The organism is Tenacibaculum adriaticum (assembly GCF_008124875.1).
GTDB lineage: Bacteria > Bacteroidota > Bacteroidia > Flavobacteriales > Flavobacteriaceae > Polaribacter > Polaribacter adriaticus.
The window spans coordinates 743,405-974,090 of sequence record NZ_VNIA01000001.1; the positions used below are offsets into that span (position 1 = coordinate 743,405).

A 230,686-nucleotide genomic window follows, 5' to 3' on the forward strand; every position below is an offset into this window, starting at 1 on the left:
CGAGGTTGATCTATTAGATAAGATGAATGTGTGTTTTAAACAGGGTGAATTCATACAGTATAAAGATCTTAAAGAGTTCAAAAAATTGCTTAAAAGTAAATCAGTAAACGATAAAACCATTGTTTTTGATAACCTGATTCAAACTAAGCAAGAATTAGAAAATAATTGGGAAGTGCCCATTACCGAAAGTTGGTATAATCGATTTTTGTAAAGCTTATTTTAAACCCTCAATAAAACCATCAATACTTTGCGCATTATCTACTGAAAAATCACCGATTTTAGTTCGTCTTAATACCGATAAATGAGCTCCAGAGTTTAATGCTATACCAAAATCATGAGCTAATGAACGAATGTAAGTTCCTTTGCTACAAACCACTCTAAATTCAAGATTAGGCATGTTAATTTTCGTAACTTCAAATTCTGTAATTTCAACTTCACGAGCTTTTATTTCAGTAGTTTCTCCTTTACGAGCGAGTTCATACAAACGCTTTCCTTCTTTTTTAATCGCTGAAAAAATAGGCGGTTTTTGTTGTATTTTTCCAATAAACTGTTCAGTAGTTTTATGAATTAAATCTTCAGTTATATGAGCTATAGGAAAGGTTTCGTTAACCTCGGTTTCTAAATCGTAGCTAGGTGTGGTTGCTCCTACAACAAATGTACCAGTGTATTCTTTAATTTGACCTTGATATGTGTCAATGTTTTTGGTTTGTTTACCTGTACAAATAATCAGTAAACCAGTAGCAAGTGGATCTAAAGTCCCTGCATGCCCCACTTTAATTTTTTTAATATCAAAACGTTTACGAATATGCCAGCGTAGTTTGTTTACTACTTGAAACGACGTCCATTCTAACGGTTTGTCTATTAAAAGAACTTGCCCATTTTTATAATCTTCTGCAGTCAACATCAACTTAAATGGTTAATTTATAGATAAAAAAGTGGATTACTAGCAAAGCAATTCCTAATACAATTCGGTAGTACCCAAAGATTTTAAATCCTTTTTTACTTAAGTAATCAATAAACGATCTAATAGCAATAAGAGCCACTATAAAAGCAATAACATTCCCAATAATTAAGTAATTTATTTGGTTGTCGCTTAATACAAATCCTGCTTTGTAGTAATCGTATAATTTTTTGGCAGTTGCACCTAACATAGTAGGTACCGCTAAGAAGAAAGAAAATTCTGCAGCTGTTTTTCTATTTACACCTTGCGTCATTCCTCCTACAATACTTGCTCCACTTCGAGAAGTTCCTGGTATCATAGCCAAACATTGAAAAAAACCAATCTTTAAAGCTGTTAGGTAGTTGATTTCTGTATGTTCTGTTGGGTTTTTTGGATTGACGTCTTCATTTTTCTTAAACCAATCATCAACCTTTAAAAGTATAATTCCACCCAAAATTAAAGTAATAGCAACGGTTGTTGGGCTTTCTAATAATTCATCTATAATATCATTTAATAATAGACCTAAAAACACTGCTGGTAAAAAAGCAACAAATAATTTTAAATAGAAATCGAAACTTTGAAAAAAACGTTTCCAGTACAATACAACTACAGATAAAATAGCTCCTAATTGAATTACGATGGTAAACAGTTTTGTAAAATCATCCGAAGCAATTTTCATGAATGATGATGCAATAATCATATGTCCTGTAGAAGAAACGGGTAAGTATTCCGTAATGCCTTCAATAATAGCTAAAATAATAGCTTGTACGATATCCATGCTTATTTTTTAGGATTTGCTAAAATGGCGTAAATCTCAATACCTAAACCAATAATTACTAAGGTTGGAGCTAAACGAATGCGTCTCCAGTTATAAATTTCTGGATTAAAGACATTTGGGTCGTCGCTTCCGCCACCTGCCATTAAAATAAAACCTAATGAGATTACAGCTAAACCAATTAGCATAATCATATAATTTCTTTTGCCAAATAAGAATTCTGGCTTTTTGTTTTCTTTCTTCATGTTAATAATACAAATCGTTTGTTTGTAAGTTTAAAAACCTTTGGGTAGCAAAAAAAGTGCTTAACCAAGTGATTAAAAAAGAGATTAAAATAACGCCTCCGACAACGTACCCTAAAGATAAATAGTCTTTAATTAAATCTAGAGTTGGTATGTATTTGTCTAAATAGTAAACAATAAAAGCTAAACCGATTAAAGCAATGATGGCAGCAATAAAACCTAGCTTTATACTTTGCCAAATAAACGGACGACGAATAAAACTTTTAGTGGCACCTACCATTTGCATCGTTTTAATATTAAAACGTTTCGCATAAATAGATAAACGGATAGAACTGTTAATTAAAATAATAGCAACTAAGCTAAAAAAACCGCTTAAAACAAGTAGCCAAAAACTAATACGTTGTATGTTTTTAGTAAGTTGCTCTACCAAAGGTTTGTTATAAGAAACATCATCAATAAATGCATTTTTATTGAATCTTTGCTTGAGTTCATCCATTTTTTCAGGTGTAACATACTCAGCTTTCAGATATAAATCAATACCATTTTTAAGTGGATTATCTCCTAAAAATTGTAAAAAATCTTCACCTAAATCTTTACTATATACTTTTGCCGCATCTTCTTTAGAAATAAAATAAATCTTTTTAGTAAACTCTTCTTTCAGTAAAGATTCTCTTAATCCTTTTGTTTTCTCTTTCGTAACATCATCTTTTAAAAATAAGGACATCACTACCTCTTCTTTAAAGTGATTAGCAACTTTGGTAGATTTTAATAAAACCAAACCTAATATACCAATCATAAATAAAACCAATGCGATACTAATTACTACAGAAGCATACGAAGAGCGTAAACGTCGTTTTTGAAAAGAATCAAAAGATGTAGCCATAGATTTTTATTGTTTTCTGCCTTGCAAGATACAAATATTTGCTTGGTGAATTTTGTTAAAAAAGTTAGTCAATTTCTTGACACAATTCAATTAAAACACCATTTGTAGTTTTAGGATGTAAAAAAGCAACCAGCTTATTATCAGCACCTTTCTTAGGATTTTCATTTAAGATTGTAAAACCTTCTTTTTTTAATCGAGTAATTTCATTAACAATGTCGTTAACTGCAAAAGCAATATGATGGATGCCTTCCCCCTTTTTTTCTATAAACTTTGCAATAGGGCTATCGGGTTTGGTGGCTTCTAACAATTCTATTTTATTAGGCCCCGATTTAAAAAATGAGGTTTTTACACCTTCACTAGCTACTTCTTCTATTTTATAATGTTTTTTACCGAGAAGAGAGGCAAATAATTCGTTTGAAGCTTTTAAATCTTTAACGGCAATACCTATATGTTCTATTTTTTTCATTTAGTAAAAATATAAAAAACGCCTCAATGTTACATTGAGGCGTAGAAGTATTGTTAATAAAATTTTATACAATTTTAAACTAACCTGTGATGATTAACAATACTTTAAAGAAGCGTATATAAAAGCTATGAAAATTTATTTTAAACATTCCGCTGTTGCAAAGTTAGAATTCTTAAAAAGGAGTAGAATAGGTAAAAGACTATTGATTATAGGGTTTTTTAACCTAAAAAAACACCTTAACTATTTTGTAGTTGAGGTGTTTGTGCAATTCCCCCTTGAAGTAAATCCTCTTGAATTCTTTTTCGCTACAAATTTGCTGTTACTTATTTTTTTTTACAAGAGTACTATACTCTTAATATTGATAGTGTAATTACTTGGCTGATGAGGGTGTTTTTCCTGTTTTTTAAAATAAAATAAAAACTAAAGTATTGATACACAATAATATTATTAGAAGACTTAATGTGTTTTTTAAAAGTTAGCATGTATATTTAGCTTAAATTTAAAATTATATACCATGAAAAAAACTAACCAACTAGTAGTAATGTTATCAATTGTTATGATTGGGTTTTTATCCTCTTGTAAGCAAGATTGTGAGAAATGCCCAAAAGTATTTACACCGCCAGAAGGTACTTATTGTTATGAATATGTAGGAAGGCCTCCAACAACTTTAAAATATAAAAAAATAGTAAAAATGCTGAGACAATATGATAAAACAAGAAAGCGTATCTTAAAAAGAGGATTGGGTTTTGAAGACACCCGAGTTAATTTTTACACATTTCAAGAGTTAAAAGATTATTTTGCTTATATAGAAAAACTTTCGATTGAGAAAGAGATACCTATTACAGGAGTTAGTTTTATTTCAGCAGCATACCCGAAGAATTATAAGCCAGATACTATTCAAAGTAATTATCAAACATTAATTTATATTCCTACTACTGATATAGACGGTAAAAACGTTGCTATTGACCTAGTACAATCTAAAAAAGATAGTATTGTTACTTTTAAAGAAATGTTAGTTAAATATGGATATAATTGGAGGTACAACAGCAAGGAAGATTATGAAAGTAGTTTAAAGTATGATAGTGAAGAAGATAAAGAAGAGGAAAATAAATTAATAATGAAAATACTTGAAATTAATGCTGATGTGGATAGTGGAGCAGGAAATAAAGGTTTGCCACAACCACCTTTCTAGAAAATATGATTTATTTTTATTTAGGATATACTTTATCAATATTATCTTTTACAAATTATGTATTTAGGTTTTTTTTACTATTTCTATTTTTTTTATTTTTCATAGATACACTAGCTTTGACTTTGTCAAAATTAAAATATAATAATGCTTTTTATAATTTATTGAGTTTTTTAGAGTTTAATTTATTATTTGCATTTTATAAAGGTGTTTTTAAGAATAAATTAACGAAAAAAATTCTTTGCTTCAGTTTTTATATATATAATATAATCTATTTTTTTAGTAGTATTTTTTATGGAGTTTTAATTTTCAAGACAAAATTAAATACAATTGCACCTGTTTTTGGAGCCTTTTTAATAGCAATTGTTTTGATTTTATATTTAAGGGAAATGCTGCTTTCAGAAGAAATAGTTAATTATAAAAAAAACATTGTCTTCTGGATAACAGTGGGTTTGTTGTTGTATTATTTAGGAACATTGCCTCTAACTGCCATTTTTAATTTTATGAAAAGTGGAAGTAGTTTTATTAAGTTGTATAGGATACAGCATATTTTAACAATTATTATGCATAGTTGTTTTTTAATTGGATTATTATGGAGTTTGAAGAAGGACAAGTAATCGTTTTAATTTCAACTATTTTAGTTGTCTTTGGTGTTTTGTTTATAGTAGTGTTATTTACTGTTTTTCAAAGACGTAAAAATAAATTGCTTATTGATAAGCAAGAAGCTAAAAAAAAGTATGAAAAAGAAATTATAGAAACCCAAATTGAAATTCGTGAAGAAACCTTGCGGAATATTAGCTGGGAGTTACACGATAATATAGGGCAGTTATTAACCTTAGCCAAAATACAAATACAGCAGGCTTCTCCAGAAAATATGGAGGAAATTTCAGAAACCATTTCTAAAAGTTTAACAGAAACAAGAGCGTTGTCTAAACTTATTAATCCAGAATTTATAAATAATATTAAGTTAAAAGAGGCTTTACGGTTAGAGTTAGAACGATTTAACAGGTTAAATTATATTGAAGCAAAACTAACTGTTTTAGGAGAAGAAACAGAAATTAATCAAAAGCACGGAATCATTATTTTTAGAATTCTGCAAGAGTTTTTTTCAAACACCATTAAACATTCAAAAGCAACAAATTTAGAAGTGATTTTAAAATTTAAAGAAAAGAAAATAAAAATAACAGCACAAGATAATGGTGTTGGCTTTGATGTAACAAAAAAATCTTTAAATGGAATTGGAATTCAAAACATTAAAACCAGAGCAAGTTTAATTAATGCTTTGGTTAAATTTGAGTCAAAACCCAATGAAGGTACAACTTTAAAAATAAATTATTACCTTTAAAAGCACTAATCCCCATAGTTTTTTTAATAACCAACATAACTTAACCACTATGAAATATTCAGTTGTTGTTGTAGATGATCATACGTTATTGTCGCAAGCTATTGAGGGTATGGTAAACACTTTTGATAAATTTAAAGTGTTATATACTTGCAAAAACGGAAGAGAAGTTGAAGAAAAGTTCAAAGCTTCCCCAAAAAATATTCCAGATATTGTTCTGGTAGATGTTAATATGCCCATTATGAATGGTATAGAAACCACAGAGTGGATTGTGGAACACTACCCTCATGTACACGTAATGGCGCTTTCTGTTGAAGATGCCGATGGTACAATTCTTAAAATGCTAAAAGCAGGTGCCGTCGGGTATCTGTTAAAAGACACTAAAAAAGAAATTTTAGAAAAAGCTTTGTTAGAGATGATGGACAGTGGATTTTATCACACCAGAAATGTAACCAATTTACTGTTAGAATCTGTTTCTGGAAGGAATGGTAAAAGCAATGTTAATTTTAAAGAAAACGAATTAAAGTTTATGAAATTCGCTTGTTCAGAACTTACATACAAAGAAATTGCAGAAAAAATGTTTTTAAGTCCGAAAACCATAGATGGATATCGCGATAGTTTGTTTACTAAATTAGATGTGAGAAATCGTGTAGGATTGGTGATGTATGCTATTAAAAACAAAATTTATACTCCTTAAAAAACATTAAATATCTCTTTGGACCAATTATTGATTGTAAACGATAAAATAATCAGTAAATTTGTACCATGGAAGAAACAAACAGACAAAGAAAGATAGCAGGCGTTTTACAACAAGATTTAGTTGATGTATTACAACGTGCAGCACAAGACGGAATGAAAGGTGTTATTATTTCTGTCTCTAAAGTTTCCGTTACTTCCGATTTGGGTGTTGCTAAGGTGTACCTGAGTATTTTTCCTTCAGAAAAAAGAAAAGAAATTATTGAAGGGGTAAAATCTAACACTCCGTTAATTCGTCATGAAATGGCACAACGAACAAAAAATCAACTTCGTAGAATGCCAGAATTATTGTTTTTTGGTGACGATAGTTTGGATTATATAGAAGAGATTGACAAGTCGTTAAAAGGAGAAGACGAAAACCCAATTAAAAATCCAGATATTTTACCTAAACGTCAAAAGCGTTAATGAATTATTGCTACATTGCTGCTTCATAATTTTATTAACTTTTGAATTTTCCTCTATATATAGCCAAGCGATACCTGTTTTCAAAAAGCAGTACCAATGCAATTAATATTATTACACTAATAGCTACGTTTGGGGTAATTGTTGGCTCGCTTGCATTATTTATAATTTTATCTGGTTTTTCAGGATTACGAACCTTTAGTTACTCGTTATTAAATACTTCTGATCCAGATATTAAAATTACAGCGGTAAAAGGAAAAACTTTTTTATTTACTTCGGATGTTGAACAAATATTAATTCAAACCCCATCCGTAAAAGACTATTCTAAAGTTGTTGAAGAACGTGTTTTTTTAAAACATAAAGACAAAAGCCATATAGCGAACATAAAAGGGGTAGATCAAAAGTATACTAAAGTAGTTGCGATAGATTCTTCCCTTTCGGTAGGGACATGGGTAGATTCAGAGTTTAAAAACACAGCGGTAATCGGTAACGGAATTTCTTACAAACTCTCGCTAGGAATTCTCAATTTTGGAGAATCTTTAGAAATTTATGTCCCAAAATCAGGAACTGGGTTCATAAACCCGAACAATGCTTTTCGTTCGGTAAATGCACAAGTTATTGGTGTTTACAATGGGTCGGAAGAGTTTCAAAACAAGTACGTTTTTACAGAATTAAAACTAGCGCAAGAGCTTCTTAACTATAATAAAAATCAGATTTCAGCATTAGAGATAAAATTAATAAGTTCTGATTTGGTGAATAATATAAAAGAAGAGCTCCAAAATCAATTGGGTAGTGCTTATAAAGTAGAAACTAGAGAACAATTAAATGCGTTGTTTTATAAGGTAATAAATACAGAGAATTTTGTATCGTACTTAATCTTCACTTTAATCGTTATCATTGCATTGTTTAATGTAATTGGGGCGATTATTATGATGATTATTGACAAGCGTAAAAATCTAAAAACCTTATTCAATCTTGGAACAAGTGTTCAAAACATTAAAAAAATATTTGTTTTGCAAGGGTTTTTATTAACGCTTGTAGGAATGGCAATAGGATTAACTATCGGAATATTGCTGGTGCTTGTTCAACAACGTTTTGGTTTGTTTATGATTACTCAAAACATTCCATATCCAGTAGAATTTCGTTGGGCGAATTTATTGGTAGTAATCGGTACAATTTCAGTATTAGGTTTTCTTGCCGCGCAAATTGCAAGTTCAAGAATTTCAGAAAGTTTTGTTGAAAAATAAATGTTTTCTTTTTAGTTATTTTAGACAAACTGGAAACTCTGAAAAGAATTCTAAATAATGAGCTTTAGTTTAAAATACATTTATCAATAATAAGTTTAAAATTATACTTTTTTTATTTTGTTGTTTTAACTTTTCTTCATTCTTTAAGTAAAGAAAGAGTAGAGGAATTACTTCATTTTAATAGAGAATAAATAAAAAAATGATGAAAGATTAGAAAAGACTTAAAATAGTTTATGACAACTATTCTTCCTTAGAGATTTTAATATTAAGAATGTATTAACTTTAATATGAGTGATTTGTGAATTATTATTATTATTATGTTTGATGTGTTCTTAAGAATATTTTAAGAGAAAGAGTATCTAGAAAAAATTGCGCATTATTCTCTTTCTAAGTTTTATTTATAACATTTTAAAGTTTAGAAAAATGAAAAAAACAAGAAAAATTTATTCTGTAAGTTTTATAGCACTTTTGCTATTAGTCACATTAGTTATAATTCAGAGTTGTAAAGATAATAATGAGAACATACAAACTGATTTAATAGTTATCCAAAAGTTTAATTTGAGAAAATTTTCAAACGATTACTCTAAAGGAACATACAATAATCAATTTATTGATCTTATAAGTTCAACATATTCAAGTCAAGATTTAATTTTAAAAAATATCTCAGAGAAAACAATCGTCAATTCAAATAACTCAATTTATGCAGTAATTGAATATTTTAACGAAGACAGTTCTTTAATTGCGTATGAAGTTTTTTATTCCAATACAGGTTTTAGACATTTATTTTATATCACTTCAAATACGGGGAGTACCTTTGATAAGGTTTTTGATTTGAAGGATAATATGGTTAATTTCAATAATATTGAATTTTTAGTTCATTATTTTTTAGATAATCTTGATGGGTTATTTGTAAAAATGCATCTAAACGATTCTTTTGAAAAAAGTGTTGTCACTCAAATTTCAGAATTTGAAGTTTTTAAAACAGTTAAGTTGTTTAACCTAGAAGAAGATTCTTTACAAAATGATAGTTTACCTGTTGAATTTGCAACAAAAATGAAAATGGCATCAGGTTCATGTAACCCAATTTGTTCTGGAGGTTTTGGCAGCTGCAATACATTCTCTATGTCATGTGGAGGGGCAGATCCCGGTGGTTGCCGTATGGCTTCTATAGCAGTAGATGATGCTTTTCAAAATAATTTTCCTTCTGTCGATTTGTTGTCAAAATTTGATAATTATTATGCCTTAAGAGATAATTTTCTCAATACAACTGTAATAGGGAAAAAATTAATAAGTTATTATTATAGTTTAAGTAGCTCAATTGATATAAAAGATTTTAGTATTTCAGATTATGCCAAAATAGTCTCAATGCTTCCTGAAATTAACGAAGCTGTAGATAAAATCAACAATAATAGAAGAGATATTGTTATAAATGATAATTTAAAAAATAACTTTTTAGAATTTATTGAAATATTAAAAACAAAATCAACAAGTAATAGTTACCAGTTAATTTTAAATGATCTTAAATCAGAGATCATCAATTTATCAGGTAAAAATGAAATAGAATTAGTAGATGAAATGATTCTATATGAGTAAAATAGTATATATAATTCTTTACATTATTTTTTATAGATGCTATATTTTTATATGGCATCTATTTGCTTTTTATATTAATGAAATTTTGTTTGTTAAATTAATGATAGATAAGATTTTATTAAAATTAATTTTGTTCTTATCAATAGATGTGCTTTTAATCAGTTTTCTTTATTTTATTTATTTAAAACTAAAGCCAATTTATTTTGCCTTTAGATTATTCTTCTTGTTTTGTCTAATAGTGCCAATTTGGTTTGAATTAGATATATTTTTAAGGTATTTAACTTTTAAGTTTGACGAAAGATTGATTTGTTATATACATTATGGTTTAATTGATACAATGAAAATATATGTTCCTTTATTTCTTTTTGTTGCAATTTCTTCCTGTTTAATTGCTGAAAAAATCAATGTAAAAAAGGAGGAACTCGTTTTATTATCATCAACTATTGTAGGTTACTCAATTATGCATAATATTTACTTATTGAGTATAGAAAATTTTGAGTTAAACCTAATGTTTTTTTAATAAAAGGTTGTACTATAAAAATAGTATATATCTATCCTATTTGAGGTATTCTTGTGTCTCCAAATTTAGCCTCCACTTCATCAAAAGCAGCAAAGACATCCTTCGCATCATCAGAGGTTACCATTTTCATCCTATGTTCTTTAAAATGAGGGATTCCTTTAAAATAATTGGTATAGTGTCTTCTGGTTTCAAAAACACCCAAAATTGGTCCTTTCCAATCAATAGCCATTTGTAGATGTCTACGGGCCATTTCAGTTCGTTGAGCAATCGTAGGAACCTCTAAATATTCACCAGTTTTAAAATAATGCTTTACTTCATTAAAAAACCAAGGATAACCAATAGCTGCACGACCAATCATACAGCCATCTAATCCGTATCTGTCACGCATTTCCATGGCTTTTTCAGGAGTGTCAACATCGCCATTACCAAACACAGGAATGTGCATTCTCTGGTTATTCTTCACTTCGGATATTGGTGCCCAATCTGCGCTACCTTTATACATTTGTGCACGTGTACGACCATGAATAGAAATTGCTTTACACCCCACATCTTGTAAACGTTCTGCTACTTCCACAATACGAATAGAATCATGATCCCAACCTAAACGAGTTTTTACAGTAATGGGTAAATTGGTGTGTTTTACCATCGCCTCGGTAAGCGAAACCATTAAATCAACATCTTTTAAAATTCCTGCACCAGCTCCTTTTGAGACTACCTTTTTAACAGGACAGCCAAAGTTGATGTCAATAATATCTGGTTTGGTTTTTTCAACAATTTCAACCGAGCGTAACATAGAATCGAGATTTGCGCCGAAAATTTGAATTCCTACAGGACGTTCTTTTTCATAAATATCTAGTTTCATTACGCTTTTCGCAGCATCGCGAATTAGTCCTTCCGAAGAAATAAATTCTGTATATACCACATCTGCACCATTTTCTTTGCATAAAGCTCTAAATGGAGGATCACTTACATCTTCCATTGGCGCTAACAAAAGCGGGAAGTCAGGTAATTCTATGTTGCCTATTTTAACCAATTGTCATCAATTTTAAATAAAATTCACAATCATTTGTATTTCATATTTAATCAAATGGTAATGAGTGTGTTTTGCACGAACTTGATTAGACTTCGTGTAATTTTTGCAAAAGTACATTTTTTCAGTTTAAAAATTTATAAATAACGTATCTTTGTCGGTCATAAGTAGATAGATATTACATGAAGAACATCAGAAATTTTTGCATCATTGCACACATTGATCACGGAAAAAGTACCTTGGCAGATAGATTGTTGGATTATACAGGAACGGTTACTGAACGTGAAAAGCAAGATCAATTATTAGATAGTATGGATTTGGAGCGTGAGCGTGGTATTACCATTAAATCACATGCAATTCAAATGGATTATGTTCATAACGGAGAAAAATATATTTTGAATTTAATTGATACTCCGGGTCACGTGGATTTTTCGTATGAAGTTTCTCGTTCTATTGCTGCTTGTGAGGGAGCATTGCTAATTGTAGATGCTGCACAAAGTATACAAGCCCAAACCATTTCTAACTTATACTTAGCGCTAGAGAATGACCTGGAAATTATCCCGGTTTTAAATAAAGTGGATTTGCCTAGTGCAAATCCAGAAGAAGTTACTGATGATATTGTAGATTTATTAGGTTGTGATCCAGAAGATGTAATTCATGCAAGTGGAAAAACAGGTTTTGGGGTTGATAATATTTTAGCTGCTATTATAGATAAAGTTCCTGCTCCTAAAGGGGATCCTGATGCACCTTTAAAAGCTTTGATTTTTGATAGTGTTTATAATTCTTACCGGGGAATTGAGACTTATTTTAGAGTAATTGATGGCTCTATAAAAAAGAATCAACAAATAAAGTTTATGGCAACGGGTAAACAATATAATGCCGATGAGGTAGGAACACTAAAGCTACAGCAAGTTGTTAAAAAGGAAATCACAACTGGTGATGTAGGATATTTAATTACAGGAATAAAAGCAGCAAAAGAAGTAAAAGTAGGAGATACAATTACGGATTTTGAAAATCCTACAAAAGATAGAATTGAAGGTTTTGAAGATGTAAAGCCAATGGTTTTTGCAGGTATTTATCCTGTAGATACAGAAGATTACGAAGAACTTCGTAGCTCGATGGAAAAATTACAATTAAATGATGCTTCTTTAGTATTTCAGCCAGAAAGTTCTGCAGCTTTAGGATTTGGTTTTCGTTGTGGGTTCTTAGGAATGTTACATATGGAGATCATTCAAGAGCGTTTAGAGCGCGAGTTTAATATGACTGTAATTACGACAGTTCCTAACGTTTCTTACCATGCGTACACAAAGAAAAATCCTGATGAAATTGTTTTATTGAATAATCCAACAGATTTACCAGATCCTTCGAGGTTAGATAGAGTGGAAGAACCTTTTATAAAAGCGACAATTATTACAAAGTCAGATTTTGTTGGTCAGGTAATGAGTTTGTGTATTGAAAAACGTGGAGAAATTGTGAATCAAACATACTTAACTACTGAGAGAGTCGAGTTGACTTTTGATATGCCTTTAGCAGAAATTGTTTTCGATTTTTATGATCGTTTAAAAACGGTTTCTAAAGGATATGCTTCGTTTGATTATTCTCCAATAGGAATGAGACCATCTAAATTAGTTCGTGTAGATATCTTATTAAACGGACAACCTGTAGATGCACTTTCTGCTTTATTACATGCAGATAATGCTTATACTATTGGTAAGAAGATTGTAGAAAAATTAAAGACATTGATTCCAAGACAGCAGTTTGATATTCCTATTCAAGCAGCCATTGGAGCTAAAATTATAGCAAGAGAAACTACAAAAGCATTACGTAAAGATGTAACAGCAAAATGTTATGGAGGAGATATTTCTCGTAAACGTAAGCTTTTAGAAAAGCAAAAGAAGGGTAAGAAACGTATGCGTCAAGTGGGTAATGTAGAAATTCCACAAGAAGCATTTATGGCGGTTCTTAAGTTAAATGATTAATATTTTTGGTTAGATAAAACAAAAAACTCTCGATTTTCGAGAGTTTTTTTATGATATAAGATTTATAATTAATCTCTACTGGCCATTAATTTCATAGCCCAATATGCTAACATTGCTAACGAACCTAAAGCAGCAACTAGATAGGTTCTTGCGGCCCATTTTAAGGCGTCTTTAGAACCTGCTAATTCTTCTCTGGTAACCATGTTTTTATTTTCTAACCAAGCCAATGCTCTGTTGCTGGCGTCGTATTCAACAGGTAAGGTTACAAAACTAAATAAAGTAGCTAATGCCATTAAAGCTACACCACCTGCAAGTACATAATATCCTACACTAGATGCAGCGCCTAAAACCAATCCCCCCATAATTAAATATTGAGAAAATTTTGAAGATATATTTACCATTGGTACTAAATTAGATCGCATTTGTAGCCATTTATAAGCTCTTGCATGCTGTACTGCATGTCCGCATTCATGCGCAGCCACCGCAGCAGCAGATGCGTTTCGTTGATTGTACACACCTTCACTTAAATTCACCGTTTTATTTTGTGGATTGTAATGGTCAGTTAACATTCCAGGAGTTGAGATGACTTTTACATCTGTAATTCCATTATCAGCTAACATTTTTTCTGCAATTTCGGCCCCACTCATTCCATTTCTTAAGCTTACTTTAGAATATTTTTTAAATTTTCGCTGTAGCATATTACTAACAAGCCAGCTAATAAGTGAAAAAATTCCTATAACTGCATAATATTCTATTCCCATAATTTTTATTTTTTTAATTGTAATCTTTTTAAGTTTGATAAATTTACAACATAAATTATTCCATTTTATAAATCAGAAAATAAAAGTGTCAAAATGACAAATAAGCCTAGTATTTTATTAGTGTACACAGGAGGTACCATTGGTATGATAAAAGATTATAAGACAAATGCTTTAAAGGCTTTTGATTTTGATCAGATTTTAGATAAAATACCAGAACTTCAGCAGTTAAATTGTAATATTTCTACTATCTCTTTTGAAGAACCAATAGATTCATCAAACATGAATACGAAGTATTATATTAAGATCGCTGAAATAATTGCTGAAAATTATATAAAGTTTGACGGTTTCGTGGTATTAACAGGATCTGATACGATGTCGTATGTATCTTCCGCGATTAGTTTTATGTTTGAAAATTTAAAGAAGCCAGTAATTTTTACAGGATCACAACTGCCTATTGGAGATTTAAGAACCGACGCAAAAGAAAACTTAATTACATCTATAGAAATAGCATCTGCAAGAGAAAAAGGAGAACCTATTATTAAAGAGGTAGGTTTGTACTTCGAATACAAATTGTACCGTGCCAATAGAACTACTAAAATTAATGCAGAACAATTTGAAGCTTTTGCCTCGATGAACTATCCTCCATTAGCAGAGAGTGGGGTGCATCTACATTTCAATAAACATTTATTGCTTCAGCCAAAAAATAGTGAGGAAGAACTAATCTTTAGAAAAAATTTAATTAATGATGTAGTTGTTTTAAAGCTTTTTCCAGGGATTACTCAAAAAGTAGTTCAAGCCATTGTAAACATTCCTAATCTAAAAGGAATTGTTTTAGAAACTTATGGGGCAGGTAATGCGCCAACAGAAGCTTGGTTTTTAGATTTGTTAGATAAAACAATAAAAAAAGGAGTGCATATAGTAAATGTAACACAGTGCGCAGGAGGTAGTGTTCTTTTAGGTCTTTATGAAACAAGTACCAACTTAAAAAAAATAGGGATCATTAATGGGAAAAATATTACTACCGAAACAGCCATTGCTAAAATGATGTATTTGTTAGGAGAAAATTTATCAAAAGAAGAATTTAAGCATTATTTTGAATTGTCATTACGAGGAGAAATAAATTAATTTTTTAATAATTACTACCTTATTAAGTATAAACGGAAGCCAAATCATAGACAAACCATAAAAGTTTGGGTGTTTAATGTAAATACCTGATGTTTTTTTTTATGGATCCAACATTTTTTTGTTATTTGGCACTCTGAAAACTGAGGGGATTTCTTAAGTGTTATTTAAATAACTAATCTTTTAAAGGGGTCTTCCTGTGTTTCGAAAGCAAAAAATTTGTATTTTTAACCCGTTAACTATTTAAAATTAATTATAACAAAGATGAAAAAAGTAGTAAATATCCTAACTATTGCAGGATTCATGTTCTTTGGAGCGATTCAATCAACTTTTGCACAAGAGGTAGTAGCTGAAAAAACTTTCCACCAAGAGTTAAAACAACGTTTTATTGAAGGAGGACCAGGTTTTATGGGAATTGTATTAGTAGCCTTAATTTTAGGTTTGGCTATCGCAATCGAAAGAATTATTTATTTAAACATGGCAACAACAAATACTAAGAAATTAGTAGCTAGCGTTGATGAAGCGTTAAGTTCAGGTGGTGTAGAAGCTGCTAAAGAAGTTTGTAGAAATACAAAAGGTCCTGTTGCCTCTATCTTTTATCAAGGTTTAGAAAGAGCTGATGAAGGTTTAGAAGCTGCTGAAAAAGCTGTAGTAGGATACGGTGGAGTACAAATGGGATTATTAGAAAAAAATATTTCTTGGATTTCATTATTTATTGCTTTAGCACCGATGTTAGGGTTTATGGGTACTGTAATTGGTATGATTGGAGCTTTTGATTCGATTGCAGTAGCAAACGATATTTCTCCAGCGGTAGTAGCAACAGGTATTAAAGTAGCCTTATTAACAACAGTATTTGGTTTAGTAGTAGCAATTATCTTACAGGTTTTTTACAACTATATCGTTTCTAAAGTAGATAGTATTGTAAACAATATGGAAGATGCATCTATCTCTTTAATTGATTTATTAGCTAAATACAAAAAATAATTTTTCTTATGAAAGGAAATAAATTAGCAAAATTCTTACCTCTAATAGTTGCCTTAGTTAGTGTAATAGGAGCAGTCCTATTCGTTAGGGTTTTTATGGCAGGGGAAGATTCGATAAAAACAGATCCAGCTGTGCAAGCTAGTGTAGTTAACCCATTAATAACTTTTTCTATGTGGTTATTATATGCAGCCATAGCTATCACTTTAGTACTAGCTATTTTGAGTTTAATTAAAAACCCAGCAGCCTTAAAGAAAACATTATTAGGATTAGCCGTATTAGGTGTTCTTTTACTTGTTTCTTATTTTTTATCTTCTGATGCAGCAGTGTATGATGTACAAGGAGTATTATTAAAAGATGGGCAAGCAGGAGCGACCTCTAAATGGGTTGGTACTGGTATTATATATAGTTTAATCTTAGGAGGTATTGGCTTATTCTTTTTTGTAATAGACTTAGTTAAAGGATTAATTAAATCATAATATATTATGGCAAGAAGAGAAAACCCAGAAATTAATGCAGGTTCGATGGCAGATATTGCCTTCTTGCTACTTATCTTTTTCCTTGTAACAACAACTATGGATGTAGATTCAGGTATCTCTAAAAAGTTAGCTGAAAAACCACCTAAAGATTATGTTCCGCCAAAAATTAAGATGAAAAACATCTTCGAAATCAGTATTAACCGTAATAACCAACTTTTTGTAGATGGTGAAGTTATGGAGTTAAAAGATTTAAAAGAAGCTGCAATTAAATTCATTGATAATGGAGGAGGAATAGGAAATCCAGTTGAAGGTGAGAAAGAGGGTAAGTCTTGTGATTATTGTGGTGGTGAAAGAGATGAGAATTCTTCAGATCACCCAAATAAAGCAATTATCTCTGTAGAAAGTGATAGAGCAACTGAATATGGAACTTATGTAACGGTACAAGATGAATTGTTAAGCGCTTATACTGAATTAAGAAACAGATTGTCTCAAAAGCGTTACGGTATGTCTTTTAATGAGTTAGAACAATTGTTTATTGATAGCGGACGTAAGGACGAAGAACTAAGAAAGAAAGTTGAAGATGTCAAAACAAGTTATCCTCAAATTATTACTGACTTAGATCCTACAGGAGCGAATTAATAAATATAAAAACGATAAAGTATGTCTAAATTCAGAAAGAAGAAAAAAGAAACGCCAGCGTTATCGACTGCGTCTTTACCAGATATTGTTTTTATGTTATTATTCTTCTTCATGGTAACGACTACCATGAGAGAAACTGATTTGCAAATAGATGCACCTCGTTTACCAAGTGCATCTGAAGTTAAGAAGTTAGAACATAAAAGTTTAGTAAGTACTATTTACGTAGGTAAAGCTAAAGATCCTAAATACGGAACAGGTTATAACAAGATTCAGTTAAATGATAAAATTGGGACACCAGATGATGTACCTGCTTTCATTATTAATGAAAGAGAAAAAGTATCTGAAGCTGAAATTCCTTTTATGACCACTTCTATTAAAGCAGATAAAGAATCAAATGTTGGTACATTAACTGATATTCGTTTAAAATTAAGAGATGTAAATGCTCTTAAATTAAGTTTGTCTACTCAAAAAGGAAGTACGATAAAGAAATAATTTTAAAATTATTTAATAATATAAAGGGCAATCATTTGATTGCTCTTTTTTTGTATAAAATGATTTATATTTATAGTTAGTTATGAAACATTGTATAGTCAGTCTTTTTTTTATTTTTATTTCTATGATTTCTTTTTCCCAGAAAGATTCATTGCAATTAGGAGACTCCTACTGGGAGGATCAGTTATATTTGAATATTACTTATAATATATTAGATAAGCAACCAACAGGTTTTGGAAATGGAGGTTTTTCATATGGATTTTCCGCAGGGTATATTAAAGATATTCCTTTCAACAGAAGAGGCAATTTTTCAACAGGAATTGGTATAGGCTACAATTACGATTCATTTAGTCATAACTTAACTCCTAATAATGTTGATTTTACTTCAAACCCTGATGCAATATCAAGTCAAATAGGATTACATAATTTAGAGTTTCCAATTCAAATTAGATGGAGAACGTCAGATGCTGTTACGTATTCATTTTGGAGAATATATACAGGTGTAAAGTTAAGTTATAATCTATCTAATAACTTTACATACACTATCGATAATGAAAAGTTCAGTTTTACTAATATTGATAAATATAATAATTTTCAAACAGGATTAGAACTGTCTGTAGGTTATGGTGCATTTAATTTATATGTGTATTACGGTTTAACACCTATGTATAAGGATGCTTATATTGATAATGAAAAAATAGACACAACTATTACTAAATTTGGATTGATTTTTTTTCTTTTATAACACCCAAAAGACTAAAAACTGACTAATAACCCCAATAAAAAACCCCATATAGACTTCTCTAGGAGTATGTGCTTTTAAATATAGTCTTGAGCTGGCTAATAAGCCTGATAAGATTATAAGGACTAAGATAACAGGAAGTATAGATATATTATGACTTTGTTGAAAAAGTAAAAAATATCCAACAGCATTTCCCATAGAAAGTAAATGTAGACTGGTTTTCTCTTTAAAAAGAAAAATAAAATAAACTAGTGTTAAACTTAATGAGGTTCCGTAAAATAAGTAGCTAAACTCTCTAGTTACTGATGTACTCATTAAGCTTTTTCCAACGAAAAAAAACAACCCTGTCATAAAAAGAATTGGAATTTTCCTTTCAGGAATAGTTTTTACTTGATACGTTTCTATTACTCCAATTGCGCGTAAAAAAATTAAAAGGAGAATAGGAATAATGTAGGTAGAAATAAATACCATACTTAGTACAGCTAATTGCTGTTCTCTTGTAATTTTTACTTCTGATAAAATAAAAAACAAAAGTACACCCACAGTAGGCATAACAATGGGGTGTAATATTGCAGATATAAACTTATACCAACGCATTAAATTTCTTTACGAAGGCGTGCTACAGATATATCTAATTGTTCACGGTATTTAGCTACCGTTCTTCTAGCAATAGGATACCCTTTTTCTTTTAAAAGTAGTGCTAGTTTTTCATCTGTTAAAGGTTTTCTTTTGTCCTCTTCAGAAATCACAGTTTCTAAAATCTTTTTTATTTCTCGGGTAGACACATCTTCTCCTTGATCGTTTTTCATCGATTCTGAGAAGAATTCCTTGATTAATTTGGTTCCGTATGGTGTAGATACATATTTGCTATTTGCAACGCGAGAAACAGTTGAAACGTCCATATTAATTTCATCAGCAATGTCTTTTAAAATCATAGGTTTTAACTTACGTTCATCACCTGTTAAAAAGTAATCATATTGATGATGCATAATTGAATTCATGGTGATTAAAAGTGTTTGTTGACGTTGTTTTATCGCATCAATGAACCATTTAGCTGCATCTAGTTTTTGTTTGATGAACATCACAGCATCTTTTTGCGACTTACTTTTTTCTTTCGAATCACTATAACCTTTTAACATGTTGTTGTACTCTCTAGAAACATGTAATTCAGGTGCATTTCTTGAGTTTAAAGTCAACTCTAATTCACCGTCAATAATTTTAATAGAAAAATCAGGAACAATTTGTTCCGCAAATTTATTATTGCCAGCATAAGAACTACCTGGTTTTGGATTTAATTTTCCAATTTCGGTAATAACCTCTTTTAATTTCTCTTCAGAAATATTAAATTTTTCGAGAAGTTTATTATAATGTTTTTTTACAAAATGATCAAAAGCATTTTCTAGAATATTAATAGCTAAACTACGGCTTTCTTTTTCTGATTTAGATTTTAACTGAATAATTAAACATTCTCTTAAATCACGTGCGCCTACACCAATCGGATCTAATCTATGCACAACTTCTATCAGTATTCTTTCAACTTCTTCTTCAGTGGTGAATATGTTTTGTGTAAAAGCCAAATCATCAACTAAATCGATAATTTCTCTTCTTATATATCCACTATCATCAATGCTTCCGACTAAAAACTCAGCAATAGCACGTTCATCATCATTAATTCTGAAAGTATTTAATTGATTTAATAAAGATTGATGAAAGCTAGTTCCTGCAGCATAAGGAACATTTTTTTCTTCATCGTCAGACGAATAATTATTGGCTTGTGTTTTATAGCTCGGATATTCATCGTCGCTTAAATATTCATCAATATTTATATCATCTGTTTCAATTTTTTCTGTGCCAGCATCATCATCGTATTCGTTCGACAAGGTATCTTCAAAATTTTCAGCCTCTTCTTTCCCAGAATCTAGTGCCGGATTTTCCTCAATTTCTTGCTTTAATCTTTCTTCAAAAGCTTGTGTAGGCAATTGAATCAACTTCATCAATTGAATTTGTTGAGGCGATAACTTTTGAAGTAATTTATATTGTAAACTTTGTTTTAGCATAACCAACTAACCATGTTAGATTAATTTTATTGTAACATCCTTAAAAGTAAAGGTAATTAAACAAAAATAAAGATAATCTTGTTAAAAAATAAATCGCCACTCATAAAGAATGGCGATTATTAATTTTTTATTTAAATTTTAAAATTCAGCATTTTGCGGAGTTCTAGGGAAAGGTATTACGTCACGGATGTTGCCCATACCTGTGGTGAATAATACCAAGCGCTCGAAACCTAATCCGAAACCTGAGTGAACAGCAGTACCGAATTTACGAGTATCTAAATACCACCATAATTCTTCTTCTTCTATACCTAAAGCTTCCATTTTCTCTTTTAAAACATCTAAACGTTCTTCTCTTTGAGAACCACCAACCATTTCACCAATTCCTGGGAATAAAACATCCATGGCACGAACCGTTTTACCGTCTTCATTTAAGCGCATATAAAATGCTTTGATACTCGCAGGATAATCAAATAAAATCACAGGACATTTAAAGTGTTTTTCAACTAAAAAACGCTCGTGCTCTGATTGTAAATCTGCTCCCCATTCGTTGATAGGAAATTGAAATTTTTTCTTTTTGTTTGGCTTTGAATTACGTAAAATATCAATAGCTTCAGTATAAGACACTCTTTTAAAGTTATTATCAACCACAAAATGTAGCTTTTCAATCAAGCTCATTTCACTGCGTTCAGCTTGTGGTTTTGTTTTTTCTTCTTGTGCTAACCTATTGTCTAAAAACTCCAAATCATCTTTACAATTATCTAAGACATATTGAAGGACACCTTTTATGAAATCTTCCGATAAATCCATATTTGCATCCAAATCATTGAAAGCAACCTCAGGTTCTATCATCCAAAACTCTGCTAAGTGACGAGTTGTATTTGAGTTTTCAGCTCTAAATGTTGGACCAAAAGTATATACTTTTCCTAAAGCCATAGCATAGGTTTCTGCTTCTAACTGACCAGAAACCGTTAAATTGGTTTCCTTTCCGAAGAAATCTTGTGTGTAATCAACTTCTCCTTCTTCGTTTAATGGAGCTTTATTAGCTTCAAAGTTAGTTACCTTAAACATTTCTCCAGCACCTTCAGCATCCGACCCTGTAATAATAGGTGTGTTTACATAATAAAAACCGTTTTGCTGAAAGTATTGGTGCACAGCAAAAGACAATGCAGAACGAACACGCATAACTGCACTAAATGTATTTGTACGAACACGCAAATGCGCATTTTCACGTAAAAACTCGAAACTGTGTTTTTTAGGTTGAATAGGATATTCTTCAGGATTAGAATCTCCTAATATTTCTAAAGTAGTTACTTGTATTTCTGATGTTTGGCCTTTTCCTTGGCTTTCAACTAAAGTTCCTTTTATAGAGACAGCAGCACTCGTTGTAATACGTTTTAATAAATCTTCATTAGTATTTTCGAAATCTACAACACATTGAATATTTTTGATTGTAGAACCATCGTTTAATGCAATAAATCGATTACTACGAAATGTTCTCACCCAACCATTTACATGTACTTCATGCAAGAATTTATCTGACTCTAATAGTTCTTTTACGCTACTTCTTTTCATCTTCTAAAAATTGAGTTGCAAAGATACTTTTTTAAGAAGAATTGAGCAATGAGAATTTGCTTAGTTATGGTATTGATAATGAATACTTTCTTATTTTAGCGAATATTTTAAACCCCTACAATGTCAGTTATAACCTATAGAGAAGTTTTTGGTCAATTAAAGGCAGATTTAATAGGAAAGGATTCTTACAGAGGAATAACATTAACTTATGCTTGGTTAGCAAACCAATTTGGGCATATTGCACTTGGATTTATTCCTTCTTTTTTATTGAACCATTTTTTAATTGCTACTTCTATCTTTAAAAACCCTTTACTAACAAGTAGTATAGTAACTTTCTTTTGGTTTTTATTTGAGTTTTACAATTTTTTAGGACCATTATTACTAAAAAAAATATCGATTTCAGGAACTATGTATATTCCCCAAAAAAGTACATATGTTTTTACCCCTAGCTGGAAAAATATAGCTTTAGATACTTTTACAGATCTTTGTTTTTTTGCTTTAGGGGCATTTTCATTTGCTTATATTAAAACTCAAAGTGGTACTTCAATATTAATTTTAACAATTCTGTTAATTTATTTATCAGTAGCATCTAGATATTGGTTTTTAACAAAAATGTATCAATTTTATGCTAATTATCCGTTTCAGTTTAGGTTAAGTCAGTGGGATTTTTGTATTGATGAAATTGATAAACCAAAGATTGAAAATTTTTTAAATAATAATGATGCAGGAAAACATTTATTAATTTTTGGTTCTCAGTTAAGTGGAAAAACAAGTTTAGGTGTTGGGTTGTTAAACGAATTATCAATTAAACACAAATCTTGTTTGTATACGAGTGCTATAAAGTTGTATACTTATTTTTTTGTTGAAGATAATTTATTAATAAACAAAAGAAAATTATGGACTTGGAAAGAATCTAAATATTTAATTATAGATGATGTTAATCCTGGAAACCCTATAAAAGAAGAATTAGTTTGTCCTGACAAATTTTTAAAGTTTTTAGATCCTACAGAAATAGGAAAAGTAAATGAAGAAAATTGCGAAATACTCTCACAAAAAAATATTATCTGGATTTTAGGGAATTATAAAGAAGAAAATTTAGAAGAAAATAACTGGGTTAAAATGCTTTTACAAATAGGAGTAAATAGAAAAAAAATAGATATAATTAATTTAACGTAAGTTATAAAATGTGATTGGTGTAAGCAAAACTTATTAAATGAGGTAAACTTTTCACATTAAATCTTTTATAAAGGGGTATTATACGTTTTTCTATCGCGGATTGACTTACGTTTAGATTGTTAGCAATTTCTTTAAAAGCAAGTCCCTTGGCAGCCAAACTCAATGCTTCTTTTTCTTTTCTTGAAATTGCAAAATGCTTAAAAAGCTCTTTACTTAGAGTTTCTTCAAATTCAGATTTATCCGGGCCATAGGCTGCATATTGCATTACATTCCCAAATTTTAAAGATGGAACAATTTGTGAAACACCAATAATTTCTTCTATATTTCCATTATTAGTCTTGTAAATTCCAACTCTAGAAAAAAGAGGTACAATATTTCCGTTTTTATGAATTTTTTCTACTTCTAAAGTAAAACTATACTTTTCCAAGTCTTTTTCTCTCGAGTTTACAAACTTTAAACCTTTCTCGTTTAATTCACTAGAAAAAGACATATGCCTTTCGGAAGTACTCGTAATAATTTTGAATAATGAAATTTCATCATCATTATATCCTAAAACATCAAACCAGCCTTTTGCATACACCATTCTCTTTTCTTTAAAAGAATAAACATACACAGCTTCTCCTAAAAAGCTAGGAATGGTCTTATCATATAGTTTAAATATGTGACTATTTAAATCGGCAGGAATATCAGTAACTATTGATTTTGGATAATCTCCGTAACTTTTATTTTTCATAATAATAAACCTGCGTAAAGACACAGTTGTGTAAACTTAAATTAGTACATAAATTTGCTTCGAAAATAAGAAATATGTAGCAAAACTTAAGTCTCCTAACCATATTTTGAGAAAGAAAAAGTTATTAAGAACAATATCTACAAAAATTGTTCAATTACAAAACCAGTTGTGTTATGGGGATCGCAACTGGTTTTTTATTTATCTTCTTTTGGAGGTAATATTTTAAAGTTGGTTTCTTTTAGTACTTTTTTATTAGCAATCTTTTTCTCAAAAGACAAAAGTAAAGAAGGAAGTAGCAGTAAGTTTGAAATCATTGCTAATAAAAGAGTGACTGAAACCAAACCACCTAGAGCGATAGTTCCTCCAAAACTAGAAATTGTAAATACTAAAAAACCAAAGAATAGAACAATAGATGTATAGAACATACTTACACCTGTTTCTCTTAAAGCTGAATAAACAGCAGGTTTTATTTTCCAATTATTGGCTAACAATTCTTGTCTGTATTTTGCTAAAAAGTGAATAGTATCATCAACAGAAATACCAAAAGCTATACTAAATACTAAGATAGTTGAAGGCTTTATTGGAATGCCAAAGAAGCCCATTAGCCCTGCTGTAATTAACAAAGGAAGCATATTTGGGATTAAAGAGATTAAGATCATTTGTGCAGATCTAAACATCCAAGCCATAAAAATTGAAATTAAAATGATGGCTAAGGTTAAAGAAATTACTAAATTCTTAATTAAATAATTAGTTCCTTTTAAGAAAACTAAAGCCTTTCCTGTCATAGAAACATTAAACTTATCATCAGGAAATTGCTTTTTAATAACAGCATTTAATCGGTCTTGAATAATATCCATTTTATCAGTACCAATGTCTTTCATAAATGTAGTTATTCTAGCATATCTTCCCGTAGAATCAACAAAGTTTTTTAACATTCCAGCATTGCTATTAGAATTTTTTGTGTAAGCGAAAATATAGCTTTGCTCTTGTGAAGTTGGTAATTGATAATATTTTGGATTTCCGTTATAGTAAGCCTGTTTGGAGTATTTTACTAGGTTGGTAACAGAAATCGGTTTTGATAATTCAGGAAAAGTTTCGATGGTTTCATTTAATTTTTCCATCTTTTTTAAAGTAGAAAGCTTCATAACACCTTTTTCTTTCTTGGTGTCAATTAAAATTTCCAAAGGCATAATACCTCCGAACTCTTTTTCAAAGAACTTTATGTCTTTGTAAAATTGCATTCCTTTAGGCATATCTTCTATCAAACTCCCTGAAACACGGATTTGAAAAAGACCAACCATACTTAACATTATTATAACAACGGTTGTTATGTATATCGTAATTCGTTGCTGTTTAACCATTCTTTCCATCCAAGCAACCACATTACTCATCCATTTTTTTTCAAGATGATTAAGGTGTTTTTTCTCTGGAAGAGGCATAAAACTATATAAAATCGGAATAATTAATAGTGCTAAAATGAATATACTAACAATATTTATAGACGCTAAAATTCCAAATTCACGCAACAATTGACTTTTCACAAACACAAAAGTTGCAAAACCAGATGCTGTAGTGATGTTCGTCATCAATGTAGCGTTTCCAATTTTAGAAATAACTCGCTGTAAAGATTTTGCTTGATTACCGTGTTTTTTTACTTCTTGCTGATATTTATTGATTAAGAAAACAGCATTAGGAACACCAATAACAATGATTAATGGAGGAATAAGTGCAGATAAAACAGTTATTTCATATTGAAATAATCCGATAAAACCAAATGCCCAAATAACTCCAACACCTACGACTAATAAAGTGATAAAGGTTGCTCTAAACGAGCGAAAAAAGAAAAAGAAAATTACTGCTGTTATTAATAGTGCGCCTAAAACAAAAATTCCCATTTCATCAATAATATTTTGAGAATTTACTGTACGAATGTATGGCATACCAGAAATACGAACATCTATATTATACTTTTTTTCAAAATCATTAATTTTAGGAATTAATATTTCTGCTATAAAGTCTCTACGAGCAGGAGTATTTACTAAATCTTTTTTTATGTAAATAGCAGTTTGAATTGTGCCATCTTCATTGTAAAGTAGGTTTTCGTAAAATGGAAGTTTTTCGAAAAGTTGTGTTTTTATTTTATCTACTTCCTCCTTTGTTTTCGGAGTTTCACTAAATAAGTCTTCTACAATAAATTTTCGTTGTTTTCGGTCAGCTTTTAATTGTTTAACATCTGATATAGAAACTGTGAAATCTACTTGCGCTACACTGTCGAAAGATTTTACTAATTCATTCCAAGCATTAAATTTTTCAGGACTAAATATAGTACTGTCTTTTACACCTAAAATGACTAAATTACCTTCTTCACCAAAAATGTCTAAGAATTTATCATATTCTATATTAGCTTCATGGTCTTGAGGAAGAAGATTCGCTTCAGTATAAGAAAACCGGATATATTTTGTTTGGGTTACTAAAAAAGTGGTTATCAAAGCAATTACAAATAAAACCAAGTATCGGTTTCTTAATATAAATCCAGCAATTCTAGTCCAAAATGTCATTCAAAAAAATTTATGCGAAGGTAATTTTAAAAAAATAGTTTTTAAGAAAAAAAAGAGTGTCTAAGAACACTCTTTGTCTTGTTTTAAAAGAAAATTAAACGGTCATTATTTCTTTTTCTTTTACAGAAAATTTATCGTCTATTCCTTTTACAAATTTATCGGTTAAAGTTTGTACATCAGCCTCAGCTATCTTTTTCATATCATCAGAGACCTCTGTTTTTTTAATTTCATTATTAGCTTCTTTACGAGCATTTCTAACACCAACTTTAGCGTGCTCAGCTTCAGCTTTAGCTTGTTTTGCTAAATCTCGTCTACGTTCTTCTGTTAAAGCAGGTACGCTAATTATAATAAGATCACCATTATTCATAGGATTAAAACCAAGATTTGCAAGCATGATTGCTTTTTCGATTTCTTGTAACATATTTTTTTCCCAAGGTTGAATCGTTATGGTACGCGCATCAGGTGTGCTTACGTTTGCAATTTGACTTAATGGAGTTTGAGATCCATAATAATCAACTTGTACGTTTTGCAACATAGCTGGAGTGGCTTTACCTGCTCTAATGCTACGTAATTCTTTTTCTAAATGCGCAATTGCGCTATTCATAGCTTCTTTGGCTGTGTCTATAATAAAGTCTATTTCTTCATTCATCTTTTTAAAAAATTTAAAGATATCGTTTACTCGTTATCAACTATTGTTCCAATCTGTTCTCCAGAAACTAACTTCAGTAAGTTTCCTTTAGTGTTCATATCGAAGACAATAATTGGTAAATTATTTTCTTCACTTAAAGTAAAAGCAGTCATATCCATCACTTTTAGCCCTTTTTCAATAACGTCTTTAAATGTAATGGTTTCAAACTTAACTGCGTTTTTATTTTTTTCTGGATCTACATCGTAAATTCCATCTACTCGAGTTCCTTTTAAAATGGCGTCTGCATTAATTTCTATAGCTCTTAAAACTGCTGCAGTATCTGTAGTGAAATAAGGATTTCCTGTTCCTGCACCAAAAATAACTACTCGTCCTTTTTCTAAATGACGAATAGCACGCCTTTTAATGTATGGCTCTGCAATTTCTTTAATTTCAATAGCAGTTTGTAAACGTGTATACACACCAGTATCTTCTAAGGCACTTTGTAAGGCTAAACCATTAATACAAGTTGCCAACATTCCCATATGATCACCTTGAACACGATCCATACCTTGGCTAGCACCTGCAACTCCTCTAAAAATATTTCCACCACCAATAACAATGGCTACTTCAATACCTCTATCTACAACTTCTTTTATTTCTTGTGCGTATTCTTTTAATCTTTTTGGATCAATTCCATATTGACGGTCACCCATTAAAGCTTCGCCACTTAATTTTAAAAGTATTCTTTTGTACTGCATAGTTTTGTCGAAAGTTTTGCAAATATAGTAATTAGATTTATCTGATTTTAATGAAAATAAAAAACCTCGCAAATTTGCGAGGTTTTTATTATTTATTTCGAAAAAGAATTATCCTAAAGTAACTCTTACGAAGTTTTTAACTTCAACGTCTCCGAATGATTTTACATATTCTTCAACAGTTTTCTTATCGTCTTTAATAAATTTTTGATCTAATAAACATTGTTCTTGATCTAAAGTAGTATTATCAGAAACGAATCTTTCCATCTTACCAGGTAAAATTCTATCCCAAATTTGTTCTGGTTTACCTTCAGCTTTTAATTCTGCTTTAGCAGCTTCTTCAGCTTTAGCCATAGCATCATCAGTAAGTTGTAATCTAGAAACGAATTGAGGTACGTTTTTAAGAGTTTTTCCTAAACGTACTAATTCTTCATTGTCTTTTATAATAGCAGCTATTCTTGCTTCAGTTTCTGACGCTACATATGCAGGATCAAAATCTTTGTAAGTTAATGAAGTTGCTCCCATAGAAGCAGCTTGCATAGCTAAATCTTTAGTTAATTCTGCTGCTTTATCAATAGCTTTAGTTAAACCGACCATAGCAGCAATTTTACCAACGTGAGTATAAGAACCTACGTATGGAGCTTCAATAGTTTCGAAAGAAGTAATATCGATTTTTTCACCAATAACACCAGTTTGTTCGATTAACTTTTCAGCAACTGTCATTCCTCCGAAATCTGCCGCTAAAAATTCTTCTTTAGTTTTATGATTAAAAGCAATATCAACAAATTGTTTTGCTAAATCTTTAAATGAATCATTTTTAGAAACAAAGTCAGTTTCACAAGCTAATACGATAGCAACACCGTAAGTATTATCGTCACTTATTTTTGTGATAGCAACACCTTCAGTAGATTCACGATCTGCTCTTTTTGCAGCAATTTTCTGACCTTTTTTACGTAAAATCTCAATAGCTTTGTCAAAGTTTCCTTCAGCTTCTACTAATGCATTTTTACAATCCATCATTCCTGCACCTGTAGTTTCTCTTAATTTTTTTACGTCAGCAGCACTAATTTTAGACATTTTCTTTATTTTTTAAAGTTGTGATAATTTTTGAAAGGTATAAAAAAATAAAGGCTCCAATATTATGAAGCCTTTATCTAATTATTATTTTGCTTCTTCTTTTGCTTCTTCTTTTGCTTCAGTTTTAGCTCCTACTTTATCAGCAGGTTTAGCTTTTTCTTTATCTGCTTTTCTTTCAGATAAACCTTCAGCGATAGCATCAGTTACATATGATAATACTTTATCAATAGATTTAGATGCGTCATCGTTTGCAGGAATTACAAAATCAATCGGTCTTGGATCAGAGTTTGTATCAACCATTGCAAAGATTGGAATGTTTAAGTTTAATGCTTCTGCAACAGCAATGTGCTCTTTTTTAACATCAATTACAAAAATAGCTCCAGGTAAACGCGTCATATCAGAAATAGAACCTAAGTTTTTTTCTAATTTTTCACGTTGACGGTTAATTTGTAATTTTTCTCTTTTTGATAATGCATCAAAAGAACCATCTTGCTTCATTCTATCAATAGTAGCCATTTTTTTAACTGCCTTTCTAATAGTAACGAAATTTGTTAACATACCTCCTGGCCAACGCTCGGTAATATAAGGCATGTTTACAGCTTTTGCTTTTTCTGAAACGATATCTTTAGCTTGCTTTTTAGTTGCAACGAATAAGATTTTACGTCCTGAAGCAGCAATTTTATTTAATGCAGCTGATGCTTCATCAATTTTAGCTGATGTTTTATACAAATCGATGATGTGAACACCATTACGCTCTGTATAAATGTATGGAGCCATATTTGGGTTCCATTTTCTAGTTAAGTGACCAAAGTGTACGCCACTTTCTAGTAATTCTTGAATATTTGCCATTTTAATAAATGTGTTTACGTTCTGTTTTCACAATACTTCAGTAGTTTTTCAAGTCTGAAATATTTAGATACTAAACTGTTAAAAATTGATTTATAAATAACAGCTCTAATAAACGATTAACGTTTAGAGAACTGGAATTTCTTACGTGCTTTCTTTTGACCAAATTTCTTACGCTCAACCATTCTTGGGTCACGTGTTAATAATCCTTCTGGCTTTAATACAGCTTTGTGCTCTTCGTTAATAGCTACCAATGCTCTAGTAATTGCTAAACGGATAGCTTCTGCTTGTCCTGTTACACCACCACCAAAAACGTTTACTTTAATGTCGTAAGCCTCTAAGTTTTCTGTTAACATTAAAGGTTGTTGTACCTTATATTGTAACGTTGGCGTTGTAAAGTAATTTTTATAGTCTTTTTTATTAACAGTAATGTTCCCTTTACCTTCAGAAAGATAAATACGAGCAACAGCTGTTTTTCTTCTACCTATTTTGTGAACTGTTTCCATTATTTAAGATCGTTAAGGTTAATAGCTTTTGGTTTTTGAGCTTCTTGTTGGTGCTCAGTACCTGCGTTAACATATAAATTCTTGAATAACGCACTACCTAATTTGTTTTTAGGTAACATACCTTTTACTGCTTTTTCAATTAATCTCGTAGGATCTTTTTGAAACATTTCTGTTGCAGTTAATGATCTTTGTCCTCCTGGATAACCTGTGTGACGGATATAAGATTTATCAGCCCATTTGTTTCCAGTTAAAATAATTTTTTCAGCGTTGATGATTACAACGTTGTCACCACAATCCACGTGAGGAGTGTAGTTTGGTTTGTACTTACCTCTAATTAGCATTGCTACTTTAGAAGCCAAACGACCCAATGTCTGTCCGTCCGCATCAACTAAAACCCACTCCTTGTTTACTGTAGTGCTATTAGCAGATACTGTTTTGTAACTTAATGTGTTCATAATTACACGATTAGTTTTTGTCTATGATTAATAATTTTATAATTTCCCTTAAAAAAGGACTGCAAAAGTACAACTATTTATTTGTTTGACAAATAGTGTGTTAGTTTATTTTTTAAATAAAAAAACCACACTAATTTTAGTGTGGTTTTTGATAATACATTATTTTAAATAAATTATTCTACTTTTTGGTCTAATAAATTGAAGAACTGATTTAATCTTGGCATAACAATAATTTTTGTTCTTCTATTTTTAGATTTGTTTTCAGGAGAATCATTAGCAACTAAAGGTATATAACTACTTCTACCAGCTGCAATTAATCTTTGAGGAGCAACTCCGTAATTATTTTGTAACTCACGTACGATAGCTGTTGAACGTTTTACACTTAAATCCCAGTTATCTTTCAATGAAGAATTACTTGAAATAGGGGTGTCATCTGTATGACCTTCAATCATTACATCCATTTCAGGTTGCCCATTTACAACAGTTGCCACTTTTTCTAAAACTTTAGAGGCTTTATCTGTAATTGTGTAGCTTCCGCTTTTAAATAATAATTTATCAGAAATCGAAATAAATACAACAGTTTTTTCAACATTTACTTCAATGTCTTCATCATCAATTCCTTGCTGTAATTCTTTCTTTAAATGAAAGGCAACAACTAAATTTAATGAATCTTTTTTACTAGCAGCAGCTCTAATTCTATTTATGTATTTGTCTTTTTTACTTAATTGAGCTAAAGTTTCTTTGATATTGTCATTAGCACCTTTTGTTAGTACAGTTAAATCACCAACTTGCTGTAATGTGTTTTCTTTGTCTTTTCTAAGATCATCTACAGTACCTTGTAGAAAACTAGATTTTTCTTCAAAGCGTTCTTTTTCAACCAAACATTTGGTTAAATTGGTTTTAACGGCTAATAATTCGTCTTTGGTTTGCTCATGTTTTGCTTTTAAAGCATCTAGTTCCTTACTAGAGGCACATGAGGCAGCAATAATAGCTAAGGTAAGGAGTACAACTATTTTTTTCATCTTGTTTTTCGTGTTAGAATGTCTAACAAAGTTATAAAAATGATGATACAAAAATCATATTTAACGAATTTTTATGAAGAAAAAATAAATTATTTTTGTGATATAATTTTTTAAAATGAAAAATAGCACGTTTTATTACCTAATTTTCCTTTCTGTTTTCTTAACCAGTTGTAAACAAGAAAAAAATAAATTAATAACTCAATTACAAGGACCTGTTTTTGGAACTACTTATCATATTACTTACGAGGATCCGCTAGATTATCAACAATCTATAGATAGTTTATTTTATTTAGTGAATAAATCGCTTTCTACCTATATGCCAACTTCAGATATTTCTCGTATTAATAAAAACGATACAACTGTGGTAGTGGATGATTTATTTATTGAAGTTTTTAATAAATCGAAGAAAATATATAAAGAAACAGATGGTTATTTTGATGTGACAGTGGGTAATTTGGTGAATGCCTACGGATTTGGTTCTAAAAAGGGAAAACACGATTTGTCTTTTGCTGAAATTGCTGATATGATGAAGCTTGTTGGGTTTGATAAGGTTGAATTAAAAGATCGAAAAATAATTAAACAAGATTCAGGTATTGAATTTGATGTAAATTCAATTGCAAAAGGTTTCGGAATTGATGTGATAGCTCGTTTTTTAGAACAAAAAAACATCCAGAATTATTTGGTAGAAATAGGAGGAGAGATTAGATGTAAAGGGTTAAAAGAAGGAAAACCTTGGCGTGTCGCTATTGAAAAACCAAACATTGACGGAACGCAATCTATTCAGAAGACGATTGAATTGACTAATAAATCGATGGCAACTTCTGGTAATTATAGAAAATATAGAGTCGGAGAAGATGGGAAAAAATATGTGCATATTTTAAATCCTTTAACAGGATTAGCTCAAGAAAGTAATTTGTTAAGTGCATCGGTAATTGCCGAAAAAGATTGTGCAGATGTAGATGCTTACGCTACCGCTTTTATGGCAATGGGTTTAGAGAAAACAAAAGAGTTTTTAGAAGAGTATAATGAAATTAAAGTGATTTTATTGTACGCAAATGAAGAAGGTAAAATAGTTGAGTTTACAAACTAACTTTTATAACAAACAGGTAAAATTTCACCTTTCATTAAAGCATATCGTTCTAGTAATTCTGGGGCGATTTTTTTTGTGTAGTCTATTTCGTCTACTTTAAAACCAATAGAACGAAGTTTGTCAAAATAATCGCGACCATACACTCGAACATGATCGTACTGACCGAATATTTTTGCACGTTCCTTAGGGTCGTTAATTGAGTCGTCTTCAAAAGTGACTTCTCTGCTGATATCTTGCGGAATTTGAAAAATACCCATTCCTTTTTGTTTTAAAACCCGATACAATTCTTGCATTGCTTTCGTGTCATCAGGAATGTGTTCCAAAACATGGTTGCAAAAAACAACATCAAAAGAATTGTCATCAAAAGGTAAATCACAAATATCTGCTTTCACATCTGCAATTGGTGATTCTAAATCTGAAGTTATATAATCAAGGTTTTTTTGATTTCTAAAAATGTCTAAAAAACATTGTTCAGGAGCAATATGCAATACTTTCAGCTTTTCTTCCGAAGTAAAAAAATCAGTTTCATCCTTTAAAAATAACCACATTAAACGATGTCTTTCTAAGGATAGCGTAGAAGGGGAAAGTGCGTTTTTTCGTTGAACACCATATCCGTAGGGTAAAAATTTACGAAAAGATCTTCCGTCGATAGGGTCGGTAAAATTATCACCTTTTAACCACCAAGCTACTACAGGACGCACAGCATAACTCGCTTTAATTAGAAAAGGGCGAGGGATGGTGTTTAAAATAGCTTTAAAAATCGACACGTTTTATAAAACTAAAGGTTGCTGTCTGAATTCATTTTCTTCATCACTTACGATACCTAATGCATCATAAATGTATTGGAAAGTCGATAATAATTCTGGTTTACCATCAATAATAGCAACATCGTGTTCAAAATGTGCGCTCGGTTTTCCATCTAAGGTGGTAATCGTCCAACCGTCTTTATGTTGTTTTATTTTTTGTGTTCCCATGTTTGTCATTGGCTCTATGGCAACAACCATCCCTTCAATAAATTTTTTACCACGACCTCTTCGCCCGTAGTTTGGCATTTCAGGATCTTCATGCATCTTTTTTCCTAAACCATGACCTACTAATTCACGAACTACACCGTAACCGTGTTTTTCAGTAAAATTTTGAATAGCAAAACCAACATCTCCAACTCTATTACCAACTTTCAATTCACGAATACCTACATATAAACTTTCTTTGGTAATATCAAGTAATTTTTGAGTTTCTGGATCAATTTCTCCGACAGCAAAAGTGTATGCATGATCGCCATAAAAATCATTTTTAATAGCTCCGCAATCAATAGAAATAATATCACCCTCTTGTAATGGAGTTTTATTTGGGATACCATGAACAACCTGAGAATTCGGACTCATGCATAATGTATTCGGAAAATCATATAAACCTAAAAAACCAGGTATTGCACCTTGCTCACGAATAAATTCTTCGGCAAGTTTATCAAGGTATAAAGTAGTAACTCCTGGTTTTACTTCTTTAGCAAGCATTCCTAAAGTTTTGGAAACTATTAATGCACTTTCACGCATTAATTCAATCTCTTCTCTGGTTTTTTGTATAATCATATTGCAAAATAAAGCGCAAAGATACTCTAATACTTAGAAAGATAAAATTCTTAAAATATGATTTTTAATAGCTTTTAATAATAAAGCTATTTTTAAATTTGTAACTCAATAAGAAAAAAATATGAGTAAGTACACATCTGCCGAAGAGGCTGTAAAAGTTATTTCTTCTAATAGTAGAGTTTATGTTCAAGCAGCGGCGGCTGTACCACAAGTATTAATTAATGCAATGTCGGCGAGACATGAGGAATTGAGAAATGTTGAAATTTGTCATTTGCATATTGAAGGTGATGCACCGTATGCAAATCCGAAGTTTAGAGATAGTTTTCATGTAAACTCTTTCTTTATTGGTAAAAATGTTAGACATACTTTAAAATCTGGAAATGGATCTTATACACCTGTTTTTTTAAGCGAGGTGCCTTTATTGTTTAATCGTAATATTTTACCATTAGATGCAGTGCTTATTCATGTATCTCCACCTGATAGTCATGGGTATTGTTCGTTGGGTGTCTCGGTGGAAGCTACGCTTGCTGCAATAAGTAATGCTAAAAATGTGATAGCACAAGTAAATCCGCAAATGCCGCGTGTTCATGGTGAAGGAATTATTCATATTTCAGAGATTGATACTTTGATAGAAGTTGATTTGCCGATTCCAGAGCATCATTTAAAGGCGCCAACAGAAATTGAACAAAAAATTGGTGATTATGTAGCAGAATTAATTGAAGATGAAAGTACTCTACAGATGGGTATTGGTACAATACCAAATGCCGTTTTATCGAGATTAGGAAATCATAAAAATTTAGGATTACATACTGAGATGTTTTCTGACGGAGTAATCGATCTAATTTTAAAGAATGTAATTAATGGAGATTTTAAAGGAGTAAATCCAGGAAGAGCTTTGGCTACATTTTTAATGGGGAGCAAGCGATTGTATGATTATGTTGATGACAATCCGTATGTAGAAATGCGATCTTGCGATTATGTAAATGATACTTCTAATATAAGATTGAACCCTAAAATGATTGCTATCAATTCTGCTATTGAGGTAGATTTAACTGGGCAAATTTGTGCAGATTCTATTGGAATTAACATGTATTCTGGAGTTGGTGGGCAAATGGATTTTATGCGAGGAGCTTCTTTAAGTGAGGGAGGAAAAGCAATTATAGCGTTACCATCAACTACCAAAAATGGACAAAGTAAAATTGTACCTTATTTAAAAACAGGAGCAGGAGTTGTAACTACCAGAGCGCATGCAAATTATGTGGTTACAGAATATGGTGTGGCTAGTTTATTTGGAAAAAGTATTAAACAACGAGTAAAAGCTTTGGTAAAAATAGCACATCCAAACCATCGAGAAGAGATTGATAAAGCTTATTATGAAGCTACACATTAAAAAAAGACATCCTAGGATGCCTTTTTTTACTTTTGATATGCGTGTTTGTAATTTTTTTCTGAAACTATTTGAAGTATATCATATTCTAAAGAAGCTCCATTAACAGTATGTTCCACAAATCGACCTAATTCTTTTCCGTCTTTATAAAAAATAAATGTAGGAACACGAACGACATCGTAACCTTTTTCCAACCCTTTCGCTTTCTTTTTACGATCTACGGTTACTAATTCTAAATTAATATAGTTAAAACCTACTTCATCTAGTGTTTTGTAAAGATTTGGGATTTCACGTTGACTATCCCCACACCAAGTTCCCATAAAACCTTTAATGGTAACTCCATCTAATTTAGATTTAAGTGCGGTTATTACTTTTTTGTCGGTTTCGTAGTATTCGTAAAAGTCATTAAACCATTCACTGCCATAAGGTTCTTGTTTAAAACTTTCTTTAGTAGCAATCCCTATTAAATTCCCGTCTTTATTTTTTTTTGCAGGAAATTGTTGTGTTACCCCACACGAAAAAAATATAGATAGGATAAATATATAAGTTAATTTTTTCATTCTTTTTAATTAGATTAATGAATGTTGTGTCATTTCTTTAGGTTGTTCTATACCCATTAATTTTAAAATAGTTGGAGCAATATCTCCTAAAACACCATTTTTTATTGATTTTAAATCTTTGTCAATTAAAATCATAGGAACCGGGTTTGTGGTATGTGCTGTATTGGGTGTTCCGTCTGGATTAATCATGGTTTCACAATTACCATGATCTGCTATTAAAATAGTTGTATAATCATTTTCTAAAGCTGTTGTAACGACGTCTTTTACACATGCGTCTACTGCTTCACAAGCTTTCACTGCAGCTTCAAAAACGCCGGTATGCCCTACCATATCTCCGTTAGCAAAGTTTAAGCAAACAAAATCTACTTTGCCTTTTGTTAGTTCAGGTACAATGGCATCACGGATTTCATAAGCACTCATTTCTGGTTTTAAGTCGTATGTGGCAACTTTTGGAGATGGACATAATAATCGTTTTTCTCCTTTGAATTCTTTTTCTCTTCCTCCGGAAAAGAAAAATGTTACATGTGGATATTTTTCAGTTTCAGCAATTCTAATTTGCTTTTTTCCTGCAGTTTCTAGGACTTCACCTAAAGTATTTTCAATATTTTTATTATCGTAAACAACATGAATATTTTTAAAAGTAGCATCATAATTTGTTAGAGTAACAAAATACAATGGTAGCTTTTTCATGTTAAATTCTGGGAAGTCTTTCTGATTTAAGGCATTGGTTAATTGACGGCCTCTATCGGTTCTGAAGTTGAAAAAGATAACGACATCGTCTTCTTTAATATTTGCTTTTGGTTGCTTATTTTCATCAACCATGATGATTGGTTTGATGAATTCATCCGTTATATTTTCATCATAACTCTCTTGAATGCTCGAAACCGCATCCGAAGAAAAAGAACCTTTTCCATTAATCAAAGCGTCATAGGCTAAGTGTACGCGTTCCCAACGATTATCACGATCCATCGCATAATATCTACCTGTAATTGTTGCCAATTCACCAGTAGTCTCACTCATGAATTTTTGAATATCGTTGATGAAATATTTCCCAGATTTCGGGTCGCAATCACGACCGTCGGTAAACGCATGTAAATACACGTTCTCTAATCCAAATTTATCTGCGGAAGAAAGTAATCCTTTTAAATGATCTAGGTGCGAATGAATTCCTCCGTTGGAAACTAATCCTAAAAAATGCACATTTTTGTTATTTGCTTTCGCGTATTCGAATGCTTTTAGTAGTTCAGGTTCTTTGGCTAGCGAACCATCTTTTACTGCATTGTTTATTTTTGCTAAATTTTGATATACAATTCTACCTGCGCCTAAATTCATGTGGCCAACTTCCGAGTTTCCCATTTGTCCTTCAGGTAAACCGACGTGTTCTCCATCGGTACGTAATTCTGCGTTAGGAAATTTTTCGTATAACGAATTAATAAAAGGTGTTTTTGCGTTATAAATAGCAGATACTTTAGGATCTTGGGTAATTCCCCAACCGTCCAATATCATTAAGATTACTTTCTTGTTCATTGAGAATAGTTTGAAGAGTAAAAATAAGAAAGATTTTTTGATGCTTTTTAAAATATTACGAAACCGATAGAGTAGGCAGGTAAAAAAATAACTATTAGTAAAAAAAGCTTTCAGAAGAAATCTGAAAGCATTAGAAATTTATGAAGACTAGACGTAAAAATAATTACCTTTTAGCATATTTTTTAATAGCCTCTTTAATTTTTTCGATTCTGTTTTCTGGATCTGGGTGTGTGCTTTGAAACTCTGGAGTTCTGTTTGGCCCTGCTGCAGCTTTTAAAATTTCCATTACGTTAATTAAGTAGCGAGGATCGTACCCTGCTTTTACCATTAAACGAACACCTAAGTCATCACTTTCCAACTCGTCTTCTCGTCCATATTTCATGTTAACTACATTCGCAATAGCTGCAGCACCTTGTGCAGTACTTGGATCAAAGCCAACAGCTGCACCAGATAGTAAACCTTGTGTTAGATCTTGTTTTGCCATACGTGCTGCAGAGTGACGCCCAATTACATGTCCGATTTCATGTCCTAAAACACCCGCCAACATATTTTCGTTTAACCTTCCTTCTTGATTTACTAATTTAGAAAATAAAGCAAAGGTGATAAACACTTGTCCACCAGGTAACGCAAAAGCATTAATGGTTCGATCATCTCTTAATAAATGAAATTCAAAAGGGTAGCCAGATTTTTTAGCAATTGAATTATCTACTAATTTTTTACCTATAACATCAACAATTTGTTGGTATTGAGCGTTTGGGTGTAATCCACCATGCTGCTGTGCCATTGAAGGAGCAGAGCTTAAGCCAATTGCAATTTCTTCTTTTGGTGATATGGAAATATGTTGTTTTTTCCCAGTATACGGATTTGTTTCTGCGCTTGCACAATATTTTACTACAGCAAATAAAGCTATAGCAGCGCCAATTAATAGGCGTATGTTTAGTCCACTTCTTCTCATTTTTAATTTTTTTGTTACTGGCTAAAGATACAAAAACCATATTTTTTTAAAACATCCAATATACTGTTTTATAACAAAGCATTAATTTATCCATGGAAAATTCACCTAATGGTAAAATAAAATTAATTGAATAGTCTTTCATGTTTTTCTTTTTTAAGGAAAGAAAAAATTATCAAATTATCTGCAAAAAAGACTAGGTAAAGGTTATATATTATTGTGTTTTCATTTTTTAATTATTTGGATATAGGGCTATCTATATAAATAAGTTAGGTCTGTTTAAATTTTAATGTAGTAATCTTTTTTATTTCAATAATCATAACAGATGTTTCGAAATCCTTTTCGTGATTAGAGGTTATTTTTACGATAAAATACTCTTATTTTTCGTTAATTTGAGATTAGTAACTAGAATAGAATTAATCAAACTTAAAACTTTAGAATTTAGGTTTTAAAATAACTTATGATGAAAAAATTTACAGAAGTTCCAGAAGCATATAAAATTACTTCACTTTTACATCAAAAAACATATTTAGTTAATGGTGAATTAAAAGAATGGAAAGGTGATGTTGCTGAAGTCTATTCTACAATTTCATCAACTAATAAATACAAACCAACTTTATTAGGAACAGTTCCTAATTTAACAGAAAACGAAGCTTTAGAAGCTTTAAATTCCGCTTATAGAGCTTACGATAAAGGACAGGGTTTATGGCCAACAATGAAGGTTGTAGATAGAATTGAATGTATGGAGGGATTTGCAGAGCAAATGAAAACGAAACGTGATGAGGTTGTAAAGCTGTTAATGTGGGAAATAGGGAAATCTTTACCAGATTCTGAAAAAGAATTTGATAGAACAGTAGAATATATTTACGATACTATTGAAGATTATAAACAAATGGATAGAAATTCGGCAAAGTTTCAAAAAAATAGTGGAGTTTATGCGCATGTTAGACGTGGACCTTTGGGTGTAGTTTTATGTCTAGGTCCCTATAATTATCCTTTAAATGAAACATTTGCATTGTTAATTCCTGCCTTAATTATGGGGAACACAGCTGTTTTTAAACCTGCAAAACATGGAGTTTTATTATTATCTCCATTAATGGAAGCTTTTAAAAATAGTTTTCCAGAAGGAGTTGTAAATGTTATTTATGGTAGAGGTAGGGTTTTAGCTACGCCTATTATGAAAACAGGTAAGGTGGATGTTTTGGCTTTAATAGGTAATAGCAAGTCTGCAAATGCTATTCAAGGAAACCATCCTTTTAAAAATAGATTGCGTTTAGTTCTTGGTTTAGAAGCTAAAAATCCTGGAATAGTATTGCCAGAAGCAGATTTAGATTTGGCAATTGATGAGTGTATTTCTGGAACAACTTCTTTTAACGGACAACGTTGTACAGCTTTAAAAATATTATATGTTCATGAACAAATTGTAGATGAGTTTAATAAACGATTTGCAGAAAGAATTGATGCTTTAAAATTTGGAAATCCTTGGGAAAACGGTGTAAAATTAACACCTTTACCAGAACCAGAAAAACCAGCATATATTCAAGAATTGATAGATGATGCAACTTCTAAAGGAGCAAAAGTGATCAATAAAAAAGGAGGAGAAATTTCTGATAATTATATTTTTCCAGCAGTTTTATATCCAGTTTCTAAAGAAATGAGAGTCTTTCAAGAAGAACAATTTGGACCTGTAACTCCAATAGTTTCTTTTAAAAATATTCAAGAGCCTTTGGATGATATGGCAGAATCTAATTACGGACAACAAGTAAGTGTTTTTGGTAGTGAAGTAAAGACTCTAGCACCTTTAATTGATAGTTTAGTAAACTTAGTTTGTAGAGTAAATTTAAATAGTGCTGCTCAACGTGGTCCAGATGTATATCCTTTTACAGGAAGAAAAGATTCTGCAGTCTCAACTTTAAGTGTGCATGATGCTTTACGTTCTTTTTCTATTAGAACATTTGTAGCGTCTAAAGACACAGATTATAATAATGCTATTTTAAAAGAATTATTAAATAAAAAAGCTTCTAATTTTATCAATACAGATTATCTTTTATAAAAATAATTAGAAATTTATATAAAACAAAAAAACTCCTTTTTGGAGTTTTTTTGTTTAGCTAAAGCCAACGTCTGTTAAATTATCTAAAAAAATAAACTGCCTTAAAAGGCGGTTATAATAACTCATGTTTTGTAAAATTAAGACTTATGAAAGGTTACAATTATTGGTAATTATTTTTTAATTTATTTAGTATAGAAGAGTTCATATGTTGTATTTAAAGTTATTGTCAACTTAATCGTATAGGTGTAGAATAAGGTGTTCTTGCTATAAGCACATTATTTTAAATCATTTTTTTTGTTTTTACTAATATTGGTGTCCGCAGTTTTATAGAGCTAAAACTTGTTGTGAGGTTGAATTTTCTTAACTTTATAGCTTTGAATCATATAAGATTATAAAGTATGGATACTCACTTTGAGTTAAATGAAGTTACTAAAAAGTTACCCAAACATTTACATAAGTTTGTAGTAAGACAACCGTATGAAGAGTATACAGCACAAAACCAAGCAGTGTGGCGTTATGTGATGCAAATGAACGTAGATTATTTAAAGAAAGTTGCTCATTCATCTTATATTGAAGGTCTAGAAAAAACTGGAATTTCGATTGATTATATTCCGAAAATGGATGGAATGAATCGTATTTTAAAAGAAATTGGTTGGGCTGCTGTTTCTGTAGATGGTTTTATTCCACCAAATGCATTTATGGAATTTCAAGCATACAAAGTGTTAGTTATAGCATCAGATATGCGTACTATTGATCATATTGAGTATACACCAGCCCCTGATATTATTCATGAAGCAGCAGGTCATGCTCCTATTATTGCAAATCCTGAATATGCAGAATATTTACGAAGATTTGGGGAAATCGGGGCGAAAGCAATTTCATCTGCAAAAGATTACGAAATGTATGAAGCTATTCGTTTGTTATCTATTTTAAAAGAAGATCCAAATTCATCAGAAAATGAGATTAATGAAGCACAAGAGAAAGTAGAATGGCTACAAAATAATATGGGAGAGCTTTCTGAGATGGCTCAGATACGAAATTTGCATTGGTGGACGGTTGAATATGGATTAATAGGAACTATAGATAATCCAAAGATTTATGGAGCAGGTTTATTATCGTCTATTGGTGAAAGCGCATGGTGTATGCAGGATGAAGTCAAAAAACTCCCTTATACTTTAGACGCGTGTAATGTAAATTTTGATATTACTAAACCTCAACCTCAATTGTTCGTAACACCAGATTTTGCTCATCTAAGTTCTGTTTTAGAAGAGTTTGCCAATAGTATGGCGGTAAGAAAAGGAGGGCTGATTGGTGTAGAAAAGTTAATAGATTCTCAAAATTTAGGAACAATCGAGTTGAGTTCAGGTATTCAAATTTCAGGGGTATTCACTAATGTAATTACGGATGAAGATAAGAATCCGATTTATGTACAAACGACAGGAAAAACTGCTTTATCATATCAAAACAAAGAGTTATTAGGCCACGGTACAGATTACCATGCGGAAGGTTTTGGATGTCCAATAGGGAAGTTAAAAAGCATTTCGATGCCAATAGAGAAAATGAGTCCTTACGATTTAGATAGATTTGGTATTTACGAAGGTAGATTTATGGAGCTTGATTTTGAAAGTGGTGTAAGAGTAGAAGGAGAAATAATAACAGGAACTCGAAATATAAAAGGGGATGTTATGATTATTTCTTTTAAGAATTGTTTAGTAACAGAATACGATAAAATTTTATTTCGCCCAGAATGGGGAATATATGATATGGCAGTTGGTGCAGAAATTATTTCAGCTTTTGCAGGAGCTGCGGATGTAACTTCATTTGAAGAAACGGGCAAAGTATCAGAAACGAAAACACATAAAATAGAGCATTCTTTAAAGAGTAAAGAGCTGTATCAGTTATATGCTAAAGTTAGAAAAATGAGAGAGGAAAAAACAGCTACAGATGTTTTTATCAGCCAAGTTTTTGATGTTTTATTAAAAGACCATCCAAATGATTGGTTATTGCCGCTTGAGCTTTACGAATTATGTATTGGTAAAAATTTTACAGTACAACCTTATCTGGAAAAACACATAAAAGAATTGAAATGTAACAAAAGCTACAAAAGATTAATAGAAAATGGTTTAGCTTTGCTGCCGAAAGAACAAATTATTTAAAAAAATGGGATTTTTCAATTTATTTAGAAGAAAGAATATGACAAACGAAATTAAAGAATATTTAGAAAAAGGTGCAGTTGTTTTAGATGTACGTACAGTAGAAGAATATAATGAAGGACACTGCAAAGGTTCAACACTTATAACGTTAGGAACGGTTCCTGTTCGTGTAGATGAAATTAAAGCATGGAACAAACCTGTAATAGCAGTATGTAGAAGTGGAGCTCGTAGTGGGCAAGCTACTCAGTTTTTGAAAAACCATGGTTTAGATGTAGTTAATGGTGGCCCTTGGCAAAATGTTGCACAACATTTAAATTAAGAAGAAATTAAAATTGTATAAAAGGAAATGCTTTTTGAAGTGTTTCCTTTTTTTGTTGTAAATTTTTTAAAAACTGCTGATGTTGTTCTGTGTTTGGATTAAAAGGTCTGTGAGCTAATCCTTTTTGAATGGTGTCAACAGAGTTCATTGTTGTGTTAGCATTTTCGGAAATCCATGAAAATTGAAACTTTCCCCAAATATAGTTGACGGCTGTTTGATTTGGATGAATCATATCCTCTGTATAAAAACGATAATCTCTTAATTCATCCATCATAATTTCATACGACGGAAAGTAGTGTGAGTTTTTTCTCGGTTCAACAATAGTATGAATTGCTGAAAGTAAATGTGCTTTACTTTGTTGATTTTCTATAAAACCATCTTTTAAATGACGAACCGGAGAAACGGTTAAGATAATGGAAGCTTTGTTGTTTACACTTTTTATTAAAGCAATTATAGATTCTAAACTTTCTGAAATCTCATCAACAGATAGGATTTCTTTTAAAAATTTTTTCTGAGTAATTTTATGACAATTAGCGACGAAACTATCTGTTTCTATAAATCGATATACCCAGGCTGTTCCTAAGGTAATTACTATGTGAGAAGCTTCTTTTAATTGCTGGAAAGTTGAATTAATAGCAGAATTTAAATTTTCAATCAGTTCGTTTTTATCCGAAGAACTTAAACTTGAATGTGCGTCAAATGAATGCCAAAGCTCATTGTGAGAAAAAATATCTTCTTCAGAATATGTTTTTTGATTAATTGCATCCGTAATCAGTTTTTCAATAGCTTTTGGGTGGAATAGAATTCCAAAAGGATTTACTACTGATTGGAATTTGAAATACGCTAATTTATCACCAATATTTTCAGAAAAACAAGAGCCTAACAATAACAACTTTGAGTTGTAATCAATTTGATGATGTGGTTGCTTTTTTAGTGGTATTTGAGTTTGTAATTGCATTGTGATAAAGGTAAAAGAAAAAAGGTTCAAAGTAAAACAAACTTTGAACCTTCTATAGTTTTATATTGTAAGAATTAGCTTAAATATTCTTTAGCTTTATCTAATACTTTTGGTATTCCACCAGGGTTTTTACCACCGGCAGTTGCAAAGAAATTTTGTCCACCACCACCACCGTGGATGTATTTTCCTAATTCACGAACCACTTTACCGGCATCGTAACCTTTTTCGTTTGCTAAATCTTTAGAAATATAACACGTTAACATTGCTTTTTCCTTACTTGGAGCTGTAGCAAAAAGCAAGAATAGGTTCTCTACCTCACCACCTAATTCAAACATTAGGTTTTTAATTCCGTTAGGATCTAAATCAATTTTTGTTGCTAAAAAGTTTACTCCGTTTATTTCTTGTAACTGACTTTTTAAATCGCCTTTTAAGTTTTTAGCTTTATCTTTTAGTAACTGTTCAATTTGTTTCTTTAAAGAGGTGTTTTCATCTTGTAAACTACTTACTGATTTTGCTACATCCTTTGGGTTTTTTAATAACTGTTTAACTTCAGAAAAATCCTTTTCAATAGTTTCAAAATAATCACCAACAGCAACATTAGAAATAGCTTCTATACGACGAATTCCAGATGCAACAGCACCTTCAGACTTTATTTTGAAATACCAAATATCACCAGTTTGTTGTACGTGAGTTCCTCCACACAGTTCCATCGATTGTCCGAATTTAATTGCACGAACACTGTCTCCATATTTTTCACCAAATAAAGCAATAGCTCCTTCATCAATAGCTTGTTGCATAGGTATATTTCTTCTTTCTGTTAACGGAATATTCTCACGAATACGTGCATTAACAAACTCTTCAATTTCGTTTAATTGTTCTTTTTCAACTTTTGAAAAATGAGAGAAGTCAAAACGTAAATAATCAGGGCTTACTAAGGATCCTTTTTGCTCAACATGCGTTCCTAAAATAGTACGCAGTGCTTGGTGTAATAAGTGGGTTGCAGTATGATTACTTGCAGATAAGTTTCTGAATTCATCGTTTACTACAGCTTTGTATGTTTCGCTTAAGTTTTTTGGAAGGTTCTTAGCAAAGTGTATAATTACATTATTCTCTTTTTTAGTATCTAAAATATGAATTACATCACCATTTGAAGTCTCTAAATATCCTTTGTCCCCAACTTGTCCACCACCTTCAGGGTAAAATGGTGTCATATTAAAGACTAATTGATATTGATCTCCGTCTTTTTTGGTAGTAACTTTTCTATAACGAGTTAGTTTTACATCAACTTTTAAGGTGTCGTAACCAACAAATTCTTCGATTTCATCTTCTAAAACAGTAACCCAATCACCGGTTTCGCTTGCAGAAGCAGAACGAGAACGATCTTTTTGTTTTTTCATTTCTGAAGCAAATTCATCTTCATTAATAGAAAAACCTTTTTCACGAGCGATTAATTGTGTTAAATCTAATGGGAATCCGTAGGTATCGTATAATTCAAAAGCTTTTGAACCAGAAATAGTTTTTCCTTTTGTGGTTTCAATAACTTTATCTAATAATAATAAACCTTGGTCTAAGGTGCGTAAAAATGAAGCTTCTTCTTCTTTAATTACGTTGTTAACTAAAGAGTCTTGCTTTCTAATTTCAGGAAACGCGTCACCCATTTGATGACTTAATGTTTCTGCTAACTTATAAATGAAAGGTTCTTTTTTATTTAAGAACGTGAAGCCGTAACGAATAGCTCTTCTTAAAATTCTTCTAATCACATAACCAGCACCATTGTTACTAGGTAACTGTCCGTCGGCAATTGCAAAGGCAACCGCACGAACGTGATCTGCAATTACACGAATAGCGATATCTACTTTTTCATCTTTTCCGTAAGCAACATTAGTAATTGTTTCAATTTCTCTAATTAACGGAGTAAAAACATCAGTATCGTAGTTTGACTGAACATCTTGTAAAACCATACATAAACGCTCAAATCCCATACCTGTATCGATATGTTTTGCAGGAAGCTCTTCTAAAGATCCGTTAGCTTTACGATTGTATTGCATAAAAACTAAGTTCCATATTTCTACAACCTGTGGATGATCCATATTTACTAAAGACTTTCCATCTACTTTAGCTTTTTCATTCGCAGAACGGATGTCTACATGAATTTCAGAACAAGGTCCACAAGGTCCTTGCTCACCCATTTCCCAGAAATTATCTTTTTTATTCCCTTTTAAAATTCGATCTTCAGCTATATGAGTTTTCCATAAATCATAAGCTTCCATATCCATTTTTGTGCCGTCTTCTTTATCGCCCTCAAAAACAGTTACGTATAAAATATCTTTATCAATTCCGTAAACTTTGGTTAGTAATTCCCAAGCCCAAGAAATTGCTTCTTTTTTAAAGTAATCACCAAAACTCCAGTTTCCTAACATCTCAAACATGGTGTGATGATAAGTATCGTAACCAACTTCTTCTAAGTCGTTATGCTTACCAGATACGCGCAAACATTTTTGAGTATCAGAAATTCTTGAATTTTTAGGAGTGGCATTTCCCAAGAAATATTCTTTAAAAGGTGCCATACCAGAATTGGTAAACATTAAAGTTGGATCGTTTTTTAACACCATTGGCGCAGAGGGAACAATAGTATGTTGTTTAGATTCAAAAAACGCTAAAAACTTCTTTCTTACTTCTTGAGATTTCATTCGATTGACAATCGGATTTTGTTAAATTAATTCTAATTAAAACGATAATAAATTAAAGTTTTAAAACATTTTGTAAATTTGTGAGTTTTCTAACTGTTTTTTATTTGAAAACCCCATAAAAATCACAAAAATAGTATATTTAGTCGTATGGCAAAAGTAAAATATTATTATGACCCTGACACTTTGTCTTACAGGAAGATAAAGGTAAGGAAACGAGATAAATTTAAAAATACCATTATTGGTCTTTTAAGTGTGTTACTAACCGCATTTTTTGGATTTATTGTTTTTAGTCAGTTTTTAACTTCCCCAAAAGAGAGAACTCAAAAAAGAGAATTAGAGAATTTAAAACTTCACTACGAATTGTTAAGCAAAAGACTACAGGAAAGTTCAGAAATACTTGCTGATTTACAAGAGCGGGATAATTATATTTACAGAACTTATTTTGAAGCAAATCCAATACCAGAAGAGCAGCGGAAAGCTGGTTTTGGAGGTGTAAATAGGTATAAAAACTTAGAAGGTTTTGATAATAGCGGAATGATAAAAAATGTAACTAAAAATTTAGATATTTTATCGAAACAAATGGTAGTGCAATCTAAATCTTTAGATGAAATTGTAGAGTTAGCAAAAGAAAAAGAAAAAATGTTGGCTTCGATACCTGCGATTCAACCCGTAAAGAATGAGGATTTGAAAAGAATGGCTTCGGGGTTTGGCATGCGTTTACACCCTATTTTAAAATCGTGGAGAATGCATAATGGGATGGATTTTACTTCACCAACAGGAACGCCTATTTTTGCTTCTGGAAATGGCGAGGTTACGATTGCTACTAGAAGTTCAACCTTCGGAAATGTTGTATATATAGATCACGGTTATGGTTATGAAACCATTTATGCACACATGAGTAAGATCGTTGCTAAAAAAAGACAGAAAGTAAAGCGAGGGGATTTAATTGGTTATGTTGGAAACACAGGTCGCTCGGCAGCACCTCATTTACACTACGAAGTACATAAGAACAAAAGACCGTTAAATCCTATTTATTATTATTATGGAGATTTAACTCCAGAAGAATTTTTAGCGATGCAAAAAGCCTCGCAGCAGCTAGGACAATCTTATGATTAATTTATAATGCACGTAGATTTACCCGAAAAAAGATATTACAAGATAGGAGAAGTAGCTAACGCTTTTGGTGTAAATACTTCTCTTATTCGTTTTTGGGAAGGTGAATTTGATGTAATTAAACCTAAAAAGAATGCAAAAGGAAATCGATTATTTACAATCGAGGATATTGAAAACTTCAAAATTATTTATAATTTAGTTAAAGAAAGAGGATTTACTTTAGAAGGAGCTAAACAGAAACTAAAGAGAAATCCAGATGAGGTAGTAGAAAATCACGAAATTATTAGTAGATTAGAAGCCATAAAAGCTGAATTAACTAAGATAAAAAATCAATTATAAATCAAAAAATAAAAATTATGAAAAAATGGTTAGTACCTATAATTATTCTTGCAGTATTTGCATTCGCTTTATATAATTGGGCAGTAGGATTTAATAATACAGCTGTAGAATACCAAGAAAATGCAAAAACATCATGGTCTAATGTAGAAAGTTCTTATCAAAGAAGAAATGACTTAATTGGGAATTTGGTAAAAACGGTACAAGGAGCTGCAGATTTTGAAAAAAGTACATTAACAGCAGTAATTGAAGCTAGAGCCAAAGCAACTCAAACTACAATAAACGCTGGTGATTTAACGCCAGAAAACATGGCTAAATTTCAAGAAGCACAAACTGGTTTAAGCGGTGCTTTATCTAGGTTATTAGTGTCTGTAGAAAGATACCCAGATATTAAGGCTAACAAAAACTTTTTAGAATTACAAAGCCAGTTAGAAGGAACTGAAAACAGAATTAACGTAGCACGTGATCGTTTTAATGAAAATGTAAATATTTATAACAAGCACATTAAAAAATTCCCAGGGTCTATATTAGCAGGGTTTTTCAATTTTGATGAAATGGCTCGTTACAAAGCAGATTCAGGTTCAGAAAATGCACCAGATGTAGATTTTAAATTTTAATAGATGTCTAACGTAGAAGATTTTCTTTCTATAGAAGAGGAACAGGAAATCGTTCTGGCAATAAGACAAGCAGAGCGAAATACTTCTGGTGAAATACGAGTTCATATAGAGAAATCATCCCAGATTTCTCATTATAATCGTGCATTAGAAGTGTTTCGTATGCTTAAAATGTTCAATACCAAACAGCAAAATGCTGTGTTAATTTATGTGGCTGTAGAAGATCATAAATTTGTAATTTATGGAGATAAAGGGATTGATGCGGTTGTGCCTAAAGACTTTTGGGATTCAACTAAAGATATAATGCAAAAACAGTTCAAAAAAGGAAATTTTAAACAAGGAATTATTGAGGGTGTTTTGAAAACAGGAGAAGAGTTAAAAGTACACTTCCCTTGGAATCAAGACGATTCAAATGAACTATCTAATGAAGTTTCTAAAGGCTAAATGAAGAAATTTCAACAACATATAACTTTACTTTTTTTCTTCGGATTATTATTTGCGCAAAATTCATTTGCACAGTTTGATATACCCAAAAAGCCAGATTTTCAAACCAGTGTTTATGATTATATTGGGTTACTTTCTGCAAGTGAAAAATCTGCCTTAGAAAATAAACTTATTAAGTATTCTGATACTACTTCAACTCAAATTGTAGTAGCCATAATAGCTACAACAAACGGAGAAGAGATTGGTTATTTAGCAACCAATTGGGCTCATGAATGGGGAATAGGAGGAAGCAAAGAAAAGGACAACGGTGTATTTATGTTATTAGCTAAAGACGATAGAAAAATCACCATAAGAACTGGGTATGGAGTTGAACATTTATTAACCGATTATACTTCTCGACAAATTATAGAATACGATATTCTTCCACATTTTAAAAATGGAAATTACTATGCTGGCTTGGACAGTGGGGCTAATGCCGTTTTTAAAGTAATGAAAGGTGAATATCAAGGAACTCGTAAAAAAAGTAAGGATGGATTTGATCCTGGTTTTATTATCTTCATTGTCATCATCATTATTTTCTTTATACTTATTTCTCGTGGCAATCGAGGTAATCGAGGAGGTGGTTATCGTAATTATAGAGACGATAACACAAGTAGAAGTATTTTAGAGACTATTATTTTAAGCAATGCAGGTCGTGGAGGCTTTGGCGGTGGTTTCGGAGGAGGTTCTGGAGGTTTCGGAGGAGGAAGCGGCGGCTTTGGTGGTGGTTTCGGCGGTGGAGGCTTCGGAGGTGGTGGGGCTACTGGTGGTTGGTAAAAATGACACCTTTGTAAAAATATTTCTGGCATTTTTTTTTATGAAAAAACACATGGTAAAGGTAGTTTTTTTGTATGTGTTTGAGTTCTAAGAATATTATTATCTTTTTTTAACATTTCTACCTCTCCAGATTAAAAACCCACTTATTGGTAGTCCAGCAATAAAAAGACTAGCTAAAAAAGCAAATATTTTGCCAGTTAAACCAAAATACTGTCCTGTATGTAAACCATAATTCATTTCCTGTAATTTTAATCCAGCGCTTTTATCTTCATAAAAATGATTTTCTAAGTGCTCTCCAGTTTTAGGATGGAAATAGAAATTTGATTGATGGTGAAATTCTAAAGAATTTGGATAGGCTCCAGTTATAATAGGTAATTTTTCTCCTTGATCCCAAACAAAAAACATTCCGCTATTTGGTAAAATAGCGTAAGTTTTTAGAAAGGCTGTGTCAATTGGATTAACTTCAATTTTTATTGAAGTTATCTCTATAGTTGGAGGGGTGTTTTCTTCAGGGTATTGGTTACCAAAATTACCAATAATATATAAACTATCATGCATCCATTCATAAGAAAAACTAAGTCCAGTAACGGTAATGACAAAAGCAAGCAATAAACTATAAAGGCCTGTAACTCTGTGCCAATCATAATTTAATCTTCGCCATCTGGCATTCCACTTAATTTTAAAATTCATCGAACTATTTTTCCATTTTTTCGGCCACCAAAGTACGATGCCGGTTAAAAGCATTATGATGAAAATTAACGTTGAAATACCTACGATTTGCCTTCCAATTTCTTCAGGAAGTAAAAGATACATATGAATACTTTCAACAATTAAAAAAAAGTCTTTTTCTAAATTTTGAATATGGAGTAAATCTCCAGAATAGGGGTTGAAATAAACATTATGAGGTACCTCTTTTATAATTACATAAACCTGTGCTGGACGTTCATTATTCTGATATACTACCATATTAGCATTGGTATCAGGAAAACGTTCTTTAACGGTTTTAAGAAGTTTAGAAGGAAGAATAAATTCTTTATTTTGTGGAGCTACCTTTCTCCAAGGTTGTGTTACGTCTTGAATTTCATCATGAAACACAAAGATAGTGCCTGTAATAGCAACAATAAAAACTACAAGACCAGATGTAAGTCCAAGCCATAAATGTATTTTTCCTATCCAATTTTTAAGGTTGTTTTTTCTAGCCATATAATAAGATATATAGTTTTGTTGTTTAGATGTGTTTAAGTACTAACAAAACCCAACCAGATAATAAAAATAAACCACCAATAGGAGTTATTGGTCCTAAAAAACGAAGTTTCTTTCCTTGTGCATCAGAAAGCACTAAACCGTAAATACTAAAAGAAAATAAAATTACACCAAGGGTAAAACACCAGTATATAGTGTTATTTAGGTCTTTAAAATTAAAGCCTAGAATTAGTAAAACAATAGCGTGATACATTTGATATTTCACTCCTGTTTCAAAACTTTTTAATTGTTCTTCAGACAGGTTTTTTTTTAATGTATGCGCGCCAAATGCACCAAAAATTACAGATAACATCCCGAAGATAGAAGCTGTAATAATAATTGTTTCTTGTGTCATTATTTATTGTTTAGACAGCAAAAATACTTACTTTTTAATGGAAGAGATAAAATCTTGATATTCTTTTATAGTATCTATGTCTATAAATTCTTCTGATTGTAATATAAGGCTATTTACTTTAAAAGAATTTAATAAGTTTCGAGCGCCTTTATCACCACTAAGTTGTTTTAAATCTTCAAAATAGGTTTTTGGAAAAATTGCTGGAACTCCCAGTTTTCCATCGTAATTTGAAGCAGATATTTGTTTAGGATTCTTAAGAAATAATTGTATTAATGAATTTAAATATTCCGAACCTACGTTAGGTTGGTCTCCTAACATAATTAAAACAGCATCAAAATTCATAGGTATGAGGTGCTCAATTCCTGAAATGATGCTCGAGCTTATTCCGTTTTTATAATTAATGTTTAAAACTGTTTCGATATTATAATTTTTAATTGAAGATTTAATTTTTTCAGCATTTGCTCCTAATACACATAACACTTTTGAAGCATTAGAGTTTAGAGCAGTGTTAATAGTAATCCCTAAAAGAGTTGAATTGCCAATGGGTAAAAGTTGTTTAGGCGTTCCCATTCTTGAAGAGCTACCCGCGGCTAGAATTAGAATAGCAATATTCATATTCTTAAGCATTAATTTTTCCGACACTATTTTTTAAAGATATAGGTTCTTTTTTTCTAGTAACCGCTAAAATTTCAGATAAAATAGATAGAGCAATTTCTTCTGGGGTTTCTGCGCCAAGGTGTAAACCCGCTGGCATGTGTAAATCGTCTAAAAATTCTTCAGAAACGTTGGGAGCAAGCTCGAAAATTTCGGAAAACATTCTATCTCTACGATTAGGAGCCCCTAAAACACCAATATAACCAAGGGCTATATTTTGTAGTCTTAACACGTACTTTAAATCTAAAACGTAGCTATGATTCATAACAACAAGAGCTGTATGCTGGTTTAAAGTAGAAGTATTAAAAGTTTCTGGATTGTTTGGGGTCATAGATTTAGCTCCAGGAAAATCTGTTAATTGTTTTGGGTCTTTTAAAGAACAAATAACATCAATTTCCCAACCTAATAAAGAAGCCATAGTACATAATTTTACAGCATCGTGTTCAGCACCTATAATTATCAGTTTAAAGGGAGGTTGTAATTGTTGAGAAAAAATATGTAAATTTTGAAAATCTTGGGGGTTAAAGTTATTAGAAAAAGTAAAACTAGAATTATCTTCAAACCTAATAACAGATCCAAACTTACCATATACTTCATCATTTTGTTCGTAAAAAGATTGGATTTCAAACGAATTTCGAACTTCTAATTGAGAAGTAAAAGCATTTAAAAAATCATTAGAAACTGTAAAAGATTCTAATAATATGTACAAAATACCTTCACATCCTAATCTGTATCTACCGTCATAGGTAATTACTTTCGCTTTTTCATCATTAAATATTGACTGAGCTCTACGACAAACTTCTTTTTCTACACAGCCACCACTAATTGCCCCAGTCATTTTTCCGTTCTCTGCAATAAGCATTCTAACTCCTGGTTTTCGGTATGAAGAACCGTCTAAAAAAACAACGGTGGCAAGTACATTTTTCAACCCTTTTTCTTGGTTAATTTTTGCTTGCTGAACAATGTGTTTAAATTCGTGTGTCATTTTCAGAAAATACTAATATACAATAAATTCGATTATGAACTACACGATAACATTGAGCAGCCAATTTTGTTACGTGCCCATTCTGGTCGTTTCGCAAACCATTTTTCATAGTTTGGCTGTTCCTTATATGGTTTTTTAAGTAATTGATATAATTCATCAATTAACTCATAATCTCCTTTATCAGCATCGTCTATAGCAAGTTGCGCCATGTAATTTCGCAATACATACTTCGGATTTATGAGATTCATGTTTTTCTTTCTTTCTTCATCGGAAAGCGCTTCTGTTTTTAAGACTTTTAAATAATTTGAAAACCAATTCCCCCATTCATTCTTAATTTCTCCTTTTATTTCTTCGGGATTGTAAAAAGCAAATTCAATTTTATTAATAGCATTTTCGGGAGTGTCGTTTTTATTAATATTACCTAAATTTCTGAAGAAAATAGTGTAATCTGTTTCGCTGAGTTGTAAAACTTTTTCAAGTTGAGATATAATTTCTGATGAATCTTCTGAGGATAATAAACCTAATTTAGCTTGCATCATGTTCTCATACTCTATTAGATATAATTTTTCGTATTCTTCGAGAATTTTTTGAAGAGGTGTAGCATCTTCTACCAATGGGTACAATGCATTGGCTAGTTTGTATAAATTCCACATACCAATATATGGTTGATTTCCATACCGATATCTGCGATGTTGTGCATCGGTTGTATTAGGTGTCCATTGATAATCAAAACCTTCTAACCAACCATAAGGGCCATAATCGATAGTAAGTCCGAGAATAGACATGTTATCTGTGTTCATCACTCCGTGTACAAACCCAACACGTTGCCAATGCACAATCATGTCGATAGTTCGGTTACGAACTTCAGTTAAAAAATCCAGATATTTTTGTTTTCCTTCGGAAGTAATTTCAGGATAAAAATAATTGATTGTATAATCTGCAAGTAATTGTAATGTTTGATGATTTTCTCTTGAAGCTAGAATCTCAAAATTCCCAAACCTAATGAAGCTTTGGGCTGCTCTACAAACAACAGCACCTTTTTCATAAGCTGGATTTCCATTATACATTACATCTCTCATAACCTTATCTCCTGATAAGCTGAACGATAAAGAACGAGTGGTAGGAACTCCTAAATGAAACATAGCTTCGCTACACAAATGCTCTCTAACAGAAGAGCGTAATACAGCTAAACCATCCGCAGAACGAGAATAAGGAGTTTCACCAGCACCTTTTAGTTGCAACGCCCAACGTTGATTGTTGTGTAAAACCTCAAATAAATTGATAGCGCGACCGTCACCTAATTGTCCTGCCCAATTTCCGAATTGATGTCCACCATAACACATGGCATACGGATGTGTATTTTCATATACTTGATTACCTGAAAAAAACTTTAGAAAATCTTCTGAAGTAGCATCTTCTTTAGTTAACCCAATCTCTTGTAACATTTCATCCGAAATATGGATAAGTTTTGGATTAGATGTCTTTTTTGGTTCAACATATGAAAAACATGCATCAACTACCTGTCGACGATGGTTCTCTAAAACTTTATCACCTGGTAATTCTTTACGAAAAGTATCATCAATTTGTAACTTCATGAGTTGATTTTTTTTTAGTAAATATGTTCTATATTTTACAGCTTTAGGTATAATTGCAAAGAGTTCTTTTATAATTTTATATATATCTTTTTTTTGTATAATATGTGGCCAACACCCCAGTTTATTAGTACAAAGAGTAATGCAAAAACTAAGGAAGCTAAATAATTATTACTAAATATAGAATTTATATAGTTGCTATATAAAAATGATTTTATAGAATTCCAATTACCATTATGAGTTAAACCAATATTACCAATAAGTATAGATAACAAGAATGATATAACATATATAAACAGTGGATTTACTCCAAATGATTCAAAAAAGGCACTCCACTTTTTTTTCTCTTTAACATCAATTATCCATATCAGCAACGCCAGACTAAGAGCTCCTAGACCACTAGTAACCAAAACAAAAGAAGAACTCCATATTTTCTTGTTAATTGGAAATCCATAATTAATTAAAAAACCGATAAACAAAATAATAGTTCCAACAATAAATATTTTTTGTAGAGTATTGTTCATTTCTGTTTTTTCCGAAATTATTTTTCCAATTAGAAATCCGACCAACACTTGTGAGATAGCTGGAATTGTGCTAAAAAGACCTTCAGGATCGAGAACTAGTTGTGTTCCATTAGAAAAATGGTCAGTATACATGTGATTTGCTCCCAGAACAGCTCTGTCAATAATAGCAACAATACTATTTTCGGTTGGCAGATAACTTTCTGTTGCTCCTATAATTACCCAATACAAAATTAAAATACTGCCTATTAACCACGGAATGTATTTATGTTTTATTAGAAGAATAATTATGGATCCAAAAAATGAAATGAGCGCAAGTCGTTGCAAAACTCCAAGAATGCGCAAATTATCATAGCTTAAAGCCGCTTGGCTAATTTTTTGAAAAAAACCAAAGCTAGATTCTTCATTCGTTAGTGAATTAAATTTACTCAAAAAAAGACTAAACCAGTTCAATAAAAGTCCTATAATAAATATTAATAACGATCTCTTTGCTATCTTTTTAAATGTCTTTGCAGAAAACTTAAAATCAAATTTTCTAAAAGATAGGTACATAGACACTCCCATAATCAAAACAAAAAAAGGGAACACCAAATCTGTAGGGCTTAACCCATTCCACTCTGCATGACTTAAAGGAGTATATTTATAACTCCAATCTCCTGGATTGTTTACTAATATCATTGCAGAAATTGTAATTCCTCTAAATACATCAAGAGCTAACAGTCTTTTTTCTGATTTTACTTTATTCATTTAAACTGATTTTTATTGTGTGCATTTAAGAATGGATATGTAAAAACAAGATAATAAAATTATATAAAATAAGAGGAAGCCGTTTTCTTAAACTGTAATTTGTTTTCTTATTTGAATTCAATTTTGACATGATTTTTGTTCTTTTTTGATGCTTTCCAAAAAAAAAATATCCTGTGAGTAATTACTCACAGGATATTTTTTGTTAAATCACTATTGTATTTTATTTCTGTCTAAAATAAATAGTTATCGGCACACCCGTAAAATTATAACGTTCTCGTAATTGATTTTCAAGGTAACGTCTATATGGATCTCTTATATACTGTGGAAGATTTGCAAAGAAAGCAAACTGTGGTGTATGCGTAGGTAATTGCATACAATATTTTATTTTGATAAACTTTCCTTTAGTTGCTGGAGGTGGATTATGTTCAATGATATCCAACATAGTTTCGTTTAGCTTACTAGTTTGTATTTTTCTTTTTCTGTTTTCGTAAACTTCGACTGCAGCTTCAATAGCTTTAAAAATACGTTGTTTGTTTAGTACAGAAATAAATATAATAGGAACATCGGTAAAAGGAGCAATAGTTTTACGGATTTTTGCTTCATAATCACGCATTGTATTTGTCTCTTTTTCTATTAAATCCCATTTATTAACTAAAATAACAATACCTTTTCTGTTCTTTTCTGCCAGCCAGAATATTTTTTCATCTTGACCTTCAAAATCACGTGTGGCATCAACCACAAGTATCGCAACATCACAATGTTCAATAGCACGAACAGCGCGCATTACAGAATAAAATTCTAAATCTTCTTTTACTTTCGATTTTTTACGAATTCCGGCAGTATCAACTAAATTGAAATCAAATCCGAAACGATTATACTTAGTATCAATAGAATCACGAGTGGTACCCGCAATATCTGTTACGATATTTCTTTCTTCACCAATTAAAGCGTTAATAAACGATGATTTCCCAGCATTGGGTCTTCCAACAACAGCAAAACGTGGTAGTTCATCTTCTTCAACTTCGTTATCTTCTGGTATTTCTTTTACAATTGCATCTAACAACTCCCCAGTTCCACTACCATTAATAGATGAGATTGTATAATATTCTCCTAAACCAAGATTATAAAATTCGACAGCATCAGCATCACGCATTGCGTTATCAACTTTATTAACTGCCATAAAAAGAGGTTTTTTAACTTGGCGTAATATTTTTGCAACTTCTGTATCCATAGGTGTAATCCCTTGCTCAACATCAACTACAAAAACAATAATATCTGCTTCTTCAATAGCTAATTGAACTTGTTTGCGAATTTCTCCTTCAAAAATATCATCAGACCCAACAATGTATCCTCCGGTGTCTATTACGGAGAATTCTTTTCCATTCCATTCTGATTTTCCGTAGTGACGATCACGTGTCACACCACTTACAGAATCGACTATTGCCTCACGACGTTGTACTAATCGGTTAAATAAAGTTGACTTTCCTACGTTAGGTCTCCCTACAATGGCTACAATACTACTCATTTTGCAAAAATTTGTGCAAAGATAGTTTTAATTTGTGATTATAGTTAATAAAGCTTTGTTTTTGAAGGGGCTTGGTTTTTAGAGTTTTGTTATCACTTCAATGGAGAATACAAGTAAACCTATTTGATGTAATTTTTTTGTATTAGATTTGAGAAAGTTGATTAATAGTTTTGGGTTAAAATGAATAGAAGAGAAGAACAGAATAGTGAAATATTTCTTCGACCTCGATTTTCGATTATGTGTGAGAGAAAAGCAACAGAGGTAATGCATACACTTTTATCAAACCTAAAGGAAAATAAAAAAGATTTTAAAACTAGGATTTCTGATAATCATATTTTTATTGATATTCCAGAAAAGGAAACTCATTTTTGGTCACCGCAATTACATTTTGAGGTAGTTGAAGATGAGGGAAAGACAAAAATTAAAGGATTATTTGGGCCTAAACCACAAGTTTGGACATTATTTATGTTTGTTCATTTCTTTGTAGCTACTGCTTTTATAGGCTTTACAATCATGTTTTATGTGAAAAACAAATTTGGAGAAAGCGTAGTTTTTCCACTAGTAATGTTAGTAGTCTTACCTATTATTTGGTTTTTATTATATTTTTTAGGTCAATTTGGAAAACAAACAGGAAAAAATCAAATGGATGATTTAAAAAACTTCATGAAAGACATTCTTGAAAATATTAATTAATCCTTATAACCAAAACGTTTTAACTGACGGTCGTTTGAGCGCCAATTTTTATTTACTTTAACATACAAATCTAAAAACACTTTTTTATCAAAGAACTTTTCTAAGTCTTTTCGAGCCTCTGTACCAACACGTTTTATAGCGGCTCCTTTATGCCCGATAATAATACCTTTTTGAGTTTCACGTTCTACCATTATTACTGAGCGAATCTTTATAATACCGTCTTCTTCGGAAAAACTTTCAGTTTCTACTTCTACTGAATAAGGTATTTCTTTTTTATACTGTTGCAAAATTTTCTCTCTAATTTTTTCATTAACAAAAAAACGTTCAGATTTATCGGTTAATTGATCTTTAGGGTAAAATGGAGGAGAGTCGGGTAACAGCTCTATAATTTTATAAAAAACACTTTCTACATTAAATTTTTCTAATGCTGAAATTACATAAACGAATGAGTTTGGAACTTTTGCACGCCAATAAGCAATTTTTTCATCCACTTCTTCTGGAGTAGACTTATCAATTTTATTAAGTAATAAGATTACAGGTATTTTACTATTTATGATCTTATTAAAGAAAGCATCATTTTTAAGCTCTTTCTCACCCACTTCCACCATGTAAATTAAGACATCGGCATCATCAAAAGCAGACTTGACAAAATCCATCATAGATTCTTGTAATTCGTAAGCGGGTTGTATAATTCCAGGGGTGTCTGAAAATACAATTTGATAATCTTCACCATTTACAATACCTAAAATTCGATGGCGTGTAGTTTGCGCTTTAGAGGTAATGATTGAAAGTTTCTCGCCTACTAAGGCATTCATTAAGGTTGATTTTCCAACATTTGGGTTTCCAATAATGTTTACAAATCCTGCTTTATGTGTCATGTAGCAAAGGTAATTGTTTTTTAGAGTGATAGTTATAATAGTTAAAAAATAGTTTTTATAAAAAAATAAAAATTTGTTTGGTTAAAACAAAGAAAAGGTTGTATATTTGCACCCACAAATCGCGGGATAGAGCAGTAGGCAGCTCGTCGGGCTCATAACCCGAAGGTCACTGGTTCGAGTCCAGTTCCCGCTACTAGATAAATAAAGGGCTTCCAATTTTTTTGGGAGCTTTTTTTATTTCAATGGGTACAGAATAGGTACAGAATGAGAGAAGTTTTTTATAAATTTCATCTTAAAATAAAACTTGATTTAAATTAATTCGAATTGAGTGTAAATAAGATTCAATTACTATTTCTTCAATTTAGTAGTAATAGGTTACGAGAAAAAACACTTCGCTTCAAAAGTCTTGGACACAATCCATCATTTTAGCCTTATATTCCATTAATCCTTCCCGCTATGCTGGGAAGGAGCATTTCATTCCAAGCTAAAATCGCGGATTAAGTCCGCCTAATCAGAATTTCAAATTTAAATTTAGTATCACTTCCTGATAGGTTGTTGTTCTTCATACTACGTTTTTGCTCTAAGCCTGAACCACCAACCTAATACCTTTTTTGCCAGCAAATCACCAACATTTAGGCTTAAACGGACTGCATAATCAGGCTCACTTCGACTACGCTCAGCGCAGGCTAACCTCGCACTTTTTATAAGTCCTTAATAAGCCTAAATATTGAAAATGTGTAAGCAACAAAAAAGGTAACAGCTGACGGCTCTATGGGAAGTAAATCAAAAACAACGAATCATGAAATCATATCAAAATATCCAAAAAGGAAGTGACACTAAAAGACAAAAAGGAAAACGCTTCTGGATATAATAAGTAAATCAATGTTTAATTTATAAATTTCAAAAATCATGAGTACATTAAAAAACAAAGTACAGTTAATTGGAAATGTTGGTCAAGAACCAGCAATTACCAACCTTGAAAGTGGAAAGAAAGTAGCCCGTTTTTCCTTAGCGACCAATGAAAACTATAAAGACAGTAAGGGCGAAAAACAAGTGGATACTAATTGGCATACTATTGTTGCCTGGGGCAAGACAGCAGAAATCATTGAAAAATATGTAATTAAGGGTAAAGAAATTGCTGTTGAAGGTAAATTGACTTCACGCTCATATGAGGACAATGAAGGTGTAAAACGATATGTTACTGAAGTGGTAGCAGACGAAATCCTACTATTGGGAAATAAATAGATAAATAAAGAGAGCATGTCTCTGGGAAAGTCTTGCTCTCTTTTTCATTATTCACCTTTAAAAGTAAAACAATGAAATACAAAGTTAATGAAATACAAATTAGTTATAGAGAAAAAATAAGCACATTAAAATCAGCTTCTATGAAAAACTCCGAAGATGTTGCCAATTTACTTTTCAGGAATTGGGATACTGCCAATATAGGTTTACGCGAAACATTCAAAATTCTTTTGTTGAACAATGCTAATAAAGTTAAGGGGATTTCCTCCTTATCTATTGGCGGAATAACGGGTACAATGGTAGATATAAGAATACTGTTTGCTATAGTATTGAAAACCCTTTCAGTTGGTATTATATTGGCACATAACCACCCCAGTGGAAAACTACAACCTAGTACAGCTGATAAGGAGTTAACTTTTAAAATCGTTAAAGCAGCAAAGCTACTTGATGTGAAAGTATTAGACCATATTATTATCACTCCGAAGAAACAATATTTTAGTTTTGCGGATAACGGTTTGTTATAATTTCAATTATTTAGTTATGATTTTTTTGAATTATAATAACCTAGATAAAGAAACCCAAACCCGATTACTCACAATCTCAAAAAAGGATATTGAAAGTCGATTTGGAGACCAATTGAAAGCCTATGCTCAAAACCATCAGATAGATTATAAAACGCTATTAGATGAAGAAGCAATACGAAATCTATACAATTATGATTATATTTTTAATGTTTGATTAATCAATTTACTACAAAAAGGTTCAAATTTAATGTTGAGCCTTTTTACATCTTATAAACAGATCAATTTGTATATTTATATGGTAATGTTCCTGCATTAAAATGGTTGTCAAAACTATTATTTCACTTTTTAATTGACAACCTAAAACTTCCAAATCATTGAACTTTAAAGCAACTGATTTTCTAATCATGTTGTTTGGATTTTTGTCACGCTCGCGTGACGAAAAGGAAAAGCAAGAGGGTAACACGCTAAAGCGATGTTATATATTCTAGTTCTTTTTCAAACCCCTTAAAAATAAGGGGTTGAAGAAATTTATATAGTAATGAGATTTTTGATTTTTAATGGAAAAATCAAGAGAACCCAGTAAAAACAAGGAAATTTTAATGGAAAAATGGATAAAGGATATCAAAAAGAACAATTTACGTGTTTGAGCATTAAAATCTCCATTGCCAAAAAGTACAGGAAATTTTGTAGGAGTTTCGGAAAATCCCAGTCCCTGACTCTATTGGCTATGTTAGATTTTTTTCAAGTAAATGAAGTTTCTCCAAATGACCGCTTGGGAGAAACTATCTCTAGTTTAAAGCACCAAATGAAACGGCGTTTCAATGCTGTTATTGCTATTATTCGTGATATTGAAAAAAGCCAAACTAAGCCTACCACTATTATGTTACAACAGTTATTTGAGCAAGCTTCCGGAGATAGTGAAGAAGAAACATTTGATTTTGGTACTCCGGAACTTATTTCTGAAAGCGAAGAGCTTAATTATTATCGTGATAATTATTTCAAAATCCAAAGCGAGCATCAAGCAATGTGTAACGATCTTGAGTTGGTTTTAAATAGCATCAAACCAGTTAAAGGAACTTTTGGCAGTAGCTTCTTAAAATTGGAGATATCAAAAAAAGAATACCAGGAATTAAAAAATAGGATTGAAAATGTATATAACCATAACAGCACAGAAATTGGGTGATAATTATGCCCGAAGCTCAGCAAATTTTGTAAGCTATTTAGAAAAGGAAAATGAAGGTAGAATTATTGAAGAACAAGAACAGTTTTTTAATCAATTTGGAGAAGAAATAAAAGCAGATGAAGTTATTCGTGAGATAGATAGTAATACTGCGAAATTAAAACGTAATGAACCTCGTTTCTATTCCATTACTGTTAATCCGAGTAAACGGGAATTGAACCAACTGCAAAATCATTCCAAAGATTTAAAAACCTATACCAATGAATTAATGATAGCGTATGCCGAATCTTTTAACCGTGAGATTAATGGACAGAAAGTAACAGTCAATGACATTAAGTTTTATGCAAAGATTGAACATAGTCGTACCTACAAAGGAACTGATAAGGCTGTCAAAGAAAATCAACCTTATGCTACCAAAATTTTGGAGTTAAAGCAGCAAATTAAAAGTATTAAAAATGGAATGGTAGAAGGCAATATAAAAAGTTTAAACAGGAAAATAGCCAAACTCGAAAGGGAAGCACCATATCAAATAAATGGAAAGCGTATCGTACGGGGTATGGCAAAAGAAGGATCACAAACACATATCCATATTATTGTAAGTAGAAAGGACATAAGTAACAAATACAGTTTGTCACCAGGAAGTAAGCATAAAGCATCAGAAGTTAACATGCATGGTAAGCAAGTAAAACGGGGGTTTAACCGTGATGCTTTTTTCAAGAAGTCAGAAGAGATTTTTGATAAGCAATTAAACTATAATCGTAACTATGTTGAAACCTACACAGCACGCAAAACATTCATTAAAAATCCAGAAAAGTATTTTGCTAGTTTAATGGGCTTACCAACAAGCCAAAAAGCACTTGCATTTAAACTATTGGGGAAATCTGGAATGCCAGTACCGCCGATGAACATACCTGTTAATAAGGCACAATTAGCATACAAGGTATTCAAACAATTAAAAAGAACATTAGATAGAGGTATTCAATCAAGTTCAATCGGGATATGAATTGGACAATGGCACATATCATTTTATATGTTGTATTACCAGCACTAATAACGGTTATTGTCTTTTATGTTTATATTTTTTCTGAGGAGAATTCAAAAACAAATAAGAAGTATCAAGTCCATTTTAAACTAAAACAAGGAAAATTTAAGATAGATAATGTTAGAAGGGGAGTATCCATTATTGGTTCTGCAGGAAGTGGGAAAACAGAAAGTGTAGTGTATAATTTATTACAACACTTTGCGAAGTACAATTTCTGTGGAATCATTCATGATTATAAAGATTTTGAATTGACAGAGATTGCTTATCCTCTCTTTAAAGATATGGATGTTGATTTTTATACCATTTCATTTGATAAAATTTATCATCGAGTAAACCCTATTGCTCCAAGATATTTACCCAATGAAGAGAGTGTAAACGAAGTATCCAAAGTTTTAATTGAAAATCTTCTGGAAATGAATTTATCTGAAGCATCAGGAAGTTCAAAGTTTTTTATGGACGCTGTTGAAGGGTTATTAAGTGGCCTTATTTGGAAATTAAAAACTGCTTATCCACAGCTATGTACATTACCACATTTAATTGCACTATATCAGACCATGAGCACTAAAAAGTTAGTAGTTTTTTTAAATTCCGATTTTACCTCTAAAGCTATGGCAAGTGCTTTTATTAACGGAATTGAATCGGAAAAACAAACTGCAGGTGTGAAAAGTACCTTAGCCAATGCTTTTAAAAAAATCTCATCACAAAAAATATTTATGGTTCTTTCTGCAGATGAAGTTCCCTTGAATATTAATAATCCTAATAACAAAGCTGTAATTTCCATAGTCAATAATCCGCAATACGAATCAGCATATTCACCGATCATTGCCACAATTATGCACACAGTTATTAAGCAGATGAGCATGAGAAATCAAGAATCAGCTTTTGTGCTTATGGAAGAAGCTCCAACTATAAAACTGTTGAACATGCATCGTATTCCAGCAACATTACGAAGCTATGATATTGCAACTGTGTATGTAATGCAGGATAAAATCCAAAACGATATGCTCTATGGAGAAAAAGCCAGCAAAGCTATATTAAGCAATCTTTCCTATCAGTTCTTTGGTAAGGTTAACGATCCTGATACGGCTAAATATTATGAACGTTTTTTTGAAATTATAAAGAACCCCACAAAAAGTATTAGTAAGAGTACAGGGCTTTCTTGGGATGCTCGAATTACCAAAGGAGAAAAAGAAGTGCCAAAAAGAAAAGCAGAGATTTTTTTTAGATTAAAACCTGGTGAATTTATTGCTTTTGCTGACGGGATGGATAAAAAAATAAGTTTTAAACTTCAATCAATTTATAAGAAAAGGTCTATAAAAAATAAGCAATATTCAAAAGAAGAATCAGAGCTAAATTTTTACCGTATTCATAGGGATATTGAACGTTTTTTTATTAAACAACAAACTCAATTCATTTAAAGTAGGGTTAATCCAAAAGAGGTGTTTAAGAACAATCTTTACAAACACCAGTAAGTACACAATTCACACTCTCAACATTATAGCCTTTTTCAAGTGAAAAATGTACGGGTACAGGCAGGCATTCAATAGTTTCACATTTTGTGCAACGAAAATGAAAATGGTGTAAAGGTGTTCTTATAGAGCTATCATCACATTTCACGCATACGGCAAAATATTGTTTCCCATCCTCTGCAACTATTCTATGGAGAACCCCATCCTCACAAAAGCGATTTAAAACGCGGTAAATAGTAGCTCTATTGATATCAATATCTATCTTCTGCTCAATCGCATCTTGGCTCATTGCTTTGCTAGTCCCTGTTAAGACTCCTAAAACAGCTTCTTTAGTAGGTGTATTTCTTCTTTTCATTTATTAATGCGATTTATTTGCAATTATTATTGCGATATGTTTGCAATATAGTAAAATACTAATATATTTGCAAAACAAATTAATGCGACATAGTGGCATTTAATATTATTTTCATGCACAGAAGAGATGTAATAAAACAAGGAATTATAGCTTCATTAGTAATCGCTTTACCTAACTCATTAATGAGTTTTACTAAATACAATGACATGGAACAAAATAAAAACTTTGAAGTAATCATAATAGGTGGTAGTTATGCTGGACTTTCCGCAGCAATGGTATTAGGTCGTTCATTACGAAACGTATTAATTATCGACAGTGGTAAGCCTTGTAATAAACAAACGCCACATTCACATAACTTCATTACACAAGATGGAAAAAAGCCAGCTGAAATAACTGCAGAAGCTAAAGAACAGGTTTTGAACTACACTACGGTTACATTTCATAACGACCTTGCTGTAAGCGGAAAGAAAACTGAAACTGGGTTTAGAATCGTCACAGAATCAGGTAAACAATTTACGGGGAAGAAATTAATTTTTGCTACGGGAATTAAAGACACAATGCCAAACATAGAAGGTTTTGCAGCGTGTTGGGGTATTTCTATGGTACACTGTCCTTATTGTCACGGTTATGAATTGCGAAATAAAAAAACTGGAATTATGGCAAATGGAGACAGGGCTTTTCATTTAGCTTCATTAGTTAATAATTTGACAGACAATCTTACAATTTTAACTTCAGGAAAAGCAAATTTTAATGAAGAACAATTAGCAAAACTAGAGAAACATAACATAAAAATTATTGAATCTGAAATTTTAGAAATAGAACACGAGAACGGACAGGTTAACAATGTGATTTTCAATAACGGCAACAAAAAAGCTTTTGAAGGCATCTATGCAGCTTTGCCATTCACACAACATTCAGATATACCTACTTCGCTAGGTTGTGAAGTGGATGAACAGGGTTTTATTGAAGTAAATGATTTTCAAAAAACAACTATTGAGGGCGTCTACGCCTGTGGTGACAATTCAACTATGATGCGTTCAATCGCTAATGCTGTCTATCGTGGAAACTTTGCAGGAGCTTTTATAAACAAAGAACTAACTGACGAGGAATTCTAACTACAAAATCATAAAAAAAAATGATAACAGAAATAGGAAAACAAGAACCTAATGTTCCTGTCGAGCATAATTCACGTCAACTACGCAAAATTTTAGTAACAGTATGTATCGCGCTTATGGCAGTTATTGCTTCTGTTTCTGGATTAAATGTAGCTCAACCTGATCTTGCAATAGAGTTCAATGCTTCTCAAAGCACCGTTCTATGGATGATTAATATTTATGCAATTAGTTTAGCAGCATTATTATTACCTCTTGGAGCTCTTGGTGACCGGTTGGGACGTAGACCTGTTTTAATTACTGGTTTAATTATTTTCGGCATCGCAAATGTAGCTGCTGGTATTTCAACTTCTTCTGAAATGATACTTGTTTCACGTCTTTTGAGTGGTATTGGGGCAGCTATGATAATGCCAATTACACTTGCAGTTATCACTTCAACTTTTCCTGCTGAAGAACGCTCAAAAGCTATAGGGATTTGGACAGCTGTTGCAGGAGGCGGAGGCATTATTGGTATGTATCTTTCTGCTGTTTTAGTTGATTATGCGAATTGGCGTTGGCTTTTCTTGCTTCCTGTTGTATTGGTTATTGTGTCTCTAGTTATGGCACTTCGTTTTATTCCAAACTCCATAGAAAAAGCAACACACAGATTTGACATTGGTGGTTCAATTTTATCAATAATTGGAATAATAGGAATTGTCTTTGCTCTTCACGAGGCTCCTAGTTTAGGTTGGTCTGAACTATCTGTATTGATATGTCTTGTTGTAGGACTATTGTCTATTTTAGGTTTTGTACTTTGGGAATTGCGTCAAAAAGCTCCCCTACTTAATTTGCGGTTCTTCCGCAAACGTGGTCTATCTAGCGGCTCCGTCTCTCTAACAGTTATTTTTGGTGTACAAGCTGGTATTTTTGTACTCCTCTTTCCTTTTTTTCAAGCTGCACTTGGTTGGTCTGGTCTCCGCGCTACTTTTGGGATGATGCCAATGGCAATATTAATGATGCTCGCTTCCGGGCTGTCACCTAAGTTAAGTGCTCGTATTGGAAATCGCTACACAATGGCCGTTGGAATTATATTGTTTGCTGTCGGGTTGATTCTTTTGGCTACACTTGTTTCTATTGATGGAGGTTATTTTTCTGTTCTACCTGGGATGTTGGCTATGGGGTTAGGTATGGGTATATCAATGACTCCTTCAACCGAGGCGATTACTTCCGCATTACCTTCAGAGCATCAAGGAGTTGCTTCAGCACTAAACGACCTTACCCGTGAATTAGGCACAGCACTTGGTGTAGCCTTACTTGGGGCTTTAGTTACTGCTGGTTATAGCAATGCTATCGATAATCGACTTCATGAGCTACCTCCTAACATTGTTGCAGTTGCTCGCGAAGGTATTGCCAATGCGTTGGATATTGCTCCCAAAGCAGGTTCTCAATCAAATATGTTAATCTTAGCCGCCAAAGAATCTTTCGTTGAAGGATGGCAACAGGCTATGTGGATTGGTGCAATAGTTATGGCGGTTTTATTTGTTTATGTCCTTATATGGGGGGCAAAATCTAATGAAGCAAGTATAGTTATATCAGATAAAAAATAAAATAATTAAATTGAAAACAACTAGTCCCATTGTCAATAAAATAAGCACCTTAACAGGAGTTGCCATTGTGGTTGCTAATATGATTGGTACTGGGGCGTTTACAAGTTTAGGGTTTCAACTAAATGATTTAAGTAGTCCATTGGTGATAATTACGCTATGGATATTGGGAGGAATATTAGCATTATCGGGAGCTTTTAGTTATGCAGAAGTAGGTACAGCTATTAAAAAATCAGGTGGAGAGTACATCTTTCTTTCTCAAATTTATCATCCACTTGTAGGATATTTGTCGGGATGGATTTCCTTAACGGTCGGTTTCGCTGCACCAATTGCATTATCCGCCATCGCTGTCGTAAAATATTTTCCTTTTGCAAATCTCCCATTAAAATGGACAAGTATTGTTTTGATTGCTGTTATTACTTTCATTCATACTTTTAGTTTAAAATCAAGTTCTAAATTTCAAAATATTAGTACACTTTTAAAGGTGATTTTGATACTTATATTAATAATCATAGGATTAATTATACCTGAAACATCAGGAACTAATTTTACAGGAGAAAATTATTTTTCAGAAATATCTACTGGTGCATTTGCAATTGCATTAATCTATATTAGTTATTCCTATTCGGGTTGGAATGCAGCAGTTTATATTACCGAAGAGTTTAAAAACCCAAAGAAATCATTGCCGTATGCATTAATCGGTGGCACTTTATTAGTAACCATTCTTTACACACTTTTACAATATGTTTTTTTGAAAACAGCAACAATTAGTGAATTAGCAGGCCAATTAAATGTCGGTACAATTGTCGTACAAAAAATGTTTGGTGAACACATCGGAAATCTTTTTAGTATGGCAATTTCATTGCTGTTAATTTCTGGAATAAGCGCTATGGTTTGGGTAGGACCAAGAATAACATCAAGTATGGCAAAAGATTATCCGTTATGGAGCTTATTTAAAAACAACAAAAAGGAAATTCCTAAAATGGCATTATGGTTGCAATTTGGAATCACGGCTATTTTCTTGCTAACAGGTACTTTTGAACAAATACTAATTTATTGCGGTGTTCTTTTAACACTTTCATCTGCACTTACCGTTTTTGGGGTATTTGTATTGCGGAAAAACAAAACGCATAATAGCTCATCTGGATTTAAAAGTCCATTGTTTCCTCTATTTCAAATTTTATTTCTGCTGTTCTCTATTGGAATGATTTTTTTCGCATTAAAGCAATACACTTTTGAAACAATAATGGGTATAAGTAACCTGTTTATTGGGTATGGAACTTGGCTTATCAACAAAAAATTAATTTTAAAACAATAAGAAAATGACAAAACAAAAATTATTAATTCAATCTTTAAGACTGTTATTTGTAGTTGCTTTATTTACGTCGTGTAATAATACTAAAAAACAACCAGATTTAGATGAAAATAATGAAACGCATAATCAGCACAAAGATGCCAATCACGAAAAATCGTCACATGCAACACATGGATATACAGACAAGGTAACTATAGAGGAACTTACAAAAAGGTTTGAGTCACCCGAGAGAGATTCTATTGAACAACCGCAAAAAATAGTACAATTTCTTGGAGATATTAAAGGTAAAATAATATTAGATATAGGAGCAGGAACAGGTTACTATTCAGTTAGATTTGCCAATGAAGGAGCTAACGTAATTGCAGCCGATGTGAGTGATCAATTTCAGGATTATTTGAAACAACGGATTGAAAAGAACAGCATCAAAAATATTGAACTTAGAAAAATACCTTATGATACTCCATTACTAAAAGATGGTGAAGCTGATATTGTCTTTATTGCAAATACCTATCATCATATTGAAAATAGAGTGGAGTACTTCACCAAAGTAAAGAACGGTCTAAAAACGAATGGAGAATTAATTGTTTTGGATTATTTTAATGTCGATTTTCCAAAGGGAATAACAGCTCCGCCCATGAAAATGAGAGTATCTGTTGATCAAGCAGTTTTTGAATTGAAAAAAGCAGGGTTTACTACTTTTGAAGTTGAAGTAAATGATTTGCCTTATCACTATATTATTAAAGCGAAGTAAAAATAGTCAATAAAAACCTTCCATAACAACCCACTAATTCACAATTTTATGAGGAATATAAATGCATTATTATGATAGAAGTTTTTACTACAAATATACAAGACCACATTCAGGTAAACTGTATTTTAAAAATTCTTGAAAATAGTTTTCCTGTACTAAAATTTAATTTCGATTTAGAAGACTTTAAATTACCTTATCCGTGTAATCATAGCATTCTACGAGTTGAAGGAAAGCTGATACATACAGAAAGCATCATCACAATACTTGACCAATTAGGATATCAATGTGATATTCTAGAAGATAAAGTGTGCAACTAAATAACAAATGGTATGACAGAATTTTGGGAAGAAAATTTTATAGATAAGCAGGAAATGTGGGGGTTTAAACCTTCGCGTTCAGCAGTATTAACAAAAGAATTTTTTATTAAAAAAGGAATAAAGAATGTGCTTGTTCCAGGTATTGGTTACGGACGAAATGCTCAAGTTTTCAGCGACAATGGAATGACTGTAACAGGAATAGAAATATCAAAAACGGCAATTGAAATGGCAAGAAAACATTATCGAACAACTATGAAAATCTATCATGGTTCTGTAACAGATATGCCGTTTGACAATAAGCAATATGATGGAATATTTTGTTATGCATTAATCCACTTATTGGACAGCAACGAAAGACAAAAACTAATCCAAGATTGTTATAATCAATTAACAGAAAATGGGTTTATGGTTTTTACTGCCATAACTAAAGAAGCTCCAAATTATGGAAAAGGTGAATTAATCAGTAAAGATCAATATGAATTTCACAAGGGAGCCAAAATATTCTATTATGATAGGCAATCAGTAGAAAAAGAATTTAATGATTTTGGACTTGTAGAAATTACAGATATTAATGAAAATCAACCATTCTACTTAATAAAATGTAAAAAAAGTATAGATGAAAATAAAAAATAACACCATAGATATTATAGCGCTTTCAAGTTCACTAATTTGTGCAGTACATTGTGCAGCCATCCCTATTGTGCTTTCATTTTCTTCTCTGAGCAGTTTACATTTTTTAGAGAACCCATATATTGAATGGACATTTATAGGTTTTGGACTTGTCTTTGTTTTCGCTTCTATTTTACCTAGTTATAAAAAAGTTCATCGTAAAGTAAAACCCCTGCTATATGCTACATTAGGTTTTGTTTTTATTGCTTTGGGGAGGTTCAACTTAACTGAATTATGGGAAATTGTTAATACAGTTATAGGCGCTTCCATAGTAGCTCTGGCTCATTATTTAAATTGGAAATTAGTAGGCACTAAAAGTAATCATGTACATTAATTTTTATTTAGATTATATTAACATATTTTTTAGTTTATTTTAATAAGTTTGTATTTGATGAAAAAAGGTCGTTTTAAAAATAGCATCACCTATTTCCTCCTTGTGCTTTTCCTTTCAATGAAAATGACAGGGCTTCATGTGCTATCCCATACAAATGACAAAGACCACGTAGTTGATTGTACTATTTGTGATCATGCTATTACACATAACTTAACTCCGGTACTTACTCCTGATTTACAGGATTTCACAATTGAAAATACTGAACCAGTTGTTCAGAGAGAGATAACTAAAAACTATAATTTTATTATCTCAAGTACAATTGCTTCCTATCAATTGTTTTCCCGACCACCTCCTTTTATACTATAAATTTCCTATACATTTTTTATTTAGATTTCGATCAACTTTTATCGTTAAGTTGCGTTTATCAGTGTCTAAGCACTAGATAAATACAGTTTTATATAGATTAACCTCTTTAGTTTACCAGTAGTTTCAAAGTAGTGGGGTTATTTACAATCAGGTTATAGGTCTCGAGTTACTTCATATAAATAGATGTATAGGTTTTGTCATGATCCTTTTTTGGGGGACAATTGTTCAAATCTTATAGTATTCATTATGTTTCATAAAACACTAAGTTTCTGGCTATGTTTTAGCCTATACTCGATTGCATTTTCGCAGAATTCATTTCTAATAAAAGGGTCTGTGATAAATGCCAACACTTTACAACCTATAGAGGGTGCCAATATTATTAGCAAAGGGTTATTTGCAATTTCATCAGTAACAGGAGAGTTTACCATAAAAAATGTTACTGAAGGAACATACACATTTACTATATCTCACATTGGATATAATCCAAAAACATTGATGATAGAAGTTGATCCGAAAATGGAGAATTTGCATATTTCCTTAAGCGAATCAACCACCACTCTTAAGGAGATAGAAGTTCATGGAAAAACTAAAAAAAGAGAAGCAAAAGAACTACCTATAACAACTGTGCAAGTCTCCAAAGAATTTATGGATGCTAACAGAGAAAACAGTTTGATGCAAACCCTAAAGAAAATTCCGGGTGTCAGTACTATCAACATCGGATCGGGACAGTCCAAACCTGTTATTAGAGGATTAGGATTTAACAGAGTGAGTGTTGTGCAAAACGGAGTAAAACATGAAGCACAACAATGGGGCAATGATCATGGCCTGGAAATAGATCAGTATGGTATAGAAAATATCCATATCATAAAAGGTCCAGCTTCTTTATTATATGGTTCTGATGCCATTGCAGGGGTAGTGGATATACAATCACCAAAAACACCTTCGGTTAACTCGTTTAATGGCGAAGTAAATGTATTGGCAGAGAGCAATAACGATTTACTTGGGGTTTCCACTGGAATAGAGAGCAGAAAAGAAAAATGGTTTTATCGTGGACGCCTAACTTATAGAGATTATGGGGATTATAAAGTGCCTACCGATAAGATACGTTACGAAAGCTACATTTTTGACCTACACAGAAACCATCTAAGAAATACTGCTGGTAATGAAGCCAATGCAGCCTTTAGTATAGGTTATGTTGGGGAGAGCTTTAAATCCGAAACTTTTTTTAGCAATGTATATGCAAAAAATGGTTTTTTTGCTAATGCCCATGGCTTGGAAGTTCGTACATCTACAATAGATTACGATAGCGGCAATAGAGATATAGACTTACCTTTTCATAAAGTAAACCATTTTAAAATAGTAAACAATACTTCTTTTTATAAAGGAGAGCATACGATACAGTTAGATCTGGGATATCAAAATAATCACAGAGAAGAGCATTCCGAACCTGTTCCTCATGGGTATATGCCTAAACCTGATAATAGTAAGGAAAGAGTATTTGATAAAAATACATTTTCCTTAAATGCCAAAGATGCTTTCAAGTTCAATGAAAAGCACAATCTGGTTTTTGGAATAAACACCGAATTTCAAAATAACAATATTGGGGGTTGGGGATTTTTAATCCCTAAGTATAATAGATTTACTGTGGGCTTTTTTGCTTATGATCATATAGAGGCTTCTGAAAAGGTTCACCTTCAAGGAGGTTTGCGTTATGATTTTGGAGTCATTAATACTAAGGCTTATTATGATTGGTACCCATCTACTGTAAACAATAGTGATGGCTCTACTTCTAATGTCTATTTACAGAGGGCTCAAAACAAAACTCTTAATTTCAATAACATAAGTGGTTCTTTAGGAGTAAGCTATATAGGAGATAAAACCACCTATAAATTAAACATAGGTAAAAGCTTTAGAATGCCTCTAGCCAATGAACTGGCTTCCGATGGGGTAAATTATCATATGTACAGGTATGAAAGAGGGAATTTAAACCTAAATCCAGAGGAATCCTATCAACTGGATATTGATGTAGGTTATTCAACAAAGAATTTTAGTTTCGGAATAAGTCCTTTTGTAAACTTCTTTGAAAATTTTATTTATCTCAATCCCACTCCAAATTATTATGAAACCTTACAAATTTATGAATACACACAAAGCAAAGTCTTTAGGGTTGGTGGGGAATTGAGGTTTGGTTATGCCCTAACTGAAAATTTGAGAATAGACGCTTCCGCAGAATATGTGTATTCCAGACAGAGAAACGGACCGAAAAAAAACTTTACCCTGCCATTTTCACCACCTTTATCGGGATTGGTTTCTGCCAACTACCAATTAAAGAAAGATCTTTTATGGTTTAAGAATATAAGGCTTATGGCAGATTACCGCCTTACAGCCAAACAAGAGGAAATAGTTCCGCCAGAAGAAAAAACAGAGAGCTTTCAAGTTTTGAACTTATCTTTTTTAAGCAATCTTAACCTGTTCAATTCTGAAAAGCAAACTGATTTGCGCTTTAAACTTAATAATGTATTTGATACAAAATATTTTAACCACACCAGTTTTTACAGACTGATTGATGTACCCGAAGCCGGTAGAAACATTTCATTGTCTTTAACAATACCATTTTAAAATGAACTTATTAAACATATAAACCCAAAACAAATAAAAAAATGACAGCAAAATTTAACTTTTTAATCACGATCGTATTTTCAGGCTTATTTCTATGGTCCTGTAGTAGTGATGATTCCGACATTAAGGATGAAACAAAACCTGAAATAACTATAAACTACAATGAAGGATTTCCCCAATCTTGCACCGAATTGGTAAGAGGTGAAACGTACCATTTTAGGGCAATGGTTACTGACGATATGGAACTTGCTTCTTATAGCTTGGATATCCATAATAACTTCGATCACCACACCCATGACGATCAGGGAGCACAATGTGAGCTTGACCCTATAAAGCAAGCTGTAAATCCTATGATTTATATGGAAAATTTTTCCATTGAAAATGGGTTGACCTCTTATGAAATCGACATCACAGTTACGATACCGAATGATGTCGATGCAGGGGATTACCATTGTGCATACTCTGTAACCGATAAAACAGGTTGGCAAAGCAGAACTTCTATTGACATTAAAATTATTGAATAACAAATTAAAATAAACAAAAATGAAAACAACGAAACAAAATTTTAGAACTCAGATTGCGCTTTATGCATTAGCTTTTTTCGGCTTATTAATAACATCATGTAGTAATGATGATAATGACGTTCAACTTCCTATTTCTTCTATTAGTGAAGTAGAAATTGGTTCAGCTAATAGAGGTGTTATTGGTAGAGACTTTCATTTTAATGTAGAAGTGTTAGCCGGAGATATGATTGATATCGTACAGATTAATATTAATCCTCGTGAGGATGAAACCTATACCCATGATTGGTCATTCGAAATAGTGTGGGATGAATTTAAAGGCGTTAAAAACGCCACAGTTCATAAACACTTTGAAGTTCCTGAAGATGCAGCCGAAGGAAAATATGACTTTGTTATTACTGTAACAGATGAAAACGGTACAAAACTGGAAGAAACTTTTGAAGTAGAAATTATTGATCCGGCTAATCTTCCAGTAGATCCCAAACTATCTTTTATTTTAAGAAATGGTAGTAATTTATACATTGTGAATGATGAAACATTTGAAGAACCCGAAGAAGGTATCATATTTCCAAAAGATGGTCCCCTCATATCTCTTACAACCGTTCAGAATGTAAAAGATGATGGGAAAATATTCATCTTGATGATTAAGAAGAGTTTAAACCATTATCCTGAAACCATTGATGATATTGATTTTTCTAAAGCAATTGTGGTAGATGTCTATGAGCATAGTGGTAGAGAAAATATATTCACTTTTTACAATTCTATTGTTGGTGTGCGAAATGCTCCAGAGTTTATTGTTGGTACTACTCAGGATAATAATACTCCGAATCCAAATTCAGTAGATGGTGACAAAAGTTGGGAAAATACTGAATATTATTATGGCATAGTTTACACCAATACAACTCATAACATTAGTGTGCATCATTACATTGACATAACTGTTGAAGGATTTTAATATATAAACAAAAGCGGTATTAGCTTCATTGTTAATACTGTTTAAAAACTTTTTAAAGGAATTTAATAACTAAAAAATGGAACAAATCTTTAAAACCCGAATAGTACTTTATGCACTAGCCTTTTTTGGCTTATTGCTAACATCATGTAGCAATGATGATGATATTACACTCTCTATACCTTCTATTAGTGAAGTAGAAATTGGCTCTGCCAATAGAGGTGTTATTGGTAGGGACATTCATTTTAATGTAGAAGTTTTAGCCGGAGATATGATTGATTTAGTACAGGTTAATATCAATCCTCGTGAAGAAGAAAACTATACACATGACTGGTCATTCGAAATAGCGTGGGATGAGTTTAAAGGTGTTAAAAATGCTACTGTACACAAACACTTTGATGTGCCTGAAGATGCCGCCGAAGGGAAATATGATTTTATTATTACTGTAACAGACGAAAACGGTACAAAACTGGAAGAAATTTTTGAAGTAGAAATTATTGACCCTATAAACCTACCTGTTGACCCTAGTGTGTATTTATTTGCTGTGGAAAAAATAGATATTGATGGTAATACTGGTCTTGCAAATTTCTATGCAAATGGAGATTTCAGAAATCCTGATGACAAAGTATTTCGTGAAAATGAATCAATTGTATCATATACACAGATTAACAACGTGAAAGATGATGGTATTTTATACAATTTGCTTATCAAGAAGAGCTTAAATCATAAACCAGAAACTGTTGACGATATTGATTTTTCCAAGGCAATCGTAATAGATGTTTTAGAACATACAAATTATGAAGAAGTAACGTCTATTAGCACTTATTTTAATCCAGATGTGTCTATTCGAGATAGACCAGCATTAACAATTGGTGCTCTACAAGATAACAACTTACCTAACCCGAATTCCATTGATGGAGACAACGTCTGGGAAAGTGGCACCTATTATTATGGTATCGTATATACTAATACTACCCATAATTTAAGCGTACACCATTATATTGAGTTTGATATAGTTTTTTAATGAGTGTTTAAGCAGTGCTATAGAATATTATTGGTGCTGCTTACTGCTTTTACTTAAAATTAGAATTTTTGTATTCTATATTAAAAAGCTTTATTCAAGAACAATTAGGATGTAAAGAAAGAAATAAAAGAACCTCTAAATTAATGAATATTATGATAAAGAATCTATTCAAACAAAATTTGATAAAAATACGAAGCTATTAAATATTTTGTTATAAACTTTGCCTTAACGTTACATAATTTTTAAAATATATTAACAAGAAGACTACGATTTTTAGCACTTGTTTCTATATTTTCGAATCTTTATAAAACAATAAAACAATAAAACAATAAAATGAGAAAATCATTATTTATTTTGGCTATCAGCCTTTTTGCATTTATAAAAACTAATGCACAAGTAGAGTATAAAATAATTACTAGTGTAGAATCTATTATCCCTAGTGGCTCAGGGAGATCTCGTATAATATCTGCTAATGCAGACCGAAACTATAAAGATTTTACATCTGTACAAACAGAAGATGACAACACTAGAAATAAAGCAGATAGAAGCAAAATTAGAGTTAAAGATTTTGAAGAAACCAAACTTTTAAATTTTTATAACCTTGTGGGGATTCGTTTTCAAAATATTGCTGCAAATGATGCAGTTGTTACTTCAAAAATTAATACAATGGCCGAAGAAGGTTGGGAGCTTGCTTTTGTAACAAGTGGTGTTGAAAGTGATGGGGGGAAAGACGATGGTCAAGGGATTTTTATTACACGTTATGTTTTTAAAAGACAGAAAAAATAATTAAAAAACTCGTACTGTATGTAGTATTTTCTAGTGAATATTTGCAGTTTAAAATTAATCTATTATGAGTTCGATATTATATCGAGCTCATTTCATTAAATAAAAGTTTTATGATTATAAAAGAATAATAGGTTTGATTAAAACAACCACGTTTCTGTTACAGCCTTTGACCCGCTGACCAATAAATTTAGACCTTTTAACAGAAGTAGCTAGTTGTACTGTACGCTAATTTTGCATTATAATCTTAAATAAAAAAGAAATGAGTAAAGTAGTATTAATAACATGAGCTTCAGCAGGTATAAGGATGGCCCACGGTCAAACTTTTGGCAAAAAATGGCTTTAAGCTATATGATGCAGCACGCTGGGTAGCAAAAATGGAAGAATTGAAGACGTTTGGTATAATTCGGTTGCTTTTAGATACCTATTTTTCTACGTCGTTCGAAGAACAGTTTGAAGGTTAATGCTTCGAATTTATAAAACATTAAAAGTGTAAAATTTTAATTTTTAAATACTTAATTTGATGTCAGTGAGATTGTCTATCAACTTGGTTTGAACATTCACAATCGTTTAGCAGGAAGTTTAAGAGTAAAGCTAAATTATCTCCATTAGAATTTAGAGCGAGTTTTAATTAAGGAACGTCAATAAAATGACTGCATTCAAATCTGTAATTTATGAACTGGTATTTATAAATTTACATTTCGACTAGCAAAAACACAAGTACGTCTAAATCTGCCTACGATTTATAGAAATTTAAAATGGACAAGTTTAACATACACACTTACGTTTCGGATAGACAAGCACCGAGAAACAAAGTCTTTCTTCCTCAAAATCTTGTTTCTTTTTTGGAACAAGGCGAGAAAGTTGTGTACTATGCTAACAACAAAACGATTATCACAGACAATCAATTTGCCATACTTTCTTCTGGAAATTGTTTAATGACAGAAAAACTTCCTGTAAACAACAATTATAGTAGCACGATGCTATTTTTTGACAATACAGCTCTAACTAATTTTTTTATAAAATATGCTTCTATTATTGACAAAATTCCGTCAAAACACGGAAAGATGAAAAAACCATTTTTAGTTTTTGAGAAAGACGAATTTATTCATACTTACATTGCTTCACTTAAACTCATTCAATTAAAATCAGCTTCGTTTTCAGATAAAATAATAGGACTGAAATTTGAAGAATTAATGCTTCATCTTCTTGAAAAATATCCAAATGAGGTTCTTTCATTCCAAACTAAAAACCAAGAGAAATATTCGGACTTTGAAATCAGAAAAGCGGTAGAGCTAAACATAACCAATAGCCTTACATTAGAAGAATTGGCATTTTTATGCCACACAAGTATTTCTACTTTTAAGCGAAAATTCTTAAAAATTTACCACCAAACACCAAGTCAATATTTCTTGCAACAAAAAATGGAATTAGCAAAATCACTGTTGTTACAAAACAAAAATCCAAGCGAAGTTTTTTACAAAGTTGGTTACCAAAATCATTCAAGTTTTACCCAATCGTTCAAGCAAGTTTACGGTATTACACCTAAACAGTTTCAACAACAAAATTTGGATCCTTCACAACAGTTTTTGAACGATTAGCCACAATAACACGTAGTGTTTCTTTTTAACTTTGCGTTGAATTTAAAACGTAAAGAAAATGACAAAAAAGTATTTCACAGAACAGGCCAAATACAATAACTGGGCAGATAGTTTTGCTATTGAATGGTTGACACAAATCAATGACGAACAATGGGAACAACTCATTATAAGTAGTTTTAGTAGTGTTCGTAAAACTGCTATTCATCTCACAAGTGCTAAAAGAATTTGGATTGACTTTTGGACAAAAGTTCCTAATCCTGTTTACTTGTCGGCCGAATTTAACGGAACAAAAAACGATTTAATTGAAATTTGGAAAAAGACATCAATCAACTTGCTAAATTTTATTGAAAGTTATCCTGAAGAAGACTATCTAAAACCAGTTGACTTTGTTTATCCCAATGGGAAAAAAGACCAAATGATTTTTTGGCAAACATTTCCACACTTCGTCAATCACGCTACTTATCACCGAGGACAATTAGTAACGTTGTTGCGGCAAGTAGGTTTTACTGATTTTTCTAACACAGATTTGGCGACTTACTTTATCAAAAAACAAAATACAATAGCATAACAGCAATAAGAAATCACAGCCAATAACAGCGTATCAATTTACAAAACCACATACAATTCAAACATTCGTAATTTTGGTTACAACCTAACTCTATTTGGCAACAAATATTTTTTTACTTCTGCGGACTTTTGTATCGTACATTTTAAACAACAAATTATGCAAAAGACAATATTCATAACAGGAGCTTCTTCAGGTTTAGGAAAAGCAACTGCAAAATTCTTTCAGTCAAAAGGCTGGAATGTAATAGCAACTATGCGAAACCCTGAAAAAGAAACAGAACTCACAAAATTGGAAAACGTAACACTATTGTCGTTAGATGTTACCAATTTAGAACAAATCAAAGAAGTTGCAGCAAAATCGAATGAACTAAAAAATATAGACGTAGTATTTAATAATGCTGGCTATGGTTTGATGGGTGCATTGGAAGCAGTAAGCGATGAACAAATTGTTCAGCAAATCGACACCAATCTTTTGGGAGTAATACGTGTTACAAAAGCATTTACACCCTATTTCAGACAAAAGAAAAATGGTTTGTTTATCACCACAACCTCAATTGGAGGAAGTTTAGGATTTCCGTTACATTCTATTTATCAGGCTACCAAATTTGGATTAGAAGGATGGTCAGAAAGTATGTCATTTGAATTAAGTCAACACAATATCAGTATAAAAACGATTGCTGCAGGAGCCATCGTAACAGATTTTACAGGTAGGTCGTTAGTTAAAAGTTCACACGTTGCCTATCAAGAGTTGGAAGAGAAGTTATTCGGCAATGTTGATGATATGATGAGTGCTGCTTCTACACCTGAACAAATTGCCAATATAGTATATGAAGCTGCAACAGACAACAAAGACCAAATAAAATATCTTGCTGGAGCTGATGCAGAAAATATGTTTCAAACTCGTATTAAAATTGGAAGCGAGGAATTCAGAAAAATGATAAGAAAACAATTTGTAGGACATTAATTGTAAATTTGTATGGTGAAGCAAATAAATTCCTTGTCCGATTTTCATAAGTTGTTATCGCTACCAAAGCCTTTGCATCCTTTGGTAAGTGTAGTGCTTGTTCCTGAATTGCATCTTGCAGATGTTGAGATATGGAAACGGTTTTCTACTGACTTTTATACTATTTCATTGAAAAACAACATTCAATCCAAAGTAAAATATGGGCAACAATATTATGACTTTGACACAGGAACAATGACATTTATTGCACCGAAGCAAGTTCAGACCATTGAAAGAGACGAAACAAATACATACAATGAAACAATCGGAACAGGTTATGTATTAATGTTTCATTTCGATTTTTTGAAAAAACACCCTTTGGCAACCACTATCAAAAACTACGTTTTTTTTGCTTACACTGTAAATGAAGCGCTACACCTTTCGGAACGAGAAGAGAAAGACATTGTAGAAATTTTTCAGAAAATACAAACCGAATACCAACATATTGACAGGCACACGCAGGATATTATTCTTTCACAGATTGATTTACTACTCAATTACAGCAACCGTTTCTATGAGCGACAATTCATTACCAGAAAAGCGGTAAACAACGATTTGCTTTCCAAAATGGAACAACTGCTGAATGCCTATTTTGAAAAAGAACAAACGATAGATAAAGGACTACCAACCGTTAGGTATTTGGCAGAACAATTAAATGTTTCACCACGTTATTTAAGTGATATGCTTCATTCGCTCACAGGACAAAGCACGCAACAGCACATCCACGAAAAACTAATTGAAAAAGCCAAAGAAAAATTATCTACTACAAATTTATCTGTTAGTGAAATTGCTTATCAATTGGGTTTTGAACAGTCACAATCCTTTAGCAGGCTGTTTAAGAGTAAAAGCGGTATGAGTCCTTTGAAATTTCGGATGAGATTTAACTGAATTAGCCTCATTTTCACTACAACAATCCGAGAATCGGCTTACTGTCAGTTAAATCAATTTATGATCTTTGTCTTATAATTTCAAACAAAATTAAAGGCAATGAAAAAGATAATTCTACTTTCAACAATTACATCTTTATTTTTATTAAGCTGTTCACACAAAATAAATATTGTGAGCGAAAAGCAAATTTCGTTACATAGTAAGCAGATGCAGGACTCACTTAGAAGTTTTAAATACTATCGATTCCCGTTAATTGGTTTAAACGACAAATTAAAGTTAAAAATCCGTACCCAATGGGATACCTACGAAAAATGGATGGTTAAAGATATGCATACACGATTTGATTTTACTACGAAAGATACAACCATTGCAGGTGTTAAAGTTGTCATTGTTCAGCCAAAAACAATAAGTCAAGAGAATAATGATGTCATAGGCTTTCACATACATGGAGGTGGTTTTATGATGAGTACCCCTTTGGAAAGAGCTGGTTTACTACTGGCTAATGAATATAAATACAAAATATATTCAGTGGATTATACATTATCTCCTGAAGTGAAATATCCTGTAGCAATTAATGAATGCCTAAGTGTTTATAAAGAACTATCTGATAAGTTTTCAAATAAAAAAATCATTAGTTCAGCCATTTCTGCTGGCGGACAAATATTGCAAGTCACATTATTGAAAGCGCAGAGTCAAAATCTTAAAATGCCCGTAGTAAATGTATTATTTTCTCCACTGTTGAACTTAACTTTTGAAGGAGATTCCTATTATAATAATGATGGAAGAGATGTGTCGGCTAATAAAAACAGTGGTGACAAAATATTTAAAGATCTCTATTTGGATAAAAATGCAAATCTAAAAGACCCATTGATTTCACCTGTTTTTGCCGAATATAAAGGAAATTTTCCAGCTACTGTATTTGTTTCAGGCACACGTGACTTACTGCTGAGTTGTTCGTTAAAAGGCTTTTGGAAAATGAAAGAAGGCGGTATAAAAACTGAGATGCTTATTACTGAAGGGGGTTGGCATGCAAGCCAATATTATCCTCAAATACCTGAAGCAATTACTTCCCGAGCAGCAATATATCAGTTTTTAGACAATCAATTGGTCAGAGTAATTAAATAATCCAAAAAAAATGGACAAGAAAAAAGTAATCCTTATAACAGGTGCATCGGCAGGTATGGGCAAAGATTTTGTACAAACTTTATTGGCAGATAGACACACGGTTTACGGTGCTGCAAGGCGGTTGGACAAGATGGGAGATATCAAAAATCAAGGTGCTAAAATATTGGGTATGGATGTAGCCGATGACGCTTCAATGGTATCTGGTATTGAAACTATAATAAAAAATGAAGGCAGAATAGATGTGCTTATAAACAATGCTGGCTTTGGTTTAAGCGGTGCTATAGAAGATGTAAGTATAGCTGAAGCCAAATATCAAATGGAAGTAAATCTTTTTGGTATTGGGCGACTGATACAATTGATATTGCCTCAAATGCGGAAGCAACATTCAGGCAAAATAATCAACATCACATCACTAGGCGGTAAAATAGCTATGCCTATGGGTGGGTGGTACCATGCAAGCAAATTTGCTTTGGAAGGCTTGAGTGATAGTTTACGATACGAAGTAAAACCATTTGGAATAGATGTAGTGGTGATACAACCAGGAGCTGTAAAATCAGAATGGGGAGACATTGCTTTTGATAATGTAAAGCGAATTTCGGGCAATGGGGCTTACCAAGGTTTGACTGATAGTTACATCGAAGCATTTAAAACATCTGAAAAAAACGCAGTGAATACCAACGTGATAGCGAAGTTAGTAAAAAAAGCTGTAGATACTAAAAAACCTAAAGCTAGATACAATGGTGGCTACTTGTCTAACACTATGTTATTTTTACGTAAATTGCTTCCTGATAGTGTGTTTGATTTGCTGATTACGGGGATGTTCAAAATCAGTTAAAAAATAAAAATGAACAAGAAAAAAGCAACATATATTTCTATTAATACCATATCGCAGTTGCATCAGGTATTAGGTTTGCCCAAGTGCCAGCACCCTTTGATCAGTTTGATAAAACTGGATACTTGTCCACCTATTTTGGAAGCCAGCATACATTACTCGTCTAATTTGTATAGCATTAGTTTGAAGAAAAATGTAAGGGGGAAACTAAAATATGGGCAAAAACAATACGACTTTAACGAAGGACTTTTAACTTTTATAGCACCCAAACAAGTGGTGGTTTCTGAAAGTACTAATGGCATAGAAGCAAGTGGATGGTGGCTACTTTTTCACCCTGATTTTATTAGAAATTACCCTTTGGGTAAAACTATAAAAGACTATGGCTACTTTTCTTATGCCGTAAATGAAGCCCTTTTTCTTTCAGACAAAGAAGAAAAAACACTAGAAGACATCCTGAACAATATAGAACAAGAATACTATACAAATATTGACCAATTTAGCCAAGATGTAATGGTTTCACATTTGGATGTGTTGCTCAACTATTCCAATCGCTTTTACAATCGGCAATTTCTTACTCGTAAATCTGCCAGTTCCGATGTTTTGGTAAACTTAGAAAATCTTTTGACCGATTATTTTAATTCAGAAAAAATACAAGAGCAAGGCTTGCCTTCTGTACATTATTTCGCAGAAAAGCTAAATGTTTCTGCAAATTATTTAAGCGATATGTTACGAAATCTTACTGGTCAAAGTACGCAACAGCATATTCATAACAAACTCATCGAAAAAGCAAAGGAAAAGCTATCTATCACAAATTTATCAGTTAGTGAAATCGCTTATCAGTTAGGTTTTGAACATTCTCAGTCGTTCAGCAAATTGTTTAAAAGAAAAACCACTCAAAGCCCTTTGGAATTTCGGGCAAGTTTTAACTGAATTAAATTTAAATCTCTTACTATTTGTTTTTCATAACTTTGTTTTATGAATAAAGAGCAGACATTAGAAGATTTATATGAGTACAGGTACAATTGGATTCCCGATAACCTAAAAGAAGGTATTGGGCATTTTAACGTCTTTCAGCTTGATGATTTTATAGGGAAAAATCCAAAACCCCTATCATTTAACCGAAGAATTTATTTTAAAATAACCTTAATATTTGGTAAAAGCCGATTGCATTATGCAGACAAAGTTATTGATATTAAAAAACAAGCACTGGTTTTTTCAAATCCACAAATTCCATATAGTTGGGAGTCGATAGACGATAAACAATCAGGTTTCTTCTGTGTATTTACAGAAAGTTTTTTTAAACAATTTGGGAAGCTAACAGATTATCCAATATTTCAACCAAATGGAAATCGTGTATTTGAATTAACGGATGACCAAGCAGATATTTTTAAACATATTTTTCGAGAAATGTTCAATGAAATCAACTCTAACTATCCCTATAAATATGATGTTTTACGCAATTTGGCGTTTGAAGCCATTCATAAGGCGATGAAAAGTCAACCATTACAATTGCCGGAAACTTCTGTTTCTAATGGTTCTGAAAGAATATCTTCCTTATTTATGGAGTTGCTAGAAAGACAATTTCCCATTGAAAATACCAATCAACGTATAGTGCTGCGTTTTGCTTCCGAATACGCCAATCGATTGAATATTCACGTCAATCATCTAAATAGAGCTCTCAAAGACAATGTGAAGTTGAGTACAAAAGAAATCATCGCAAATCGAATCACACAAGAAGCCAAACTACTCTTGAAGTATACCACCTGGAATATTTCTCAAATTGGGTATTGTCTCGGATTCGAAGATGTTTCAAATTTTTCTCTTTTCTTTAAAAAGAATACAGAATTATCTCCTTCACAATTCAGAAAAAAATAATTGTTTGATTTTAATAAAAATCTGGTTGAAGTTCATAAAATAATCTTGCTATAGTATCTCACCTTTGTACTATTCAATAATTAAAAAAAATTATAGTATGCAAAATGGTAAAACAGCACTTGTAACAGGTGCCAACAAAGGAATTGGGTTTGAAACTGCCAAACAATTAGCATCACTTGGCTACAATGTATATTTAGGAAGCCGAAACAAAGCAAATGGGTTAAAGGTTATTAAAGAATTAAATAAGCTAGGTTTTACAGATGTTGATATTTTAGAACTTGATGTTACTGACAAAGAATCCATTCAAAGTGCGAAGGAAGAGCTAAAAACTAAAATTTATCATCTTGATATTTTGATAAATAATGCCGGAATTTCTGGCATCGTTTCTAATCCACCCTCAATCGATTCAATGGATAATGTCCGAAATGTACTTGAAACCAATTTTTTTGGAGCTGTTCAAGTAACACAACATTTTCTTGAACTTTTAAAAAAATCAAATGCACCAAGAATAGTGAATGTTTCAAGTGAATTAGGCTCATTAACATTGCAAAGTAATCCCGAATGGGAATTTTACCCATATAAAGTATTTGCATACAACACTTCAAAAACAGCCTTAAATTCATTTACGGTTATGTTAGCTCACGAATTTAAAGACACTGCCCTCAAAATAAATAGTGTAGCACCAGGATATACAGCTACTGATTTAACTAACTTTGGCGGAGAAAGAACACCTGATATGGGAGCTAAAGTAATTGTAAAATATGCTACACTTGATGCAAACGGACCAACTGGAAAATTTTTTAACGAAGACGGAGAAGTTACTTGGTAACAAGTAGGTATTTTTCATTTTTTTTAATCTAGAGAAAAAAGTCAAAAAGAATGCCCAAGCACACCAACCTGCTCTGTAGATTACGCTTTTAAACGCATTGGAGGAAAATATAAAGGTAGAATTTTATGGTATTTGAACGAATATAAAATTTTGCGCTATGGTGAATTAAGTAAAACCTTACCAGATATTACAACTAAAATACTCACACAAACATTGCGAGAATTAGAAAAGGATACTTTAATTAACCGAAAAGTATACCAACAAGTACCGCCAAAAGTGGAATACTCATTAACAGAAGTTGGAATGGAATTGATTCCTTTTATTCAGTATCTTAAAGAATGGAGAGATAAGCAGATTGAAAAAGAAATAGCAAACGTTACTAACCGATAAAATCACTACAGATTTAATTACAGATTTGGTTATATAACTATATGTCATTCTACTGAAATTTGCACCAACAAAAATATGTTGAACAAAAATTGTAATAGCAGATAACATTTGAATTTTTCAATATAACACTTTTGGACTTTTAAAGAAAGCGCCGAAAAGTTATTTATATAAAATTTGCAATGCATATTTAGAAAATAGATTATTATGACTAAATTAAAAAATCTCATTATCCTTTTAACAACGATATTATTAGGATACACCAACACAATAGATGCACAAACTGAAGGGAAAATAACTGGAAAAGTATTTGACCATGCTACCAATAACCCAATTGAATATGCTACTATTGGTGTGTTTTATAGTAGCGATAAATCGTTAGCAACTGGAACTATTACTGATGAGAAAGGTGATTTTACAATTCCTAATTTAAAAATAGACACGTATTATTTTGAAGTATCTTTTATTGGCTACAAAACCCAAATTATTGAAAACGTAAGTATTAAAAATGCTACACCATTAGATTTAGGGACTATTTATTTAGAAGTTGATGCAGCACAATTAGATGAAGTAGTTATAAATGCCGAATCTCGTAGTATAGATTATCAAATAGACAAAAAAGTGATTTCGGTAAATAAAGAGCTTTCCTCTGCTTCAATGACTGCTGTTGAAGTATTAGAAAACACACCTTCTATTAGAGTAGATATTGATGGGAACGTTTTATTAAGAGGAAGCTCAGGTTTTAGAGTTTTAATTGATGGTAAACCTACGGTTTTAGAACCAAGTGATGCGTTAAAACAAATGCCAGCTTCTCTTATTAAAAATATAGAAATTATTACAAATCCGTCATCAAAATATGTTCCAGATGGTACAGGAGGCATCATTAATATCATCACAAAAAAGAATCGAAGTATCGGTACGAGTAGTTTGGCAAATCTTCGGGTAGGTTCATTCGGTACTTATGGAGCAGATGTACTATTAAACTACAGAAAAGGAAAATCAAACTTTTATATTAGTGGCGATTATGGCAAACGTTATAACCGAAATGAATACAACAGTGAAAGAAGAACTATTCTTAACGATACTATAACTACTATTTCTTCAAGAGGTAAAGCAGAAGATATTGATGGTGGTTGGTCTATTCGTTCTGGTTGGGATTGGGATATTTCTGATAACGATGTTTTTTCAATTAGTGCTCGCCTTGGAGATTGGCAAACCGAAGGTGATTCGGAAGCCAATTACATCACTTCACAAAATCCTATAACTACTATTTTAAATGAAAATACGACAGGTTACTGGGATAGAGGAGGCTTGTTTTTCAACATTACAAGTAATTATGAACACCAATTTTCAGAAGAAGGTGAAGAATTAGCATTTCAAATAAATTATAATACACGAGATGTAGATGAACAAACTACATCTTTTCTTTATAATGAAAACAATACTATAATTAATGGTTCAAGAATTACTGAAGTAGGTCCAACAGGTATTTGGGATATTAGGCTAGATTATACCAAACCTTTTGGTGAAGATTATATACTCGAATTAGGTAGTCAAGTAAGATTAGGAACAGGAAATGATGATATTATGATATATGAATATGACGATACTTTAAATGAACTTACTCTTCAACCAGAACGAAATAACGATATTGATTATAGCAGAGATATTTTTAGCCTATACAGTGTATTTAAAGGACGATATAAAGGATTAGGATATCAAGCAGGATTAAGAGGCGAATACACCAATAGAGATATTGGCTCAAGTACAGTAGCAACTAGTACAACTGTAGACCGTTTTGATTTGTTTCCATCTGTTCATCTTTCTTATGATATAAGTGACGATAATCAAATTATGACCAATTATTCTAGGCGTATCAATCGCCCAAGAAGTTGGTTTTTTGAACCCTTTGTTACTTGGACAGATTTATTTAATGTAAGACAAGGAAACCCTTCTATACTTCCAGAATATATTGATTCTTTCGAACTGAATTTTATTAAAAACTGGGAAAAAAGAAGAATGTCTGTTGAGACCTATTATCGAGTTACACATAATAAAATAAACAGAATTACATCGGTTTATCAAGAAGGTGTTTTATTGTCAACGCTTGAAAATGTAGGAACAGATTATGCGTTGGGTATAGAAGCAATGTACAATATTAAGCCAACAAATTGGTGGGAAATGAACCTTACTGGAAATACTTACAATTATAAAATTGAAGGACAGTTAAGTAATTCAAATGAATCTTTTGAAAACACTTCATTCAACTGGAGCAGTAGAATGAGTAATACATTTAGTGTATTTAAAAGCACAAAATTGCAAGTAGATGGCAACTATAATTCACAAACAGTTACTTCTCAAGGAGAAGAGGAAGATTACTATACTATCAATTTAGGTATTCGATCAGATTTTCTGGATAACAAACTTTCATTATCCGCACAAGTACGAGATGTTTTTGCTACAAACAGAAGAACCTCAATAGTAGAAAACCCTACACTATACAACTATCATAGTCAATTATCTAACGCACCAAATGTTTCATTAACTTTAAGCTATAAATTCAATAATTACAAAGTAAAAGAAGAGGAAGAAGGGATAGATGATGATTTTTAAATAAATTGAATTTGAACTTTTCAAGAAACAAAATTTGGACTTTTGAAGAAAGTAGATATAGGTATTTATAGGCAACTTTGTCATATAAATATTTAATAGAAATGAAAACCAAAGAAACAGTTTTAGTTACTGGAGGAACAGGATTTGTTGGTATGCAAATAGTTTTTCAACTATTACAAAAAGGATATAAGGTAAACACAACACTTCGTTCTTTAAAAAGTAAAGACAAAGTAATTGAAACACTAAAATCTAATGGTATCACGTCGTTTGATAATCTAGCTTTTTTTGAAACCAATCTTATATACGATGATAATTGGGCAAAAGCAATGCAAGGCTGTAAATATGTATTAAGTGTTGCTTCTCCTGTTTTTTTTGAAATTCCAAAAGATGAAAAAAAAGCTATGCGTCCTGCCATAGAGGGCATACTCCGTATATTAAAATTTGCACAAGAAGCTAACGTAAAACGTGTTGTAATGACATCTAGCTTTGGGGCTGTTGGTTTTAGTCATACCGATAAAACTACAGAAACTACAGAAGAAGAATGGACAAACCCTAATTTAAAAGGGTTATCAGCTTATGAAAAGTCCAAAGGATTGTCGGAGCGTGCAGCTTGGAATTTCATCAAAAATGAAGGTGGCAATTTGGAGTTTGCAACAATCAATCCTGTTGCCATTTTAGGCCCTTCCTTAAGTAAGCATATTTCCGGAAGTTTTGACCTTTTAAAAAATTTGTTGGACGGTTCAATGAAAATAATACCTAATTTACCTTTGAATATTGTGGATGTTCGCGATGTGGCTGATTTACACATTCGTTCAATGACAAATCCTAAAGCTAATGGACAACGTTTTATTGCCTCGGCAGATGGGCAAATTTCTTTGCCCGAAATCGCTAAATTATTAAAAGAAAAAAATCCTGAAGCTGCCTCTAAAGTCCCTTTAACAATTTTACCAAATTGGATTCTTAATCTTGCTGCATTATTTAATAATCAGGCAAAAACAGGCTCGATGTTTTTAAAAGTAAACCGAAATGTGAGTAATGCAAAAGCGAAAAACCTTTTAGGTTGGAAACCCATAGCAAATAATGAACAAGCTATACTTGCTTCATTAAAGAGTATGCTTAAATATAATATTATTAAATAGTATAGTAATGAAAAAAAAATCTAAAAAAAGGAAACGTTTTATAATCATCACTTCAATTTTTCTAATAGGTACGGTTATAATGGCACAAACACCTAATATCGATGAAAATTTTCGAGATGCAAATAAAATAATTGGTACTTGGGTAAGTAAAGCCAAAGATTCTCGAATGGAAATTTACCAATCTGGTAATGCTTATAAAGGTAGGTTAATTGAAGGCTGGGGACTTGAACTGTATGAAGAAGATGGTGTAACTCTTAAAAAAGACAGCAAAAATCCTGATGAAAGTTTGCGAGACAGAACGCTAAAAAATATGGAATTTATTTCCGAAATGACCTTTGAAAAAGGTGCATATAAAGGTGGTGAAATATATATGGCCAAATTAGGAAAATCTATGAAATGTAAAATGTATTTTAAAGGCGAAGAGCTTCGTGTTCGGATTTATGCAGGAATCCCTATTTTAGGAATAACAAAAAAGTGGACAAGAGTTCAGTAAAATATGCTTAACAATGATTGATAGAAGTAAAGATTTACAACCTAACATTTTAACCGAACAGTTTATACCAGACCACGTCTTCGTTTATTTGGAAAAGGGAGAATTAGAATGTTATGACGGAAGTAAAAACTATACTTTTAAAGAAGGTGATATTTGTATTGCCCGTAAGAATAGATTGGCACGGTACAAAGTCAAGTCGAAAATTGAGTATAAGTTTTTCTGTTTTGGGGAAGATTTTCTTAAAATAATTCAAAAAAAGCACAATTTAAAACCTGTTTCACTTACTACTAAAGATACGTTCTTAAAAATTCTAAACAATGAATTGTTATTAGCTTTTATTCAATCCTTAAGTCCTTATTTCGAAAATAACCAAAATATTGACAAGACGTTTCAAGATATTAAATATGAAGAATTACTTTTTATACTGCTTAAAATTCAGCCTGAATTAGCAGGACTATTTTTTGACTTTTCTGTTCCTCATAAAATAGATTTAGAATTGTTCATGATGAAAAATTTCACTTTTAATGTGTCGCTTCAACGTTTTGCATTTCTTACAGGAAGAAGTTTATCTGCTTTCAAACGAGATTTTAAAACGGTGTTTAATGATACACCAAGTCGTTGGTTAACTCAAAAACGGTTACAGGAAGCCTATTATCTTATTGATAAGAAGAATAAACGACCTTCTGAAATATATCTTGATTTGGGTTTTGAAGCACTTTCACATTTTTCATTCGCTTTTAAAAAATATTTTGGTTTAACACCATCAGATATAATAGAAAGAAAAGCAAATGAATAAATTGATAAACAACAATAGATTACGTATAATTTTCGCAATTACAATTGTGTCAGTTATGGGAGTTGCTAGTTTAACACCTGCATTTCCTAAAATGGCAGATACACTTAACCTTACAAAAGTACAAATAGGTTTGTTAATTAGTGCTTTTGCGTTTCCTGGAATATTCCTAGCACCAATTTTAGGTATCATTGCAGACCGTGTAGGACGTAAAGAGATACTTGTTCCTTCTTTATTTCTTTTTGCCATAGCAGGTTTTGGAATCTTTTTTATTCATGATTTTAAAATAATGGTTGTACTACGTGTTTTTCAAGGCATAGGAGCTGCATCACTTGGAGCGCTTAACACCACCTTAATAGGAGATTTTTTTGAAGATGAACAAAGGTCTGTAGCAATGGGCTATAATGCTAGTATATTAAGTATATCAACAGGTGTTTATCCGCTTGTTGGAGGTGTTTTGGCTTCATTTGCTTGGTTTTATCCGTTTATTTTGCCTCTACTAGCTATTCCAATTGCATTATTAGTTTTTAATGATTTACCCGAACCTAAAATTCAAAAAACTGCTAATATTAAACAATATCTAAAAGCCATATCCTGTAATATCTCAAAAAAAGAAGTAATAGGTGTTTTTGTATTAGGCGTATTTACTTTTATCATTCTTTATGGAGCTTTTATAACGTATTTTCCTATTCTCTTACATCAACGTTTTGGTTTTTCATCCACATTAATTGGAGTTATTTTTTCATTAACTTCAATAATGGCTGCTTTAGTGGCATCTCAAATAGGAAAATTAACAAATACATTTGGAAGCCTAACCTTATTGAAAGTCGCTTTCTTACTTTATTTCATTGTATGTATGTCAATTCCCTTTGTCCATTCTATATACTTTTTGATCTTACTTGTTCCACTTTTCGGTATTGCACAAGCACTTAACATGCCTAGTTTGCAAATTATTTTAGCAAATATTGCACCTGATGAACAACGAGCAGCATTTATGTCGCTTAATGGAATGGTGATAAGACTAGGTCAAACACTTGGTCCTATAATTATTGGAATCGGATATGCGGTTTACAGTGTACAAGGAGCATATTTTTTTGCAAGTGTAATAGCGATTATTGGTATCATAATTCTACTTACTATGTTTTCTAAATTAAAATCCACGTAATTTTAAATTTTGAAAAAAAAGAAAAAACACTACTTATATTAAGATAAAACTAACTTCCATTATGAAGCAGTCAACTAAATATTCAAATTTATTAAAGCCTTTAGATTTAGGGTTTATAACTTTAAAAAACAGAGGCGCAATGACATATATATGCGCATAATGTAGGAAAAGATTGAAAATGAGTAAGATAAAGCATCTAAAAACAATTAGCGAATTTCATCGTACCAGAGGATTATCACAGCCTAAACATCCTTTAATTTCTGTAGTCAATTATGCAGATATTAAGCTGTTGCCAAAATATATAAATGCTAGTTGGATGTTTGATTTTTATTCTATCGCACTCAAGAGAAATTTAAATGGTAAAATAAATTACGGTCAAAAAGAATACGATTTTGAGGAAGGAGTACTATTTTTTATTTCACCTGGACAAGTATTTAGTATTGACCCAAAAGTTATTACATCAAATGAAAAATCAGGTTGGATAATGTTAGTGCATCCAGATTTTTTATGGAATACAACTCTAGCAAAAGAGATTAAACAATACGAATACTTTGGCTATGCTGTAAATGAAGCACTTTTTTTATCAAAAAAGGAAGAAAATACAGTCGCAGGAATTATTAAAAATATTCAGCAAGAATATCATTCTAATATCGATAAATTTAGTCAACAAATAATTGTTTCGCAACTTCTGTCATTACTCAATTATGCAGAACGGTTTTATCAACGCAATTTATTACAAGAGACATTAATAACCATCAAATATTAACTCGTTTAGAAGAACTACTTTATACTTATTTTCAAAGTAATGATTTAGTAAAAAAAGGGATACCAACAGTTCAGTATGTGTCAGATTCTCTACATATTTCACCAAGCTATTTAAGCAGTTTATTAAAGCATTTGACAGGGAAAAGCACTTTGCAACACATTCACGAAAAAATAATTGATTTGGCAAAGGAAAAATTGACTACTACAGATTTATCTATTAGCGAAATTGCCTATGAATTAGGTTTTGATTACCCACAATCTTTTAGCAAGTTGTTTAAAACCAAAAGTGGTATGAGTCCTGTGGAGTTTAGGAAGAGTTTTAATTAAAATCTTTATTTGTTCATACCTATTAATATGTCACCAAAGAAAAATTTAGAGAATTATTATTGGTAGGAAATTGTTACACTTTTTAAAAAGTGTAAATAAAAAAAAGATGAATTTAAATCAATGATAACTAAATGTTTAGGGGTTTGTGGAAATAATGAATTATATTTTAAATTAGGATAAAAGCAAAAACTGTTTTAATGTCCAAGTTTATTATTCATTAAAATTAATTTCTTTTAGTTAGATTTGAGCATTAGAAAACCCAATTAGGTAATGCAAAATACTGGCATATATAAGTTATCTTTAAAAGAATACGAAAATCTTTTTGATAAACAATACGTGTCGCTGTGTTTGTTTGCTAACAATTATATAAGTGATTTAGAGGTTTCAAAAGATCTTGTTCAGGATGTCTTTATAAAAATTTGGGAGTATAAAATTAAATTTCAAAGTGAGAATAGTATTAAATCATACCTATATACGTCAGTTAAAAATAAGTCATTAGATTATTTAAAAAATAAACGTGTTAAAACAACTGATTATTTCTCGATAGCTGAAATGGAAAAATTAGAAACTGAACCTTTCTTCCTAAGTGAAGTAGTTATTTCTGAAACTTCAAGTATTATTGAACAAGCAATTAATACCCTACCAAATAAGTGTGCAATAATTATTAGGATGAGTATTAAAAACTTTACTAATTCTCAAATAGCTGAAGAGTTAAATATTTCTATCAATACAGTTAAAACTCAAAAAAAGATAGCCTACAAAAAACTTAGACCTTTATTAAAAGATCATTTTATTTTAATTGCTTTCATTTTCGATAACCTTAATTAAGTTATTTTAATATAAAAGTTGTTTTTTAGTTGATATAGCTAATTAAATAAAACTTATTTTATTCCTTATTAATTAGGTATTGTAGCATAAAAAGACATATTTTTAATATAAAAGCATAAAAAAATTCATTTTTTTTAACAATTCCTTAACCCCTTTTAAATGCTTTGTCGTCTTATATGTAAATAACCATATTGGATAAATGACAAATTTTAATAAAATTATAACATTATCAAAACAACTAGCTTCCTCTTTATTAAAAGAGGAAAAACCGACAGTTTTACAAAATTCAGATTTTTTTAATGATATAGAGAAAAAGAATATTCATAAAAGACTTACTTCAGAATCAGAGATAAAGAAACGTTTAAGTCTGAAAAACAAAATAGACAAGAAAGCTGATTGGGAAAAGGTAAAGAATAGAATAGGGGTAGAGCCTTCAGTACGAAAGCTGTATTGGAAATATATAGCTGCTGCTTCAGTATTAATTATAGTAACCCTTACAGTTTTTACAAATAAATTTAATGACGAGCCTCAATTTGTAGAGAGTGTAATTGTTAATAATCAAATAGAACCAGGAGTAGAAAAAGCAACCTTATTATTGGAAAGTGGAGAGATTATTGTTTTAGAAAAAGGAAAATCTTTCCAAAAACAAAATCTAACTAGTGATGGAGAGGTGCTAATATATAATAATAAATCTTCACATAAGTTAGTTTACAACTATCTCACAATTCCAAGAGGAGGACAATTCCAATTAACTTTATCTGATGGAACAAAAGTTTGGCTTAATTCTGAAAGTCAATTAAAATACCCTGTAAGCTTCAATGATTCTGAAACTAGACAAGTAGAGCTTGTTTATGGTGAAGCCTATTTTGATGTATCACCAAGCACTAAACATAAAGGAACAAGTTTTAAAGTATATCATAATAAACAAGAGGTAGAGGTGCTAGGAACAGAGTTTAATATTAAAGCATATAAAGACGAAAATAATATTTATACAACTTTGGTTGAAGGCAAAGTAGCTATAAATACAGAAAATGAAAGTAAGATTCTAAAACCAGACGAACAATCAAATTATAATACACATTTGAATACTTTACAGTTAAAAGAAGTAAATGTTTTTAGAGAAGTTGCTTGGAAATATGGAGCATTCAGTTTTAAGCACAAATCACTTAAAGAAATCATGAAAGTATTATCTCGATGGTATGACATGGAAGTGATTTTTGAAAATCAAGAATTAGAAGATGTGACTTTTAATGGTGTACTTTATAGAAATCAACCGATAGAAGAAGTGTTATTGTTGATTAAAAGTAGTAGTAGCATTAGTGCTTACGAAATAAATAATAAAACCATTCTTCTAAAATAATAAAATGAGTTGATGGTTGATTAAATTTTAAAAATAAAAAAGACCATAAAAAAAACGTAAAACAAAACAATTATGAACAAAAATACTTTTCTTTTTATCTTTTGTGTTTTAAGTGCGGTAAGTAGTATTAATGCACAAACAACATTTGATTGGGATACTCCGGTGATAACTGTTGATGCAGCAGCTGGTACTGTTACTCAAAATAAAAACGGAGTCAAAACTACATTTTATGGAGTTTCAAATGAAGTAAACGCTAGTAATGGAGAGGGGTTTGGAGGGTCTACACGTAATGTTATTAGTAGCTCTACTGCAACATTTTCTTCTAGTGTAACTTTTAAGTTTAGTAAACCTGTAAGTGTTACTTCAGTTTTAGCCATTGATGCTACAAATTTCCCTAAAGATTGGGTATTTACTCCTATAGGAGGTTCTAATTCTCCAGTTAGAGCTAGTTTAAAAACTTTAGGAGGAACCTCAGTAGATTTAAATTGGACTGATGTTACTGAATTTACAATAACCTCCTCTTTAACAGATGGCAAGCTTGGAGGAGATATTTTTATGTTAGATAATTTGGTGGTAAGACTTAATTAAGCATAATCGTAATAAATGAAAAACTAATGGTTTTAAAAATTATATAGATAATATTAAAACATATGCAATATATGAGATTTCAATAGGCAAAGTATTACTTCCCTCCTTAATCCTTCCATAACATTCTTTCGGGGAGGGGGTAATTACTATAATTATTAACTAAAATTAAAATAACATGAAAAAAATTACATTTCTTTTTACTTTTTTTATTTTAAGTACAATTAATGCACAAACAACGTTTGATTGGGATACTCCAGTACCATCTGTAGATACATCTGCTGGAACTGTTACTCAAGTTAAAGAAGGAATCACTACTATATTTACAGGAGTTGTAGATGAGGTAAATGTTAGTGACGGAGCAGGTTTTGCAGGTTCTACAGGTAATATTATTAGCAGTGCTAGTGCCACATTTGCTTCAAGTGTTACTTTTACATTTAGTGAACCTGTAAACATTACTTCTATATTAGCTATAGATGCCACTAATTTTGAAAAAGATTGGACATTTACTCCAACAGGAGGCGCTAATTCTCCAGTAACAGCTACTTTGGCAGCTTTGGATGGAACATCAGTGAATTTAAATTGGACTGGTGTTACTGGGTTTACAGTTACCTCGACTTTAACAGGGACACTTGGAGGAGATATTTTTGTATTTGATAATTTAGTCGCCGCAGCTAGTTTTATAAATTTTGATTGGGATACACCAGCTCCAAATACGAATGCTTCTGCTGGAACAATTACTCAAACTAAAGCTGGGGTTACTGCTACATTTACTGGAGTTGCGAATGAAGCAAATGTTAGTGACGGAGCAGGTTTTGCAGGTTCGACAGGTAATATTATTAGTAGTGCTAGTGCTACATTCGCTCCAAGTGTTACTTTCACGTTTAATGAGCCTGTTGATATCAACTCAGTATTGGCTATTGATGCTACTAACTTTGAAAAAGATTGGACATTTACTCCAGTAGGAGGTGCTAATTCACCAGTTACAACAACTTTAGCAGCTTTAAATGGAACATCTGCAAATTTAAATTGGACTGGTGTTACAGGGTTTACAGTTACCTCTACTTTAACGGCTACACTTGGGGGAGATATTTTTGTATTTGATAATTTAATAATTGCTACTTCAAACTCAACTTTATCAACTACTAATTACATTACAGAGACTATTAAGATGTATCCAAATCCAGTTGATAATATTCTTTACTTAAAAAATATTGGAAATTTAAAAGGAACAAAAATCTACAATAGTTTAGGTCAATTAGTTTCTGAAACAAAAAAGGAAGAAATAGATTTTAGCAATTTTAACAAAGGAATATACTTTTTGCAAGTAAATTCAGATAAAGGTGTTGAAACTAAAAAAATAATAAAAAAATAAAGTATTAAAAAAATTAACAACTTAACGTCATGTTATTATTAAAAAAATCAAAACATATAAAACATAAGTAGAAACAAATACATTACAAAAAGTAAAGGGACAAAGTTTAGATCTCGCTAAAGTTTAAAACTTCACCCCTTTTTTAACATTAATTAATATTAAACTAACTAATATCAAGTAAAATTATGCATTTTAAATTAACTAAAGGTATTTTCTTTGTTAGAAAATCGCTATTAATAAACTTCATGAGGACATTTTTATTTTTGTTTTGTTCTACGTTATTCGCTATAACCCCCAACAATGTATTATCTCAAAACACAAAAATTAAGATTAAAATCGATCAACAAGTAACTGTTGATGAGGTTTTTGATATAATCTCTTGGCAAACAAAATATGCCTTTATCTATCAAGATAATTTGTTTAAAGACTATCCAAAAGTACAACTTAAAAAAGGTGTTATTAATATGGATAAGCTTATTAACCAAAGTTTAGTAAATGAAAACTTAAACGTGGTTTTAACTAAGAATAATACTATTATTATAAAAAAAATAGATGTTAAACAAGAAAAGCAAATTAGTGGTATAGTAACTGATGATTATGGATTACCCTTACCAAATGCAGCCGTTATAATTAAAGGTACAGTTCGTGGTACATATACAGATTTTAATGGTAGTTATATAGTAAAAGTTCCTAACCCAAGAAGCATTTTAGTTTTCTCTGCTTTAGGGTACAAAACTCTCGAAATAGTTGTAGGTGAAAAAAAAATAGTAAATGTTCAAATGGATGTTAGCACTTCTAGTTTAGATGAAGTTGTTGTTATTGGTTATGGAAAATCTAAAGCACAAGATTTAACAGGCTCTGTAGGTGTTATTAAGGCTACAGATTTAAACACGAATAGTAATCCAACAGTCGAAAGTCAATTAGGAGGGAAGCTGTCAGGAGTGCTTGTAACAAGGAGAGATGGTAGGCCAGGTGGTGGAGCATCAGTTCAAATTAGAGGTTTAAGTAGTTTATTGGGGTCAAATGAACCGTTGTATGTTATAGATGGAATACCATATCAACCGCTTTTTAACGATGCAGAACAAAACATTAATATTTTAAGTTTTATAAACCCAGCAGATATAGAAAGTGTGTCGGTTCTTAAAGACGCTTCTTCTGCTGCAATTTATGGTTCCAGAGCTGCAAACGGGGTTGTTTTAATTACCACTAAAAAAGGAACTAAGGGAGATAAACCTGTATTTGAAATTGATTTAAAAACTACAGTTCAAGCACCAAAGTTTAATTCAAAATTTTTAAATGCAGAACAATGGTTTAGTGTTCTTGAAGTAGCAGCTGTTAATGCAGGATTAGCATTTGATAGAGAAAGTATTGATTTAGGGGATAATACCAACTGGGTTGATGAAGCTTTGGGTATTGGAGTAATGAACACCTTAAACATGAGTGTTGTAGGAGCTACCGAAAAAACTAATTATGCTTCATCTTTTTCTTATACAGATCAAGAAGGAATTATAAAGCCTTCATTTTTTGAAAGATATAACGCGAGACTTAATTTAGATAGTGAAGTTACAGATAAATTTAAGATAGGTACTAATATTGCTTATTCTTATTCTGAGAGAGATGCCGGAACCAGCTTTAATTTAGTAGCAAAACAAAGACCAGATATGCCTAGACATTATATTAATTCTGATAGAGATTTGAATTCGGTTAATTACTTAGCTCGTGAAGAAAAAACAAAAAGGTTATCTACAAGTAACATGATTTTAGGTTCTTTTTACGGAGAATTAGAAATAGTTGACGGCTTAAAAGTAAAATCATCATTTAATATGAGTAAGGTTAATACTAAAAGCTTTACGTTTTCACCAAAAATACTTGATACAAGCGAAGAGCCAATAGCTCGTAGAAATGATTCAAATTTTGAAAACACGACATTAGTTTGGGACAATACTTTAAATTATTCAGTGGAATTTAATAATTCTCATAATCTAGATATTGTTACAGGAGCATCTTGGAATAGAGTTATAAATAAATCTGAATCTATAAACTCACAGGGATTTGCAAATGAAAATTTTCTTTTTAATTTAGGTTCAGCAAATGAAATAACGAGTGCAATTAGTAATGAAGGAGTAAGTGGCCTAGAATCTTTTTTTGCAAGAGCTAATTATAATTTTGAAAATAAATATTATCTAACATTTACAGGAAGAGCTGATAAGTCTACTAAATTTGGGCCAAATAATCGTTGGGGATACTTCCCTTCGGTAGGATTAGCTTGGGATATCTCCAGAGAAAATTTTATGGAAGATAAAACTGTTAGCCATCTTAAATTAAAGTCTAGTGTTGGAGTTACTGGTTTAGCTAGCTTTGGAGACTTCTTATTTGATACTTTTTATGGAACAGGGACTTTTTATAATGGGTTAAACGGGATTGCACCTAATGGTATTCCAAATTCAGATTTACGTTGGGAAAAAACAACACAATTAGATGTAGGTATAGATTTCGGATTATTTGATAATAAAATAAACGGTTCGTTAGGGTACTATTCAAAATATACAAATGATTTAATTCTTGAAGTACCTATTCTACTGGAAGCAGGAGGAGGAACTAACCAAATCCAAAACGTAGGTGATATTAGTAATAAAGGTATTGAGTTTTCTATTAATGCAAATTTAATTGACAAAAAAGATTTTAAATGGAGTGCCTCTTTTAATATTACGTATCAAAAAAATAAAGTTGAAAAATTGGGTGACGGTCAAATAGATGATTATGCAAATACACTATATTTAGAAGAAGGACAACCATTAGGTATATTTAGAGGGCACACTACAGATGGTATTTTTCAAACTCAAGAAGAAATTGACGAATTAAATGCTGGTGCTCCTGATGGTTTTTATCAATCTATGGATACAGCACCAGGAGATATAAAAATTGTAGACACTAACGAAGATGGAGAAATTAATCAATTCGATAAAGTTACTGTTGGTAATGCCTTACCAGAATTTTATGGAGGTTTTAATAGTTCGTTAACCTATAAAGATTTTGAATTTTCGACATATTTTCAATATCAGTTGAATGCCGATTTGATCCCTAGATTATTTACAGATGCTAAAAAAGTTAGAGCTAATGGTCTTTTAAGTAATTTTTCAACAGATGCTTTAGACGCATGGTCATCAACAAATACTAATACTAATCAACCTCGTAATTTACAATCGTCTTCAAGTTTTAATTTAGAAACTTTAGATACAGATGTTTCTGATGCTTCATACTTAAAACTTAAAAATGTTAGACTGGGTTATAATATCAATGCGGTTAAGGATTTAAAGGCGCTTATTTATATATCTGCAACAGATTTATTTACAATAACCAAGTATAAGGGGTCAGACCCAGAAGTAGCCGAGTTTGATGGAAATACGAACAACTATAACTTTGGTAATGATTCAGGAAGATATCCTTATAGTAGAACATTTTCTTTGGGTGTAAACTTAAAATTTTAAAAACATAAATTATGAAACATACATATAATTATTTAGGTACATTACTATTGTTTATAGGGTTAATTTCATGTGAATTAACAGATATAGACGAAATACAACCTAAATTTCAAATAAGTACAGAACTTGTCTTTTCTGATTCTGAAAGTGCAGAACAAGCATTGGTTGGAGTTTATAATTTAACATTATTAAATTATGGAGCATGGCTTTGGAACGCTACAGATCATGGTCAAATGGGTATAGAGTTAGTCTCTCCATTTGGAGATTCTCCATTCTCAACAAATTTACTGAATTCAGAAATAGCTACATTAAATCACTATAGTGATCCTTTTCAAGCAATTAATGCCATTAATTATATAATAGCAGGAGTGCCAACTATTGATAATGATTTGTTTGAAGGTAATAGAAAAGCAGAAATATTAGGAGAAGCACATTTATTAAGAGCTTTTTCGTACTTCAATCTTTTAAGATCTTATGGTCAATTTTGGGATAAAAATTCTAGTTATGGTATGGTAATACATACTAATCCTAATGCTGCGATTGTTGCTAAACCAAGAAGTACAGTTCAAGAAACGTATGATTTAATATTATCTGATTTAGATTTTGCAATAGAAAATGCACCAACATTTAACACTGCAGTTTATGCCTCTAAAGAGGCAGCTAAAGCTATTAAAGCGAGAGTTTTATCATACTATGGGGGTAATGATGCGTATGTTGAAGCAGCAGCACTTTGTAAAGAAGTAATTAATAGTGGTTATTTTTCGTGGGAAGCTTCATACGAAGATATTTTTAAGAATACTTTTAATTCTAACGAGGCTATTTTGGTAAATCATTGGGATGGTACAGAAAACAGTAACGGAAACGTAAAACCTCTTCTTCTGCCTTTTCTTGTTAAGGCAAGTCCTATTTACATGGATTTAATGCCGCTTAATGACCCAAGAAGAGAAATTATTATGACATCTCAGGGGACAATCACTAAATATGCAAGTCTTAATGATCCTGATGCTCCTTCAGGACATTCTGGAACTTTCTATATGCGTTTAGCTGAAGTTTATTTAATACAAGCCGAATGTTTAGTAAGAAGTGGTGCACCTCTTTCAGAAGCACAATTAGCTTTAGATGTTGTTAGAGCAAGAGTAGGATTACCAGGTACAGCAGCATCAGATGCCAATCAATTATTAGCAGATATTAGAACTGAAAAATTATTGGATTTAGCTTTTGAAGATGCACAGCCATGGTTTGATATGGTACGTTATCACGTATTAGGAGATATAGATATTTCAACTATAAAACCAACAATAGATGTTGCAACAAATGGTGTGAGTCAATTTATACTTCCAATACCCCCTAAATCCTTAAAATTATCGAAAGGTCTTGTAGTTCAAAACCCAGGGTATCCAGTTGAAAACTAAAAAAAACCCAAATTCAATAACTATTGAATTTGGGTTTTATAAAATAATAATTTAGAAAAACAACATAAATAGTAAAATGAAAAAAATATTAATCGCATTAACAGCTATGATTTTTTTAAATTCTTGTAAGCAAGAAACTAAAGAAATAGACAATTCATTAATTGTTGCTGGACAAATTGAGAATTATACTGATGGGAAATTTTATTTAATTGGTGACGAGCAATTAGTAGTAGATTTAGATGAAGAAGGAAAATTTCAATTTAATACTGAAATAAGTAATCCTAAATATTTTATAATGGGTTCTAATGATATGAACCAATCATTATTTTGTATGCCAGGAGATAGTATTTATGTATCCTACAATACTAAAAATGAAGATAAAATAAAAGCAACCAAATTTTCTGGTGATAGGAGCGAAGAAAATCATTATTTGACTATAAAAGGTAGTGAATTTAATCGATTAGATGCATTAAATATAAATATGCCAAAATTGTTGGCAATGCCCAACACAAAAGTAGATAGCATTTTTAAAAGTAGAGAAAAGAAGTTTTCAAAGTTGTTAGATGAAAATACCACAAAAAATGCACATCCAGACTTTTTGCATTATGAGCGTTTTTGGAACGAAAACAATATGCTTATAGAAAATTTAATAAATAAGAATGTAAGAACCAGAATAAGTGCTAACCCTTCATTACTTACATCATATGACCCTACAGGAACTTTAAAAGATGTAAAAATTGATACCATTTTCCCTAAAGGATATAGCGATGTCGTTTCAAAGTTTAATATTAATGATAGTAAACTTTTAACATTAAATGAAAATGAATATATGACTTGGTTAGAACTAATCATGTCTAATAAGTATCCAGAACTAAATGTTAATGCATGGGGTACAGAAGATAACAAAAAACCGCATTGGTATAAAATAATAGATGAGTATAAAAAACTAATTCCAGATACTTTAGTTTACGATGCTTTTTTATACAGATTACATAAACAAAAAATGCTGTATTCTGAACACAAATTGGTAAAAGAAACAGCACATTTAATACAAAATAAAGAGAGAAGAGAAGAAGTATTAGAAACTATAAATAGAGTATTGACGTTAAATTCTACACCTTTCCCAGAATTTAACGCAACCTATACAGATGGTAAACCTTTTGGGAAAAAGGATTTATTAGGTAAGTACACCTATATCGATTTTTGGGCAACGTGGTGTGGACCTTGTAAAATGGAAATTCCTTATCTACAAAAGTTAGAGGAAGAATATCGTGGTAAAAATATCAATTTTGTTAGTATTTCAACAGATAGAAATAGAGATGTTGAAATATGGAAAAATATGGTAAAAGATATGAAATTAACAGGGACTCAGGTAATGATGGATGAAAAATCATATCAAGAAGTTGCAAAATTATTAGTTATTGAATCTATTCCACGATTTGTATTGTTAGATCCAAATGGCGTTGTTATAAATAATAATGCTGATAGACCTTCTAGTGAAACGGTTAGATCGATGCTAAATCAATTAGAAAATCTTTAAAAGTTAAACAATGTTTAATTGATTATTATGTAATCTCGAATTCTAAAACTAAATAACTATTAAAAGATCTTAAATTTAATCTTCTCATAAACTTTGTTTTCTAAGGTTATAGCTTTGAATTAATTAGTCAAACAAAAAAGTGAAAGATCATAAAAGGGTTATTTTTAAAATAACCCTTTTTAAAAATAGACTTCAATAAAACATTTATTTTTAATAAATAAAAACATGAAAAAACTTTTATTATTATTCATTGCATTAACAGTAAGTTTATTTGTTAATGCCCAAACTTTAGATTTAAGTCAAACTTTAGCAACAGATACTACTGTAAAAAAAGGAGTATTATCTAACGGTATGACTTACTATATAAAAAGTACTGATGTTGTAAAAGATGCTGCTAGTTATTATATTATTCAAAATGTAGGTTCAATTTTAGAAAATGAAGACCAACGAGGATTGGCACACTTTTTAGAACACATGGCGTTTAACGGAACCAAGAATTTTCCTGGCAAAGGCATACTAAATACATTAGAAAAACAGGGTGCTGTTTTTGGTAAAGACATTAATGCTTACACAAGTTTTGATGAAACCGTTTACAACTTAAACAACATTCCTACCAAAGATGGTTTGGTAGATATTAGCTTAACTATTTTAAAAGATTGGTCAAATTATTTGTTGTTAACAAATGAAGAGATAGATGCAGAACGTGGTGTAATAAAGGAGGAATGGCGTACACGCCAAAGTGGACAAGGACGATTGTTTGAAGTATCGTTACCAGTACTTTTCAATAAATCAAAATACGCAGAACGCTTACCAATTGGTTTAATGTCTGTAGTTGAGGGTTTTGATTATAAAGCCTTGCGTGATTTTTATCATGATTGGTACAGGACAGATTTACAGGCGATTGCTATTATTGGCGATGTGAATGTAGATGAAATAGAGCAGAAAATTAAAGAAAGCTTTTCAAAAATTCCTGCAGTTAAAAAACCAAGAGAACGTTTTACAGTTCATGTCCCAGATAATGAGAAAATGTTATTTGGGTTAGGAACAGACCTAGAAGTTTCAACAGCAAGAATAAGTTTTGGTATTCGACATAAAAGAATCTTTAAACCAGAAACAGTTGCAGATTTAAAACAGAAATTGTTAGAATCTATGGCTACAAGTTTACTATCGGCAAGAATTGCAGAAAAAGCACAAAATCCAGAAACACCATATTTGGCAGCGGTTACTGGATACGGACCATCTATGGTAAGAACCTCTAATAATTTTAGTTTAGAAATTTATCCAAAAGAAAATCAACAAAAAGGGGCATTTAAGGCAGCTTTAACTGAAGTTGTTAGAGCCGTTAAATTTGGATTTATTCAACCAGAAATGGCTAGGTCTGTTGCACAAATTAATAGCAGATATAAAAATCAAATAGCAAAGAAGAATGATATAAACCATGCGTTGATAGAGCAAAGTATTCAAAGTAATTTCTTATACAATAGTACTATTACAGATATAGAGAAAGAATACGAAGTAGCAAAGCAATTGTTAAATACAATTACTATCGAAGAGCTACATAATACTATTAAAAGATTATACACTCAAAACAACAGATATTTATATGTTGTTGGTGTGGAAGGTCATGATAACTTAACCGAAGAATCTGCAAATCAAATTATTGACCAAGTAGAAAACGACATAAATATTACGGCATATATAGAAGCTTTAGCTGGAAAAAAGTTGGTGTCAGATTTAGACATTAAAGCAGGAACCATAGAGGAAACAGTACAGAATTCAGAAATTGGTTCTACTACATTTACTTTAAGCAATGGTGTAAAAGTGCATTATAAGTTTACCGATAAAGAAAAAGATAATGTAGCTTTAAATGCGGTTAGTTATGGCGGTACATCCCTTTTAAATGATGAAGACTTACCATCTGCAGGTTTAATAAGTGATTTAATTTTCCTTTCAGGATTAGGTGATTTTAATGCGACCGATTTAAAGAAAATATTAGCAGGAAAAACAGCAAATGTTAGAGTTAGTTTAGGTGAAATAGATGAAAATATTTTTGGATCTTCTAATACAACAGATGTTGAAACCATGTTACAGCTAACCTATCTTCAGTTTGTAAAACCTCGTTTTGATGAAGAAGCGTATAAAGTTTTATTAGGTTATTTGAAGAACTATGTTACATCCAGAAGTAATGATATAAATGAAAAAATAAAAGATAGTTTAACTGTAGCTGTATACGGAAAAAACAATCCTAAAAAACGCATTTTCAATCAGGAGTATGCCAATGATATTTCGTTTGAAAAAATAAAATCTATTTATGAAAATAGATTCGCAAATGCTTCAGATTTTGAATTCTTTATTGTTGGTGATGTGAAGGAAGATCAGCTAAAACCAATTTTAGAGCAGTATTTAGCTAGCCTACCAACAAAGAATACGAAAGAAACATTTAAAGACAATGGCGCTAAATGGCTTTCAAAAACAATAGATAAAGATATTTATTTAAAAATGGAAGACCCAAAGGCATCAGTAAACATAGTCTATAAAAAAGAAATGCCATACACCTTAAAAAGTGCAGTTTACACGAAAGCTTTGGGTGATATTTTACAATTAAGAGTTACAGAAATGGTTAGAGAATCTGAAGGTGGTGCATATAGTCCAAATGCCAATGCAACTTTAGTAAGAGAACCAAAATCTTTGGCACAAGTATCTTTTAAATTTGATTGTAATCCAGATTTGGCCGATAAATTAGTTGAGATTGTAAACAACGAATTTCAAAAAATTGCTAAAGGAAATATTTTAGAGGATGACTTAAATAAAATAAAAACCAATTTTATAAAAGAGCGAGAGCAATCAAAAGACAAAAACAATTATGATATGCAATTGCTTAAAAATTATTACAGATTTGATTACAACATGAATGATACAAAAAACTTTGAAGACATCGTAAACAAGATGTGTGACAAGGATATTAAAAAAATGGCAGAACAGATTGTAAAAAAAGGTAATAACTATGAAATTGTGTTTAAACCAGCACAATAAATTTTAAAAACACATGAAAAAAATAATTCTATTCATTGCATTTATTGCCTTTGGTGTTTGTCAAGCACAAATATTAAGCCCCGTAAAATGGACTACTTCGGTAAATAAAATTTCAAATACCGAGTATGAATTAGTTTCAAAAGCAATTATTGAAAGTGGTTGGCATGTATATTCGCAAAACGTTCCTAAAAATGGACCTAATCCTACATTTTTTTCTTTTGATGATTCTAAAGAGACTTTCAAAACCCTAGGTAATACTTCCGAAGAAGAAGGTCATACAGTAAACGATCCTGTTTTTAATATGAAAATAAAATTCTTTGAAAAAACAGCCACTTTTAAACAAAAAGTAAAAGTTGAAGAAGGGGTATCAATCATAAATGCAGTTGTAGAATTTATGGCATGTGATAATACTAGGTGTATACCTCCAAAAGAGGTAGATTTAGTTTTTAATCTTTCAGGAAAAACAGCAGCTACTTCTGTTAAAACAGATAAAGTTTCTACCACCATCACCACAACAAATTTAAATGTATCAGAATCAAATACAGATTCTAAAAAAGGGCTTTTTGCTATCTTTTTTATAGCATTCCTATCAGGTTTTGCGGCTTTATTAACACCGTGTGTGTTTCCTATGATACCGATGACGGTAAGCTTCTTTACAAAACAAAGTAAAAATAAAGCTGCTGGTATCAAAAACGCCATCATTTATGGAGTTTGTATTATTGTTATTTATGTCCTTTTAGGAACGGCAGTTACAGGAATTTTTGGAGCAGATGCTTTAAATGCGTTAGCTACAAATGTTTGGTTTAACATTATCTTTTTCTTCTTGTTAGTCATTTTTGCAGTATCTTTTTTAGGAGCCTTTGAAATTGTACTACCAAGTTCATGGGCAAATAAAGTTGATTCACAAGCAGATCGAGGTGGTCTTGTAGGGATCTTTTTTATGGCATTAGCATTGGCTATAGTATCCTTTTCGTGTACTGGTCCTATAGTTGGAACTTTATTAGTAGAAGCTGCTTCAAAAGGAGGTATAGCTCCAATCATAGGTATGTTGGGGTTTTCATTAGCAATTGCATTACCATTTACACTGTTTGCAGCTTTTCCAGGATGGTTAAACTCGTTACCAAAATCGGGTGGTTGGTTAAATACGATTAAAGTGGTGTTGGGGTTTTTAGAATTAGCATTAGCATTTAAATTTTTATCGCAAGCCGATTTAGTTTTACAAGCACATTTGTTAGAACGCGAAGTATTTTTAGCTATTTGGATTGCAATTTTTGGTATATTGACATTGTATTTATTTGGGAAAATTCAGTTACCCCACGATTCTCCTTTAACATCTATTTCTGTAGGAAGATTAGGCTTAGGTCTTGTCGTTTTATCATTTACTGTATATATGATACCAGGTTTATGGGGAGCGCCTTTAAATTTAATAAGTGCATTTCCACCACCACAAGAATATAGTGAATCACCTTATGGGGTAGGGTTTACAAAAATTGGGAATGGTTCAGCATCTATAGATCATAGCGATTTACCCGATGGAGCACATTTATTAGCACCACACGATATTTTAGCTTTTAACGATTATGATACTGGGGTAGCATATGCCAAAAAAGTAAATAAACCTGTTATGCTAGATTTTACAGGTTGGGCATGTGTAAACTGTAGAAAAATGGAACAAAATGTATGGCCAAAACCAGAAATTTTAAATACCCTTAAAAATGAGGTTATACTCATATCTCTTTATGTTGATGATAAGCGAAAGTTAGAAACTGATGAAATTGTAGAATCCGAATTACGTCCTGGTAAAAAGCTTAAATATATTGGACAAAAATGGAGTGAACTTCAAACCATAAAATATGAGGCAAATTCACAACCATTCTATGTTCTGATGAATCATAATGAAGAAAATCTAATAAAACCTATAGCCTATACTCCAGATGCAAATGAGTATCTTAAATGGTTAAAAGAAGGGATTTCTAATTTTAAATAAACGTAGTTAAATAGTAATACAGCCCATATTTGGAGTTTACAAAATTTTCAATAAGTAATGACATTTCTATACATACTAATAATATTATTGGTGCTTAATGTATTATTATTCAAGTTTAGTTGTAATAAGATACCTAAAGATTGCGGTACTCAACATAAAAAAAAGAATCGAACTATTATGAAGTTGGTTCGAGAGAAAGGTAAATAATTTTTAAAAATTCAATCACTAATTAATATTAATTTTTTAGTTATGGTTGATGTTTTGATTGGTTGATATCACTCCGGTGTAGTTACCGGAGTGATTGTTTAAAATGTGTATAGTATATTGAAAGTATAAAAAGTGATGGAATCAGAAAGTTTAACATTATATATTGAAACGGTAAATTGGAATAAAATACTTCCAATGGTTTTAAATGTTTTTCAACATAGAAAAATAAAATTAGATACAATTCAAACCTCAAAATCTGCATTAGATAAATTTGGGCTTATCATTATTGAAATATGGACAAGCCAAAAGTTATTACAAAATGTTATAGAAGAAATTCAAAATATAGATGAAGTAAAAAATGTTAATCTAGTAAGTAGTAGCCAAACTTTACAACGATGTGTTACCTTATTTCAATTTGATACTAAAGTCTATTTAGAAAAAAACAACTTTCAAGAAATACTAAATCTTAACAATGCTAAAGTGATAGATATAAACAAGGAATATACAATTGTAGAAAAAATATGCGACATGACAGAAACAAATAAGCTTATACAAAAATTTAAACACTATAATTTAATTCAATGTGTAATGTCAAATCAAGCAACGCTTTTAATCAATAGAAATTTTTCAAACCAATAAATAATTATTGTATGAAAAAAAAAATAAACAATACAAATTTAGAAAGATATTTTAGAAGTTTAAGAAACAATATTGTTGGGATAGATGAATATTTTGAATCACCTTATGGAAGAAAAAAAATTATATATGCTGATTGGACCGCAAGTGGACGCCTGTATAGACCTATTGAAGAGAAAATACTGAATGATATAGGTCCTTTTGTAGCCAATACGCATACAGAAACATCTATTACAGGATCTTCAATGACTCTAGCATATCACGAAGCTAGAAACATTATAAAAAGACATGTTAATGCTAGTAAAGAAGATGTGTTAATTACAGTAGGAACTGGTATGACAGGAGCTATAAATAAATTTCAACGTATTTTAGGGTTAAAGGTTTCAGAAAATTTAAAAGACCATACTCAAGTACCAGAAGAAAAACGCCCAATAATTTTTGTTTCGCACATGGAACATCATTCTAACCAAACCTCGTGGTTGGAAACCATAGCTAGGGTAAGGGTTATTCCTTCAAACAAAAAAGGCTTTCCTTGTTTAGAAAGTTTGGAAGTATTATTGAAAGAACACAACGAAGTTCCCATAAAAATAGCTGCAATTACAGGTTGTTCTAACGTTACAGGTATTAGAACAAACTACCGTCAAATAGCAAAAATCATGCATCAAAACAACGGATTATGTTTTGTGGATTTTGCATGTTCAGCCCCTTATGTAAACATCAATATGCATCCAGAAAAAGAAGATGAATATTTAGATGCTATTATGTTTTCACCACATAAATTTTTGGGTGGACCAGGATCTTCTGGGGTATTAATATTCAACAAAAAACTTTATAAAAATTTAGTTCCTGATAATCCTGGAGGAGGTACAGTAAGTTATACCAATCCATGGGGAAATCACGATTATATTGATGACATTGAAACCCGTGAAGATGGTGGAACACCAGGCTTTTTACAAGCCATAAAAATAGCACTCTCAATACGACTTAAAGAACAAATGGGTGTTGATAATATTTTGAACAGAGAGCATGAACTCAATGAAATTATTTTTAATGAACTTTCCAAAATAAGTAATTTAAAAATTTTAGCATCAGATCATACAGAGAGGCTAGGTATTTTTTCATTTTACATTGAAAATGAACATTATAATTTAGTAGTCAAATTGTTAAATGACCGTTTTGGTGTTCAAACCAGAGGTGGTTGTTCATGCGCAGGCACTTATGGACATTATTTGTTAAATGTAAATCAAGAAACATCTAAAGTCATAGAACAAAAAATATTAGAAGGTTATTTGATGGAAAGACCTGGATGGATTAGAATGTCTATTCATCCAACTATGACAAATGAAGAAATAGAATTTATATGTGATGCCATTAAAAAGGTAGCAGAAAATATAAACACATGGCGTGAAGATTATAAATATAACGTTGTTAAAAATGAATTTGAGCATGTTGGTAATTTAATAAATGTAGAAGAACGAATTATTTCTAATTGGTTTAGATTATAGTAGATATATAAAACCTAATTGTTAAATGTTTCATTGAAAATAGAATCAATTTTATCTTAATAGAAAATCCATCAATTAACAATGAAAATAAAAAAAGTCTTAGTTGCAAATCGAGGCGAAATTGCCATTCGAATTTTTAGAGCTTGCGTAGAGATTGGGATCAAAACGGTAGGGGTTTACACCTTTGAAGACCGTTATTCATTACACCGATATAAAGCTGATGAATCTTATCAAATAGGTGAAGATAACGAACCTTTAAAACCTTATTTAAATATTGAAGCTATTATAAGAGTAGCAAAGCAAAATCAAGTGGACACTATTCATCCTGGGTATGGCTTTTTATCAGAAAACGCAGAGTTTGCCCAAAAATGTGCGGATAATAATATCATTTTTATTGGTCCAAAAGTATCTGTTTTAAAAGCACTTGGAGATAAAATAACAGCAAAAAAAGTAGCTGTAGAAAATAATATTCCTATTATAAAAAGTAATAAAAAAGATCTCACTAATATAAATATAGCATTATCTGAAGCTGAAGAAATAGGATATCCTGTTATGCTTAAAGCTGCATCAGGAGGAGGAGGACGTGGTATACGTGTTATTCGGTCTAAAGATGAATTGGAAAAAGTTTTCAACGAATCGAAAAGGGAATCTTTAAATGCCTTTGGAGATGATACTGTTTTTTTAGAAAAATATGTTGAAAATCCAAAGCATATAGAGGTCCAAATTGTAGCAGACTCACATGGAAATATGGTGCATTTATTTGAACGAGACTGTTCCGTTCAAAGACGTTATCAGAAAGTTATTGAGTATGCACCTTCCTACGGATTAGAACAAGAAACCAAGAATAAGCTCTATGAGCACGCTATAGCAATATGTAAGGCAGTTGACTATAATAATATAGGTACTGTTGAATTTTTGTTAGATGATGACGGCAGTATTTATTTCATTGAAGTTAATCCAAGAATACAAGTTGAACATACTGTTACAGAGGTGGTTACTAATATTGATTTAGTGAAAACACAATTGTTTGTTGCTGGTGGATATAAACTTTTCGACCAACAAATAAAAATTGAAAACCAAGAAGCTGTAAAACTTACAGGGTACGCGTTGCAATGCCGCATTACAACTGAAGATCCAACAAACGACTTTAAACCAGATTATGGTACAATATCAACGTATAGAAGCGCATCAGGATTTGGAATACGTTTAGATACAGGAAGTATTTATCAAGGGGTTAAAATATCACCTTTTTTTGATTCTATGCTGGTTAAGGTATCTGCAAGTTCCAGAACACTTGATGGAGCTTGCAGAAAAATGCGAAGAGCCTTGTCTGAATTTCGTATTAGAGGGGTAAAAACAAATATTTATTTTTTAGATAATATCTTAAAGGATCCTATTTTTAGAGAAGGAAAAACCACAGTAAATTATATTAAAAACGAACCGTCCTTGTTCCAATTTCCCGAATCTAAAAACAGAGCCAATAAGTTGGTAGATTTTTTAGGTGAAGTTATTGTTAATGGAAATCCAGATGTCAAGAAAATAGAAGCAAATAAAAAGTTTATAAAGCCAAAAGTTCCAACATTTGATAAATCTCAAGAATATCCTAAAGGAACAAAGGATTTATTAACAGAACTTGGACCAGAAAAATTTGCAAACTGGCTTAAAAACGAAAAAAAGCTGCACTATACAGATACTACAATGCGCGATGGACATCAAAGTTTAATTGCAACACGTATGCGAACTTTAGATATGTTACAAGTGGCAGAAGGCTATGCGAAGAATCATCCAGAAATTTTTAGTATGGAAGTTTGGGGTGGAGCTACTTTTGATGTTTGCCTTCGCTTTCTACATGAAAACCCTTGGGAAAGACTTCGTTTACTACGTAAAGCTATGCCAAATGTATTGTTACAAATGCTTATTAGAGGTTCAAATGGTGTTGGTTATACAGCATATCCCGATAATTTAGTACAAAAATTTGTTGAGCAGTCTTGGGAAAACGGAGTAGATATTTTTAGAATATTCGATTCTTTAAATTGGATGAAATCCATAGCTCCTTGTATTGAGCACGTACGTATTAAAACGAATGGTTTAGCTGAAGGTTCTATTTGCTATACAGGTGATATATTGAATCCAAGTAAAACAAAATATAACCTAAAATATTACATACAACTAGCAAAAGATATTGAAAATGCGGGAGCTCATATTTTAGGGGTTAAAGATATGGCGGGTTTATTAAAGCCAAATGCAGCTTATGAATTAATTTCTGCTTTAAAATCTGAAATCAACATTCCTATTCATTTACACACTCATGATACATCGTCTCTTCAAGCTGCTATGTATTTAAAAGCTGCTGAAGCAGGAATTGATGTTATTGATGTGGCTTTGGGTGGTTTGTCTGGTTTAACATCTCAACCAAACTTTAATTCAATACTTGAGATATTCCGTTTTCACGAACGGGAAAATCATATAGATAGTAAAAAACTAGCTGAATATTCAGATTATTGGGAATTGGTTAGAAATTATTATTATCCTTTTGAATCTGGTTTAAAAGCGGGAACAGGAGAAGTCTATAGTCATGAAATTCCAGGTGGACAATATTCAAATTTAAAAGGACAAGCCATTGCTTTAGGATTGGAAGATAAATTTCCAGAAGTAACTAAAATGTATGGAGAAGTTAATCAACTCTTTGGCGATATTGTCAAAGTAACACCAAGTTCGAAGGTTGTAGGTGATATGGCGCAGTACCTTATTAGCAATAATCTTAACATAGAAGATGTTTTAGAAAAAGGAGATTCATTATCGTTTCCTAAATCGGTAATTGGGTTTTTTAATGGTGATTTAGGGCAACCCGTTGGTGGTTTCCCTGAAAAAATTCAAAAGCTAATTTTAAAAGGCCAAAAACCATATACGGAAAGACCCAATGCACATTTAGACCCTATTGATTTTGAAGAAGAATTTAAAGTATTTAAAAAGAATTTCTCCAAAGGAATGGGTAGAGATTTAGAAATTACAGATTTTTTGTCATACAATTTATATCCTAAAGTATTTTGTGATGCTTATAACAACCATGTAAAATATGGGAATGTAACAAATATACCGACCAAGAATTTTTTCTACGGCATGGAAGTAGGTGAAGAAATTATGGTAGAAATAGAAAAAGGGAAAAATGTTCTAATTTCTCTGGTTTCTGTGGCTGATGCTGATGAGATGGGTAATGTTGGTGTTTTGTTTAAAGTCAACGGGCAGTTGCGCAATATGTTAATTAAAGATAAATCCGTAAAAGTAGAATCTGTTCAAAATATTAAAGTAGAAAATGGTAACCCTAAACATATTGGAGCTCCTTTACAAGGTTTATTATCTAGTATTCTTGTAAAGAAAGGACAAGAAATTAAAAAGAATCAACCTTTGTTTGTTATAGAAGCTATGAAAATGGAAACTACGGTAGTAGCACCTGAAGCTGGATTAGTAAATAAAATTGAACAAAAAAGTGGCACACTTGTGAGTACAGATGACTTGATTGTCGTTTTAAAGTAATTAATATACATATAACAGAAAAATTAATAAATAGAAAAAATGTTAATTATTACGACTGGAGGAACTATAGAAGGCTTAGATTATACTGATGAATCAGCAAAAATTACTAGTAAAACAATTTCTATTAAAGAACTAATCTCTAAGTTCAGAATTGATTTTAGATATTCAATCAGACATCTCTTTTCTAAAGATAGTAGGTGTATAACAAAAACAGATAGAGAGCTTATTGTAAAAACAATCAAATGTAAAGAAACTAAAAACATTCTTATCACTCACGGCACATATACAATGATAGAAACAGCAGAATATTTAGCCAAATTGAACATAAACAAAACGATAATTCTTACTGGATCTTTTATTTTAGGTACTAAAGAAAATTCTGACGCTAGCTCGAATTTAAAATTTGCTATTTCTCAATTTAAAGTACTAAAAGAAGGAGTATATATAGTAATACAAAATAGAGTTTTTACATGGGACAATGTGAGAAAAAATGTTGAGCGGAATCAATTTGAGAGTAAATTAGATTAGTGATGGAATATGTTTGGTACTTCAATACATTGGACGACTTTTTTCTATTTATTGATTGATATCTTTATTGTTATATTCTCTTTTTTTCAATCTTTTAGGTTCAAAAATTCAAATCCAGATAGATATATTGTTCTAGGAGTTTTGTTTATAGCTTATAATACTTCTGGTGGTTTTTTACCGACAAAAGAATTTTTTGGACCTTTGATATTACAATATATTATAACATATAGTATTTCTATAATACTCATTATATATGTAATATATTACCTGTACAAAGAATATGATATTTTAATATTAAAAATTTACCTTTCTGTAACCAATATTTCAATAATACTCTTTACGGGCTTTATATGTTTATTTCTACTACCTTATTTTCTTACGAAATCTCTTTATGTAGCAAGGATAGTTTTTACATTTCCGGCAATACTTTTAAGTTTATATTTTTTATGGGCATTTTATGATAGAGTTTCTAAGACTCCCAAGTCTAATAAATTTACACTAAGAAGAAGTAAATTATCACTTTTATGTGCTTTTAGCATAGCTTCGCTACCGTTACTAACTGTTATTGGAGATTTTCAATGGTTGACATTTTCGGTAATGAACTTATCATTCTATGCAATTACGGCAATTGAAATAGATAGGTATTTGTATATTTTGGAAAATAAAAATAAAATGTTTGAAATATTTTCGTTTCATAAAGAGAATAAACAAAAACATATAGAGTCTAAGCTTATCTATCAAAGGCTCACAAGACGAGAAATTGAAATAGCAGTTTCAATTTTGGGTAATAAAACATACAAACAAATCGGAGATGATTTTTTTATTGCAGAGAGTACTGTTTCTAAACATGCCTCAAACATATTTAAGAAAACAGGAGCAAGAAATAAAACCGAATTTATAAAGCGCTTCAAAATTAAAAGTAAATAGATATTTACGTATAAAAATACGTTCTTGTCCGTATAGATATACGTTCTTATTTCAAGTTTAGATTTTACCCTATAATTATTTTTGTATATCACTCATTCATAATTGTATACTCATAGTTGTATTTTGAAATAATTAATATTTAAGAGATACATTATTTCTTTCTGTGTATAGGAATAGATTTTCATAAAAACTCTAGCTCAATTTTTTGTGTAATTTATCTCGATTTGCAGTTGGTTAAACTGTTCATATGAAAGCTTATGGAATTAAAAAAGGAGATAGAAGAACTCTTAAGGGAATTGGAATACATTCATCAGTCTGATGCTCAAATTCTGAAAAAAAATTGCCTTAGCATTATTTCATGCAGAAACCTATTAACTAAGTTTCGTAAGAAAGTATTCAAAACAGGTTTTAACTCAGTAAAGGAGGAAATAGATTTTTTCAAAAGAGTAAAACAAGTTCCATTATCAAAATTAATTTATTACAAAGAGATTTATGAATTCGAAACCTTTCTCCCTAAAGAATCCAATGATAAACAAAAAGAGTTTATCAAAAAGCAACTTAAGAGATATGATGATTTCTTTTTGACCAATATTGATTTTGGTCAATATATGCAAATGAACCATACTCATTTTGATGAATACTATTTTACAAGAAAACCCAACAAAGATTTTCCAATTATAGGTTTCGGATTTTTCTCAGAAAATATTGAATTTAATACACCCAAAGATGTAACACTTGCACAATTTAAGGCTTATGATTTAGCTGTGAAATATTTGAAAAGGGAACTTAAAATGTTAAGTGAAAGAAAAAGAGGATTAACTTCAATAAACGAAGAGAATGATCTGTTTTGGACAGGAAGTTATGCATCTTTTGTTGAAATGACTTATGGGATACATGCAATGGGTTGCCTAAATAATGGAAATATTGACATAAGGAAGATAATAGATCAGTTGGGGATGTTTCTTCAAATAACAGGAGGCAACTATTCACGAACATATAACGAACTGAAATCTCGTAAGGGTTCACAAATCAAATTTTTCGAAGAAGCAGGAAAAAAATTAAAACAAAAAATGGATGATGAAGATGGATTAGATAGTTAAAAAACCGAACTCGGTTCACACTCTGTTTTTTTACTCTCTGCTTATAATGGTTGATATAATTAGTATGAAATTCACGTTTAATTGAAATTTGGATATAAGAAAACTTATGAATTAAAAGTATCCGAACTCGGTTTAGACTCTGATAGATTCTTATTAAACTAGTTCAATTTTGTAAAACGAAAGTCAAATCAGTCAAGAGGTCATAAAATTAGGTGAAAGTAATGCGATGATCTCTTTTATTTAAATCGTTTTACTATGGCAGCAACAATAATCACTTCAGAAGATCTCTATCAGTTCAAAGTAGAACTTATAGACGAAATCAAACAATTATTCAATCAACATTCAGGGAATCCTACCAAGAAATGGCTCAAATCTCCTGAAGTTCGTGAGCTTTTAGGTATATCACCAGGAACATTACAGAATCTTAGAGTAAATGGCACACTGCCCTATACAAAAGTAGGGGGTGTTTTGTATTATGATTATCTGGAAATTATACAAGTCTTAGAAAAGAATAGAGTAGAGAATAAATTCTAATTTGTTTTGGGAACTATTAATTATATAAAGCACTTAAATGCTGTGTTTGTAAATATTTCTAAAGATTCCAGATTAAATCCAACTCACATCAGTTTGTATTTTGCTTTATTCTACTTATGGAATGTAAACTTTTTCAGAGATGAATTTTACATCAACAGAGATGATGTAATGAAGCTTGCTAAAATTGGCTCAAAAACCACATACCATCGCTGTATAAAGGAGTTAAACCATTGGATGTATTTTGAATATTTACCTTCACATAATTCTTTTCACGGAAGTAAAATAAGGATGTTCAATTTTTGTACTAATAATGGACAAGTAATGGACTCTAGCCAGACCAAAAATTGTACCAGCGCTGGACAAGCGCTGGTATCTATAAATAAACATATACAAACAATAACAAATCAAAAAAACAATAACAAACAGCAAGATTTTAAAAACTCAAATTTGAAAGATCCTGAAAACTTGAACAAACTAGTAAAGGTTGACCAATATTTAGACAACCTTGGGACAGCTACTAATAAAAATTATAATGAACCACTATGAGTCATTCAACTCCAAATATTATTATAGAAGATGGTATAAAATACACATTGGGAGAATTAAGAGGGAATCATATTTTGTATGATTTTGAAAGAATTTTAATTTATCTAGAGGCAAAAGGAAAATTATTGTTTGGTGAAAATTTTAAAATATATAAAGAGGACAAGAAAATTCTTTACAAGCTTTGTAACTATCAAATTGGAGACTGGAAAACCTGTAAAAAAATGAATATTGATATTAATAAGGGGATTTTACTTTCTGGACCAATAGGCTGTGGTAAAACTTCTTTAATGAAGCTTCTTCGTTATATTACTCCTCATTACCCAACTTATGAATTAATACCAGCCCGAATTATAACTTTTGCGTTTAATCATATAGGTTATAAGACCATTCAAGATTATGGTGATAATAAATTTTATTGTTTTGATGATTTAGGCGTTGAACCTGTGGGGCGGTTTTTTGGTAAAGACTGTAATGTGTTAGGTGAAGTTTTATTATCCCGCCATGATTTTTTTTTAAAATACAGAGTAAAGACCCATGCCACAACAAACCTTAATGCCCAAGAACTAGAAGAATGTTATGGGAATCGGGTGCGCTCTCGAATGCGAGAATTGTTTAATTTGATAGGGTTTGATAAGGGAAGTAAAGATAAGAGGCAATGAATTATCATTAATTTTATATTTTCTTCTCATCATCTCTAATAGCTCATAGGTGGCAAGAATTTTTGGAATATTTCCAAATAATATTAAAACTTCAATTATTAAAATCACAAAATCATTTGTACCTTTGGAATTAATTTATTAGTGTAACTAACTATCAGGTATTTTGGATAACTTTCGATATGATTGATTTTGATATAATAGAAAATTTAGGCTTGGACAAGGCTATATCTGTTACTTCGGAATCTGATCAAATTTCTGAAAGTCAGTCGGTTGTAGTGAATCAAGTGAGAAACTTCGGTATTGATGAAATTTATTTTAGTACCGACGAAAATAATAATAGTTATCCTGCGGTTTTTTTAAAAAAGGTTGAAAAATTTGATGATCGAGCTCTTCATCAAATTGCAAAAGCTCAAAAAAAAATCTGGAACTTCAAAAAGGTAATTTTTCTATACGTTTATTCGGAAACTGAAATCCGTATTTACAATTGTGCCGAGAAACCTCTTATAATCAAATCAGATGATTTTGACTATAAGAAGGAGCTTAAAATACTCGAAATTGAGTCTTACAAGTTTAAAGATAAAACCAAACTCAAACAACTTCAAAACCTCTTTTCCACCATTGCCATTGATACAGGTATTATTTGGACATTGGAGGAGGCATATGAAATAAGAAAGAAAATAAGTCTTCAACGAAGGGTTGACAAATACCTTGTAGAGAGTCTTACTCATACTGCCAAGCAATTACAGGAAGAAGGTTTAGAAATTAATCTTATTCATAAAATAATAATGCGTTCTCTATTTCTTCTGTATTTAGAAGATAGGGGTGCGACTGATGAAAAATTCTACTCGGAAATAAAAAATGGAGCAAAGTCTTATTTCGACATTTTGGACGATGCAGATAAAACTTATTCTCTTTTTCAAAAACTAGAAGAATACTTCAACGGTAATGTTTTTACAGTGGATAAGAATGAATCAATTTCTAGAGAACATTTACAAATTGTCAAAAAATGCTTTATCAATGGTAATAACAATTCAATTCAGCAGAATCTTTTTGAAGATTTACGATTGTTCGATTTTAGTATTATTCAAATAGAATTGTTGAGTGAAATTTATGAGAATTTCCTTGCTGAAATAAACCCTACTTTAAAGCAAGATACTGGTACTTATTACACACCACCTTCCCTAGTTGAACTCATATTAAATGAGAAATTACCAATCTCTAGGACAGAAAAAGAATTTAATGTTAAAGTATTAGATCCAACGTGTGGTTCAGGTATTTTTTTGGTTGAAAGTTTTAAACGTTTGGTTAAGCGTTACGAAAATGCCAAATTAGAAAAACTTACTGACTTTAATAAATTGAAGAAGTTATTAACGGATAACATATTTGGTGTAGAGATACATCCGCAGTCCATCAAAGTTGCTGCATTTAGCCTTTATTTGGCTTTGGTTGACAACTTAAACCCTAAGACAATTTGGCAAAATAAAGACTATCGCTTACCATATCTGATAAATGACCCTTCGGATGATACTCTTGTTGAACAAGGCAATAATCTCTTCCGAAGCGATACTATTCAGCAAAACCCAGAAGTAGAACAAATAGATTTTGATTTGGTAGTAGGAAATCCGCCTTTTGGCACTAAAAACCTATCCCAGTCTATTAGAGATTATAGTGATAAATATGGGTTTGCTAAAGAAATGGTATTGCCGTTTTTGCATAAAGCGACAACCTTTTCTGAAAATGGGGAAATTGCCTTGATTTTTAATACCAAAATCCTTACCAATACTAAGATAACATATCAAAATTTTAGAAAGTGGCTTTTCAACGAGTGCTACGTTGAGAAGATTTATAACTTTTCAATATTAAGGAATGCACCTAAAGACTTTGGCGGTCAATTATTTGGTTCAGCTACTGGTCCAATAAGTGTTGTTTTTTATCAAAAACACCCACCTAAAAAGAAATCAAATACTATAGTTTACTATGCACCTAAAACCTTTATTAAATCAAATGTTATTGAAGGAGTAAGCATCGATAGTTCAGATTTAAAGTTTTTACCACGTGAAGAATGTGAAAAGCAAGACACCAAAATCTGGAAAGTTGCAATGTGGGGCGGATTATCTGACTTTAGATTGATAGAAAAATTGAATAATAATAAATACCAAACTATTGAGCAATTTAACAAGACACATAGCATTGAATCAGGCGTTGGTTTTCAGCTTTTAACCCAAAAGAAAGATGAGCCTAGGCATTCAAAAGTATTATCTGAACTACCATATCTAGATGCTAGTTCAATAGAAAGGTTTTATACGCAAAGTTCGAGGTTAAAAAACATTAAGGATTCAGTTAAAACACCGAAATCAAAATCTTTTTATAAAGCATTCTATAGTGTAAATGACATTGATGAAATAGAAGAACTTTCCCATTTCAGACGTCTTGGAGATATACAGGCATTCGTAAACACTCATATAGTTGTTAAAAAAGGATTAGAAAAAAATAGTGTTTGCTCATCCTTAATTGATGTAGATTGTTCTTTTAGAGATGGAGTTTATGGTTTTTATTCGAGTAAAAATGACAGCTCAATTCTTAACGTCTTAAACTCATATTTCAATTCCAAGTTGAGTAGTTATTACTTGTTTATGACTATTTCTTCCTATGGCATAGAAAGAGAGCAGATTATGAAAAATGAATACCTTTCAATCCCTATTAATTTAAAGGAATTTGAGATTACCAAAATTCTGAAATTATCTGAAAAATTTATTAAGAAAATTAAAGGTTTGGATTTCTGGAATATTGAAGAAAAGCGAAACCAATTGATAACTACGTTTAGTGAAACAGTTGAAGGAATAATCAATAAAAGCTTTGGATTGAATGAAGATGAGATTAATCTTTTAAATGATGCTTTAGACTACAGTATGGATTTGTTTCATTCAAAAGCTAAGTCAGAGGCTTTGAATCCCGTTCGTAGTATTGAAGATTATTCTAAAAAGATTTGTGGCAAGTTGAATCAATTTTTAAAAGGGCAAAATCTATTTGCAAATGCCACGGTATTCGAGACAAATCATTTTTCACCTCTTTTAGTAATGAAACTTTCATTCGAAGAAAATGAAAAAGAAGTTTTAAAATCCCAAGAGGATGTGACTCAAGAACTACAAAAACTTGATAGACATTTGTGGACTAAACAAAGCACAAACATCTACTTCAGAAAAAAATTAAACTATAAGACTGGCAACGAGATTTTTATTGTTCGTCCCAATCAGAAACGATTCTGGACTCAATCGATGGCGATTGAAGATGCTTCAGAATTGATACTGGAAATCCTTAATGAAGTATAATAATGGGATTAAACAAAGTGATAGTTGCCAGCTTCAAGAGAGGCTTTGAAGAAAAATGCTTTAAGCTGATAACAGAATCTTATGTTTCAGCTGTAGAAACTAAGGTTGTTAAACTAAACTGGGATGAAAATGACATCACTTCAGAACTTCATCAACATATTCAAGACAATCCTCTCAGATTAGAATGGAATATTCACTCTAATGTTGAGAAACATCTTCCCAAAGATGATTTAAAGAAGGAAAAAGGCTTTGCTGCTAAACTACCCAGAATTGACCTTTGTTTCGCGGTTATAAGCTTTAAACTTGAATATGTCTATCATATGGAAGCCAAAAATCTAAAGGAAAAAGACTCTAGTTTAAAGCGACGTTATATAAAAACCGGAATCGACAACTTTTTGTCAAAAAAATATGAGAATGGATGTCTACTTGGATATGTCTTAGAAGGGGCTTTACATAAATCTGTTTATGGAATAAATAAACTTCTGAAGAAAGACAGAAGAGAGATAGAATCTTTAAATAAAAAAGAGAATCACTTACATAATGACTATTACGAATCTCAGCATCCAAATGATTTCTTGATTAAACATTTTATTTTTGACTTTACTTCTTTAAGTGCATAAATTAAATGACGTTTCAGAGACATTCTACGAAGGTTTTTACTTATATTAAACATCATTTCTAGAGAAACTTATTAAAAATTATGTAATTTATTTTAACCATATTTTTATTTCTAAATAGACTTGATATGTAATATATTTTAGATTTTTAAGGACTTCATTAAAAAACTCTTTCATAACCCTAATTTTAAATGATTAATAATTCCTAGTAAAATAGAAAGTGATACAGCTCTAACATTTTTTATTTTTGCGAAATAATCTGCTTCATCAGTGTTTGTCATAAAGCCCAGTTCAACCAATACAGCAGGATAATTATTAGCTTCCCTCAACACTTGAAAATTATTGAATTTTATGCCTCGTTTTTTCAACCTTAATTCTTTTGTGGCTTCGTCTAATATGGATAACCCCAAGCCAATTGAGGTTTTAGTATTTTCTCTATCTGAATTGTGTACATAAACTTCAATACCTCTTGAAAAAGTTTGTGAGGCGTTACAATGCAGAGAAACAAAGACATCTGCATTTAATCCTTTCGCTAATTTATTTCTATCAGATAAAGAAATTAAAGTGTCTGTAGACCTCGTTACATAAATATCTAGTTCCTCTTTAAAAAACACCCTGTTTAGTTTTAAAATTTCTTTAGTGACATTTAAAACCACATCTTTTTCCAGGAGGCCATTTATACCTATCGTACCCGAATCCATTCCACCATGTCCGGGATCAATTACCACCACTTTTTTCTGACCAAAAATCAAACAGATTTTTAGCAGTAACAGCACAAAAATGACGTTTTTTAGTTTCACTAACCTCGAAAGTTTTTGGGTTATCAACAAGCCACATTTCATTTATCATATAAATTAATGTCATTTCACACCAAATTGGCACATCCTACTATAAATAGTATTTTATTAACAATAAACTGATTATCAGTTATTTGAACTACAATATACAGTATTTTTCGAATATCAAAAACTAACAAATTTTAAATCTATTTCGATATGAAAAAATCACTGTATCTAACATTGTTATTATTACTTATTTCTACCTCCATGTTTGCACAAATTGGAGGCATTGAGGATTCTGTAGATGACATTTCCAATACCATCAGATCCATTTTTCCAATCATTTTGGGAGTTATCTTTTTAGTAGGGTTTCTTTTTAATGCAGGCCATTTCTTTGGTGAAAATGCAGACCTTAAAAAGGGTATTACCAGAGTATTGGTATTTGTACTCATAGCCGGAGCGGTTGTGGGCATCTTCACCTATTTAATCGGAATTGTGGTATAGTTATGAAACGATACGAGGTTTATAAAAACATCCGAAAGCGGGCAATGATTATGGGCTTGCCTATTTCGCTGTTTGCACTACAAATGACATCAGTAATTGGTTCCTTATTGTTTATCATTTTTTCATTCAGCTTTACAGTCATTATCTCGGTATTTCTGTTTAATGCAACATTATTTGTTGGGTTGACGCAATTTGCTAGAAACCCTGGCTTGCTAAATTTCAAAAAGGTATTCCCAAAAACTGTAAGTATTAAAAAAGACTCTCTATTTTTCTATGAAGATTAATCTATCTGCATATCACCCTATTCTAGATATTCAAGGCAACCTGTTGTTTGCCAATAATGGAAATATTGTGCTGTGTTTTAAGGGAAATTTACCTGAAATTTATTCGCTGTCTGAGTCTGATTTTGAAGATATACATGGAGCGTGGTTTCAGGCATTTAAATCTTTGCCAACAAGCACAGTTATTCATAAGCAAGATGTTTATCAAAAGGAAAAATATGATGCGAATGAACTACCTAATAATTCCTTTTTAGAACAAGCTACCCACAATTATTTTAAAAGTAGGGATTATCTAAAGCATCAAAGTTACCTATTCTTTATCATGCCTTTTAATAAAACACTTAACAATGCCAAATTCATCAATCCATTCCGAAAAGTTGAAAAGGGAATTCATAAAAAAATGGATCACCATGTAACCGAGTTTATGAAAGCTGTGAATGATGCTGTATCCTTTATTAACAATAGTAGAAAGGTATCAATATTACCAATGAGCCAAAATGAAATCCTAGATTACACCAACAATTACTTCAATGGCTTTAATACCGATTTTGATACCGATGTACAATTAAAAAAGAAGCATATTGAAATTGGAGATTACTATTTTGATGTACTAGCTGTAAACAGTGAGTTGTGTTTTGGTGAGGCTGTTCAAAGCAGTAAAAATAATGATAAGTTCACTTCTGATGATTTTATTTTTCATCAAGGTTTTATTGATGGTTTAGGATTAAATCTAAATGAGAATCATACTGTCAATCAAATCATCTATTTAGATGATAAGCATAAATGGCGAAAGTTGCTGGATAAGAAAATTGAAGAGCTCAACAAGAGTTCTAATTTCGGCACACAAAATAAAGTGGTACTGAAGAAAATTGAGTATATCGTTGGACAGATTAATGAAGACGATTCATCACGAATAATTCGTGGACATCTTAATGTTATCTTTTGGGCTCAAGAAGCTCAGGAACTAAATAGGATTGCCTCTAAAATAAAGACTGAGTTTAAGGAATTGGACATAGTGCCTTATTACCCAAAGGGTGAAGAAAGGAAGAACTATTTTCTGAACAGTTATGCTTGCTTTTCATCTAATTTTTCCAATGAAGATTTATATGTAACGGATTTAAAACACGCATTGTGTTTATTTATAAATAATAGTAACTATAAATCTGATGATACTGGAATCATCTTTAATGAAAGACAATACAACATTCCTGTTTTAAAAGATGTATGGGATGAGCAAAAGAAACGTATCAAAGCAAGGAATTTTGCCATTTTCGCACCCACTGGGGAAGGAAAATCCTTTTTGGCAAACAATATACTTCGACAGTATTTTGAGCAAAAGGTCCGACTGGTAATTATTGATTTAGGAGGATCTTATTCAAAGTTTGCCAAATTCTACCCGGAACAATATATCATTCTGAGATATGAGCAAGGAAAAAATCTAGGAATCAATCCGTTCTATATATCTTCAAAAGAAGATTTAACACCAGAGCGATTAGAAGACTTGGGAATATTTATATTAGAACTCCTCGCTTTAAAAGAAGCTACCAAAGCACATGAGGTAGCCATAAAAAAAGTACTTCGCTATTACTATCAAATTATAAGCGATAATTATTCATTGGCTTCTTTATACCAGTTTGTTGATTCAAAAAAAGACACCATTATTCAGGAACTCAAAATTCAGGAAGAGCATTTTAGTGTTTATAATTTTTTACACATTCTTTCAGAGTATGTAGATGATGGTTTGTATAGTTTTTTATTCAGTGTTAGGGAAGACCAAACCTATAAGATTGAAGACAAACGAATGATTGTCTTTGAAATGGATGAAGTCAAGGACAACAAAGAGATTCTTTCGGTAATGTTGAAGCTGATTAAATCAGCTATACAACGGACCATTTGGCGTAACCGTTCAGAGCGAGGTATTATCTTATTCGATGAGTTTGCCAAACAGTTAAAATTTGCGAATGTATTGGAAAGCGTAGAGTTTTATTACCAAGCTATCAGAAAACAAAATGGAGCTATTGGCATTATTCTACAATCCATCAATCAGTTACCGAATAATTCTACTTCGGCAAGTATTTTAGAAAACACACAAGTAATCTATAGCCTTCGTAATGAAAAAGGGTATCAAGAACTACAGCAAAGATTAAATCTCTCCAGCCACGATTTAAACCAATTAAAATCTATTCGCAACAACTTAACTGGAGAGCGTAAGTACACCGAAATGTTCATCAAAATAGGTAATGAAAGCAACATCTTTCGATTGGAAGTGCCTAAAGAAGTTTTTGCTGCCTATCTAACAGATGGAAAAGAAAGCGAACAAATTATGGCTTTATATGAAGAACACGGTTCAATGGAAAAAGCCATTAACATATTTACTAATTCTTAAACTCAAGAACAATGAAAAAAACAATTTTATCCGCAATGTTACTCATACTTGTGAATGCCACTGGTACTGCCCAAGGGATGCCAGTATATGACAATACCAATTTTATCAGTTTAGCAAAACAGCTTCTGGAATCAGGGAAACACACTACACAACTATTAAAGACAGTTGACTTTTTACAAAAGCAAAAAGAACGAATTGAACAGGTAAGTAATGTAATTCAGCAGTTAAACGCAGTACATGAAGTTATTCAGAACAACCAACAGTTGTTTAATATGGTTCAAGGCGATTTACAAGAGATTTTAAACTCACCTTATATCAAACCAGACGAAGTTAATCGAGTAACAGAATCATTTACGCAAATAATAGAAAACTCTACGTCCAGTGTCAACTATATCAATCAAATCTTATCCAATGGAAATCTGAAAATGACAGATGCAGAACGTGCGGAGGTGCTAAAAGAACATGAGCTGAAATCTCAGGAGATGGTTGCTGAAGTACAGGCAAAAACAAGACGCTACCGAGAGATTATTTCCTTTAGAAGAATGCAGGATATTATTAATAACCGAGAAACAAATTATTAAAAAACATGTTTTTAGGAATAGGATTAGAATATATAGATGCCGTTTTTACTACTATTAAGAATAGTGACTTTTCTCAGTACACCATTACGGGGATGAAGACATTGGCTATTCTGTTCTTTCTGATCAATATTCTTAAGAAGTATAATGAGGGTATCGCTTCAACGGATGGCCATACTTGGGGCTTGACACCCACAGAACTAGCTAAGAATTTTGCCATTGTTATCATTGTGATTTTATCTACACAGGTTTTGAGTGTATTTGATTCCATTTTGCTAGCTATTGAAAACCAATATAGAGATACGGCTCCGGCACTCCTTCCTTTGCAGATGCAGGATATAGATTTGGAAGAGGATGTGGGTGCCTTGGAAGCCGCCAAAAAAGCACTGGCAATGTTATATGAAGCACTGGTAACCCCATTATATGGATTAAAGATATTGTCTTTTATTATTGGCATATTTTTATGGTTGATAGACTTGTTTATTTACCCATTATTTCTTGCAGAACGTTTCTTTTTATTAGGAATCATGCAAGCCTTTTTTCCATTAGTGATAAGTCTTGCAGTATTTGAAAAATTCAGAACATTGGCTTATAATTTTTTTAAGCTGTATGCTGGCGTGTATATGCTTGTTCCTGCCTTTTTTCTGGTAAACGTATTTGTAAATAATCTGTATACAGAAATCAATACCAACTTTTGGAACAGTCTTTTTGGAACTGATTGGGGTAGTGAGTTCTTTGCACCATTGATTCAGTTAGGTTCTGTTGGTTTTATTGTATTTCTAAAATTCAAGTTATACCGTCGTGCTACTTCTTTTGTTTTTAAACTTTTTGTTACATAATCTCAATAATTATATGAAAACACCTTATAAGAATATATATAATGTATTAAAAATTAATCGCTTCATAGTATTAACAGTAGTGGCTGCTGCGCTACTTACAAGTATCATCTCTATAGTAATGGTTGTAAAGCTCCATAAAGAGAGTGTTAATAATGCTTTTGTGGTGAATGGAGATGGGCAAGTGATTCCTTTAAAGATGATATCACAATTAGAGAATCTAAGTGTTGAAGCTTTAGCGCATTTAGATCTGTTTCACACTTATTTTTATAACATAGATGCCAGTAATTACGAAAAGAATTTAGAAAGGGCATTGTGGTTAGGAAATAGTTCTGTAGATGCTTTATACAGACAAAAGAAAGCAGATGGAGTTTATAACAGATTACTTCAGTATTCTTTAGTGCAAAAAGTGTTGAGTATCGATTCTAAAATAGATACACAAAGTGAACCTTATCGGTTTGAAACTAAAACCATTTTTGAAATTAACAGGGGTTCAATAGTTGATACTTATGAATTAACTACCACAGGAAATATAATTCATGTTAACCGGAACTTCCCCAAAAACACACATGGATTATTGATTACCAATTTTTTTGAAAATACATTACGAAAAACAGAAGATTATAACGATGAAAATAGAAAAGAATAAAATTATCTTTGCGGGAGTGATATTATGTGTAGTGTTATTTATAGCATCTTATGCTGTCATTGCTTTTGGAGATAATGAAGAACCAACCCTTGAGAATAATCAAATTCCAGTTCCTGAATTGAAAGATGAGCAAAAGGAATATAAATCCAAACTAGAAGCATTGGATGACTTAAAGGAAGTACGACAAACCAATGCACCTAGTATTTATGATGAACGCTTGTTGGATTCTACTGGTGTATATGATCCAGACTTACTGGAAAAAGAAAAGAAGCGAAAGATTGACAGTATCTATAAAGAAGGAAGAATAAGTTATACGGAAGTTTCACACAGTAAATCATCCGTTTCTATAAAACCAGCATTGAAAATTGATAAGGATACAACTCAAAAGATTAAAAATCAGGAAACTTTAGTTGATGTAAAAAAACTAGGTTTAGAACATCAATTATTTTTTGCTTCCAATCCTCAAGAAAATGAGAATTTATTAGTTACAAACACTGATGCTCAAATTTTTGTTCGGGTTGATGGAACCCAAACCGTTAGACAAAATTATCGTTTAGAGATGCGCTTGACAAAAGATGCAACGATCATTGGCAAGCATTTACCGAAAAACACTGCTATTTATGGTTTTGTAAAGTTTCAGCCTAATCGTACAATGATTTCTATTGAGCATATCAACCACCAACCGATAAAGCTAACCGCGCATGATTTTCAAGATGGTAGTGAAGGAATTTACATAGAGAACAGCTTTAGAGCTGATGTTAGACAGCAGCTAGTAAGTGACGCTGTTAATGATATAAACATTGCAGGCATTCCACAAGTAAGTGGTGTTAAAAGATTATTTCAAAAAAACAACCGTAATGTAAGAGTTACTATTGCAGATAACTATCAACTCATCCTAAAATTAAAACAATAACCTCTAAGAGGTATTTAAAAAATCACTCTAATGAAAAAATATTTAATCATACTTGTACTTATGAGTACAACTTTAAACGCACAACAAAAGTTGGATACTATTTATGCCAATGAGCATAAAAATGTTGCGCTATTTTTTCCTAAACCCATTCGGCAAGGAATTACTGGAGCTTCCAATTTTGTTTTTACTTATAATAGAGAAAAAGAACAATACTTTGGACTACTACAGGCACAACCAGGAATTGAAAGTAATTTATTAGCAGTTACTAATGATGGAGAGGTGTATTCCTACATTTTAAAATATTCCAAGGAGCTTCCAAAGCTGAATTATTTTGTTTCCGGTACAGAAAGTGTCGGTAATGAAATTCCAACCCTAATAAATGAAAAACCGAATATAGAACTTAGTTTAGTAGACAAAAAAAAGAATAAGTTTTTTGAAAACTTTAGTCGATTTTTATTGAAGTCAAAATATGAAAATCTTAAGACAAAAAGGAATAAAGGGTTAAAATTGGGACTTCAAAAAGTAGTATATCAAAGTTCTGAAGTGTATTTGGTTGTGGAGTTTACTAATAATTCAAGAATTGATTTTGAAATTGATTATTTGAATGTGTATCGAGTAAATGGCAATAAAAAACGTAAGGCTTCTTATCAAAAATTGCAACAAGAAACTGTTTATAAACACCTGTTTCCTGGTATGGTAAAGAATAAGCAATCTAAACGATTTGTATTAGTATTACCAAAGTTTGTTTTGGGAAATAGCGAGAAATTAGAATTGGAAATGCAAGAATTTAAAGGAAGTAGAAAAATTGTTTTTAAATACTAAAAATTTATAACACTATCTAAGGCTTCATCGGCATCTCTATGAATAAAATTTGCTTGATAATTAAGTGTAGTTTTTAAATCACTATGTCTATATAGTTTTTGAAGCATTAGAGGATGAATAGAATCTCCGGCAATATTTCCAAAACTATGACGAGCAATATGGTTAGATAGATTTTTTTTAATATCACATTGAACAGCGATTCTTTTTAAGTATTTGTTGAATAGTTTAGTTGCATTTCTAGTCTTCCTAAACATATCTTCAGTATTATGTTCTTTTACTTTTTGTAAGAATGGAAAAACATAACCGTTATTTTCTTTAGAATGTTTTTTATATTTATTTAAAATAGACTTGGCTTTTTCTGGTATTTTTAAGCTCAACGGTTTTTCATTTTTGTTCATTATATAGTAAAGTCTATCATTTTTAAAATCGGACCATTTTAATCTGACAACATCAGAAATTCTAATTCCAGCAAAATAAAAAGCAATAAGCCAAACATTTCGGGTATGCCAAATTGATGATAATTTAGGAAAGTTTAATTGTTCAATTTTTTCTATCTCTTTTTTTGTTAATCCTATTTTATGATTTGAACTTTTAATGCGGATTCTTTCTTTTTCATTAGCAAAAGGATAGATTGTATTATCTATGAGATTATCTTTTATGGCAATATTAAAAATAGTTCGAATAAAAATTAATTGATTAGTAATAGTTCTGGTTTTCTGTAAAAGATAAGCAGAACAAAATACTTTGTACTTATTAATAAATGATTGGTCAATATCTTGAAATTCTAGCTTAGTATTATTCTTAAAATAGTTAATCCCATCCTCATATGAGTATCCATTTCTTTTCGCCCTACTTATACGCTCTTTACGTCTTTTATTAATCCCAGAAATAATCACTTCTTTAGGTAAAGCAGTTTTTGAACTTAAATACTCATCCAAATTGTGGAGAATGGATAACTCAGATTTTGCCACAGAATAAGTTCCTTTTTTAAACTTGTTTTCTATACGATTGGCAGCAAGTTCAAAAAATGATTTTTGATTATTTAGTCCAACAATTTTTTTCTTTAATTCTTTGCTTGATATTTTATTGTTTACCTCAAAGGAAATATCATTAGCTTCAATAATTTTTTTCATCAAGAAATTATTGATTTTTTTATGATTAGGATGTGTCCGTTTCACTTTACCATTCTCACAATCCCAATCTTTCTCTAAAATATATTGACCTGTAAAGAAGTAATTAGTTTTATAATTCTTGCTTAATCGGAGGGCTAAAGGAGCGGTACCATCTTTTCGTTCTTTGTTCTTACGTCGAACAATTTTAATTGAAGCCATTATGTTGATTTTTAATGCATTAAATTTAAGAATAAAAATTAAAAATGGGTACAGAATAGGTACAGAATAATTTGAAATTAATTGATTTTATTTAAAATGATAAAAAATTAAATAATCCATAAGTAATTGATTAGAAGTATTTTAATGTTAATTTACGTAAGATACGACAAAGCTCATAACCCGAAGGTCACAGGTTCGAGTCCTGTTCCCGCTACTGAGTAGGAGAGTTTAGAAATAGACTCTCCTTTTTTATTTTCCATTACTTCTAACCCCTTACTATTACTAAAGATGAGAGAAATGGCATCGTTTAATTTTGCGGTTCGATACTTTTTATCTTCAAAAATTAATTTTTCAGAAAATATCGAACCAATGATTTTTCTTTTTATTTCTGTTCTTGCTTTTTTGTAGAAAGTGCTAAGACAAGTAAGTAAATTAATTCCAAAGTCTATATACAAACTAATATCCTTCTGGTAATCTGAATACTCATCTATACTAATAGTTAAACTACTTATTTGTTCTTTGTACTTGTTCTTTAATCTTAAGTAACTTTCTTTATCTATAGCATTTTCGATATACTTTTCTGTTGTGTTATCTAATTTCTCTTCTATTTGTGCTCTTTGTTTCTTTAGCTTCTTAATTGTATTTATCCTATTGGATTGATTTGACTTATATGAATCGATAAGAATCTCTTTAAACAACTCTACAACTTCTTTAGGAGGCTTTAGTGAGTTTAATAAAACCTCTAGTTCATAATGTGCTAGGTCTATTCTGAACCGTTCTCCGCAGCCTTTTTTTGTATCACAGTGATAATAGAAAGTATAGCTCCCATTTCTACTCTTTGATGGACTACCTGTCAAATTTCTACCGCATTTTGAGCATTCTAACACACCTCCTCTAAGAGGCATTATTTCTTCATACTTACTATTCTTTTTTGAGTTTAACCTAACGTTTGCTTTACCCGACTTTACCTTTTGTACTTTATTGAATGTAACAATATCAATTATTGGTTCATGAAGCGCATTTCTAATTTCTTCTTTATTTCCATTATTCTCTGGAATAATAATTTTACCAGTATATAATATATTTGATAGCATATTGCTAAATTGACTCTTGCTTCTTGTGATTCCCAATTTTTGATATTTCTTTCTAAGGTGTTCTTGACTATAGTATCCAGTAGCGTATTCATTAAAAATATCTTGAATGAGAGGTGCTTTTGTTGGACAAGGAACAATTAATGGCTTAGATGGATTATTTGGGTCTTTAGCGTTAAGATATCCTATTGGAGCTTTATTTACATGCCTACCTTCTTTCAGTGCACCAATAATTCCGTTTTTCGTCCTCTGACTTCTAACAGCATTTTCAACTTCGCCAAGTCCAAGGTACATGAACAACATCATTCTTTGTTGAGGAATATTAAAATCTATGTATTCGGCGATAGCATTTATTTCAATTCCTTTATCCTGTATTTTTTCTATCTCTACTAATCCTAGTGATGTTTTACGAGAGAACCTATCCCATTTGTGAAATAAGACTAAGTCAATTTTTTTAGAGCTGACCAACTTTCTTAGTCTTTTGATTTGGGGTCTTTCTAGCGTAGTTCCTGTATAATCTTCCTCTAAATATTCAACAACTTCAATATTATTTCGATTACAAAAATCATAAAGTAAATCTTTTTGTTGAGGTAAGCTATACCCATTATCCTTTTGGTCTGTGGTGCTAACTCTTGCAATAAGTACAGCTTTTTTATTCTTCCAATTTTTCATTTTCTAACGCTTTAACATCTGTTACAACACCTGCCAAGCTGTAAAGTTTTTCCCGAAGTTTTTTTACATTTTCATCGGAATACTTTTTACCACCTGCTTCTAAGATTCTTCTACACTTTTCTAATGTCAACATAACAGGCAAGTTTAGTTATCAATTATATACTCTGTTTCGGTATCTATAATAATTTTAACTGCCTTAAAATTCCAATTCTGAATCTGCTCTAATAATTCTGAATTGTTTTTTAATTGTGATGAATTATTAAGTAGTCTGATATCTCCGTCAGAAAGTGTAATTCTTATTTCTTTAAAATCATTTGTTTTAAGGTAATAGAGTAATGAAACCTTATTGATATCTTCTTCAAAATCTTTTATGCCAAAATCTGTGTTAAGACTGTTATTTGGAAATTCTTCTTTTATGTAGTCTATGAATCTAATATTTATGTGTGATAGTAAGAATCCTTTACTAGCTAGTTTAGCATAATGACTATAAGGATAGAATCCTACTTGATGATGTTCGCTTATTACAATGTATTCTGGAGTGGTAAGAATGTTTTTAAGAATCTTAAATTTAAACATATTGAACCCTTCAAAGGTATAATCAAACAACTGCTCACGGATATATTTTAAGTCATTTAATGAAACTCCAAAGTTTCTTAACTCTACAGCTATTTTAATCCAAATACTTTCTAGTCTATTGAATCTTCTTGTTTTTCCTTTGTCTGATTCTTCGATAATGACAACTCCTTGGTCTATCCACCTATTTAAAGCTCTAGGAGATACATCTGCGGTTATTCCTGTTTTAGTGTTGTTTAAGCTAAAGTTAGATATTTCGCTATTGTTAAACTCGAAGAATGAAATTGGTATGTTTTCTAATTCTTCTATAAAGGCTTGCTTCTTGATGCTAGCGGATTGACCAATAAGTTTTTTGATATCCATTGTAATGGTAATTTGAAACAAATATAAAAATATTTCCCATAAGTAACAAAATATATTTATATTAAGACTATATTGACCTAATAAATTTATACTAATAGCATTCAATCTCATTCATCTTAGTATTGATGAAGTCCATTAGATAAGCATTGTTACTGCCTGTTCTTTTTTGGTTGGCTTTTGAGTTTTTGTCAGCTATGTTAAATTGGTGCTGTAAACCTTTACAGTCTTTTGCTAATACTAATTTATAGATTCTGATTTTTAGTTCTGAATCATACAGTTGCCAGAAACTATCATTGCCCATTATTCGGTTCATTTTTTCAGATTCTGTTTCTTTTATCTCAACTGAATTGTTTTTCATTTCTATTTGTTTATAACCAATTGTTTCTCTATTCATAAAGAATCCACTCATTGAAAACAGCGTAACATAAATAACATATCTAACACTTTTAATATTAAATTTTTTAAACTTTTTTTTTAGTAACTGGTTTATTTTAGGAAATAAAACCACACCTAGCACAATTAGAATTAATGCAGGAATTATTTCTCCATTTCCCATTATTCCTAATCCTCCTAAAAACAGAAAACTACTTGCAATATATTTTATTAATTTCATTGAACTGATAATTTAGATACTCTCAGTCCCAAAGAGTAGTTAATAAAACCAAGAAGCGTGGGTACTGTAACCTATTGCTACTGAGGTACCGCCAAGCACCCTGCACACAAATAGGAACAGCCCACGCCGTAACGTGAGCATTAGACCTATTCTCTTGTGTGCATTATGAAATTTGGCGGTTTTCAGTAACAAGAAAATTAGATTAACGCTAATCTATAATGTATAAAATTTTGTTTCCTTACAAATTATTTTTTGGTTGAACGTAAAATTATAAAATCTCAACGACTAATCTATTGAGATTTTAGATTTTGTATATCTATCATATAGTATTAACACTTGTGAAGCTGAAAATTCTTTATCTCTCCTTGTTTTGAATCCTTCTTCGTTTAATTTAGCTGCTATTTTTCTATAGCTTAATTTTTCTTTTCGAAGTAGAACAATCATAGCGGTTGCTTTCTTATTGTTTGGGTTTTCCTTGGCATTTTGTATAACCTTTAAAGTGCCTTTTTTTCTAGCTTCTGGAGTTAAGTTTTCTGGTGTTCCTAATTTTACTCCCTTTTTTCTTAATTCCTCCAATGCTTTTTTTGTTCTCTGACTTGTTCTCTCTCTTTCTTCTTGCGCCAATACTGCAAGTATCCCAATGGTAACAGTATTTGCGTCTGGCAAATCGCAACAGACGAAATTTACATTACTATCTCTTAGTGTATAAATGAATTGGACATTTCTTGAAAGTCGATCTAACTTAGCTATTAATAATGTTGAGTTTGTAGCTTTACAATGCTCAATTGCTTTTAAAAGTTTTAAGCGATTATTTTTCTTTCCGCTTTCAACTTCCTCATATTCTGCAATTAATTGATCTTTGTCGCTTAAAAATATGTTTACAGATGTTTTTTGAGCTTCTAACCCTAATTTACTCTGCCCTTGCTTTTGAGTGCTTACTCTGTAATAACTAATGTATTTGGTCATTATCTTTATTTATTAGATAGGAGCTTGTTTTTAAGTAACTTATCTAATAAATTTACAAAAAACTGAGATATTTAGCAAGGGTTTGAAAGTCTATTTTCTAATTTGTATTTAAATTTTCTGTAATTTCTTTAAAACTATTCAGTCCAGATTCTATATTTTCAATTATTTCATTCGCTAAAATGTCTGGGTCTGGTAGATTGTCCAAATCGGTTAAACTTTTGTCTTTCAACCAAAAAATATCCAAACTCGTTTTATCTCTTGCAATGATTTCATCATACGTGTATTTTCTCCATCTTCCTTCTTCATTTTCCTCGCTCCAAGTTTCTTCTCGTTTGTTTATATTACTCGGATTGTAAAGTTTTACAAACTCTTCTAAATCCGTTAACATCATTGGTTTTTTCTTTAATGTATGATGTACGTTAGTTCTGTAATCATAAAACCATATATCTTTAGTCCAAGCTTCTTTACTGGCGGGTTTATTTTTGAAAAACAATACGTTTGCTTTCACACCAGGGCGATAAAAAATTCCAGTAGGTAATCTTAAAATTGTGTGTAAATCAGCTGTTTTCATTAACTGCTTTCTTACTTCTTCTCCTGCACCACCTTCAAATAAAATATTATCAGGAAGCACAACTGCAGCTTCTCCATCAATTTTTAGTTGTGTTTTTATGTGTTGTAAAAAGTTTAGTTGTTTGTTAGAAGTGGTTTCCCAAAAGTCTTGACGATTGTAACTTAAATCTTCTTTTTCGGCTTCTCCATCTTCGTTGGTAATTGTCATGCTACTTTTTTTACCAAATGGTGGATTTGCCAACACATAATCGAAACGTTTTCCGTCGTCTGCAATAAGAGCATCGTTTGGATTGATTAACGATTCGCTATCTATTTCACCAATATTATGTAAATACATGTTCATTAAACACATTCTACGTGTATTGGCTACAATTTCATTTCCGTGAAAGGTTTTGTTCTTTAAAAATACTTTTTCTTCTCGGTCTAGTTGATTATTTTCTACTATCCAATCGTAAGCAGCTAAAAAGAAACCACCTGTGCCACAAGCGGGGTCTGCAATGGTTTTCTTTGGTTTAGGTTGTACACAAGCCACAATAGTTTGAATTAATGCTCTAGGTGTAAAATATTGACCAGCACCACTTTTGGTATCTTCTGCATTTTTCTGTAATAAGCCTTCATAAATTTTTCCTTTTATATCCGATCCCATCATATTCCAATCCTCTCTGTTAATCATGTCAATGACTTTGAGCAGTTTGGCTGGGTCTTGAATTTTGTTTTGACTTTTGGTAAAAATTTGTCCCAACATTCCTTTCTCATTAGAGAGAATTCTTAACAATTGGCTATAAAAAGCTTCTAATTCTGCACCTCTTTTATTGGATAAGGTTTCCCAATCACAAGTTTCTGAAGGTTTTACAATAAAACCTTCTTTATCTTTTAAAATAGGTGTTTTTGGAAATTTAAGTCCTTTGTTATGGGGTGGTTTGTTTAGTTCATCTGCCATTTTTAAAAATAGCAAATAGGTAATTTGTTCTAAATAATCCCCATAACCTACGCCATCGTCTCTTAAAACGTTAGCAAGGTTCCATATTTTTGATATTATTGTTGAGTCTGTCATTTTATAAGTTTATAGTAATATCACTTTTTGCATGTGAAGTTTTATTAAAAGTTCTAAAGTCTGATTTTAGAGCAGATACATAATATGGTTGAGGGTGCCCATATTTATTTGGCCCAACAGATATTATTGCACTCTCGAATTTAATTTTACCAGGGTTTGTGTAAACATAAGTACCTCCTTTTCCTCCATGATGTGGAACAATTAAATAATGTTGGTGATTAAAATTTAGATGAGGTAAAATACAAGTTGAAATCTGAGAATAATGGGAATCTCCAGAAAAAACAACACTGGTTTTTGAATTTTTTAAAGATAAAAAGATTCCTGAAATATTTCTATTCTTGTGATATTGCGAATTATAAATTACAAGTCTATTTGTAATTGGATTTAATGCTCTTAAAAATGTTAAACCCCCTCTTACAGTTCTATTATCAGCAGGAATTGGGTAGACATTAAATGGAAGCAAACTTGATATTCTCGAAAAGAGCTTTCTACTTGTCAAATTTGGCAAATTATCCCTACAAACAAAATTAGAAAAAGATGATAATTCTGAATCTGTCATACCAACTAAACAGTGATAATGATCTTTATCCCAATGAGATAAAAAAAAGCAAGGTTTATCAATTAAGTAATCATTAGATCTTGAGCTAATTAATGATCTAATATCACTTTTTTTTGCATTCAATGAAGTACCACAGTCATAGACAACTTCAAAATTATTGTTTCTTTTAATTTCGTTCCAGTTACCTTGACCAACATTTCTTACAATAACACTAAGATCTCCATTTAAATCAATATCAATATCACCTATATTGTCGATACCATTATAGCTATAAGCTAAATGATTAGTTTCAAAAAAATCATTAAGAGAAACTGTGTGTGTAAAAACTTCTGTCTCTAATTCAAAATTTGTCATATCAATTTCATAGCCCAGTAAAAAAGAATTTTCATTTTTAGAAATTGAATCATTTTCAATCCAAAAATTAATTGTTTCCCTTTTAATTGAATAGTATGTGTTTTCTCTTATTGTTCTTTTATTATAATTTATTAACTGAACCATCGTTCCATTCTCTATCCAATCATAATCATCTTTTATAGTATTTGAAAATCGAATGAACTCATTAGAATCATAAAAGTCGAAAATGACATATCCATTTGGTTTATTGAACTCTTCTATGTAGACTAATACATCTTCAGGAAAATATCTTCTATGGTATTTTAAATACATTTAGTGAGTTTTAAATTTCATTGATAAGTTTTTTTCCTCTACCGAATACGACCAATAGTGTAATGGCAGTTTTAATTTACTTTTTAAATTTTGTAAATATGTTAAATCACACTCAGTTGGGGTTACAGGACCTATGATAATAAGCTGTTCAATTTTCAAAGAAACATCTAGAATTGCATATTCTATTATTTGACCTAGTGCTTGACGTATACATGCTAAAACTGAATTAGCAGTTTTAACTTCAAATAGTATGTATACATTTCCTTTTTTTGCAGCGCAATCGACTAGATTATTAGAAATTCTTGTTTTTTCAGTTGAAATTTCAAAATTCTTATATTCTTCAGATTGTGTTAAATATTCATGCAAGTCATTTGTAATATCAGCATGTGTACGATTTACGTTTCTTTTTCCTCCACTAACATTTTGGGAATATGAATTTGAACCTGTACCATTGCCTTCGTCAAATTTCATTTTTGGGTCTTTAATTTCTAAATCAACTTCTTCAATTAATAACTCCAAGTCACTCTCAATAATACGTGGGATGAATCGATGAATTTTTAATACATCTTGATTTATTAAAATTGGCTCTTGATATATAATTGCATCTTCAACGCTAAAGGATAGATTTGGTCTTAACTCTAATGTTTTTAATAGTTTAGTATCTGCTTCTACTTCTGCTAGTTCTTTAAGCATTAAACTTCTGTTTCTTTCAAATACATCAACTACTTTTTCGTCTACTTCATCAATCTCATGATATATATTAACATTTTTCAAAACTCCAATTATAAATTGTTGCTTTGATATTGGATGAATACTGTATAAATGAAGCTCGTCTATAAAGGAAATGTCTTTTGGCATAGAAGCTACACCTCTTATATAGCCATATCTAGAGCCATCAATTAGATATCTTTTATTAAACAGCCATTCTTCAAAGCCAAAGCCGAATTGTTCGTGATGCGCTTTATCTTTTTTACCTTGCCACTTCTTATTCCAATTTCTAGTAATTGGAAATTGCCAATTATTATCATTCCAGACTAAACGCATTAAACGTTTTTCTGGCCAGAAATGAGAAGATATTTTTTCTAAAACTGATAAGTTTTTTTTAAAATAATCATCTGTTTTCTTTAATAAGCTAGACCAATTTTCATTAACTATTTCATCTTTTGAAATAGTTAGCATATCTGCACCTAACAAGCTTCTATTTGTATAAAACCAATGCCTATCTTCATCAGTAAAGAAATCATGATTTGCTTGGATATCTAATTTATATTCTAATGCTCCGTTACTACCAACACCAACAGTAAAAAAAATAAGTTTTTTAGTGTTTGATAAATGATATACTCTGTACCAAGTATATTGTTTATAGTTGTTCCCTTGTTTAGAGCTGCTTTGCGTTTGCCAAGTATACCTGTCATTGTCTTTAAACCAACCAAGTTCTAGAAGTTTGTCTCGCCATTTTTTTGTCTTTTTCCAAATGACATTTGATATGAATTCTCCAATATTCTTATCAACTGGTTTTGATTTGTCATAAAATCTGTTCTTGATTAATTGACTGAAAGAATTAAGTTCCTTTTCGGTAAAAAAACCATCATCCCTAGATGTATCCACTATAGGAAAACCGAGGTTTAATAATGTTTTTTGTGCTTGATTTGTGTCGAAACTATTGCGATTTATTGGGTTCCCAATTATCTCAAAATGTTTTGAAATTATCGCACTGGGTGATATTAATTTTCCTTTCCACCAGACAGCATAAGTCGTCTTTCTTAAGTTATCTTCGCTTTCTAATTGTCTTATTGCTATTAAAGCTTCATCTGATGTGATTTTTTCAAACATTTACTTCTTCTTTTTCTCTGTCTTTATCTTTTCCAACAAAACACTAGCAGACTCATAATCTTTATCTGCTTTACATTTAGCAATTTCTGCTTCGTTTAACAATGTACCCTTAAATGCTTTTTTAAGAATACTTTGGCGTAAGGCTACGGCTTTTTCTAAACTTTCTAAAATGTCTTTTTCTACAGTATCACAAATCGACAAACGACTTTCGATTTCTTGGACGATTTGATGTTGTTCTTTAAGTGATGGAATAGGTATTTCTAAAGCATCTAATATTCTTACATTAATATTTTTTTGTGCAGTTGCAGAAGCTTTACTATCCATTTCCTCTTTTATCTTCTGAACGTAAAAATTCAAATATTTTGAGTTTAACAATTCATTATCAGGTTTTATCCCAACAACACTATCAGGAAAGCAGGCATCAAATCCTAAAAAAGCTGTTTCGCCAATATTGGCGGCAATAGTTAAGCAAAGAGTTCCTTTTGGCCATAATTTACTTTGTGCTAATCCTTTTTCAGAATAAGTTTTGCTGAATTCTTTTATTACTCCGCCATTTGTTGCCCTAATTTCTCCAGTTTGTATAAATGGATATTTCCCACCAAATAAAGATTTGTCATTTCTGGGTCTATGTTTTGACTTTCCTCTTTTTACTTCTGCAACTTTGCCTAATTTTTCTAACTTATAATTCCCCTCAAAAGCCTTTTTTAACACCGCTTGTCTGTAAATTTTGAGTTGGTCTTGTGCTTTTTTTAGATCGGCGATACCGGTGTCTAAACTACTAAAGAGTTCTTCTATTTTTTTTACAATAGTATTTTGAATTACTAAAGGTGGTAACAGAAATTTCTTTTTTGAAAAAACAGAAATCCAGTATCTTTTGTGAGTATCGCTTCTAACTTGGTTTACTTGCATAGCATAATACACAAATGGCATATTTACCAATTTGCTAGTAGGTACAAGTATTTTCATTGCAGAAGATTTTACCTTAAACTGAAAATTTACAAACTGCGAAGCGGTTGTAAAATCATCAAAAATTATAGTTGGTAAGTTGTCAAAAACACCATCAGTTTCATTGGTGTAGCCTTTTATAAATGTCTTTCCTGCTGTTAAAACTGGTGTTTTATACTTGTCATTATACTTAGTGCTTTTAACTATATATTTTGTGGGTTGTTCGTAATCTAATAAATCTTCGAAGCAACATTCTATCCAATCCTCCTTCATTCTTCGCTTTTCATTTTTGGTTTTCTAAAAAAAGGATGTTTAATTTCCTCACCATTATGTTTAATTGATAGTAAGTTGTATTTATAATTTCCATCTAAATAATCTAAAATTTGGCTTAATGTTATGGCTTTATAATCACCATTAAACATATAAAAAGTAGGTGTATTTATAAAAAATACTGTCTCCACTTCATATCCTGTAATATCAATACTATCATCTTGATATATAATTTGAAAATGGTCATTGACAACAGCTATATTATTCAATATCCAATTATTTTTCTTAAGCATTTTTGGTTCATACTTGGCTTTAAAATTGGTGTCATCTGTCCTGTAGCCGACTGCCTCATAACGTGCTTTGTTATATTTACAGTCTACAACGAGCAGCTTTTTAAGTTTCGTGTTTATAATCAAAAAATCAATTTCACCACAAAAAACATTGTCGATGTTGATGTTATTTGCTTTATGTTGCTTTAATGATTTAATGTTTCTTGCAAATCGTAATTTATTATCTAGTAAAATATTTTCAACTTCGTCCTCTAATAGTTTGTCGTGTTCATTACCTTTTAGCTGCATAAATGTTTTGATGCAATCATTTTGTAACCATTCTTTTGGTAGGGTGTTCCACTTTAGAGCATTCGTAGCTAAAACCATAACACTTTCTGGATATTTTTCTTCACCTACTAAAGCTCGTTCTATACCATCTATTTGATAGACCAAAATAGGTCTATACATAAACCTATCCATTGAATAAGGCTTTAGAATTAAATCTTCTAAAGACATTTTGTTATTTCTAGAGATAGTTAAGCCATCATAAAACAATTTAGCCTCCTCTTCTGTAATACCAAACTGTTGAGCAAGATTTTTAGGTAGTACATAAGGTTCTATTGTTTGTAATGAAGAATCTTTTGGATTATGATACTTTTTTATTTCATATATAATCGCTCCAGCCCAATCATAATCTATTTTAAAGCATTCGTTAATTTTTTGCTTTAATTCAGGAACAATCTCTAATTCATAAGCTCCTCTCTCGTATTCTTCACCAATAGCAGGGAACAATGTATGATATGCGGTGCCATAATGATGTTGGAAATCAATTACTATTAAATTGTCCTCATCAAATTCAACCCTATTATATTCTTCAACCATTTTCTGATAAGCAATATGGTCTGCAAAATGGTATAACCAAGTACAAACGTATAAGAGGTGTTGAACTTTTTCATCAAACTTTTCTAATTCCTTAGAATCTTCTGGAAACTTTCCCCATTTTAAATCAATATCACACCCTTGCTCTAAAATTGCTTTTAAAATGCGTCTAGACCTTGCAAACTCATCTTCATCAATAGGACTTAAACTTGCTCCTTGGACATGCTGCAAATAAATTTTTATTGATTCTTCATGCAACCAAAACACATACATGAAAAAAGTAAAACTTGTTTCAGAAAACACAAGTTCTTTAAATTTTTTGACAAGATATTTAAAACAATATAGCAAAATCTCTTCTACCTCATTACTATCCTTAAAAGATTTGTTTCCGAATTTATCAATAACTTTTTGTGACATTTCTGTCCAATAGACGTCTCTTAAATCATATTCATAGCTAATAAAAGCATGTCCCAGAATTTGTAGTCTTGCCATTATGCTGCTAATACTTCATTAAGTTCATTAATTATATCGTCCATCTTATTGCCAAATAATTGGTGCATTTTTCCTTTTCCACCTTTGGCATCAAAAGGTGTGTAATCTAAATCGTCTATTTCAATATGGTAACTGCTCACTACGTGGTCTTTTATCATTCGTAACCATTCTACTTGTTCTGGCGAAAAACGGTTGTGTTGTCCTGCGTTTTGTTTAAACATCCAGTTTTTAAAGTTTTCGTCTATGGTTTTGTCAAAGGCTTTTAGTTCGTTGTCTATTCCACAAACTTTTCTAATCAATGAAACCAAAGCGGTTAATTCGTCTTTGGGCTGTTGGCTTTTTACATCTTCTAATTGTGTATATGCATCCCAAACGTAATCGGGAGCAAATAAAGGTTTTTCTAATTGCAGCTTTTCCATCACTTCTTTTATCATTTTAAAAGTGATATTTCTGCGGTTATAAGGTTGATTGTAAAAGATACTTAATGCTTTTATTTCATCTTTGTTTGCTTCCAAATATTCGCTAAAGTCTTTTACAACTTGTTGTGCATTATCTACAGAGGTGGTTTCCCATTCACTTTTGGTAATCGTATCAATATTTATACTATCAATAATTTGTTCGTGTTGTTTTCGTAAGTTTTCCAAATACTCGTTTAGTTCACCATTAAAAGTTTTACTGGCTTCTAAAATCAGTTGTTCTTGAGCTTTTTGTTTTGCTTCGTCAATTAACGCAGGTGTTTGGTCTTGCACAGGAATTTTATCGATTTCAAATTGTGCTTTTTCATCAATAGCATCTAGGTCGTATGCAGTAATTAATTCTTTGGTTATCTGTTTTAGGTTTTTACCACTAGAAAACTCTAACAGTTTGTCTTTTTCCTTTTCTGTAATTTGTTTTTCTAAACGAATTAAACGGTTAGCCAAAGACAAAAACAAATCTTCGTCTTGGTGTCTCATTGTAATTGCTCCCAATAAATCTTTCATCGGTACAGATTGCTTTCTTTCTAAAGGTCGGCTGTCTGTTTTTTTAGATTTAATAGCACCAACTGCATCTACGATCACAAAATGTGTTTTGCTTTTGGCTGTTTTAGTTACAAGCTGTAAAGAATCATTATTAATCGTTCGTGTTCCACGTCCTTTCATCTGTTCAAAGTAATTGATGCTTTTTACATCTCGCATAAACAACAAAACCTCAAGTGGTTTTACGTCTGTTCCAGTTGCAATCATATCAACAGTTACTGCTATTCTTGGATAGTATGAATTTCTAAAACGATTTAATACTGATTTTGGGTCTTCGTCTATTTTGTAGGTTACTTTTTTACAGAAGTCGTTGCCTTCGTCAAATTCCTCACGAATTATTTTGATGATATCGTCTGCGTGACTATCTGTTTTTGCAAACACTAATGTTTTTGGTACTTCGTATTCGCCATTTTCGTCTAGACGATTTGGGTAAATGGTCGTTTTTAAAGCTCGTTTATATTCACGAATGATGTTACGGATTTGACTTGGATTGACTACTTTTTTGTCTAAATCGTTGCGTTTGTATTCTGTGTCTTCATCTTCTTGTTGCCAACGTTTTTTACGAGTGAGTTTGTCTCGTCTATCTACAAACCAACCTGCTTTTACTGTTTCGCCATTTTTGGATATTTCGGTTTCTATGGTATATACATCATAAGGTACGTTTACACCATCTGTAACCGATTCTTCATACGTGTATTGACTTACTACATTTTCATTAAAAAAACCAAAGGTTCTTTTGTCTGGCGTAGCCGTTAAACCAATCAAAAACGCATCGAAATAATCTAATACCTGTTTCCAAAGGTTGTAAATGGAACGATGGCATTCGTCAATAACAATAAAGTCAAATTGTTCAATGGGCACTTTTTGTGTGTACTCAACTGGAACAGCTTTCTTTTTGCTCATTTGTTTTTTGAGCCACGTATTTTCCTCTGGGTTTTCCAATTCCGCACTTTCGTCCAATTCTTCTCCTTTTAAAATAGAGTAGAGGCGTTGAATGGTAGAAATACAAACTTGACTATCGTTAGCAATATAACTTGAAGTTAAACGTTGTACGTTATATAATTCTGTGAATTTTCTGTTATCGTCATTGGGTTGGAAAGTCATAAACTCCTGTTCTGCTTGTTCTCCCAAGTTTTTGGTGTCAACCAAAAACAAAACACGCTTTGCATCTGCGTGTTTTAATAAACGATAAATAAATGTAGCTGCTGTAAAAGTTTTACCAGCACCAGTAGCCATTTGAATTAAGGCTTTTGGTCTGTTCTTTTTGAAAGAATGTTCCAAATTATTAATTGCAACAATTTGAGCAGGACGTAGTCCTGTTTCATCTAATGTTGGGATTGATAGCAATCTTTCTCGAAGACTTTTATCCTTTCTCAACCATTCCGCAATAGTTTCAGGTTTATGAAAACTAAATACATTTCTACCTCTTGGTTTTGGGTCTCGATAATCTGTAAAACGTGTTATCGTTCCTGTGCTTTCATAGACGAAAGGTAATGGGTCGTTATTTAGATATTTCAGTTTTGCGTTTGCATAGTTTGAAGATTGTTCCTCAACAACTGTAAGTCTATGTCCTTCGTCTTCACGTTTCGCTTCTATAATTCCGACTGGTTTCCGGTCAACGAAAAGGACATAGTCGGCAGGTCCAACATCAGTTTGGTATTCTCGGACTGCAATTCCTTTATTGGCAGATAAATCAACTTTATTTTTAGACTGAACTAACCATCCAGACTCTCTTAGCATTTCGTCTATTTTATCACGAGCTATTTGTTCAGGATTTTGGTTAGGATTAGTAGACATTCAAAAAGCAAATTTTTCGAACAACCAAGATACATAAAAATCTTAAAGTTTCTTTGATTTAGTAAAACTCTTAAACTGTAATGTTTCTTAAACGGTAGTTTGTGGAATTTAACGGCTTTATAAATTAAAAGCCATAATCATAATTTCCTAAATATTTTAGTCTATAATCCATTGCTTGAAAACTCACTTTGAACTTTCTGCTTAATTTATCAACCTTTATGTCGTAATCTAAGTCATCAGAAAGCTTTTTTAATTCACTATTTACCAATTTTTTAGGCATTAATAATGAAGCTGCAAAAAAATTCGCTTGCTTTTCAATTAAATAATTTTGACCTCTTTGACTACTTCTATATAATTTAGACCCTCTATAATAATCTACAAATAAAGGTTGGTCTTTATGTAATATAAAATGTCCTAGCTCATGAGCTATAGTGAATCTTTGCCTAACTTCATGTTGACTTTGATTTAATCCAATTACATCTTTATTGTTTTTTCTAACTAAAAAACCCGAAACCTCATCTTCTAAATTCTGTCTAACAATCTCCACGTTTAAAAGTGTACAAAGTTTTTCAACATTAATAGGTGCTTCTAATAAGTTAAGTTCAAGGAGTTTTTCAAATGTTAACTTCTCTATCTGATTATTTTTCATCGTCCTGTAAAATTTCTTTAAGAAAATTTAAGCTTTCGTTACTCATGTTACTATACTTGGATGTAATAACATTTAAATATTTATCTTCAATCAAACTCTTGAATGTATTAAAGGTTTTAACCGAAGGTAGAAGTTCATGTAGTTCACAATCTAAAGCTGCTGCTAATTCATAGATTACAGATAATGATGGTTGATGCTTCCCTGATTCAATGTTTGAAACAGAAGACCTACTAAGAGAAATCATGTTAGCAAGCTCTTCTTGTCCGAGTTTTCTTACTTTACGAATTTTCTTAATATTAAGTCCAACCGTACTGTATAGATTTTTATTGATGTTGTCCATAGATTCTAACTATATTGTAAATATAAGAATTTTTTACAAATAAAATGTTTAATATATAAATATTTATTTTTTTTTAACATTTTTGCTTATAACTAAAAAAAATGATTATATTTGCATTTGATATTTCTTATGTAGAAGAATTTATCTGATTATGAAACAAAAAAAATCAGATAGAAACTATCTGATTTAAGTTATAAAAAGTATTCAATGGGGTACTAGACCCAAAGAAAAAACTTTGTTAGTGTCGAGCTGCAAAGGTACAAAACTTATTATACTACACAAATCTTTTTTCTATCTGTTTTTTTTAAAAATTAACTAATAAATATAGAAGCTCTAGGTTTTTAAATTTTTATCACTTCATGTTTCCTGTTGGCTTAATGTCTTTAGGAATCACAAATATGCTCGCTGTGAAGTTTTAAAGTGCGGGCTGAAAAAATATTTTATAATTAAAAAATAAAAATATGTCAGATAAAAATATAAAGACAGATTTAAATGATTGCTATTGTAGAGGAGTAAAGCCGACTGTAGCATTCGAATACATCATTAGAATTAATGATAATGAGCTCTCAGTGAAAGAGCAAAAAATAACAGGTATCAAATTACATGAATTAGAAGGAACTAGTTCCGATACACATTTCATAAAAATGGTTACTAAAGAAGGTAAGATAGATATCGGTCCATTGATTGAGGTGGATTTGACTGAGTGCGGAATTGAAAGATTTATCATTTTGCCTTATGAACAGCAAGAAATTGACTTAGAAGATTGTTTTTGCAAAGGAGTAAAACCTGTGATTACTTTTAAGTATCTCTTGAAAATCAACAGGGAAAAGTATTCTACCGAGAAGGAGAAACTTTCTAGGGAAGAAATTCTTCAACTTGCAGGGAAAGACCCTAAAACACATCGTCTAAGAATGTTTACCAAAGGAGGTAAACAGATAATAGAAGAAGGGCAAATTATTGACCTTACAGAATGTGGAGTAGAGAGGTTTGTTTACGAGGAAATAGATTGTACAGAAGGTTTTTTAAGTTCAGACTTTAATTTGATTACTGATTCGGATAGGTTATTCTTATCAAGTTTACCTAACGAAGTTAATGTAATTAATGAGAGAAATCTGAACTGGATAGTAATTAGAGGTTATGAATTACCTAAAGGCTACAATGTCAAACAAGCAGATATTGCTATTTTGATTCCACCTCAATATCCAACAACTCAGCTGGATATGGTCTATTTCCATCCTGCCTTGCGAAGAACAGATGGGCAACCTATAGGAGCTCTTAGTAATCAAGCTATAGAAGGAAAAGTATATCAACGTTGGTCAAGACATCGTAAACCATCTAATAGATGGAATTCTGAGATTGATGATGTAGAGTCTCATTTAGATTTGATGATGAACTGTCTTAAAGCAGAATTTGATAAACGTTAATTCTTTTCATTATGCATATTAAAATTACAGAGAAGATGCATCAAGAGCTAAAAAACCATCTTCATAGTGGAGATGGTTTGGAAGCTATTGCGTTTGCATTATGTGGTAGACATTCATTTGAAGGACAAGAGTTTTTATTAACTCACAAAATCCTACTAATAGAATATGAAAGATGTATTAGAGAAGTAAATACAGTTTCTTGGAAGACTATAGATTTAGAACCTTTTTTAGAAGAGGCTGCGGAAAAAGGGTTAGGAATTGTTAAGTTTCATTCTCACTTTATACAGGGTTCTGAATTTTCGGAGTTAGATGATAAATCTGATGTTTCAGTTTTTGATACTGTTTATAGTTGGGTAAATGGGGATAATCAACACGCAAGTATAGTAATGTATCCTAATGGTTCTATGAAAGGAAGAATTGTAACTCCTGCTTTGACTTTCGAGAATGTGGAAAAAATATCGGTAATAGGAAATAGCGTAACAAACTATTGTTATACCACTAAGTCTCAAATAGAACAATCATTTATTAGAAATGCCCAAGCTTTTGGAGAAAAAACGGTAAAACAACTTAGTACGATGAAGATTGGAGTAGTTGGCTGTTCTGGGACTGGTAGCCCAGTAATTGAACAACTATATCGTTTAGGAGTAGGACATCTAGTTCTTGTAGATTCAGACCATGTAGGGGTTGAAAATTTAAACAGAATAATTTCTTCTAAAAAATCTGATGCAGAAGCCAAACGATTAAAAGTTGAAGTGATAAGAGATCATATACAGAGTGTAGATATTGGAACAAAAGTAACAAGTTATACAAATCTCCTGCAAGAGTCTAGGCAAGTGGTTGATGATTTGGCTAGTTGTGATTATTTGTTTGGTTGTATGGATTCAGTAGAAGGAAGGCACTATTTAAATTTAATCTCTACAAATTATCTCGTCCCACTTACCGATATTGGTGTAAAATTAATGGCAGATGGAAATGGAGGTATTAACTCAATAGTTGGCAATATTCATTATGTATATTCTGGTTCCCAAACTTTATTAGAAAGAGGGGTTTATACGGCAACTCAATTAGCAGAAGAAAGTCTAAAGAGAATTTCTCCAGAAGAGCATCAGAATAGACAAGTATATTTTAATAACGTGGAGGTAGATAGTCCAGCAGTAATTAGTGTAAATACTCTTTGTTCCTCCATAGCGGTAAACGATATGTTAGGAAGGTTACATCCTTACAGATTTCAAGACAATGTTAAATACTCAACAACCGTAATAAATTTGACTGACTGGGATTTTAATTATTACTCTGTATCTGAAACTAAAGAAAAACTACACTATAGAAATATAGGTGTAGGAAATCTTGAACCTAATTTCAATATTTATGTTAATGAAAAGAATAATTAGATGGTTTAAACAATTTGTTTCTGGATTATCTGGAAATCAGTATTTAAAATACAAGTTCAAGATTGTAAAAGAACTTCCTCAACATCCAGAGGATAATGTTTTTTATATAGAAGGTGATAAGAATAAGAATGATTTTTGGTATGGTCAAATGAAATGCCCTTGCGGATGTAATGATACATTGACTTTAAACCTTATTGATGATGTAAAACCGTGCTGGAGTGTTCATATTATTGATAATAAAATCTCTTTAGCCCCATCTGTTTGGAGAACTAAGAATTGCAAGAGTCATTTTTGGTTGAGGGAAGGTTTAATTAAATGGGTTTAATAATCAAATTAATCAAGTGTAATAGAATAATTTCTATTGCACTTTTTTCTTTTCATTCAAAATGAAAAATTATTGCAGCGCAACTTCCTTCTACTATCTTTTTGAATAAAACGGTCTTTACAAAATCTTGAACTCTTTCTTTTAGCTCGTGTAAGCCCTTTTATACTCAATGTCGAATTTCGTATAACGTAGATATATAGTTCTACAAATACCTACATATCTATATGCTATCTAAACATTACATAGAAATTTTTTCCATTGGTTTAAACATTGTGATTTTTTTACTTCTGGTCATCTTACTTCCTGTAATTTTTTCTTTTTTAAGTGTTCTATTTTGTTGGGTTCTGGCTTGTTAAAGTTTCCTTTTATTAAAAAGTGTCTAATTTGTATAATTTTTGTTTTACGAAAAATTACATTCCTTTTTTAGTCAAAAAGTGTAGAATTGTGTCGAATTTTGGTTTAAACCAAAATTACTCTATTTATTAAATCTACATCCTCGTTCTTGTTATCGCAAGGGTGTTCCCAATACTTGTAGTTGTTATAATAAAACACCCTGTACATAACCCCTTCAAATATTTCTAATTCGCCGAAATAGCGAATGTGAGAAACTAGCTTTAAAAATAACTGATCATCTTTTATGTCCTTTCTTAAAGTATAGGAGTGAGGATTATTCGGCATAGTTTTAGCAAATATCCAGTTGCATTTCTGCAATGTTTGACCAACAAACTTATTGGTTAGGTTGTGGTGTCCTCTAGATTTATACTCATTGTGTCTCCAGAGCTCTTTTTGGAGTTGCATATCAATTTTTTCATTGTTTGCTACAGGAATGTTGTTAGAAACTAGGAAGTCTCTCAAAATGTGTCTATAGCAAAAGTCCTGCTCTATACCATGACCACATAATGCTATTTTAGTTTTGCTGTGAGTTTTAGATAGCTTAATGAAAGTAGAAGTAATCCTATCCAGTCTTATCCTTTTCAAATTATCTTGATAAAGTAAGTAGCAAGCTAAATAGTCTCTAGCTCTTTCATTATGATAGTTTCTAAATGTATTTAAACCTCTTATTCTTTCTACATTCTCTTTACTCTTGTAGTTACCATATACTTTTCCTACTACGCTTATAGGAATGTAATCGTTCTCTAATAATCGTTCTATTTCTTTAAAACTACTAGTAATTATCTCTAAATTATCCATCATAATAGTATTTTGCTGTAGAATCCAATTGGATTCATTGTTTCTATCTATGTAGCCAAAGCTACCTTTTACTTTTTTTCGTTGAATTTGTAGCGTTTCCTTTTGGTGCTAATTAGTGCCATGAACATATCAGACTCAACAATTCTGATGTGTTTACCATTAGTTCTTAATCTGCCAGAAATCTCTGGGCAGGATTTTTTCAAGCTTTGTAAATGTTCTATACCTATCCTTTCGCCAGATACATCTAGCATGAATGGTATATTACTCCTACATGTAACAAGTTTAGTTTTTAGAGCAGATTGTTTTATGTTGTTTGCTGTAGAGATACTTACACCTAATCTCTTTGCCAAATAGCTTATTGGCATTGAATGAAAACCTTTAGTGTAAAAATCCCAATTCTTCTCTATGGGGTCGACCAAATTTGACACCGATTGGTTTTTCTTATCTGTTCTGATTTTCAGTTTTAGGTAGTAAATAACTACTACAGCACAACAAAAGTTTCTAAATGAAGCATAGTCATCATCTTCAAAGATAATTGATGAGTGTGGTAGCAAGTCTAGTTTGTAACACAGCTCTCTGTAGCCAGACACTCTATATACTTGCCTTTTACTATCAACAGTAATCCACTTATTTTTAATTAACCATTTTAAAGCTGTCTGCACCCATCTTTTTGACTTTCCTATGTCAGTAGCCCAAGTATCCAGTTGATTTGGATTAGAGCTAATGTATCCGCTAGAGATTTGTTTAAAGTAGACGTATAACATTAAATGATTCACTTTTCCATGAATTAAAGCATATTGGCAAAGCATTACAGGTATGGTAGTGTAGATAGGTTTCATACTCTATTATCAACTTGATTATTAACTAATAGAGTAGGGTATAAACCAGACTCTTCTAGTACTGGTTTCAACTCATAAAGTTTCTTAAATCCAAGGTATACTTGGTTCGTGATTTGTATTGTTGGGGCTACTAATAAAAGCTTCACTATTTAGTGAAGCTTTTTTATTTTAATATTCTTATTGAGATTTATCATTTTTTAGACTTTCTCTTGTGTTTAACTTAGCTTCTAGTTAACCTTTATACAAGCTATTATGAAAGTACTACTTCCTACCGATTTTTCCAACAATGCATTTAATGCTATTGTATATGCAGTTGAATTATTAAAAGAAAAAGAATGTATTTTTTATCTTTTAAATACCTACACTCCAATAGTGTATAATTACGATTATAGAATGAGTGCTGGCGGTGGTTTGGGTAAACTCAGAGATGTTATAAAAGACCATTCAGTTAATAAATTAAAAGAATTAAAGAGTAAGCTAGAAGATAAATATGTATTCACAAACCATTCATTTGAAATTATTTCATCATTTAACACCTTTTCTGAAGAAATTAAAGAAAGGGTAGAAGAGCTAGCGATTGATGTAATTATTATGGGAACCAAGGGTGCATCTGGAGTAAAAGAAGTTTTATTTGGTAGTAACACCGTTCATATTATTAAAAATAGTAAATGTCCTGTTATAGCAGTACCAGATGAATATAGTTTTGAAAAGCCAAAGAATATATTGTTTCCAACAGATTTTAATATTGACTATTCGGAAGATCAATTATTGGTATACAAAACGATAGCGAATTTATACAATGCTAAACTACATATTTTACATGCTTCTCGAGACAGAGATTTGAATAGTAAAGAGAAAATAAATAAAGAAAAACTACAAACAATTTTAGGCGATTTAAAACATCAAACTCATATTGTGCGAGATCAGGAAATTCCCTTGGCAATTAATGAGTTTCAAAATAATCATCATATTGAATTGCTAATGATGGTAAATAACAAACATTCTTTTTTCGAAAACTTATTTTTTAAACCAGTAATTAACCAGATAGGGTTTCATTTAAGTACCCCTTTTTTGGTAATACCTACAAAAGAGAAGAACCAGATGTAGTGTTTCAAAGAAGCAAATATTACTTTTTATACTGATAAATATCTTTCAGGATAACTTTTTCACTGTTTTCATTAACAACATTTAAATTATAGCGAATTATTACTTTTGTATTGATAGGAGCATGATAATAAATAACCCAAGCATCAGCTTCGTTTGTTCCAATACAACCATTAGAATATGCTTTTCCTAAAGTAACCGGATTTGTGGTTGGGTGAATTAATTGTCCATGGCGAATTCCATTTATTTCTGTTTCAAGAAAGGGAATTTGAGGCAACTTAGTTACTTTATTATCATCTCTTTTGGTTACAAAATATCGATGATTATCCGAAGGATTAATATATGCAGGATCTCGAACATAATCAACAATTTTTCCCGTACCTATTTTAGTTTTTAAGTCTTGAATTCTACCAGACATTTCAAGATATTTCTCTTCATTTCTTCCAACACGCACAGGAAATTCATATAGTTGCAAAGAATCTTCAAAGATTCGAAGCTTAAATTCTGGAATATTAATATCGATTACTGTCTTTTGAAAAGAGTCAAATATTTTTTTAGCTAAAACAGAATCTGGCAAAATTAAATTTGCTCCTTTCGGTAAAACAATCATATCTTTTTGATTGTAAACAAAAGAATCTCGAGCTTTCATTCTGTAATAATCGGTGTTTTGGAGAGTGTCAATTATCCACGAATTTGCTCTTACTAAAAGATGTTCAGTTAATTTATAAGAAGTTAATGAATCATATTTTTCAACAATAGAATCTAAATATTGAAAATAATTTCTCACGGTAATATTCTTAACAACAAAAAGTTTCTCTTTTGATTCATGATTACTAATAGATGTGTCATTTAAAACAGTATTAATAACAGGTATTCTATATTTTTTCGAAGAACTAAATTTTATGAGAGCTATTAAGAATATTACTGTGAGAAATAAATGGCTAAATTTTATCATTTTAATGGATTATAAAGCTAATGTATTGTTATAGTGATAAAGCAAAACTGAACCACATATAATTATTAGTGTTTTTTACATATTCTTAGTTAAAAATGAAAAGAAATCTTTTTTTAAATCATTATAAATATGGTGTTGAGTTTCCATTTTATCTCTAAAGTTTAAATGTAGTTTATAAAAATTTTTATTAATTACATCTTCGTTGGCTTTGTAATGATTTGCCATGTTTTGTTCATGTGCATTTATTTCTTTAATCATTTTGCTAACTTTTTCTTTATGGATGATAAAATTATTTTGAAAATGATCTAATTCTGCCAAAACACTTTTATCAGTCCATCGCTTAGAAATTTCTTCCAATCTTTTTTCAAATGAACTTAATTCATCTATCCAAAAAAGAAGTTGATCTTTCCATAGTGTATGTTCAAAATGCAAGTCTGAATTGTATACTGTTTGAGTTTTCATAAGATAATTATTTTATTTTTATCTTTAAAAGTAAATCGAAAGAGTTGATTTTTAAATGATAATTGTCATGTAAATCAGAATGATTTTTATCATTTTATCATGATGTCTATTGCTATACTTTTGATGAAGCAGTTATAAATTATGGCTACATTAAAGAACATAATAATTAAACTAAGTACTTTTTTTAACGAAATAGGAGAACTTTCCTATTTTGCAGGAAGATATTTTAAGGAGATATTTAAACCTCCTTTTGAGTTTAAAGAATTATTACGGCAATGCTATAATATGGGTAACCGTTCCTTATTATTAGTGGGTATAACGGGGTTTATTATTGGTTTGGTACTTACCTTACAAACAAGACCAACACTAATGGAGTTTGGAGCAGTATCTTGGATGCCTTCTATGGTAGGAATTTCAATTGTGAGAGAGTTAGGACCGATGATTACGGCCTTGGTTTGTGCAGGTAGAATTGGATCGGGTATAGGAGCTGAATTAGGTTCTATGCGAGTAACCGAGCAGATTGATGCTATGGAAGTTTCAGGCACTAATCCATTTAAATATTTAGTAGTTACCCGAATTTTAGCTACTACCTTAATGTTACCGTTATTAATCATTTTAGGGGATGCTGTAGCACTTTTTGGTTCTTTTTTGGTAGAAAATTTAAAAGGAAATGTATCGTTTCAATTATTTTTCGATCAGGTTTTTAATTCTTTAGATTTTGGAGATATTATTCCAGCAACTGTTAAATCTTTCTTTTTTGGTTTTGCTATTGGTCTTGTAGGATGTTTTAAAGGATATTACTGTAAAAAAGGAACTGCAGGTGTAGGTAAAGCAGCAAACTCAGCTGTTGTTTTTACATCGTTGTTATTATTTGTAATAGATTTTATTGCTGTTTTTGTTGCTGATATTTTTTATGAATTATGATGATTGAAAAGAATATAGAAATAGAAAATAAAAGTACTGAAGCAAAAAATATTGTCTTAGAAATTAAAGACCTGTATAAAAGTTTTGGAGATAATCATGTGCTAAATGGTTTTAACATGCAACTTCATAAAGGTGAAAACCTAGTAATTATGGGGAAATCGGGTTCTGGTAAATCTGTGATGATTAAATGTTTGGTGGGTTTAATGGAGGCCGATAGCGGACTTATTAGAGTAATGAATAAAGATATCACTCAATTAACCCGAGAGGCATTAGATATTTTGCGAGCAGATATAGGGTTTTTATTTCAAGGAAGTGCTTTATATGATTCTATGACAGTTCGTGAAAATTTAGAGTTTCCGTTGCGTCGCCACACTAAAAAGTTTGGTAAAAACATCGATACTGAAAAATTAATTATTGAGGCGCTAGAAAATGTAGGCTTAGCACATACGTTAGATTTAATGCCTTCCGAATTATCTGGAGGAATGAAACGTCGTGTCGCTTTAGCAAGAACATTGATTTTACAGCCTAAAATTATTTTGTATGATGAACCAACAAGTGGATTAGATCCTATTACAGCAAAAGAGATTATTATCTTAATGGAAGAAATTCAAAATAAATACGGAACATCCTCTCTTATTATAACACACGATGTAGATTGTGCTCGAGTAATATCAGACAGAATGATATTGTTAATAGATGGAACAGATTATGCTGTAGGTACTTTTAAAGAGTTGTCTGCTTCTAAAGACCCAAAAGTAATGGCATTTTTCAAACAATAAAATTAAGGTTATGAAACAAACTAATTCACAAAAAGTAAGGCTAGGTATTTTTGTAATAATAGGCACATTACTGTTCGTGTTTGCAGTGTACCTTATAGGACAAGGAAAGCAGATGTTTAAAAAAACCTTTACTATTAACGCCTATTTTCAAAACGTAAATGGATTAAAGGAAGGGAATAATGTTCGTTATTCTGGTATTAACATTGGTGTTGTAAGTAATATTAAAATGGAAAATGATTCAACAATCAATGTTCAAATGAATATTGATGAGAAAATAATTACTCATATTAAAAAGAACGCAATCGCTACTATTGGTTCTGATGGATTAGTGGGTAATATGATTGTAAATATTGTTCCTGGTAAAGGCGCATCACCCTCAATTAAAAATGATGATACAATTCAATCTTATAGTAAAATAGGAGCAGACGATATTTTAAGTACATTAAGTGTAAGTTCTGAAAATGCCGCAATTTTAACTTCCGATTTGATGAAAATTACAAATACCATTATAGAAGGAAAAGGAACAATAAGTGTTTTATTAAACGATACCGTAATGGCTAAAGATTTAAAACAATCTGTATACAATTTAAAATTAGCTAGTCGAGGCGCGACAAAATCGATAAATGAGATAAATAGCTTACTATCTTCAATTAAAGAAGATGAAAACACGATTTTAGGTGTGTTACTAAATGATTCTATTTCTGGGAAAAAACTAAAAAAGGTTGTTGAAAATCTTGAATCATCTAGTGTAGAAATAGAAAATATCTTAAAAAATGTAAACACAGTTGTAAACGATTTAAATTCTAGTGATGGGGCCTTAAATTATGTGGTTAAAGATACTTCGTTGGTAAATAGTTTAAAATCTACGATGAAAAACATTAATGAAGGAACTGATAAATTCAATCAAAACATGGAAGCTTTAAAACACAATTTTTTAACCCGAGGTTATTTTAGAAAATTAGAACGTGAAGAACAAAAGGCAAAAAACAAAAAATAAAATTATGAAAATAGAGCATTTAGACGAACGTATTATTGATTATAAAGAATCAATAAAAACGGTGGTTGACAAGAAGATTTTTTGGGAGAAAACAACAAAAACATTAATTATAAAAACTTTAAATACTGTTGCTAAACAATATGATATTGGTTGGAAGGTACAAGAATTAAATTGGATTAATAATAATGAGGCGGTTAATATCACATTCAATTCTTTTCCAAAGGAATTAATAGATTTTACAAATCAAATACCAGCCTATCAATTTATCGTTGGTGGTACTTTGGTGTTTTCGCAATCTTATAGTGGAGATGTGTATATTTTTATTTTATTTCCGTTTGTAGATAATTTAGAAATTGAAACAAATACCCTAGAGTTAGGGTTGAATAGACCACAAGATATTACTGAAAAACTAATTGTAGAAAAAGTAGACGAGTTCTTAAAAGAGATGATTAAATGGGAGATGCCATCTCATAGAAATAAAATGGGATTTCAGCATAAAGATGTTTAATGTTAATTCCTTCTCATGCGGCCTGTAATTTCCTCCACCTTAATTAAATAAACAATAGGCATATCATCGGCATAAATTTTACTTGAGAATTCATTGATGTAATCAAGTTTTCTTACTTCTTTTCTCATAATTAAGTCTTTTACTCCTAGAGAGAAGTCATGAAGATATGCTGTGGCTTCACTTCCTTTAAGTTCTTCGAAAGTACCTTGAACTAAAGCAGATTGCCACTTATTTACAGAACTTATTTCAGAAACCTCAAGAGAAACATTATTATTTTTTCTCATAGCGGTAATTTTATGTCCTTCATTAGAGTAACAAATAATACAGTTTTTTTCTTCATCGTAAAAATAGGTGATAGGAGCTATGAAAGGTTTGTTTTGAAATACATAACCTAAATTACCTATGTAATTATTTTTAAGTATTAAAAAACTTTCTTTCTCTTGTAACGACTTAATCATAATTGTATTTTTTTGTTATTGTAATGTAAGAGAAAATTCTCTTTTTTTATTTGAAAGCTAAATTATTTAAAGCAAATAATATAAAGGATGACATTCATCAGTTGAAATTAATGGTTAGATGACAAGATAGATTTTATTACTCCTTAATAAAACTTATTTTGACTATAAAAATAAGTATATTAGAGACACAGGTTTTTAAAAACAAAACAAAAATTAACCTTTTATATTTAAAAGGATATTTAATTAATAAAGCTACTTACGGTAATCAAGAATTTAGTTAAAAAAGAAGTAAAACATGTTTATAAAAGAAGCTTGTGTAGAAGGAGTCCATCAAGCACTACTTGCAGAACAGAAAGGAGCAGATAGAATAGAATTATGTGGAGATTTAAATGTTGGAGGGGTAACACCTTCTCTGGAAGTTATAAAAGAGGTAAAAGAGAAAGTAGGTATTCCGATTAGAGTAATGATCCGCCCCAGAGGAGGTGATTTTATTTATTCTAAAAAAGAATTTGAGTTAATGAAGATTCAGATTGAACATTGCCATATGCTAAAAATAGATGGAGTTGTGTTTGGTATTTTGAAACAAGATAATAGTATAGATATTAATAGAATTAAAGAATTAGTAAAAATAGCAAGACCATTAAAAGTTGTAATTCATAAAGCAATAGATGAAACGCCAGACATTTTGCAAGCACTAAAAGAACTTTTAAAAGTTGAAGGGATAACAACTGTATTGAGTTCTGGAGGTAAAATAACTGCAGAAGAAGGAAAAGAATTTTTAAAAATGATGGTATCTACTGCAAAAGAGAAATTAGAAATATTACCAGCAGGGTCAATAACTGACGAGAATGTTCAAAAATTGCATCAATTTATCAAAGCGAAATCATATCATGGGAAAAGAATAGTAGGAAATTTATACTGAAGTGATCTTGATTTTTTTGCATTACATAGCAGTTGCTAAGAAAAAGATAAAATATGAGTGTAAAATGATGATTCTTCAGGAAATGTGATATATAAATTATGACCTTACTTTTCTATTAAAAAATTATAATTTCCAGATGTTAAATTTATTTTAAACATTTGATCTTTAGTTGGAACAATTTTATGGTTGTTCTGGGTAACACTTTTTGCTTTTAAATATAAAAAGGCAGTACTATTGGGAGGAATAGTACATTGATAATGAACAAGATTCCCTTCTTTTTTCCAGTTTGAAACAATTAATCCGTACGGACTTTCATGCTTGGCTTCAAACTGTGTTAATCCGTTTACAAAATGTGGTTGTAAAATAATGTTTTTAAAGCCAGGGTGTTTCTCATCAGGTAAGATTCCTCCAAGTGCTTTGTAAAACCAGGCACTAATCGCTCCAAACATGATATGGTTTTTTGAAATATCGGAAGAGGCGTCAATATCCCAGTTTTCATAAAATGTTGTAGCCCCATTCTTTATCCACCATCCCCAGGAAGGGTATGTTTCTTGAGAAGCTATTTGATAAGCTAAGTCAGCGTAACCATTTTGACTTAGTGCCCCTAAAATAGTTTTGGTTCCTAATAAACCAACATCAATATGATTGTTTGATTTTTTAACTTCAACAGCTAAATTATCGGCTACTTTCTGTGTTAGTTCATCTGGAACTACACCCCAATACAAAGGTGCGCTTAACTCAGTTTGAAAACCTTGTGCATAGATTCCGGTTTTTGTATTCAAATATTTTTTATTAATAGCATTTTTAATGTTTTTAGCTAATCTTGAGTAATTTTCAAAATCATCCGTGAAACCAAAATGTTTAGCAGTTTTTGCTAAAATGGTTGCATCAACATAATAGTAAATAGAAGAAGTAAGCTCTTTTGGCGTTTCAGATTTTACAGGAACCCAATCACCCAGCCCCCAATTAGTTAATCCGCCATCATAACTAATAGAAGTAATATAATTAACGTACTTTTTTATAGGTTCATACATTTTTGTTAACGCTTTGTCATCTCCATAGAATTGATATAATTCCCAAGGAATAATTGCAATAGTACTCGTCCAATCTGGACCATTACCCCAATCATATCCCCATCCTCCCCAAGTAGGTATAATTGAAGGAAGAACACCGTTTTCTTGTTGTTCATCTCGATGATCATCCATCCACTTTTCATACACTGTTATCGCATCAAAATTATATAGGCCTGTTTCTATATTGATATGTGCATCTCCAGTCCATCCGTTTTTTTCTCGTTGTGGACAATCTGTTGGGTACCCGAAAAGATTTGACAGGTAAGAAGCATTTGTCGCTTCCCATATCTTATTGATAATTTCATTAGAACTTCTAATATTTCCTATTGGTTTTACATCACTATGCATAAACTCAGCAATAATGCTTTTCTGATTAAGATCTATAGGCTTATTACTTTTTACTTCAACATATTGAAAACCTTTATAGTTGAATTTAGGACTAAAAGTTTCCTCTCCTTGTCCATTTAATACATAGATGTCGGTTTGAAAAGGATCCAAACTATCTTTAGGGCGATAATGCACATTAATGTTTGACAAGTCCAGATTCCCCACACTGTCCAGTTGTTCAGCATGTGTTACCCAAAGTTTTGTGCCTTTTTCTCCACTAACTTTTAGTTTGGTAACTCCAGAGATGTTTTTGCCTAGATCAAAAATATATTGTTTATCACTACGTTTTTTTATGCTGATTGGAGTGATATCTTCTACATTACGAATTGGTGGCATAGCCTGAGCGGTAATCTTATCAGAAGGCAGTGTTACTTCTATGGAATTGTTCCAAGACTGATCATTAAAATCAACGGTATTCCATCCATATTGTTCCAATTGAGCATCATAATGTTCTGCGGTATATATACTATTAAATACGACAGGACTTAATGCTGTTTTCCAAGAATTATTGGTCCTTATAATATCTGTCGTTCCGTCATCATAATATACCCTAACATTTAAGCAAAATCGTGGTCGTGCTCTCCATCCAGCTTTATCAAAATTCCAGACTGCGGTTGATTGATGGTTATACCATCCGTTTCCTAATAATACACCTAATGCTACCTTAGATTTCTGAAATGCAGAAGTTACATCATAGGTTACATATAAATTTCGCTTGTCAAATCGAGTATATACAGGATCGAGGCGATGGTCACCTATTTTGTTTCCATTAATATAGAGTTCATATAATCCAGCAACAGCAATGTAAGCTCTGGCTTTTATAACTCTTTTTTTAGGGTGAAATTCTTTTCTGAAGTATGGAGCTGGTTTTACATTTACATCCTCTATATCTGTAATCCATTTTCCTTTCCAATTAGATGTACCCATCATTCCGGTTTCAAAATGGGTGATGGCAAGATTACTTTTGTTACCCTTATCATCAGTAATTTCAACTCCCCAATAATATTTGGTAAATGGTTGCAATGGTTTTCCTTTATAAGTTATTAAAACACTATCTGTTTCTTGAAAACTATTCCAAAGTTTTCCTTTATGATTGGCAACAGTTGTAGAATCTGTATCTACATAAATTTGATAGGATCTTTGAGAAGTAAATATTGTATCCGAAGTAATTTTCCAAGTAAATCTTGGAAGAGGATTGTCTATGCCTATTGGAGCTGATAAATGCTCGGTTTGTAATTCTGTTAAATTAATATAATCTTGTTGCTTACATGATACTATCAATAAAAAAGAGACAAAAAATAAAATATTCTTTTTGAATTGCATATTATTTATTTTATGTAAATACTTAATAATCAATACATTATGTTGATTTTAAAATATTGGTTATTAACAACTTATATGCAACTTACGAAAGAATATTGAATACATAACAAAAACATAAAAAAACAACCTTTTACTATCAAAGAAGGAGCAAAGGAGAATTACTAGGTATCCATTAGTTTAAGTTATCGATTGAATTTATGTAGGACGATTAGAAGAAAGCTCGAAAACAGTTATTTCTGGTCGCATACCAATTCTTGCAGGAAACCCTAACCAACCTAAGCCGCGGTTTACGTATAAATATTGATTTCCTTCTTTGTACAAACCTGCCCACTGTTTGTACTTAAATTTGATTGGACTCCATTGAAAATTTTTGTATTCAAGTCCGGCTTGCATACCATGAGTATGACCAGAAAGCGTCAAAGCAATATTAGTTTCATTAAGTACTTCTTCTGCCCAATGAGATGGATCGTGAGAAAGTAAAACTTTAAATGGAATTTCTTTAACTTCAGAAATAGCTTTTTTTAAGTCGCCATACTGCTTAAAAGGGGGGCTTCCCCAATTTTCAACGCCAACAATAGCGATTTCATTATTTTCAATATTTATTGTTTTCGCTTCATTCATTAAAAGATTGAAATCAATATCGCTGAAGAATTGTTTTATAGTATTAAAGTTTTCTTCTTTTTGTATTGGTGTTTCCCAATCACTATAATCACCATAATCATGATTACCTAATACGGCAAATTTCCCTTTTTTAGCCTGAAGTTTTTTAAATACTTTTTCCCAATCATGTAGTTCCCAAGAATAGTTGTTAACAAGATCTCCTGTAAAACAGATAATATCTGGTTTTTGATCGTTTATCAACTTAACAGCTTTTTCTAAGATATGATAACGATAGTTAAAGCTGCCTATATGAATATCAGACAATTGTACAATTTTAAATCCTTCAAAACCTTTAGGTAATGTTTTTAAATGAAGTTTTATAGGATGAATTTTAAATTTATACCGTGCTATAAGAATACCATTTACAATTACAAAAAAAGGCAAAAATCCTGATAGTAATCCGACAACCGATATAAAAGCAAGCGATTCGTTTTCTGAAAACACTGAGTTTGAAAAATATAATACGCTAATTATGATGACAAAAATTAACTTAGGAACGAAAGATGAAATTGTTAATCCGTAAAATGAAGCAATTAAGTTTTGTTTTCTACTAGGTGTAATGTCATCTAACCGAACTTTTAAAATAAGTATGGATGATATTAAACCGATTGTGAAAATCCAGAATAATACATTAATAAAGGTTTGTAATATCGGTTTTTTAAAGAGTTCTGTAATTGTCTGTAACCAATAGAAAGCAAGAATATCAACCAATAAAATGGCTAAACATAATAGTGTTATAGTAAAGAGAGAATAGGAGCGCATTATAGTTTGTCTTTTAAACGTCTTTTATCTTTAAATGCCCAGAAAATACTCTTAACATCAGAAACCCAATCATCATACATAAAAATTAGCGCAACTTCTTCTATAGTTTCAATTATTCCTACTCCTATCATTATATAAAAGAGTATATATTCTGGAGAAAAAAATAAAGACCAAAGAATAAATACACTTTGTATTACTGCAGAAGTTTTTGCTAAATACGTATGAAAAGCAGTTGCTTTACCGTACTTAAAATAAGCGATTATCATTTGAATGATATAAGGAGAAAATGCAGCAATTATAATAACAAGATTTTCATTAATAAAATCATTTTCAAAAATGAACAAACCAAAAAGACCAATAGCAAAAGTAATTTGATCACCTAACGAATCTAACTGAGAACCCCGTGCGCTAGTTATTTTTAATTTCCTAGCAATAAAACCATCTATGGCATCTGTAGAATAACTAATCAATAAAAGCCAAGTAAAAATAAGGCGTTCATCTAACCAAATTAATAATATAAGTAATGGAGCCGCAGCAACACGATAAAATGAAAACCAATCTGCAATGTTATAGTTTTTAAAAGTGAGCATAAAGGATCGTCTATTTTTTGTTTGCTTTATGGGATTCTATATGATGTTTTAATAGTTGTTTTAAGCTTTCTAAATACTCATTCATAATTTTAATATCTATATCAGGATTGTTGTCTGAAGGTATTGTAATCGGATCTTCACTTAAATATTGATATAACTCAGGATAATTCACTTCAATATTAGTGGTGAGTTTGGTGATTTTAGACAATATGTTTTGTAAATCTTTCATATTTATAGTTTTAAGTACTTGATTTAAAAATAAAATGAATGTACGTAATTTTAAATGACGAATGTCATATACTTCCAAAAGTAACATTAACTTATAATTCTACCATCTTCCATTTGAATAATTCTATCCGTTTTTTTGGCAAAGTCTTCATCGTGAGTTACCACTAAAAGTGATAAGCCATGTTGGGTACTTAATTCTTTAAAAATATTAAATACATTTTCAGAATTTTGAGTATCTAAGTTACCAGTAGGTTCATCTCCCATTATTATTGAAGGGTTATTAATCAATGCTCGTGCAATAGCAACGCGTTGTTTTTCTCCTCCAGAAATTCTTGACGCACGTTTATTTGCTAAATGACCAATGTTTAGCATTGTTAATTTTTGCATCGCATCGTCTTTAATTTCTTTATGGGATTTTTCTGCTAGTTTTTTGGCAGGAAGCATTACGTTTTCTAAAACTGTAAAATCAGACAATAAGTAATGAAATTGAAAAACGAACCCGATGTGTTTGTTTCTAATATATGAAAGTTGTTTTCTTGTTTGGTTGGTTATCAATTCATTATTCAGAAGCAATTCACCTTCATATTCAGTATCCATAGTAGATAAAATGTACAATAAAGTAGATTTTCCACAACCCGATTTTCCCATAATAGAAACAAATTCTCCTTTATTTATTTTAAAATTGATGTTTTTAAGAACATGAAATTTTACAGGCTTTTCAAAGAATTTATTGATATTTTTTGCTTCTAATATTGTCTTCATATTATTGACCTCTAATGATGTGAACAGGATCTATTTTTTTTGCTTTGTTAGAAGGTAAGTATCCTGCAAGAAAAGTAGATATCATTGCGAAAGAAATACCGATTAAGTAAAACCAAGCATTAAAATTTACAGGAAATGTTTCTATAGTGGGTAAAGCTTGTGTTTTAAAGGGTACGTTATCTATAATATGGGATAAGCCAAAACCAACAATAAGCCCTAATAATCCGCCTATTAAGCCTATTAAAACTGCCATACTCATAAAAATTAGCTGAACATCTTCACCCGAAAACCCAGTAGCTTTTAAAATAGCGATGTCATTCATCTTTTCATAAATAAGCATATTTAAAATATTATAAATACCAAAACCAGCAACAATTAATAAAGTAATAGAAACCGCATACGTTATAATATTTCTAATAGTGGTACCAGTTTCAAACTGAGCATTAGCTGTATTAACATCAATGGCTTTTAGATCGAATTGTTGTTCTATTTTTTTAGATAACGGTAAAGCGTAATTAATATCAAATAATTTCACATTGATGTCTGTAATATAGTTTTCAGCTTCGCCCATTATTTTTTGTACCGTTTTAATGTTAGCAAAACTTTGTATATCATCAATATCAGAAATACCACTTTGATAAATTCCAACAATTTTTAAAGGGAAAACAGCTCCTTTAATAGTACTTATTTGTACTCTGTCGCCAACAGATAAAGACATTTTTTTAGCAAGTCCTGCACCTAATAAAATACCATTGTCAGTATTGTGTAGCGCTTCAGGAGAACCTTCAATAATATAATCACCTATATTAAAAAGTTTGGCTTCTTCTATCGGATTAATCCCAGTTAAATTACCTCCTATCTCAATATTTCCAGAGATATAAAATATTTGTGTTTTTATTTGAGGAATCGCTCCTTTTATTTTTTTATTTTCATTCAAATATTTAATAATAGGTAGCGCATTATGTATTTTTTTCTGTCCTAGTTTTGGTTTTATTGAATGAATAATATTTACGCTATTTTCAAATTGATCATATAACGTTATAGGTTGCTCTTTTGAAGGCTCTATTTCGTTGTAAATATGAATATGTGGTGTTTGGTTTAAAATAAGATCATCTAACATTTTATTCATCCCAGTCATAAAACTAACCAAGGTTATATATGCGCCAATACCGAAAGTAACACCCAAAGCAGCGGTTGCAGTCTGCTTAATTTTAGAAAACAAATGCGTTTTCGCAATCGATAATATAACAGGCCAGTTAACCATAGTTAAGGTTTATAAATGTACGTATTTTCTGAAATACCGCTAAGAACTTCAATAAATTCTAGATTTTGCAACCCTATAGTAACTTCAGTTACACCGTCTTCTGTTTTTACTTCATTACCATTTATAAGATATTCTTTAGGAATTGTTAAAACATTTTCTTTGGTTGAAATGATAATATTTGCCTCGCCAGAAAGGCCTGCATATAATTTTGGGGGAGCGATATTAAAAGTAGCTTCTACCGTAAAAGTTTGATTGCGTTCGTCTTTTTTGGGAGATATTTTTGAAACTTTTCCTGTAAAGACTTTTCCATTATAAGCATCTAAAGTTATTAAAACATCTTGATTGAGACTTATTTTAACAATGTCAACTTCATCAACCAACATTTCAATAATAAAAGTTGAGGTACTTCCAACAACTGCTAGAGGTTCTACTGTATTAATAACCTCGCCAGGTTCTTTATAGGTGGCATAAACTTTGCCTTTTATTTTACTTAGAACGGTAAAATCCTTGGTGCCAATTAACGAGGTCTTATAATTATTTTCTGCTTGCTTTACAGTAGTTTCTAATTCACTTTTTGTTCTATCATATTTACTTTGTAAAAGGTTTAAGCTGTTTGATGATAGCTCGTAGTTTAATTTTTTTGTATCAAATTCTATTTTTGAACCTATGTTTTGTTGCCAAAGGTTTTGTTGCCTAAAAAAGTTAATAGAATCGTTTTTGTATTTTAATTCGGCAGCATTAATTTCATCTTTTATACCTTTTAAAATTGCTGCATTACCATTATAGTTTTCTTTAGCAAGTTGCCATGTTAACAAAGCATTTTGTGTGTTTAACTTTGGTGTGCTATTAATAATTTGAAACAATGCCTGATTTTTAACAATAGTATCTCCTTCTTCAATTAAATTAGCGTCTAAAATTCCACCAACAGCTGCAAATACTTTATACAAGCTATCGGGCTGTACAATTACAGAAGTATATACTGATTCTGTTAAATCTCTTTTTTCAGGTAAGATCCTTTCCTTTTTAGAAGAACAGCTTATAATGAGAAGCAATAAATGAATTAGAAAAAACTTTTTCATAAATTATTTTTCCATCTTTTTAATTTCCCACTTTCCGTTTTCTCCTTCAACAGCATAAAGCTTGTCAGAAATTAGTTTAGTTGTAATTTTTGGTGGATTTTTTATGATTTTAGAAGATAAAGGAACATATTTAAATTTTGTAAGATGATAAACATCTTTACCTGTATTATCTATAATAACATTAGCGTAACTATACGAAACCACGTGTTTGCCTAATACAGCATTTTCCCCCATGTCTTCTTTATCTAATTTTAAAGCAATAGCGTTGTTGTTATTAAATGGTGTCGCGTTTAAAAATTGAGGTTTAATAACCGTTTTTCCTTGCTTGTCTATGTATCCGAAATAAGAAATTCCGTCTTTTGTTGTAGAGATAAGGCACCTATTATCATTAAAAACAGGATAGTTATTATTACCAGAATTTGTAGCGACAAGATCATCTCTAAAAGGAATGACAAGATCTCCTTGTATATTAATAAAACCCCATTGATTCCCTTTTTTTATTGCTGCAACATCATCATTAAATGGTGATATAAAATCTATATTATCAATATTTTGAGAGAAACCTTCGAAAGTTAATACGATTAGAGATGTAATTAGAATTATCAAATTTTTCATGACTATATTATTTTGTAATTAATACTATAAAAGTATTGTGAATTGAAAAGCTACAAAATGATATTCATCATAAAAGAAGGGTTTAGGAATTAGATTTTATAATAGAAATAATTTCATTTTTTTGAAGCACACCCGATTGTCTCCATACTTGTTTTCCATTTTTAAAAAGAATCATAGTGGGTACACCTCTAACTTGATATTTTAATGATAATGATTGATTTTTATCAACATCAATTTTTACTATTTTAATAGCATCCCCTAATTCATGTTTTACTTCTTTTAAAATAGGAGCTAACATTTTACAAGGACCACACCAATCTGCATGAAAATCTACCAAAACAGGTTTGTCTGAACCGATAATCGTATTAAAATCACTTTTCATAATTTATAACTTATCAATTACTTTTTTTAATTTTTCAGATACTTGTTCTGCAACGGAAGTAAGTTTTGGGTTACCAACAGTATCCATTGAGGTTGATGGATTTATAGCAGAAACCTCTATATTCTTATCAGTAGCTTCTTGTAAAATAACATTACAAGGTAGCATAAGACCAATTTTATCTTCTGCTTGTAATGCTTTATAAGCAAAAGGCGGATTACAAGCACCTAAGATTTTATACTTTCTAAAATCTACATCTAACTTCTTCTTTAAGGTTTGTTGTATGTCTATTTCAGTAAGTACTCCAAAACCTTCTTCTTTCAACAAGTTTGTAACCTTTTCTTCAATTTTATCAAATTCACCAGAAACGGTTTTACTATAATAATAGCTCATAGTATATTGGTTTTATAAGTTTAAATTCAATTTAGCTAAGATTATTAATTCGGATTTGTTTTTGCCTGAAAATGCTTTAGCTATAGTATCTGCAGTTTTAGAAATTAACGACTTAATTTCGTCTGTAAAAAAATATTCATGTTCTTTTTTGTACTCTACAAAATCGTTAAAACAAGCATTAGCATCCAAATCTTTATTGGTTAACCAATCAAAAACAATTTCGATTTGGTAAGCAGCATCTGTCTTATAATCATCTTCTGTATCATCTACTGGTAACCATTCCTTTTTTACTATTTTTTTTAAGGTATTAAACTCTTCTTCTCTTACAACATTATCTGATGCTGCAACAGCGTAAAAAAGTTTTCCAACATTTTGATAAAACCGAGTATTTAACTTTTTTTTCATGAGTTCTTAAATTTATTTATACTGTAAAATTATAATCGATTTTCTTTAATAGAAATGATAAAAATCAGTATGCTTCATTTAGTTAGTTTTTTGTAACTTAGGGTTCTTAAAATTAATCAAACTAAAATAGCTATGTTCCAGAAGGATCAAGACATATTCAATTTGCTTTTTGAATCTGTTTCTGAAGGTGTTATTGTTGTAGATGAGCAACAAAAAATTGTTTCTACAAACACTACTTTAGAGCATATGTTTGGTTATGAAAGTAAAGAATTGGTTAATCAACCGCTTACAACAGTAATTCCAAAAAATTATCGTCCTAATCATAGTTCTCATTTCAAAGGATTTTTAAAAGCAAAAAGTAGCAGGCAAATGGGGCATGGGCGCGATTTATTTGGTGCTCGTAAAGATGGCACAACATTTCCTGTAGAAGTAGGTTTAAATCCGTTTGAAATTTACGGTAAAACCTTTGTCATGGCATTGGTTATTGATATTTCTATACGTAAACAACAGGAACTTGAAATTCAACAGTTAAATGCAGATTTAGAAAAAAAGGTTGACCAGCGAACGAAAGCGTTAAGTGAATCAATAAAAGAGTTGAAACTGGTTAATGAAGAGCTCGACGAAGAAAATAAAAAACGTATTGAAGCTGAAAGAAAAGCAAAAGAAGCATTAAAACAAGAAAAAGAACTTAACGAGTTAAAAACAAAATTCTTATCGCTAGTTTCTCATGAGTTTAAAACACCTTTAAGTGGTATTTTAACTTCTACGATATTATTAAGTAAGTATAAACTTACTGAGCAACAAGAGAAACGGGATAAGCATATTAAAACCATAACAGATAAGGTACATTATTTAAATAATATTTTAAACGATTTTTTATCTATCGAAAAATTAGAAAATGGAAAAATTAAATATAATAAAAGTACGTTTAAAGTTAGTAAGGTAGTAAATGAAGTGATTTATGGCGCCAATATGCTGCTAAAAGATGGACAAAAGATAAATTATCCCGAAAACATTGACGATATTTCCTTACATCAAGATGAAAAAATAGTTGAGTTGGCATTATCTAATTTGGTTAATAATGCTGTTAAATATTCATCAGAAAGAACTGTTATAGATATTGATATTAAACAAAATGGCAGCTTCACCATATTTGGGGTAAAAGATAATGGTATTGGAATACCAGAAAAAGACCAAAAAAATATTTTTAAACGTTATTACAGAGCAGAAAACGCTCTTTTAACACAAGGAACTGGAATTGGTTTAAATATTGTAAAACAACATTTAGAAAATTTAGGAGGAAATATTTCATTTAAAAGTAAAGAGAATGAAGGAACTATTTTTACTATTAAAATTCCTAATAAAGCAGAACTATGAAAAAAGTATTATTAATTGAAGACGATATTGTATTAAGAGAAAATACAGCTGAATTATTAGAGTTATCTGGTTATAATGTAGTAACAGCTTCCAATGGAAAAGTTGGTATTGAGAAAGGTAAAAATGAGTTGCCAGATATTATTGTCTGTGATATAATGATGCCAGAAGCAGACGGTTATGAGGTGCTTGAAGCTTTATCCAAAAATAAAGATACTAAATTGATCCCGTTTATCTTTTTATCTGCCAAAACTGAGCGTCAGGATATTAGAAAAGGGATGAATTTGGGTGCTGATGATTATATTACAAAACCCTTCCAAGAAGAAGAATTAATAAGTGCTATTGAAAGTCGTTTAGCGAAAGTTGCTATATTAAATGAGCAAAATGAAACTATTAAAGAGGAGGATAATTTTGATGAGAGTGAGCTAAGATCTCTCAATGATCTTAAGAATTTTTTTGATGATAATGGAGAAGAGTTCTCATTTTCAACAGGAGAGATAATTTATGACGAAGGGAAAAATTCTAATTATATTTATTTAATAAATACAGGGGTTGTAAAGTGTTATAAACTCGATGAGCAAGGTAAAGAACTTACCACAGCATTGTATAAAGATGATGATTTTTTTGGCTATTCTTCGTTTACACAAAACATACCTTATCAAGAATCAGCTACCGCTATTAAAGACTCTACATTAGTGGGGGTTCCTAAAAGTGTTTTGAAAGATGTGTTGAATAATAATCATAAAGTTACCTTAGAATTAATACAGCTATTAACGGATGATTTATTAGGGATAAAAGATCAACTGTTAGAAATGGCATACAGCTCGGTAAACAAAAAAACAGCAAGTACTATTTTAAAGTTTGCAGAAAAGTTGAATAGAAAGCCAGAAGAACCTATTCGTATCTCAAGAACTGATCTTGCTAGCGTAGCAGGTATCGCTACAGAAACATTAATTAGAGCGCTGTCAAGTTTTAAAAAACAAGGTTTAATAGAAACTGAAGGAAGAAATATAAGAATTCTCGATTTGGAAAAACTTCAACACATTTATTAACTCTATTTTTTAGCTTAAGATGATATAAATCATATTTTGAGTCACTTCATCCAAATACATTTGTTCTATCAAATGTTTTTTGGATGAAGAATATATTATTACCAACGGATTTCTCTGAGAATTCTCAGAATGCTATAGTATATGCGCTTAATTTTTTCAAGGATGAAGAATGTACTTTTTATGTACTAAACGTTACTGAAATAAATATACTGGCAGCATCAGAGTCTTTCGATGTGTTAACATTACCTGTAATAGAAGAAAGTCTGTTAACGGCTGCAAAAGAAAGACTTGCTTCTTTAATAAAGCAAGTTAAACCATTATCAAATAATAAAAAGCATAATTTTATAGCATTATCAGATTACGACTTCTTTATAGATTCCATGAGAAAGCATGTTATAGAAAAAAATATAGAATTGATAGTGATGGGAACCAAAGGAGCTACAGGGTTAAAAGAGGTAATAATAGGTAGCAATGCGGGTGATGTAATAACCAAGGTAAACTGTACATCACTATTAGTCCCTGAAAAAGCTATTTATAAACCATTAAAAGAAATAGCTTTCCCTACAGATTTTTCTTTGTTTTATAATATTAAAACATTACTACCACTTTCAAAAATTATTTACAAAACAAATGCAGCACTCAGAATTTTGCATATTAGTAAAAAAGAAATGGAGCTAAATTCAGACCAAAAGAAAAATAAAGAATTATTTAAAGATTTTTTTGCAGAAAGTGATTACACATTTCATTACTTAACAAATGACAAAGTTGAAGATGCCGTAGAGTGTTTTGTACAAAGTAGAAATATAGATTTAATTGTTATGGTAGCTAAAAACTTAAATTATTTTCAGCAAATATTGTTTCATTCTAAAGTTGAAAAAATTAGTTACCATACAGATGTTCCTTTCTTAGTATTACACGAATAAAACCTTAATTATGGAAAATATATCTATTTTTTTAGCAAAATTTTGGGGTTGGTATATGATTATATTTTTTTTAATCTTAAGTCTTAACCCGACAAGAATTAAACAAATCTTCGATGATTTAAAAGATCAAAAATTTGTAATTATTAGTTCTTTCATTGCTATAATAATTGGGTTACTTAATATTTTGTCACATAATATTTGGGCAGATAATTGGACAATTATAGTAACATTACTAGGATATGCATCTCTTTTTATAGGTTTATCTTTATTTGTTTTTCCTGTAAAAACAATTGATTGGATGTCTGTTATTAATGTAAAATTTATTCAGTTACTTTATTTGCTGCTATTTTTATTAGGTGTCTTTTTACTTAACATGGCTTACGGAGTAGTCCCTGCTTAAATTTTAAAAACTAATAATTACAGTTTAATTCCAAAAGACAAGTCACCAGCATCTCCTAATCCAGGAACAATATACCCTCTATTGTTTAACTCATCATCTATAGTAGCAATCCATAAATGAGTATTTTCAGGAAAAATATGTCTAACATGTTCAACACCTTGCTTGGACCCAATTACTGAAACAAGATGTATTTGTTTTGGCCCTCCATGGCTTTTTATAGCTTTTAAAATATTTTCTAATGTTTTTCCAGTTGCCAACATTGGATCGTTAATTATTAATGTTTTATTTGTTAATGATGGAGATGCAAAATATTTCACAATTACTTCAAAAGAATCTTGATTGTTTTCATGATGACGATATGCCGAAATAAAAGCATTTTCTGCGTTATCAAAATAATTTAGTAAGCCTTGATGTAGTGTTAAACCCGCTCTTAAAACAGAACACAACACAATGTTTTCATTAATAAGGTTTACATTTTTTGTTCCTAAAGGTGTTGGAATTATTTCATTTTTGTAGTCTAAAGTTTTACTTAATTCATAACCTAAAACCTCACCTATATGCTCAATATTTTTTCGAAAGCGCATAGCGTCTTTTTGAATATTAACATCTCTTAGTTCGGCTATAAATTTATTTAGAATACTATTTTCTTTACTATAATCATGCAATATCATGGTGAAAAGCTTTAAAGTTTTAGTAGATACTAAAATTGATAAATAAAAAAAAAGACACCAATGATAAATATCATTCTTAATGCTAACTCTAGGCAATATATTTGAATCATAATCATTAAAAATAGAGATCATGAAAATAAATATTCAATTTGTTAAGATGCCAACAAGCGAAACAATGTATGACTACACAGTTAATAAACTAAATAAGTTGGCAAAAAAATACGAATGGTTAATCAATGCAGATGTTTTCTTTAAAGCAGAGAATGACCCCAAAGGAAAAGGAAGAATTTGCGAAATGGAATTAAGCCTTAATGGTCCGAGAATTTTTGCTTCCTCAAATGAGAAAAATTATGAACTAGCTGTAAAGAATACGATTAGTGATATAGAAAAACAGCTTGAAAAAAGGAAAAGCGAAATGAAGCCTTATATGTAATTGTTAGAAACAAAAATAATCTTGTGATATAATAATTCCGTAAATTTGTTTTAAAAGTATTGATTTAAAGATGTTTAAAGATTTTTAATCTGATAATTATCATTGTTAAGTGTTTATTTGAATGATAAATTTGATATAACTAATAAAAGCTTAAAGCAATGAAAAAAAAGATACTACTACCAACAGATTTCTCTAGAAATTCTATAAATGCAATTAATTATGCAAGAGAATTATACGTGAATGACAAATGCGATTTTTTCGTTTTAAATGTTTTTTTTGCGGGAGGAAATTTTGCTGATATTTTAACAACGCCAGAAATACATCAAGAAATTTATGATAAAGCTGAGTTAGAATCTAAAGAAGGAGTGGAGAAAATCATCTATGATATAAAGGATGAAGAAAATCAAAACACAAAACATACCTTCATTCCAATTTCTATGTTAGGAGATCCGCTACAAGTTATTAAAAACGTTGTAGAAGATAAAGATATAGAGATGATCGTAATGGGAACTAGAGGGGCAGGTAAAGGAAAAAAAGTATTTGGTAGCATAGCCACTTATGTAATGGAAAAAGCACGAAACTGCCCAGTTATAGTAGTTCCAGAAGTTGCCGATTGTTACCCTCCAATAGAGATTGTTTTTCCTACTAGTTATAAAACACATTTTAAAAAGAGAGAGCTGGAGGTTTTAATCGATATCGCAAAAAAATGGAACTCAACTATTAAGATTTTACATGTTTCAGAAGAAGATGAACTAGATAATAATCAGATAGAACATAGAGAAATGTTAGAAGAATATTTTGAAGGATTAAATTATTCTTATCACACACTGACAAATATAAAAGTACAAACTGCAATTAATTGTTTTATTGAAAGTACAGATGGAGACATGGTGACTTTTGTAAATAAAAAACACCCTTTTTTTGGTAGTTTATTAACGCATCCTTTAGTAAAAGAAATAGGCTTTCAATCAAAAGTACCTATTTTAGTTATGCACGATTTAAGAAATTAAAAACTAAGTAAGATGAAAAATTTAGGAATTTGGTTAGACAAAGAAAAAGCACATTTAGTAGCTATTAACAATGACAACGAAGAGTTTTTAACAATTTACTCTAAAGTAGAGGATTATCACCCTAAAGGAGGTTCTGGAACACGATTTAAAGGAGGGCCTCAAGATGTTGTTCAAGATAGTAAGTATTTAGAAAGAGAAAAACACCAGTTAAAAGACTATTTCAAAGAAATAACTTCAAATATTGATGAGGTGGATGCTATTGCTATTTATGGTCCAGCAGAGACTCAACAAAAATTTAAAAAAGAATTAGAAACAAACTATAAGTCCTTAAATGAGAAAGTAAAAATTGTAAAAGTTGTAGATAGCATGACTAACAATCAAGTAAAAGCTTTAGTAAAAGATTTTTTTGAAGTTAAATAGTTTGTAAAAAAAAAAGAGATTGTATGCAAAAGGATATAGAAATTATAAAAACATCTGGAGAAAAAGTTAAATTTTCATTAAACAAATTACGTTCGTCTTTAATGCGTACTGGAGCAAATAATAAGGTTGTAGAAAAAATTATAGATATAGTTAGAGATGAGTTGTATCAGGGTATTTCTACCAAAGAAATATATAATAGAGCTTTTGCATTACTTAAAAAAGAGAAAAGCTATTTAGCATCAAAATACAAGTTAAAAAAAGCTATTTATGAACTTGGCCCTACAGGATTTCCTTTTGAACGTTTTATAAGTGCAATTCTTACCTATTCTGGTTATAAAACAAAAGTAGGAGAGTTGTTGCAAGGAAAATGTGTAACTCATGAAATTGATGTTATAGCTGAAAAAGGACAAGAAACCTCAATCATAGAATGTAAATTTCATAGTGAGCAAGGACTATCCTGTAATGTTAAAATTCCACTTTATATCAATTCACGATATCAAGATGTAAAAAGTCACTGGTATTCAAATTCAAATAATAAAACGACACTAACCGAAGGTTGGGTAGTTACTAATACAAGATTTACAGAAGATGCTACTCAGTATGGAAAGTGCATGGGGTTATATTTATTGAGTTGGGATTATCCTAAAGACAATGCTTTAAAAGATAGAATTGATCGATTGGGATTATATCCAATTACAGTATCTACTTTGTTAACAAAAAGAGAAAAACAATTTTTATTAAGTAGAGATGTTGTGTTGTGTAGAGACTTAATAGGAGATGTTTTTTACTTAGATCATTTAGGAATTTCAGATATTAGAAAAGAAAGAATTCTGAAAGAGATTAATTCGTTGTGCAACCCTTAAAAAGCAATAATGTCTAACTACGCAAAAGTCCATTTTTTAGGAGCAGCAGGCACGGTTACTGGTTCTAAATTTTTAATAGAAGCATTCGACAAAAATATTTTAGTCGATTGCGGTATGTTTCAAGGTTTAAAAGAACTTAGGCAATTAAATTGGGCTAGATTACCTGTTGATGTAAAAAATATCGATGTTGTTTTGCTAACCCATGGTCATTTAGACCATGTTGGTTATCTTCCTAAGTTAATTCAACAAGGATATTCGGGTAAAATTATTGGTACAGCACCAACATTAGCAATTGCTGAAATAATTCTTAAAGACAGTGCAAAAATTCACGAAGAAGAAGCAGAAAAAGCTACAAAAGAACATTGTTCGCAACATAATCCTGCTTTGCCATTTTATACTGTTAGGGATGCTGAGAAAACTATAAAGCTTTTTGAGAGTGCGAACGAAAATGAATGGATACAATTTTCGGATGAAATTTCGTATCGATTTCAATATAATGGACATATAATTGGAGCAACATTTATAGAGTTGGATATTAATAAAAGAAGATTTGTTTTTTCTGGAGATATTGGTAGAAATAATGATTTCTTATTGAACAACCCTAAAAAACCAGAATGGGCAGATCATTTGTTCATTGAAAGTACTTATGGATATAAATTACATCCACAAGAAAATATTGAAGATGTTCTCGCAGATATAATTACAAAAGTGATTCATGAAAAAGGAAATTTAATCATTCCAAGTTTTGCGGTAGAACGTTTACAAACACTCATCTATTTATTGTGGAAACTGTATAAGAAAAATAAAATTCCAGCAATTCCAATTTTTATAGATAGCCCTATGGGAAATAACGTTCTTGAAGTTTTTCGTAATTATCCTAATTGGCATAAACTACCAATGGAAGAGTATAATGCCATGTGCAATCATGTAACAATAATTGAATCATACAAAGAAACTTGGGAAACGATAGATGACCCGAGATCAAAAATAGTAATAGCAGGTAGTGGTATGGTAACAGGAGGTAGAGTGCTAACCTATTTACAACAACTTATAGATGAGCCAAGTACTACGGTTGTTCTTGTTGGATATCAATCTGAAGGAACAAGAGGAAGGCAATTACAAGAAGGAGCTCATGAAATAAAGTTTTTTGGTAAATATTACCCCGTTAGAGCTCAAATAAAAAATATTGAAAGTTTATCAGCTCATGCAGATCAAAGTGAGCTTATAGATTGGATGAGTGAAATCAAAAACATTCCTGAAAACGTATTTTTAATTCATGGTGAAGCAACAGCGTGTGATGCCTTTCGAGTAAAGATTAAAGATGCGTATAAATGGGATGCTAAAATCCCTAAATTATATGATGTTGTAGAAATTATGATTTAGTAAGTGTTAAAGTGTAATAAACTGACTTTTATCATTTTAAAAAGTGTTTATGATGAATAATTTAGCGAAACAATTTAGCTGAACAATTTAACTTTAAAACAATTATATCATGACAACATTAGCAAAAACAAAAAGAAGAAACAGATTTTTATCACCATGGAGTAATGAATCTTTATTACCATGGAATGACAATTTTTTTTCATCAAGATTTAAAGACTTAATGAAATTAGATGATGCTTTTAAAGATGATTTTTTTGAAGACGATAGCTTAATGCCAGCAATGAACGTAAAGGAGAACAAAAAAGATTTTGATATTGAATTTGCTGCTCCTGGTTTTAATAAAGAAGATTTTGAGGTTTCTATAGAAAATGATGTGCTACATGTAAGTGCTAAAAAAGAAAAAGAAACGAAAGAGGAAGAAGATAATTATTCTCGTAAAGAGTTTAGTTACAAATCTTTTCAGCGTTCTTCTTCATTACCAAATTCGGTTGATTTAGATCAAGATGTAAAAGCTTCTTATAAAAACGGTATTTTAAAAGTTAAATTACTGAAGAATGAGAAAGCCGAAGAAGAGAAATCTTCAAAAAAAGTAATTGAGGTAAAGTAAAAAATTAATCCAAAGCAGAAGTGTTTTCGCTTCTGCTTTTATTATAAAAAAGATATGGATACTACACCAAATATTAAATATATTGAATGGTTTAGTGCTGAAGACATGCATTTAACTACAAAGCACTGGAGTTCTGAACTCAATTTTATTGAAGATGAGCAATATTTCTTTGAAGAACTAATTGTTTCATACACTAAAGATCTAATAAATTTAGATGAATTTTCTAAAAATAAAAAAATTGTTGAAAAATTAGGAGAGTTAATCCGAGACAACCAAGAGCTTATAGATTTAGTGAAGAATCATCAAAATGGATTAGAAATTTTAGTCGATGGAATAGATCAACCAGAAGAAGAAAAGAGGTATAAAGAGATTCATAAAAAATTAATGATAAAAATAAACAAACACTTAGTGTCACATAAAGAGTTAAAAACTCAATTATTTTCAGTCATTAAAGGGTATTTAAAAAATACAGCGTCTAAAAAACTTCACGAATAACTAGAAAGTATTAATAAAATGAAAAACATATTACGCCTATTTTTTACAATTTTTTTAATGAGTTGTTCAAGTGCAGATTTAATCAATAATTGGAAAAACCCAGATATTGATGTTTATGAAGCCAATAAGGTTTTAATTGTTGCAATGACTAATAATGAAGCTGCTAGGGAAAAGTTTGAAAACCGACTTCAAAAAGAATATAAATCTAGAGGAATTGAAGCAATTACGAGTTATAAATATTTTGATAACGAAAAAAAGACAGAAGAAGATTTATTAGATATAGAGAAAAGTCTTGTTGCTGACGGATTTGATACGATTCTTTTTTCTAAAGTCGTTGGATCAGATAGCGAGTACAGATTAGCGAATACCTATAAAGATATTGAAGGCACTTATAGAGATTTTAAGGAAGAATATTTTATGTATCAAGATATTTATTATAATCCAGAATATTATGAGAGTTACCCTATCTACCATGCAGAAACTTCTATGTATTGTATTTGTGACACAGAAGATAGGAGGTTAATATGGAAAGGATTTGTGGACGTTGTTGACCCTAATTCAGTAGAAGAGACTGTAGATGATTATGTTGATCTTATTTTATTTGCTATGGAAGAACAGGAGTTATTAACGAAAAAGAAGGATTAAAAAGAACTAAATTATAGGAGTTATGAAAAAAGTTGTCTATACTATTTTAGTAAGTATGTTTATTAGTTGTTCACCAACATTGTTAAAATCAACCTGGAAAAGTAACGAGTATGTTGGTTATAAAGCTGAAAATGTACTAATAGTAGGAGTTACACAAAACACAACAGCTCGTATGAAGTACGAAGAGCGTCTTAAAAATGAATTTAACAAAAGAGGTGTTAAATCTTCACAAAGTGCTTTGATTTTTGAAGACTCTTTCAAAAACTCAAAACAAACTGAAGAAAATATTGAGAAAGAAGTAGCAAAATTAGTTAACCAGGGATATGAAACGGTACTTATTTCTGCAGTAACAGGTGTTGATGAAAAAGTACAATATTCAGGCGATATACCAACGACGTTCATTGGCGTACATCGTTTCGGAAGAAGATACTATTTATATCAAGATATATATTTTAGACCAGGTTATTATGATAGCTATAAAGTATATCATATAGAAACTTCTATTTATAATTTAAAGACCAATAATGAAAAGTCATTAGTTTGGGTAGGATCTTACGATTTAGTAGACCCTAGCGACATTAATTATTCGGTAAATAAATATGTAAAAACTCTTGTTAATTCTCTAGAAGAAGAAAAGATAATAACAAAGATTGGGAATTAAACAGCATTAACATGTCTTTATTCTTTCAGGAATTAATAAAAAATCCTTTTTAAAAACTCATTCTGAAAGGTTTTTTATTAAAGATATTATTTTGAATGAAAAACAAGTAATGGTAATAAGTTATAATTGCTCAACTTTGTTTTTTCAGAACTATAAAAAAGTCTTTCAAAAATAGTTTCTTCATGAGTAATTAAAGTAATTAGGTTTACATTATTTAATTGAGTGTAGGTGCTTACTGCATAATGTAAAGGAACATTGTTTATTTTAGAATATACATATCTTTTATCATTTAATAAATGTATTAAATGCTCTTTATCTTTTTTAGTTTCTGAAGATTCTTTATCAGAATTTATTCTTAAAAAGTGTAATTTATCAAGAAAAGCTTCAAGAAAAACTTTAGCTTCAATAAACGAATTACTCGCTATAGAATCATTCTGAGCTAAAGGAATTAAAACTTCTTTTGGTTTTGTGAACTCATAATGTTCTGGTATTACTAAAGTTGTACACTTAACTTTCCTAACAACATTTATGGTGTTACTACCAAAAACAATTTCTTCTGCACCAGTGATTCCATTAGATCCCATTACAATTAAATCTATTTCTTTTGAATCAACTAATTCATTAATAACTTTAATAAAATGATCATATTTTGTTATGGTGTTAAAAGTAAAATTTTTAGTGTCAAAATCTGATTTTAATTTAGTAACAATTTTTTTTAATTTATTATCTGTTTTTTCGTTACTAATTATTTTGCTGGCTAAACTTTCAGCTGAGGATAAATCATCTACCAAAAAAGTCGAAAAATCTGTTACATGTAATAAATAAATATTACAAACATTATCAATAAATAATTGCATTGCATAGTTCATAGCATTTTTTGATGCTTTCGAAAAATCGGTAAGTAATAATATGTTTTTCATGTTTTTTTATTTTATTTCTAAATTAAGTATTGCCAATAACTAAAAATATGATATTGGTCAATTCGCATTCTTAGTAAGGTAACTTAGTTAAAACCATAATTATATATGTTTTTGTTTAGAAAAAGAATATATTTGGTATCATTTTAACCATTATTGCTAAATGAAAACTCGTTTATACTTTTTTTTAATTATATCTTCTTCTCTTTTTACAAAAGGATTTTCTCAAGAGACTCTACCAATTTATCAAGATTATTTGTCTGATAATGTATATTTAGTTCACCCAGCTGCTGCAGGTATTGGAGAATGTGGTAAAATTCGTTTAACAGCACGTAGTCAATGGTTAGGAGTAGATAATGCTCCACAACTACAAACAGCTAGTTTTCATGCAAAAGTAAGTAATGATTCAAAAGCTGCTTTTGGGACAATTCTATTTAATGATAAAAACGGATATCACTCACAAAAGGGAATACAAGGTACTTATGCTTATCATTTAGAAATGGATAGAGGAAATGGATTTAATCAATTGTCATTTGGATTGTCTTTATCTGCAGTACAAAATGAAGTTGATCAATCTAGTTTTAGTACTTTCGACCCTGAGGTACAACAAATTATTGAAAGTGATTTTTATTTTAATGCTGATTTCGGTCTTGGATATCATTTAGGAGGGTTTTCTAGTTATTTTACAGTTAAGAATATATTCTTAACTGCTAAAAATAATTTGAGAGCTGAGTTTGATGCATTAAATTTGAGAAATTATGTTTTAGGGGTAGGTTATTTTTTTGGTGATGAAAAGAAATTTCAAATTGAACCTTCTCTTATGTTTCAGTACAAAGAACAAACTTCTGAAAAAATTGTAGACATAAACTTCAAAATTTATAAGAATTTAGAAAAGGCTCAAATCTGGGCTGCTCTTTCTTACAGAACTTCTTTTGATGGTAATTCTTTTGAAGAAGCACAATATTTCTCTCCAATTCTAGGAGTGAATTATAACAAGATGATGTTCTCTTATACATATACAAAACAGATGGGAGATATAGTATTGTCTAAAAGTGGTTTTCATCAAATCTCTCTTGGTTTTAATGTTTTGTGTAGAAAAGCGAGATTATCTGCATGTCCTAATATCAACGGAGGTCTGTTTTAAAAGGCTTGTTGCTTAATAGTGGTAATACTTTCAAAATCAGATAAAATATTTTCTAAAACAGTTTTATCTTTATTGATGTAAAATAGATTTTCGCCTCTTTTTTGGTCGTTGTTATTTATTAAATGTTCTGATTCAAGAACATTTTTGGTTTGTATAGCAACCGCTTCTCCCGAATCAATAATATTAATTTTAGTTCCCACTATTTCTCTAATTTGAGGAATTAAATAAGGGTAATGAGTACAACCTAGCACTAAACAATCTACGTTTTTTTGTATCATAGGGTGTAAATATTTTTTTAAAAGAATTGTCATTTCTTCTGAATAAATTCTTCCATTTTCAATCAATTCAACTAAACCCTCGCCAATTTGTTCTATGATATTAATCTTTGAATCTATAGAAGAAGAAGTTTTTTCAAACAGTTCACTATTTAAGGTGCCTTTCGTAGCTAAAATACCAATGGTGTTTGTTTTTGTTTTTAAAGAAGCAGGTTTAATTGCAGGTTCAATACCAATAAAAGGCACGTTGTAATTTTCACGTAAATATTTTATTGCATTGGTGGTAGCTGTATTACAAGCAACAACAATTAATTTACAATTTTTATTAAGTAAATATTCGGTATTCTTTATAGATAAATTAATTATTTGATCTTTTGATTTTTGACCATAAGGTGCGTTTTTACTATCAGATAAATACACTGTATTTTCATTTGGTAAAAGAGTGTTGATTTCTTTCCAAATAGAGGTTCCACCAATACCTGAATCAAAAATACCGATAGGATGTTGAGAATTGTCCATCATTATGTTTACAAAAATAAAAATCCTGCTTCTTAAAAAGCAGGATTTCAAAAATATCTTTTTGTAAAGTTTTAGAAACCTAATTTAGCTTTTACAGCAGTATAAATATCTTCTCCTTTATCATAAACGATTAATCCTTTTCCAGGAGCAGCATCTAATACATAAATAATTCCTTTTTCAGACGCAACATCTTTAATAGCTTGTTCTGCTTTTTCTAAAATAGGACGTGTTTTTTCTTGATACTTCTTGTTCATTTCTTGGTTCATAGCTTGTTCAGCTTGAGCAATTTTTTGACGATCTTGTTGTACCTCGACAGCTCTTTGTTGATTAGTCTCTTGAGTTTGACTTTTACCTTCAGCTTCGTATTTTTTAATTTTTGCCTCTAATTTCTTAAACATTCCTTCGATATCGTCTCTATATGTTTTTTGTAGTCTTTCTAATTCAGCTTTTAAAGCTTTTGTTTGAGGCATTTCTGATAATAATTTATCAGTGTTAATATGTGCAGTTTTTTGTGCATTTGCCACCCCTCCTAATCCAATCGTAAAAATTGCAACTAATAATAACGTTTTTAAATGTTTCATGTTTAATCTAATTTAAATTTAATGTGTCCTTTTTTTTGTTTATTCGTCTGTTTTTTGTCCAGCGTCTTTTTTCTTTTCAGCTTCTTCCTTTGCCTTTTTTAAGGCTTCTCTTTTTTCTTGTAAGAGTTTTCTTTTATCTTCTCTAGCCTTTAAAAGTGCCTGTCTCTTTTCTTCTATTTGTTTGTATTTAGCTTCTTTATCAGCTTTTCTTTTTTGTTTTATAGCTTCTCTTTGTGCTAAGCGTTCTTTTTCTTCTTCAGATAAACCTTCTTTATCTAATAATTTTTTTCTTTCTGCAATCTTATCAACTTTAGCTTGTTTTTTTTGATCGATATTAATTATTTTGATAACAAAGTCGCTAATATCGTGTTTTTTGTTTGAATATAGTATAACTAAGTCTCCAGATTTATCAAAAACAAAATCATAATTTTTACGAGAGGCTATAGTTTGAATAGCATTGTAAACTTGATCTTGAACAGGCTGTATTAATTTTCTTCTTAAAATATACATGTCACCTTCTGGGCCAAAATATAATGATTCTAATCTACGTAAAGATTCTTGTTTAATTGTAATATCTTCTTCTCTTTCGTCTATTAAATCTTTAGTTAAAATCGCTTTTTCGTTAGCTAAATCAGTTTTTAAAACTTCTATGCTACGGGCTTCTTTATCTAAGTTTGCTTTCCATTTTTCTACTTTGGTATTTAACGAGTTTTGTGCTTCTAAATATTCAGGCACATTCTGTAAAATGTATTCCATATCTATATAAGCAATTCGTTGTGTTTTTTGAGCAGTAATTACTGTAACAATAAGTAAAAGAACGATTGATAAAATATTTTTTTTCATCTTTATATAATGTGTTTAGAAAAAACCGTGCCAAAAACTAGACACATTACAAATGTATCATTTTTTTAGAACTGTCTTCCGATTATAAAATGTGTTTGCCAGCCAGATTTTGTTGGATTTATTGCATTGTCTCCTGGTAATGGATCAAAACCATGAGCAAAATCAATACCTAATAGACCAAATGCAGGCATAAAAATACGAATACCTAATCCAGCAGAACGTTTTAATTCAAACGGATTGTATTCACTGAAATTGTTGTAAGAGTTTCCTGCTTCTAAAAAACCTAAAGTATAAATAGATGCTGAAGGTTTGTCTGTAATAGAATAACGTAGTTCTAACTGAAATTTATTATAGATAGAGCCTCCTTCATTTTGGCCATCAGGACCAATAGAAAGGCTATTGTTTTCATAGCCACGCAACCCAATAGTTTCACGACCATCTAATTGGCCTTGTGCTATACCATCACCTCCAACAAAATATCTTTCAACGGGAGTTAATCCAAGTTTATCATTGTATGAACCTAAATATCCAACTTCAAAATTAGACATTAAAACTAGTTTATTAGCTAAAGAGGTGTACCATTTTCCTTTTGCAGATAATTTATAATATTCTAACCATTTGTATTTATCGGCCAAATAAGCTTGTGTTTGTTCTGTTGTAGGTTGAGAAGGTTCTATATAATCTTTTCCATTGAACAAAGAATAAGGTAAAGTAGCTTTTGCTTTAATTGAGAATTCAGAACCATAGGTTGGAAAAATTAAACTTGGTCCTGCAGAATTACGACTTAAAGAAATTGTATAAGCTAAGTTATTTAAATCCCCTTGACTCAAGGCAACAGAAGAGCTACCTACACGATAACCATAGTTATTTAAATCGATTTGTTGATAACTGACACTTTGAGAAAGAGTAAAATAATCATCAGGCCATTGTAAACGTTTTCCTAAACCAACAGAAGCTCCTAAAATACTCAGACTTTGATCTCTATTTACATTATTTGTTGAATAATTATATTGATATTGATTAGATAGGTATACAGAAAATGATAAAGATTGCGGTGTTTTTCCACCTAACCAAGGCTCTGTAAATGAAAAACTATAAGTATTATACGTTCTACTTGCTTGTAAACGTAAGGATAATTGTTGTCCATCACCCATTGGTAAAGGCTTATATGCTTCTTTGTTAAAAAGATTTCTAATAGAAAAATTATTAAAAGAAAGACCTAAAGTACCAATGAAGGATCCCCCTCCATAACCACCTTGTAATTCAATTTGGCTACCGCCTTTTTCAACTACAGAAAAATCGATATCTGCAGTTTTATTTTGGTAATCTGGTTTTACGTCTGGTGTTACGTTGGTGTCAAAAAATCCTAATTGACCAATTTCGCGAATGGAACGAATAATATTTTCACGACTAAATAAATCTCCTGGCTTTACGCGTAATTCTCTAAAAATTACATGATCATTTGTTTTGTCGTTACCAGTAACTGTTACTTTTTTAATAGTTGCTTGTTCATCTTCACGAATACGAACTTCTACAGTAATAGAGTCGTTCTCAACTTTTGTTTCAACAGCATTTACTGAAGAGAATAAATATCCATTGTTATGATATAACGTTTGAATGTCTTGAGAATCTGGGGTGCCATCTCCAGAAATACGCTCTTTTAAGACTTTTCCATTATATATATCGCCTTTGTCAATTCTTAAAAATCTATTTAAGAAATCATCATTGTATTTTTTATTTCCAACAAATAAAATTTCATTAAAACGATATTGTTTTCCTTCTTCTAATTTAATTTCAAGATTGATAGTATTGTCATTATTCCAAACCAACTTATCACTTAAAATTCGAGCATCTCTATATCCTAATTCACTGTATCGTTCTAAAATTCCTTCTAAATCTTTTTGATAATCATCCTGAATGTATTTAGACGTTTTCCAGAAGCGACCAAAAAACTTACGTTTTGTGTTTTTCATAACACCACGTAATTGACCATCTGACAAAGCATCATTACCAATGAATATAATATCTTTAATTTTAATACGATTACCTTTATCAATAAAGATATTCATGTCAACACTGTTGGTGTCTGACGTGTCTTTTTTAGTATTTAAAGAAACTTTGGCCTTCAAGAAACCTTTGTCTGTATACTTCTTTTTTAAGTAATTACGAGTCGTTACAATAAGGTTATCTGTAACCTGAGCACCTTTTTTAAGTTCAGACTCTTTTTGCAACTCTTTTGCTTTCGATTTACCTACACCAGTTATAGTTATCTTATTTAATTGAGGCAATTCTGTTACGACAAATTGTAAGTAAACAGTTTCCCCGTCTAATTTAGCTAGATATACATCAACATCACTAAACTGTTTGCTTTCGTATAATTTTTTAATAGCACTTGTAAGCTTATCTCCTGGTAATTTAATAGTTTGACCATCTATTAAACCAGTATATACACGAACAGTTTGTTCAGTGAATTTTTGTAAGCCTGTTACTGTAATTCCCCCAAGGATGTATTCTTTTCCTTTTTCGTAATTGATTTTACCAGTAGCTTCCTTCGTAGGAATACTGTCTTTTGGTGTATCTTGTGCTTGCGTACTCAACGCGCTAAATGCGATGATAAATAATGCTGTTAAAAATGAATTTTTATTCATTGATGTCAATCTGTTCACTTGTCTTTCCAAATCTTCGTTCTCTGTTCTGATAATCAATTATTGCGTCGAAAAGATTTTCTTTTCTAAAGTCTGGCCACAAAATTTCTGTAAAGTATAATTCTGCATAAGCCATTTGCCAAAGCAAAAAATTACTTATTCTTTGTTCGCCACTTGTACGTATCATTAAATCAACGTCGGGCAAATTAAATGTATATAAATGATTATTTATAATATTTTCGTCTATTTTTTCAATATCTAATTCGTTATTAACAACTTTTTTAGATATGTTTTTGATTGCATTAACAATTTCTTCTCGCGAACCATAACTTAATGCGAATGTTAAGGTAATTTTTGTGTTTTTTTTGGTTTCTTCAATAATATTAGTCAATACTTTTTGAGTTTTTTTTGGAAGCTGATCTATATTACCAATACTATTTATTTTAATCTCATTTTCCTGAAAACTAGGGAGTTCTTTTTTTAAAGTAGAAACTAATAAACTCATTAAGGCATCTACTTCTAATTTTGGACGATTCCAGTTTTCTGTAGAAAAAGCATAAAGTGTTATATACTTTGTGCCAATATCGGATGCGCCTGCTACAGCTTCTCGTACTGCTGTTAAAGCATTTTTATGACCAAAAACTCTTTGCATACCCCTTCCTTTAGCCCAACGACCATTACCATCCATAATTATGGCGATGTGATTGGGAACCTTATTAAGGTTAATACTTTGCAGTTTATTACTCATAAGTTTTATTCTCTAGGTGCATAACAAGGAGGTCTTCCAAAGGTATATACCAAAGAAATTCCTGTAAATATATAATGATCATTGCCTGTTCCAGCAAAGTTTAATCTAGCTATTTTGTCAGTTGTATAATCTAAATTGTCTACAAAGGTAAGACGAATTCCTGATTCTATGGCATACGCTAAGTTATCCGCTAGCCTACCCTTAACACCCAAACCCATTGGAATTGAGTAGGAAAAAGTATTTTCAAAAATAGATCTATTGTTAGTAGTTATATAATCAATAGTTTTATAGTTAAAAACAGCAATTTCTGCTAAGATATACGGTGTGAAAGAGGTTTTATGTTCTCTTATATTATATTCAAAGAAGTTAAATTCTATTCCTGCTGCAAATTCATGGATTGTGTTGGTAAAGCTGTACCCGCGTTGCTTTCTGTATGGACTCGATGCTTTTGTATCATTACCAGATATAGGTATGTATGTAAAGGTACCACGTAAAGCGATTCTTGGGTTTAAATTATATTTATAGATTAAGCCACCACCAACTTCATTGGGATTAATATAATTGGTGTTTCCAACGTCACCAATGTAGTTGCTTCCCCCTAAAAAAAATCCAATTTCATGAATTTGAGAGAAAGAAATACTTGTTGTACAAGTAAGTAGTAAGGAAATAAAATATTTCTTCATTGGTAAAAATAGCGTGCAAATATAGGGATTTGAATTTGCTTTAAAAAGTTAATAATCTGTCTTTTTTGATTAACTTCTTTTTTACCATTTTATTGTAAGAAAAGTTATTGCATAGGCTCATTACGAGTATCTTCTCCCCAAAGTAATTTTCCTCGTAAAGTTTTTAAGTAAGATTGATTCTTTAAAATAACGCTTTTAATGGTGAAATCAGCCTTTTTTATATACACTTTAGTTTCTTGTGAAGCTGTCGTAATTCTCGAATCTAAAGAAATTAAAAAATCTTTCTCACGTGCACTTACTTCTAATTGTATAGCAGTATCATCTGGTATTACCATGGGGCGTGCATTTAGATTGTGTGGTGCAATAGGAGTGATTACTAAACTTTTCGAGTTCGGTAATATTACAGGACCATTACAGCTTAAAGAGTAACCGGTAGATCCTGTAGGAGTAGCGATAATTAAACCATCTGCCCAATAATTAGTGAGATATTCATCGTTTAAATAGGTTTTTATGCCAATCATAGAAGTAGTGTTTCTACGGGCAATAGTAACTTCATTAAGAGCAAAGTTAATTTCGGAAAATTCTTTTGCTCTAGGGTTAGTTTCCACTTCTAAAAGAGATCTTTCTTGAATATAATATTCTTTTTTTAGTAATAATTGAATCGCTTTTTCAATTTCATCTTTTTGTACAGTAGCTAAAAAACCTAATCTACCTGTATTAATTCCTAAAATAGGAATGTTTAAATTACGAACATAAGTTACGGCACGCAAAATGGTTCCGTCTCCACCTACGGTAAACATAAAATCGAATGAATCAGATAAATCATTAAAGTGAGAAAATGTTGGGTATTTTTTATTGAGTGATTTATTTTCAATCAACAAATTGTAAAATTCTTCTTCAAAAGCAATAATAACATCATGAGTTTTTAAAGCTGTTATTAAAATTTGAATTTCCTTTTCTGCAGAAATGGTGTAAGATTGTCCGTAAATCGCAATTTTCTTCACTTAAAATGTATGTTTTTTAGACCTAAATGCCTAAATATTTTTTTAAATAATTAGCTCTATCTTTAAGTTGATCTAGGTAAAAATCATCTTCATGTTGTGTAATTACGTGATAGTTATATCTGCGAAATGTTTGAATGATTTCATTCATTTCTTCAGAAGAAATTTTTAGCGTAATTTGAACATCGTCTACAGTTTCATGAGACACATATAAACCTAATAATCGGGCATTATTACTTTCAACAATTTGAGAAACCTGGCTCATAGAGAAATCGGTTTTTGTTGTTGAAACTATTAACGTTTCATTATCATGATGCATAAATGGGCTATCTGCAAAAAGGTCTAAAATATCAGTTAAATCGTAATACCCTATATAGAATTGTTCTTGGTTTAAAACAGGAATCAAATTACAATCGTTATCAGCAAATAAAGCTATTAAATCTAATAAAGATGTGTTTTCCGTAGCGAAAAAATGATGAAATAAGTATGTGTATTCTTTTAATTCAGCATCTGTGTTCTCTATAGTTCTAATATCGCTTTCAGCAACACAGCCTAAAAGCTTGTTTTTTTCAATAATAGGAAAATGAGAAATAGGGTAATTTTTACACATTTGTTGTGCTTTTTTTACCGTGCTATGAAGTGATAGCGCTTTAATTTCTTTTAATATATAATCGTTGATATTCATTAACACGAATATAGTTTAAAAACTTTTAATGATTTACTTTTGTATTTTAATTTGAAATAATGACAAAGTTAAGTGTAAATATTAATAAAATTGCTACGTTACGTAATTCTCGTGGTGGAAATGTACCTAATTTATTACAGGTTGCTAAAGATATTCAGGAATTTGGTGCAGAAGGAATTACCATTCATCCAAGACCCGATGAACGTCACATTCGTTACCAAGATGCTTACGATTTAAAACCGATTGTGATTACAGAATACAATATTGAAGGAAATCCGATTAAAAAATTTATGGATTTGGTTTTAGACATTAAGCCTACTCAAGTTACGTTGGTGCCAGATGCTATAGATGCAATTACTTCGAACGCAGGTTGGGATACCATAAAACATCAATCATATTTACAAGAAGTGATTGCTGAATTTAAAAAGGCAGGAATTAGAACTTCAATTTTTATTGATACTGATTTAAAATTGATAGAAGCTGCTGCAAAAACAGGTGCAGACCGTATAGAATTGTATACCGAGCATTTTGCTAGTGAATATGAAAAAGGAAACAAAGAAACTGTAAAACCATATACAAAAGCGGCAATTTTAGCACACGATTTAGGTTTGGGTATTAATGCTGGTCATGATTTAAGTTTAGAGAATATTAAATTTTTTAAAGAGAATGTCCCAAATTTAGCGGAGGTTTCTATTGGACACGCTTTAATTTCTGAAAGCATTTATTTAGGGTTAGAGAATGTCGTAAATATGTATTTACATAAATTAAAAGGATAAAAATCATGCAAATTTTACACTCAAAAATTATTGGAGAAGGAAAGCCTTTATTAATTCTTCACGGGTATTTTGGAATGGGTGATAATTGGAAAAGTCATGCTAATAAATTTGCAGAAGATGGTTTTGAGGTACATTTAATAGACCAACGAAATCATGGACGTAGTTTTCATTCTGAGGATTTTAGTTATGAGTTATTGGTAGAAGATTTGAATAATTATATTGAGTATCATAATCTAGAAAAAGTAAATTTGATTGGGCATTCAATGGGGGGGAAGACCGTAATGTTGTTTTCTGTAGAGCATCCTGATTTGGTTGATAAATTAGTGGTTGCAGATATTTCTCCAAGAATGTATCCACCACATCATCATGCTATTTTAGATGCGTTGAATTCTGTAGATTTTTCAGTACAAAATTCTCGAAAATTGGTGGATGCTAAACTGGCAGAAGGCATACCAGAGATAGGTATTCGTCAGTTTTTGCTAAAGAACACGTATTGGAAAGAAAAAGGGAAAATGGATTTTCGTTTTAATTTAAAGTCGCTTACAGAAAATAATAATGAAGTAGGGGTTGCATTGCCTTCGTTTACTATTTTTGAAGGTGAAACTCTATTTTTACGCGGAGCAAATTCCGGTTATATTTCTGTTGATGATGAGCCACTTATCAATGCGCATTTTCCAAATTCAAAAATTAAGACAATTACCAACGCAGGACATTGGTTACATGCCGAAAATCCGAAGGATTTTTATAAAGAGGTACTTCATTTTTTAAAATAAAAAACCTTGATCATTTTGTTTGGTCAAGGTTTTTACAAAAACTAAAAAATAAGTATCCCCAATTATATTCTTCTATCTTCTCTTCTTTCTCTACGATCTTCACGTACCTCTCTTCTGTCTTCGTTTAATTCCATTTTTGTTGCTGCACTATCAGCTTCCATGGTTTTTGTAAATTCATCTAACAATTTAGAATAGGTAATCAATTTATGTTTACTCGAAGCTCGTTTTACGGAGAAGTTATATGTTTTAATTTTTTTCATAATTTCTTTTTGGCGCTTAGTGCGTGCAATTTGAGCCTTTAAATCCCTTCTGTCGTCTCGTTTATCTCTTGCATCATCACGCTTGTCATGACTGTCTTTTAGTAATTCTCTTCTTTCTTTTGAATTGTTAACAGCGATAACATCTCTACGAGAACGCCTTCTTTCTCTTTTAGAAGCACGAGCTTCTCTTTTACTTTGCGCTAATTCTTTTTTGTCTTGTGCAATTTTACGCTCACTTTGCGCAATTTCTCGTTGCATGTCGGTTAAAATGTCTGCTTTTAAAAACTTTATTTTTCCGATGTTGCCATTCAGGTAAGCATTTTCAAAAGCGTTTACTTTGGTTCTGAAAGCAGTTAATTGTGCTGCATCTTTTTTTAGTTGATGTTTGTCAACTCGAATCGCTTTTCTATTATCTATAGCTTCTTTGGTGTTCCTTACCATCTGTGCATTTGCTAAACTTACTAGTAAAACAAGTGCTAATACATGTAAAGTTTTTAAAGTCTTCATAATTTGAGTTTTTTGTTATTACTAAGACTTTAAGAACTTGAAAAGGTTTAAAGGGGTGCGAAAATTATAAAAAAGTTAACTTAAATGTGTAGTTTTTTACCTTTCTCCAACCCAATGAGGGTAGATAAGAGCTTGTTTTGAAACTTCATTTAAATCATTCATCTGTTTTGTAGTTAATGTCCACTCAATTGCATTTAAATTATCTAAAAGTTGTATCTCGTTTCTAGCTCCAATCACAATATTAGACACAGTTCTATTTTGTGTTAACCAATTGATTGCAATTTGCGGAATACTTTTTCCTGTTTCATTTGAAATGCTGTCTAATACATCTATAACATTATATAAAAACTCATTTTCAACAGGAGGTGACCCAATATCTCCACCAGATTTTATTCTTCCTTCTGAAATGGGTTGATTCCTTTTAATTTTACCAGTCAATCTTCCCCACCCTAAAGGACTCCAAACCATTAATCCCATTTCTTGATCTTTTAAAAGAGGCATTAATTCTTGTTCATAGTCACGACCAATAAGTGAATAATATCCTTGGTAAATAATATATTTTTCTAAGTTATGTTGTTCTGAAACAGATAGTGATTTCATTAATTGCCAAGAAGCAAAATTTGAACATCCAATATATCTTACTTTCCCACTTAAAACTAAAGTGTTTAATGTTCTTAATGTTTCTTCTATAGGGGTGTTTCCATCAAAACCATGTATAAAGTAAAGGTCTATGTAGTCTGTATTTAAACGTTTTAAACTGTCTTCACAAGCTTGAATTATATGAGAGCGAGAAGAGCCTTTGTTATTTATTCCTTTTCCCATTTCAAAAGAGCCTTTTGTTGAAATAATTGTTTTTTCTCTTTTCCCTTTAATCGCTTTTCCTAAAATTTCTTCAGACGCTCCTTGTGAATAAACATTTGCTGTATCAAAAAAATTAACACCTCTCTCTATACAAATGTCTATTAGCCTTGATGCTTCTTTTACATCAGTTTGTCCCCAACGTTGAAAAAATTCATTTGTACCGCCAAACGTTCCTGTACCTAAGCTTAATAGAGGTACTTTTAATCCTGATTTTCCTAAATTTCGATATTTCATTTGTTATAGTTTTTAATGAAACAAATTTGTAAGAAAAAAAGGAAGTTTTAAAAGATAAACCTCACAGATAAAGTGTGATGAAAGTCACATTAACTAGTGGCTAGCCTACTTAAAGTTTCTCTTGAAACTCCAAGATATGACGCAATCATCGTTTTTGGCACTCGTTGAATTAGAGATGGATATTGTTTGAGTAAATCTTCGTAACGATTTTTAGCATTATTACTTATCAAGCATAAAATTCTTCTTTGTAATAAGATGTATTCTTTTGTAGTTTTTTTTCTAAAGAAGGAGTCCATTTTTTGTAAACTATTACATAATTTTTCTTTATTATCTAATGTAATAAATAAACTATTTCCGTCCTCAAGACATTGAATATTTAGTGTCGCTTTTGTTTGATTGTGATATGCTTGTGGGTCTGTTATCCATGAACCTTCTGTTGCAAATTGTAAAATATGTTCTTTATTTTCTTCGTTCCTATGTGAAGCTTTTAAAAGTCCATTTATAATAAAAAAGTCATTATCTACAGTATCTCCTTCTTGTATTAGAAATTGGTGTTTCAGAAATCTCTTCTGATTAAAGTGAGATAGAACAAAATCAAACTCTTCATCTGTCAAGGAAACTATTTTTTCTATATGCTGTCTAAGTTCTTGATTCATTATTTATTATGTGATTTAGTTTAAGTAACACACAACGAGTGAAAGAATTTTCATTTGTTTTAATTGTAGATATTCGTCAATAGCGAAGTTATCAGAAATTAGTTTTAGAAGCAAAATTAGTTTCAAAAATAACTGCCAAAACTTCATGTTTTTCTATTTGGTACGATTATCGCATTGTAAAAAACGTTATTACAAACAAATTGAGTGAATTTCATTACAAAAGAGCAAGTTGCTTCATCGTTTCACTCTTCGCAATGACGGAGCAAAAAACTGATTCCTGCCTTTACAGGAAAGATAAATAATAATTATATGAAAATATTCTTAAAACTCTTATTAACTGCTTTGGCAGTAATTATTTTAGCAAACTTTTTACCCGGTATTACGGTTGATAATTATTTAACGGCTGTTTGGGTAGCGTTAACAATTTCAATACTTAATATGTTTGTGCGTCCTTTATTGGTCATTTTTACCTTGCCGGTAACCATTCTTACTTTAGGTTTGTTCTTGTTTGTTATCAATGCCATCATTATTCTGTTGGCAGGAAAACTTGTTACAGGTTTTATGGTTACAGGATTTTTTACAGCAATGGTATTTAGTGTATTGCTATCTATATTTAGGTCGCTGCTTTTTAGATTGTTAAAAGAGGAAGATAATTAGTTGGTAAAACGACCAATTAAAATAATTAAATAAAGATGTTTTGGTTTTTAGACTGATTTTTAGTTTAAAAACGGCTGTAAAAAAATATGTGCTTCTTGCAGTTAAAAGTCTTGGTTATCAAGAAATAAAACATTAATTTTGCACCCAATTTTTTAAGAAATAGATTTTATCGAAATGAATATAACGAAAGAAAATGTAGATGCGTTAAACGCAGTTGTAAAAGTTGATATTGTTGCTGAAGATTTTCAAGCTAAAGTAACAGAGGTATTAAACGACTACCGTAAAAAAGCAAACATTCCTGGTTTTAGAAAAGGGCACGTGCCAATGGGAATGGTAAAGAAGCAGTACGGTAAATCGGTAATGATTGATGAGGTAAATAAGCTTTTACAAGAAAGTTTAAACAAGTTTTTGGTAGAAGAGAAGTTAGATATTTTAGGGAATCCATTGCCAAGAGTACAAGATGATTTTTCTTGGGAAGCGGATAAATTTTCTTTTGAATTCGAATTAGGTTTAGCACCAGAATTTGATGTAGATTTAAAAGGGAAAAACAAAATTACTGAGTATAATATTATTGCTACAGACGAATTATTAGATTCAGAAGTTGAAAATATTCAATCTCGTTACGGAAAAATGTCTGCTTTAGATGTTGCGGAAGAGGATTCTAATGTAACGGGTACTTTCGTAAACGAAGAAAAAGGGATTAACAAAAAATCTACTTTCTTAGTAAACGATTTAAAAGGAAAGAAAAACGAAAAGAAAGTAATCGGAGCTAAAGTTGGTGATGTTATCGAATTAGATACTAAAAAATTATTCGAGGACGATCACAAATTACAACACGTTTTAGGTGTTTCTCACGATGAGGCTCACGATTTAGATATCAAAGTAACATTAACTGTTGAAGAAATTACTAAAACTGAATTAGCAGATTTAGATCAAGAGTTATTTAATAAGTTATTTGCTGACGGAAGTGTAAAATCTGTAACTGATTTAAAAGAAAAAATCAAAGAAGACGCAGAAAAGCAATTCCAACAACAAGCAGATCAACAATTATTAAATGCCGTTACAGAGCATTTAGTAGACAATACTAAATTCGATTTACCAGCAGAATTTTTACAAAAGTGGTTACAAACTGCAGGTGAAAAAGAATTAACTTCAGAGGAAGCAACAGAAGAGTATGCAAAATCTGAAAAAGGATTACGTTATCAATTAATCGAAGGAAAGATTATGAAAGATAACGATATCAAATTAGAGTATACTGAGTTGTTAGACTATGCAAAAGGATTCATTAAAGCGCAAATGGCACAATTTGGTAACATGAATCCAGAAGAAAAAGAATTAAACGATATTGCTGGTAGAGTATTATCTAATCAAGAAGAAGCACAACGTTTACAATCTCAGTTAATTTCTCAAAAATTATTAAGCTTCTACAAAGAAAACATGAAGTTTAAAACAAAAGAAGTAAGCTACGAAGACTTTATTAAAGAAGTTTACAAATAAGAACTGAAATCGTTTAAAATATAGAAAGCCGATACGAGAGTATCGGTTTTTTTTGTCATATAGTGCCCAATCGAATTGTTCAATCCCTAATGCAGTTTACTCGTAAATTACATCAAATTTATACATGGGATTTTCATATTCAAAAATCTTCGAATAACCCATAACATTGTCAATTCCATCTAATTCACATAAATAGGCAACAACAGCATTTAGTCCGTTAAACAATTTATCTTTATTTGTAGGATTCTGAGGTTTCGGATTGTAATGACATAACGGAACTATAAATCCACAAGCTTCTAAAAAAACTTTTTCAATATGTATTAATTCTAACGGAGTATAACCATTAAATTTCCTCCCTAATTGCTGATGTACTCTTCCAACATAGCTTAATTTTAAAGAACCGTGTTGGTCAGATAAATGTTTCCAGCTATCATGGTTGTCCAAAATATTTCCAACAGCACATGCCGAACAACATTCTGGGTTCAACTCATTATTATGAAATGCATTGTATAATTTTATCAATGCCTGTTCTAAGCGTTTAGGTGTTTCCATATATGAATAAATTATCCGTTTAAATATACAAAATATTGGTTGTACCTTTGCCTCAAAATAAGTTAAATGACAACTTTTCAAGATTTAGATTTATCTAATCCATTAAGAAATTCAATAGAAGATTTAGGATTTACCCATCCAACACCTATTCAAGAAGAAGCTTTCCCGATTGTAAGATCAGGAAAAGATGTAGTGGGTATAGCGCAGACAGGTACAGGTAAAACATTTGCTTATATGTTGCCTATTCTTCGCGATCTAAAATTCTCGAAACAACAACACCCTAGAGTGCTAGTTTTAGTGCCAACACGCGAGTTGGTGTTACAGGTAGTAGATGAAATAGAAAAGTTATCAAAATACATGTCGCTTCGTGTTACTGGCGTTTTTGGAGGTGTTAACCTAAATAGACACAAACAAGCAGTTGCAGAAGGTGCAGATATTATTGTGGCAACTCCAGGACGTTTGTATGATTTAGCATTAAGTAATGTGTTAAAACTAAAATCTATTCAAAAGTTAGTGATAGATGAGGTGGATGTAATGTTAGATCTAGGATTTAGATTTCAATTATTAAATATTTTCGATTTGTTACCAGAACGTCGCCAAAACATTATGTTTTCTGCAACGATGACAGAAGATGTTGAGAACTTAATTGATGACTTTTTTATAGCACCTAAAAAAATAGCAATTGCAGTAAGTGGAACTCCGTTAGATAATATCCAGCAAACAAGTTATAATCTACCGAACTTTTATACAAAGGTTAACCTGCTTAATTATTTATTGTTTGATAAAGAAGAGTTTAGTAAAGTGTTAATTTTCGCACCAAATAAACGAAATGCAGATAGACTTTTTGAAGCTGTAAAAGAAGAGTATCCATCACAGTCTTGTGTAATTCATTCGAATAAAACACAGAATTACCGTATTCGTTCAATCGAACAATTTAATAAAGGAGAGAAACGAATTTTAATTGCTACCGATGTTATTGCTCGTGGATTAGATTTGCAAGAAATAACACACGTAATTAACTTTAATACACCACATTTTCCTGAAAACTACATGCACCGAATTGGTAGAACAGGTCGTGCAGAGCATGAAGGGAAAACGATTTTGTTTTCTACAGAAAAAGAGCAAGAAGCAAAACAGCGTATTGAAGAATTGATGGATTATACCATTCCGCTTTTAGAAATACCAGAGCAAGTTGAAATATCTACAGAATTAACTGAAGAAGAGCGTCCGAAAGAACCTGGAGAAATATCTAGTAACAGAACTTCACAAGAATATGTTCCTGGCCCTGCATTTCACGAAAAGAAAGAAAAGAATCAAAAAACCAATCAAGGAGGTTCTTACAGAAGAGAAATTGCTAAAAAATATAAGAAGCCAAAAACTCGTGGCGATAAAAATTACAATAAGCGTAATAAGAAAAAATAATGCGTGCACTTACCGAGCAAGAATTGCATAATTTAGGAATGAACATTGTAGGGAAGAAACTACAAAAATTAGGTTATGAATTTGTAGCCATTAATAGTGAACTAAAAAAACATCCGCAGTTTGTATTGTATAAAAAAGGAGAACCTACCATTTTTGTTTTGGTAAAAGTTTCTAATAACTTACAGAGCCCAAACGACTATGATGTTTTATGGATGGAAACTTTTAAAGAACATGCAGCCAAGCAGAATGCAAAAGTATGGTTTGCGGGTATTGGAGTTGCAAATGCTGAAAGCGTAGAATTACCTGTTTTTAAGGATCAACCTTATTATATAGCCTTTGATGACTTTATAACGATAACGGTGTAGTTACCAGTTATAGTTTTTTTCTCCCCATCTATACTAAAATTAGATCCTGTAATACACTACAGGAAAAACCCTATTGAAAATCAACGTATTATGAAGTATATTTGTGAGGGGATTAAAATTAAATATTATGGGGAAGTTATTACTAGGGAAGATTAGTGATTTGTTTAAAAGTGTATTATTAGTTCTAGCCGAGTTCGGAAGAGCAGCTGGTTATGCAATGAGGCACTAGATAAAGCAAAATAATCACTAAGGAAAAAACACTCAATTGGGGATATTGAGTGTTTTTTTTGTTTTAAACTTAAATTAATGAGCTTCTAGCCAATTAAGTCCAACACCTACTTCTACATCTAACGGAACGGTTAGTTTATAGGCATTTTCCATTTCTTGTTTAATAATAGGCTTAATGATTTCTAATTCATCTTTATGTATATCAAATACTAGTTCATCATGTACTTGTAATAACATTTTAGATTTGAATTGTTCTTTGTCAAATCGTTTTTTAATATTAATCATGGCAAGCTTTATAACATCTGCCGCACTACCTTGTATAGGTGCGTTTACAGCATTTCGTTCTGCTGCACCACGAACAATGGCATTTCGTGAGTTGATGTCTTTTAAATAGCGTTTACGACCTAAAATGGTTTCTACATATCCATGATCACGAGCAAAATCTACCTGTTCGGCCATATAGTTTCGTAATTTAGGGTATGTTTTATAATACGTATCTATTAATTCTTTGGCTTCACTTCGAGTTAAATCTGTTTGGTTACTTAGTCCAAATGCAGATACACCATATATAATTCCGAAGTTAACTGTTTTAGCATTACTACGTTGTTCACGAGTCACTTCTTTAAGAGGTACATTAAATACTTTAGCTGCAGTTGAAGCGTGAATATCTTCTTCGTTTTGAAAAGCTTTAATCATTGTTTCTTCTTCACTCAATGCTGCAATAATTCGCAATTCTATTTGAGAATAATCCGCAGCTACTAATACAAAGTCTTTATTTCGTGGAATAAATGCTTTCCTAACTTCTTGTCCGCGTTTTGTACGAATAGGAATATTTTGTAAGTTCGGATTGTTAGAGCTTAATCTTCCTGTTGCAGCAACGGCCTGTGCATATACAGTGTGAACTCTTTTTGTTTTCGGATTTACTTCATTGGGTAGCGCATCTACATAAGTACTTTGCAGTTTTTTATATTGGCGATATAGTAAAATATCCGTGACGATTTGATGGTCTTTTGCTAAATAAGAAAGAACATCTTCTGCTGTTGAATATTGACCTGTTTTTGTTTTTTTTGGTTTGTCAACCAATTTCATGTTTTCAAATAATACAACTCCTAGTTGTTTCGGAGATGCAATATTAAATTCTTCACCCGCTTGCTCGTAAATTCGTTTTTCTAATTCAGTAATGTCTTTGGTTAAATCTACCGAAAGGGATTTTAAAAATTCGGTATCAATATTAATACCTTCAATTTCCATAGAGGTTAATACCGATACTAAAGGCATTTCAACTTCATTAAAAAGCTTGGTTAAATTTCCGCTTTCAAGCTCTTTTTCAAAATGTTCTTTTAACTGAAGTGTAATGTCAGAATCTTCTACCGCATATTCCGTTTGTTTTCCTAATTCAACAGTTCGCATCGATAACTGATTTTTGCCTTTCTTGCCTATGAGTTCCGTAATTGAAACAGGTTGATAGTTTAAGTAGGTTTCGGCTAATATATCCATATTATGTCGCATATCTGGGTTAATTAGATAATGCGCAATCATAGTATCAAACAAGTTACCTTTTACAGGGATGTTGTAATTAGATAATACTTTGATATCGTATTTAATATTATGTCCAATTTTTTCGATGTCTTCATTTTCAAAAAAGAGACGAAATTCTTCTAAAAGCGTTTGTGTTTCTTTTTGATCTTCTGGAAAAGCTACATAATAACCTTTACCAACTTCCCAAGAAAAAGCAATTCCAATCAATTCAACTTCCAAAGCTTTTAAACCTGTAGTTTCGGTATCAAAACATACAGAAGTTTGTTGGAGTAATTTTTCGATTAATAGTCTTCTTGAAAGAGGTGTATTAACTAATTGATAAAAATGACTGGTATTTTCAATAGTTTTATATCCGTTGATTTGATTTTCTTCGGAGATAGTTCCAGTTCCAGGAGCTGCAAACAGATCAAATTGATTCGAAGTGTTTATGCTACTTTTTTTAGAAGGTGTTTTATCTTCAGTTATAGTTTGAGAGGTTTCATTTACTGAACTAGTATTAAATGCTTTCAAAAAATTTTCAGTCATACGACGGAACTCTAATTCGGCAAAAATCTCTTTTGTTTTTTCAATATCAGGTTGCTCAAAAATTAATTTGTCTTGCTCCAATTCAACAGGAACATCTAGCATAATAGTGGCTAACTGTTTAGACAGCATTCCAAGATCAACACTTGCTTCTATCTTCTCTTTCATTTTGCCTTTTAATTCATGCGTATTGGCAAGCAAATTTTCCATACTACCATATTGAGATAAGAATTTTTTGGCTGTTTTTTCACCAACACCAGGTAATCCAGGTATGTTGTCGGCAGCGTCTCCCATCATTCCTAAAAAGTCAATTACTTGCTCAGGTCTTTCAACTCCAAATTTAGCTTTTACTTCTTCAATTCCCCACTTTTCATATCCATTACCCATTCTAGGTGGTTTGTACATGAAAATATTATCAGAAACCAATTGAGCAAAATCTTTATCGGGAGTTACCATATAGGTTTCTAAACCTGCTTTTTCAGCTTTTTTGGCAAGTGTACCAATAATATCATCAGCTTCATACCCTTCTTTTATAATTGCGGGAATATTCATGGCCTCTAATATTTTTTCAATATATGGTACGGCTATTCTAATTGCTTCAGGTGTTTCTTGTCTGTTAGATTTATATTCTGGAAAAACTTCATTTCTGTCAACACTCCCACCTTTGTCAAAACACACAGCTAAATAATCAGGCTTTTCACGTTTTATAACATCTAATAATGAATTGGTAAAACCTAAGATTGCAGAAGTATCCATTCCTTTAGAATTAATACGTGGGTTTTTAATAAAGGCATAATATCCTCTAAAAATAAGTGCATATGCGTCGAGTAAAAAAAGTCTTTTTTTGTTAATCATTTTAGGTGTATGTTGAAGAAGGTAAAGCTACAAAACTTTAACAAGACATTAAAAATCATTTTTTGTTATTAGCCGTATCTTTGTAACGAACATAAAAAAGAATATATGCCCCGTTGGATAATTTCATCTATTATTTTTTCAGTTGTAATAATTATGCTTGAATTGTATGCTTTTCAGGCAATTAAAATGATGACCAATAATAAGATCTTTCGTTATGTTTGGTTGATGATTGGAGTATTTGCTTATGTAAATTTTTTCATAACTATTTTTGGATATGAGAGAAGTGATGGACAAACTAAAGAGTTTCAATGGGCTGTTGGATTGTTGCTTTTAGCGTTACTACCAAAGTTGATTATTGTGTTTTTTATGTTTGGGGAAGATATAGTGCGTGGAGCTCAAAAAGGAATCTCCTATTTTTCTCCCGGAGAAACAGAAGCTTTGGCAGGGCGTAGAAAATTTATTGCGCAAATTGCATTGGGTATTGCTGCTTTGCCTTTTACCAGTTTGTTATATGGAATGGTTAGAGGAAAGCACAACTACAAAGTCTTAAAATATCAATTGCCTTTTAAAGATTTACCTGAGGCTTTTGATGGGTTTACCATTACACAAATTACAGATATTCATTCTGGAAGTTTTACGAATAAAGAAAAAATTCAATATGGAGTAGATTTAATTAATGAGCAAAAATCGGATATACTGCTTTTTACAGGGGATATTGTCAATAATTTTGCTCATGAAATGGATGATTGGGTGGATGTTTTTAAACAATTACATGCTCCAATAGGTAAATATTCGATTCTTGGGAATCATGATTATGGTGATTATTCTGATTGGAAATCAGAAGAGGATAAAGAAGAAAATTTTAAAGCAGTAAAGGATATTCACCCAAAAATAGGATTTGATTTATTGTTAAATGAACATCGATATATAGAAAAAGATGGACAAAAAATAGCTTTAGTTGGTGTTGAGAATTGGGGAAAAGGTTTTAAAAAAGCAGGAGATTTAAAACAAGCAACTTCAGGAATACAAAAAGAAGATTTTAAAATTTTAATGAGCCATGATCCTAGTCATTGGGAGTATGAAGTAAAAGAAGATGATTTTAATTATCATTTAACCTTAAGTGGGCATACTCACGGATTACAGTTTGGAATTGAAATTCCTGGTTTTATAAAATGGAGCCCAGCTCAATACGTATATAAACAATGGGCAGGTTTGTATGAAGAATTTGGAAGATACATAAATGTAAACAGAGGGTTTGGATATCACGCTTTTCCTGGTAGAGTAGGGATTTGGCCAGAAATAACAGTGATAGAGTTGAAAAAAGCGTGATTTTTTAACATTATTAATGATAATATAATAGTTACATAATAAAAAAGTGTTATTTTTAGGCGCTCTACAGATAAAATTTATGTAAAATGACAAAGTTTGGAGAAATTATTAGTATAAATAAACCTGTACTTATAGATTTTTATTTTGATTGGGAAGATGTAGATATGAACATAGATACACTTCGTGATGTTGCTGCAGCATTAGGAGATAAGGCAAAAGTGATAAAAATCGATATTAAAAAGAATGAAATTCTAGCAGATGCTTTACGAGTAAAAGGAAATCCTACCTTTATGATTTATAAAAATGGGGAAATGAAGTGGAGGCAAACAGGAGAGCAAGACGCGAATACTTTAATAGGGCTGGTTCAGCAATACGTTTAAGTTAACTAAAAAAAGATAAATAAAAAAGCGGTTGAATAATTTCAACCGCTTTTTTATTGTTTAAGGTTTTATGGTGTCTAAAACCTGAGTTTCTTCTGGTTCAGGTTCTGGCATTAAATGTTTAAAGAGTTCTACGTTGTTTATAAAACCATCTTGTAATTTTTTAACGTAGTCTCTGTCGCTGTCGTACTTATCGACTTGATTAATTACGTTTCTATACATATAAAGATTTGTGTCTAAATCATCAATAATTAAATCAACATCACTTTCTTTATATGTACTATAATGCAATAAACGTTGTTGAAAAATATCAATTAATGTTTCGCTAGTTTCACGAGCTTTGTCTTTATCTCCTATTCTGTAGTATAATTCTGGATATCCTAAAGAAATACTATAATGCCCAAAATCTCTAATTGGCATTTTGTATAATGAAAGGTCTAAAACATCTTTTGCTTGAACTGAATCTCCTTCAACAAGAAATTCTTCAGATAAACGCATTAAATTATTACGCATAGAAATAGCGTTACGTTTAGTTTGTTCATCTAAATAGATTTTACCGTTATTAATTGTCTTCCAATCCCACTTTTTAATATTGGCATACATTTTTTCTGGATCAATTCTTCCCATGTCAAACATCGATTTGTCTTTGTTAGGAGTTTTTATAGGAACCAGTTTAAAGGCCATCCCATCTAACTGTAAATAATCTTTCATCCAAATATACTCTTCATCAGCATTTGCACCGCCTGTAAAATAAATTGGGCGTTTCCAATCAAAATTATTTAAGATGTCTAACATCAAAATACGATTTTTGGTTAAGCCTTGTCTATCTACTGTTATATCTATATAATCGACTATTTTGTCAGCATCTTTAGCTGCAACAATTCCGTATTTAAGAGCATTTTTTTTGTTTACAGGCACTCTAATTTTGTTAGTCGGGTAAATCTTTTCACGTTGCCCGTTTTCAGTCTCAAAATAGGTTGCGTCGTTATCACTAGCAATCCAACGCATAAAGTCATTTAACGGTAATACAGAATCTTTTAATTGTGGATGTGGCATGTGATAGGCAACATCTAGTGTTCCATATTTATATTGATCGTGTGTTAATTTAGATGGAATAGGATCTGCATCGTATGTTTTTTTCTTCATTTGGTCGATATACCAATCGGTAGCAAAAAGACTTGTATTTACTAGTTTAATATCGGTACGAACTCCTTCCATTTGCTGCATATACCAAAGCGGAAAAGTATCATTATCTCCAATGGTAAATAGAATAGCATTAGGATCACAACTTTCTAAGTACGTTTGGGCATTTAATTGTGCAGTATAACGATCTCCTCTATCATGATCATCCCAATTTTGGAAGCCCATTAAAGTTGGAACAGCTAATAAAGAAACTACAGAAATTGCAATAGCAACGATTTCTTTTTTGGCGTATTTTTTTAATGAATCATACAATGCTAATACCCCAAACCCAATCCAAATCGCAAAAACATAGAAAGAGCCTACCACAGCATAATCACGTTCACGAGGTTCAAAAGGTTTTGGATTCGTGTAAAATATAATAGCAAACCCTGTAAAAACAAAGAAGAGTGTTAATACATAAAAATTCTTCTTATCTTCTTTAATATGATATAATAAACCAATAATTCCTAAAATTAAAGGTAAGAAAAAGTAAGTATTTCTTCCCTTATTATTCTTCACATCGTCTGGTAAGTCTTGTTGGGAACCTAAACGGATTTCATCAATAAAATCAATTCCACTTAACCAATTTCCGTTTTCAACATCTAAATGGCCCTGAGAATCGTTTTGGCGTCCTACAAAGTTCCACATAAAATAACGTCCATACATGTATCCGAATTGATAATCAAACATAAATTTTATGTTTTCGATAAAGGTTGGTTTACGAGATGCGCGTGCAGGGATACCTGCTATTTGCTTGTAATATTGTTCAGATCCTGGATCTACCATTCTTGGTATAAAACCTTTATGTTTATCTGACCAATTTGGTAAAGCATCTTTATAATTGTTTACAATTTCATATTTACCATTACGCTTTTCGTATTTTGGCTTATCATCTTTGTAAGGATTTGAAGCGTCTTGTTCTCTTTGGTATGAGAAAGAATAGTATTTGTCATAAAAAACATTAGCATCTCCATATTGTTCACGGTTATAATAAGCTAATAATTCACGGGCACTTGAGGGATTGTTTTCATTGATAATGGTGTCTGCATTAGCACGGATAGGTAACATTAACCAAGATGAAAACCCAATCATTAAGAATAAGATAGATAATATTAGAGTGTTCGCAGTAAATAATTCTTTTTCACGAGTGTGTTTTAATCCGAAGTAAAAGAGTGCTATTAAAACAATACCTCCAATAATAGTTCCTGAGTTATAAGGTAAGCCAATACTATTAATGAAGAATAATTCCGATACACTAAAGAATTTTAACGTAAAAGGGAATAAAAATTTAAAGACAAAAGCTAAAACTAAAATGGCAATTAATGATGCAATAGCTGTAGTTTTTAGATTAATATCTTTGTATGTCTTAAAGAAATATAACATTACAATTGAAGGGATTACCAATAAAGATAAAATATGTACTCCAAAAGATAACCCAACGACAAAACTGATAATGACTAGCCACTTATTACCTCTTGGACTGTTGATTTCACTTTCCCATTTTAAACCTAACCAAAATAAGATTGCCATCAAAAATGAAGACATTGCGTATACTTCTCCTTCAACGGCACTGAACCAATAACTATCTGAAAAAGTATAGGCTAATGCACCAACTAAACCACTACCTAAAACAGCAATTTTTTCACCAACACTAAACTTACCATTTTTAATTGCTGCTTTTTTAGCTAAATTAGTAATAGTCCAAAACATAAAAAGAATGGTAAAAGCACTAGCTAAAGCTGACATAAAGTTGACCATTTTTGCCCATTGGCTAGGGTCATTTGTAAACATTGCGAAAAATGCACCCAACATTTGAAAAAGAGGAGCTCCCGGTGGATGCCCTACTTCTAACTTTACAGCAGTAGAAATATATTCGCCACAATCCCAAGAACTTACTGTGGGTTCAAGAGTTAAAGTGTATGTAATTAGAGCAATAGCAAATGAAACCCATCCTAAAATAGTATTCCATTTTTTATAATTAAATTGGTTCATAGTCTAGTTAAAATGTCGTTGCGAATGTACTAATTTATTTTTGCCTTTTTTTAATTGTAAATGTGTGTAAAATTCTTAAAACAAAAATATTCTTTTGATTATATTTGCAGGATAGAATGGAGGTAAAATTCTGTTAAATAAAAAAAAATAAAAAAATGTTTGCAAATTTAAAAGATTACTTTAAATTTGCACCCGCAATAAGCAATTGGCCTATGGTGTAATGGTAACACAGCGGTTTTTGGTACCGTCGTTCAAGGTTCGAGTCCTTGTAGGCCAACAAAAAAACTCTCACGAAAGTGAGAGTTTTTTGTTTTTCATTATTTTGAAAAAAAAATTAAATTTTAAAAGTTAGCATAGGTTGCGAAACTCTTTTTGATAAATGTTTGGTAATACTCCCGTTAAAAATATGAGAAATACCACTTCTTCCATGGGTTCCTAATGCAATCATATCAGAATTTATTTCGTTTGCAAAATTTAAAATTCCTTTTTCAACAGAAGAATCATTGTATACATTAATGCTGTACTTTGGAATATTGTAATTTTTGATAAAATTTTTAATTCTTTTTATTGATTCTTGTGTGCTCTCAAACTTTTGTGGAGTATTTACTTTAAGTAAATGAATTTCACTTTTAAATTCACGAGTAAAATCAAGTAGTTTTTTTAGGGCTTTGTCTTTTCCTTCTTTAAAACTAGAGGCAAAAACTAGTTTCTCAGGTTTGAATTTTTCTTCAGCATTTTTTACTACTAAAACAGGTGATTTTGAGGTTCTTACTATTTTTTCGGTGTTTGATCCAATGAGGATTTCTTCTATTTTAGAATGACCTTTAGATCCCATAACAATTAAATCTGCACCAATTTTTTCACTATAGCTTCGAATGCCTTCAAAGGGGTTTTGAAAACGAATGGAATGTTTCACCCCTGCATTTTTTGGGAAAAACTTTGCTTTGTAGTCAATCATTCGGTCTCGAACTTTTCGAATATACAGCATGCTTTCAGGTATGCTAAAGTTACTTCCGGAAACCATATCCACAACACCCGTTGGTAATTCAATCATGTGTAATAAATGGATTTCACTGTCAGACTTTCTTGCAATTCTTGAAGCTAATTTTGAGGCGTATTCTGAACATGGGGAAAAATCAATAGGTATTAATATTTTTTTCATAATCCAGAGTGTTTTGTTAAATTTATAAAGTGTACTAAATATACGAAAAAAACTGGCATACAATGATTTGTATATTTGTAAATATCTTACTATATTTGCACAGAATTTAATAAAAAAAGAAAATGAAGGGGACGTATGTCCCCTCTTTTTATACCTAAAATGAATCAAGAAAAGGTAAAAATACTATTACAGGAGGCGTTAGATGAAAATCAATCTTTATATTTGATTGACTTACAGTTTCTTGCTAATGGAAAGATAAAAGTGATTGTTGATGGGGATTCGGGAATTCCTTTAAGTGAATGTGTTCGAATTAGTAGAAATATAGAACATAATTTAGATAGAGAAGAAGAGGATTTTTCTTTAGAAGTTACCTCTCCAGACATATCACACCCTCTAAAAATAAAACGTCAGTACATAAAAAATATTGATAGGGTTTTAAAAGTAAAAACTCAAGTTGAAGATTTTGAAGGGATTTTAAAAGAAGTTTTGGATGAAGCTATTACTCTAAAATGGGAAGCTAGAGAGCCAAAGCCAATAGGAAAAGGGAAGCATACGGTGGAAAAATCGGTTTCAATACCATATGCAGATATTATAGAAGCAAAAGTGAAGATTATATTTTAATAAGAGAGAAAATGGAAAATATTGATTTAATTGAATCATTTTCAGATTTTAAAGACAATAAAAGTATAGACAGAGTTACATTAATGTCTATTTTAGAAGAAGTATTTCGTACTGCACTAAAACGTAAGTTTGGTTCAGATGATAACTTTGATATTATTATCAATCCTGATAAAGGAGATTTAGAAATTTGGAGAAATAGAGTAGTAGTAGCAGATGGTTTTTCTGAAGATGATAATGAGGAGATCGAATTAACAGAAGCAAGAAAAATTGAACCAGATTTTGAAATAGGAGAAGATGTTTCTGAGGAAGTTAAATTGATAGATTTAGGAAGGCGTGCTATTTTAGCATTGCGCCAAAACTTGATTTCTAAGATTCATGAACATGACAGTACTAACATTTTTAAACAATTTAAAGAGTTAGAAGGTGAATTATATAGTGCAGAAGTGCATCATATACGTCATAATGCCGTAATTTTGCTTGATGATGAAGGAAATGAAATCGTTTTACCAAAAAGTGAGCAAATCCGTTCAGATTTTTTTAGAAAAGGAGATGCCGTAAGAGGGGTAATTAAATCGGTAGAATTAAGAGGTAATAAACCAGCAATTATTATGTCTAGAACTTCTCCAGAATTTTTGGTTAAATTATTTGAACAAGAAATTCCTGAAGTTTTTGACGGATTAATTACAATAGAAGGAGTTGCAAGAATACCAGGAGATAAAGCTAAAGTAGCTGTAGATAGTTACGATGATAGAATAGATCCTGTTGGAGCATGTGTTGGAGTTAAAGGATCCCGTATTCACGGTATCGTTCGTGAGTTAGGAAACGAAAATATAGATGTAATTAATTACACTAAAAATGAACAATTATATATCTCAAGAGCTTTAAGTCCTGCAAAAGTAACTTCTGTAGAAATTAAAATGTACGAGGAGGAAAAAGATGGTAAAAAAGGACGTGTAAGTGTCTTATTAAAGCCAGAAGAGGTTTCAAAAGCAATTGGTCGTTCGGGAGTAAATATTCGTTTAGCGAGTCAGTTAACAGGATATGAAATTGACGTTCAAAGAGAAGGATTAGAAGAGGAAGATGTAGAGTTAACAGAATTTTCTGATGAAATCGAAGCATGGGTAATAGCAGAATTCAAAAAAATTGGTTTAGATACTGCGAAAAGTGTTTTAGATAAAGATGTTACCGAGTTGGTGAAAAGAACCGATTTAGAAGAAGAAACTATTATGGATGTTCAACGAATTTTAAGAGAAGAATTCGAGGACTAAATAAACTGATTTATTTCAGTATATTATAATAAGGATGTCATGTTCCTTTTTCCTTTAGAAATAAAACCTGACAAAAAATAGAAAAAGAGCATAACTATACCGTGTATAAAGTGTGTTTTTTCAATAAAAAGTATAAAACAATTTATGGCTGAAGCTAACAAATTAAGACTAAACAAAGTTTTAAGAGAATTAAATATCTCTTTAGATAGAGCGGTAGAACACTTGGCTAAACATGGTCACGATGTTGAGGCTCGTCCTACAACTAAGATTTCTGAAAAAGAATACCAAGTATTACTTGATGGTTTTCAAACAGATAAATCTAAAAAAGTAGCGTCTAAAGAAGTAAGCGAAGAAAAGCGTAAAGAAAAAGAAGCTATTCGTTTAAGAATAGAGGCAGAGCAGGAGGCGAAGCGTATTGAAGATGCCAAAAAGCAAGAAATATTAAAAGCTAAGGCTGAAAAGGTAGAAGTAAAAACTGTTGGTAAAATAGATATTGATTCTAATAAAAAAGGAGCGCATAAAGTTGTGGTTCCGAAAGAAGAAGTTAAGGAGGTACCTATTTCTAAAACAGAAGCACCAAAAAAAGTAGAGGAAATTAAAAAGCAAGAAAAGCCGAAAGTTGAGGTTAAAAAAGAAGCATCTGTAGAAAAACCAAAAACTATAGAGGTTAAAAAATCTGAACCTAAGATTCAAGCACCAAAACAACAAGAACCTAAGGCAGAAGAACCGAAGGTTGAGATTACTCCAGAAAATGCTGAGAAAATTAAAACACAGTATAAAAAGCTAGACGGTCCTAAAATGACAGGTCAGAAAATTGATTTAAAACAATTTGAAAGACCTAAAAAGAAAAAACCAGAAGCTAAAGGAGGTAGTAATGACGCGGCAGATAAGAAAAAACGCCGTAGAATTGCTAAACCAGGAGCAGGTGCAGGAACAGCCAAAACAGGGACTACTAGTACGCAAGGAGCAGGTAACCGTGGTGGTCAAAACCGTGGTGGTGGTCAAAACCGTGGTGGTCAAAATAGAGGTAGAGGTAGAGCGCCAATAGTTAAGAAAGAAGAGCTAACAGAAGCAGAAATCCAAAAACAAGTTAGAGAAACTCTTGAAAAACTTCAAGGGAAATCTAGCAAAGGTAGAGGGGCAAAGCACCGTAGAGATAAAAGAGATCAGCATCGTCAATTAGCAGAAGCTGAATTACAAGCACAAGAGTTAGAAAGCAAAGTATTAAAAGTAACAGAATTTGTTACGGTTAGTGAAGTTGCTACGATGATGGATAAACCTGTAACAGATATTATTTCTGCATGTATGATGTTGGGGATGATGGTAACAATGAATCAACGTTTAGATGCTGAAACATTGTCTATTGTTGCAGAAGAATTTAATTATAAAGTAGAATTTGTTGGAGCTGAAGTAGAAGAAGCTATAGTAGAAGAAGAAGATAAGCCAGAAGATTTAGAAACACGTGCGCCAATTATTACAGTAATGGGTCACGTAGATCATGGTAAGACTTCTTTATTAGATTATATACGTAAAGCAAATGTAATTGAAGGAGAATCTGGAGGAATTACACAACATATTGGAGCTTATTCTGTAAAAGTTGGAGATCAAAAAATTGCATTTTTAGATACACCAGGTCACGAGGCCTTTACAGCGATGCGTGCGCGTGGAGCTCAAATAACAGATTTAGTTATTATTGTGGTGGCAGCAGATGATGATGTAATGCCTCAAACAAAAGAAGCAATTTCTCATGCACAAGCAGCAGGAGTACCAATCATATTTGCAATTAATAAGATTGATAAGCCAAACGCAAATCCAGACAATGTTAAAACTCAGTTATCTTCAATGAATTTATTAATTGAAGAATGGGGAGGAAATATTCAATCACAAGATATTTCTGCTAAAACAGGTCAAGGAGTTCCAGAATTGTTAGAAAAAGTATTATTAGAAGCTGAAATCTTAGAGCTTAAAGCTAATCCTAATAAATTAGCGACAGGAGCAGTTGTAGAGGCATTGTTAGATAAAGGTAGAGGTTATGTAACTACTATTTTGGTGCAAGCTGGTACCTTAAAGATTGGTGATTATATATTAGCTGGGAAAAACAGTGGTAAAGTTAAAGCCATGTTTGACGACAAGGGGAATAACTTAAAAGAAGCAGGTCCATCAACACCAGTATCTATTTTAGGATTAGATGGGGCACCGCAAGCAGGAGACAAGTTTAATGTATTTGAAGATGAAAGAGAAGCGAAACAAATTGCTTCTAAACGTTCTCAATTACAACGTGAGCAATCTGTAAGAACTCAAAAAACATTAACATTAGCAGAAATTGGTCGTCGTATTGCTTTAGGAGATTTTAAAGAGTTAAATATTATCTTAAAAGGAGATGTAGACGGTTCGGTAGAAGCATTAACAGATTCTTTACAGAAATTATCTACAGAAGAAATTCAAGTAAATATTTTACATAAAGGTGTTGGAGCAATTACAGAATCTGATGTATTATTAGCAACAGCTTCAGATGCTATTATTGTAGGATTTAATGTGCGTCCTCAAGCAAATGCAAGAATAATAGCAGATAGAGAAGAAGTAGATATTAGAACATATTCTATTATTTATGATGCTATTAACGATGTAAAAGACGCCATGGAAGGAATGTTATCTCCTGAAATGAAAGAAGAGGTGATTGGTAATGTTGAGCTTAGAGAAGTTTATAAAATTTCTAAAGTTGGAAACATTGCAGGATGTATGGTGATGAGTGGTAAAATTACTCGAGATGCAAAAGTTCGTGTAATTAGAGATGGTATTGTCGTTCATGATGGTGTGTTAGCTTCATTAAAGCGTTTTAAAGACGATGTTAAAGAAGTAACTAAAGGATATGATTGTGGTATTCAAATAAAGAACTATAACGACATCAAAGAAGGAGATATTCTTGAAGCTTATACTGAAGTAGCAGTGAAGAAAAAGTTGAAATAATTTAAGCATGATATACAAATAAAAAACCTCGCAATTTGCGAGGTTTTTTATTTGTATAAATTTTATTTACTAATGATAATTGCTCCTGAGAATTTCTCTCTGATCTTGTTTAGAGCTCTATCTGCATCTAAGCGTGTTTTATAACTTCCTACTTGTACTTTCCAATCAGGAGCGTCATAATCTAATTTAGTATAAACACCAGAGAACTCAGATTCAAAATTATTTTTTATGTTTCTAGCACGCCCTTCTGAACCATTATAAAGCTGAATTCTAAAGCCAGTTCCGTTGTATTTATTGTACTCTCTTTTCTTTTTTAACAACGAGTTAATGCTCTTGTCTTCAGTGTATTTAGACTGTGCAGAAACATCAAGGTTACCAATTAAAAATAAACCTAAAAATGTTAAAGTTATACTGATTTTTTTCATTTTTTTATTCTTTTTACAAAAGTAACGACTTGTTATTTAATAGATTGCTATAAATGATTATTTAGAATTAGTATAAATTACAAATTAGCATTCTCTTAACATTTCACAATTTAGACAGAAGTAGTACTTTTGTGCGAGTTTGTATATACATGTGTATTACATACTGTATAGAAAAAATCGTACCAAAATAGATACAAAATTTATATTTTATAGTATGAAAAGTGTGAATCATCACAACAGTTTAACCCAAGTACTCTTAAAGAGTTTTGCTTTCCTATTAGTCTTTTTATTAAGTTTTTCAGTGCATTCACAAGATGTAGATGAAGCTCGTCAAAAAGAAGGGAAAAAGTTATTCAAGTCGCTTTGTGCATCTTGTCATAAGTTAGATAAGAAATTAGTAGGTCCTGCTTTAAGTGGGGTTGAAGAAAGAAGAGAACATGAGTGGTTACAAAAATGGATTCGTAACAATGCTGAGCTAAGAGCCTCTGGAGATGCTGATGCAATTGCTGTTTTCGAAGAATTTAATGGTTCAAGCATGACTGCTTTTCCTCAGTTAACAGATAAGAATATTGATGATATTCTTTATTATACAACTGTTGGGGAGGTTAAAAAAGCAGGAGATGTAGCAGCAGCTACAGCAGATGCGAGTTCTTCTAAAGACGGGGGTCCTAAATGGCTAATTTATATTTTAGCAGCAGCAATTATAGTAGCGTTTTTAATAATTGGTAGTTTATTAAAAACTATTAGTGAGTTAAAAGGGGCGCCAAAGACACCAGGATTGTTAGGGCAAACAGCAGATTTATGGCAAGGAATTAAGCAAAACACATTCTTGCATGTATTAGCAGTGATTTTCGGAGCTTTAGTTACTGCTTATTTCTTATTTGGAACTTTATTTAAGGTTGGTGTTGATCAAGGTTATCAGCCAATTCAACCAATTACATTTTCACATAAAATTCATGCAGGAGATAATAAGATTGAATGTCAATACTGTCACTCTGCAGCAAAACATAGTAAGCATTCAGGAATTCCTTCTGTTAATGTTTGTATGAACTGTCATAAGAATATTTCTGAAGTTGCTGATGATACTAAAGTGGTCTTAGAAGAAGGTGGAGTTGTTTTAACTAAACCCGATCTTGATAAAGAGATTGCTAAAATTTATGAAGCAGCTGGATGGGATACTGATAAGTTAGCTTATACAGGGAATACAAAACCTGTAAAGTGGGTGAGAGTTCATAATTTACCAGATTTTGCATACTTTAACCACTCACAACACGTAACTGTTGCAGGTGTTAAATGTCAAAAATGTCACGGCCCTGTAGAAGAAATGGAAGAGGTATATCAATACTCTCCGTTAACAATGGGTTGGTGTGTCGATTGTCATAAAGCAACGAAAGTAGACTTGAAAGGAAACGAGTATTATGCTAAAATTCATGCAGAATTAGCTAAGAAGTACGGTGTGGATCAAGTTACAATTGCACAGTTAGGTGGAAAAGAGTGTGGTAAGTGCCACTATTAATAATTAGAAAGTAGAAAAACACATATATAAATGGCTTCAAACAAAAAATACTGGCAAAGTGTTGAAGAACTTAAAGAAGGTTCTGTTGTTGAAACGCTACGTAATAATGAGTTTGTAGAAGAAATTCCTACGGATGAATTTTTAGGAGATAAAGAAACGTTAGAAACATCATCTACTTCACGTAGAGATTTTTTAAAGTATGTTGGGTTTTCAACTGCTGCAGCTTCATTAGCAGCTTGTGAAGGTCCAGTAAGAAAATCAATCCCTTATGTAGTGCAACCAGATAACATCGTAGTAGGTGTTGCAGATTGGTATGCGACTACAATTGCAGATGGTTTCGATTTTGCTAACGTACTAGTTAAAACTCGAGAAGGACGCCCTATTCAAATTATGCCAAATAAAGAAATTGGCGGGGTTACAAATGCTCGTACACAAGCATCAGTTTTATCTTTATATGATAGCAACTTGCGTTTAAAAGAGCCAAGAAAAGGGACTACACAAATTTCTTGGGCAGATGCAGATAAAGAAATTATTGCTGAATTAGAGAGGCTAAATGCGGCTAATGAATCAGTAGTTTTGTTAACAGGATCATTAGCGAGCCCTTCTACAGATAAGGTGATTGCAGATTTTATTGCAAAATACCCGAATGTAAAGCATGTAGTATATGATGCAGTTTCAGAAAGCGGAACGGCAGACGCTTTTGAAGCGATGTATGGAACTCGTGCATTACCAAACTACGATTTTAGTAAAGCAGAAGTTATAGCTTCTATTGGTGCTGATATTTTAGGAGATTGGCAAGGTGGTTATGAGAAATCATATGCAGAAGGACGTAAGCCTGAATTGGGTAAAATGTCTTACCACGTACAAATTGAAAGTAATATGTCATTAGCAGGTGCTAATGCAGATAAGCGTATTGTTGCGAAGCCTTCGGATCAAGTTTACGCTTTAATCAATTTATACAATACTGTAACAGGTGCTAATATGCCGTCAAAAGCTACAGCTCATGATGCTGAAATTAAAAAATTAGCAACTAGTTTACAAAAAGCAGGAAATAAAGGGGTTGTAGTAACTGGGTTAAATGATAAAAATGCACAATTAATTGCATTAGCAATCAATAAAGCATTAAATTCAGAAGTTATAGATGTTGTTAATGTAAATAACACTCGTCAAGGTAATGATACTGAAGTTGCTCAATTATTAAAAGACTTATCATCAGGTAAAGTAAAAGGGTTAGTTACTTATAATGTAAACCCAAATTATAGCTTAACTGGTTTTGCTGATGCTGCTAAAAAAGCTTCATTATCTGTAGCTATATCTACACAGGATGATGCAACAGCAACAGCAATGCAATATGCTTTACCAGCTCCTCACAACTTAGAAAGTTGGGGAGATGTGTCAGCTTCAGCAAATACTTACGGATTAATGCAGCCTACTATTTCGCCTATCTTTAATACACGTCAAATTCAAGATGTGTTATTAAAATGGTCAGGTAGTTCAGTTAATTATTATGATATATTAAAAGAATTCTGGAGTACAAATGTTTTAAACGGTGCCTCATGGAACCAAGCATTACATGACGGATTCTTTAAAAAGGAATTAGAGTCAGTAGTAACTGTTAATGATATTGATATCAACACAGCAGCTGCAACTTTAGTTAAGAATACAACACCATCTCAGTATGAGTTAAATTTATATACTTCTACAGCATTAGGAGATGGTAAGCAAGCAAACAACCCTTGGTTACAGGAGTTGCCAGATCCAATTACACGCGCTTCTTGGGATAATTACTTAACCGTTTCTATGGCAGATGCTAAAGAATTAGGTTTTGATAATCCTGTAAAAGATAATGGAGCTATCGATGGTAACTACGCTAACGTAACAGTAAACGGAGTAACGATTAACAATATCCCTGTAATGGTTCAACCAGGACAAGCTAAAGGTTCATTTGGATTAGCTTTAGGTTACGGTAGAACTCAAGGTTTAAAAGAAGAAATGCAAGTAGGTGTAAATGCATATCCTTTCTATGCTAACGGAAATAGTATTCAATATAATGTTTCTATAGAAAAAGCATCTGGATGGCATAAATTTGCTTGTACTCAAGTTCAAAAAACAATTGCGGGTCGTAATGATATCTTAAAAGAAGCAACTTTAAAAGAAGTTTTGAATAAGAAATTAGATCCAAAACATACATGGAACAAGCCAGCGATGGTTTCTTACGATCACCAAGAAGTTGAAGCTAAAACTATCGATTTATGGGATGAGCATAACCGTGAGATTGGACACCATTTTAACTTGTCTATCGATTTAACATCGTGTACAGGTTGTGGAGCTTGTGTGGTTGCATGTCATGCAGAAAATAATGTTCCAGTTGTAGGTAAACATGAAGTACGTGTGGGTAGAGATATGCACTGGTTACGTATTGATAGATACTATTCATCTGAAGTAAACGAAAAGCAAGTTGAAGCTTCAATGACAATTGAAGAATTTAAAGCTCAAAATCCTAATATTGCGAACCAAGAAGTTGAAAGAAAGTACGCTGAAAAGATATTAGAATTAGGGGGAGGAGATTTATTCGCAGCATTAGAAACTTCTGCAGAAAATCCACAAGTTGCTTTCCAGCCAATGATGTGTCAGCACTGTAATCACGCACCATGTGAAACAGTGTGTCCAGTAGCAGCAACATCACATGGTCGTCAAGGTCAAAACCAAATGGCATATAACCGTTGTGTAGGTACTCGTTACTGTGCAAATAATTGTCCGTACCGTGTGCGTCGTTTTAACTGGTTTAACTATTCAGATAACAGTGAATTCGATTTCAATATGAATAATGACTATGGTAAAATGGTATTGAATCCAGATGTTGTAGTTCGTTCTCGTGGAGTTATGGAAAAATGTTCTATGTGTATTCAAATGACACAAGCTACTATCTTAAAAGCTAAAAAAGAAGGTAGAGCTGTTAAGAAGGATGAATTCAAAACTGCATGTTCAGAAGCATGTTCAACTGGAGCAATGGTATTTGGTGATGTAAATAACACTGAAGACAAAGTTACACAGTTAAAAGAAGATAATAGAGCTTACCACGTGTTAGATTACATTGGTACAAAACCAAATGTAGTATATCAAGTTAAAGTAAGAAATACAAACGAAGCTTAATTTTTAATAATAAGGATATAGAGTATGTCGTCTCATTACGAATCATCTTATAGAGAACCTTTAGTACTTGGTAACAAGAGTTACCATGATATTACTGAAGATATCGCAAAACCTATTGAAGGTAAGGCCAATAAAAATTGGTACATCGCATTTTATATTTCTTTAGCAGCAATGCTATGGGGATTTGGATGTATTTTTTACACCGTCGGAACAGGTATCGGTGTATGGGGATTAAATAAAAACATCGGTTGGGCATGGGATATTACCAACTTTGTATGGTGGGTAGGTATTGGTCACGCCGGTACGTTAATTTCTGCTGTACTTTTATTATTCCGTCAAAAATGGAGAATGGCAATTAACCGTTCTGCTGAAGCAATGACAATCTTTGCGGTTTTCCAAGCAGGATTGTTTCCCATTATTCACATGGGACGTCCTTGGAATGGATATTGGGTATTGCCAATTCCCAACCAATTTGGTTCGTTATGGGTAAACTTTAACTCACCATTATTATGGGATGTATTTGCAATTTCTACTTACTTATCGGTTTCATTAGTTTTCTGGTGGACTGGTTTATTACCAGATTTTGCAATGATTCGTGATAGAGCTGTAAAACCTTTCCAAAAGAAGATTTACGCATTATTATCTTTCGGTTGGTCTGGTAGAGCTAAAGATTGGCAACGTTTTGAAGAAGTGTCTTTAGTGTTAGCTGGTTTAGCTACACCGTTAGTGCTTTCTGTACATACAATTGTATCGATGGATTTTGCTACTTCTATTAACCCAGGGTGGCACTCAACAATTTTCCCTCCTTATTTCGTAGCTGGTGCAATTTTCTCAGGATTTGCTATGGTACAAACATTATTAGGTATTATGCGTAAAGTTACCAATATGGAGGAGTATATTACACGTTTACATGTTGAGTATATGAACATTGTAATCATCTTAACAGGTGGTATTGTAGCAGTAGCATATGCTTCGGAATTCTTTATTGCTTGGTATACAGGTTCTCCTTACGAGAATTATACATATATGTCTGTAGGTGCTGCAACAGGTCCTTACGGATGGGCATTTTGGTCATTAATTTTATTTAACATCGCTATTCCACAGTTATTATGGTTTAAGAAGCTTAGAAGAAGTTTTATCGTTTCTTTCTTAATTTCTATTGCAATTAACATAGGTATGTGGTTTGAGCGTTTTGATATTATTGCAATTGTATTAAGTAAAGGTCACTTACCATCAACTTGGTGGCGTTTTGAACCTACGTTTGTAGATGTAGGTATCTTTGTAGGAACGATAGGTTTTTTCTTTGTATTATTTTTATTATACGCTAGAACTTTCCCTGTAATTGCACAAGCAGAGGTTAAAACGATCTTAAAATCATCAGGAGAGAATTTTAAAAAATTAAGAGAAGAGAACAATGAGCACTAATAAAGTAATTCACGCATTATACAATGATGATGATATCTTAATGGATGCCGTTAAGAAAGTAAAAGATGCACATCATCATATTGAAGAAGTATTTTGTCCATTTCCAGTTCACGGATTAGACAAAGCTATGGGCTTAGCTCCAACACGTTTGGCTATTACAGCTTTCTTTTATGGTATTACTGGTTTATCGGTAGCAGTTTGGTTAACTTGGTATACTATGATTGCTGATTGGCCTCAAGATATTGGTGGTAAACCAAACTTTTCTTGGGCAACTAACATGCCAGCTTTTGTGCCAATTTTATTTGAATTAACAGTATTTTTTGCAGCTCATTTAATGGTTATAACATTTTACATGCGTAGTAGATTATGGCCTTTTAAAGATGCAGAAAATCCAGATCCAAGAACTACAGATGACCATTTCTTAATGGAAATTCCTGTTCATGGAAATGAAGATGAATTAAAAGCTTTGTTAGAAACAACAGGAGCTGTAGAAATTAACGTAGTAGATAAGCACTAATAAAGAGATATGAAAAGTTTAAAAATAATTATCGCTTTAGTTGTCGTTGCAAGCTTTATATCTTGTAACAACAAGCGTACTCCACAAGTACAATATATGCCAGATATGTATGTGTCGATACCTTACGATGCTAACGGAGTTGAAGCCATAGATGGTAAACCAGTTAATAGGTTGCCTGTTGCAGGAACTGTTAGTAGAAGTGGTGTTGTTGCTTATGATATTGCCAATACTAATGAAGGATATGAAAAAGCAAAAGCAGAATTAAAAAGTCCTTTGGAAGTTACTGATGAGAATTTAGCTAAAGGTAAAGAGTTATACGGAATTTATTGTGCTATTTGTCACGGTACAAAAGGTGATGGTAACGGTATTTTATCTGAAAGAGATAAATTTAACGGTATTCCAAATTACAAAGATAGAGAGGTTACAGAAGGAAGTATTTATCATGTAATTATGTACGGTAAAAACCTAATGGGATCTCACGCATCGCAACTTAACCACAGTGAACGTTGGCAAGTTGTTCAGTATGTAGAAAAATTAAGAAGCGAATTAAAATAATCTATAAAATAGATAATTAAGATATGTACCAGTTTTCAGGAAAATTAAAAATGCTTGCTTTCGCTCTAATGATTATAGGAGCCTTAGGAACTGCATATAGTTTTTTATCAGCACCTAAAACTATTGAAGATGCTAAAGCAATTTTAGCAGAACAAGCACATCATGGTGGTGGTCATGGAGAAGCACATGCTTCTGATGATGCTCATGCTGTTACTTCTCATACAGAAGAAGTTAAACATGAGGAAGTTAAAACGATTGAAGTTAAGCATGAAGAGAATGTAGATAGTATTACACATAGTGAAGCTGCTGACCATAAAGAAGAAGTTATTCATGAAAATGTAACAGAAGAGCATAAAGAAGAGGCTCATATTGCTGAACAAGTAGTTGAAAAACATGTTGCAGAAACTGCTCATGCTGAAGTAGCTCAACATGGAGAAGCTCATGGTGAAGACCATGGAGATCATCATGCAGAACATGCTTTACACCAAATGCAAAACAGACCTTGGTCTGCTTTTTATGTAGCAATGTTATTTTTCTTGGGTGTTACTTTATTAGTATTAGCATTTTATGCAGCACAAAGAGTGGCTCATGCGGGTTGGTCTGTTGCTTTGTTTAGAGTAATGGAAGCAATTACAAACAATTTACACTATGTTAGTGTAATTATGTTACTGTTTTTAATAGCTACATTTATGCATATGAATCACTTATTTCCTTGGATGGCAGATGGTGTTTTCGATCCACAAAGCTCAAATTATGATGCTATTATAGATGGTAAAAAATGGTGGATGAATACTCCAAGTTGGTTAATTAGAGGGGTTATTTATTTATTAGGGTGGAACATCTTTAGATTTATTATTAGAAAAAAATCTATGGAACAAGATAATGGAGATTTAAAATTACACAAAAACATTTATAATATCTGTGTTGGTTTTATCTTGTTTTTTATGTTCACAGAAAGTATGGCATCTTGGGACTGGATTATGGGGATTGATCCACACTGGTTCTCAACATTATTCGGATGGTATGTCTTAGCTACTTTTTTAGTATCAGCTTTAACAATAATTGCTTTTATAACAATTTATTTACGTTCTAAAGGAGCATTGCCTTTAGTAAATGATAGTCACATTCACGATTTAGCAAAATTTATGTTTGGTTTTTCTATATTTTGGACGTACTTATGGTTTGCTCAATTCATGTTAATCTGGTATGCTGATATGCCTGAAGAGACAACATATTTTGCATTACGTTTTAACGAATATAAGTTACCGTTCTTAGCAATGGTTGTTATGAATTTCATTTTTCCAGTATTATTATTAATTAATAGTGACTTTAAGAGTGTGCCTTGGTTTGTAACAATTGGAGGACTTGTAATTTTGGCAGGTCATTACATAGATTTATTTGTTATGGTAATGCCTGGTACGGTTGGTGCACAATACGGATTTGGTATTGGTGAGTTGAGTGGTTTCTTATTTTTCTTAGGGTTGTTTATTTATGCTACATTTAGTGCATTTGCAAAAGCGAATCCTATTGCAAAAGGAAATCCATTCTTACACGAGAGTGAGACACATCATTATTACAATATTGAACATAGAGGAGAAGAAAACTCTCATCATTAATAAAAAGAATTTCAAAACAATAATAGTTTAGATATATGCTCGCTTTATTTTACATTTTTATAGCAGTTGCACTAGGAGTAAGTTTTTGGCAAATCACTCGCATAATGAATTTACGCGAAGTAATTGCAACCGATAAAGACAACGACACGCAAGGTAAAATTGCATTAGGATTCTTGGTATTCCTATATGCAATGATGATTTATTGTTTAATTGCAATGAATGTTGTTATGTTACCAGAAAGTGCTTCTATCGAAGGAGAACACGATGATAACTTATTCAATATTACTTTTTGGCTAATTGGTATTGTACAATTTGGAATGCAGTTTTTAATATTCTATTTCTCTTATAAATATAGAGGTAATAAGGATAATAAAGCTTTATTCTATGCCGATAGTCACAAGTTAGAGCTTTTATGGACGTCTATTCCAGCTATAACAATTGTAATTTTAATTGGTTACGGTTTATGGGCTTGGAACAACGTAATGTATGTTGGTGATGATGAAAACCCTATCGTTATTGAAGTATATTCACAACAGTTTCGTTGGGATGCTCGTTATGCAGGAGCAGATAATGAGTTAGGTTTAGGAAATGTTAATTACATTAAAGGAATCAACACAATGGGGGTCGATATGTCAGATCCTAAGGCGCAAGACGATAAACAAGTAACAGAACTGCACTTACCAAAAGGAAAAAAGGTATTATTTAAGTTCCGTTCTCAAGATGTATTACACTCAGCGTATATGCCTCACTTTAGAGCACAGATGAATTGTGTACCAGGTATGGTAACACAATTTGCATACACTCCTAAATATACTACTGAAGAAATGCGTCAACAATCTGAAGTAATAGAAAAAGTGAAAGGGATTAACAAAATAAGACAAGCTAAAGGGGAAGAACCTTATGTATTTGATTATTTATTGTTATGTAATAAAATATGTGGAGCTTCTCACTATAACATGCAAATGAAGATAGTTGTTGAAGAAGAAGCAGAATATAAAAATTGGTTAGCAGAGCAAAAAACGCTAGCAGAAGTTATTAAATAAGATATTTTTAAAAGGTTATATAAAGATATAGATTATGTCAGATCACCATCACAAAGAAACATTTGTAACAAAATACATGTTCAGTACCGATCATAAAATGATCTCTAAACAATTCCTTATTACAGGTATGTTTATGGGTATTATTGGAGTATTTATGTCAATGTTATTTCGCTTACAAATTGCATGGCCAGAAAAATCGTTTTCAATTATTGAAGCGTTTTTAGGACACCACCAAACTGACGGAGTTATGAACCCAGATATGTACTTGGCATTAGTTACTATTCACGGTACAATTATGGTATTCTTTGTATTAACTGCCGGATTAAGTGGTACGTTCTCAAACTTATTAATTCCATTACAGATTGGAGCTCGTGATATGGCTTCAGGATTTTTAAACATGGTTTCATACTGGTTGTTTTTCATATCATCAGTAATCATGGTAATTTCATTATTTGTTGAGGCAGGACCAGCATCTGCAGGATGGACAATTTATCCTCCATTATCGGCATTACCACAAGCAATTCCAGGTTCAGGAGCAGGTATGACTTTATGGTTAGTATCGATGGCTATATTTATTGCATCATCTTTAATTGGATCATTAAACTATATTGTTACTGTATTAAACTTACGTACAAAAGGAATGAAAATGACAAGATTGCCATTAACAATGTGGGCATTCTTCATTACAGCAATTATTGGTGTGATTTCGTTCCCTGTATTATTATCAGCTGCTTTATTATTAATTTTTGATAGAAGCTTTGGTACATCATTCTATTTATCAGATATCTTTATCTCAGGTGAAGTTTTACATTACCAAGGAGGGTCACCTGTATTATTTGAACATTTATTCTGGTTCTTAGGTCACCCTGAAGTATATATTATCTTATTACCTGCCTTAGGATTAACATCTGAAATTATTTCAACGAACGCTCGTAAACCTATCTTTGGTTATCGTGCAATGATTGGATCTATTATAGCAATTGCATTCTTATCTACAATTGTATGGGGTCACCATATGTTTATTTCAGGAATGAACCCATTCTTAGGGTCTGTATTTACATTTACAACAGTATTAATTGCAATTCCATCAGCAGTAAAGGCATTTAACTATGTAACTACACTATGGAAAGGTAACTTACAAATGAATCCAGCTATGTTATTCTCTATCGGATTGGTTTCTACATTCGTAACAGGAGGTTTAACAGGGTTAGTTTTAGGGGATTCTGCTTTAGATATTAATGTACACGATACGTACTTCGTTGTTGCTCACTTCCACTTAGTAATGGGTGTATCTGCATTATTCGGGATGTTTGCTGGTATTTACCACTGGTTCCCAAAAATGTATGGTAGAATGATGAACAAAACATTAGGATACTGGCATTTCTGGATTACGATTATTTCTGCATACGGAGTATTTTTTCCAATGCACTTCATCGGATTAGCAGGTTTACCACGTCGTTATTATACAAACACTAATTTTCCTTTATTTGATGATTTAGCAAATATTAATGTATTTATGACTGTTATGGCAATTATAGGAGGTTTAGCACAGTTAATATTTTTAGCAAATTTCTTTATTTCAATTTATAGAGGACAAAAAGCATCACAAAATCCATGGAAGTCTAATACATTAGAATGGACAACTCCAGTAGAGCATGTTCATGGAAACTGGCCAGGACCAATTCCTCATGTTTACCGTTGGGCTTATGATTATAGTAAAACTGATGAAAACGGAAATTATGTACACGGAAAAGATTTCGTATTACAAAATACACCGTTAAAAGATGGTGAAGAGCCTTCTTAAAAAACGTATAAATTATAAAAAAAGCCTTTCATTTCTGAAAGGCTTTTTTTATATAATTGATTTTCATTTCTAATCTGTATCTTAGCAATACTAACTTTCGTAGGTAACATTTATTACACAAAGCACATTTAATTTGAAGTATATTTGCAAGCATGAACGAAAACTTAAATCCTGAAAATACTAACTATTCGAATGATGAAATTGATGTAGAAAAAAAACTACGTCCACTATCTTTTGAAGATTTTTCAGGACAAGATCAAGCGATAGAAAATCTTAAAATATTTGTTGAAGCAGCAAATCAAAGAGATGAAGCTTTAGATCATACGTTGTTTCATGGCCCTCCAGGTTTAGGTAAAACAACTTTAGCGCATATTTTAGCTAATGAATTAGGAGTTGGTATTAAAGTTACATCAGGTCCGGTTTTAGATAAACCAGGAGATTTAGCAGGTTTATTAACAAATCTTGATGAAAGAGATGTGTTATTCATTGATGAAATTCACCGATTAAGTCCGATTGTAGAGGAATATTTATATTCAGCTATGGAAGACTATAAAATCGATATAATGATAGAATCTGGCCCAAATGCAAGAACAGTTCAGATACATTTAGAACCTTTTACATTAATAGGAGCAACTACTCGTTCTGGGTTACTTACAGCTCCCATGAGAGCGCGTTTTGGTATTAGTAGCCGTTTACATTATTATTCTACAGAATTATTAACTACAATCATTCAACGTAGTGCATATATTCTTGGAGTTCCAATTTCAATGGAAGCAGCTATAGAAATAGCAGGAAGAAGTAGAGGAACACCACGTATTGCAAACGCTTTACTGCGTAGAGTACGTGATTTTGCTCAAATTAAAGGAGATGGTAATATTACTATTGAAATAGCTAAATATGCTTTAAAAGCTTTAAATGTAGATGCTCACGGATTAGATGAAATGGATAATAAAATTTTAACTACCATAATAGACAAGTTTAAAGGAGGGCCTGTTGGTATTTCTACTTTAGCAACAGCAGTAGCAGAAAATGCAGAAACTATAGAAGAAGTTTATGAGCCATTCTTAATTCAACAAGGATTTATTATGAGAACTCCAAGAGGAAGAGAGGTTACAGACCTAGCATATAAACATCTTGGAAGAATAAAAGGAACATCACAAGGAGAATTATTTTAGGTTGAATATAAAAAAACTCATACCAATTTTAGAGTGGTTACCTCACTATAAAAAATCTCAGTTAAAAGGAGATGTTGTTGCAGGTATAACGGTTGCAATAATTTTAATACCCCAAGGTATTGCGTATGCACTTATTGCAGGGCTACCACCTATTTATGGTTTATACAGTGCGTTAGTACCACAAATAGTGTATGCTATTTTTGGATCTTCTAGACAAGTAGCAATTGGTCCTGTAGCAATGGATTCATTAATTGTAGCAACAGGAGTTTCAACATTAGCATTAGTAGGCTCAGAGAGTTTTATTTCAATAGCTATTTTATTAGGACTAGTTGTAGGTGCTATTCAATTTTTAATGGGTGTGTTACAATTAGGATTTATTGTAAATTTTTTATCAAAACCAGTTATTACAGGTTTTACATCCGCTGTTGCTTTAACAATTGGATTAAATCAATTTAGAAACTTATTTGGAGTTGATTTTTTACAAAGTGATCAAATTCATATTTTATTAAAAGATGTTTTTGATAGAATTTCAAGTTTTAACTTTAATACAACAATCATTGGACTTATTTCATGTGCTATCATTATTATCTTCAGAAAAGTAAGTAAAAAAATACCCAATTCGTTAATAGTTGTTGTTTTAGGAATTGTTGTATTACGTTTTTTTGGTAAGGGATTAGCAGATGTGGCGATTGTTAGAGATATACCTTCAGGATTACCGTCTTTTTCTTTTCCGGAGTTAGATATAGCTCAAATTAAAGAACTTTTGCCAATTGCACTTACCTTAGTGATGGTAGGTTATCTTGAAACAATTTCAATAGGAAAAACATTAGAAGCAAAACAAGACGAATATAGAATAAAGCCAAATCAAGAATTAATTGCTCTAGGACTAAGTAATATGTTTGGTTCACTATTTAAGGCCTATCCATCAGCTTCTAGTTTTTCAAGATCAGCGATTAATGCAGAATCTGGAGGAACCACAGGAATGTCGGCAATTGTATCAGCTATTTTAGTAATTTTTACATTGTTATTTTTAACACCTGTTTTTTATCATTTACCTAAAACAGTTTTGGCGGCAATTATTATAGTAGCAGTATTTAACTTAATTAATGTAGAGGAAGCTAAGTTTTTATGGAAAGCTAATAATTTGGATTTTTGGTTATTAGTAGCAACGTTCTTTTCAACCTTGTTTTTTGGTATTGAGTACGGAATTTTAATTGGCGTAGGTTTGTCTTTAATCGTGTTGATTTTTAGAACTTCAAGACCCTATGTAACAGAGTTAGGAAAAGTACCTAATTCAAATTTTTATAGAAATAAAAATCGATTCAGAGAAGTTATAATTGAAGATGATGTATTGGTTTTTCGTTTTGATGCACAACTTTTTTACGCAAATGCTAACTATTTTAGAGACAAGTTAGACGAAATGGCAGAGGAAAAAGGAAAGGCATTAAAATTGATTGTATTAGATGCAGAGAGTATTAATAGAGTAGATAGTACAGGTATAGAAATGCTTAAAGAAAGAATTAAGTATTATAATAAAAGAGGTATTCAGTTTTATTTTGCTGGGGTAAAAGGCCCTGTAAGAGATGCTATTTTTAGAGGTGGCCTTTTACAAATTATAGATGTGAATCATTTTTTTATGAGAGCAAATGGAGCTGTGAAATACTATAAAACAGGAGATAACGAACATCAAAAAAAATACGCGCAGTATATACACCAAGCGTATGATTAATTAGGAATATATTATGAATATAGAACAAATTTATACAGGTTGTTTAGCGCAAGGAGCTTATTATATCGAAAGTAATGGAGAAGTAGCAATCATCGATCCATTAAGAGAAGTGCAACCTTACATTGATAGGGCAAACAAAGACGGAGCAAAAATTAAATATATTTTTGAAACTCATTTTCATGCTGATTTTGTTAGCGGACACGTTACATTAGCGGAAAAAACGGAGGCAAAAATAGTATTTGGGCCAACTGCAAAAACGGGCTTTAATGCACATATTGCAGAAGATAGAGAAGTGTTTAAACTAGGAGATTTAACAATTACTGCGCTTCACACACCGGGACATACGATGGAAAGTACAACGTACTTGTTAAAAGATGAAAAAGGTAATAACCATGCAATCTTTAGTGGTGACACCTTATTTTTAGGCGATGTTGGTAGACCAGATTTAGCCCAAAAGGGAGACATTACACAAGATGATTTAGCAGGTTATTTATACAATAGTTTAAGAACTAAAATCATGACTTTAGCTGATGATGTAATTGTGTATCCGGCTCATGGAGCAGGTTCTGCTTGCGGTAAAAACTTAAGTAAAGAAACTGTTGGAACAATTGGTGATCAAAAGAAAACCAATTATGCATTACGAGCAGATATGACTAAAGAAGAGTTTGTTAAAGAAGTAACAGACGGGTTATTACCCCCACCAGATTATTTTCCTTTAAATGTTAGATTGAATAGAGAAGGATATGTTTCTATAGATGAAGTTTTAGAGCAAAGTACCAAAGCATTAACTGTAGATGATTTTGAAAAAGTAGCAAACGATAATGATGCTTTAATTTTAGATGTACGTCATCAATCAGAATTTATTAAAGGTTTTATTCCACAATCAATTTTTATTGGTTTAAGCGGAACATTCGCTCCGTGGGTTGGTGCTTTAGTGAAAGATATTAATCAACCCATTTTATTGGTAACTCCAGAAGGTGAAGAAGAACAAACGATTACACGTTTATCACGTGTAGGGTTTGACAATGTTTTAGGCTACTTAAAAGGAAGTTTTGAAAGTTGGAAGAAATCAGGAAAAGAAATAGACACTTTAAGATCTGTGTCTGCCGATGATTTGGAGGTAGCCATTCGTAAAAATGCTCCAGTTTTTGATGCGCGTAAACCAGGGGAACATGCAAGTGAACATATAATAAATGTGCCAAATA

At 31.3% G+C, this 230,686-nt stretch carries 221 protein-coding genes and 2 tRNA genes (2 of these 223 cut by a window edge); 138 read left to right on the forward strand and 85 right to left on the reverse strand.

Annotated features, from left to right (window positions below):
- Window positions 1-211 carry the 3' portion of an ABC transporter ATPase gene (locus C7447_RS03440; protein WP_148868786.1) on the forward strand. Its footprint begins 269 nt before the window's first position, so the window shows 211 of its 480 coding nt (coding positions 270-480); the start codon falls outside the window, past its left edge; it ends in the stop codon at window positions 209-211.
- 3 nt (window positions 212-214) lie between these two features.
- On the opposite strand, the gene truB is transcribed toward C7447_RS03440, so the two are convergent.
- The 5 genes from truB to mce all read right to left on the reverse strand — a co-directional run bounded on the left by truB (window position 215) and on the right by mce (window position 3,306).
- A complete protein-coding gene (gene truB / locus C7447_RS03445) occupies window positions 215-904 on the reverse strand; it encodes a tRNA pseudouridine(55) synthase TruB (protein WP_211354891.1) in 690 nt (229 codons plus the stop codon).
- Between the two features lie 4 nt (window positions 905-908).
- Window positions 909-1,718: an undecaprenyl-diphosphate phosphatase gene (locus C7447_RS03450; RefSeq protein WP_148868788.1), complete on the reverse strand. Its 810-nt coding sequence runs from the start codon at window positions 1,716-1,718 to the stop codon at window positions 909-911.
- Window positions 1,719-1,720: 2 nt separating this feature from the next.
- Window positions 1,721-1,960 (reverse strand): DUF3098 domain-containing protein, encoded by a 240-nt coding sequence (locus tag C7447_RS03455; RefSeq protein ID WP_148868789.1) that lies wholly within the window; start codon window positions 1,958-1,960, stop codon window positions 1,721-1,723.
- 1 nt (window position 1,961) lies between these two features.
- On the reverse strand, window positions 1,962-2,840 hold the full coding sequence (locus tag C7447_RS03460) for a cell division protein FtsX (RefSeq protein WP_148868791.1): 879 nt from the start codon (window positions 2,838-2,840) through the stop codon (window positions 1,962-1,964).
- Between the two features lie 64 nt (window positions 2,841-2,904).
- A complete protein-coding gene (gene mce / locus C7447_RS03465; RefSeq protein ID WP_148868793.1) occupies window positions 2,905-3,306 on the reverse strand; it encodes a methylmalonyl-CoA epimerase in 402 nt (133 codons plus the stop codon).
- Between the two features lie 514 nt (window positions 3,307-3,820).
- Between mce and C7447_RS03470 the strand changes: the two genes are divergently transcribed.
- The 6 genes from C7447_RS03470 (at window position 3,821) to C7447_RS03495 (ending at window position 9,835) form a co-directional block, all read left to right on the forward strand.
- Window positions 3,821-4,498, forward strand: coding sequence for a hypothetical protein (locus C7447_RS03470; protein ID WP_148868795.1), 678 nt, complete (start codon window positions 3,821-3,823; stop codon window positions 4,496-4,498).
- Between the two features lie 589 nt (window positions 4,499-5,087).
- Window positions 5,088-5,840, forward strand: a complete 753-nt coding sequence (locus tag C7447_RS03475) for a sensor histidine kinase (RefSeq protein WP_148868797.1) — start codon at window positions 5,088-5,090, stop codon at window positions 5,838-5,840.
- Window positions 5,841-5,889: 49 nt separating this feature from the next.
- The gene (locus C7447_RS03480; RefSeq protein WP_148868798.1) at window positions 5,890-6,534 is read left to right on the forward strand and encodes a response regulator transcription factor; all 645 of its coding nucleotides are present in this window, start codon (window positions 5,890-5,892) and stop codon (window positions 6,532-6,534) included.
- A 68-nt stretch (window positions 6,535-6,602) separates the two neighbouring features.
- Window positions 6,603-6,998, forward strand: a complete 396-nt coding sequence (gene rbfA, locus C7447_RS03485; protein ID WP_148868799.1) for a 30S ribosome-binding factor RbfA — start codon at window positions 6,603-6,605, stop codon at window positions 6,996-6,998.
- A 41-nt stretch (window positions 6,999-7,039) separates the two neighbouring features.
- Entirely contained in the window at window positions 7,040-8,242 is a 1,203-nt protein-coding gene (locus C7447_RS03490) for an ABC transporter permease (RefSeq protein WP_148868801.1), read from the forward strand.
- A 423-nt stretch (window positions 8,243-8,665) separates the two neighbouring features.
- The gene (locus tag C7447_RS03495) at window positions 8,666-9,835 is read left to right on the forward strand and encodes a hypothetical protein (RefSeq protein WP_148868803.1); all 1,170 of its coding nucleotides are present in this window, start codon (window positions 8,666-8,668) and stop codon (window positions 9,833-9,835) included.
- 551 nt (window positions 9,836-10,386) lie between these two features.
- Here C7447_RS03495 and dusB read toward each other — a convergent pair.
- Window positions 10,387-11,388, reverse strand: coding sequence for a tRNA dihydrouridine synthase DusB (gene dusB, locus C7447_RS03500; protein ID WP_148868804.1), 1,002 nt, complete (start codon window positions 11,386-11,388; stop codon window positions 10,387-10,389).
- Window positions 11,389-11,567: 179 nt separating this feature from the next.
- Here dusB and lepA point away from each other — a divergent pair, with 179 nt between their 5' ends.
- A complete protein-coding gene (gene lepA / locus C7447_RS03505) occupies window positions 11,568-13,364 on the forward strand; it encodes a translation elongation factor 4 (protein ID WP_148868806.1) in 1,797 nt (598 codons plus the stop codon).
- 68 nt (window positions 13,365-13,432) lie between these two features.
- Here lepA and C7447_RS03510 read toward each other — a convergent pair whose 3' ends face one another.
- Entirely contained in the window at window positions 13,433-14,125 is a 693-nt protein-coding gene (locus C7447_RS03510) for a zinc metallopeptidase (protein WP_148868808.1), read from the reverse strand.
- 93 nt (window positions 14,126-14,218) lie between these two features.
- On the opposite strand from C7447_RS03510, the gene C7447_RS03515 reads away from it, so the two are divergent.
- From C7447_RS03515 to C7447_RS03540, 6 genes are all read left to right on the forward strand, one after another.
- On the forward strand, window positions 14,219-15,250 hold the full coding sequence (locus C7447_RS03515) for an asparaginase (RefSeq protein ID WP_148868809.1): 1,032 nt from the start codon (window positions 14,219-14,221) through the stop codon (window positions 15,248-15,250).
- Window positions 15,251-15,511: 261 nt separating this feature from the next.
- Window positions 15,512-16,231 (forward strand): MotA/TolQ/ExbB proton channel family protein, encoded by a 720-nt coding sequence (locus C7447_RS03520; RefSeq protein WP_148868811.1) that lies wholly within the window; start codon window positions 15,512-15,514, stop codon window positions 16,229-16,231.
- Between the two features lie 8 nt (window positions 16,232-16,239).
- Window positions 16,240-16,707 carry a hypothetical protein gene (locus C7447_RS03525; protein ID WP_148868812.1) on the forward strand — a complete coding sequence of 156 codons (468 nt, stop codon included), beginning with the start codon at window positions 16,240-16,242 and terminating at the stop codon, window positions 16,705-16,707.
- Between the two features lie 6 nt (window positions 16,708-16,713).
- Window positions 16,714-17,346, forward strand: a complete 633-nt coding sequence (locus tag C7447_RS03530) for an ExbD/TolR family protein (protein ID WP_148868814.1) — start codon at window positions 16,714-16,716, stop codon at window positions 17,344-17,346.
- A 21-nt stretch (window positions 17,347-17,367) separates the two neighbouring features.
- Complete coding sequence (locus C7447_RS03535) at window positions 17,368-17,838, forward strand: ExbD/TolR family protein (protein ID WP_148868816.1); 471 nt, start codon at window positions 17,368-17,370, stop codon at window positions 17,836-17,838.
- Between the two features lie 124 nt (window positions 17,839-17,962).
- Window positions 17,963-18,583 (forward strand): porin family protein, encoded by a 621-nt coding sequence (locus C7447_RS03540; protein ID WP_246143007.1) that lies wholly within the window; start codon window positions 17,963-17,965, stop codon window positions 18,581-18,583.
- Here C7447_RS03540 and C7447_RS03545 read toward each other — a convergent pair.
- From C7447_RS03545 to asnS, 3 genes are all read right to left on the reverse strand, one after another.
- Window positions 18,578-19,177: a hypothetical protein gene (locus tag C7447_RS03545; RefSeq protein ID WP_148868820.1), complete on the reverse strand. Its 600-nt coding sequence runs from the start codon at window positions 19,175-19,177 to the stop codon at window positions 18,578-18,580. The genes C7447_RS03540 and C7447_RS03545 overlap by 6 nt on opposite strands.
- Entirely contained in the window at window positions 19,177-20,637 is a 1,461-nt protein-coding gene (rpoN, locus tag C7447_RS03550) for an RNA polymerase factor sigma-54 (RefSeq protein WP_148868822.1), read from the reverse strand. The genes C7447_RS03545 and rpoN overlap by 1 nt, the downstream gene beginning before the upstream one ends.
- A 138-nt stretch (window positions 20,638-20,775) precedes the next feature.
- Complete coding sequence (asnS, locus tag C7447_RS03555; protein ID WP_148868823.1) at window positions 20,776-22,209, reverse strand: asparagine--tRNA ligase; 1,434 nt, start codon at window positions 22,207-22,209, stop codon at window positions 20,776-20,778.
- A gap of 120 nt (window positions 22,210-22,329) precedes the next feature.
- Here asnS and C7447_RS03560 point away from each other — a divergent pair, with 120 nt between their 5' ends.
- Window positions 22,330-23,385, forward strand: a complete 1,056-nt coding sequence (locus C7447_RS03560; RefSeq protein WP_148868825.1) for an ATP-binding protein — start codon at window positions 22,330-22,332, stop codon at window positions 23,383-23,385.
- Window position 23,386: 1 nt separating this feature from the next.
- Here the strand turns inward: C7447_RS03560 and C7447_RS03565 are convergent, their stop codons facing one another.
- From C7447_RS03565 to C7447_RS03605, 9 genes are all read right to left on the reverse strand, one after another.
- Complete coding sequence (locus C7447_RS03565) at window positions 23,387-24,118, reverse strand: helix-turn-helix transcriptional regulator (RefSeq protein WP_148868827.1); 732 nt, start codon at window positions 24,116-24,118, stop codon at window positions 23,387-23,389.
- Window positions 24,119-24,312: 194 nt separating this feature from the next.
- Window positions 24,313-26,676, reverse strand: coding sequence for an efflux RND transporter permease subunit (locus C7447_RS03570; protein WP_148868828.1), 2,364 nt, complete (start codon window positions 26,674-26,676; stop codon window positions 24,313-24,315).
- 94 nt (window positions 26,677-26,770) lie between these two features.
- Window positions 26,771-27,325 carry a ribosome recycling factor gene (gene frr / locus C7447_RS03575; protein ID WP_148868830.1) on the reverse strand — a complete coding sequence of 185 codons (555 nt, stop codon included), beginning with the start codon at window positions 27,323-27,325 and terminating at the stop codon, window positions 26,771-26,773.
- Window positions 27,326-27,351: 26 nt separating this feature from the next.
- A complete protein-coding gene (gene pyrH / locus C7447_RS03580) occupies window positions 27,352-28,062 on the reverse strand; it encodes a UMP kinase (protein WP_148868831.1) in 711 nt (236 codons plus the stop codon).
- Between the two features lie 108 nt (window positions 28,063-28,170).
- On the reverse strand, window positions 28,171-29,136 hold the full coding sequence (gene tsf / locus C7447_RS03585) for a translation elongation factor Ts (RefSeq protein WP_148868833.1): 966 nt from the start codon (window positions 29,134-29,136) through the stop codon (window positions 28,171-28,173).
- Between the two features lie 84 nt (window positions 29,137-29,220).
- Window positions 29,221-29,985 carry a 30S ribosomal protein S2 gene (gene rpsB / locus C7447_RS03590; RefSeq protein WP_148868835.1) on the reverse strand — a complete coding sequence of 255 codons (765 nt, stop codon included), beginning with the start codon at window positions 29,983-29,985 and terminating at the stop codon, window positions 29,221-29,223.
- 116 nt (window positions 29,986-30,101) lie between these two features.
- Window positions 30,102-30,488, reverse strand: a complete 387-nt coding sequence (gene rpsI / locus C7447_RS03595; RefSeq protein ID WP_148868836.1) for a 30S ribosomal protein S9 — start codon at window positions 30,486-30,488, stop codon at window positions 30,102-30,104.
- The gene (rplM, locus tag C7447_RS03600; protein ID WP_148868838.1) at window positions 30,488-30,943 is read right to left on the reverse strand and encodes a 50S ribosomal protein L13; all 456 of its coding nucleotides are present in this window, start codon (window positions 30,941-30,943) and stop codon (window positions 30,488-30,490) included. The genes rpsI and rplM overlap by 1 nt, the downstream gene beginning before the upstream one ends.
- A 173-nt stretch (window positions 30,944-31,116) precedes the next feature.
- Window positions 31,117-31,965: an OmpA/MotB family protein gene (locus C7447_RS03605; RefSeq protein ID WP_148868840.1), complete on the reverse strand. Its 849-nt coding sequence runs from the start codon at window positions 31,963-31,965 to the stop codon at window positions 31,117-31,119.
- A gap of 115 nt (window positions 31,966-32,080) precedes the next feature.
- Between C7447_RS03605 and C7447_RS03610 the strand changes: the two genes are divergently transcribed.
- Window positions 32,081-33,055 carry an FAD:protein FMN transferase gene (locus tag C7447_RS03610; RefSeq protein WP_148868841.1) on the forward strand — a complete coding sequence of 325 codons (975 nt, stop codon included), beginning with the start codon at window positions 32,081-32,083 and terminating at the stop codon, window positions 33,053-33,055.
- Here the strand turns inward: C7447_RS03610 and C7447_RS03615 are convergent.
- Both C7447_RS03615 and map read right to left on the reverse strand, forming a co-directional pair.
- Window positions 33,052-33,822, reverse strand: a complete 771-nt coding sequence (locus C7447_RS03615) for a class I SAM-dependent methyltransferase (protein WP_148868843.1) — start codon at window positions 33,820-33,822, stop codon at window positions 33,052-33,054. The genes C7447_RS03610 and C7447_RS03615 overlap by 4 nt on opposite strands.
- 3 nt (window positions 33,823-33,825) lie before the next feature.
- Window positions 33,826-34,644: a type I methionyl aminopeptidase gene (gene map, locus C7447_RS03620; RefSeq protein ID WP_148868845.1), complete on the reverse strand. Its 819-nt coding sequence runs from the start codon at window positions 34,642-34,644 to the stop codon at window positions 33,826-33,828.
- 121 nt (window positions 34,645-34,765) lie between these two features.
- Between map and C7447_RS03625 the strand changes: the two genes are divergently transcribed.
- Window positions 34,766-36,034 (forward strand): acetyl-CoA hydrolase/transferase family protein, encoded by a 1,269-nt coding sequence (locus C7447_RS03625; RefSeq protein WP_148868847.1) that lies wholly within the window; start codon window positions 34,766-34,768, stop codon window positions 36,032-36,034.
- A 26-nt stretch (window positions 36,035-36,060) separates the two neighbouring features.
- Here C7447_RS03625 and C7447_RS03630 read toward each other — a convergent pair whose 3' ends face one another.
- From C7447_RS03630 to C7447_RS03640, 3 genes are all read right to left on the reverse strand, one after another.
- The gene (locus tag C7447_RS03630) at window positions 36,061-36,591 is read right to left on the reverse strand and encodes a thioredoxin family protein (RefSeq protein WP_148868849.1); all 531 of its coding nucleotides are present in this window, start codon (window positions 36,589-36,591) and stop codon (window positions 36,061-36,063) included.
- A gap of 9 nt (window positions 36,592-36,600) precedes the next feature.
- Window positions 36,601-38,118 (reverse strand): 2,3-bisphosphoglycerate-independent phosphoglycerate mutase, encoded by a 1,518-nt coding sequence (gpmI, locus tag C7447_RS03635; RefSeq protein ID WP_148868852.1) that lies wholly within the window; start codon window positions 38,116-38,118, stop codon window positions 36,601-36,603.
- 163 nt (window positions 38,119-38,281) lie between these two features.
- Window positions 38,282-39,073 carry a M48 family metallopeptidase gene (locus tag C7447_RS03640; protein WP_148868853.1) on the reverse strand — a complete coding sequence of 264 codons (792 nt, stop codon included), beginning with the start codon at window positions 39,071-39,073 and terminating at the stop codon, window positions 38,282-38,284.
- A 460-nt stretch (window positions 39,074-39,533) separates the two neighbouring features.
- On the opposite strand from C7447_RS03640, the gene C7447_RS03645 reads away from it, so the two are divergent.
- The 3 genes from C7447_RS03645 (at window position 39,534) to C7447_RS03655 (ending at window position 43,595) form a co-directional block, all read left to right on the forward strand.
- Window positions 39,534-41,123, forward strand: a complete 1,590-nt coding sequence (locus tag C7447_RS03645) for an NADP-dependent glyceraldehyde-3-phosphate dehydrogenase (RefSeq protein WP_394343750.1) — start codon at window positions 39,534-39,536, stop codon at window positions 41,121-41,123.
- Between the two features lie 398 nt (window positions 41,124-41,521).
- The gene (locus tag C7447_RS03650; RefSeq protein WP_148868857.1) at window positions 41,522-43,279 is read left to right on the forward strand and encodes an aromatic amino acid hydroxylase; all 1,758 of its coding nucleotides are present in this window, start codon (window positions 41,522-41,524) and stop codon (window positions 43,277-43,279) included.
- A gap of 37 nt (window positions 43,280-43,316) precedes the next feature.
- Window positions 43,317-43,595 carry a rhodanese-like domain-containing protein gene (locus C7447_RS03655; RefSeq protein WP_148868858.1) on the forward strand — a complete coding sequence of 93 codons (279 nt, stop codon included), beginning with the start codon at window positions 43,317-43,319 and terminating at the stop codon, window positions 43,593-43,595.
- Window positions 43,596-43,602: 7 nt separating this feature from the next.
- Here C7447_RS03655 and C7447_RS03660 read toward each other — a convergent pair whose 3' ends face one another.
- Together C7447_RS03660 and alaS are read right to left on the reverse strand one after the other, a co-directional pair.
- Window positions 43,603-44,553: a GSCFA domain-containing protein gene (locus C7447_RS03660; RefSeq protein WP_148868860.1), complete on the reverse strand. Its 951-nt coding sequence runs from the start codon at window positions 44,551-44,553 to the stop codon at window positions 43,603-43,605.
- A gap of 74 nt (window positions 44,554-44,627) precedes the next feature.
- Window positions 44,628-47,243 (reverse strand): alanine--tRNA ligase, encoded by a 2,616-nt coding sequence (gene alaS, locus C7447_RS03665; RefSeq protein WP_148868862.1) that lies wholly within the window; start codon window positions 47,241-47,243, stop codon window positions 44,628-44,630.
- A gap of 147 nt (window positions 47,244-47,390) precedes the next feature.
- Here alaS and C7447_RS03670 point away from each other — a divergent pair, with 147 nt between their 5' ends.
- Genes C7447_RS03670 through C7447_RS03690 form a run of 5 tightly spaced genes read left to right on the forward strand, consistent with a single transcriptional unit; the run spans window position 47,391 to window position 50,566 of the window.
- A complete protein-coding gene (locus C7447_RS03670) occupies window positions 47,391-48,359 on the forward strand; it encodes a M23 family metallopeptidase (RefSeq protein WP_148868863.1) in 969 nt (322 codons plus the stop codon).
- A gap of 6 nt (window positions 48,360-48,365) precedes the next feature.
- The gene (locus tag C7447_RS03675; protein WP_148868865.1) at window positions 48,366-48,695 is read left to right on the forward strand and encodes a MerR family transcriptional regulator; all 330 of its coding nucleotides are present in this window, start codon (window positions 48,366-48,368) and stop codon (window positions 48,693-48,695) included.
- A 17-nt stretch (window positions 48,696-48,712) separates the two neighbouring features.
- Window positions 48,713-49,309, forward strand: a complete 597-nt coding sequence (locus tag C7447_RS03680) for a LemA family protein (protein ID WP_148868867.1) — start codon at window positions 48,713-48,715, stop codon at window positions 49,307-49,309.
- Between the two features lie 3 nt (window positions 49,310-49,312).
- Entirely contained in the window at window positions 49,313-49,750 is a 438-nt protein-coding gene (locus C7447_RS03685; RefSeq protein ID WP_148868868.1) for a TPM domain-containing protein, read from the forward strand.
- Entirely contained in the window at window positions 49,751-50,566 is an 816-nt protein-coding gene (locus tag C7447_RS03690; protein ID WP_148868870.1) for a TPM domain-containing protein, read from the forward strand.
- Between the two features lie 99 nt (window positions 50,567-50,665).
- On the opposite strand, the gene C7447_RS03695 is transcribed toward C7447_RS03690, so the two are convergent.
- From C7447_RS03695 to der, 7 genes are all read right to left on the reverse strand, one after another.
- The gene (locus tag C7447_RS03695; protein WP_148868872.1) at window positions 50,666-51,769 is read right to left on the reverse strand and encodes a PepSY-associated TM helix domain-containing protein; all 1,104 of its coding nucleotides are present in this window, start codon (window positions 51,767-51,769) and stop codon (window positions 50,666-50,668) included.
- A gap of 25 nt (window positions 51,770-51,794) precedes the next feature.
- Entirely contained in the window at window positions 51,795-52,163 is a 369-nt protein-coding gene (locus tag C7447_RS03700; RefSeq protein WP_148868874.1) for a DUF423 domain-containing protein, read from the reverse strand.
- Between the two features lie 27 nt (window positions 52,164-52,190).
- Window positions 52,191-52,778, reverse strand: coding sequence for a nucleotidyltransferase family protein (locus C7447_RS03705; RefSeq protein WP_170245894.1), 588 nt, complete (start codon window positions 52,776-52,778; stop codon window positions 52,191-52,193).
- Window positions 52,779-52,782: 4 nt separating this feature from the next.
- Window positions 52,783-53,802: an XdhC family protein gene (locus tag C7447_RS03710; protein ID WP_148868878.1), complete on the reverse strand. Its 1,020-nt coding sequence runs from the start codon at window positions 53,800-53,802 to the stop codon at window positions 52,783-52,785.
- 32 nt (window positions 53,803-53,834) lie between these two features.
- The gene (locus C7447_RS03715; RefSeq protein WP_148868880.1) at window positions 53,835-55,397 is read right to left on the reverse strand and encodes a protein adenylyltransferase SelO; all 1,563 of its coding nucleotides are present in this window, start codon (window positions 55,395-55,397) and stop codon (window positions 53,835-53,837) included.
- Window positions 55,398-55,465: 68 nt separating this feature from the next.
- Window positions 55,466-56,662: an acyltransferase family protein gene (locus tag C7447_RS03720; protein ID WP_148868882.1), complete on the reverse strand. Its 1,197-nt coding sequence runs from the start codon at window positions 56,660-56,662 to the stop codon at window positions 55,466-55,468.
- A 220-nt stretch (window positions 56,663-56,882) separates the two neighbouring features.
- Complete coding sequence (gene der, locus C7447_RS03725) at window positions 56,883-58,187, reverse strand: ribosome biogenesis GTPase Der (RefSeq protein WP_148868883.1); 1,305 nt, start codon at window positions 58,185-58,187, stop codon at window positions 56,883-56,885.
- Window positions 58,188-58,367: 180 nt separating this feature from the next.
- Between der and C7447_RS03730 the strand changes: the two genes are divergently transcribed.
- Window positions 58,368-58,880, forward strand: a complete 513-nt coding sequence (locus C7447_RS03730; protein WP_148868884.1) for an ABC transporter ATP-binding protein — start codon at window positions 58,368-58,370, stop codon at window positions 58,878-58,880.
- Here the strand turns inward: C7447_RS03730 and era are convergent.
- Window positions 58,877-59,758, reverse strand: coding sequence for a GTPase Era (gene era, locus C7447_RS03735; protein ID WP_148868886.1), 882 nt, complete (start codon window positions 59,756-59,758; stop codon window positions 58,877-58,879). The two genes, C7447_RS03730 and era, sit on opposite strands and share 4 nt — an antisense overlap.
- A gap of 120 nt (window positions 59,759-59,878) precedes the next feature.
- On the opposite strand from era, the gene C7447_RS03740 reads away from it, so the two are divergent.
- The 7 genes from C7447_RS03740 (at window position 59,879) to C7447_RS03770 (ending at window position 65,164) form a co-directional block, all read left to right on the forward strand.
- A tRNA-Met gene (locus tag C7447_RS03740) sits at window positions 59,879-59,951 on the forward strand.
- A 716-nt stretch (window positions 59,952-60,667) separates the two neighbouring features.
- Complete coding sequence (locus C7447_RS03745) at window positions 60,668-61,003, forward strand: single-stranded DNA-binding protein (RefSeq protein WP_148868888.1); 336 nt, start codon at window positions 60,668-60,670, stop codon at window positions 61,001-61,003.
- A 71-nt stretch (window positions 61,004-61,074) separates the two neighbouring features.
- Window positions 61,075-61,524, forward strand: coding sequence for a JAB domain-containing protein (locus C7447_RS03750; protein WP_148868890.1), 450 nt, complete (start codon window positions 61,075-61,077; stop codon window positions 61,522-61,524).
- A gap of 16 nt (window positions 61,525-61,540) precedes the next feature.
- Window positions 61,541-61,738: a hypothetical protein gene (locus C7447_RS03755; RefSeq protein WP_148868892.1), complete on the forward strand. Its 198-nt coding sequence runs from the start codon at window positions 61,541-61,543 to the stop codon at window positions 61,736-61,738.
- A 393-nt stretch (window positions 61,739-62,131) separates the two neighbouring features.
- Window positions 62,132-62,707, forward strand: coding sequence for a BfmA/BtgA family mobilization protein (locus tag C7447_RS03760; RefSeq protein WP_148868894.1), 576 nt, complete (start codon window positions 62,132-62,134; stop codon window positions 62,705-62,707).
- Window positions 62,673-63,707 (forward strand): MobB family relaxase, encoded by a 1,035-nt coding sequence (mobB, locus tag C7447_RS03765; protein WP_148868895.1) that lies wholly within the window; start codon window positions 62,673-62,675, stop codon window positions 63,705-63,707. The genes C7447_RS03760 and mobB overlap by 35 nt, the downstream gene beginning before the upstream one ends.
- Entirely contained in the window at window positions 63,704-65,164 is a 1,461-nt protein-coding gene (locus C7447_RS03770) for a type IV secretory system conjugative DNA transfer family protein (protein ID WP_148868897.1), read from the forward strand. Before mobB ends, C7447_RS03770 begins: the two co-directional genes overlap by 4 nt.
- A 25-nt stretch (window positions 65,165-65,189) precedes the next feature.
- Here the strand turns inward: C7447_RS03770 and C7447_RS03775 are convergent, their stop codons facing one another.
- Window positions 65,190-65,570: a Fur family transcriptional regulator gene (locus tag C7447_RS03775; RefSeq protein WP_148868899.1), complete on the reverse strand. Its 381-nt coding sequence runs from the start codon at window positions 65,568-65,570 to the stop codon at window positions 65,190-65,192.
- Window positions 65,571-65,776: 206 nt separating this feature from the next.
- On the opposite strand from C7447_RS03775, the gene C7447_RS03780 reads away from it, so the two are divergent.
- From C7447_RS03780 to C7447_RS04025, 51 genes are all read left to right on the forward strand, one after another.
- Window positions 65,777-66,685, forward strand: a complete 909-nt coding sequence (locus C7447_RS03780; protein ID WP_211354897.1) for an NAD(P)/FAD-dependent oxidoreductase — start codon at window positions 65,777-65,779, stop codon at window positions 66,683-66,685.
- A gap of 20 nt (window positions 66,686-66,705) precedes the next feature.
- The gene (locus C7447_RS03785; RefSeq protein ID WP_211354892.1) at window positions 66,706-68,268 is read left to right on the forward strand and encodes an MFS transporter; all 1,563 of its coding nucleotides are present in this window, start codon (window positions 66,706-66,708) and stop codon (window positions 68,266-68,268) included.
- 10 nt (window positions 68,269-68,278) lie between these two features.
- Window positions 68,279-69,583, forward strand: a complete 1,305-nt coding sequence (locus tag C7447_RS03790) for an APC family permease (RefSeq protein ID WP_246143008.1) — start codon at window positions 68,279-68,281, stop codon at window positions 69,581-69,583.
- 4 nt (window positions 69,584-69,587) lie between these two features.
- Window positions 69,588-70,331, forward strand: a complete 744-nt coding sequence (locus tag C7447_RS03795) for a class I SAM-dependent methyltransferase (protein WP_148868903.1) — start codon at window positions 69,588-69,590, stop codon at window positions 70,329-70,331.
- 71 nt (window positions 70,332-70,402) lie between these two features.
- Window positions 70,403-70,648 carry a hypothetical protein gene (locus C7447_RS03800; RefSeq protein ID WP_148868904.1) on the forward strand — a complete coding sequence of 82 codons (246 nt, stop codon included), beginning with the start codon at window positions 70,403-70,405 and terminating at the stop codon, window positions 70,646-70,648.
- A 12-nt stretch (window positions 70,649-70,660) separates the two neighbouring features.
- Window positions 70,661-71,281, forward strand: coding sequence for a class I SAM-dependent methyltransferase (locus C7447_RS03805; protein WP_148868906.1), 621 nt, complete (start codon window positions 70,661-70,663; stop codon window positions 71,279-71,281).
- On the forward strand, window positions 71,265-71,651 hold the full coding sequence (locus C7447_RS03810; RefSeq protein ID WP_148868908.1) for a MerC domain-containing protein: 387 nt from the start codon (window positions 71,265-71,267) through the stop codon (window positions 71,649-71,651). The genes C7447_RS03805 and C7447_RS03810 overlap by 17 nt, the downstream gene beginning before the upstream one ends.
- A gap of 123 nt (window positions 71,652-71,774) precedes the next feature.
- The gene (locus tag C7447_RS03815) at window positions 71,775-72,017 is read left to right on the forward strand and encodes a hypothetical protein (protein ID WP_148868910.1); all 243 of its coding nucleotides are present in this window, start codon (window positions 71,775-71,777) and stop codon (window positions 72,015-72,017) included.
- A 333-nt stretch (window positions 72,018-72,350) separates the two neighbouring features.
- On the forward strand, window positions 72,351-74,636 hold the full coding sequence (locus C7447_RS03820; protein WP_246143009.1) for a TonB-dependent receptor: 2,286 nt from the start codon (window positions 72,351-72,353) through the stop codon (window positions 74,634-74,636).
- A 41-nt stretch (window positions 74,637-74,677) separates the two neighbouring features.
- On the forward strand, window positions 74,678-75,160 hold the full coding sequence (locus tag C7447_RS03825; protein WP_148868912.1) for a DUF4625 domain-containing protein: 483 nt from the start codon (window positions 74,678-74,680) through the stop codon (window positions 75,158-75,160).
- Window positions 75,161-75,179: 19 nt separating this feature from the next.
- Complete coding sequence (locus C7447_RS03830; protein ID WP_148868914.1) at window positions 75,180-76,112, forward strand: DUF4625 domain-containing protein; 933 nt, start codon at window positions 75,180-75,182, stop codon at window positions 76,110-76,112.
- Between the two features lie 76 nt (window positions 76,113-76,188).
- Complete coding sequence (locus C7447_RS03835; protein ID WP_148868915.1) at window positions 76,189-77,133, forward strand: DUF4625 domain-containing protein; 945 nt, start codon at window positions 76,189-76,191, stop codon at window positions 77,131-77,133.
- 333 nt (window positions 77,134-77,466) lie between these two features.
- A complete protein-coding gene (locus C7447_RS03840; RefSeq protein WP_148868917.1) occupies window positions 77,467-77,919 on the forward strand; it encodes a hypothetical protein in 453 nt (150 codons plus the stop codon).
- A 323-nt stretch (window positions 77,920-78,242) separates the two neighbouring features.
- Window positions 78,243-78,380, forward strand: coding sequence for a hypothetical protein (locus C7447_RS14720; protein WP_170245896.1), 138 nt, complete (start codon window positions 78,243-78,245; stop codon window positions 78,378-78,380).
- A 294-nt stretch (window positions 78,381-78,674) separates the two neighbouring features.
- Entirely contained in the window at window positions 78,675-79,517 is an 843-nt protein-coding gene (locus C7447_RS03850; RefSeq protein ID WP_148868919.1) for a helix-turn-helix domain-containing protein, read from the forward strand.
- Between the two features lie 58 nt (window positions 79,518-79,575).
- Complete coding sequence (locus C7447_RS03855; protein WP_148868922.1) at window positions 79,576-80,085, forward strand: DinB family protein; 510 nt, start codon at window positions 79,576-79,578, stop codon at window positions 80,083-80,085.
- 156 nt (window positions 80,086-80,241) lie between these two features.
- Entirely contained in the window at window positions 80,242-81,048 is an 807-nt protein-coding gene (locus tag C7447_RS03860) for an SDR family oxidoreductase (RefSeq protein ID WP_148868924.1), read from the forward strand.
- A gap of 12 nt (window positions 81,049-81,060) precedes the next feature.
- Complete coding sequence (locus tag C7447_RS03865; protein ID WP_148868926.1) at window positions 81,061-81,975, forward strand: helix-turn-helix domain-containing protein; 915 nt, start codon at window positions 81,061-81,063, stop codon at window positions 81,973-81,975.
- 99 nt (window positions 81,976-82,074) lie between these two features.
- The gene (locus tag C7447_RS03870; RefSeq protein ID WP_148868927.1) at window positions 82,075-83,100 is read left to right on the forward strand and encodes an alpha/beta hydrolase fold domain-containing protein; all 1,026 of its coding nucleotides are present in this window, start codon (window positions 82,075-82,077) and stop codon (window positions 83,098-83,100) included.
- 10 nt (window positions 83,101-83,110) lie between these two features.
- Window positions 83,111-83,935 carry an oxidoreductase gene (locus C7447_RS03875; protein WP_148868929.1) on the forward strand — a complete coding sequence of 275 codons (825 nt, stop codon included), beginning with the start codon at window positions 83,111-83,113 and terminating at the stop codon, window positions 83,933-83,935.
- A gap of 9 nt (window positions 83,936-83,944) precedes the next feature.
- Window positions 83,945-84,862 (forward strand): helix-turn-helix domain-containing protein, encoded by a 918-nt coding sequence (locus C7447_RS03880; RefSeq protein ID WP_148868931.1) that lies wholly within the window; start codon window positions 83,945-83,947, stop codon window positions 84,860-84,862.
- Between the two features lie 45 nt (window positions 84,863-84,907).
- Window positions 84,908-85,807, forward strand: a complete 900-nt coding sequence (locus C7447_RS03885) for a helix-turn-helix domain-containing protein (protein ID WP_148868933.1) — start codon at window positions 84,908-84,910, stop codon at window positions 85,805-85,807.
- Window positions 85,808-85,904: 97 nt separating this feature from the next.
- Complete coding sequence (locus C7447_RS03890; RefSeq protein WP_148868935.1) at window positions 85,905-86,636, forward strand: SDR family oxidoreductase; 732 nt, start codon at window positions 85,905-85,907, stop codon at window positions 86,634-86,636.
- Between the two features lie 96 nt (window positions 86,637-86,732).
- Window positions 86,733-87,026, forward strand: coding sequence for a winged helix-turn-helix transcriptional regulator (locus tag C7447_RS03895; RefSeq protein ID WP_148868937.1), 294 nt, complete (start codon window positions 86,733-86,735; stop codon window positions 87,024-87,026).
- A gap of 204 nt (window positions 87,027-87,230) precedes the next feature.
- Window positions 87,231-89,636, forward strand: a complete 2,406-nt coding sequence (locus tag C7447_RS03900) for a TonB-dependent receptor domain-containing protein (protein ID WP_148868939.1) — start codon at window positions 87,231-87,233, stop codon at window positions 89,634-89,636.
- A gap of 101 nt (window positions 89,637-89,737) precedes the next feature.
- Entirely contained in the window at window positions 89,738-90,775 is a 1,038-nt protein-coding gene (locus C7447_RS03905; RefSeq protein ID WP_148868940.1) for an SDR family oxidoreductase, read from the forward strand.
- 7 nt (window positions 90,776-90,782) lie between these two features.
- Entirely contained in the window at window positions 90,783-91,268 is a 486-nt protein-coding gene (locus tag C7447_RS03910; RefSeq protein ID WP_148868942.1) for a DUF2147 domain-containing protein, read from the forward strand.
- Window positions 91,269-91,281: 13 nt separating this feature from the next.
- On the forward strand, window positions 91,282-92,064 hold the full coding sequence (locus C7447_RS03915; protein WP_148868944.1) for a helix-turn-helix domain-containing protein: 783 nt from the start codon (window positions 91,282-91,284) through the stop codon (window positions 92,062-92,064).
- Window positions 92,057-93,226, forward strand: a complete 1,170-nt coding sequence (locus C7447_RS03920) for an MFS transporter (protein WP_148868946.1) — start codon at window positions 92,057-92,059, stop codon at window positions 93,224-93,226. The genes C7447_RS03915 and C7447_RS03920 overlap by 8 nt, the downstream gene beginning before the upstream one ends.
- 178 nt (window positions 93,227-93,404) lie before the next feature.
- Window positions 93,405-93,992: a hypothetical protein gene (locus C7447_RS15040; RefSeq protein WP_317128783.1), complete on the forward strand. Its 588-nt coding sequence runs from the start codon at window positions 93,405-93,407 to the stop codon at window positions 93,990-93,992.
- Window positions 93,993-94,069: 77 nt separating this feature from the next.
- Window positions 94,070-94,318: a helix-turn-helix domain-containing protein gene (locus tag C7447_RS15045; protein WP_317128784.1), complete on the forward strand. Its 249-nt coding sequence runs from the start codon at window positions 94,070-94,072 to the stop codon at window positions 94,316-94,318.
- Window positions 94,319-94,588: 270 nt separating this feature from the next.
- Entirely contained in the window at window positions 94,589-95,146 is a 558-nt protein-coding gene (locus C7447_RS03930) for an RNA polymerase sigma-70 factor (RefSeq protein WP_148868948.1), read from the forward strand.
- A 199-nt stretch (window positions 95,147-95,345) separates the two neighbouring features.
- On the forward strand, window positions 95,346-96,506 hold the full coding sequence (locus C7447_RS03935) for a FecR family protein (RefSeq protein ID WP_148868950.1): 1,161 nt from the start codon (window positions 95,346-95,348) through the stop codon (window positions 96,504-96,506).
- A 72-nt stretch (window positions 96,507-96,578) separates the two neighbouring features.
- Window positions 96,579-97,094, forward strand: a complete 516-nt coding sequence (locus C7447_RS03940; protein WP_148868952.1) for a hypothetical protein — start codon at window positions 96,579-96,581, stop codon at window positions 97,092-97,094.
- A gap of 175 nt (window positions 97,095-97,269) precedes the next feature.
- Window positions 97,270-98,466 (forward strand): T9SS type A sorting domain-containing protein, encoded by a 1,197-nt coding sequence (locus C7447_RS03945; protein ID WP_148868954.1) that lies wholly within the window; start codon window positions 97,270-97,272, stop codon window positions 98,464-98,466.
- Window positions 98,467-98,711: 245 nt separating this feature from the next.
- A complete protein-coding gene (locus C7447_RS03950) occupies window positions 98,712-101,954 on the forward strand; it encodes a SusC/RagA family TonB-linked outer membrane protein (protein WP_170245898.1) in 3,243 nt (1,080 codons plus the stop codon).
- 11 nt (window positions 101,955-101,965) lie between these two features.
- Window positions 101,966-103,363: a RagB/SusD family nutrient uptake outer membrane protein gene (locus C7447_RS03955; protein WP_148868958.1), complete on the forward strand. Its 1,398-nt coding sequence runs from the start codon at window positions 101,966-101,968 to the stop codon at window positions 103,361-103,363.
- A 76-nt stretch (window positions 103,364-103,439) separates the two neighbouring features.
- On the forward strand, window positions 103,440-104,903 hold the full coding sequence (locus C7447_RS03960; protein WP_148868960.1) for a TlpA family protein disulfide reductase: 1,464 nt from the start codon (window positions 103,440-103,442) through the stop codon (window positions 104,901-104,903).
- A 225-nt stretch (window positions 104,904-105,128) separates the two neighbouring features.
- Window positions 105,129-107,936 carry a M16 family metallopeptidase gene (locus C7447_RS03965; RefSeq protein ID WP_148868962.1) on the forward strand — a complete coding sequence of 936 codons (2,808 nt, stop codon included), beginning with the start codon at window positions 105,129-105,131 and terminating at the stop codon, window positions 107,934-107,936.
- A gap of 13 nt (window positions 107,937-107,949) precedes the next feature.
- A complete protein-coding gene (locus C7447_RS03970) occupies window positions 107,950-109,923 on the forward strand; it encodes a protein-disulfide reductase DsbD family protein (RefSeq protein ID WP_148868963.1) in 1,974 nt (657 codons plus the stop codon).
- A gap of 342 nt (window positions 109,924-110,265) precedes the next feature.
- Window positions 110,266-110,769: a hypothetical protein gene (locus tag C7447_RS03975; protein ID WP_148868965.1), complete on the forward strand. Its 504-nt coding sequence runs from the start codon at window positions 110,266-110,268 to the stop codon at window positions 110,767-110,769.
- A gap of 11 nt (window positions 110,770-110,780) precedes the next feature.
- Window positions 110,781-112,271: an aminotransferase class V-fold PLP-dependent enzyme gene (locus C7447_RS03980; RefSeq protein ID WP_148868967.1), complete on the forward strand. Its 1,491-nt coding sequence runs from the start codon at window positions 110,781-110,783 to the stop codon at window positions 112,269-112,271.
- An 81-nt stretch (window positions 112,272-112,352) separates the two neighbouring features.
- A complete protein-coding gene (locus tag C7447_RS03985) occupies window positions 112,353-115,805 on the forward strand; it encodes a pyruvate carboxylase (RefSeq protein WP_148868969.1) in 3,453 nt (1,150 codons plus the stop codon).
- A gap of 39 nt (window positions 115,806-115,844) precedes the next feature.
- The gene (locus C7447_RS03990; RefSeq protein ID WP_148868971.1) at window positions 115,845-116,333 is read left to right on the forward strand and encodes an asparaginase domain-containing protein; all 489 of its coding nucleotides are present in this window, start codon (window positions 115,845-115,847) and stop codon (window positions 116,331-116,333) included.
- 9 nt (window positions 116,334-116,342) lie between these two features.
- Window positions 116,343-117,260 carry a helix-turn-helix domain-containing protein gene (locus C7447_RS03995; protein ID WP_148868973.1) on the forward strand — a complete coding sequence of 306 codons (918 nt, stop codon included), beginning with the start codon at window positions 116,343-116,345 and terminating at the stop codon, window positions 117,258-117,260.
- Window positions 117,261-117,517: 257 nt separating this feature from the next.
- Window positions 117,518-118,360 (forward strand): RteC domain-containing protein, encoded by an 843-nt coding sequence (locus tag C7447_RS04000; protein WP_148868974.1) that lies wholly within the window; start codon window positions 117,518-117,520, stop codon window positions 118,358-118,360.
- Between the two features lie 255 nt (window positions 118,361-118,615).
- Window positions 118,616-118,894: a helix-turn-helix domain-containing protein gene (locus C7447_RS04005; protein WP_148868976.1), complete on the forward strand. Its 279-nt coding sequence runs from the start codon at window positions 118,616-118,618 to the stop codon at window positions 118,892-118,894.
- A 6-nt stretch (window positions 118,895-118,900) separates the two neighbouring features.
- On the forward strand, window positions 118,901-119,440 hold the full coding sequence (locus C7447_RS04010) for a hypothetical protein (RefSeq protein WP_148868978.1): 540 nt from the start codon (window positions 118,901-118,903) through the stop codon (window positions 119,438-119,440).
- Window positions 119,437-120,099 carry a P-loop NTPase family protein gene (locus C7447_RS04015; protein WP_148868980.1) on the forward strand — a complete coding sequence of 221 codons (663 nt, stop codon included), beginning with the start codon at window positions 119,437-119,439 and terminating at the stop codon, window positions 120,097-120,099. The genes C7447_RS04010 and C7447_RS04015 overlap by 4 nt, the downstream gene beginning before the upstream one ends.
- Before the next feature lie 179 nt (window positions 120,100-120,278).
- Window positions 120,279-123,428 carry an HsdM family class I SAM-dependent methyltransferase gene (locus C7447_RS04020; RefSeq protein ID WP_148868982.1) on the forward strand — a complete coding sequence of 1,050 codons (3,150 nt, stop codon included), beginning with the start codon at window positions 120,279-120,281 and terminating at the stop codon, window positions 123,426-123,428.
- 2 nt (window positions 123,429-123,430) lie between these two features.
- Window positions 123,431-124,048: a hypothetical protein gene (locus C7447_RS04025; RefSeq protein ID WP_148868984.1), complete on the forward strand. Its 618-nt coding sequence runs from the start codon at window positions 123,431-123,433 to the stop codon at window positions 124,046-124,048.
- 170 nt (window positions 124,049-124,218) lie between these two features.
- Here the strand turns inward: C7447_RS04025 and C7447_RS04030 are convergent, their stop codons facing one another.
- Complete coding sequence (locus C7447_RS04030; protein ID WP_246143010.1) at window positions 124,219-124,797, reverse strand: N-acetylmuramoyl-L-alanine amidase family protein; 579 nt, start codon at window positions 124,795-124,797, stop codon at window positions 124,219-124,221.
- Window positions 124,763-124,909: a hypothetical protein gene (locus tag C7447_RS14940; protein ID WP_246143011.1), complete on the reverse strand. Its 147-nt coding sequence runs from the start codon at window positions 124,907-124,909 to the stop codon at window positions 124,763-124,765. Before C7447_RS14940 ends, C7447_RS04030 begins: the two co-directional genes overlap by 35 nt.
- A 131-nt stretch (window positions 124,910-125,040) precedes the next feature.
- On the opposite strand from C7447_RS14940, the gene C7447_RS04035 reads away from it, so the two are divergent.
- From C7447_RS04035 to C7447_RS04070, 8 genes are read left to right on the forward strand one after another with little or no spacing between them, the layout of a single operon-like run.
- Window positions 125,041-125,328, forward strand: coding sequence for a hypothetical protein (locus C7447_RS04035; RefSeq protein WP_148868988.1), 288 nt, complete (start codon window positions 125,041-125,043; stop codon window positions 125,326-125,328).
- Between the two features lie 2 nt (window positions 125,329-125,330).
- Window positions 125,331-125,612: a hypothetical protein gene (locus C7447_RS04040; RefSeq protein WP_148868990.1), complete on the forward strand. Its 282-nt coding sequence runs from the start codon at window positions 125,331-125,333 to the stop codon at window positions 125,610-125,612.
- Window positions 125,602-127,995 (forward strand): TraG family conjugative transposon ATPase, encoded by a 2,394-nt coding sequence (locus C7447_RS04045; protein ID WP_148868992.1) that lies wholly within the window; start codon window positions 125,602-125,604, stop codon window positions 127,993-127,995. Before C7447_RS04040 ends, C7447_RS04045 begins: the two co-directional genes overlap by 11 nt.
- Before the next feature lie 11 nt (window positions 127,996-128,006).
- Window positions 128,007-128,576 carry a conjugal transfer protein gene (locus tag C7447_RS04050; RefSeq protein ID WP_148868994.1) on the forward strand — a complete coding sequence of 190 codons (570 nt, stop codon included), beginning with the start codon at window positions 128,007-128,009 and terminating at the stop codon, window positions 128,574-128,576.
- A gap of 5 nt (window positions 128,577-128,581) precedes the next feature.
- Window positions 128,582-129,412 carry a hypothetical protein gene (locus C7447_RS04055; protein WP_148868996.1) on the forward strand — a complete coding sequence of 277 codons (831 nt, stop codon included), beginning with the start codon at window positions 128,582-128,584 and terminating at the stop codon, window positions 129,410-129,412.
- 13 nt (window positions 129,413-129,425) lie between these two features.
- A complete protein-coding gene (locus C7447_RS04060; RefSeq protein ID WP_148868997.1) occupies window positions 129,426-130,058 on the forward strand; it encodes a conjugal transfer protein TraK in 633 nt (210 codons plus the stop codon).
- A 16-nt stretch (window positions 130,059-130,074) separates the two neighbouring features.
- Complete coding sequence (traM, locus tag C7447_RS04065; protein ID WP_317128786.1) at window positions 130,075-130,971, forward strand: conjugative transposon protein TraM; 897 nt, start codon at window positions 130,075-130,077, stop codon at window positions 130,969-130,971.
- Window positions 130,972-131,001: 30 nt separating this feature from the next.
- Window positions 131,002-131,793 carry a DUF4138 domain-containing protein gene (locus tag C7447_RS04070; RefSeq protein WP_148869001.1) on the forward strand — a complete coding sequence of 264 codons (792 nt, stop codon included), beginning with the start codon at window positions 131,002-131,004 and terminating at the stop codon, window positions 131,791-131,793.
- Here the strand turns inward: C7447_RS04070 and C7447_RS04075 are convergent.
- The 14 genes from C7447_RS04075 to C7447_RS04135 form a co-directional block, all read right to left on the reverse strand.
- Entirely contained in the window at window positions 131,790-133,124 is a 1,335-nt protein-coding gene (locus C7447_RS04075; protein WP_148869003.1) for a tyrosine-type recombinase/integrase, read from the reverse strand. The genes C7447_RS04070 and C7447_RS04075 overlap by 4 nt on opposite strands.
- A 173-nt stretch (window positions 133,125-133,297) precedes the next feature.
- Complete coding sequence (locus C7447_RS04080; RefSeq protein ID WP_148869005.1) at window positions 133,298-134,887, reverse strand: recombinase family protein; 1,590 nt, start codon at window positions 134,885-134,887, stop codon at window positions 133,298-133,300.
- Window positions 134,868-135,020 (reverse strand): hypothetical protein, encoded by a 153-nt coding sequence (locus C7447_RS14725; protein WP_170245900.1) that lies wholly within the window; start codon window positions 135,018-135,020, stop codon window positions 134,868-134,870. The genes C7447_RS04080 and C7447_RS14725 overlap by 20 nt, the downstream gene beginning before the upstream one ends.
- Window positions 135,021-135,031: 11 nt before the next feature.
- On the reverse strand, window positions 135,032-135,823 hold the full coding sequence (locus C7447_RS04085) for a hypothetical protein (RefSeq protein WP_148869007.1): 792 nt from the start codon (window positions 135,821-135,823) through the stop codon (window positions 135,032-135,034).
- Window positions 135,824-135,914: 91 nt separating this feature from the next.
- The gene (locus C7447_RS04090; RefSeq protein WP_148869009.1) at window positions 135,915-136,436 is read right to left on the reverse strand and encodes a hypothetical protein; all 522 of its coding nucleotides are present in this window, start codon (window positions 136,434-136,436) and stop codon (window positions 135,915-135,917) included.
- 285 nt (window positions 136,437-136,721) lie between these two features.
- A complete protein-coding gene (locus C7447_RS04095) occupies window positions 136,722-137,402 on the reverse strand; it encodes a recombinase family protein (protein WP_148869011.1) in 681 nt (226 codons plus the stop codon).
- A 97-nt stretch (window positions 137,403-137,499) separates the two neighbouring features.
- Window positions 137,500-139,026 (reverse strand): type I restriction-modification system subunit M, encoded by a 1,527-nt coding sequence (locus C7447_RS04100; RefSeq protein ID WP_148869013.1) that lies wholly within the window; start codon window positions 139,024-139,026, stop codon window positions 137,500-137,502.
- Window position 139,027: 1 nt separating this feature from the next.
- Window positions 139,028-140,251 carry a ComEC/Rec2 family competence protein gene (locus C7447_RS04105; RefSeq protein WP_148869015.1) on the reverse strand — a complete coding sequence of 408 codons (1,224 nt, stop codon included), beginning with the start codon at window positions 140,249-140,251 and terminating at the stop codon, window positions 139,028-139,030.
- Complete coding sequence (locus C7447_RS04110) at window positions 140,252-142,084, reverse strand: hypothetical protein (RefSeq protein ID WP_148869017.1); 1,833 nt, start codon at window positions 142,082-142,084, stop codon at window positions 140,252-140,254.
- Window positions 142,085-143,302, reverse strand: a complete 1,218-nt coding sequence (locus C7447_RS04115) for a restriction endonuclease subunit S (RefSeq protein ID WP_148869019.1) — start codon at window positions 143,300-143,302, stop codon at window positions 142,085-142,087.
- Entirely contained in the window at window positions 143,299-144,939 is a 1,641-nt protein-coding gene (locus tag C7447_RS04120; protein ID WP_148869021.1) for a hypothetical protein, read from the reverse strand. The genes C7447_RS04115 and C7447_RS04120 overlap by 4 nt, the downstream gene beginning before the upstream one ends.
- On the reverse strand, window positions 144,939-147,752 hold the full coding sequence (locus C7447_RS04125; protein ID WP_148869023.1) for a type I restriction endonuclease subunit R: 2,814 nt from the start codon (window positions 147,750-147,752) through the stop codon (window positions 144,939-144,941). Before C7447_RS04125 ends, C7447_RS04120 begins: the two co-directional genes overlap by 1 nt.
- A gap of 124 nt (window positions 147,753-147,876) precedes the next feature.
- The gene (locus C7447_RS04130) at window positions 147,877-148,401 is read right to left on the reverse strand and encodes an ImmA/IrrE family metallo-endopeptidase (protein ID WP_148869025.1); all 525 of its coding nucleotides are present in this window, start codon (window positions 148,399-148,401) and stop codon (window positions 147,877-147,879) included.
- Window positions 148,391-148,741 carry a helix-turn-helix domain-containing protein gene (locus C7447_RS04135; protein WP_148869027.1) on the reverse strand — a complete coding sequence of 117 codons (351 nt, stop codon included), beginning with the start codon at window positions 148,739-148,741 and terminating at the stop codon, window positions 148,391-148,393. Before C7447_RS04135 ends, C7447_RS04130 begins: the two co-directional genes overlap by 11 nt.
- A gap of 461 nt (window positions 148,742-149,202) precedes the next feature.
- Here C7447_RS04135 and C7447_RS04140 point away from each other — a divergent pair, with 461 nt between their 5' ends.
- From C7447_RS04140 to C7447_RS04150, 3 genes are read left to right on the forward strand one after another with little or no spacing between them, the layout of a single operon-like run.
- Entirely contained in the window at window positions 149,203-150,165 is a 963-nt protein-coding gene (locus tag C7447_RS04140; protein WP_148869029.1) for a multiubiquitin domain-containing protein, read from the forward strand.
- Between the two features lie 11 nt (window positions 150,166-150,176).
- Window positions 150,177-151,556, forward strand: a complete 1,380-nt coding sequence (locus tag C7447_RS04145; RefSeq protein ID WP_148869031.1) for a ThiF family adenylyltransferase — start codon at window positions 150,177-150,179, stop codon at window positions 151,554-151,556.
- Window positions 151,540-151,881, forward strand: coding sequence for a DUF6527 family protein (locus tag C7447_RS04150; protein WP_148869033.1), 342 nt, complete (start codon window positions 151,540-151,542; stop codon window positions 151,879-151,881). Before C7447_RS04145 ends, C7447_RS04150 begins: the two co-directional genes overlap by 17 nt.
- Window positions 151,882-152,340: 459 nt before the next feature.
- On the opposite strand, the gene C7447_RS04155 is transcribed toward C7447_RS04150, so the two are convergent.
- Both C7447_RS04155 and C7447_RS04160 read right to left on the reverse strand, forming a co-directional pair.
- On the reverse strand, window positions 152,341-153,075 hold the full coding sequence (locus tag C7447_RS04155; protein WP_148869035.1) for a hypothetical protein: 735 nt from the start codon (window positions 153,073-153,075) through the stop codon (window positions 152,341-152,343).
- 65 nt (window positions 153,076-153,140) lie between these two features.
- Window positions 153,141-153,911, reverse strand: a complete 771-nt coding sequence (locus C7447_RS04160) for a hypothetical protein (protein WP_148869037.1) — start codon at window positions 153,909-153,911, stop codon at window positions 153,141-153,143.
- A gap of 252 nt (window positions 153,912-154,163) precedes the next feature.
- On the opposite strand from C7447_RS04160, the gene C7447_RS04165 reads away from it, so the two are divergent.
- A complete protein-coding gene (locus tag C7447_RS04165) occupies window positions 154,164-155,018 on the forward strand; it encodes a universal stress protein (RefSeq protein WP_148869039.1) in 855 nt (284 codons plus the stop codon).
- Window positions 155,019-155,037: 19 nt separating this feature from the next.
- Here the strand turns inward: C7447_RS04165 and C7447_RS04170 are convergent, their stop codons facing one another.
- Both C7447_RS04170 and C7447_RS04175 read right to left on the reverse strand, forming a co-directional pair.
- Entirely contained in the window at window positions 155,038-155,802 is a 765-nt protein-coding gene (locus tag C7447_RS04170) for a L,D-transpeptidase (protein WP_246143013.1), read from the reverse strand.
- 243 nt (window positions 155,803-156,045) lie between these two features.
- Window positions 156,046-156,432, reverse strand: coding sequence for a hypothetical protein (locus C7447_RS04175; protein WP_148869043.1), 387 nt, complete (start codon window positions 156,430-156,432; stop codon window positions 156,046-156,048).
- Between the two features lie 141 nt (window positions 156,433-156,573).
- Here C7447_RS04175 and C7447_RS04180 point away from each other — a divergent pair, with 141 nt between their 5' ends.
- From C7447_RS04180 to C7447_RS04195, 4 genes are read left to right on the forward strand one after another with little or no spacing between them, the layout of a single operon-like run.
- Window positions 156,574-157,356: an MlaE family ABC transporter permease gene (locus C7447_RS04180; RefSeq protein WP_148869045.1), complete on the forward strand. Its 783-nt coding sequence runs from the start codon at window positions 156,574-156,576 to the stop codon at window positions 157,354-157,356.
- On the forward strand, window positions 157,353-158,135 hold the full coding sequence (locus C7447_RS04185; RefSeq protein WP_148869047.1) for an ABC transporter ATP-binding protein: 783 nt from the start codon (window positions 157,353-157,355) through the stop codon (window positions 158,133-158,135). The genes C7447_RS04180 and C7447_RS04185 overlap by 4 nt, the downstream gene beginning before the upstream one ends.
- 10 nt (window positions 158,136-158,145) lie before the next feature.
- Complete coding sequence (locus C7447_RS04190) at window positions 158,146-159,132, forward strand: MlaD family protein (protein WP_148869049.1); 987 nt, start codon at window positions 158,146-158,148, stop codon at window positions 159,130-159,132.
- A 4-nt stretch (window positions 159,133-159,136) separates the two neighbouring features.
- Window positions 159,137-159,640 (forward strand): hypothetical protein, encoded by a 504-nt coding sequence (locus C7447_RS04195; protein WP_148869051.1) that lies wholly within the window; start codon window positions 159,137-159,139, stop codon window positions 159,638-159,640.
- Between the two features lie 2 nt (window positions 159,641-159,642).
- Here the strand turns inward: C7447_RS04195 and C7447_RS04200 are convergent, their stop codons facing one another.
- Window positions 159,643-160,098 (reverse strand): pyridoxamine 5'-phosphate oxidase family protein, encoded by a 456-nt coding sequence (locus tag C7447_RS04200; protein WP_148869053.1) that lies wholly within the window; start codon window positions 160,096-160,098, stop codon window positions 159,643-159,645.
- Between the two features lie 295 nt (window positions 160,099-160,393).
- On the opposite strand from C7447_RS04200, the gene C7447_RS04205 reads away from it, so the two are divergent.
- Window positions 160,394-161,020, forward strand: coding sequence for a copper homeostasis protein CutC (locus C7447_RS04205; RefSeq protein WP_148869055.1), 627 nt, complete (start codon window positions 160,394-160,396; stop codon window positions 161,018-161,020).
- A gap of 104 nt (window positions 161,021-161,124) precedes the next feature.
- Here C7447_RS04205 and C7447_RS04210 read toward each other — a convergent pair whose 3' ends face one another.
- From C7447_RS04210 to C7447_RS04260, 11 genes are all read right to left on the reverse strand, one after another.
- Window positions 161,125-163,803 (reverse strand): alpha-L-rhamnosidase, encoded by a 2,679-nt coding sequence (locus C7447_RS04210; RefSeq protein WP_148869057.1) that lies wholly within the window; start codon window positions 163,801-163,803, stop codon window positions 161,125-161,127.
- A gap of 195 nt (window positions 163,804-163,998) precedes the next feature.
- On the reverse strand, window positions 163,999-165,225 hold the full coding sequence (locus C7447_RS04215) for a metallophosphoesterase (protein ID WP_148869059.1): 1,227 nt from the start codon (window positions 165,223-165,225) through the stop codon (window positions 163,999-164,001).
- A complete protein-coding gene (locus tag C7447_RS04220; protein ID WP_148869061.1) occupies window positions 165,225-165,815 on the reverse strand; it encodes a CDP-alcohol phosphatidyltransferase family protein in 591 nt (196 codons plus the stop codon). Before C7447_RS04220 ends, C7447_RS04215 begins: the two co-directional genes overlap by 1 nt.
- Before the next feature lie 10 nt (window positions 165,816-165,825).
- A complete protein-coding gene (locus C7447_RS04225; protein WP_148869063.1) occupies window positions 165,826-166,044 on the reverse strand; it encodes a hypothetical protein in 219 nt (72 codons plus the stop codon).
- An 86-nt stretch (window positions 166,045-166,130) separates the two neighbouring features.
- A complete protein-coding gene (locus C7447_RS04230; RefSeq protein ID WP_148869065.1) occupies window positions 166,131-166,805 on the reverse strand; it encodes an ABC transporter ATP-binding protein in 675 nt (224 codons plus the stop codon).
- 1 nt (window position 166,806) lies between these two features.
- A complete protein-coding gene (locus C7447_RS04235; RefSeq protein WP_148869067.1) occupies window positions 166,807-168,069 on the reverse strand; it encodes an ABC transporter permease in 1,263 nt (420 codons plus the stop codon).
- 2 nt (window positions 168,070-168,071) lie between these two features.
- On the reverse strand, window positions 168,072-169,148 hold the full coding sequence (locus tag C7447_RS04240; RefSeq protein ID WP_148869070.1) for an efflux RND transporter periplasmic adaptor subunit: 1,077 nt from the start codon (window positions 169,146-169,148) through the stop codon (window positions 168,072-168,074).
- Between the two features lie 3 nt (window positions 169,149-169,151).
- A complete protein-coding gene (locus C7447_RS04245) occupies window positions 169,152-169,763 on the reverse strand; it encodes a WG repeat-containing protein (protein ID WP_148869072.1) in 612 nt (203 codons plus the stop codon).
- Window positions 169,764-169,845: 82 nt separating this feature from the next.
- A complete protein-coding gene (trxA, locus tag C7447_RS04250; RefSeq protein WP_148869074.1) occupies window positions 169,846-170,145 on the reverse strand; it encodes a thioredoxin in 300 nt (99 codons plus the stop codon).
- A 3-nt stretch (window positions 170,146-170,148) separates the two neighbouring features.
- On the reverse strand, window positions 170,149-170,535 hold the full coding sequence (locus C7447_RS04255; RefSeq protein ID WP_148869076.1) for a DUF302 domain-containing protein: 387 nt from the start codon (window positions 170,533-170,535) through the stop codon (window positions 170,149-170,151).
- A gap of 12 nt (window positions 170,536-170,547) precedes the next feature.
- Complete coding sequence (locus C7447_RS04260) at window positions 170,548-170,940, reverse strand: hypothetical protein (protein WP_148869078.1); 393 nt, start codon at window positions 170,938-170,940, stop codon at window positions 170,548-170,550.
- Between the two features lie 132 nt (window positions 170,941-171,072).
- Here C7447_RS04260 and C7447_RS04265 point away from each other — a divergent pair, with 132 nt between their 5' ends.
- The 4 genes from C7447_RS04265 (at window position 171,073) to C7447_RS04280 (ending at window position 174,689) form a co-directional block, all read left to right on the forward strand.
- Entirely contained in the window at window positions 171,073-172,317 is a 1,245-nt protein-coding gene (locus C7447_RS04265; RefSeq protein WP_148869080.1) for a sensor histidine kinase, read from the forward strand.
- Window positions 172,314-173,366, forward strand: a complete 1,053-nt coding sequence (locus C7447_RS04270; RefSeq protein ID WP_148869082.1) for a response regulator — start codon at window positions 172,314-172,316, stop codon at window positions 173,364-173,366. The genes C7447_RS04265 and C7447_RS04270 overlap by 4 nt, the downstream gene beginning before the upstream one ends.
- 83 nt (window positions 173,367-173,449) lie before the next feature.
- Complete coding sequence (locus C7447_RS04275) at window positions 173,450-174,289, forward strand: universal stress protein (RefSeq protein ID WP_148869084.1); 840 nt, start codon at window positions 173,450-173,452, stop codon at window positions 174,287-174,289.
- Window positions 174,290-174,299: 10 nt separating this feature from the next.
- Window positions 174,300-174,689 (forward strand): hypothetical protein, encoded by a 390-nt coding sequence (locus C7447_RS04280; RefSeq protein ID WP_148869086.1) that lies wholly within the window; start codon window positions 174,300-174,302, stop codon window positions 174,687-174,689.
- Window positions 174,690-174,706: 17 nt separating this feature from the next.
- On the opposite strand, the gene upp is transcribed toward C7447_RS04280, so the two are convergent.
- On the reverse strand, window positions 174,707-175,360 hold the full coding sequence (gene upp / locus C7447_RS04285; RefSeq protein ID WP_148869088.1) for a uracil phosphoribosyltransferase: 654 nt from the start codon (window positions 175,358-175,360) through the stop codon (window positions 174,707-174,709).
- A 130-nt stretch (window positions 175,361-175,490) separates the two neighbouring features.
- Here upp and hpf point away from each other — a divergent pair, with 130 nt between their 5' ends.
- The 9 genes from hpf to C7447_RS04330 all read left to right on the forward strand — a co-directional run bounded on the left by hpf (window position 175,491) and on the right by C7447_RS04330 (window position 181,877).
- The gene (hpf, locus tag C7447_RS04290) at window positions 175,491-175,793 is read left to right on the forward strand and encodes a ribosome hibernation-promoting factor, HPF/YfiA family (protein ID WP_148869090.1); all 303 of its coding nucleotides are present in this window, start codon (window positions 175,491-175,493) and stop codon (window positions 175,791-175,793) included.
- A 158-nt stretch (window positions 175,794-175,951) separates the two neighbouring features.
- A complete protein-coding gene (locus tag C7447_RS04295) occupies window positions 175,952-176,803 on the forward strand; it encodes a universal stress protein (protein WP_148869091.1) in 852 nt (283 codons plus the stop codon).
- A gap of 12 nt (window positions 176,804-176,815) precedes the next feature.
- Entirely contained in the window at window positions 176,816-177,223 is a 408-nt protein-coding gene (locus C7447_RS04300) for a hypothetical protein (RefSeq protein ID WP_148869093.1), read from the forward strand.
- A 23-nt stretch (window positions 177,224-177,246) separates the two neighbouring features.
- Complete coding sequence (locus C7447_RS04305; protein WP_148869095.1) at window positions 177,247-178,086, forward strand: ATP cone domain-containing protein; 840 nt, start codon at window positions 177,247-177,249, stop codon at window positions 178,084-178,086.
- Window positions 178,087-178,095: 9 nt separating this feature from the next.
- Window positions 178,096-179,469 carry an MBL fold metallo-hydrolase RNA specificity domain-containing protein gene (locus tag C7447_RS04310; protein ID WP_148869097.1) on the forward strand — a complete coding sequence of 458 codons (1,374 nt, stop codon included), beginning with the start codon at window positions 178,096-178,098 and terminating at the stop codon, window positions 179,467-179,469.
- Between the two features lie 109 nt (window positions 179,470-179,578).
- Complete coding sequence (locus C7447_RS04315) at window positions 179,579-180,076, forward strand: Hsp20/alpha crystallin family protein (protein WP_246143014.1); 498 nt, start codon at window positions 179,579-179,581, stop codon at window positions 180,074-180,076.
- 54 nt (window positions 180,077-180,130) lie between these two features.
- Window positions 180,131-180,571 carry a hypothetical protein gene (locus C7447_RS04320; RefSeq protein WP_148869098.1) on the forward strand — a complete coding sequence of 147 codons (441 nt, stop codon included), beginning with the start codon at window positions 180,131-180,133 and terminating at the stop codon, window positions 180,569-180,571.
- 18 nt (window positions 180,572-180,589) lie between these two features.
- Window positions 180,590-181,216 carry a hypothetical protein gene (locus tag C7447_RS04325; protein ID WP_148869100.1) on the forward strand — a complete coding sequence of 209 codons (627 nt, stop codon included), beginning with the start codon at window positions 180,590-180,592 and terminating at the stop codon, window positions 181,214-181,216.
- 22 nt (window positions 181,217-181,238) lie between these two features.
- Complete coding sequence (locus C7447_RS04330; protein WP_148869102.1) at window positions 181,239-181,877, forward strand: hypothetical protein; 639 nt, start codon at window positions 181,239-181,241, stop codon at window positions 181,875-181,877.
- An 86-nt stretch (window positions 181,878-181,963) separates the two neighbouring features.
- Here C7447_RS04330 and C7447_RS04335 read toward each other — a convergent pair whose 3' ends face one another.
- A complete protein-coding gene (locus tag C7447_RS04335; RefSeq protein WP_148869104.1) occupies window positions 181,964-182,797 on the reverse strand; it encodes a universal stress protein in 834 nt (277 codons plus the stop codon).
- 160 nt (window positions 182,798-182,957) lie between these two features.
- Between C7447_RS04335 and C7447_RS04340 the strand changes: the two genes are divergently transcribed.
- Entirely contained in the window at window positions 182,958-183,938 is a 981-nt protein-coding gene (locus C7447_RS04340) for a PorP/SprF family type IX secretion system membrane protein (RefSeq protein ID WP_148869106.1), read from the forward strand.
- On the opposite strand, the gene murI is transcribed toward C7447_RS04340, so the two are convergent.
- The 8 genes from murI to C7447_RS04380 form a co-directional block, all read right to left on the reverse strand.
- Window positions 183,935-184,732: a glutamate racemase gene (murI, locus tag C7447_RS04345; protein ID WP_148869498.1), complete on the reverse strand. Its 798-nt coding sequence runs from the start codon at window positions 184,730-184,732 to the stop codon at window positions 183,935-183,937. The genes C7447_RS04340 and murI overlap by 4 nt on opposite strands.
- 71 nt (window positions 184,733-184,803) lie before the next feature.
- Window positions 184,804-185,313 carry an OmpH family outer membrane protein gene (locus tag C7447_RS04350; RefSeq protein WP_148869108.1) on the reverse strand — a complete coding sequence of 170 codons (510 nt, stop codon included), beginning with the start codon at window positions 185,311-185,313 and terminating at the stop codon, window positions 184,804-184,806.
- A gap of 39 nt (window positions 185,314-185,352) precedes the next feature.
- Window positions 185,353-186,156 (reverse strand): OmpH family outer membrane protein, encoded by an 804-nt coding sequence (locus C7447_RS04355; protein ID WP_148869110.1) that lies wholly within the window; start codon window positions 186,154-186,156, stop codon window positions 185,353-185,355.
- A 65-nt stretch (window positions 186,157-186,221) separates the two neighbouring features.
- Window positions 186,222-188,804 (reverse strand): outer membrane protein assembly factor BamA, encoded by a 2,583-nt coding sequence (gene bamA, locus C7447_RS04360; RefSeq protein ID WP_148869112.1) that lies wholly within the window; start codon window positions 188,802-188,804, stop codon window positions 186,222-186,224.
- Window positions 188,797-189,549 (reverse strand): isoprenyl transferase, encoded by a 753-nt coding sequence (locus C7447_RS04365; protein WP_148869114.1) that lies wholly within the window; start codon window positions 189,547-189,549, stop codon window positions 188,797-188,799. Before C7447_RS04365 ends, bamA begins: the two co-directional genes overlap by 8 nt.
- Before the next feature lie 5 nt (window positions 189,550-189,554).
- The gene (gene porG, locus C7447_RS04370) at window positions 189,555-190,232 is read right to left on the reverse strand and encodes a type IX secretion system protein PorG (RefSeq protein ID WP_148869116.1); all 678 of its coding nucleotides are present in this window, start codon (window positions 190,230-190,232) and stop codon (window positions 189,555-189,557) included.
- 104 nt (window positions 190,233-190,336) lie between these two features.
- Window positions 190,337-191,236, reverse strand: a complete 900-nt coding sequence (locus tag C7447_RS04375; protein ID WP_148869118.1) for an NAD kinase — start codon at window positions 191,234-191,236, stop codon at window positions 190,337-190,339.
- Window positions 191,237-191,258: 22 nt separating this feature from the next.
- Window positions 191,259-191,918 carry a CBS domain-containing protein gene (locus tag C7447_RS04380; protein WP_148869120.1) on the reverse strand — a complete coding sequence of 220 codons (660 nt, stop codon included), beginning with the start codon at window positions 191,916-191,918 and terminating at the stop codon, window positions 191,259-191,261.
- A gap of 59 nt (window positions 191,919-191,977) precedes the next feature.
- Here C7447_RS04380 and C7447_RS04385 point away from each other — a divergent pair, with 59 nt between their 5' ends.
- Together C7447_RS04385 and C7447_RS04390 are read left to right on the forward strand one after the other, a co-directional pair.
- The gene (locus C7447_RS04385) at window positions 191,978-192,694 is read left to right on the forward strand and encodes a pyridoxine 5'-phosphate synthase (RefSeq protein ID WP_148869122.1); all 717 of its coding nucleotides are present in this window, start codon (window positions 191,978-191,980) and stop codon (window positions 192,692-192,694) included.
- 5 nt (window positions 192,695-192,699) lie between these two features.
- Window positions 192,700-193,467 carry an alpha/beta fold hydrolase gene (locus C7447_RS04390; RefSeq protein ID WP_148869124.1) on the forward strand — a complete coding sequence of 256 codons (768 nt, stop codon included), beginning with the start codon at window positions 192,700-192,702 and terminating at the stop codon, window positions 193,465-193,467.
- A 62-nt stretch (window positions 193,468-193,529) separates the two neighbouring features.
- Here C7447_RS04390 and C7447_RS04395 read toward each other — a convergent pair whose 3' ends face one another.
- From C7447_RS04395 to C7447_RS04405, 3 genes are all read right to left on the reverse strand, one after another.
- Window positions 193,530-194,234: a hypothetical protein gene (locus C7447_RS04395; RefSeq protein ID WP_148869126.1), complete on the reverse strand. Its 705-nt coding sequence runs from the start codon at window positions 194,232-194,234 to the stop codon at window positions 193,530-193,532.
- 96 nt (window positions 194,235-194,330) lie between these two features.
- Complete coding sequence (locus C7447_RS04400) at window positions 194,331-195,329, reverse strand: aldo/keto reductase (protein WP_148869128.1); 999 nt, start codon at window positions 195,327-195,329, stop codon at window positions 194,331-194,333.
- 89 nt (window positions 195,330-195,418) lie between these two features.
- Window positions 195,419-195,985, reverse strand: coding sequence for a Crp/Fnr family transcriptional regulator (locus C7447_RS04405; RefSeq protein WP_148869130.1), 567 nt, complete (start codon window positions 195,983-195,985; stop codon window positions 195,419-195,421).
- Window positions 195,986-196,294: 309 nt separating this feature from the next.
- Between C7447_RS04405 and C7447_RS04410 the strand changes: the two genes are divergently transcribed.
- Both C7447_RS04410 and tig read left to right on the forward strand, forming a co-directional pair.
- Complete coding sequence (locus C7447_RS04410; RefSeq protein WP_148869132.1) at window positions 196,295-196,642, forward strand: phage holin family protein; 348 nt, start codon at window positions 196,295-196,297, stop codon at window positions 196,640-196,642.
- A gap of 174 nt (window positions 196,643-196,816) precedes the next feature.
- Complete coding sequence (gene tig / locus C7447_RS04415) at window positions 196,817-198,139, forward strand: trigger factor (protein WP_148869134.1); 1,323 nt, start codon at window positions 196,817-196,819, stop codon at window positions 198,137-198,139.
- 96 nt (window positions 198,140-198,235) lie between these two features.
- Here tig and C7447_RS04420 read toward each other — a convergent pair whose 3' ends face one another.
- Window positions 198,236-198,691 carry a Na(+)-translocating NADH-quinone reductase subunit F gene (locus C7447_RS04420; protein ID WP_148869136.1) on the reverse strand — a complete coding sequence of 152 codons (456 nt, stop codon included), beginning with the start codon at window positions 198,689-198,691 and terminating at the stop codon, window positions 198,236-198,238.
- A gap of 66 nt (window positions 198,692-198,757) precedes the next feature.
- On the opposite strand from C7447_RS04420, the gene C7447_RS04425 reads away from it, so the two are divergent.
- Both C7447_RS04425 and C7447_RS04430 read left to right on the forward strand, forming a co-directional pair.
- Complete coding sequence (locus tag C7447_RS04425; protein WP_148869138.1) at window positions 198,758-200,113, forward strand: DEAD/DEAH box helicase; 1,356 nt, start codon at window positions 198,758-198,760, stop codon at window positions 200,111-200,113.
- Window positions 200,113-200,478: a Na(+)-translocating NADH-quinone reductase subunit F gene (locus tag C7447_RS04430; protein ID WP_148869140.1), complete on the forward strand. Its 366-nt coding sequence runs from the start codon at window positions 200,113-200,115 to the stop codon at window positions 200,476-200,478. The genes C7447_RS04425 and C7447_RS04430 overlap by 1 nt, the downstream gene beginning before the upstream one ends.
- Before the next feature lie 303 nt (window positions 200,479-200,781).
- Here the strand turns inward: C7447_RS04430 and polA are convergent, their stop codons facing one another.
- Complete coding sequence (gene polA, locus C7447_RS04435; RefSeq protein WP_148869142.1) at window positions 200,782-203,622, reverse strand: DNA polymerase I; 2,841 nt, start codon at window positions 203,620-203,622, stop codon at window positions 200,782-200,784.
- A 105-nt stretch (window positions 203,623-203,727) separates the two neighbouring features.
- Between polA and C7447_RS04440 the strand changes: the two genes are divergently transcribed.
- Both C7447_RS04440 and C7447_RS04445 read left to right on the forward strand, forming a co-directional pair.
- Window positions 203,728-204,951, forward strand: coding sequence for a metallophosphoesterase (locus C7447_RS04440; protein ID WP_148869144.1), 1,224 nt, complete (start codon window positions 203,728-203,730; stop codon window positions 204,949-204,951).
- A gap of 86 nt (window positions 204,952-205,037) precedes the next feature.
- Window positions 205,038-205,331 (forward strand): thioredoxin family protein, encoded by a 294-nt coding sequence (locus C7447_RS04445; RefSeq protein ID WP_148869146.1) that lies wholly within the window; start codon window positions 205,038-205,040, stop codon window positions 205,329-205,331.
- 60 nt (window positions 205,332-205,391) lie between these two features.
- On the opposite strand, the gene C7447_RS04450 is transcribed toward C7447_RS04445, so the two are convergent.
- Entirely contained in the window at window positions 205,392-208,505 is a 3,114-nt protein-coding gene (locus C7447_RS04450) for a glycosyltransferase family 117 protein (protein WP_148869148.1), read from the reverse strand.
- A gap of 206 nt (window positions 208,506-208,711) precedes the next feature.
- Here C7447_RS04450 and C7447_RS04455 point away from each other — a divergent pair.
- Window positions 208,712-208,782 (forward strand) — tRNA-Gln (locus C7447_RS04455).
- Window positions 208,783-208,839: 57 nt separating this feature from the next.
- On the opposite strand, the gene C7447_RS04460 is transcribed toward C7447_RS04455, so the two are convergent.
- Window positions 208,840-209,667, reverse strand: a complete 828-nt coding sequence (locus C7447_RS04460) for a universal stress protein (protein WP_148869150.1) — start codon at window positions 209,665-209,667, stop codon at window positions 208,840-208,842.
- A 159-nt stretch (window positions 209,668-209,826) separates the two neighbouring features.
- Here C7447_RS04460 and rimP point away from each other — a divergent pair, with 159 nt between their 5' ends.
- From rimP to infB, 3 genes are all read left to right on the forward strand, one after another.
- The gene (rimP, locus tag C7447_RS04465) at window positions 209,827-210,288 is read left to right on the forward strand and encodes a ribosome assembly cofactor RimP (protein WP_148869152.1); all 462 of its coding nucleotides are present in this window, start codon (window positions 209,827-209,829) and stop codon (window positions 210,286-210,288) included.
- 11 nt (window positions 210,289-210,299) lie between these two features.
- The gene (nusA, locus tag C7447_RS04470) at window positions 210,300-211,556 is read left to right on the forward strand and encodes a transcription termination factor NusA (protein ID WP_148869155.1); all 1,257 of its coding nucleotides are present in this window, start codon (window positions 210,300-210,302) and stop codon (window positions 211,554-211,556) included.
- A 144-nt stretch (window positions 211,557-211,700) separates the two neighbouring features.
- Window positions 211,701-214,523: a translation initiation factor IF-2 gene (gene infB / locus C7447_RS04475; protein ID WP_148869157.1), complete on the forward strand. Its 2,823-nt coding sequence runs from the start codon at window positions 211,701-211,703 to the stop codon at window positions 214,521-214,523.
- A 62-nt stretch (window positions 214,524-214,585) separates the two neighbouring features.
- On the opposite strand, the gene C7447_RS04480 is transcribed toward infB, so the two are convergent.
- Window positions 214,586-214,948 (reverse strand): SPOR domain-containing protein, encoded by a 363-nt coding sequence (locus C7447_RS04480; protein WP_148869159.1) that lies wholly within the window; start codon window positions 214,946-214,948, stop codon window positions 214,586-214,588.
- A 214-nt stretch (window positions 214,949-215,162) separates the two neighbouring features.
- On the opposite strand from C7447_RS04480, the gene C7447_RS04485 reads away from it, so the two are divergent.
- The 11 genes from C7447_RS04485 to C7447_RS04535 all read left to right on the forward strand — a co-directional run.
- Window positions 215,163-216,464: a c-type cytochrome gene (locus C7447_RS04485; protein WP_148869161.1), complete on the forward strand. Its 1,302-nt coding sequence runs from the start codon at window positions 215,163-215,165 to the stop codon at window positions 216,462-216,464.
- A 30-nt stretch (window positions 216,465-216,494) separates the two neighbouring features.
- A complete protein-coding gene (locus C7447_RS04490; RefSeq protein WP_148869163.1) occupies window positions 216,495-219,617 on the forward strand; it encodes a TAT-variant-translocated molybdopterin oxidoreductase in 3,123 nt (1,040 codons plus the stop codon).
- Between the two features lie 24 nt (window positions 219,618-219,641).
- A complete protein-coding gene (gene nrfD / locus C7447_RS04495; RefSeq protein ID WP_148869165.1) occupies window positions 219,642-221,042 on the forward strand; it encodes an NrfD/PsrC family molybdoenzyme membrane anchor subunit in 1,401 nt (466 codons plus the stop codon).
- The gene (locus tag C7447_RS04500) at window positions 221,032-221,559 is read left to right on the forward strand and encodes a DUF3341 domain-containing protein (protein ID WP_148869167.1); all 528 of its coding nucleotides are present in this window, start codon (window positions 221,032-221,034) and stop codon (window positions 221,557-221,559) included. The genes nrfD and C7447_RS04500 overlap by 11 nt, the downstream gene beginning before the upstream one ends.
- A gap of 9 nt (window positions 221,560-221,568) precedes the next feature.
- Entirely contained in the window at window positions 221,569-222,114 is a 546-nt protein-coding gene (locus tag C7447_RS04505) for a c-type cytochrome (protein WP_211354893.1), read from the forward strand.
- A 23-nt stretch (window positions 222,115-222,137) separates the two neighbouring features.
- On the forward strand, window positions 222,138-223,730 hold the full coding sequence (locus C7447_RS04510) for a quinol:cytochrome C oxidoreductase (RefSeq protein WP_148869169.1): 1,593 nt from the start codon (window positions 222,138-222,140) through the stop codon (window positions 223,728-223,730).
- 35 nt (window positions 223,731-223,765) lie between these two features.
- A complete protein-coding gene (locus tag C7447_RS04515; protein ID WP_148869171.1) occupies window positions 223,766-224,773 on the forward strand; it encodes a cytochrome c oxidase subunit II in 1,008 nt (335 codons plus the stop codon).
- A gap of 34 nt (window positions 224,774-224,807) precedes the next feature.
- On the forward strand, window positions 224,808-226,577 hold the full coding sequence (locus C7447_RS04520) for a cytochrome c oxidase subunit I (RefSeq protein ID WP_148869173.1): 1,770 nt from the start codon (window positions 224,808-224,810) through the stop codon (window positions 226,575-226,577).
- Window positions 226,578-226,729: 152 nt separating this feature from the next.
- Window positions 226,730-227,752: a Holliday junction branch migration DNA helicase RuvB gene (gene ruvB / locus C7447_RS04525; protein ID WP_148869175.1), complete on the forward strand. Its 1,023-nt coding sequence runs from the start codon at window positions 226,730-226,732 to the stop codon at window positions 227,750-227,752.
- Window position 227,753: 1 nt separating this feature from the next.
- A complete protein-coding gene (locus C7447_RS04530; protein ID WP_148869177.1) occupies window positions 227,754-229,481 on the forward strand; it encodes a SulP family inorganic anion transporter in 1,728 nt (575 codons plus the stop codon).
- Between the two features lie 13 nt (window positions 229,482-229,494).
- Window positions 229,495-230,686 carry the 5' portion of an MBL fold metallo-hydrolase gene (locus C7447_RS04535; protein WP_148869180.1) on the forward strand. The gene runs 215 nt beyond the window's last position, so only the first 1,192 of its 1,407 coding nucleotides appear in the window; its start codon is at window positions 229,495-229,497; its stop codon lies beyond the right edge, outside the window.

Coding starts and splice junctions, on each gene's coding strand:
- C7447_RS03885 (WP_148868933.1), top strand. CDS start 84,908: ATGAATAAAGAGCAGACATTAGAAGATTTATATGAGTACAGGTACAAT.
- C7447_RS03830 (WP_148868914.1), top strand. CDS start 75,180: ATGAAAACAACGAAACAAAATTTTAGAACTCAGATTGCGCTTTATGCA.
- C7447_RS04515 (WP_148869171.1), top strand. CDS start 223,766: ATGCTCGCTTTATTTTACATTTTTATAGCAGTTGCACTAGGAGTAAGT.
- C7447_RS03520 (WP_148868811.1), top strand. CDS start 15,512: ATGAAAAAAGTAGTAAATATCCTAACTATTGCAGGATTCATGTTCTTT.
- C7447_RS04365 (WP_148869114.1), bottom strand. CDS start 189,549: ATGAGTAATAAACTGCAAAGTATTAACCTTAATAAGGTTCCCAATCAC.
- C7447_RS04255 (WP_148869076.1), bottom strand. CDS start 170,535: ATGAGCTATTATTATAGTAAAACCGTTTCTGGTGAATTTGATAAAATT.
- C7447_RS03670 (WP_148868863.1), top strand. CDS start 47,391: ATGGCAAAAGTAAAATATTATTATGACCCTGACACTTTGTCTTACAGG.
- C7447_RS03530 (WP_148868814.1), top strand. CDS start 16,714: ATGGCAAGAAGAGAAAACCCAGAAATTAATGCAGGTTCGATGGCAGAT.
- C7447_RS03560 (WP_148868825.1), top strand. CDS start 22,330: ATGTCAGTTATAACCTATAGAGAAGTTTTTGGTCAATTAAAGGCAGAT.
- C7447_RS04080 (WP_148869005.1), bottom strand. CDS start 134,887: ATGAAAAATTGGAAGAATAAAAAAGCTGTACTTATTGCAAGAGTTAGC.
- C7447_RS03655 (WP_148868858.1), top strand. CDS start 43,317: ATGACAAACGAAATTAAAGAATATTTAGAAAAAGGTGCAGTTGTTTTA.
- C7447_RS03890 (WP_148868935.1), top strand. CDS start 85,905: ATGCAAAATGGTAAAACAGCACTTGTAACAGGTGCCAACAAAGGAATT.
- C7447_RS04220 (WP_148869061.1), bottom strand. CDS start 165,815: ATGCTCACTTTTAAAAACTATAACATTGCAGATTGGTTTTCATTTTAT.
- C7447_RS03795 (WP_148868903.1), top strand. CDS start 69,588: ATGACAAAACAAAAATTATTAATTCAATCTTTAAGACTGTTATTTGTA.
- C7447_RS04215 (WP_148869059.1), bottom strand. CDS start 165,225: ATGCGCTCCTATTCTCTCTTTACTATAACACTATTATGTTTAGCCATT.
- C7447_RS03930 (WP_148868948.1), top strand. CDS start 94,589: ATGCAAAATACTGGCATATATAAGTTATCTTTAAAAGAATACGAAAAT.
- C7447_RS03835 (WP_148868915.1), top strand. CDS start 76,189: ATGGAACAAATCTTTAAAACCCGAATAGTACTTTATGCACTAGCCTTT.
- C7447_RS04140 (WP_148869029.1), top strand. CDS start 149,203: ATGTCAGATAAAAATATAAAGACAGATTTAAATGATTGCTATTGTAGA.
- C7447_RS04190 (WP_148869049.1), top strand. CDS start 158,146: ATGAAACAAACTAATTCACAAAAAGTAAGGCTAGGTATTTTTGTAATA.
- C7447_RS03770 (WP_148868897.1), top strand. CDS start 63,704: ATGAATTGGACAATGGCACATATCATTTTATATGTTGTATTACCAGCA.
- C7447_RS04110 (WP_148869017.1), bottom strand. CDS start 142,084: ATGTTTGAAAAAATCACATCAGATGAAGCTTTAATAGCAATAAGACAA.
- C7447_RS04180 (WP_148869045.1), top strand. CDS start 156,574: ATGGCTACATTAAAGAACATAATAATTAAACTAAGTACTTTTTTTAAC.
- C7447_RS03980 (WP_148868967.1), top strand. CDS start 110,781: ATGAAAAAAAAAATAAACAATACAAATTTAGAAAGATATTTTAGAAGT.
- C7447_RS03810 (WP_148868908.1), top strand. CDS start 71,265: ATGAAAATAAAAAATAACACCATAGATATTATAGCGCTTTCAAGTTCA.
- rbfA (WP_148868799.1), top strand. CDS start 6,603: ATGGAAGAAACAAACAGACAAAGAAAGATAGCAGGCGTTTTACAACAA.
- C7447_RS03525 (WP_148868812.1), top strand. CDS start 16,240: ATGAAAGGAAATAAATTAGCAAAATTCTTACCTCTAATAGTTGCCTTA.
- C7447_RS04230 (WP_148869065.1), bottom strand. CDS start 166,805: ATGAAGACAATATTAGAAGCAAAAAATATCAATAAATTCTTTGAAAAG.
- nusA (WP_148869155.1), top strand. CDS start 210,300: ATGGAAAATATTGATTTAATTGAATCATTTTCAGATTTTAAAGACAAT.
- C7447_RS04425 (WP_148869138.1), top strand. CDS start 198,758: ATGACAACTTTTCAAGATTTAGATTTATCTAATCCATTAAGAAATTCA.
- C7447_RS03985 (WP_148868969.1), top strand. CDS start 112,353: ATGAAAATAAAAAAAGTCTTAGTTGCAAATCGAGGCGAAATTGCCATT.
- C7447_RS04125 (WP_148869023.1), bottom strand. CDS start 147,752: ATGTCTACTAATCCTAACCAAAATCCTGAACAAATAGCTCGTGATAAA.
- C7447_RS03515 (WP_148868809.1), top strand. CDS start 14,219: ATGACAAATAAGCCTAGTATTTTATTAGTGTACACAGGAGGTACCATT.
- mce (WP_148868793.1), bottom strand. CDS start 3,306: ATGAAAAAAATAGAACATATAGGTATTGCCGTTAAAGATTTAAAAGCT.
- C7447_RS04155 (WP_148869035.1), bottom strand. CDS start 153,075: ATGATGGATAATTTAGAGATAATTACTAGTAGTTTTAAAGAAATAGAA.
- rpsB (WP_148868835.1), bottom strand. CDS start 29,985: ATGGCAAATATTCAAGAATTACTAGAAAGTGGCGTACACTTTGGTCAC.
- C7447_RS04200 (WP_148869053.1), bottom strand. CDS start 160,098: ATGATTAAGTCGTTACAAGAGAAAGAAAGTTTTTTAATACTTAAAAAT.
- C7447_RS03920 (WP_148868946.1), top strand. CDS start 92,057: ATGAATAAATTGATAAACAACAATAGATTACGTATAATTTTCGCAATT.
- C7447_RS03495 (WP_148868803.1), top strand. CDS start 8,666: ATGAAAAAAACAAGAAAAATTTATTCTGTAAGTTTTATAGCACTTTTG.
- C7447_RS03565 (WP_148868827.1), bottom strand. CDS start 24,118: ATGAAAAATAAAAGTTACGGAGATTATCCAAAATCAATAGTTACTGAT.
- C7447_RS04000 (WP_148868974.1), top strand. CDS start 117,518: ATGGAATTAAAAAAGGAGATAGAAGAACTCTTAAGGGAATTGGAATAC.
- der (WP_148868883.1), bottom strand. CDS start 58,187: ATGAGTAGTATTGTAGCCATTGTAGGGAGACCTAACGTAGGAAAGTCA.
- C7447_RS03450 (WP_148868788.1), bottom strand. CDS start 1,718: ATGGATATCGTACAAGCTATTATTTTAGCTATTATTGAAGGCATTACG.
- C7447_RS04100 (WP_148869013.1), bottom strand. CDS start 139,026: ATGACAGACTCAACAATAATATCAAAAATATGGAACCTTGCTAACGTT.
- lepA (WP_148868806.1), top strand. CDS start 11,568: ATGAAGAACATCAGAAATTTTTGCATCATTGCACACATTGATCACGGA.
- C7447_RS04505 (WP_211354893.1), top strand. CDS start 221,569: ATGAAAAGTTTAAAAATAATTATCGCTTTAGTTGTCGTTGCAAGCTTT.
- C7447_RS03535 (WP_148868816.1), top strand. CDS start 17,368: ATGTCTAAATTCAGAAAGAAGAAAAAAGAAACGCCAGCGTTATCGACT.
- C7447_RS03775 (WP_148868899.1), bottom strand. CDS start 65,570: ATGAAAAGAAGAAATACACCTACTAAAGAAGCTGTTTTAGGAGTCTTA.
- C7447_RS04325 (WP_148869100.1), top strand. CDS start 180,590: ATGAAAAACATATTACGCCTATTTTTTACAATTTTTTTAATGAGTTGT.
- C7447_RS04070 (WP_148869001.1), top strand. CDS start 131,002: ATGAAAAAATATTTAATCATACTTGTACTTATGAGTACAACTTTAAAC.
- rpsI (WP_148868836.1), bottom strand. CDS start 30,488: ATGGAAACAGTTCACAAAATAGGTAGAAGAAAAACAGCTGTTGCTCGT.
- C7447_RS03720 (WP_148868882.1), bottom strand. CDS start 56,662: ATGAATAAAGTAAAATCAGAAAAAAGACTGTTAGCTCTTGATGTATTT.
- C7447_RS04050 (WP_148868994.1), top strand. CDS start 128,007: ATGAAAAAAACAATTTTATCCGCAATGTTACTCATACTTGTGAATGCC.
- C7447_RS04420 (WP_148869136.1), bottom strand. CDS start 198,691: ATGGAAACACCTAAACGCTTAGAACAGGCATTGATAAAATTATACAAT.
- C7447_RS14940 (WP_246143011.1), bottom strand. CDS start 124,909: ATGACATTAATTTATATGATAAATGAAATGTGGCTTGTTGATAACCCA.
- C7447_RS04265 (WP_148869080.1), top strand. CDS start 171,073: ATGTTCCAGAAGGATCAAGACATATTCAATTTGCTTTTTGAATCTGTT.
- C7447_RS04300 (WP_148869093.1), top strand. CDS start 176,816: ATGAAAAATTTAGGAATTTGGTTAGACAAAGAAAAAGCACATTTAGTA.
- C7447_RS14725 (WP_170245900.1), bottom strand. CDS start 135,020: ATGTTGACATTAGAAAAGTGTAGAAGAATCTTAGAAGCAGGTGGTAAA.
- C7447_RS04270 (WP_148869082.1), top strand. CDS start 172,314: ATGAAAAAAGTATTATTAATTGAAGACGATATTGTATTAAGAGAAAAT.
- C7447_RS03760 (WP_148868894.1), top strand. CDS start 62,132: ATGGATAAAGGATATCAAAAAGAACAATTTACGTGTTTGAGCATTAAA.
- asnS (WP_148868823.1), bottom strand. CDS start 22,209: ATGAAAAGAAGTAGCGTAAAAGAACTATTAGAGTCAGATAAATTCTTG.
- C7447_RS04295 (WP_148869091.1), top strand. CDS start 175,952: ATGAAAAAAAAGATACTACTACCAACAGATTTCTCTAGAAATTCTATA.
- C7447_RS04315 (WP_246143014.1), top strand. CDS start 179,579: ATGACAACATTAGCAAAAACAAAAAGAAGAAACAGATTTTTATCACCA.
- C7447_RS04450 (WP_148869148.1), bottom strand. CDS start 208,505: ATGAACCAATTTAATTATAAAAAATGGAATACTATTTTAGGATGGGTT.
- C7447_RS03840 (WP_148868917.1), top strand. CDS start 77,467: ATGAGAAAATCATTATTTATTTTGGCTATCAGCCTTTTTGCATTTATA.
- C7447_RS04145 (WP_148869031.1), top strand. CDS start 150,177: ATGCATATTAAAATTACAGAGAAGATGCATCAAGAGCTAAAAAACCAT.
- C7447_RS03700 (WP_148868874.1), bottom strand. CDS start 52,163: ATGACACAAGAAACAATTATTATTACAGCTTCTATCTTCGGGATGTTA.
- C7447_RS03715 (WP_148868880.1), bottom strand. CDS start 55,397: ATGAAGTTACAAATTGATGATACTTTTCGTAAAGAATTACCAGGTGAT.
- C7447_RS03685 (WP_148868868.1), top strand. CDS start 49,313: ATGTCTAACGTAGAAGATTTTCTTTCTATAGAAGAGGAACAGGAAATC.
- C7447_RS04390 (WP_148869124.1), top strand. CDS start 192,700: ATGCAAATTTTACACTCAAAAATTATTGGAGAAGGAAAGCCTTTATTA.
- C7447_RS04115 (WP_148869019.1), bottom strand. CDS start 143,302: ATGAAGGAGGATTGGATAGAATGTTGCTTCGAAGATTTATTAGATTAC.
- C7447_RS03905 (WP_148868940.1), top strand. CDS start 89,738: ATGAAAACCAAAGAAACAGTTTTAGTTACTGGAGGAACAGGATTTGTT.
- C7447_RS04500 (WP_148869167.1), top strand. CDS start 221,032: ATGAGCACTAATAAAGTAATTCACGCATTATACAATGATGATGATATC.
- C7447_RS03950 (WP_170245898.1), top strand. CDS start 98,712: ATGAGGACATTTTTATTTTTGTTTTGTTCTACGTTATTCGCTATAACC.
- C7447_RS03910 (WP_148868942.1), top strand. CDS start 90,783: ATGAAAAAAAAATCTAAAAAAAGGAAACGTTTTATAATCATCACTTCA.
- C7447_RS04245 (WP_148869072.1), bottom strand. CDS start 169,763: ATGAAAAATTTGATAATTCTAATTACATCTCTAATCGTATTAACTTTC.
- C7447_RS04025 (WP_148868984.1), top strand. CDS start 123,431: ATGGGATTAAACAAAGTGATAGTTGCCAGCTTCAAGAGAGGCTTTGAA.
- C7447_RS03865 (WP_148868926.1), top strand. CDS start 81,061: ATGGTGAAGCAAATAAATTCCTTGTCCGATTTTCATAAGTTGTTATCG.
- C7447_RS03605 (WP_148868840.1), bottom strand. CDS start 31,965: ATGAAAAAAATAGTTGTACTCCTTACCTTAGCTATTATTGCTGCCTCA.
- C7447_RS03680 (WP_148868867.1), top strand. CDS start 48,713: ATGAAAAAATGGTTAGTACCTATAATTATTCTTGCAGTATTTGCATTC.
- C7447_RS04135 (WP_148869027.1), bottom strand. CDS start 148,741: ATGGACAACATCAATAAAAATCTATACAGTACGGTTGGACTTAATATT.
- C7447_RS03705 (WP_170245894.1), bottom strand. CDS start 52,778: ATGAATATTGCTATTCTAATTCTAGCCGCGGGTAGCTCTTCAAGAATG.
- C7447_RS04085 (WP_148869007.1), bottom strand. CDS start 135,823: ATGGATATCAAAAAACTTATTGGTCAATCCGCTAGCATCAAGAAGCAA.
- C7447_RS03630 (WP_148868849.1), bottom strand. CDS start 36,591: ATGAAAAAATTAACTTATATATTTATCCTATCTATATTTTTTTCGTGT.
- C7447_RS04090 (WP_148869009.1), bottom strand. CDS start 136,436: ATGAAATTAATAAAATATATTGCAAGTAGTTTTCTGTTTTTAGGAGGA.
- upp (WP_148869088.1), bottom strand. CDS start 175,360: ATGATATTGCATGATTATAGTAAAGAAAATAGTATTCTAAATAAATTT.
- C7447_RS03880 (WP_148868931.1), top strand. CDS start 83,945: ATGAACAAGAAAAAAGCAACATATATTTCTATTAATACCATATCGCAG.
- C7447_RS04060 (WP_148868997.1), top strand. CDS start 129,426: ATGAAAACACCTTATAAGAATATATATAATGTATTAAAAATTAATCGC.
- C7447_RS03780 (WP_211354897.1), top strand. CDS start 65,777: ATGGAACAAAATAAAAACTTTGAAGTAATCATAATAGGTGGTAGTTAT.
- rimP (WP_148869152.1), top strand. CDS start 209,827: ATGAATCAAGAAAAGGTAAAAATACTATTACAGGAGGCGTTAGATGAA.
- C7447_RS04035 (WP_148868988.1), top strand. CDS start 125,041: ATGAAAAAATCACTGTATCTAACATTGTTATTATTACTTATTTCTACC.
- C7447_RS03475 (WP_148868797.1), top strand. CDS start 5,088: ATGGAGTTTGAAGAAGGACAAGTAATCGTTTTAATTTCAACTATTTTA.
- rpoN (WP_148868822.1), bottom strand. CDS start 20,637: ATGCTAAAACAAAGTTTACAATATAAATTACTTCAAAAGTTATCGCCT.
- C7447_RS04305 (WP_148869095.1), top strand. CDS start 177,247: ATGCAAAAGGATATAGAAATTATAAAAACATCTGGAGAAAAAGTTAAA.
- C7447_RS03570 (WP_148868828.1), bottom strand. CDS start 26,676: ATGACATTTTGGACTAGAATTGCTGGATTTATATTAAGAAACCGATAC.
- C7447_RS04150 (WP_148869033.1), top strand. CDS start 151,540: ATGAAAAGAATAATTAGATGGTTTAAACAATTTGTTTCTGGATTATCT.
- C7447_RS04075 (WP_148869003.1), bottom strand. CDS start 133,124: ATGGCTTCAATTAAAATTGTTCGACGTAAGAACAAAGAACGAAAAGAT.
- C7447_RS03900 (WP_148868939.1), top strand. CDS start 87,231: ATGACTAAATTAAAAAATCTCATTATCCTTTTAACAACGATATTATTA.
- hpf (WP_148869090.1), top strand. CDS start 175,491: ATGAAAATAAATATTCAATTTGTTAAGATGCCAACAAGCGAAACAATG.
- C7447_RS03970 (WP_148868963.1), top strand. CDS start 107,950: ATGAAAAAAATAATTCTATTCATTGCATTTATTGCCTTTGGTGTTTGT.
- pyrH (WP_148868831.1), bottom strand. CDS start 28,062: ATGCAGTACAAAAGAATACTTTTAAAATTAAGTGGCGAAGCTTTAATG.
- tsf (WP_148868833.1), bottom strand. CDS start 29,136: ATGTCTAAAATTAGTGCTGCTGACGTAAAAAAATTAAGAGAAACTACA.
- C7447_RS04175 (WP_148869043.1), bottom strand. CDS start 156,432: ATGAAAACTCAAACAGTATACAATTCAGACTTGCATTTTGAACATACA.
- C7447_RS03650 (WP_148868857.1), top strand. CDS start 41,522: ATGGATACTCACTTTGAGTTAAATGAAGTTACTAAAAAGTTACCCAAA.
- C7447_RS04350 (WP_148869108.1), bottom strand. CDS start 185,313: ATGAAACATTTAAAAACGTTATTATTAGTTGCAATTTTTACGATTGGA.
- C7447_RS03610 (WP_148868841.1), top strand. CDS start 32,081: ATGAAAAATAGCACGTTTTATTACCTAATTTTCCTTTCTGTTTTCTTA.
- C7447_RS04130 (WP_148869025.1), bottom strand. CDS start 148,401: ATGAAAAATAATCAGATAGAGAAGTTAACATTTGAAAAACTCCTTGAA.
- C7447_RS04185 (WP_148869047.1), top strand. CDS start 157,353: ATGATGATTGAAAAGAATATAGAAATAGAAAATAAAAGTACTGAAGCA.
- polA (WP_148869142.1), bottom strand. CDS start 203,622: ATGATTAACAAAAAAAGACTTTTTTTACTCGACGCATATGCACTTATT.
- C7447_RS04430 (WP_148869140.1), top strand. CDS start 200,113: ATGCGTGCACTTACCGAGCAAGAATTGCATAATTTAGGAATGAACATT.
- C7447_RS04380 (WP_148869120.1), bottom strand. CDS start 191,918: ATGAATATCAACGATTATATATTAAAAGAAATTAAAGCGCTATCACTT.
- C7447_RS04490 (WP_148869163.1), top strand. CDS start 216,495: ATGGCTTCAAACAAAAAATACTGGCAAAGTGTTGAAGAACTTAAAGAA.
- C7447_RS04095 (WP_148869011.1), bottom strand. CDS start 137,402: ATGACCAAATACATTAGTTATTACAGAGTAAGCACTCAAAAGCAAGGG.
- C7447_RS03750 (WP_148868890.1), top strand. CDS start 61,075: ATGAAATACAAAGTTAATGAAATACAAATTAGTTATAGAGAAAAAATA.
- C7447_RS03825 (WP_148868912.1), top strand. CDS start 74,678: ATGACAGCAAAATTTAACTTTTTAATCACGATCGTATTTTCAGGCTTA.
- C7447_RS03755 (WP_148868892.1), top strand. CDS start 61,541: ATGATTTTTTTGAATTATAATAACCTAGATAAAGAAACCCAAACCCGA.
- C7447_RS04120 (WP_148869021.1), bottom strand. CDS start 144,939: ATGGCAAGACTACAAATTCTGGGACATGCTTTTATTAGCTATGAATAT.
- C7447_RS03695 (WP_148868872.1), bottom strand. CDS start 51,769: ATGGCTAGAAAAAACAACCTTAAAAATTGGATAGGAAAAATACATTTA.
- C7447_RS04020 (WP_148868982.1), top strand. CDS start 120,279: ATGATTGATTTTGATATAATAGAAAATTTAGGCTTGGACAAGGCTATA.
- C7447_RS04485 (WP_148869161.1), top strand. CDS start 215,163: ATGAAAAGTGTGAATCATCACAACAGTTTAACCCAAGTACTCTTAAAG.
- mobB (WP_148868895.1), top strand. CDS start 62,673: ATGTATATAACCATAACAGCACAGAAATTGGGTGATAATTATGCCCGA.
- C7447_RS04280 (WP_148869086.1), top strand. CDS start 174,300: ATGGAAAATATATCTATTTTTTTAGCAAAATTTTGGGGTTGGTATATG.
- era (WP_148868886.1), bottom strand. CDS start 59,758: ATGACACATAAAGCAGGATTTGTAAACATTATTGGAAACCCAAATGTT.
- C7447_RS04520 (WP_148869173.1), top strand. CDS start 224,808: ATGTCAGATCACCATCACAAAGAAACATTTGTAACAAAATACATGTTC.
- C7447_RS04055 (WP_148868996.1), top strand. CDS start 128,582: ATGTTTTTAGGAATAGGATTAGAATATATAGATGCCGTTTTTACTACT.
- C7447_RS04275 (WP_148869084.1), top strand. CDS start 173,450: ATGAAGAATATATTATTACCAACGGATTTCTCTGAGAATTCTCAGAAT.
- C7447_RS04355 (WP_148869110.1), bottom strand. CDS start 186,156: ATGAAAAAAAATATTTTATCAATCGTTCTTTTACTTATTGTTACAGTA.
- C7447_RS04225 (WP_148869063.1), bottom strand. CDS start 166,044: ATGAAAGATTTACAAAACATATTGTCTAAAATCACCAAACTCACCACT.
- C7447_RS03915 (WP_148868944.1), top strand. CDS start 91,282: ATGATTGATAGAAGTAAAGATTTACAACCTAACATTTTAACCGAACAG.
- C7447_RS04210 (WP_148869057.1), bottom strand. CDS start 163,803: ATGCAATTCAAAAAGAATATTTTATTTTTTGTCTCTTTTTTATTGATA.
- rplM (WP_148868838.1), bottom strand. CDS start 30,943: ATGAACACATTAAGTTACAAAACAGTATCTGCTAATAGCACTACAGTA.
- C7447_RS03510 (WP_148868808.1), bottom strand. CDS start 14,125: ATGGGAATAGAATATTATGCAGTTATAGGAATTTTTTCACTTATTAGC.
- tig (WP_148869134.1), top strand. CDS start 196,817: ATGAATATAACGAAAGAAAATGTAGATGCGTTAAACGCAGTTGTAAAA.
- C7447_RS04205 (WP_148869055.1), top strand. CDS start 160,394: ATGTTTATAAAAGAAGCTTGTGTAGAAGGAGTCCATCAAGCACTACTT.
- porG (WP_148869116.1), bottom strand. CDS start 190,232: ATGAAGAAATATTTTATTTCCTTACTACTTACTTGTACAACAAGTATT.
- C7447_RS03660 (WP_148868860.1), bottom strand. CDS start 44,553: ATGCAATTACAAACTCAAATACCACTAAAAAAGCAACCACATCATCAA.
- trxA (WP_148869074.1), bottom strand. CDS start 170,145: ATGAAAAGTGATTTTAATACGATTATCGGTTCAGACAAACCTGTTTTG.
- C7447_RS03710 (WP_148868878.1), bottom strand. CDS start 53,802: ATGACACACGAATTTAAACACATTGTTCAGCAAGCAAAAATTAACCAA.
- C7447_RS03815 (WP_148868910.1), top strand. CDS start 71,775: ATGACAGGGCTTCATGTGCTATCCCATACAAATGACAAAGACCACGTA.
- C7447_RS04510 (WP_148869169.1), top strand. CDS start 222,138: ATGTACCAGTTTTCAGGAAAATTAAAAATGCTTGCTTTCGCTCTAATG.
- C7447_RS04460 (WP_148869150.1), bottom strand. CDS start 209,667: ATGAAAAAAATATTAATACCTATTGATTTTTCCCCATGTTCAGAATAC.
- C7447_RS03805 (WP_148868906.1), top strand. CDS start 70,661: ATGACAGAATTTTGGGAAGAAAATTTTATAGATAAGCAGGAAATGTGG.
- C7447_RS04335 (WP_148869104.1), bottom strand. CDS start 182,797: ATGAAAAACATATTATTACTTACCGATTTTTCGAAAGCATCAAAAAAT.
- C7447_RS03480 (WP_148868798.1), top strand. CDS start 5,890: ATGAAATATTCAGTTGTTGTTGTAGATGATCATACGTTATTGTCGCAA.
- C7447_RS15040 (WP_317128783.1), top strand. CDS start 93,405: ATGAGTAAGATAAAGCATCTAAAAACAATTAGCGAATTTCATCGTACC.
- bamA (WP_148869112.1), bottom strand. CDS start 188,804: ATGAATAAAAATTCATTTTTAACAGCATTATTTATCATCGCATTTAGC.
- C7447_RS03800 (WP_148868904.1), top strand. CDS start 70,403: ATGATAGAAGTTTTTACTACAAATATACAAGACCACATTCAGGTAAAC.
- C7447_RS04405 (WP_148869130.1), bottom strand. CDS start 195,985: ATGAATCAAGAACTTAGACAGCATATAGAAAAAATAGTTTCCTTGACA.
- C7447_RS04320 (WP_148869098.1), top strand. CDS start 180,131: ATGGATACTACACCAAATATTAAATATATTGAATGGTTTAGTGCTGAA.
- C7447_RS04165 (WP_148869039.1), top strand. CDS start 154,164: ATGAAAGTACTACTTCCTACCGATTTTTCCAACAATGCATTTAATGCT.
- map (WP_148868845.1), bottom strand. CDS start 34,644: ATGATTATACAAAAAACCAGAGAAGAGATTGAATTAATGCGTGAAAGT.
- C7447_RS03640 (WP_148868853.1), bottom strand. CDS start 39,073: ATGAGAAGAAGTGGACTAAACATACGCCTATTAATTGGCGCTGCTATA.
- C7447_RS04410 (WP_148869132.1), top strand. CDS start 196,295: ATGAAAATATTCTTAAAACTCTTATTAACTGCTTTGGCAGTAATTATT.
- C7447_RS04445 (WP_148869146.1), top strand. CDS start 205,038: ATGACAAAGTTTGGAGAAATTATTAGTATAAATAAACCTGTACTTATA.
- C7447_RS03945 (WP_148868954.1), top strand. CDS start 97,270: ATGAAAAAAATTACATTTCTTTTTACTTTTTTTATTTTAAGTACAATT.
- C7447_RS03995 (WP_148868973.1), top strand. CDS start 116,343: ATGTTTGGTACTTCAATACATTGGACGACTTTTTTCTATTTATTGATT.
- C7447_RS03470 (WP_148868795.1), top strand. CDS start 3,821: ATGAAAAAAACTAACCAACTAGTAGTAATGTTATCAATTGTTATGATT.
- C7447_RS04005 (WP_148868976.1), top strand. CDS start 118,616: ATGGCAGCAACAATAATCACTTCAGAAGATCTCTATCAGTTCAAAGTA.
- C7447_RS03625 (WP_148868847.1), top strand. CDS start 34,766: ATGAGTAAGTACACATCTGCCGAAGAGGCTGTAAAAGTTATTTCTTCT.
- C7447_RS03860 (WP_148868924.1), top strand. CDS start 80,242: ATGCAAAAGACAATATTCATAACAGGAGCTTCTTCAGGTTTAGGAAAA.
- C7447_RS03855 (WP_148868922.1), top strand. CDS start 79,576: ATGACAAAAAAGTATTTCACAGAACAGGCCAAATACAATAACTGGGCA.
- C7447_RS04045 (WP_148868992.1), top strand. CDS start 125,602: ATGAAGATTAATCTATCTGCATATCACCCTATTCTAGATATTCAAGGC.
- C7447_RS04385 (WP_148869122.1), top strand. CDS start 191,978: ATGACAAAGTTAAGTGTAAATATTAATAAAATTGCTACGTTACGTAAT.
- nrfD (WP_148869165.1), top strand. CDS start 219,642: ATGTCGTCTCATTACGAATCATCTTATAGAGAACCTTTAGTACTTGGT.
- C7447_RS04440 (WP_148869144.1), top strand. CDS start 203,728: ATGCCCCGTTGGATAATTTCATCTATTATTTTTTCAGTTGTAATAATT.
- C7447_RS03540 (WP_246143007.1), top strand. CDS start 17,963: ATGATTTCTTTTTCCCAGAAAGATTCATTGCAATTAGGAGACTCCTAC.
- C7447_RS04340 (WP_148869106.1), top strand. CDS start 182,958: ATGAAAACTCGTTTATACTTTTTTTTAATTATATCTTCTTCTCTTTTT.
- C7447_RS03965 (WP_148868962.1), top strand. CDS start 105,129: ATGAAAAAACTTTTATTATTATTCATTGCATTAACAGTAAGTTTATTT.
- ruvB (WP_148869175.1), top strand. CDS start 226,730: ATGAACGAAAACTTAAATCCTGAAAATACTAACTATTCGAATGATGAA.
- C7447_RS04235 (WP_148869067.1), bottom strand. CDS start 168,069: ATGGTTAACTGGCCTGTTATATTATCGATTGCGAAAACGCATTTGTTT.
- C7447_RS04240 (WP_148869070.1), bottom strand. CDS start 169,148: ATGAAAAAGTTTTTTCTAATTCATTTATTGCTTCTCATTATAAGCTGT.
- C7447_RS04015 (WP_148868980.1), top strand. CDS start 119,437: ATGAGTCATTCAACTCCAAATATTATTATAGAAGATGGTATAAAATAC.
- C7447_RS04160 (WP_148869037.1), bottom strand. CDS start 153,911: ATGAAACCTATCTACACTACCATACCTGTAATGCTTTGCCAATATGCT.
- C7447_RS03785 (WP_211354892.1), top strand. CDS start 66,706: ATGATAACAGAAATAGGAAAACAAGAACCTAATGTTCCTGTCGAGCAT.
- C7447_RS03745 (WP_148868888.1), top strand. CDS start 60,668: ATGAGTACATTAAAAAACAAAGTACAGTTAATTGGAAATGTTGGTCAA.
- C7447_RS03870 (WP_148868927.1), top strand. CDS start 82,075: ATGAAAAAGATAATTCTACTTTCAACAATTACATCTTTATTTTTATTA.
- C7447_RS03645 (WP_394343750.1), top strand. CDS start 39,534: ATGAAAAAATTTACAGAAGTTCCAGAAGCATATAAAATTACTTCACTT.
- C7447_RS03850 (WP_148868919.1), top strand. CDS start 78,675: ATGGACAAGTTTAACATACACACTTACGTTTCGGATAGACAAGCACCG.
- C7447_RS03955 (WP_148868958.1), top strand. CDS start 101,966: ATGAAACATACATATAATTATTTAGGTACATTACTATTGTTTATAGGG.
- C7447_RS03455 (WP_148868789.1), bottom strand. CDS start 1,960: ATGAAGAAAGAAAACAAAAAGCCAGAATTCTTATTTGGCAAAAGAAAT.
- C7447_RS03730 (WP_148868884.1), top strand. CDS start 58,368: ATGAATAGAAGAGAAGAACAGAATAGTGAAATATTTCTTCGACCTCGA.
- C7447_RS04260 (WP_148869078.1), bottom strand. CDS start 170,940: ATGAAAAAAAAGTTAAATACTCGGTTTTATCAAAATGTTGGAAAACTT.
- C7447_RS04400 (WP_148869128.1), bottom strand. CDS start 195,329: ATGAAATATCGAAATTTAGGAAAATCAGGATTAAAAGTACCTCTATTA.
- C7447_RS03990 (WP_148868971.1), top strand. CDS start 115,845: ATGTTAATTATTACGACTGGAGGAACTATAGAAGGCTTAGATTATACT.
- C7447_RS03940 (WP_148868952.1), top strand. CDS start 96,579: ATGAACAAAAATACTTTTCTTTTTATCTTTTGTGTTTTAAGTGCGGTA.
- C7447_RS04330 (WP_148869102.1), top strand. CDS start 181,239: ATGAAAAAAGTTGTCTATACTATTTTAGTAAGTATGTTTATTAGTTGT.
- C7447_RS03960 (WP_148868960.1), top strand. CDS start 103,440: ATGAAAAAAATATTAATCGCATTAACAGCTATGATTTTTTTAAATTCT.
- C7447_RS04040 (WP_148868990.1), top strand. CDS start 125,331: ATGAAACGATACGAGGTTTATAAAAACATCCGAAAGCGGGCAATGATT.
- C7447_RS03690 (WP_148868870.1), top strand. CDS start 49,751: ATGAAGAAATTTCAACAACATATAACTTTACTTTTTTTCTTCGGATTA.
- C7447_RS04310 (WP_148869097.1), top strand. CDS start 178,096: ATGTCTAACTACGCAAAAGTCCATTTTTTAGGAGCAGCAGGCACGGTT.
- C7447_RS03545 (WP_148868820.1), bottom strand. CDS start 19,177: ATGCGTTGGTATAAGTTTATATCTGCAATATTACACCCCATTGTTATG.
- C7447_RS04395 (WP_148869126.1), bottom strand. CDS start 194,234: ATGAAGACTTTAAAAACTTTACATGTATTAGCACTTGTTTTACTAGTA.
- gpmI (WP_148868852.1), bottom strand. CDS start 38,118: ATGAACAAGAAAGTAATCTTAATGATATTGGACGGTTGGGGAATTACC.
- C7447_RS03975 (WP_148868965.1), top strand. CDS start 110,266: ATGGAATCAGAAAGTTTAACATTATATATTGAAACGGTAAATTGGAAT.
- C7447_RS03460 (WP_148868791.1), bottom strand. CDS start 2,840: ATGGCTACATCTTTTGATTCTTTTCAAAAACGACGTTTACGCTCTTCG.
- truB (WP_211354891.1), bottom strand. CDS start 904: ATGTTGACTGCAGAAGATTATAAAAATGGGCAAGTTCTTTTAATAGAC.
- C7447_RS04195 (WP_148869051.1), top strand. CDS start 159,137: ATGAAAATAGAGCATTTAGACGAACGTATTATTGATTATAAAGAATCA.
- frr (WP_148868830.1), bottom strand. CDS start 27,325: ATGAATGAAGAAATAGACTTTATTATAGACACAGCCAAAGAAGCTATG.
- infB (WP_148869157.1), top strand. CDS start 211,701: ATGGCTGAAGCTAACAAATTAAGACTAAACAAAGTTTTAAGAGAATTA.
- murI (WP_148869498.1), bottom strand. CDS start 184,732: ATGGACAATTCTCAACATCCTATCGGTATTTTTGATTCAGGTATTGGT.
- C7447_RS03675 (WP_148868865.1), top strand. CDS start 48,366: ATGCACGTAGATTTACCCGAAAAAAGATATTACAAGATAGGAGAAGTA.
- C7447_RS03935 (WP_148868950.1), top strand. CDS start 95,346: ATGACAAATTTTAATAAAATTATAACATTATCAAAACAACTAGCTTCC.
- C7447_RS03875 (WP_148868929.1), top strand. CDS start 83,111: ATGGACAAGAAAAAAGTAATCCTTATAACAGGTGCATCGGCAGGTATG.
- alaS (WP_148868862.1), bottom strand. CDS start 47,243: ATGAAATCTCAAGAAGTAAGAAAGAAGTTTTTAGCGTTTTTTGAATCT.
- C7447_RS04480 (WP_148869159.1), bottom strand. CDS start 214,948: ATGAAAAAAATCAGTATAACTTTAACATTTTTAGGTTTATTTTTAATT.
- C7447_RS04105 (WP_148869015.1), bottom strand. CDS start 140,251: ATGTATTTAAAATACCATAGAAGATATTTTCCTGAAGATGTATTAGTC.